The sequence below is a fragment of the Frigoribacterium sp. VKM Ac-2530 genome (assembly GCF_015350835.1).
Taxonomy (GTDB): domain Bacteria; phylum Actinomycetota; class Actinomycetes; order Actinomycetales; family Microbacteriaceae; genus Frigoribacterium.
Genome location: NZ_JADKSE010000002.1, coordinates 281,903 through 509,253 on the forward strand (window position 1 = coordinate 281,903; position 227,351 = coordinate 509,253).

Consider the following 227,351-nt stretch of genomic DNA (forward strand, 5'->3'; position numbering starts at 1 on the left):
CCGCGAGTCGCTGGTCGAACTCCTTCTGGTCGTCGACGGACCGCCAGGCGAGGTCCGGCAGCTCGGCGGCGTCGCCGCGGAACTCGTAGGGCAGCTCGCCGAAGCCGAGCCAGCCGACGCCCTCGCGCGACGTGCCGGGCAGCTCGCCCTCGACGAGGCGCGGGACGGCGACGAGGTCCCACTCGAGGCCCTTGGAGCCGTGCACGGTGAGCAGCTGGACGGTGCCGGGCTCGCCGTCGTCCGACCTCGGCCCCATGTCGTCACGCCGCTCGGCCGCAGCCAGCCAGGAGAGGAATCCGCCGAGGGCGGCGTTCTCGTCCGCCGCGACGTAGCCCGTCAGCTCGTCCTCGAAGGCCTGCAGCCACGCGCCGCCGTGGCCCTGCCCCGTGGCGGCCGCGACCTCGACGTCGAGCAGCATCTCCTGCTGCACCAGCGTCACGAGGTCGACCAGGTCGAGGCCCGTGCGCCCGCGCAGGAACGCCAGCTGCGAGCCCAGCCGCCGCATCCGGGCGAGGCCCTCGTCGCTCAACCCGCGCAGTTGTCCGTGCCCGTCGGGAGCCGTGGCCACGAAGTCGAGCGCGTCGACCAGGGAGCCGTGCTCGCCCACGGCCACGGACGCACGGAAGCCCGCGGCGACCTCGTCGCCCAGCACCTGCTGCGCGTGGTCGTGGGCGAACAGCCAGGAGGCGACGGACCGGAGCGCCGCGACGTCGTGCAGGCCGATCCGCCAGCGCGCACCCGTCATGAGCCGGATGAGCTCGGACCCGGCCGAGGGGTCGTGGAGCACCCGGAGGCAGGACACCAGGTCGACGACCTCGGGGCGCTGCAGGAGCCCGCCGACGCCGAGCACCCGGTAGGGCACCCCGCGCTCGGCGAGCGCCTCGACGAAGGCGGGCATCGTCTTCTTGGACCGGAAGAGCAGCGCCGCCGTGCGCGGCGACGGGACGCCGTCGACGACGGGCGGGTCGGCGAGCTCGCGGGCGAACCAGGCCGCGACCTGGTCCGCCTCGGCCGGCAGGGTCTGCTCGAAGAGCGTCTCGACCCGGCCGTCGGGGGCCGTGGGCCGGGCTCGCAGCTCGCCGACCGGCACCTCGGACGCCGCCGCCAGCTCGGCCACCACGACGTTGGCGGCGTCGAGCACGCCTCGGGAGTTGCGCCAGCTCGTCGAGAGGCTGTAAACGGCGTCGGGCTCGGCGCCGAAGTCGACGGGGAACCGGCCGAGGTTCGCCGCGGAGGCGCCCCGGAAGCCGTAGATGGACTGGTGCGGGTCGCCGACCGCCATCACGCCCGTGGTGGCGAACAGGCGCGACAGCAGGCGCGTCTGCACGACGCTCGTGTCCTGGTACTCGTCGAGGAGCACGACGCGGAAGCGCGCGCGCATCGCGTCGACGACCTCGGGGGCCGTGTCGCAGACGTCGAGGGCGAGCGCCACCTGGTCGGAGTACTCGACGAGGCCCCGACGCGCCTTCTCGTCGGCGAACTGCTCGGCGAGCGCCACGAGCGGCGGCAGCGCCGACACCGCGGCGACCGCGTCGGTGACCGACTTGTAGGCCGACCCCTTGGTCGAGGGCAGGCCCGCGAGGTCGAGGAACCGGTCGCTGAGACGGAGCACGTCGTCGCCGTCGGCCACGTTCTCGCTGAGGGCGTGGCTCAGCCGGAGCACCGCCTCCGTCAAGGAGTCGACGCTGCGTCCGAGCCCGGCGAGGCGCTCGTCGCGGCTCGCGACGACCAGCGACCGCGCCATCTGCCAGGCCGAGGCCTCGCCGAGCACCTGCGACTCGGGCTCGCGACCCACGCGGAGGGCGTCGTCGCGGAACACCCCGTTGGCGAAGGCGTTGTACGTCGACACGGTGGGGACGTCGAACGGGTCGGGGTCGTCGCCCAGCAGCCCCGCCTCGCCGAGCTGGCGGATGCGCTTCTCGATGCGCTCGCCCAGCTCGCCGGCGGCCTTGCGCGTGAAGGTCAGGCCGAGCACCTGCGAGACCTCGACGTGGCCGTTGGCGAGCAGCCAGACGACCCGGTTGGCCATGGTCTCGGTCTTGCCGCTGCCGGCGCCCGCGACCACGAGGGCGGGCACGAGCGGCGCCTCGATCACGGCCTGCTGCTCGGGCGTCGGCTCGGGCAGGCCGAGGCGCACCGCGACGTCGACCGCCGACAGGCTCACGAGCTGACCTCGCCGACGACGTGGATGCGGCAGGAGCCGCCGGTCCTGCCCTCGCAGTGCTCGTCGAGGCGGGCCAGGAAGACCTGCCCCGCCATGCCCTCGGCCGCGGTCTCGACGCGGTCGCGGAACTCCTGGAGCATCTCGGCGTCGAAGGCGGCCTGGGCGGGCTCCCGGTAGAGCTTGCCCCGCACGCCAGAGGACACGACGACGAGCTTCGCTCCGCCCGGCGGCGTCCCCTCCGGCACGCTCTCGACCACGCCGTCGGCGAGGGCGAGCTGGTAGCTGCCGAGCTGCGGGTGGGCGGCGATGGCCGCAGACGACGTCGGGGCGGCCCGCCCGGTCTTGAGGTCGACGATGACCGCGGCGCCGTCGCGGGTGCGCTCGACCCGGTCGATCGAGCCACGGAGGCGCGCCGGGCCGGTGTCGAGGGTGAAGGTCGACTCCGCGCCGATCAGCTCGCCGCCCGACTGCGCGAAGTCGCGCAGGTAGGAGGCGAGGCTCTCGGTCATCTGTCGGGCTCGGCGCTTCTCGGCCTCGGCGATCCAGGGCGACTCGAAGTCGAGCTCGTCCCAGCGCTCCTCGACCGCGTCCCACAGGGCCTCGACGTCGGTGTCGAGCGCGTGCTCCATCACGGAGTGGAGGACCGTGCCGATGCCCATCGAGGCGTTGGGCGCCGACCCGCCGAACCGGTCGACGAACCAGTGCAGCGGGCACTCCTCGAACGAGCCGAGCTGGGAGGGCGAGACCGCGACGTGGGCCTCGGGCTCGGAGAGGTCGACCAGGGGTGCCGACGTGCTCGGCTCGGCGAGGCCGTACCACTCGCCCGGGTGCGCCCCGGCGACGCCGGCCGCGGCGAGGCGGGCGAGGCCCGCCGTCGCCGACTCCACGCGGCCCTGGTGGGTCGACTCGACCACGACGTGCCGCAGGTGCCCCACGAGCCCGCGGAGCGACAGGGGGTGCCCCCCGGACGGCGACGGCGCGTCGGTCGGCAGCAGCCGGAAGAAGACCGACGGCCCCTCGTCGTCGTCGGAGGTGCAGGAGAGGACGACCTGGCGACGCGCTCGCGAGACCGTGAGCGCGAACATGCGCAGCTCGTCGCTGCGCACCGCGGCACGGGCGTCGACCGGGGTCGGCCCCTGGTCGGGTCCCTCGCCCGCCTGCGCCGCCTCGACCAGGTCGTCGGGGCCGAGCAGGGCGCCGCGCACCCGGAGGTTCGGCCACACGCCGTCCTGCAGGCGGGCTGCCACGACGACGTCCACCTCGAGGCCCACCGCGGCGGACGGGGTGCAGACGAGCACCGACTCGGCGGACGCCTGCGGCGAGAGGGTGTCCTCGGGGACCTCGGCGCCGAGCAGGGCGTCGAGGAACCCGACGGCGGGGGCCTCGGGGGTGCGCTCGACGAACCGCTTCGCGGCCGTGAACAGCGCGACCACCCCGTCGAGGTGCCGGTCGGCCTCGGCCGCCACGATGCCCCGGCCCGCGGCGCGGGCGCTCCACTCGCGCGCGAGGCCGCTCCTGTCCCACAGCCCCCAGAGGACTTCCTCGATGCTGGCGCCTGCCGCGGCCTCGCGACGTGCCCCGTCGAGACTGGCCGCGAACCGGCCCGCCCGGGCAGCCGGTCGCGAGTCGATCGTCGCGAAGCGTCCCGGCCCGGCGAGCGCCTCGACGAGCAGGGCGTCGGCGGAGCGCGCGCCTCCCCCCGCGAGCTCGTCCGCCCGCAGGGCGAGCCGGAGGCGGCGCAGGGACAACGCGTCGAAGCCCGCTAGCGGGCCGAGCAGGAGCTCGGAGGCGAGGTCGGCCGTGAGCTCGTCCCGTCCGACGGCCACGGAGGCGGCCAGCAGGAGGTGTCGTGCCCCGTGCTCGTCGCGGACCGCACGGCCCGCCGCCGAGGTGCGCGTGGGGACGTCGGCCAGCTGGAGGCCGCGGGCGACGCCGGGCACCTGGCCGCCGCTGCGGACGACGACCATCATGCTCGACCACGGGACGCCCGAGACGAGGTGGTGCTCGCGCAGCACCCGCGCCACGGTCGAGAGCTCGTGGGCGGGGCTGTCGGCCTGGACGGAGAGCACGGGAGGGACGTCACGGCCCGGCTGCCCCTCCGGACGAGCGTCGGGCGCGCCCGGAGTGCCCGGTGTCCCCGCCGCGGGCCGTCCGGGCTCGGCGGCGTGCTGACGCCCGGCGCCGGCCGTGCCGATGCGCGCGGTGACCCGCTGCACGAGCTCGCGGAGCGGCGGGTCGTGCCGGTGCGCGGTCGACAGCCACAGCGTCCGCGCGTCGGGCAGGCCGAGCCGCTGCCCGAGCCGGCCGAGCACGTCGGGGCTGCCGCCGCGGAACGCGCTCGTGGCCAGGTCGGGATCGCCGAGCGCGATCACGGCGACCCCGCGGCGCGCCAGGGCGCGGAGCAGGGCGACGGTGGACTCGGTGGCCTCCTGGGCGTCGTCGACGAGCACGGCGCGGAGGCCGTCGACGACCGGTGCGGTCTCGCCGCGGTCGAGCGCCGCCACGGCCCAGTCGACGAGCTCGGCCGAGTCGAGTCGGCGACCCGGCAGGGCGTCGACGACGCCGCGGTACTCGTCGACGAAGTCGGCGACGGCGGCCCACTCGGGCCGGTCACGTGCCGTGGAGAGCCGACGCAGGTCGTCGGGCGACAGCCCCTGCTCGGTCGCGCGCATCATCACCTCGCGCAGCTCGGTGCGGAACCCCCGCAGCACGCGGACGCGGGGGCCGAGGACGTCGGGCCACCGAGGGCCCGTGCCGTCGGCCTCGTGGCCCTCGAGCATCGATCGGACGACCGAGTCGTGGTCCCCGCCGGTCAGGAGCGCCGGCGGCTCGGCGCCGGCGAGACGGGCGGCGTGGCCGACCACGTCGAAGGCGAGGGACGAGACGGTGCGCGCGAGGGGACCGGGGGTGGGCACGTCGAGCCGGGCGGCCAGGACGTCACGGAGGCGCGTGGCCGTCGTGCGGGACGGAGTCAGCGCCGTCACGGAGCCGGGCGCCCAGCCGCGGGTCTCGAGCCGGTCGGCGACGAACTCGACGAGGGCGGTCGTCTTGCCGGTGCCCGGGGCCCCGATCACCGCGGCGGAGACGCCGTCGGGCAGGTCGAGCACCGCCCGCTGGGACGCGTCCAGCTCGACCGCCGACCGAAGGTCGGTGCCCGAGACCGGGCGGAAGGAGGTCGTGACCATGCTCTCGACGCTAGCGGCTGCCGCCGACACCGGCTGTCGGCCCCGGCGGCCCGTGCCCTCGCACTTGCGCTCTCGGTGAACGCGTCAGACCGCGCCCGGCCCGGTCGGATATCGTGACGACGTGGACATTCGCATCGGCATCACCAACAGCCCCCGTGAGATCAGCTTCGAGACGTCGCAGACCGCGGCCGAGGTCGAGGCGATCGTCGCCGACGCCCTCGACGGCAGCAAGACGTACGTCACCCTCGCCGGCTCGAAGGGCAAGACCTACCTCGTGCCCACCGCCTCCCTCGCCTACGTCGAGGTCGGCTCCGACGAGAACCGCCGCGTCGGCTTCGTCAGCTGACATGGAGCTCCTGTTCGTCGTGCTCGGCGGCGCGCTGCTCGGCTTCGTCGCGCACTTCGCCCTGCCGGCGCACGACACCCGCGGGGTGCTCCTGGCTCCCGCGGCTGCGGCGTCCGTCGCGGCCGTCGCCTGGCAGGTCCTCCTCCTGGCGGGCCTCAGGGCGGACGGCGGCTGGATCTGGGTGGTGGCGCTGGTGCTGTCCGGCGTCGCGGCGATCGCGGTCTGCCGCGTCACGGCGACGGTGCGGAGGCGCCGCGACGGCGACCTGCTCGCCCGCCTCCTGCGGGGCTGACGACGCGAGCCGCCCGGCACCGCGGTGCCGTCAGGCCGTCAGGCCGTCAGGCCCAGAGCGTCCATCCGGCGCGTGTGCGCTGCCACGAGCTCGGTGAAGACCGGCTCGAGCCGCTCGTCGTCGGCCGACTCGTGCGAGGCGGAGATCGCCGCACGGGCCACGAGCAAGGTGTCGCCGACGAGACGACGGCCCCAGAGGGCGAGGCGCGAGGCGAGCTGCGGGTCGTCCTCGATGGCCGTCGAGAGCTCCGCCACGATGGCGGCCTCGTCGTCGCCCGCCTCCAGCACCCGCACGATGCGCTCGCGGTGGTCGGCGGTCAGGCCCGCGGCCAGTCGGACGAAGACGTCGTTGAGCAGGCCGGCGGCGACGTAGGAGGCGAGGATCGCCTCGTGCCAGTCCGCGCCCTCGGTGCGTCGACGGAACTCGTCCACGGCGTGTCGGTGGGGCTCCATCGAGACCGTCGGGTCGCCTCCGGTGCGCTCGATCTCGGCGAGCAGGCCCCGGTGCCGGTCGAGGGTGCTGCCGGCCACGCGGGCGGTCATCCGCTGCGCGCGCACGTGCGGGGCGGACTCCGCGGCACGGCCGAGGCCCTCGAAGAGCGACAGCTCGAGGTAGGCGGCCTGACCGAGGTAGACGTCGAGGTCGGGGGTGAAGTCGCCGAGCTCGACCCGGTTCACGGGCACGGCTCTGGAGGCGGGCCGCGGCCACTGGATGGACGGGACGCCGCGCTGAGACCTCCGGCCCTTCCATGACACCACGCCGCAAGCTTACGGGGTCCGGGGGTCGCGGCCGCACGACGGGCTAAACTGTCCGCGATCCGCCTACACATGAGACAGGGCAACTACGTGACTTTCACCGATCTTCAGATCGACCAGGACATGGTCGACGCACTGGCTGCGAAGGGGATCCTCGAACCGTTCCCCATCCAGACCCAGACCATCCCGCTCGCGCTCTCCGGCCAGGACATCATCGGCCAGGCGAAGACGGGCACCGGCAAGACCCTCGGCTTCGGCCTCCCCATCGTCCAGCGCATCGGCCTCTCGCCCGAGCCCGGGGTCAAGGTGCTCGTCGTCGTCCCGACCCGCGAGCTCTGCGTCCAGGTCGCCGAGGACCTCGAGGTGGCGACGTCGAACCGCGACACCAAGGTCGTCAGCATCTACGGCGGCAAGGCCTACGAGGGCCAGGTCGAGCAGCTCAAGGCCGGCGCGCAGATCGTGGTGGGCACCCCCGGGCGCCTCCTCGACCTCGCCGGCCAGCGCCTCCTCGACCTGAAGGGCGTGCAGGAAGTCGTGCTCGACGAGGCCGACAAGATGCTCGACCTCGGGTTCCTCAGCGACATCGAGAAGATCTTCCAGCAGGTGCCGGCGACGCGCCACACCATGTTGTTCTCGGCGACGATGCCCGGCCCGATCGTGGCGCTGGCCCGCCGCTTCATGACGAAGCCGATCCACATCCGCGCCACCGACCCCGACGAGGGCCTGACGCAGGCGAACATCAAGCACGTCGTCTACCGCGCCCACTCGCTCGACAAGGACGAGGTCATCGCGCGCATCCTGCAGGCCGAGGGCCGCGGCAAGACCGTCGTCTTCACCCGCACCAAGCGCGCCGCCGCGAAGCTGGTCGAAGAGCTGAACGACCGCGGCTTCAACGCCGCCGCCGTGCACGGCGACCTCAACCAGGAGCAGCGCGAGCGCGCGATGGCGGCCTTCAAGGCCGGCAAGAAGGACATCCTGATCGCGACCGACGTCGCGGCGCGCGGCATCGACGTCAACGACGTGACGCACGTGATCAACCACACGGTCCCCGACGACCACGACACGTACCTGCACCGCGCCGGCCGGACGGGCCGTGCGGGCAAGACCGGCATCGCGGTCACGTTCGTCGACTGGGACGACCTGCACAAGTGGGCCCTCATCAACCGTGCCCTCGACATGGGCCAGCCCGAGCCCGTCGAGACCTACTCGTCGAGCCCGCACCTCTTCGAGGACCTCGACATCCCCGCCGGCACCAAGGGCCGCCTCAAGTCGGCCCCCAAGGCAGCCGTCGAGGGAGGCGCCGCCACGGCCCGCGAGCGCAACCCCGGCTCGCGCAGCCGGTCGCGCGGGGCCGAGGGCGACTCCGGTCGTCGCGGCGGCGAGGGCGACTCCGGTCGCCGCGGCGGCGAGCAGTCGTCGCGACGCGACCAGGCGCCCCGCCGCGACCAGGCTCCGACCGAGGCCCCCACGGCAGCGCCCGCGGGCGACGGCGAGGCCCCTCGTCGTCGCAGCCGCACGCGGCGTCGCCGCCCGGCCGGCGACGCCCCCGCGTCGTAGACCGGCCCCGGTCGACCCGAGAGGCCCCGCACCGTCACGGTGCGGGGCCTCCGTCGTCGCCGAGCCCGCTCGACGGACGGACCGATGGACCGATCGCGTCCCCCGGCGCACCTCGGGACGATCAGCCCTCGACGGGCCGCCAGCCGGTCGCGGCGTCGACGATGCGCGCCAGCTGCTCGGGGTCGGTGCTGTTCTCCCCCAGCCGGTTGGGCTTGCCCGTCCCGTGGTAGTCGCTCGACCCGGTCGTGATGAGATCGTGCCGGGCCGCGAGCTCGAGCAGGCGCTCGGCGCCCGCCTCCGTGTTCTCCCGGTGCCGTACCTCGACGCCCAGCAGGCCCGCCTCGACGAGCTGCTCGAACGAGCGCGCCGAGATGTTCGTGTCGCGCCCGCGCGTCGCCGGGTGGGCGATCACGGGGACCCCGCCGGCTGCTCGGATGAGCCGGATCGCGTCGATCGGGCTGGGCGCCTCGTGCGGCTCGTAGTAGCCGGAGCGCCAGTGCAGGATGCCGGCGAAGGCCGCGCTGCGGTCGGGCGCGAGGCCCGCGGCGACGAGGGCGTCCGCGATGTGGGGTCGCCCCAGGGTCGCGCCCGGCGTCGACTGGGCCAGGACGTCGGCCCAGCTCACGTCGTAGTCCGCCGCGATCCGCTCGACGATGCGCTCGGCGCGGTGCAGCCGGCTGTCGCGCAGGCGTGCCGTCTCGGCGACGAGGGCGGCGTCCTCGGGGTCGAACAGGTAGGCCAGCATGTGCACGCTGTTCATGCCGAGCCTCGTGCTCATCTCCATGCCCGGGACGAGCGTGAGGCCGGTCCCCGCGACGGCCCGGGTGGCCTCCGCCCAGCCGGCCGTCGAGTCGTGGTCCGTCAGGGCCACGACGGCGAGGTCCGCCGAGACGGCCGCGGCCACGAGCTCGGCGGGGGTCTCCGTGCCGTCCGAGACGCTGCTGTGGGTGTGCAGGTCGATCGGGCGGTGGGGCATCCCCTCATCGTAGGCCGACCCTGCTCCGGCCCGCCCGAGCGTCCTCCCTGCACCGGACGGGCGGTCGCCTATGCTCGGTCCCGCCATGATCCGTCGTCTCGTCGCCTTCGTCCTCGTCCTCGCGGTCGCCGCCGCCCTGTTCGTCGTGCTCTGGCCGCAGCAGCTCGACCTCCAGCGGACGTGGCCCGTCGCCCAGCTGGTCTCGTTCCGCGGGGCGGCAGCAGCCGTCGCCGGAGCGCTGGCCGTGGTCCTCTTCGTCGTCGGGATCGCGGCTCGCCCGCTCCGGTCGATCGCCGCCTCCCTCGGGGTGCTGCTGCTCGTCTTCGGGGCCGTGTCGATCGGCGTGGCCGCCGCCAGGGGCCTCGGCCGCGACGACTTCGTCGAGGCGCTCCCGACCGACCTGACGGTCGTCGTGTGGAACACCGAGGGGGGCGCCCCGGGCGCCGACGTCATCGCCGCCCTGGCCGTCGAGGAGGGCGCGGAGATCGTCAGCCTCCCCGAGACCGGCGCCGACGTCGCGACGGCGGTGGCCGAGGCCATGGGCGCCGCAGGCCTGCCCATGACGGTCAAGACGGTCGAGTACCCGACCGTGGGCGGGTCGACGCCGACCTCCCTCCTCATCGCGGGCGGCCTCGGCGAGTACACCGTCGCGGTGGCCGACGACGGCTCGGCCGTCGAGACGACGCCGCTCATGCCCTCCGTGGTCGCCACACCGGTCTCGGGGACGGGGCCGACCATCGTCGCCGCCCACCCCGTCGCCCCCACGACCGCGCAGATGGACCCGTGGGAGGCGGGCCTCCGGTACCTCGCGGACGCCTGCACGGACGGGAACGTCATCATGGCGGGCGACTTCAACGCGACCCTCGACCACATGGCCGGTCTCGGGACCGCGGGCGGCGCCCTCGGCCGGTGCCGCGACGTCGGGGTGACGACCGCGAACGCGGGCCTGGGCACCTGGCCGACCGATCTCCCGCCGCTGCTCGGCACCCCCATCGACCACGTCCTCGCGACGCGTTCCTGGATGCCGACCGGCTACAAGGTCGTCACCGACCGGGACGAGGCCGGCAGCGACCACCGCCCCGTCGTCGCGCAGCTCACCATGACGGGCGCGTGACCCCGCACCGGGTTGGACGGCCCGCGACTTCGCGGGACAATGGCGGCATGGACGCACAGAAGGCACCCCGTGCCACCACGAACCGATCGACCACCCCCCGCTCGGACTCGTTCAAGGACTACATCTCGTCCCAGTGGGCCGATCGTGACGAGGTGATGCCGGCGGCGCGCGAGGAGGCCGCGTTCGCCGCCGCCCGTCGGGCCCGCCTGTCGGAGCTGCACCGCGGCGAGCGCCTCGTCGTCCCGGCCGGGCGCGCCAAGGTCCGCTCGAACGACTGCGACTACCCGTTCCGGGCGCACTCCGCCTTCGCGCACCTGACCGGCTGGGGCTCCGCCACCGTGCCCGGCTCGGTGCTCGTCCTGGAGCCCGCCGGCGACGGACACGAGGCCACGTTGTACTTCCGCGCCAGCGCAGGTCGCGAGTCGGACGAGTTCTACGCCGACCCCGAGATCGGCGAGTTCTGGACGGGACCTCGCCCCTCGCTCGCGCAGGTCGGCGCCGACCTCGACCTCTCCACGCGTGAGCTCGCCGAGCTGGACGCCGTCGTCGCCTCGTCGACCGGCGCCACCCTCGTGCTCCGCGAGGCCGACCCCGAGCTGACCGCCCGCGTCGACGCCGTCGTCGCGGCCGCCGTCGACTCCGCCGGCACGGACGCGACGGGCACGGACGCGACGGGCGCGGACGCGACCGACGCCGACCCGACGTCCGCCGCAGCCGTCGACGTCCTGGCCCGCGACGCGAGCGAGCTGCGCCTCGTCAAGGACGCGTGGGAGGTGGCGCAGATGCGGCAGGCGGTCGCCGTCACCGGCCGCGGCTTCTCGGACGTCATCGCGGACTTCGACGACATCGTCGCCCACCCTCGTGGCGAGCGCCTCGTCGAGGGCACCTTCAACCGTCGCGCCCGGGCCGACGGCAACACGGTGGGCTACGACACCATCGCGGCCTCCGGCGACCACGCCTGCGTGCTGCACTGGACCCGCAACGACGGCCCGGTCGCCGACGGCGACCTCATCCTGATCGACGCCGGCATCGAGCTCGACAGCCTCTACACCGCCGACATCACCCGGACGCTGCCGGTGTCGGGCCGCTTCAGCGACGTGCAGCGACTCGTCTACGAGGCCGTGCTCGAGGCCGCCGACGCCGCGTTCGCCATCGTGCGCCCCGGCATCGCGTTCCGCGAGATCCACGCCGCCGCGATGCAGGTCATCGCCGAGCGCACCGCCGAGTGGGGCTTCCTGCCCGTGAGCGCCGCGGAGAGCCTCGAGCCCGACCACCAGTACCACCGCCGCTACATGGTGCACGGCACGAGCCACCACCTCGGCATGGACGTGCACGACTGCGCCGCGGCGCGCCGCGACCTCTACCTCGACGGCGTCCTCGAGCCCGGCATGGTGTTCACCATCGAGCCCGGGCTGTACTTCCAGCCCGACGACCTCACCGTGCCCGAGGAGTTCCGCGGCGTCGGCGTCCGGATCGAGGACGACATCCTCGTGACGGCCGACGGTGCCGAGAACCTCTCGGTCGGCATCCCGCGCACGGTCGCGGACGTCGAGGCCTGGATCGCCCGCCCGTAGCACCGCACCCACGGGAAGAGCCCCGGTCCCCTCAGCACCCACGGGAAGAGCCCCGGTCCCCTCAGGGGGCCGGGGCTCTCGTGTGCTCGGAGCACGAGCCTCGCAGGAGGCGCGTGCCGGGCAGCTGCGTCAGTCGCGTCCGGTGCCGGGCCCCGACTCCGGGCCGTCAGCGCGTCCTGCGACGTCCACCCCGTCCGCACGGTCCGCCCCGTCCGCGCGGTCGACCTCGCCGGCGGGACCGGCCAGGTCGTCGCCGCGTCGCCGGCTCGTCACGAGCACGACGACCACGGCCACGAGGGCCAGCACGACGATGCCGATCCCGATGCCCACGACGAGGCCGAGGTTCGACTCGTCCGGGTCGGCGCTCTGGGCGAGGGCCTCGCCGGTGGCGACGTCGGTCGGGTCGGCCGAGGCCGACGGGGCCGCGGCGCCCGTCGACTCCGCGCCTCCCGGCTCCTCCGAGGCCGCGGGCTGGCCCGCAGCGTCCCCGCCCGCGCCCTCGTCCGAGGAGTCGCAGGCGGGCCGGGCGGCCGCGCCCTCGGCGACGCTCGCCCCGGCGGGCGGCGCCCAGGTGAAGGGCAGCGACGCCGACACGGTGTGGCCGTCGGCCGAGACCGCCTGGTACGTCATCGTGTAGTCGCCCGCCGCGCCGAGCGCGACCCCGGTGCTGAGGGTGGCCCCGCCGGTGGCCGAGCAGCCGTCCTCGAAGTGCCGCCCGGAGGCGTCGGTCACCTCGAGCACGTTCGACGAGCCGGTGCCCGACAGGTCGAGGATCACGTCGTTGAAGGTGATGGACGCCTCGGTCAGCTCGACGGTCTGCGTGCTGCCCTCGGCGGGCGTGCTGCTCACGACGTAGTCGTGCGCGGAGGCGGACGAGACCGGTGCGAGCGCGAGCAGCCCCGCCGCCCCGACGCCCAGGACGCCGACGACGAGGGCGGCACGGGACGGTCGCCGGCCGGCCGGCGCGCGACCGGTCACGGTCGAGGAGGCGCGGATCACCGGCGCTCCCCGGTCGCGTCCGTGCCGGGTCGGGTCGCACCCGCGGCACGGGGTCGTCGGGTCAGCGCCACGACGCTCACGACGAGCGCCACGGCGCCGAGCGCGAGACCGCCGATGCCGAGGCCCACGGCGACCGAGTCCGAGGCGGAGCCGGCGTCGCCGGAGGACGAGTCGTCGCCCGCGGCGACGGCGGCGCCGTCAGCGCCGCCCGACATGTCGTGCCCGCCGTGCTCGTCGGCGGGCGGGGCGTCCTCGACGTACAGCACCGGGGCCGGGAACTCCGGCTCCTCGCCCGAGGCCGGAGTCTCGTCCGCCCAGTCGACGACCGAGCCGTCCGAGTAGGTCTGGTGGGCGGGCAACGTGATCGACCCGGTCTCGGGCACTGCTCCTGCGGAGATGACGAACTGCTGGAACTCCCCCGGGCCGACCTGGGTGCCGGGGTCGGCCGTCCAGGTGACCTCGGTGGGCGCCTCCGTCACGGTCGCGCCGTCGAGCTCGACGGGCTCGGGGAGGGTGCTCGTGGTGACGACCGTCGTCCAGCCGGGCAGCGGCTGGTAGGTGACCGACGTGAAGGGCGTGTCGGTCGGGAGGTCGACGGTGAGGCCTACCGTCCCGGCCGTGGCCGACTCGGTCGGCACCTTGAACGTGAGGGTGGCGTACGAGCCGGGGTCGACCTGGGCCGGGTTGACGCGCACGTGCGCCGACGCCGCCAGGGGGGCGGCGAGCGTGAGCAGTGCCGCGGCGCCGAGGGCTGCGGCGACGCGCGCGGCGGCGGCCGGACGCGAGGAGGAGCGGGTGGTGGTCATGGTGGTGGTCCTGTCTGGCCGCGCGGCGGCGGCCGGTGTCGTCTGGTCCGGGCCTCGTCGTCGAGCGGACGGCGGGCCGGGCACCGGCGTCGGGAGTCGACGTCGGAGCGGTGGTCAGACGGGCAGGGGCGGACCGCGGAGGGGCCTCGCGCCGATCGCCCGGAGGGGCGGCGCACGCCGCCCCGGCAGGGCGAGGACGGGACGGAGGCGCGGGCCCGTGCTCACGGGCGGCACGGCCCCGGAGAGAGCGCGACGGACGCGGGCGAGGCCGTGGATGGCCACCAGAGCCAGGCGCTCGAGGCAGTGGGCGCCCCAGCGCAGCCCGACCGCGGTGACGAGCGCGGCGGCCGCGTGCGCGGCCCACATCAGCCCGCCGGCCATGGCCATGTGGTGCCCGCCGGGCGCGGCGAGCACGTCGGACGCGCCGGCCGTGACGACCAGGGGCGAGTGGTGCCCGCCCACGGACGAGGCGCCGGAGCCGGCGGCGGCGCCCAGCGAGAACAGGAGGTGGAACGCGAGCTGGCTGGCGGCGACCGACACGGCGAGCCGGAGCAGCGAGGCCCGGCGGCCGGTCAACGCGATGCAGAGGGGCACCGAGAAGGCGAGCGCGAGCACCACCCCGAGCGTGCCGGGCTCGGCGCCGCCGCCCGCGACGTGCGAGAAGGCGGCGACGACGACGGAGAAGCCGGCGGTCAGCCAGCCGCGGACGAACCGCGTCCATCTCGGGGCCATGGCGCTCTCTCGGGGTCGGGGACGGTCGAGCCAGTTTACCGGCGGCCGGGGTCGGCCACGGGCCGGGACGGGACAGGTCCGTCGACGCCGAGCGACCTCTCCCGCCGGTGGCGGCGCGGAGGAAGGCGAGGGCTGCCGCTGCAGCCGCCGTCGCCGCTGCGGGACAGCGGGGTCACGGGTCGGCAACGATCCCGCACGACGGGTCGGGTGCCTCCTACGCTCGCCCCATGGGGCGGCTGAGCACGACCACGACGACCGGGGCGGTGCTCGTCGTGCTGCTGGCCACGGCGGGCTGCGCCTTCGACACCACGGCGCCGCCGCGGCCGGTGGCCGAGGTCGTCGAGGGTCCCCCCGACTGCGCGCTCAGCACCGACGCCTGGGTCGTGCCCGAGCCGGGTGCCGCGCCGTCGGCCCCGCCGCCTCCGCTGGCCGGGTCGGTGCCGGACGGCTTCACGCCGGTCTCCGCCGTGCGGTGCGCCTGGACGACGGACAGCGTCGACGACCCCGACGGCCGCTGGTCCGCACGCCTCGAGACGACCTGGACGGACGACCTCGACCGGCTGCTGGCCGCCCTCGCCGTGCCCGACGAGACCGGCGGCTCGGGCGTGTGCACCGCCGACATGGAGATCGTGCCCGACCTCTGGCTGACCTCGGCCGACGGACGGTCGATGCGCGCGGCCTGGCCGGTGACCCCGTGCGGGAAGACGCTGCCCGGCACGCACGACGTGCTCGACGCGCTCTCCGTCGAGGAGGAGCGGCTCGTCCGCGTCTCGCTGGTCCAGAGCCGGGCGGCGCTCGACGCCGGCTGCAGCATGCAGGCCTCCCTGCCCTGGATGCTCGGCGTCGGGACCACGACCAGGATCGAGGGCCTGGAGCCCGACGACGTCGTGACCGACGACGCGGCCGGCACGACGACGGTGCCGGCTGTCCCCGCCCAGCCGATGGCACCTCCTGCGCTGCCCGACCCGGCCGACCTCGACCGCGCCTGCGTGTACGCGGTCGACCCGCCCCTCCCCGAGCCCGCGGCGCCCACCGACAGCCCGTTCGGCACCGGCGCCGGGTCAGGGTCCGCGGCGGCGCCGGGGACGATCTCGAAGTCGGTCACGAGCGGGACGTTCGCGCGGGTCGTGCCGCTCGCCGACGGCGTCGGCTCCCGGCTGGTGCTCGCCGCGGGGCAGCCGTCGACGCCAGGGCTCGAGCAGTGCGACGCGACCGCGACGTCGTTCGTGACGCTCCCCGACCACGCGGCGGGCGCCTCCCTGCCGTCGGACCCGCTGCTCACCGCCGAGCTGGACGGCTGCGGGCGGATGCTGACGAGCGACGGAGGCGCGAGGCCCTTCCCCGAGGAGCTCGCGGGCCCGCTGCGCGGCTGAGCCGCCGGGCTGGACGGGCCGGCTGGACGGGCCGGGCACGTCTCCGGAGGCCGGGCGGTGCCTCAGCGCCCGGGCGTCGGCCCCGCCAGGATCTGCTGCGCGCGGTGGGTGAGCTCCGGGTCGACGACGATCTGGTAGCTGCGGGCGAGCACCTGGTGGGTCGAGGTGAAGTCGCGGCGGCGCCGGCTGATCGCGAAGCTGGCGAGGCCGTAGAGCATGCCGAAGCCGGCGCCGATCAGCGACGCCGCGAGGATCGTCGTGACGGAGGCGGTGTCAGGCGAGAAGAGGAGCATGACGGCCCCGAAGAAGACGCCGATCCAGAGGCCGGTGACGGCGCCGGCCAGCGCCGCGCGGCCGTAGGTCAGCCGACCGGTGACCCGCTCGACCGTGGTGAGCTCGTTCCCGATGATGGCGAGCTGCTTGATGGGGAAGTCGGCGTGCGACAGGCGCTCGACGACGGCCTGCGCCTCGGGGTAGCTGGCGTACGTCCCGAGGACGTCGCCGCGGGGCAGGGTCGGGATGCTCGGCGCTCGGCGGCCCCACGGGCTCGGGTTCGTCATGAGAGCAGTGAAACACGTCGGCATGGACGGCAGCACGCGGCGCGGTCGGGCTGAGCGACTAACTTGGAGGCGTGAGCGCCACCAGAGTCTTCGTCGCCCGTCTCGCCGGGTGCTCCGTCTTCGACCCCGCCGGCGACAAGGTCGGCAAGGTGAGGGACGTCCTCGTCGTCTACCGCCGTGAGGACCCGCCTCGGGTCGTCGGCCTGATCGTCGAGGTGCCCGGCAAGCGCCGCGTCTTCGTCAGCATCGGCCGCGTCACGAGCATCGGCTCGGGGCAGATCATCACGAGCGGCACGATCACCCTGCGTCGCTTCGAGCAGCGCGGCGGCGAGACCCGCGTCATCGCCGAGATGCTCGGCCGCCGCGTCTCCCTGCGCCGGGACGGCGGCCGAGCCGTCGTCGAGGACGTCGCGATCGACGAGGTCAGCGAGGGCGACTGGGAGATCGGGCAGCTGTTCCTGCGCCGCCCGAAGACCACGCCGTCGCCCTTCGGCAAGGGCCCCACCGCGTTCGCCACGTGGGACGAGGTCGTCGAGGAGACCGAGACCGGCGAGGCCCAGAGCGCCGAGCACCTCATCGCCGCCTACTCCGACCTCGTGCCCGCCGACCTCGCCAACACCCTGCTCGACCTGACCCCCGAGCGCCGCCTCGAGGTGGCCTCCGAGCTGTCCGACGACCGCCTGGCCGACGTGCTCGAGGAGCTGCCGGAGGACGAGCAGGTCGAGATCTTCTCCCAGCTCGACGACCAGCGCGCCGCGGGCGTGCTCGACCAGATGCAGCCCGACGACGCCGCCGACCTCATGTCCCAGCTCGGCGACGAGCGCAAGGAGCAGCTGCTCCAGCTGATGGAGCCCGAGGAGGCGGACGACGTCCGCATGCTGCTCAGCTACGACGCCGACACCGCCGGCGGCCTGATGACCACCGAGCCGGTGATCGTCTCGGCCGACGCCACGGTGGCCGAGGGCCTCGCCCTGATCCGGCGCCACGAGCTGGCGCCGGCGCTCGGGGCCGCCGTCTGCGTCACGCTGCCGCCGTACGAGCCGCCGACCGGGCGCTTCCTCGGCATGGTGCACTTCCAGCGCATGCTCCGCTACCCGCCCAACGAGCGCCTCGGCACGCTGCTCGACCAGCAGCTCGAACCGGTCCGCGTCGACGCGACGGCCCTCGAGGTGACGCGGGTCATGGCGACGTACAACCTCGTCAGCGTGCCCGTCGTCGACGCCGCCCACCGCCTCGTCGGGGTGGTGACCATCGACGACGTCCTGGACCACGTGCTGCCCGACGACTGGCGCAGCAACGACCAGGACAGACCGCTCAGCCGCTCCCGGGCGCGTGCCCGCCGCGCCCCCCTGACCACGACGCCGACGACGACCCCGAGGAGGACAACCGGTGGCACGCGATAACCGGAGCACGGTCCGACTCGACTCGCCCAAGGGGCTCCGCACCCGGGTGCTGCCGGGGCGGCGCCGTGCCGGGCGCGACCGCTTCGGCCGCGCCACGGAGGCGATCGCCCGCGCCATGGGCACGCCGCAGTTCCTGATCGCCCTGACGGCGTTCTGCGTGCTGTGGATGGTCTACAACACGACGGCGCCCGACTCGATCCGCTTCGACAGCGCCGCGATCGGCTTCACGGCGCTGACGCTGATCCTGTCGCTGCAGGCCTCGTACGCCGCGCCCCTCATCCTCCTCGCGCAGAACCGCCAGGACGACCGCGACCGCGTCCAGTTCGAGCAGGACCGCCAGCGGGCCGAGCGCAACCTCGCCGACACCGAGTACCTCGCCCGCGAGGTCGTGGCCCTGCGGATCGCGATCCGCGACATGGCCAGCAAGGACTTCATCCGGGCCGAGCTGAGGGGGCTGCTCGACGAGATGGACCGTCGGGACGAGGAGGCGGCCGCGGCGGCCGCGACGGACGACGCGCCCCGTGGCTGACACCGCTGCCGCAGACGCAGGCACCGCCGCCGCTCGGGTGCGGACGGCGCTGGGATCGGTGCTCGACCCCGAGATCCGCCGACCGGTCACCGAGCTGGACATGATCGGCGACGTGTCGGTCGACGAGGCGGGCGCGGCGACGGTCTCGGTCAAGCTGACCATCGTGGGCTGCCCCGCCGCCGACACGATCGAGCGCGACGTGCGGGCCGCGACGGCCTCGGTCGACGGCGTCACGGACGTGACGGTCGACGTCACCGTCATGACGAAGGAGGAGCGGCACGCGCTCACCGAGAAGCTCCGAGCCGGCCGAGGGGCCCGCGTGCAGCAGTTCGGGCCCGACTCGCTCACCCGCGTCATCGCGGTCACCAGCGGCAAGGGAGGCGTGGGCAAGTCGACCCTGACCGCCAACCTCGCCGTCGCCCTCGCGGCCCGCGGCCTGTCGGTCGGCATCGTCGACGCCGACGTCTACGGCTTCAGCATCCCGGGCCTGCTCGGCCTGGTCGGCCCGGACGGCGCCGCCGTCAAGCCCACGCAGGTCGACGACATGATCCTGCCGCCCGTGGCCCACGGGGTGAAGGTGATCTCGATCGGCATGTTCGTCGACGACTCGTCCGTCGCGGTGGCCTGGCGCGGACCGATGCTGCACCGCACCATCCAGCAGTTCCTCACGGACGTGTTCTTCGGCGACCTCGACGTGCTGCTGCTCGACCTGCCGCCCGGCACGGGCGACGTCGCGATCTCGGTCGGGCAGCTGCTGCCCCACGCCGAGGTGCTGGTCGTGACGACGCCGCAGCCCGCGGCGGCCGACGTCGCCGAGCGCAGCGGCGTCGTGGCCCGCCAGACCGGCCAGCGCCTCCTCGGGGTGGTCGAGAACATGGCGGGGCTCGCTCAGCCCGACGGCACCGTGCTCGAGCTGTTCGGCACCGGAGGCGGCGCCGAGACCGCGCGCCGCCTCTCGGCCGGGCAGGAGGCCGACGTGCCGCTGCTCGCCAGCGTGCCGCTGAGCCTCGGGCTGCGCGAGGGCGGCGACCTGGGCGCGCCCGTCGTCGTCGCGGCGCCCGACGACCCCGCGGCGCGGGTCATCGACGCGCTCGCGGGCACGCTCGCCGTGCGCCCGCGCAGCCTCGTCGGCCGCCGGCTGGGCCTCAGCGTCAGCTGACGGCGTCGGCGGACGACATCCGGGCGCACGAGAGGCCCCCGTGCAGGTGCACGGGGGCCTCTCGGGTGTCTCGTCTGATCGTCTCTCGCGGACGGTCGCGCTCAGGAGGAGACGCGACCGGCCCGCCAGCACGTCATCGGTTCCAGCACGGACCGGTGACGCGGGGAGGCGACGACGAGTCGACTAGGACCAGCGCGTGAAGGTGCGGGTCGGGATGGCGTGGTAGCCGTCACGGGCGACCGCGACGACGGATCCGACGATGCCGATGCTCGCGGCGACGGCCAGGACGATGATTCCGATGAACATGTTCTTCTCTTTGTCTGCGCTGTCGCGCGGTGTGGGCAGGACGATCGACCGCCTCCTGGACCAGGTCGTGCAGGGCACGACGACGGGTCTCGTAGGCGGTCGGTCAGCCTCGTTGCGGATGCTCGGGACCAGGTCGACCGAGCGGAGAGGGCATGGGGTCCCTCTGATGACAAGGTCAAGTGTGCGCCCTCACAAAGGGAAGCACAACCATGCTTTTCTACCGTGACACCGTAGAATCACTACATGGACGTCAAGAGGCTCGAACTGCTCCGTGAACTCGCCGAGCGGGGCAGCATCGCCGCCGTCGCCAAGGCGACGCACCGCACCCCGTCAGCCGTCTCGCAGCAGCTGAAGGTGCTCGAGAAGGAGGCCGGGGTCGCCCTGACCGAGCGGGTCGGCCGAGGGGTCGTCCTGACGGGCTCGGGCCGTGTCCTCGCCCAGACCGCCACCGACGTGGCCGTGGCCCTCGAGCGCGCCCAGGCCGTCTGGGCCGACTTCGTGGCGACGCCCCAGGGCGAGGTCACCCTCGCGACCTTCCCCACCGGCGGGCAGATGCTGCTGCCGGGCCTGCTCCGGACCATCGCCGAGACGCCGGGGCTCACGGTCGTGGCGACCGACCACGACCCGTCGATCCTCGAGTTCGCCGACCTCGCCGCCGACCACGACGTCGTCGTCGCGCACTCCCCCGACGGGCGCGCCTGGCGCGGGCGCGGGCTCGTCACGGTCCCGCTGCTCACGGAGCCCCTCGACGTGGCCCTGCCGGCCGACCACCGACTCGCGGGACGGGCCTCGCTCTCGCCGGGCGACCTCGAGGGCGAGACCTGGATCGGGGTCCCCACCGACTTCCCGTTCGAGTGGGTCTACCGCGAGATCGAGCGCGTCACGGGCAGCCCCGTGCGCGTCGCCCAGCGCTTCAGCGACACCAAGGTGACCGAGTCGCTGGTGGGCGCCGGCCTCGGCATCGCCGTGCTGCCGCGGTTCACCGCGAAGGAGGCGCGGGACGACATGGTCCTGCTGCCCCTCGAGAGCATCCGTGCCGTCCGCTACGTCTCGGTGCTGATGCGCCGCGACCGCGCAGAGCGGCCCTCCGTCCGCCGCGTCGTCGACGCCCTGCGCGCGGAGGCCTCGCGGGTCGCCGCGCTGCACGGCGGGGTCTGACGGGGTGCCGTGTGCGCGGAGGCGCGCGACCGGCGGCGGGGCAGGGCTAGGTCGCCTCGGCGTCCCACGGGGGGACCTCGCCGACGGCCAGCGGCTCGGGCGCCGGCCGTGGGCCGCCGCCGGGGAGCCCGACCGACACGGCAGCCGCCGTGGCCGGGGCCATCGCGCCCGACACGGGCTTGGTGGCGGCCTCGGGGGCGTCGAGGAGGGCGTCGCGGATGATGCGCCGCGGGTCGTACTGCCGCGGGTCGAGCTTCTGCCACTCGACCTCGTCGAACTCGGGCCCCATCTCGTCGCGCATGCGGGCCTTCGCGCCGTTCGCCATGTCGCGCAGGCTGCGGACGAGCTGGGCCAGCTTCGAGGCGTAGCCGGGCAGGCGCTCGGGGCCGAGGAGGAAGACGGCGAGCACGCCGATCACCAGGAGCTTGTCGAACGTCAGACCGAACAGGGACACGCATGCAGACTAACGTCTGCCCCCGATAGCCAGCCCCTAGGCTTGGGCACCGAGGAGTGAGTGTGTCGCAGATCGAATCGAGCTGGAAGTTCGCGGAAGAACTCGTGACGGAGAGCGGACCGCTGGCCGAGGCTCGGCAGCACTCGCTCGAGGTCGGGGTCGAGGCCGTCTCCCCCGCCGTCGGCGCGCAGCTGGCCGTCGCCACCGCCTCGTCGCGGGCCCGCAGCATCATCGAGATCGGCACCGGGGTCGGCGTCAGCGGCCTCTGGCTGCTCGCCGGTGCGCCCGACGCGACCCTCACCTCCATCGACCGTGAGATCGAGCACCAGCAGGCGGCGCGCGACGCCTACCTGCGCGGCGGCGTGCCCGCCGCCCGGGTGCGCCTGATCACCGGCCGGGCCGCGGAGGTGCTGCCGCGCATGAACGAGAACAGCTACGACGTCGTCTTCGTCGACGCCGACCCCGGATCCGTCATCGAGTACGTCGAGCACGGGCTCCGGATGGCCCGCCCCGGCGGCCTCGTGCTCGTCGCGCACGCGCTGTGGCACGGTGCGGTCGCCAACCCGGCGAGGCGCGACGCGACGACGACGGGGTTCCGCACCCTGCTCACCGAGGTCTCGACCTCGCCCGCCGTGATCAGCTCGCTGTCGACGGCCGGCGACGGCCTCCTCCAGCTCGTCAAGCGCTGACGGGCCCGAGCCCGGCGCAGGGCGTCCGCACGCACGCCGCACGGCGTCCGCACGCACGCCGACGCCCCGCCGGCCTGGAGCCGACGGGGCGTCGAGGGTGATGCGGGAGGTCGTGCCTAGTCGCCGACGACGTTCGCCAGCGCGTCGTGGAGCTCTCGTGCTTCGTCGTCGTTGACCGACACCACGAGGCGGCCGCCACCTTCGAGCGGAACGCGCACGATGATGAGACGGCCCTCCTTCACGGCCTCCATAGGCCCGTCGCCGGTCCTCGGCTTCATGGCTGCCATCAGATAGTCCCCTTTCGCGAAGATTCAGATCCCATTATCTGTGATTCTGCGGCTGACACCTAAACAAGAGGAGGCGTCACCCGGCTCACGGGGGCGTCCAGTCGTACCCGTCCACCCACCAGCACCAGTCGATCCAGAGCCACTGGCCCGCCACGGCGAGCAGCACGATCCCGATCCGCCAGACCCTCGAGCGTGGCATGGCGAGCACGCCGAGCAGCGGGAACAGCGGCATCAGCAGGCGCCAGGTGCTCGACTGCGGGAAGAACACGGCGAGCAGGTAGAGCGCGTAGGCGAGGCTCCAGAGCCGGAGGTCGACGCCGAGTCGTCGTCCCCACGGGCCCAGCAGGAGCACCGCGAGGGCGATCACCGAGATCACCAGCAGAGCCACCCCCAGACCACCCGGGAACCACCAGTTCGCCCCCTCGATCCAGGGCGTGAACGGCACGAGCGGGCCGTAGCCGATGTACGCCGAGCGCCAGGCGAGCTCCGTCTCGGTGTACGCGTCGAGCCTGCCGGTGACGAGTCCGGCGACGAGCAGCCAGCCGACCCCGAAGACCGCCGTCGCCACCGTGGCGGTTCCCGCGGCGAGCATCTCGCGGCCGGGGAACGGGTCGTCGCGTCGACGCCACCAGCGCCAGATCGTGTGCAGGCCGAGCGCGAGGGCCAGCGGCAGGGCGCCCGGTCGCGTGAACGACATGACCAGCACCACCGGCAGCATCGCCACGTAGCGCCGCTGCAGGAGCAGCAGCAGGGCCGCACAGAGCAGGAAGAGGAACATCGACTCGGCGTAGGCGACCTGCAGCAGGGGCGACAGCGGCGAGGCGCAGAACAGCACCACGCCGAAGAGCGCCGTGCCCTCGGGCAGCACGCGTCGGAGGAGCTTGTAGAAGAGCAGCGCCGTGCCGCCCGCGAAGACGGTCGACACGACCACGGCCAGGGTCGCGAAGGAGGCGCCGGTCAGCTCCATCAGACCGCGCACGAGGAACGGGTAGGCCGGCATGAACGCCCACGCGTTCTCGGCGACATGGCCCGTCTCGGTGAGCGGCAGCGTCGACGGGTACCCCACGGCCGCGATGATGTAGTACCAGTGGCCGTCCCAGATGCTGGCGAAGCTCGCGTAGTCCGGGCTCGCCAGCGTCCAGGCGTTGGCGCCCTGGCGCTGCGCGAAGCTGACGAGCAACGCCGTGCTCACGATGCGCGACAGGACGAAGACGCCGAGCACGCGGGCCCACCACGGCAGCAGCCGCCCGCGGACGGTCAGCCAGCGGCGCGCGTCGGAGGCACGTGACGCCGGACGGGTCGACGACACCGGACGGGTCGACGACGGACGGGCCGACGGCGCCGGGGACGGCCGCGTGGTCAGGCCGTCAGCCACGCCCGCAGTCCGCGCTCGTTGTCGAGGATCTGCTGGACCGGCACCCGCTCGTCGTCGTGGTGGGCCAGCAGCGGGTCGCCGGGGCCGTAGTTGACCGCGGGCACGCCGAGGGCCGAGAAGCGGGCGACGTCGGTCCAGCCGTACTTCGGCTTCGCCTCGCCGCCGACTGCCTCGAGGAACCGGCGGGCCAGCGGGGCGTCGAGCCCGGGGCGGGCACCCGGGGCGAGGTCGACGATCGTCACGTCGAAGCCGGCGAACAACTCGCGGACGTGCGCGACGGCCTCGTCCGCGCTGCGGCTCGGCGCGAAGCGGTAGTTGACGTGCACCATGCACTCGTCGGGGATGACGTTGCCGGCCACGCCCCCCGTGATCCCGACGGCGTTGAGCCCCTCGCGGTAGACGAGCCCGTCGACCTCGACCTCGCGCGCCTCGTACGCCGCCAGCACGTCCAGGATCGGGGCGGCCGCGTGGATGGCGTTCGAGCCCACCCACGAGCGCGCGCTGTGCGACCGGGCACCGAAGGTGCGGATCTCCGCCCGCAGGTTGCCGTTGCAGCCGCCCTCGACCTCGCTGCGGGTCGGCTCCCCGAGGATGGCGAAGTCGGCCTCGAGGAGGTGCGGGTGCAGCCGTGCGAGCCGCCCCAGCCCGTTGAGGGCGTCGGACACCTCTTCGTGGTCGTACCAGACCCACGTGACGTCGACCACGGGCTCCGTGAGCTCGACCGCGAGGCGGAGGTGGACGGCGCTGCCGGCCTTCATGTCGACGGTGCCGCGGCCCCACAGGTACTCGACCCCGTCGTCGTCGGTCTCGAACCGGGTCGGCAGGTTGTCGTTCAGCGGCACGGTGTCGATGTGCCCGGCGATGACCACGCGGCTGGCGCGGCCGAGCTCGGTCCGGGCGACGATCGCGTCACCGTCGCGGAACAGGGTGAGGTGGTCGTGCCCCTCGAGGGTCTGCCAGATCGAGTCGGCCACCGCCTGCTCGTCCCCGGAGACGGACTCGACGTCGCAGAGCTGGCGGGTGACGTCGACGGCGGACACGCTCAGGTCGAAGGGCGGCATGGACCCGAGTGTAGGGCCGGTGCCCGGCAGGTCGCCGGGCGGCGCCTCCCCGCCGCCCTACGATCGAGGGCATGACCACGGACACCCCCGCCGCCACCCACGCCCACGGGTACGGGCTCGCCACCGTCGCCCGCGACGGCAGCACGCTCGACACCTGGTTCCCCGCGCCGTCGCTCGGCCGGCTGCCCGCCGACCGCGACCCGGCCCTCGTGCCCGCCGAGATCGCGGACGCCGCCGGGCCCGACGCCCGTCGAGGCGTCGACCTCGTCCCGGTGACCGTCGAGATCGAGCTCGCCACGCCTCCGGCGTCCACCCCCGACGCCTACCTGCGGCTGCACCTCCTGAGCCACCTGCTCGTCGCGCCGAACACCATCGACCTCGACGGCGTCTTCGGCCACCTGCCCATCGTCGTCTGGACCAACGCCGGACCGGTGCACCCCGACGACTTCACCCGTCTCCGTCCGTCGCTGCAGCGCGCCGGGATCGCGACCACGGGCATCGACAAGTTCCCGCGGATGCTCGACTACGTCACCCCCGACCGCGTGCGCATCGCCGACGCCTCGCGGGTGCGCCTCGGCGCCCACCTCTCGCCCGGCACCACCGTGATGCACGAGGGCTTCGTCAACTTCAACGCGGGCACGCTCGGCGCGTCGATGGTCGAGGGCCGCATCTCGCAGGGCGTCGTCGTCGGCGACGGGTCGGACATCGGAGGCGGCGCCTCCATCATGGGGACCCTGTCGGGAGGCGGCACCCAGCGCATCACCATCGGCGAGCGCGCGCTGCTCGGCGCCAACGCCGGCATCGGCATCGCGATCGGCGACGACACCGTCGTCGAGGCCGGCCTCTACGTCACGGCGGGCACCAAGGTCGTCGTCGTCGGAGGCACGCCGACGAACGACGGCAAGCAGCAGACGGTCAAGGCCGTCGAGCTCTCGGGCCGCCCGGGGCTGCTGTTCCGCCGCAACTCGGTGACCGGCGCCGTCGAGGTGCTGCCGCGCAAGGGCCACGGCATCACGCTCAACTCGCAGCTGCACGCGTAGCCGCGACGACAGGACGGGCGAGTCCGTCGTCCCCGGGTCGTCGTCGACGCCCGGTCACGACGGACTCGCCCGTCTGCGCTGCCGGTGCCGCGGCTAGCGCTGAGGCCAGTCGCGCTGGGTCTCGCCCAGGTAGAGCTGCTGCGGGCGGCCGATCTTGGTCGCGGGATCCTGGTTCATCTCGCGCCAGTGGGCGATCCAGCCGGGCAGGCGGCCGATGGCGAACAGCACCGTGAACATGCGCGGCGGGAAGCCCATCGCCTTGTAGATCACGCCGGTGTAGAAGTCGACGTTGGGGTAGAGCTTGCGCTCGACGAAGTAGTCGTCGGCGAGGGCGATGTCCTCGAGCTCCATCGCGATGTCGAGCAGGTCGTCCTTGACGCCGAGGGCAGCGAGCACCTCGGTGGCGCTCTCCTTCACGAGGCGGGCGCGGGGGTCGAAGTTCTTGTAGACCCGGTGGCCGAAGCCCATGAGCTTGACGCCGTCTTCCTTGTTCTTGACCCGCTCGACGAAGCGCTCGACGCCCTGGCCGCTGTCGCGGATCTCGGCGAGCATCGTGAGCACGGCCTCGTTCGCACCGCCGTGCAGCGGGCCGTAGAGCGCGCTGATGCCGGCCGAGATGGACGAGAACATGTTCGCCTGCGTCGAGCCGACGAGGCGGACCGTCGACGTCGACGCGTTCTGCTCGTGGTCCTCGTGCAGGATGAGGAGGCGCTCCAGAGCCTTCGACAGCACCGGGTTCACCTCGTACGGCTCGGCCATCGTGCCGAAGTTCAGCTTGAGGAAGTTGTCGACGAAGCTGAGCGAGTTGTCGGGATAGAGGAACGCCTGGCCGAGGCTCTTCTTGTGCGCGTAGGCCGCGATGACCGGCAGCTTCGCGAGCAGGCGGATGGTCTGCAGCTCGACCTGGGCAGGGTCGCTGACGCTCATCGACCCCTCGTAGAAGGTGCCGAGGGCGCCCACCGCGCTCGAGAGCACGGACATGGGGTGCGCGTTGTGCGGCAGTGCGTCGAAGAAGCGGCGGAGGTCTTCGTGCAGCAGGGTGTGGCGGCGGATGCGGGCGTCGAAGTCGGCCAGCTCGTCGGCGGTGGGCAGCTCGCCGTAGATGAGCAGCCACGCGGTCTCGAGGTAGGTCGAGTTCTCGGCCACCTGCTCGATCGGGTAGCCGCGGTAACGCAGGATCCCCTCGTCACCGTCGATGTAGGTGATCTTCGAACGGGTCGCGGACGTGTTCACGAACCCCGTGTCGAGGGTCGTGTAGCCGGTCTGCTTGGTGAAGCTCGAGATGTCGATCGACGAGGCACCCTGGGTGCTCGGCACGATCGGGAACTCGGCCGTCCCCCCCGGGAACTGCAGCGTGGCCTTCTGGGCGTCGTTGGCAGGATCAGTCACCCTGTCACCCTAGCGGTCAGCCCTGGAGGCGCTCCACGGCCGCGGCGATCCGCTCGTCGGTGGTCGTGAGGGCGACCCGCACGTGGCGCCCGCCGTCGACGCCGTAGAAGCTGCCGGGCGCGACGAGCACGCCGCGTTCGGCGAACCAGTCGACGCTCGTCCAGCAGTCCTCGTCGCGGGTGGCCCAGAGGTAGAGCCCGGCCTCGCTGTGGTCGATGCGGAACCCCGCGGCCTCGAGGGCGGGGGCCAGGGCCGCTCGACGGGCGCGGTAGCGCTCCTTCTGCTCACGCACGTGAGCCTCGTCGCCGAGGGCTGCGCGCATCGCCTCCTGCACCGGGGCGGGCGGCATGAGGCCGGCGTGCTTGCGCACGGCCAGGAGCTGGCCGATCACGTGGTCGCAGCCGGCGACGAAGCCGGCCCGGTAGCCGGCGAGGTTCGACTGCTTGCTGAGGGAGTAGACGCTGACGACGCCGCGCAGGTCGTCACCGACGACCCGCGGGTCGAGGATGCAGGGCGTCGGGCTGTCGGCCCACTCGCCCTCCCAGCCGAGCTCGGCGTAGCACTCGTCGCCGGCGACGACGGCGCCGAGCTCTCGGCCGCGCGCCACGACCGCCCGCAGGTGCTCGTGGTCGAGGACGGCGCCGTCCGGGTTGCCGGGGCTGTTCACCCAGATCAGCCGGGTCGACTCCGGCCACTCGGCGGGGTCGTCGCTGGCCAGCACGTCGGCGCCCACGAGCGCCGCGCCGAGCGCGTAGGTCGGGTAGGCGGCGACCGGGTGCACGACGGTGTCGCCCGGGCCGAGGCCGAGCCAGAGCGCCATGCCCGCGATGAGCTCCTTGGAGCCGATGGTGGGCAGGACGTTCCCGTCGTGCAGGCCGGACACGCCCCTCCTGCGCTCGTACCACTCGGCGACGGCCGCCCGCAGCGCGGGGGTGCCGGCGACCTGCGGGTAGGCGTGGGCGTCGGTCGCGGCCGAGAGGGCCCGGGCGACGACCTCGGGAGTCGGGTCGACGGGCGAGCCGACCGAGAGGTCGACCATGCCGCCCTCGTGCCGACGGGCGACGGCGGCCGCCGCCGCGAGCGAGTCCCAGGGGAAGTCGGGCAGCGACAGCGCCACGATCGACCGGGGCCTAGGCCTGCGCGCCCTGCGGGGGCAGGGCGGAGATCACGGGGTGGTCCCCCGCGATGACCCCGACCTTCGCCGCGCCGCCGGGCGAGCCGATCTCGTCGAAGAACTCGACGTTGGCCTTGTAGTACTCGGCCCACTTGTCGGGCAGGTCGTCCTCGTAGTAGATCGCCTCGACGGGGCAGACGGGCTCGCAGGCGCCGCAGTCGACGCATTCGTCGGGGTGGATGTAGAGCGAGCGTTCGCCCTCGTAGATGCAGTCGACGGGGCACTCGTCGATGCAGGCACGGTCTTTGACATCCACACAGGGCAGTGCGATCACATACGTCACGTTCGGGGGGTTCCCTTCACCTCGGGCAGAGGGTCCAGCCTAGCGCGCCGTCGGCTGGGTGCCGGCGGAGGAGGCGGTCGGCACGGAGTCGGACGCGGTCGACGAAGCAGCGGTCGACCCGGCGTCGGGCCCGGCGCCCCGCGGCGGCAGGGTCGGCCAGGCGATCACGACCATCGCGATCAGCAGGGGCCCGAAGGTCCACGCGTAGCCGGGGCCGTTCGCCGGCACGAGCGCCGAGCCGCCCGCACCCGGCTGGGACAGCAGCGCGGCTGCGCCGAGCAGGCCGAGCGCGACCGCGACCGCGACGACGCGGGAGCCGAAGAGGAGGCGCATGCCGGCCAGCAGCGCCGCGGCCATCACCAGCGACAGCACGAGGCCGGACCAGATCGGCGCGCCGGCGACGGTGACGGTGCCCTGGTGGGCGACCGTGCCGAGGGCTCCGAAGACGGCCCCCGCGGCGAGGGCGAGCCCCGTGGTCGCCACGCGGCCGCCGGTGCTCATGTCGGCGAACTCGGAGGCGCCGGCGGGGCCGGACGCCCGGGAGTCGGGCTCCGGCACGAAGCGGAACGACTCGCTCGTGCCCAGGTGCTGGACCGCGCCGTGGGGGAAGAGGATCCCCGCCGCGCCCCGGGGCAGGTCGACGACCTCGACCTGCGTCCGGTAGCGGCGCAGGGCGGCCAGGCGGCGTGCGGTCGAGGCGCGGACGTCGACCGTGCGGACCGAGTCGTCGGCGGCGAGCGCCTCGGCCTCGGCACCCGTGGCCTGTTCCGCGCCCGCGACGACGGCGAAGAAGGGCACCTCGGCCAGGCGCGCGACGCGCACGGCGGCCCGGTTGGCCCGGACGTGGTCGGGGTGGTGGTAGCCGCCGTCCTCGTCGTAGCTGACGATCGCCGTCGGCCGCACGGACTCGACCACGGCCTGCAGGTCGGACACGATCTCGCCGAACTCGGCCGCGCAGAAGGCGGCGCCGTGCAGGTCGGGGGTCGGGCCGGCCACGCCGTCCGACCGCCAGACCATGCCGCTGTCGCGGTACACCCGCGCCGGCAGCCCGTGGGTGCGCGCCTCGGGATCGCCGAGGAACCGGTGGTCGCGGACGCCGAGGTCGCGCATCGCCTCCGCGATCTCGCCCTCGCGGTGCGCGGCGAGGGCGGCTTCGTCACCGCGGAGCCGGGCCAGGTCGTCGGGCATGACCTCGCCGAGCTCGCCGCGGGTGCAGGTGACGATCGTCACCTCGGCGCCGGCGTCGACGAGGGCGGCGATCGTGCCGCCCGTCGCGATCGTCTCGTCGTCCGGGTGCGCGTGCACGAAGAGGACCCGCTCGGCCCGCAGGGCGGAGGGCTGGCCGGGGCGGGCATCGCCCTGGCGGGCATCGGAGGCGGAGCCGAAGTACGTCATCACTGGACAGGATATGCCGCCCCGCACTATGGTCGGTCCGGCCCGGGAAGCTGGTGAGGTTAGCCTAACCAAACTGACCGGACCGGTCGCGGTCACCCCACCGCCGCACGCCCTCCTCTCGAAAGCCGTCGCCCGTGCTCGCCAACTACCTCATCGGACTCCGCGAGGGCCTCGAGGCCGCCCTCGTCGTGGGCATCCTCGTCGCCGCCGTCGTCAAGCTCGGCCGCCGGGACGTCCTCCCCCGTCTCTGGCTCGGCGTCGCCGCCGCCGTCGTCCTCTCGCTCGGCCTCGGCGCCGTGCTCACCTTCGGCGCGTACGGCCTGACGTTCCAGGCCCAGGAGATCATCGGCGGCGGCCTCTCGGTCGTCGCCGTCGGGTTCGTCACCTGGATGGTCTTCTGGATGGCCAGGACGGCGCGCAGCATGCGCGGCGAGCTCGAGTCGAGCCTCGACCGCGCGATCGCCGGCGGGGCCTGGGCGGTCGTCGCGCTCGCCTTCCTGTCGGTCGGGCGCGAGGGCATCGAGACCGCCCTGTTCGTCTGGGCGACGGTGCAGTCGACCGGAGGCGGCGAGGCGCCCGTCGTGGGCGCCCTGCTCGGCATCCTCACGGCCGTCGCGATCGAGGTCGCGATCTACCGCGGGGTCGTCCGCCTCGACCTGCGCCGCTTCTTCACGGTCACCGGGTACCTGCTCGTGCTCGTCGCGGCCGGGGTGCTCGCCTACGGGGTGGGAGACCTGCAGGAGGCGGGCGTGCTGCCGGGCCGCACCTCCCTCGCCTTCGACGTCAGCGCCGCCGTGCCCCCGACCAGCTGGTGGGGCACCCTGCTGCAGGGCCTCGTCAACTTCACCCCGACGCCGAGCTGGCTCCAGGCGGGCGTCTGGCTCGCCTACCTCGCCGTCGTCGTCCCGCTCTTCGCGCGCGCCACCCGTGGCCGCGCGCCCCGTCCGGCCAGCGGGACCACCGCCTCCGCCGGGGCTGCCTCCGCGAGCGACTCCCCCACCGACCGTCCCACCACCCGCACGACCGCAGGAGCACCACGATGACCCCTCGCCCCCTCGCCCTCGTCTCCGGCGCGGCGCTCGTCGCGCTCGCCCTGACCGGCTGCGTCGCGAACTCCCCCGGCGGCGCCGCCACTGCCGGCGCGACCGTCGTCACGGTCGACGGGAACGCCGACGCGTGCGCGCTCTCGGCCACCACGGCGCCGAGCGGCCCCGTCACGTTCACCGTGACGAACACGGGCGACGACAACACCGAGTTCGAGCTGCTCGCCTCCGACGGCCTGCGCATCATCAGCGAGAAGGAGAACATCGGTCCGGGCACCAGCGCCTCGATGACCGTCGCCGTGCAGCCCGGCGACTACGTCACGGCGTGCATCCCCGGCCTCGTCGGCGAGGGCGTCCGCGCCCCGTTCACCGTGACCGACTCGGGCGCCGACGTGACCCCCGTGGGCACCGAGAAGGAGCAGGTCGACGCCGCGGCCGCCGCGTACCTCGGCTACGTGAAGGACCAGGTCGGCCAGCTCGTCCCCGCGACCCAGGCGTTCCTCGACGCGTACACGACCGGCGACGACGACCTGGCACGCAGCCTCTACCCGACTGCCCGCGCGTACTACGAACGCATCGAGCCCGTCGCCGAGTCGTTCGGCGACCTCGACCCGAAGATCGACTTCCGCGAGGCGGACGTCGAGCCCGGCACCGAGTGGACCGGCTGGCACCGGATCGAGAAGGACCTCTGGCAGCCGACCGCGGACGAGAACGGCGGCGAGGCCTACACGCCCCTCACCCCGGACGAGCGCACTCGCTTCGCCGGCCTCCTCACCGCGGACACGGCCGAGCTGCAGTCGGCCGTGACGGCGAGCGGGTTCTCGATCAGCATCGACACGATCAGCAACGGCGCCGTCGGCCTGATGGACGAGGTCGCCACCGGCAAGATCACCGGCGAGGAGGAGATCTGGTCGCACACCGACCTCTGGGACTTCCAGGGCAACCTCGAGGGCGCCCGCGTCGCCTACGAGGGCGTGCGCGACATCGTCGCCGACAAGGACCCGGAGCTCGTCGACCGCATCGACTCGCGCCTCTCCGCCCTCGAGGACCTCCTCTCGTCCTACGGCAGCCTCGAGGCCGGCTATCCCTCGTACACGGAGCTGACCGACGCCGACAAGAAGAAGCTCAGCGACGCGGTCAACGCCCTGAGCGAGCCCCTCAGCGAGCTCACCTCGACGCTGGTCGGCTGACGGGTGCGCGAGGGCGGACGATGACGGACGAGGAGGCGCGGGGCGCGACGAGCGAGGGCGCTGCGGCCGGCGGGTCCGCTGGTCCGGGTGCCCCGGCACGCGGGCTCTCGCGCCGCGGACTGCTGGGCCTGATCGGCACGGGCGTCGGCGCGGGCGCCCTCGGCGTCGGGGTCGGGGTCGGCGGCGACCAGGCCCTGCAGGCCCACGCGTCGGGCACCTCCGGCGCCGCGGCCCGCTACCCCTTCGCCGGCCGCCACCAGTCGGGCATCACGACCGCGGCCCAGGACCGGCTGCACTTCGCCTCGTTCGACATGGCCGCCGGCACCACCCGGCGCGACCTCGTCGAGCTGCTGCAGGACTGGAGCGCGGCCGCCGCCCGCCTGACCCAGGGGCTCGACGTCAGCGAGACGGGCGCGACCGGGGGCTCGCCCCTCGCGCCGCCGGACGACACCGGGGAGGCGACGGGGCTGCCCGCCGCCGGGCTCACGATCACGATCGGCTTCGGCCCGACCCTGTTCACGGACGCGACCGGCGCCGACCGCTACGGCATCGCCTCGCAGCGACCCGCCGCCCTCGTCGACCTGCCCCACTTCTCGGGCGACCAGCTCGAGGCGGCGCTGACCGGCGGGGACCTGTGCGTCCAGGCCTGCAGCGACGACCCGCAGGTCGCCGTCCACGCCGTGCGCAACCTGTCGCGGATCGCCTTCGGCCGGGCCTCGCTGCGCTGGTCGCAGCTCGGCTTCGGCCGCACGTCGTCCACGACGCGGGGCCAGTCGACGCCGCGCAACCTGTTCGGGTTCAAGGACGGCACGGCGAACGTGCGCGCCGAGGACGGCGCCGCCGTCGAGGAGGGCGTCTGGGCCGCCGGCAGCGACGGCGCCGGCTGGATGGACGGCGGCTCGTACCTCGTCGCGCGCAAGATCCGCATGACCATCGAGACCTGGGACCACGCCTCGCTCGCCGAGCAGCAGACGGTCGTCGGCCGCGACAAGGGCGAGGGCGCGCCGCTGTCGGGCGGCTCGGAGTTCACGGCCCCCGACTTCTCGGCCGTGGCCGCCGACGGCTCGGGACCGGCCATCGCCGTGGACTCGCACGTGGCGCTCGCCCACCCCGACCAGAACGGCGGGGCGACCCTGCTGCGCCGCGGCTACAACTTCGTCGACGGCAACGACTCGCTCGGGCGGCTCGACGCCGGGCTCTTCTTCATCGCGTTCCAGCGGGACCCCCGACGCCAGTTCGTGCCGATCCAGACGGCGCTCGCGCGGAACGACCGGATGAACGAGTACCTCAAGCACGTCGGCTCGGGCATCTTCGCCGTGCCGCCGGGGGCGAGCCAGGGCGGCTGGGTCGGCGAGACCCTGCTGGGCTGAGGCGCGCCTCCTGCGGGAGGGCTCGGCGGGCCGTCTCGGAGGGCCTGGTCGGCGTCGCGACCCTGGACGGGCGTGTCGACCCGGACGGGCGGGACGGGCTAGACGGGCGTGACGACGTAGGTCGCGACGACCGCGCCGTCCGAGGACTGCGTCGTGAGCGTCAACAGCACGCGGTACGTGGCTCCCGTGAACGTGCCGAGGGCGGTGTCGCCGTCGACGTTCACCCCGCTCGCCGTGTAGCCGGCGCCCTCGAGCTGGGTCTGGGCCGTGGCGAAGTCGTCGAGGCTGCCGACGGTGAGCTGGGCGACCCAGCCGGTGCCCTCGGGGCCCGCTCCCCCGCCGCGGACCGTCCCGTCGAGCAGGGGCACGTCGGCCGGGAACGACTCGGGCAGGGTGCCGTCGGTCGACACGCTCGCGCCGCCGAGCACGTCGCCCACCGCGTCCTCGACGGTGCCGCGCACGCTCTCGACGCCCTGGTCGACGGCGCTGCCCACGATGTTGTCGACCATCGAGCCGTCGCCGCAGGCGGTCAGGCCGACGACGACCCCGCCGGCCAGCAGCAGGGCGGAGGCGGAGCGGACGAGACGGGTGCGGGGAGTGCGGGTCAGCGTGGTCACGGCGACGACCGTAGCGCCCGCCGCTGTGCGGAGCCGTGGAACGTGCGGCCCCTGCACCACCACCCGGAGCGGGCTCGACATCGGGGCCGGGGTCGGACACGGGTGCTGAGTACGGGGGCCGGGCACACGACGAAGGAGGCGCCCCGCACTGCTGCGGGGCGCCTCCTCCGTGACCTGGCCGGGCCGGCCTGATCGGGTGTCGCTCGTTACGCGTTCTGCTTCTTGAGGCGAGCCGTGCTGCGCTGGCGGGCGCTGGCGTCGAGCTCGACCTTGCGGATGCGGATGGCGTCGGGGGTGACCTCGACGCACTCGTCGTCACCGGCGAACTCGAGCGCCTCCTCGAGCGACAGCACCTTGGAGGGGGTCATCGACTCGAAGTTGTCGGCAGTCGACTGACGCATGTTGGTCAGCTTCTTCTCCTTGGTGATGTTGACGTCCATGTCGTCGGCGCGCGAGTTCTCGCCCACGACCATGCCCTCGTAGACCTCTTCGGTCGGCTGCACGAAGAACGTCATGCGCTCCTGCAGGTTGATGATCGCGAAGGGCGTGACGACGCCGGAGCGGTCGGCGATGATCGAGCCGTTGGTGCGGGTCGAGATCTCGCCGGCCCAGGGGCCGTAGCCGTGGCTGATGCCGTTGGCGATGCCGGTGCCGCGCGTGTCGGTGAGGAACTGCGTGCGGAAGCCGATCAGGCCGCGCGAGGGGACGATGAACTCCATGCGGACCCAGCCCGAGCCGTGGTTCGCCATGTTCTCCATGCGGCCCTTGCGGGCGGCCATCAGCTGCGTGATGGCGCCGAGCCACTCGTCGGGCACGTCGATCGTCATGTGCTCGAACGGCTCCTGGAGCTTGCCGTTCTCGTCACGACGGGTGACGACCTGGGGCTTGCCGACGGTGAGCTCGAAGCCCTCGCGACGCATCTGCTCGACGAGGATGGCCAGCGCGAGCTCGCCGCGGCCCTGGACCTCCCACGCGTCGGGGCGTCCGATGTCGACGACCTTGAGCGAGACGTTTCCGATCAGCTCGCGGTCGAGCCTGTCCTTGACCATGCGGGCGGTCAGCTTGTGCCCCTTGACCTTGCCGATGATGGGCGAGGTGTTGGTGCCGATCGTCATCGAGATGGCGGGGTCGTCGACCGTGATGGTCGGCAGCGGCCGCACGTCGTCGGGGTCGGAGAGGGTCTCGCCGATGGTGATCGTGTCGAAGCCGGCGACGGCGACGATGTCGCCGGGGCCCGCGCTCTCGGCCGGGTAGCGGCTGAGGGCCTTCGTGATGAGCAGCTCGGTGATGCGGGCGTTCGCGACCGTGCCGTCGGCCTTGACCCAGGCGACCGTCTGGCCCTTCTTCAGGGTGCCGTGGAACACGCGGAGGAGCGCGAGGCGACCGAGGAACGGCGAGGCGTCGAGGTTGGTGACGTGCGCCTGCAGCGGGTGCTCGTCGTCGTAGGTCGGCGCGGGCACGTGCGTGAGGATCGCGTCGAACAGCGGCTCGAGGTCGTCGTTGTCGGGCAGCGAGCCGTCGGTGGGCTTGTTGACGGACGCGGCGCCGTTGCGGCCGGACGCGTAGACGACGGGCACGTTGAGGATGGCGTCGAGGTCGAGGTCGTCGACCTCTTCGCTGAGGTCGCTGGCCAGGCCGAGGAGGAGGTCCTGGCTCTCGGCGACGACCTCGTCGATGCGCGCGTCGGGGCGGTCGGTCTTGTTGACCAGCAGGATGACGGGGAGCTTGGCCGCGAGAGCCTTGCGGAGCACGAAGCGCGTCTGGGGCAGGGGCCCCTCGGACGCGTCGACCAGCAGGACGACGCCGTCGACCATGGACAGGCCGCGCTCGACCTCGCCGCCGAAGTCGGCGTGGCCGGGGGTGTCGATCACGTTGATGGTGATCGGGCCGTCGGTCGCGTGGGAACCGTTGTAGAGCACCGCGGTGTTCTTCGCGAGGATCGTGATGCCCTTCTCGCGCTCGAGCTCGTTCGAGTCCATCATGCGGTCTTCGGTGTCGAAGTGCGCGTCGAACGAGTTCGTCTGCTTGAGCATGGCGTCGACGAGGGTCGTCTTGCCGTGGTCGACGTGGGCCACGATCGCCACGTTGCGCAGGTCGCTGCGGATGGCAGTCGCCATGGATGTATTCCTTACGAGAAGAGTCAGGGGGAAGTGGTCGGGACGGGGCCCGGCGGGAACAGTCTACGGCACGTGGTAAAGGGGCCCTCCCCCGTGCTCTCGGCACGGTCGGAGGGCCCCGTCACGGGCGGGACGAGCAGTGGATCAGCGGCCGAACTCGAAGTGGGCGCCGGGGATCGCCTCGAGCAGCTCGCGGGTGTACTGCTTCGACGGCTCGGCGAAGATCGAGTCGGTGGTGCCGGCCTCGACGATGCGCCCCTTCTGCATGACCGCGACGTTGTCCGCGATGAGGCGGACGACGGCGAGGTCGTGCGTGATGAAGAGGTACGTCAGGCCGAGCTCGGTCTGCAGGTCGGTCAGCAGGTCGAGGATCTGCCCCTGCACGAGCACGTCGAGGGCGGAGACCGCCTCGTCGAGCACGATGACGTCCGGCTTGAGGGCCAGCGCACGGGCCACGGCGATGCGCTGACGCTGGCCCCCCGAGAGCTCGTTCGGGTAGCGGTTGACCGTCGAGGCCGGCAGCGACACCTGGTCGAGCAGCTCACGGACACGGGCCTGGCGGCTCGCGCGGTCGCCGATGCCGTGGGTCACGAGCGGCTCGGCGATCGTGTTGCCGACGCTGTACATCGGGTCGAGCGAGCCGTACGGGTCCTGGAAGACCGGCTGGACGCGACGACGGAAGTCGAAGAGCTCCTTGCCGCGCAGGGCGCCCACGTTCTGGCCGCCGATCGAGACCGTGCCCGACGTGATCGACTCGAGCTGCAGGACGAGCTTCGCGACCGTCGACTTGCCCGAGCCCGACTCGCCGACGAGCGCCATGGTGGTGCCCTTGGGGATGCGGAACGACACGTCGTCCACGGCCTTCAGCTCGGTCGTCTTGAAGCCGCCCTGACGGATCCGGTACGTCTTCGAGAGGTTGTCGACCGTGATGTAGTCCGTCGCGGCCTTGCCTGCCTGCTCGCGCTGGTGGGCCCGGGCGATCAGCTCGGCGTCCTCCGACCCCTCGGCCGACACGTCGACGTCGGGGGTCGAGGCCGGCTCGATCGTCGACTGGATGCGACGGCTGGCGAGGCTCGGCGCCGCCGCCACGAGGCGCTTCGTGTACGGGTGCTGCGGGTTCGCGAGGATCTCCTTCGACGGTCCCGACTCGACGACGCGGCCCTTGTACATGACCACGAGCTTCTCGGCGCGCTCGGCCGCGAGGCCGAGGTCGTGCGTGATGAACAGCACCGACGTGCCGTAGTCGCGCGTCAGCGTCTCGAGGTGGTCGAGGATGCGCCGCTGCACGGTCACGTCGAGGGCCGAGGTCGGCTCGTCGGCGATGAGCAGCTTCGGGTGCGACGAGAGGCCGATGCCGATCAGGACGCGCTGGCGCATGCCGCCCGAGAACTGGTGCGGGAACTGCTTGAGGCGCTGGTCGGCGTCGCCGAGGCCGGCTTCCTGGAGCACCTCCACCGCGCGCTTCCGCACCGCCTGCTTGCCGGTGGCGACGCCGTTCGCACGGATCGCCTCCTCGACCTGGAAGCCGATGCTCCACACGGGGTTGAGGTTCGACATCGGGTCCTGCGGCACGTAGCCGATCTCGCGGCCGCGGATGGCCTGCATCTCGGCGGCCGACGCCTTGGTGAGGTCCTTGCCGTCGAACAGGATCTGTCCGCCGGTCACCTCGCCGGTGCCCGGCAGCAGGTCGATGATCGACGTGGCGGTCGTCGACTTGCCGGAACCGGACTCGCCGACGATCGCGAGGCTCTCGCCCTGGCGCATGGTGATGTCCACGCCGCGGACGGCGTCCACGTAGCCGGCCTGGGTCTTGAAGCCGATCTTGAGGCCCTTGATCTCGAGCAGCGGGGCGCCGGGCTCGCCGGTGCGGCCGGCCCGGGGGCTGGTGTTGGTCTCGGAGGTCATCGACGCGCCCTCGCCTTCGGGTCGAGGGCGTCGCGCACGACGTCGCCCATGAGGAGGAACGACAGCACCGTGATCGACAGCGCGGCCGCGGGCCAGAACAGCGGGCCGGGCGCGACGCGCAGCGACGTGCGGGCCGCGTTGATGTCGTTGCCCCACGACATGGTGCTCGGCGGCAGGCCGATGCCGAGGAACGACAGGGTCGCCTCGGCGACGATGAACGTGCCGAGCGAGACGGTCGCCACGACGATCACGGGCGTGATCGCGTTGGGCACGACGTGACGGACGAGGATGCGGAACCGCGAGACGCCGAGGGCGGCGGAGGCGGTGACATAGTCGCTCGCCCGGGCGCTCAGCACCGAGCCGCGCATGACGCGGGCGATCTGCGGCCAGGCGAAGACCGACAGCACGAGCGCGACCGTCAGGGGCGTGCGCACCGGGAGGATCGACATGAGCACGATGGCGCCCAGCACGGTGGGGATGGCGAAGAAGATGTCGCCGATGCGGGAGACGATCGCGTCGAGCCACCCGCCGTAGAAGCCGGCGAGCGAGCCGACGACGATGCCGACCAGCGTCACGATGACGGTCGCCAGGAGGCCCACCGTCAGCGAGGCACGGGTGCCCCAGACGATGCGCGAGAAGACGTCCGCGCCCTGCAGCGTGAAGCCGAGGGGGTGGCCGCTCTCGCCGCCCTGGTTGCTCTTCGTCAGCGCCGCGGCACGGGGGTCGACGCTCGTGAACAGCCCGGGGAACAGGGCGACCACGATGACGACGACGATGAGGCCGGCGGCGATCCAGAAGGTGGGACGGCGCTTCATCGCGTCCCAGGCGTCGTTCCAGCTGCTGCGCGGCTTCTCGGACTCGTCGATCGCGTCGACGGCCCGGATGGGCGTCTCCTCGAGATCGGCGACGAAGTGGTCGGCCGACAGGGCCGACGAGTCGTTACTTGGCATAGCGGATCCTCGGGTCGAGAAGGGCGTAGAGCAGGTCGACGAGGAGGTTGGCGAGCATGAAGATGATCACCATCACCGCGACGAACGAGACGACGGTCGGGCCCTCGCCGAGCGTGATCGCCCGGTAGACCGTGCCTCCCACGCCCTGGATGTTGAAGATGCCCTCGGTCACGATCGCGCCGACCATGAGCGAGCCGATGTCGACGCCCAGGTAGGTGACGACCGGCACGAGCGAGTTGCGGAGGATGTGCACGGTGACGACGCGGCGACGCGTGAGCCCCTTCGCCGACGCGGTGCGGACGAAGTCGGCGCTCGAGTTCTCGGCGACGGAGGCGCGGGTGAGCCGGACGATGTACGCGAACGACACGGACGCCAGCACGATGGCCGGCAGCACGAGCTCGGACCACGGGGCCTGTGAGCTCACGGTCGTGCGGAACAGCCCGAGCTGGATGCCGAAGACGTACTGCAGCAGGAAGCCGATGACGAAGGTCGGCACCGAGATGAGCAGGAGGCTCACGACCAGCGCGCTCGTGTCGAAGAGCTTGCCCTTGCGGAGACCCGCGACGAGGCCGACGACGATGCCCGCGACGGCCTCGAAGACGAGGGCGAGCATCGCCAGGCGGAACGTGATCGGGAACGCACGCACCAACTCGTCGACGACGGGGCGACCGGAGAAGGTCGTGCCCAGGTCGCCCGTGAACAGCCCGCCGATGTAGAGCAGGTACTGCACGAGGAACGGCTGGTCGAGGTTGTACTCGGCGCGGATGGCCTCGATGACGGCGGGGCTGGGCGTCTTGTCGCCGAACAGCGCGGCCACGGGGTCGCCCGGCAGCGCGAAGACCATGAAGTAGATGAGGAACGTCGCCCCGAAGAAGACGGGGATCAGTTGGAGGAGCCGGCGTCCGGTGTACCAGAGCATCAGGCCTCCTCAGACGTCTGCGCGTGCATCGTTGTCGCAATCATGTGGAGAGAGGGAAGAACGGTCATGACGCCCGCCGAGGGGCCCGGGCAGTGAGGACACTGCCCGGACCCCTCGCGAGCTCCGGTCGAGCGCGGTGCGCGTCGACCTTACTTGGTGATGTTCGAGTAGAGCGGGACGGAGTCCCAGCCGTACTCGACGTTGCTGACCGTGTCGGACCAGACGCCGTTCACGTTCGCGTACCACAGCGGCACGATGGGGAGGTCCTCGAGGAGGATCTCCTGGGCCTTCTGGTAGTAGCCGTTCGCCTCGTCGACGTCGCTCGCGGCGCTGCCCTGGGCAAGCAGGTCGTCGAACTCGGGGTTCGAGTACTTGCCGTCGTTGGACGAGCCGTTCGTGGCCATCGTCGGGTACAGGAAGTTGTACAGCGACGGGTAGTCGGCCTGCCAGCCGGAGCGGAACGCGCCGGTCATGGCACCGCCGGAGGCGTCGGTGCGGAACTCGGCGAAGGTCGGGTAGGGCTTGCCCTCAGCCTTGATCCCCAGCGTGCTGGCGATGCTGTTGGTCGTGGCGTCGACCCACTCCTGGTGGCCGCCGTCAGAGTTGTAGCCGATGGTGAACACGGTGTCGCCGTAGGGCGAGATCGCGTCGGCCTCGTCCCACAGCTCCTTGGCCTTGTCGGCGTCGTAGGAGAGGACGTCCTCGCCCTTCAGCTCGTCGGTGTAGCCGGGGATGACGGGCGAGGTCCAGTCCTTGGCGGGGGTGCGGGTGCCCTGGAAGATGACCTTCGTGACGTCGTCGCGGTTGATGGCCATCGAGATGGCCTGGCGACGGAGCTTGCCCTCTTCGTCGTCACCGAAGTGCGCGAGGTACTGGGGGATCGTCATGCCCTGGAACACCGCGGCCGGCTGGTTCAGGTTCGTGTCCGGGAAGTCGCTCTGGTAGGTCTGGAACGCCGCCGGGCCGATCTGGTCGAGCACGTCGAGGTTGCCGCCCTGCACGTCGGCGTAGGCCGAGTCGAGCGAGGTGTAGAAGTTGATGTCCAGACCGCCGTTGGCCGGCTTGCGGTTGCCGTCGTAGTCGGGGTTGGTGATCAGCTTGATGCCCTGGTTGTGAGTCCAGGCACCCTCGCTGGCGAGCATGTACGGACCGTTGCCGACCGGGTTCTCGCCGAAGGCGGCGGGGTCGGCGTAGAACGACTCGGGCAGCGGCGAGTAGGCCGAGTAGCCGAGGCGCAGGGGGAAGTCGGCCTCAGGGGTCTTCAGCGTGACGGTGAACTGCGTGTCGCTGTCGACGGTCAGGTCGAGGTCGCTCTGCGCGGTGTCGTCGTAGCCGACGAAGTTCTCGAAGAACGAGGCGCCCGACGAGGTGGCGGCGTTGTCGAAGCTCGCGGCCCAGTTCCAGGCCTTCGTGAACGACTCGGCGGTCACGTCGGTGCCGTCGCTGAACTTCCAGCCGTCCTTGAGGGTGACGGTCCACACGGTGGCGTCGTCGCTCTCGATGCTGTCGGCGACCTCGTTCTCGGTGGTCCCGTCAGCGTTGTAGCTGATGAGGCCCGCGAAGATCGACGTGACGATGCGGCCGCCGCCCGTCTCGGTGGTGTCCGAGGGGATCAGCGGGTTCTCGGGCTCGGTGCCGTTGGTCGTGATGATGGCGCTCGCGTCGCCGGAGGTGTCGTCGTCCGACCCTCCGCCGCTGGCGCAGCCCGTGAGGACGAGTGCTGCCGTCCCCACGACGGCGATGGCCCCGAGGCCCATGCGCGTCTTCTTCAATGTTCCTCCTGATGCGGGAAAGGACGCAGCGGGGCCCCCATGAGCCTCGCCGCGTTGGATGCAGTCACCCTAAGCACCGGGCTCAGCCATCTCCAAACCCCTGGGGGAACGGTTACACGACGGAAACCAACTCGCCGGATCTTTGCGTCCGTGGGCGATCCGTTGCGTCGCGGCTGCGAAGAGCGCAAGGATCCGCTGCGAGAAATCAGACAGCTGCCGGGTATCATCCGCTGCCGGCCGGGGCGTCCCGTACGATCGGCGCGTGAGCGACAGAGACGACACGCTACCGGCAACGCCGGGGCCGAGGCCACGGGGCGGCGTGGCCGGCCCCCTCGAGACGGGACCGGGCCGGCCCACGAGGGCACGCCTCCGCGCCGAGATCGCGATCGTGCTCGGGCTCTCGCTCGGCGCCTCCGCGGTCTACTCGGTGCTGTCGATCGCCAACCGGCTGACCCGCGACGAGGCGCTGTCGCAGCAGACGGCGACGCTCAACTCGTCGCTCAGCGACCGGCCCGTCTTCGACCTGATCTACCAGCTGGTCGGCATCGCCGTCGACCTCGTGCCCGTCGCGCTCGTGGCGTACCTGCTCTGGAACGAGGCCCGCCCGCACCTCGGCCGCCTCGGGGTCGACTTCTCGCGCGCCGGCCGCGACGTGCTCGGCGGCGCCGGGCTCGCCCTCGCCATCGGCATCCCGGGCATCGGGCTCTACCTCGTCGGCAAGGCCCTCGACCTGACCGTGACCGTCGTCCCGACCGACCTCGCGGCACAGTGGTGGACGGTGCCCGTGCTGCTGCTCTCGGCGCTGCGGGCCGGCGTGACCGAGGAGGTCATCGTCGTCGCGTACCTCTTCGTGCGGCTCCGCGACCTCGGCTGGCGCACCTGGCCGATCATCGTCGCCGCCGCCCTGCTGCGCGGCAGCTACCACCTGTACCAGGGCTTCGGGGCCTTCGTCGGCAACGTCGTCATGGGTCTCGTCTTCGGCTGGCTCTACACGCGGACGGGCCGGGTGCTCCCGCTGGTCGTCGCGCACCTCCTGATGGACGCGGCCGTGTTCGTCGGCTACCCGTGGGCGGCGACGACGTTCCCGGCCGCCTTCGGGCTGCCCAGCTGACCCGAGGAGGCGGCAGGCCGGACGAGACGCGTGGCCTCCCCCGGCCAGGCCGACGCCGATCTGCGCCGACTTGCGACCTCGGCCCGAGACGCCCCTTGACACCCGTTCGGGGGGAGCGTGTCATTGTCTCGAGGGTCGTACGGACCTGACAACTCCACACGCACCTCCTCGACCGTCCCCCCGGGTGTCATCCGGGACGGCCCCCGTCACGCCGGCGCCGTCCGCGCCGCTCAGGGGCCGGCACCCGCGGGGACCAGGAGGGAGCCGCCCGGGCCGCTGACGGGATCAGCGACCGGGCGGCTCCCTGCGTCACGGCTCGACGTGCGGAGCAGGCGCGCTCAGGCGAAGGCCTCGACCGGCGGGCACGCGCAGAACAGGTTGCGGTCGCCCCAGGCCTGGTCGATGCGGCGCACCGGGGGCCAGTACTTGCCGCGGACCAGGGTGCGGACCGGGTAGACGGCCTCTTCGCGGCTGTACTCGCGAGTCCACTCCCCCGAGATGACCGACTCGGCCGTGTGGGGCGCGCCCCGCAGGGGGCTCGACTCGGCGGTGAAGCGGCCCGACGCCACGTCGGCGGCCTCGCCCGCGATGGCGATCATCGCGTCGACGAAGCGGTCGATCTCGGCGAGGTCCTCGCTCTCGGTCGGCTCCACCATCAGCGTGCCCGCGACCGGGAACGACATCGTCGGCGAGTGGAACCCGTAGTCGATGAGGCGCTTGGCCACGTCGTCGACGGTCACGCCCGTGGCGTCGCGGAGCGGACGCAGGTCGAGGATGCACTCGTGCGCGACGAGCCCGTTCTCTCCCGCGTACAGCACCGGGAAGTGGTCGCGCAGCCGCGCCGCCACGTAGTTCGCCGAGAGCACCGCGGCGCCGGTCGCCGCGGCGAGCCCCTCGGTGCCCATCATGCGGACGTAGGCCCAGCTGATCGGCAGGATGCTCGGCGACCCGTAGGGGGCGCTCGACACGGGGACGCCCGCGTGCGCGAGCCGCTCGCCGGCCGCGGCGGGCTCGGCGCCCGTGCGACGGTCGGCCTGCTGCGCCAGGGGGTGGCCGGGCAGGTACGGGGCGAGGTGGGCCTTGGCCGCCACGGGCCCGACACCGGGACCGCCGCCTCCGTGCGGGATGCAGAACGTCTTGTGCAGGTTGAGGTGGGAGACGTCGCCGCCGAAGTCGCCGAACCGGGCGAAGCCGAGCAGCGCGTTGAGGTTCGCGCCGTCGACGTAGACCTGCCCGCCCGCCGCGTGCACCGCGTCGGTGACCTCGCGGATGTCGTGCTCGTACACGCCGTGCGTCGACGGGTACGTGATCATCAGCGCCGCGAGCTCGTCACGGTGCTGCTCGACCTTGGCACGCAGGTCGCCGAGGTCGACGTCGCCCTGCTCGTTGCAGGCCACGACGACCACGCGGAGCCCTGCGAGCACGGCGCTGGCCGCGTTCGTGCCGTGCGCGCTCTGCGGGATGAGGCACACGGTGCGGGCCGTGTCGCCGGCGGCGAGGTGGAAGCCGCGGATCGCGAGCAGGCCGGCGAGCTCGCCCTGGCTGCCGGCGTTCGGCTGCAGCGAGACGGTGTCGTAGCCGGTGACCTCGGCCAGCCAGCCCTCGAGCTGGCCGATCATCTCGAGGTAGCCCTCGACGTCGGAGGCCGGTGCGAACGGGTGCACGGCCGCGAACTCGGGCCACGTCACGGCCGCCATCTCGGTCGCCGCGTTGAGCTTCATCGTGCAGCTGCCGAGCGGGATCATGCCGCGGTCGAGCGCGTAGTCCTTGTCGGCGAGGTGCTTGAGGTAGCGCATCATGCTGGTCTCGCTGCGGTGCGTGCGGAAGACCGGGTGCGTCAGGAAGTCGGAGGTGCGGCGGAGGCCCTGCGGCAGCACCTCGTCGCGCTCGTCACGCGCCTCGCCGCCGACTGCGGGCGACGCCGCGGGCAGGGCCACCCCGAGGACGTCGGCGACGACCTCGAGGTCGTCGCGCGTCGTCGTCTCGTCGAGCGACAGGCGGACGCAGTCGGAGTCCACGGCCCAGAGCAGGTAGCCGCGAGCGTGAGCGGCGGCGACGATCTCGTCCGCCCGGCCGGGCACGAAGACCTGGAGGGTGTCGAAGAACACGTCGCTCTCGAGCTCGAGGTCGCTCGCGCGCACGGCGGCCGCGAGGTCGGAAGCGTGCGCGTGCACGCGCGACGCGATGTGCCGGAGCCCCCACGGGCCGTGGTAGACGGCGTACATCGAGGCCATCACGGCGAGCAGCACCTGGGCGGTGCAGATGTTCGACGTCGCCTTCTCGCGGCGGATGTGCTGCTCGCGGGTCTGCAGGCTGAGCCGGTAGGCCGGGTGTCCTTCCACGTCCTGCGAGACGCCGACGAGACGGCCGGGCAGCTGGCGCTCGAGCCCCGTGCGGACGGCCATGTAGCCGGCGTGCGGGCCGCCGAAGCCCATGGGCACGCCGAAGCGCTGGCTCGTGCCGACGGCGACGTCCGCCCCGAACTCGCCGGGCGGGCGGAGCAGGGTCATCGCGAGCAGGTCGGCGGCGACGACCGCGAGGCCGCCGGCGGCGTGGACGGCGGCGACGACCGCCTCCGGGTCCCAGACGCAGCCGGAGGCGCCGGGGTACTGCACGAAGACGCCGAAGGCGTCGGGGATCTCGGCCGGGTCGACGCTCGAGAGCTCGAGCTCGACGAGCTCGATGCCGACGGCCTCGGCGCGCCCGGCGAGCAGGGCCTTCGTCTGCGGCAGGGCGTCGGAGTCGACGACGAAGACGTCGGTGCGTGCCTTCGAGGCACGACGGGCGAGCAGCATGCCCTCGACGACTGCGGTGCCCTCGTCGAGCATCGACGCGTTGGCGGTCGTGAGCCCGGTCAGCTCGGAGACCATCGTCTGGAAGTTGATGAGCGCCTCGAGCCGGCCCTGCGAGATCTCGGGCTGGTACGGCGTGTAGGCCGTGTACCAGCTGGGGTTCTCGAGCACGTTGCGCTGGATCACGGCGGGCGTGACGGTGTCGTAGTAGCCGAGGCCGATCATGCTGCGCGAGGGGCGGCCGCGGTCGGCGAGCGCGCGGAGCTCGGCCAGCGCCTCCTTCTCGCCGATCGGCGCCGGCAGCACCGAGGCGTCGACGGGCTCGGCGTGGATGCTGTCCGGCACGGCGGCACGGACGAGCGACTCGACGCTGTCGTGGCCGAGCAGCTCGAGCATGGCCGCCTGGTCGGCGGCGGTGGTGCCGACGTGGCGGTCGACGAAGCCGGTGGCGGCCCGGTCGGACCAGTCGCCGAAGACGGACCCCTGCGCGTCGCTCATTCGGCGGTGAGGGCGACGTACTCGTCGCGCGAGAGGAGGGACAGGCCGTCTGTGCTCGCCAGGGTGATCTTGATCAGCCAGCCCTTGCCGAACGGGTCGCTGTTGACGAGGTCGGGGCTGTCGACGACGGCCTGGTTGGCCTCGAGCACGGTGCCGAGGGCGGGGGCGTAGAGCTCGCCGACCGACTTGGTCGACTCGATCTCGCCGACGACCTTGCCGGTCTCGACCTCGGTGCCCTCGGCGGGCAGGTCGACGTAGACGACGTCGCCGAGCTTCTCGGCGGCGTAGTCGGTGATGCCGACGGTGGCGGTGTCGCCGTCGATGAGCAGCCACTCGTGCTCGGAGGTGTACTGCAGGGCGGTGAGATCGGTCATGGCCGGTCCTTTCGAGGAGGCAGGGGCGCCGAGGCGGCGGGGGCTGGGGCTGGGGCTGGGGCTGGGGAGAGGGTCGAGGAGGCGGGCGTGCGGGAGCAGGTCAGCCGCGCTTGTAGAACGGCAGCGAGACGACGGACGCGGGGATCGCGGTGCCGCGGACGTCGACGGCCAGCGCGGGGCCGCGGTCGACGACGTCGGGGTCGACGAACGCCATGGCGACGGGGTGGCCGAGCGTGGGCGAGAGGGCGCCGCTCGTGACCTCGCCGACGACGGTGCCGTCGTCGGTGACGACCGCGTAGCCGGCCCGTGCGGCACGGCGGCCCTCGAGCGTCAGGCCGACGAGCACGCGGGCCGCGGGGGCAGGCTCGACGCCCGCCTTGCCCACGAACTCCTTCGAGGTGTCGACGACGCGGCCGAGACCGGCCTGCGCCGGGCGGACGTCGAGGCCCAGCTCGTGGCCGTAGAGCGGCATGCCCGCCTCGAGGCGGAGCGTGTCGCGGCTGGCGAGCCCGGCGGGGACGAGGCCGCGCGGGCCGCCTGCCTCGGCCAGGGCGCCCCACAGCTCGGGGGCGAGCTCGGGCGCGAGGTAGAGCTCGAAGCCGTCCTCGCCCGTGTAGCCGGTGCGGGCGATCAGCACGGGGGCGTCGTCGAACGTGCCCTGGAGCACGCGGTAGTAGCGGAGGGTCGACAGGGGCGCGTCGGGCTGCAGCCGGTCGGCCGTGACCAGCTCGTCGAGCACGCCCTCGGCCTCGGGGCCCTGGATCGCGATGAGCGCGGTGTCGTCGCTCTCGTCGTCGACCGTGACGTCGAAGCCGTGCGCTCGGCTCGCGAGGGCGCCGAAGGCGGCGTCGCGGTTCGAGGCGTTGGCGACGACGAGGTAGTCGTGCTCGTCGAGGCGGTAGACGACGAGGTCGTCGACGATGCCGCCCTCGGGGCTGAGCAGCAACGAGTACTTGGCCCGGCCGACCGCGATGGTCGAGAGGGTGCCCGCGAGCGCCGCGTCGAGGAACGCCCCGGCGTCGGGACCGACGACGGCGATCTCGGCCATGTGCGACAGGTCGAACAGCCCGGCGGCGGTGCGCACCGCGTGGTGCTCGGCCAGGTCGGAGCTGTAGCGGACGGGCATCTGCCAGCCGGCGAAGTCCGTGAAGCTGGCACCGGCGGCGACGTGGACGTCGTGCAGGGGGCTGAGGCGCTCCTCCTGCTCGTCGGCGACGGCCTCGGCGTCGACCGCGTCGACGAGGTCGAGGGGCGCGCCGTCGGCGGTCGCGACGCCCTCGGTGCCGTCGTCGGCGAGGGGCAGGTCGCCGGTCGGCGCGGCGGGGCCGTCGCGCAGGTCGGCGTCGACGTGCGGGGGGGCGTCAGCGCGCAGGTCGGCGTCGTCGGGGCCGGGGGCGGCGGGCAGGTTCGAGGATGCGTCGGACATCTGCGGACTCCTGGGGGAACGGCCCGGCACCAGGTGACTCGGCCGGGATCGGCGTCGTGCAGCACCTGCACGACGGGGACGCGCACGGCACGGCGGAGCCGTGGTCGTGCACCCCCTCTGTCATGGGCCTGAGAGCTTCGCCGGCCACGGGGGCCGACTTTCACCGTGGGCGAGGAGGCGGTGCCGGCGACGCTCGCGCGCCTCCTGCAGGTGCCCCCTGCTTTTCAGAGCGGCCAGTCCGTCGCGGTACGCGGTACCTGAGAGATTGGCGGGGAGCTTGCTCCTTCGGTGCCCGGCGGCGCACCAGCGTGCGCTCCGGGGCTCTCCCGCGACGTGTTCGTGGCCCGGTGTTCTGTTGTGGCGCTCACCCTACAGCGGGCATGTGACAGCGGTGTTTCGGGAGCGACGACGAACGCCCCGACCGGGAGGGTCGGGGCGTTCGGGCCAGGTCGAGACGGCGGACCTAGGAGAGGGGCTGCGCGGGCTGGCCGGGCTCGGGCGAGCCGGCGGCCTGGTGCGCGGCGACGAGCTCGCGCACGTCGTTCGCGAGCTGCGCGACGCCCTCGGGGAGCATCTCGAAGCCCTCGCTGTTGCCGGGGTTCACCACGAGCCCCGTCTGCGCGGGGATCGCCTGGACGAGCTCGGCCGCGGGGATCGTGGCCTGGTACTCGGCGACGCCCTTGACCTGCTCGCCGATCATGTCGGCGTGCGTGAAGGCGGCCAGCATGGGCGTGCCCTCGCGGTCGAAGAGCACCGGCTGCAGGTCGTTCAGGCTGTCCTGGGCGTCGACGGCGGTCGCCACGACGACCTGCGCGTTCACGAACTCGGCGAGGACGGCGTTCATGTCGCCCTCTCCTGCCTGTCCCTTGCTGATGGCCTGCTCGAGGGCGGTCGGTTCGCGGTTCTCTGTAGCGGTCATCGAACCAGCTTGCACCCTCGACCTCCGTGGCGCCTCCGTGGCTCCTCCGTGCGGTTAGTCTGAGCCTCCTCGACCTCCGTCGGCGCCCGCCGACGCCCGTCCCGTCACCTGGAGCGCGCCGTGCCCACCAAGACCGCCTCGCTGGTCACCGCCGCCCTCGCCGTCACCCTGCTGCTGGCGGGCTGTGCCGGGACCGACGGGGAGCCCGGCGCCGCGGCCACGCCCACGGTCGTCACCACGACCGGGCCCGACGCGACCGCGACGCCGCTGCCGACCACCACTCCCCCGGCGCCGTCGACGGCCGAGGCGCACGAGGCGCCGCCCGCCTGGGACGCGTGCGTCGCCGCGGTCAGGGCCGAGTACCCGGACCTGCCGTCGATCGACGACGTCTGGGCCTACGAGGAGGCGGACGTCCGCGACTCGGACTCGGGCGCGGTCGCCGAGGTGCGCTTCGGGCACCTCGCCGACGGCCGGGTCGAGGCGGCGTTCACCTGCCAGATCTCGGGGACGCCCGAGTCGCCCGTGGTCGACCTCGTCTCGCCGGTCGACGTCTAGGACCGTTCCGCTCCGCTCTCACTGGTCTGCCTGCCTGCCTGCCTGCCTGCCCGCCTGCCTGCCTGCCTGCCTCTCAGCCGCCGACCGCACGGCGAGTGGTCGGCAGTCGTCCTCATCGGGACGTCCAGGGACAGTCGCTGACCACTCGCAGCGCCGGACCGACGGGTCAGGCGGGCGGCCGGGTCGCGCGCACCGCCGTGGCGTCGAGGTCGTCGTCGTGCTCGATCGACGTGACGAGGCCTGCGGCTGCGAAGAGCGCAGCCGTGGCCACGGCCTGGGCCTCGCTCGTCTCGATCAGCAGGGTGCCCGTCGGCGCGAGCCACTCCCCTGCGCCGGACGCGATGCGGCGGTGCAGGTCGAGGCCGTCGTCGCCGCCGTCGAGGGCGAGCAGGGACTCGTGCAGTCGTGCCTCGGGCGGCATCGTCGCGATCGCCGCCGTGGGGACGTAGGGCGCGTTCGCGACGAGCAGGTCGACCCGGCCGCGCAGGTGCGTCGGCAGCTCGGCGAAGAGGTCTCCCCCGACGACCGTCGCCCCGTCGCCGAGGTTGCGCCGGGCACAGCGCGCGGCGACGGGGTCGAGGTCGGCGGCGACCACCTCGAGCCGGGGGCGCCGGCGGAGCAGCGCGGCCGCGACCGCCCCCACCCCGCAGCACAGCTCGACGACGACAGGTGCCGTGCCGGAGGCGGTCGTCCCGTCGGGCGGGACCTGTCCCCGTCCCGGCGCCGGCGGCAGCCCCGGCACCACGGCGAGCGCCGCGTCGGCCAGCCGCACGAGCAGCTCGGTGCGGCGTCTCGGCACGAAGACGCCCGGCTCGACGACGAGGCGGAGCCCGTCGAAGGCCGCCCAGCCGAGCACCTGCTCGAGCGGCTCGCCCGCCGTCCGCCGGAGGACGAGCGACTCGAGGCCCGGACCGGCCGCCGCCGCCTCGAGCAGGAGGCGCGCCTCGTCCTCCGCGAAGACGCAGCCGGCCGCTCTCAGGCGCGCGACCACCGCCTCCTCGTCGGGACCTGGTTCCCCGTGCCCCGCCGTCGTGTCGACCACGGGGCCAGCGTAGGGGCCGCACGCCGGGGTGCGACGGTCACCGCGCGCTGTCGGCGGCGACGCGTAGGCTCGCCTCGATCATGAAGCCGCTGACCGAGACCGACATCCGTGAGTCGTTCGTGAACGCCCTGCCGGGCGACCTCGACCGGCTCCCCATCCCCGGCCTGCACGAGATGCTCTGGGACGACCGGGAGTTCCTGGGCTGGCGCGACCCGCAGGCGCACCAGCGCGGCTACATCGTGCACTGGATGGACGACCGGCCGGTCGGTCTCGTCGTCCGTTCCGCCGGCTCCTCGTTGCGACCCGGCATCGCCGCCATGTGCTCGCTCTGCCAATCGCCCCAGCCCGCGACGCAGGTGCGCCTCTTCACCGCGCCCAAGGCGGGCGACGCCGGCGCCAACGGCGACACGATCGGCACCTACATCTGCGAGGACCTGGCGTGCTCCCTGCTCATCAGGGTCGCGCCTCCCCACCTCAACCCTCCCGAGCAGATCGAACGGCGCGCCTCCGGCCTCGCCGAGCGCGTCCGGGGCTTCACGACGAACGTCATGAAGACCGCCTGACGCCGCTGCCCGCCAGCCCCTCCCCACGAACGAGAGCGAGTCGCACCATGTCAGTCGTCAAGATCAACGCCATCCACGTGCCCGAGGGCTCGGGCTCCGAGCTGGAGTCCCGCTTCGCCGCCCGCAAGCACTCGGTCGACGGCGCTCCCGGCTTCGAGGGCTTCCAGCTGCTCCGCCCGGTCTCCGGCGACACGCGCTACTTCGTCGTGACGACCTGGGCCGACGAGCAGTCGTTCCAGGACTGGCAGGCGAACGGCGCCGCCGCCGCGCACGCCGGGCCGCCTGCAGGCCAGGGCGCACCGGCGGGCCACGGCGCACCGGCCGACCAGGGCAGCGAGGGCGCCGAGGCACCTCGCCGTCCGGTCGCCACCGGAGCCGACCTGCTCGAGTTCGAGGTCGTCGAGCTCTAGCCGCGGGGCTCGCCCCGCACCCCGGAGTGGACGATGCACCCCGACATGTCGGGGTGCATCGTCCACGTCGGGGTGTCACGTGAGGCTGCCGTCGGCGTCGACGTCGCTCGACGTCGAGCGACGTCGCCCGCGGTCCCCAGGGGACTCCAGGGTCGGCGCGTAGCCTGCCGACCAGTCGCGACCCGCCCCGAGCCGCCACGAGAGGCACAGGACACCATGGACAAGGCAGCACGCACCCCGTCGGCACGATCGAGGTCCGCACGGTGGATCCCCGCCGTCGTCGTCCCGGCCGCGGTGGTGGCCGCCGGCATCGTCGTGCCGTCGATGGCCGCCAACGCCGAGGTCGTGCTGCCCGAGAAGACTCCCCAGCAGGTGCTCGAGCTGGCCGCGTCGAGCGCCGGGGCCTCGTTCTCGGGCACGGTCGAGCAGACGAGCGACCTGGGCCTGCCCGACGTGTCGAGCTTGCAGGGCCAGGGCGGCGCCGGCGACGCGACGAGCGACGCCCTCGAGCTCCTCACCGGCAGCCACACCGCGAAGGTCTTCGTCGACGGCACGGACAAGCAGCGCGTGCAGGTCGTGGAGGACCTGGCCGAGCGCGACGTCGTCCGCGACGGCGACAGCGTCTGGACCTGGGACTCCGAGTCGAAGGAGGCGTCGCACCTGACGCTGCCCGACGCGAGCGGCACCGAGGTCCCCACCGCCCTGCCCGACGGCACCGCCGTGCCCCAGACGCCGGCCGAGCTCGCCTCGGCCCTGCTCTCCGCCGTCGAGCCCACCACGACCGTCACCGCGACCGACAACGTGAAGGTCGCCGGCCGCACCGCGTACCAGGTCGTCCTCACACCCGACGACCCTGCGACGCTCGTCGGCAGCGCGACGCTGACCGTCGACTCCGAGACGGGCGTGCCCCTCAAGGTCGTCGTCGCCGCGAAGGGCCAGGCCGACCCGGCCGTCTCGGTCGGCTTCACCTCCGTCGACTTCAGCACCCCCTCCTCCGACGTCTTCGCCTTCACGCCGCCCGCGGGCGCCGACGTGACTGAGGCCCCCGCACCCGGCACCGACGACGCTCGCGCTCACCACGCCGACGGCCAGGCACCGGAGAAGACCGTGCTCGGCTCCGGCTGGAGCACGGTCGTCGGTCTCGCCCCCTCGGCGACCAACGAGTCCGCGCCGACGGGTCCGTCCTCCGACGACAGCTCGGCGCTGCTCGACCAGGTCCTCACCCCGGTCGACGGCGGCAAGGTGCTCCAGACCTCGCTCGTCTCCGTGTTCGTCGGCGACGACGGTCGCGTGTGGGCCGGTGCCGTCGACGCGGACGCCCTCCAGGCCGCCGTCGCCGCGCAGTGATCGACCGGCGACGTGGGCGGCAGGCGCCGTGAGCGACGGGTCTGACGCGGGGCCGGACGCCGGCCTCGCGGTCCAGACCGTCGGCCTCGGCAAGACCTTCGGTCGCCAGCAGGCTGTCGCCGATCTCGACCTCGCGGTGCCGCGGGGCAGCATCTACGGGTTCCTCGGCCCGAACGGCTCGGGGAAGACGACGACCATCCGCATGCTGCTCGGCCTCACGAGCTCGACGAGCGGGTCGATCCGGGTGCTCGGCGGCTCGATGCCCGACCGCGCCCGCGACGTGCTGCCCCGTGTCGGCGCGCTCGTCGAGGGGCCCGCGTTCTACCCGTTCCTCTCGGGACGAGCCAACCTGATGCGCCTCGACTCGGGCGACCGTCGGGCTCCCGGCGGCACCCGGAAGGCCAGGGTCGCGGCCGCCCTCGACCGCGTGGGCCTCGGCCACGCCGCCGACAAGAAGGCGCACGCCTACTCCCTCGGCATGAAGCAGCGCCTCGGCATCGCGAACGCGCTCCTCATGCCGCGCGACCTGCTCGTGCTGGACGAGCCGAGCAACGGCCTCGACCCGCAGGGCACCCGGGAGGTGCGCGGCCTGATCCGCTCCCTCGCCGACGACGGGACGACCGTCCTGGTGTCGAGCCACCTGCTGGCCGAGGTCGAGCAGATGTGCACGCACATCGGCGTGATGAGCGCGGGCCGGCTGCTCACGCAGGGCACCCTCGGCGACCTCCGCGCGCTCGGCACGCACCGCGTGCGCCTGCTCACGCCCGATCCCGACCTCGCCCGTGACGTGCTCGTCCGGCTGGGCCTCACGCCCGACGACTCGGGCTCGGCCGGCCCTGCCCCGTCCGAGGGAGCGCACGTCGAGGCCGACCTGACGGTGGAGAAGCTGGCGCCTGAGGCGATCGTCGCGGCACTCGTCGCCGCCGCCGTGCGCGTGCGTGGCTTCGAGGTGTCGGGCGCGAGCCTCGAGGACCGCTTCGTCGACCTGACCGGGGAGGGCTTCGATGTCGCCGGCTGATCCGATCCCGTCCGACGGGGCCGCCGCCTCCTCGCCCGCCGACGGGGCCGCGGCCGGCTCGCCCACCGTCATGCCCGAAGCGGGGAGCCGTCGCGGCTCCGGGCTCGCGCTGCTCGGCAGCGAAGTCGTCGTCCTGTTCCGCCGCGTCCGCACGATCGCCCTGCTGTCGGCGCTCGCGCTGATCCCGATCCTGCTCGCCGTCGCGGTCCGCGTGACGACCGACGACGCCGGCTCGGGCGGGCGTGGCCCCGCCTTCCTCGGGGACATCACGCAGAACGGTCTCTTCGTCTCGCTCACCGCGCTCACCGTGGCCATCCCCCTGTTCCTCCCTCTCACGGTGGGCGTCGTCGCGGGCGACACGATCGCGGGCGAGGCGAGCCTCGGCACCCTGCGCTACCTGCTCGTGACCCCGGTGGGCCGGGTGCGCCTCCTGCTCGTGAAGTACGCCGGCGCCGCCCTGTTCTGCCTCGTCGGCACCCTCGTGGTGGTCGTCGTGGGGGCGATCGCGGGCGCGGCCCTGTTCCCCGTCGGTCCGGTCACCCTTCTGTCGGGCCAGACGATCGGGCTCGGCGACTACGCGGGCCGCATGCTGCTGATGGCCCTCTACGTCACCATCTCCTTGCTGGGCCTGAGCGCGATCGGGCTGTTCGCCTCGACGCTCACGAGCGTGCCCGTGGGCGCGATGGCGGCGACCATCGTCCTCTCGACCGTCGCGCAGATCGTCGACGCGCTGCCGCAGCTGGACTTCCTCGACCCGTGGCTGTTCACCCACTACTGGCTCGGCTTCGCCGATCTGCTGCGCGATCCGATCTCGTGGAGCAACTTCGCGGACAACGCGCTGCTCCAGGCGGGATACATCGCCGTCTTCGGCGCTCTGGCGCTCGGTCGCTTCACGACGAAGGACGTCCTGAGCTGAGCCGGGCTCCGCACCGGTCTACCGTGGATCGGTGACTTCCCGACACCGCCTCCTCCCCGCCGCGGCGCTGGCCGCCGCCGCTCTGCTGACCGTCACGGCGTGCACGACGTCGGCCCCCGAGCCCGAGACCGCCGAGCTCACGGTGGCCACGCCGCAGGCGGCGGTCACCGCCGCCGCGTCGGGCACCGCCGCCGAGAGGGCCGTCGAGACCAGCCGCGCGCTGTGGGGCAGCTCGCCGGTCGTCGTGCTCGCCAGGGCCGACGACCCGGACGCCGTGGCCGAGGCGGCGGAGCAGGGCGAGCGGATCGGCGTGCCCGTGCTGATCGCCGCGGAGGGCGTCGACGTCGCGACGGAGATCGACCGCCTGGGTGCGGCGACGGTGGCGACGGTGGGCGAGGGCCCGACGGCGGACGACCTCGCGCTCGGCGACGTGGACGCCGTCCCGGCCGCCGACGTCGAGGCTCCCGCCGCCCGGGACGCCGACTCCTCGACGCTCGTCGTCGTGTCGGGACCGGCCGACGCCGCGGCGTCGGCCACCGCCCGGGCGGCGGGAGCAGAGCTCCTCGCGCTGCCCGAGGGCGTGACCGACCTGCAGCAGGACGCCTCCGTCGTCGGCGCGATGGGCGCCTCCGAGACGGACTCCACCCTCGTCGTCGGCTCCGCGTTCACCGACCGGCCCCACCTCGAGTGGTCGGTCGCCGCGGCGCGTTCGGGCGCCGAGCTGCCGGGCGGCGGCCAGCAGTTCTTCCCCGACCGACGGTTCGTCGCCCTCTACGGCGCCCCGGGCACCTCGGCTCTGGGCGTGCTCGGCGAGCAGGACGTCGCGGCGACCGTGCAGCGCGCCGCCGACACGGCGGCCGGCTACCAGGCCTCGTCCGACCGGCCCGTCGTGCCGATGCTCGAGCTCATCGCCACGGTGGCGGCAGGCGACGCGGGCCCGGACGGGGACTACTCGAACGAGCTCGACCCCGACCGGCTGCGCCCCTACGTCGAGGCCGCGGCCGCCGCCGGGCAGTACGTCGTGCTCGACCTGCAGCCGGGTCGGACCGACTTCCTGACCCAGGCCCGCCGGTACGAGTCGCTGCTCACCGAGCCGAACGTCGGCCTCGCCCTCGACCCCGAGTGGCGCCTCGCGCCGGACCAGGTGCCGCTCCGGCAGATCGGCGGCGTCGACGCGGCCGAGGTGAACGGGGTCTCGACCTGGCTGGCCGACCTCGTCGACGCGCACTCGCTGCCGCCCAAGTTGTTCGTGCTGCACCAGTTCCGGTCGAGCATGCTGCGCGACCGGGCGGCGATCGACCTGAGCCGCCCCGAGCTCACGACCCTCGTGCACGTCGACGGCCAGGGCTCCCAGCCCGACAAGCAGGCCACCTGGCGTGCGCTGCACGACGGCGCCCCGGCGGTCGCCTGGGGGTGGAAGAACTTCTACGACGAGGACGAGCCCATGCTCACGCCCGAGCAGACGATGACCGAGGTGTCGCCGGTGCCGGACCTCGTCACCTACCAGTAGGAGGCGGTAGGTCGCTCCCGGCAGGAGGCGGCGGCCGGTCTCAGAGGCCGAGCGCGCCGGTCGGCAGCAGGGCGTGCACGCCCCACGTCTGGTTCGCCACCTGCGTCACGCGCAGGTCGACGACGGCGCTGGCGAAGGCCAGGGCGGTCGCGCGGTCGACGTCGAGCAGGGCCGCGAGCCACGTCACCATCGCGTCGAGGGCGTCGCCCGTCGCCACGTCGAGGTCGGCGTCGAAGCCGAAGGTGATCCGCCCCGCAGGAGTCTCGGCGTGCACGCTCGGGAGCGGACGCCGGTCGACCAGGTCGATCCGCACCTCCGTCGTCATCGGGCACTCGATCGCCGTGCCGCCGACCTCGCCGTCGCCCTGGGCCGCGTGGCCGTCGCCGAGGTACAGGAGCGCGTCGTCGACCTGCACCGGCAGCCACAGGGTCGACCCCGCCACGAGCTCGCGGCAGTCGACGTTGCCGCCCGCCGTCGTGCGCGGCGGCGTCGTGGAGTGCTCGCCCGGCTCGGCCGGCGCCACGCCCGTCACCCCGAGGAACGGCGCGGTCGGCACGGTGAGCCCGCGGCTCTCGGTGGCGACGCCGGCGTCGGCGTCGATCTCCCAGAGCAGCCAGGCCGGCGGGACGTCGGCCAGGCCGAGCCGCGTCGTGACCGGCGTCTCGCGGCCGCCCGCGACCGTCCAGCCCCACTCGCCCGGCCGCAGGTCGACGAAGGTGACGCCGAGCATCTGGCCGGGACGCGCGCCCCGGACGGCGACGGGACCGGTGAGCGCGTGGCCCCGCGCCTGCGGGAACAGCCGCGGCCGCACCTCGCCGGGCGTCCGCTGGCGCTCGAGGTGCCCGGAGGCGTCGAGCGACCCGACGACGACCTCGTCGCCGGCCTCGACGGTGAGGACGGGGGCGTGGTCGCGGGAGCAGACGTCGTTCGTCGTCCCGGGAGCGGGATCGAGCCGGTGTCGGGTCACGCGGTGCCCCCGGCGGTCGGGACGGGCGCCGCGCGCAGCTGCTCGACGACCTCGGCGGGTGCCGTCCGGCCGAGGTACCCGACGCGGGACTCGCGCACGTGCCGACCCATCAGCTCCGCCGCGCGATCGGCGTCGCCCGCGTCGATGGCGGCGAGGATGACGCGGTGGTCGGGCCAGAGCCTCTTGCCGCGGGAGAACTCGTCGAGGGCGTAGAGCCACTCGATCTTGCGCGACAGCTGCCGCAGCAGCGTCGCGAGGGTGCTGCTGCGGCTGAGCTCGGCGATGCCGATGTGGAACCGCTCGTTCAGGTCGACGAGGCGATCCAGGTCTCCCGCGTCGACCGCGGCGTCGCCCTCGTCGAGCAGCTGCTCGAGCGAGCGCCGCACCCGCCGCCAGTCGTCGTCGGCGTCGGCGCTGCCGCCTCCGGCCGCCTCGTCGTCGCCGCCGCTGAACCGCGCCCGCGCCCTGCCCGCGGCGCGACGCGCGGTCGAGATCTCGAGCGCCTCCCGGACCGCGAAGAGGTCGTCGGCCTCGTCGAACGGGATCTCGGCCACCCGCGAGCCGACGTTCGGCCGGGACTCGACGAAGCCCTCCGCCTCGAGCCCGCGGAGCGCCTCGCGCACGGGCACCCGGGAGACGCCGTAGCGCTCGGCGAGCGCCGCCTCCGTGATGCGCGTGCCCGGCTGCAGCACCCCCTGCACGATGTCCGCCCGCACGGCGTCGACGACGCTCAGCACGGTCGTGCTCCGCAGGGCACGCCGGGACGGGACGGGAGGCGACCCGCCCGTCGGGGTCGCTCAGACAGCGAGGCTGGCACCGGGGATCGCTCCTAGGAGGTGGTGGGTGTACTCGTCCGTCGGGGCGAGGAACACGTCGTCGACGCTGCCCCGCTCGACGATGCGACCGCGTCGCATCACCACCACACTATGGGCGATCTGGCGCACCACGGCGAGGTCGTGCGTGATGAACAGGTAGCTGAGCCCGAGACGGCCCTGCAGCTCGGCGAGCAGCTCGAGGATCTGCTCCTGCACGAGCACGTCGAGGGCCGAGACCGCCTCGTCGCAGATCAGCAGCTCGGGCTCGAGCGCGAGGGCCCGGGCGATCGCGACGCGCTGTCGCTGGCCGCCCGACAGCTCGTTCGGCCGGCTCTGCGCGACCGACCGCGGCAGGGCCACCTGGTCGAGCAGCTCGGCCACGCGCGCGCGGCGGCCGGCACGGTCGCCGACCCCGAAGATGCGCAGGGGCTCGTCGACCAGCCGCTCGACGCTGTAGGTGGGGTCGAGCGAGCCGTACGGGTCCTGGAAGACGGGCTGCACGCGACGGCGCAGGGCCCGGCGCGCGGCGCCGCGACTGGCCGTGATGCCCTCGCCGTCGATGAGGGCGGAGCCCGACGTGGCCGGCTCGATCCCCAGCACGATCCGCGACAGCGTCGTCTTGCCCGAGCCCGACTCGCCGACGACCGCGGTGGTCGTGCCGCGCGGCACCTCGAACGAGATGCCGTCGACGGCCCGCACGGTCTCGCCCCGGCGGCCCCGGAGGCGGTATTCCTTGACGAGGTCCGTCACGACCAGGATCGGGTCGGCCCGCGCCTCCTCGGCCCCCTGCTGCCCGTCGCCGACGGGCTCCTCGGCCCGCAGCGCCGCGGCGGCGGCCACCGTCGGCGCCGCGGCGACCAGGCGCTTCGTGTACTCGTGCTGCGGGTCGAGCAGGATCTGCCGCGGCGTGCCCTGCTCGACGACGCGCCCGTCGAGCATGACGACGATTCGGTCGGTCCGGTCGGCCGCGACGCCGAGGTCGTGGGTGATGAAGAGCAGCGACGTGCCGTGCGCGTCGACCAGCGTCTGCAGGTGGTCGAGGATCTGCCGCTGCACCGTCACGTCGAGCGCGCTCGTCGGCTCGTCGGCGATGAGCAGCTCGGGGTCGCGGGCGAGGGCCACGGCGATCAGCACGCGCTGGCGCATGCCGCCGGAGAACTCGTGCGGGTACTGGCCCGCCCGCCGGTCGGCCTCGGGGATGCCGGCCTCGGTCATCAGCTCGACGACGCGTCGGCCGACGGCGGCCCGGCCTCGGGCACCGCCCGCACGCAGGGCGTCGGCGATCTGCGCCCCGACGGTCATCGAGGGGTTGAGGTTCGTCGACGGGTCCTGCGGCACGAGGCCGATCCGGGCGCCCCGCACCGAGCGCATCCGAGCCTCGCCTGCCCCGGTCAGCTCGTCGCCGCCGAGGTGGACCGTGCCGCCCGTGACGTGCCCGGCACCGGGCAGCAGCTGCAGCACGGCCGCGACGACCGTCGACTTGCCCGAGCCGGACTGGCCGACGATCGCGACACGTTCGCCGCGCGCCACGTCGAGGTCGACCCCGTGCACGACGTCGCGGTCGCCGAACGCGACCCGCAGGCCGCGGACGGCGAGCAGGGGGGCGTCGGCCGTGCTGGTGCGGGTGCTGGTGCTGGTGCTGGTGCTGGTGCTCACGCTCGTCGGCGTGGTCGTGCTCGTCGTCTCAGCGTCCTGCGGCATAGGCCTGTGCTCCTCGGGGGTTGGCGGCGGCGCCCAGCACGCCGGTCTCGGGGTCTCGGGTGACGCTCGACAGCCGGCCGAGCGACCAGTCTCCCGAGCGGGTGACGACGTGGCCTCGGGCCTCGAGGCCGGCGATCAGCTCGTCGCCGAGGCGGTCCTCGACGACGACGCCGCCCGGCGTCCAGGTGCGCGGCCAGAACGAGCCGGGGAACGACGTCGTGTGCAGGGCCGGGGCGTCGATCGCCTGCTGCGGGGTCCAGCCGCCGACGATCGTGCGAAGCAGCCAGAGGAGCTGCCACTGGTCCTGCTGGTCCCCGCCGGGCGAGCCGAGGGCGACCAGCGGCTGGCCGTCGCGCAGCACGAGCGTCGGCGTCAGGGTGGTGCGGGGGCGACGACCGGGCTCGAGCGTCGAGGCGGTGCCCTCCTCGAGCCAGCTCATCTGGAGGCGGCTGCCGAGGCAGAAGCCGAGCTCGGGGACCGTCGGCGACGACTGCAGCCAGCCGCCCGAGGGCGTCGCCGAGACGACGTTGCCCCAGCGGTCGACCACGTCGATGTGGCAGGTGTCGCCGCGGGTCTCGCCGGTCGGCGCGACGTCGGGCTCGGCACCCGGCTGACGGGCGTCGTCGGCGGGCACGGCGATCGGGACGGCGCCGGGGGCGGCGGCGGAGAACGAACCGACGGTGGGCTCCCCCACGCCGGCGCCGGGGCCGGCCACCTCGTCGTCGGTGCGGAGCGTCGGGAGGCGGCCCGCGCCTCCTGCGCCCCCGGCGTCGCCCGGACGCAGCTCGTGCGACGCGGTCGACCCGATGAGGGTGCGGCGCTCGGCGGCGTACTCCGCCGACAACAGGCGGTCGAGCGGCACGTCGCGGTCGCCGTACCAGGCCTCGCGGTCGGCCATCGCGAGCTTGAGCGCCTCGACGATCGTGTGCGCGCCCTCGACGGTCGAGGGGTCGAGCAGCTCGTCGGGCAGCGGGTCGAGCATCGCCAGCACCTGCAGCAGGGCCGGGCCCTGCCCCCAGGCGCCGGTCTTCGCGACGACGTGGCCGCGGAACTCGACGGTCGTCGCCTCCTCGGTCGAGGCGCGGAAGGCCGCGAGGTCGGAGGCGCGGACCACGCCGGCGTGGTCGCCTCCCGTCGAGTGCCGGTGCGGCGTGCGCACGAAGGCGTCGATCGAGGTCGCGACGAGGCCCTCGGCCCACTCGGTGCGCGCGGCGTCGACGCGGGCACGGCGGGCCGCCTCGGCGCGCGAGGAGCCGGGCCCGCCGGGCCCGTCGGTGCCGGGCGTCCGCGGCGCGGGACCGGCGTCGGCGGCCGGCAGCGCGCCTCCTGCGGCCACCAGCCCGTCGAGCACCCGGGCGTACGCCTCGTTCACGACCATCGCGCCGGGGGCCGGCGGGGCGCCGTCGACCAGCCAGCGATCGGCCGACGTGGGCCAGTGCTCGGCGAACAGCTCGGCGACCGCGCCGATCGTCTCGGTCACCCGCGCGGTGATCGGGTGCCCGTCGCGGGCGTAGCCGATCGCGTAGGCGAGCACGTCGGCGAGCTCCCACGTGCCGTGGTCGCGGAGCAGGAGCAGCCACGCGTCGACCGCGCCGGGCACGGCCGCGGCGAGGGCGCCCGATCCCGGGACGAGGTCGAGGCCCTCGGCGCGGTAGTGCTCGACCGTCGCGCCCGCGGGCGCCGGCCCCTGCCCCATCAGGACGACGGGCCGGCCCGGCTCGTCGGCCGTCGCGAACACCGCCGTCATGTCGCCGCCCGGCCCGTTCAGGTGCGGCTCGACGACGTGCAGCACGAACGCGCCGGCGACCGCCGCGTCGAAGGCGTTGCCGCCGCGCTCGAGCACCGACTGGGCCGAGGCCGTCGCGAGCCAGTGCGTCGAGGCGGTCATGCCGAAGGTGCCGCGCAGGTCGGGCCGGGTGGTGAACGCGGGAGGTGCGGTGTAGGTCACGAGGATCAGGTCCGTTCGCGGGAGGTCGGGTCGAGGGCGTCGCGGAGCGCGTCGCCGACGAGGTTGAAGCCGAGGCAGATGACGGCGATGGCGAGGCCCGGGACGACGGCGGCGAACGGGGCGTTCGAGAGGTACTGCTGCGCGTCGGAGAGCATGATGCCCAGACTGGCCGTCGGCGGCTGGATGCCGAGTCCCAGGAACGACAGCAGCGCCTCCCCGATCACCGCGACCGGCATGATGACCGTCGCCTGGACGATGATCGCCGAGACGCAGTTCGGCAGGACGTGGGCGAAGATCACCCGCAGCCCGGTCGCGTCCATGGTGCGGGCGCTCAGCACGAAGTCGGTCGAGCGGATGCGCATCGTCTCGCCGCGCACCACGCGGATCATCGTGGGGATCTGCGCGATGCCGAGGGCGACCACCGCGTTGCCGAGGCTCGGCCCGCTGATGGCGGCGAGCGCCACGGCGATGATGAGGAACGGGAACGCGAGCATCACGTCGGTCAGGCGCGACACGATCGCGTCGAGCCAGCGCCAGTATCCGGCGATGAGCCCGAGCGGGGTCCCGACGACGACGGCCAGCACGACGCTGAGCACGCCGACGACGAGCGAGACGCGGATGCCGTAGACCGTGCGCGAGAGGATGTCGCGGCCGAGGTCGTCGGTGCCGAGCAGGTACCCGATCGTGCCGGGCAGCTGGAACGGGGCGTCGAAGTGCACCTCGGCCGGGCCGTACGGCGCGATCAGCGGGGCGGCGATCCCCGCGACGAGCACGACGAGCAGCATCACGCCGCCGGTCACTCCGAGCTTGTTGCGGCGCAGCTGGCCCCAGACGCGGCCCCGGTCGGAGCCGAGCTCGTGGGAGGTGGGCACGAGGACGGTCATCAGGAGGCTCCTCCGACTCGGATGCGCGGGTTGAGGACGCTGTAGAGCACGTCGACGACGAGGTTGATCAGGATGTAGCCGAGCGTGATGACGAGCACGACGGCCTGCACGACCGGGTAGTCGCGCGTGAAGACCGCGTCGAGGGTGAGCTTGCCGAAGCCCGGCAGGGCGAAGATGCGCTCGGTCACGACGGCGCCCGAGATCAGCCCGCCGAGCTGCAGGCCGACGATCGTGACGACGACGATCATCGAGTTGCGGAGCCCGTAGCGGAGCAGCACGCGGCCCCGTCCGAGGCCCTTGGCGCGGGCCGTGCGGACGTAGTCCGTCGTCATCGTCTCGATCATCGAGGCCCGTGTCTGCCGCATGATCACGGCGGCGAGGGAGGTGCCGAGGATGAGCGCCGGCAGGGTCAGGTGCACGAGCGCCTGCCACGGGTCCTCGGTGACGGGGACGTACCCGGAGGCGGGGAAGATCCCCAGCCCGACGGCCAGCCACAGGATGGCGAGGATGCCGAGCCAGAAGTTCGGCACGCTCAGGCCGACGAGGGCGGCGGCGTTGGCCATCCACTCGGGCCAGCGGCCGCGCCAGCGCTCGGCGACGACGCCCAGGGCGACGCCGACGAGCACGGCCACGACGATGGCGTACAGCGCGAGCCACAGGGTGACCGGCAGGGTCGCGCCGATCAGGTCGGCGACGGGGGTGCCGGTCCGGGTGGACTGGCCGAGGTCGCCCCGGAGGAAGGCCCCGACGAAGCGGAGGTACTGCACGACGAGCGGGTCGTCGAGCCCGAGGTCGGCGCGGATGGCCGCGACCTGCTGCGGGCTGGCCTCCTCGCCCGCCAGGGCGAGGGCAGGGTCGCCCGGCAGCTGCCGGACGCCGACGAAGACCACGACGGAGGCGAGCACGAGCGTCACCGCCGACTGCCACAGGCGGGTGAGGAGGTAGCGCGCCATGGCTCAGTCGGCCTCGACGAAGGCGGCGGTGCTGAGGCGCACGACGCCGTCGGCGAAGGTGGACACCCCGGCGATGTCGTTCGACAGCGCGGTGAGGCTGCGCACGCGGTACAGGTAGATGATCGGCGAGTCCTCCTGCACCTTCTCGACGACCTGGCCGTAGAGCTCGGCCCGCTCGTCGACGTCGGTCGTCGAGGCGGCGTCGCTGAGCAGCTCGTCCACCTCGTCGTCGCTGTAGCCGCTGTAGTTGTTGCCGGCGCCGGTCGACAGGAAGTTGAACATGTTGCCGTTCGGGTCGATGCGGCCCGACCAGCCGAGCTGCAGCGCCTCGAAGTCGCCCTCGGTCTGCACGTCGAGCAGGGTCGAGTACTCGACGGGGGTGATGGTCAGCTCGAAGCCGCCCTCGGCGACCTGGGCCTGCAGCGCCTGGGCGAAGCGCACGGTGTCCGGGTTGTTGCTCACCTGCATGTCGATCGCGAGGGGCGTCTCGACGCCCTCGTCCTCGAGCATCTGCAGCGCCGCCTCAGGGTCGTAGTCGGGGCAGGCGTCGCTCGCGTCGGTGGCGAAGGGGCTGCTCGGCGAGATCGGCGAGCAGGCGGGGTCGTACAGACCGCCGAAGACCGTCTTGACGAGGGCCTCGCGGTCGATCGACATCGACAGCGCCTGGCGCACCGCGGCGTTGCTCGCGAGCGGGCCGTCGAGCTGCACGGGGTCGGTGCCGATGCCGTCCTGGTTGCCGATGTTGACCGTGAGGCCCTGGTAGCCGAGGGAGCCGACCTCGAGCACGGTGAGGGAGTCGTCCTCCTTCAACGTGCCGACGTCCTGCGTCGACATCGAGTCGGCGACCTGCACGTCGCCCGACTGCAGGTTGGCCGCACGGATGCTCGCGTCGGTGATGATGCGGTACGTGATCGTGTCGAAATGGGCCGACTCGGCGTCGTAGTAGAGCGGGTCGCGCTCGACGGTGATCGAGGTCTGCGGCACGCGCTCGACGAACTTGTACGGGCCGACGCAGACGGGGGCGTCGCCGAACGCGTCGCCGGCCGAGGCGAGCGCCGTGGGCGACATGACCATGCCCGCACGGTCGGCGAGGGCCGCCGTCAGCGGGGCGAAAGGCTCGGAGTAGGTGACCTCGACGGTCTCGTCGTCGACCGCCGAGATGCCGGTGATCGGGCCGAGCTCGCTGCGGCGCGACGAGTCGTCCTTGTCGAGGCCGCGCTGCAGGGTGCCGACGACCGCCTCCGCGTCGAGCGGGGTGCCGTCGGCGAAGACGGCGTCCGTGCGCACGGGGAACGTGACGGTGAGGCCGTCGTCGCTGACGTCGGGCAGCTCGGTGGCGAGCATCGGCACGATGGCGCCCTCGGCGTCGATGTCGTACAGCTTCTGGCACATCGTCTCCATCACGTAGCGCGTGTAGAGGGACGAGGAGGTGGTGGGGTCGAGCCGGTCGGGCTCGGCCGAGAGCGCCATGACGAGGTCCCCGCCCTCGACGATCGTCGCGTCGCCGATCGGGGCGGTCGAGATGTCCTCCCGGCTGCTCGTGGCGGCGGTGTCGGCGGTCTGGACCTGCTGGCACCCGGTCGCCACGAGGACGATGCCGAGGGCTGCGGCCGGCAGCGCGAGCGCGCGACGCCGGGCGGCAGGTCGCGGGGAGAGCGAGGTCAGAGGCATGTGTGATCCGATGCTCGGGTGCGGGAGGGAGTGGATTGAATGCAATCAGTCCCGATGGCGCGCTCTTGTATACAACTTGTTACGGACGTGTAAAACGTGCCCCGGACGAGGGTGGGCGGCGCGGGTCGAGCGGGAGCTCACGAGGCAGGCAGCGCACGCCGCCGGGGCGTGTGCGGGGCGGCGTCGAGGCGACCCGCACCTTCGAGGGGCATGATCGGGGGTGCCCCCCGCCCGAGAGGACTGCTGCGTGAACACCAACGACGAGGTCGACCTGATCATCGACGCCTGGGCGCGCGTGCGGCCCGACATCGACTTCGCAGCGCTCGACGTCTTCTCGCGGCTGCGCCGCATCTCCCGACGGCTCGACCGGGTGCGCGCCGAGGCGTTCCGGCGCTCGGGCCTCGAGATCTGGGAGTTCGACGTGCTGTCGACCCTCCGCCGGGCCGGCGACCCCTTCGAGCTCAGCCCCAAGGACCTCGTCACGGCCACCATGGTCACGAGCGGCACGATGACGAACCGGCTCGACCGCCTCGTCGAGCGCAGCCTCGTCGAGCGCCGCGCCGACCCGCGGGACGGCCGAGCCGCGCTCATCCGCATCACGGAGGAGGGCGTCGACCTCGTCGACCGGGCCATGCTCGACCTGCTCGAGGCCGAGCACTCGCCGCTCGGGTCGCTGACCCGTCAGCAGCGCGACCAGCTGGCCGACCTGCTGCGCGAGCTCGGCACCGGCTTCGCCTGATCCCCGGCGGACCAGCCCTGACGGGACCAGCCCTGACGCGTCCGGTCAGAAGCTGGTGCTGGGCAGGTCCTTCTCGCCGTCGACGATCGCCCGGACGATGCGGGCCGCGACGGCGTCGGGGTCGAGCCCGGTCGGGAAGCTCGGCGCCTCGCCGGTGATCGGCCGCGTCGCGAGTCCGGTCTCCGTGTGCCCGGGTCGCGCGTCCACGAGACGGACGCCGCGCCTCCTGAACTCGCGGGAGGCGGCGCTCACCCACGCGGCGAGGCCCGCCTTGGCCGCGGAGTACGCGGCCATCCCCGCGGTCGGCGACTCGGCGACGACCCCGCTGATCGTGACGGCGAAGGGCTCGCGGCCCGCGGCGGCGGACGCGGCGAGCGCCTCCGACGCGTCGCGCAGCAGGCGGACGGGTGCCAGCAGATTCGTCTGGACCAGCTCGTCGAGAGCCTCGTCGCTCACGGCGTCGGCAGGTCCGAACCCGACGACGCCCGCCGCGACGACGACACCGTCGAGACGTCCGTGGGCCTGGAGCGCCGCGGCGACGAGCGACGCGCCGCCGCCCGGCTCGCGGAGGTCGGCGACGTAGGCGTCGGGCCCGGTCAGGGCTCCCCCGGCGCGTCCGGCCCGCACGACGACGGCCCCCTGGTCGGACAGCTGCGCGGCGATCCGGGAGCCGAGGCCGCCCGACGCCCCGGCGACGAGCACGACGGCTCCCTGCAGATCGGTCATGCCCGGAGCGTACGCGCGGCGCCCGAGCACGTGCCCGGACGCTCCCGCCTCAGCGCCGCCGGCGCGGCACGACGAGGGGCGTCCCCGTCACGGGGTCGGGCACCACGAGGCACGGCAGGTCGAAGACGTCCTCGACGAGCTCGGCCGTGAGCACGTCGGCCGGGGCGCCGGTCGCGACCACCTCGCCGTCGCTCATCACGATGAGGTCCGTGGCGTAGCGCGCGGCCTGCGCGAGGTCGTGCAGCACGGCGACGACGGTCGTGCCCTGCTCGTGCAGCCGCGCGAAGAGGTCGAGCAGGTCGTACTGGTGGGCCATGTCGAGGTAGGTGGTGGGCTCGTCGAGCAGCAGCACCGAGGTCTGCTGCGCGAGCGCCATCGCGACCCAGACGCGCTGCCGCTGCCCGCCCGAGAGCTCGTCGACCGGCACCTCGGCCAGGTCGACGAGATCGGTCTCGGCGAGCGCGGTCGCGACGGCGGTGCGGTCGGCGTCCGACCACTGCCGGAACATGCCCTGGTGCGGGTACCGGCCCCGGGACACGAGCTCGCCCACGGTGATGCCCTCGGGGGCGGTCGACGACTGGGGCAGCAGGCCGACCGTGCGCGCCGCCTCCTTCGCGGGCACGGTCGCGAGGTCGCGTCCGTCGAGCAGGACAGCTCCGGAGCGAGGGGCGAGGAGGCGCGAGAACGCCCGCAGGAGCGTCGACTTGCCGCAGGCGTTCGGCCCGACGATCACCGTGAACGAGCCGTCGCGGACCTCGGCGTCGATCGACGGCGAGACGGTGCGGCGGTCGTACGCGAGGTGCGCGGCGCGAGCGGCGAGCCGCGGCGTGGTCGGGTCGGGCGTGACGGGGTCGGTCACCGGGTCCTCCGGGATTCTGCGACGAGCAGGCTGATCAGGTAGGCGCCGCCGATCACGAGCGTGACGAGGCCGACGGGCACGGGCGTGGCGGTGACGTGCTGGGCGACGACGTCGGCGACGAGCAGCAGCAGGCCCCCGACGAGGGCGGAGCCGAGCAGCGGGACCCCGGCCGAGCGCACCACCCGACGGGCGAGCTGGGGCGCGGCGAGCGCGACGAAGATGACCGGCCCGGTGCTGGCGGTGACGACCGCGGTGAGCGCGACGGCGACCACCACGAGGGCCAGCCGCGTGCCCTCGGCGCGGAGGCCGTGGGCGCGGGCCGCGTCGTCGCCGAGCTCGAGCTGACGGAGGGGCCGAGCGAGGCCCGCCACCAGCACGGCGAGCACCGCGATCAGCACGCCGGCCGGCAGCAGCTCGGACCAGCTGACGAGGGCGAGCGACCCGGCGCCCCAGAACGACGCGGACAGGGCCACCTCGGCCTGGGCCCGCAGCAGCAGCCAGCTGTTGACGGAGTGCAGCAGGGCCGTGACGGCGATGCCGACGATGATCAGCCGCAGCCCGTGCACCCCCTTGCGCCACGCGAGCAGGTACACGACGAGCGCCGTCGCGAGGCCGCCGACGAGCGCGCCGAGAGCCGTGCCTACCGCGGAGGCGGCACCCGAGACGATGACGACGATCGCGCCCGTGTAGGCCCCGGTCGAGAAGCCGATCACGTCGGGCGAACCGAGGGGGTTGCGGGTCAGCGACTGGAACACCGCCCCGGAGGTGCCCAGCGCGGCCCCGAACACGAGCGCGGCCAGCACGCGGGGCAGCCGCCACTGCAGCACGATCGTCGATGCGAAGCCGTCGCCGCCGAGCAGGGCGCGGAGCACCTCCGGCGGGCTGAGCGGGTAGTCGCCCAGGCCGAGCGCGACCACGGCGACGACGACCGCGACGAGCGCGAGGGAGGCGGTGGCGACGGCGCGACGGCTGCGGGGTCGGAGGCGACCGAGGCCGGGTCGACCTGTCCCGGTGCCGGGTCGACGCGCTCCGGAGCCGCGATCCGCGCGGGGGTCGAGACCGGGGCTGCGGGGGTCGAGGCCGCTCATCGCGGACCGCCCGTGAGGCGGCGGGCGACGACGATCAGCACGGGTGCGCCGATCGCCGCGGTCACGAGGCCGGCGGCGAGCTCGCCGGGAGGCGCGACGACCCGTCCCAGCACGTCGGCGAGCAGCAGGAGCACGGGCCCCAGCAGGGCGCTGAGCCCTATCGTCCACGGCTGGCTGGCGCCGACGACGCCGCGGGCGGCGTGCGCGACCATCAGCCCCAGGAACGCGATCGGCCCGACCACGGCCGTCGCGCCTCCTGCCAGGAGGGTCACGACGACGAGGGCGGCCACGCGCACGAGGGGCACCGAGACGCCCACGGACGAGGCGTGGTCGTCGCCGAGGGCCACCGCGTCGAGCGGACGCGAGACCAGCAGCGCGAGGACGACGCCGACCACGACGAAGGGGGCGACGGTCGCGACCGGCCCCCAGCCGCGATCGGCCAGCGAGCCGACCTCCCAGGCGCGGACGGCGTCGAAGCGGCGCGGGTCGGCGAGGACGATGGAGGAGGTGATCCCGCTCAGGACGGCCCCCAGGGCGATGCCCGAGAGGGTCAGCCGCGCGGGGCCGCCGCCGGACCTGCCGGCTCCCCCGACCAGCGAGACCGTGACCGCGGCGAGGGCCGCGCCGACGAACGAGAACCAGATCCAGCCGCTCGCGGCCGTGACCCCGGCGAAGCCGACGGCGATCGACACCGCGAACGCGCTGCCCGCCGTGACGCCGAGGATCCCGGGGTCGGCGAGGGGGTTGCGGGTGACGGCCTGCACGACGGCGCCCGCGACCCCGAGGCCGGCCCCGGCCACGAGCGCGGCGGCGGTCCGGGGCAGCCGGAGGTCGAGCACGGCGGCGACGTCGGCGGGCGCGACGCCTGTCGGAGCGGCGGCACCGGGCAGCAGCCCGCGGAGGACCTGGACGACGTCGACGAGCGCGACGGGCCGGGCCCCGACCGCGAGGCTGAGGAGGAGGGCGACCGCGAGCAGGACGACCGCGACGACGAGGCCCGCGACCCTCCGACGGGTCCGGGCGGCGGCCCGCGGGGCCCGGACGGCTCCGGGCGGGGTGGTGGTCGCCATGCAGATGAGCTTAGGCTAACCTCACCTGGGTCTCGCCCCGACGCGAGCCAGCACCCCGCCCCCGAATCCCGAGGACACCCCCATGCGCTCCCCCGTCACCCTCGTCGCCGTCCTGGCCGCCTCCTCCCTCGCCCTCGTCGGCTGCTCCGCCGGGGCCTCCGACGACGCCGCCGCCACGAGCGGCCCGAGCGTCGCTGCCGGCACGTTCCCCGTGAGCGTCGACACCAAGTTCGGCGAGGTCACGATCGACCAGCAGCCGAAGCGCGTCGTCGCCCTCGGCTGGGGCGACGCCGAGACCGCGCTCGCCCTCGGCGTGCAGCCGGTCGGCGCCTCCGACTGGCTGGCCTTCGGCGACGAGGCCGACGGCGTCGGCCCCTGGGCCCAGGGCCTCTACGACCAGTCGCCCGAGATCATCGGCACGCTCGAGCCCTCCTACGAGGCGATCGCAGCCCTCGAGCCCGACCTCATCCTCGACACCAAGGGCTCGGGCGACCAGGACCGGCACGACCGCCTCTCGAGCATCGCCCCGACCGTGGGCGTGCCCGAGGGCGGCGACAACTACCTCACCGACTTCGAGGACCAGCTCGACCTCGTCTCGACCGCCCTCGGCCTCGAGGACGAGGGCGACCGCCTCGTCGACGAGAGCGAGTCGGCCGTCGAGGCCATCGCCCAGGCGCACCCCGAGTGGGCTGGCCTCACCGTGACGGCCGCCACGAAGACCAGCGAGGGCTGGGGCGCCTACGTCGAGGGCAGCGAGCGCGTCGACCTGCTCGAGGAGCTCGGCTTCGAGCAGAACCCCGCGATCGCGGCCCTCACGCCGAACTCGGGCGGGTTCTCGGTGACGATCTCGTCCGAGCAGCTCGACGTGATCGACGCGGACGTGATCGTCGCGTTCCCGATCTACATCGACACGACCGAGATCACCGACGACCCGCAGTGGAAGGCCGTGCCCGCCGTGCAGGCCGGCCACGACCTCGTCATCGACGGCGACGTCTCGGCCGCGTACTCGCTGAGCAGCGCGCTCTCGCGCCAGTACGCCCTCGACCAGCTCGTGCCGCTGCTCGAGACGGCGACCCAGAGCTGATCGGGGAGCCCTGCATGACCGACGCCGCCGCCTCCTCGGCCCCCGCCGCCGCCACGCCCGACGCCGCGGCCGCGCCCGTCGCGCCGGGCGCCCGGCCCGCCCGGCCGGTGCGCGCCCAGCACGTCTTCGTGGTCGAGCGGACCGAGCGCCTGTCGCCGCACCTCGTGCGGGTGCACCTCGGCGGCGACGCGTTCGACGGGTTCGTCGAGGCCGGGGCTGACCAGCTCGCGGCCACCGACCGCTACGTCAAGCTGCTGCTGCCCCCGCGCCCCGACCTTGAGCTGCAGCCGCCGTTCGACCTCGACGAGCTGCGCGGCCGCCTCGAGCCGGACGAGCTGCCGGTGCGGCGGACGTACACGATCCGCTCGGTGGACCCCGCCGCGCGGACGCTCGCCGTCGACTTCGTCGTGCACGGCGACGAGGGCGTTGCGGGGCCGTGGGCGCTCGCGGCCCGGCCCGGCGACCGGCTGCAGATGTCGAGCCCGGGCGGGCTCTGGTCGCCGTCCGACGACCCCGCCGTGTCCGACCTGCTGCTCGGCGACGACTCGGCGGTGCCCGCGATCGCCTCCGCGCTCGAGTCGATGGCGCCCGACGCCCGCGGGCTGGCGCTGATCGAGGTCGAGGGGCCCGACGACGAGCTCGTGCTCGCACGACCCGACGGGGTCGAGCTCCGCTGGCTGCACCGTGCCGGCGCGCGTCCGGGCAGCGCACTGCTGACGGCGCTCCGCGGCCTCGAGCCGCCCACGTCGCCGCTCCGCGTCTTCGCCCACGGCGAGCGAGGTGCCATGAAGGAGGCGCGGGTCGTCCTGCACGACACCTGGGGCCTCGAACGGTCGTCGCTGTCGCTCAGCGCCTACTGGGCGCTCGGTCGCGTCGAGGACGCGTTCCAGGCCGAGAAGCGCGAGCCCGTCGGGGCGCTCTTCGCCGACTGACGTCGGCGTCGACACCGCGCGGAACCGCCGAGACCCTCCTGCGCGCAGGAGGGTCTCGGCGGTTCTCGGGGGTCTCGACGCCACGCGAGCGCAACGGGGCAGGGGCCCTAGCGCGTGGCGGGCTCGCGCAACACGCGCCGGACGAGGTCGACGAGCGCCTCGGGCGGCAGCGCCGCCAGCTCGGCGGCGGTCACGCGGCGTCCTGGGCGGAGATCAGCGAGATGACGTCGATGGCCTCGGTCGCGACGGACAGGTGGTCGACGACGGGGGCGGGAGTGAACGGGGTCTGGGTCACGGTGGTGCCTCTCGGGTGAGGGGAGCTGTGGGGGTCGCCCTGGCCCGGGGTACGGGACGGGACGGGTGCGTCGGGGTGCCGACTGCCGGACGGTGCCGGAGGAGGAGGTGGCGTCGCGGGAGGGCGACGCCGCGGCGCTAGGCGCCGGGCGTGGCGAAGAAGTCGCCGTAGGTCAGCTCGGCCGCGACGACCGGGGCTGCGGGGCGCGACGCACGAGCGCCACGACGGTAGGAGCCGATGCGCACGGGCACGGCACCGGGAGCGGTGGTGTAGCTGCTCGCGCCACGGGGTGCGAGCGGGGGGCGGGTGGCCGGCGCGGGCACCTCACGGACGTGGAGGAGCGGGCGGGCGGCAGTTCGGACAGGATCGATCGTCGTCATGGGACACGGCCGTGATCTGAGGCGTAGCTGGCCTCGCGTCAACCGGGTGCACAGCGCCCCGCGAAGGACCACCAGGATGTTGGCGGCGTATCGGCGGAGGGCGCCGGAGGGGAAGATCCGGTACCCCGACGCTATGCCCCGGCGCGGGCTGTACCTAATGCACGAAGCTAATCGTGCGAGGGACTTCGCAATGCGGATAGATCGCGACCGACCCTCGCGGACCGCTCTAGGAGGTGGCAGGCCCGGCGTCGAGGATCTCCGCGACCGCGTCGAGCAGCGTCGTCAGCCGCGTCCGCTCCCTGGTCGAGAGGGTCGCGGCCAGCTCGGCCAGCGCCCGGTCCGCATCCCGGGTGGCGTTCTCGAGCAGCTCGCAGGTGCTGGGCGTGAGGCTCAGGATGCGCTGGCGGCCGTCGTTCGGGTCGTCGGTGCGCAGCACGTGGCCGAGGGCGACGAGCCGGTCGACGATGATGGTGGCCGCCGCGCTCGTGACGCCGAGCTGGTGGGCGATGTCCTTCGCGTGGGCGTTCGTGCCCTTGGCCTCGCAGTGCTGGATGAGCGTCACGGCCGCGAGGTCGTTGCCGCTCAGGTCGAGCTGCTGACGGAGCTGCAGGGCGAAGGCGATGTCGGCGTCGCGGACCCGGCGCATCCGAGCCAGGATCTCGCTCGCGGCGTCGGTCGGCGCTCGCTCCTCGAGGAGCGGCATGCCGGTGCCGACCACCTGGGCGTTCCGAAGGGCGGGCTGGGAGTCGTCGGGCCCCTCCTGGGCGTCGGGGGCCTGGGGCGGGAGGGTCTCGGCGGCGTGCGGTGCGGGGGTGGCCATGACGGCCTCGCTTCTGGGTGTCGGTGCTCGCGGGAGGAGAGTCTCCACGACAGACCTGACTGGCGCAGCACGCCTAGTCAACACCCCCGGCGCTGCGCGCGCGGACAGCCGGAGGCCGGGCTCAGGCCGTGCCGACCTCGAGCTCGCCGACCGCGGCGCCCTCCGCCCCGAAGACGACCCGGCGGTTGCCGACCTTCTCGCTGAAGAAGCGGTCGTGGCTGACGACGACGACCGCGCCCGGGAAGTGCACGAGCGCCCGCTCCATCACCTGCGTGCTCGCGAGGTCGAGGTGGTTCGTCGGCTCGTCGAGCAGCAGCACGGAGGCGCCCGACAGCAGGCACTGCGCCATCGCCACGCGGGCCCGCTGGCCGCCGCTCAGCGCGCCGATCCGCTGCTTCACGTCGGCCTCCGAGAACTGGAACATGGTGAGGAACCGACCGACCGACTTGCGCGTGGCCGTGAGCGCGAGGCTGTCCGGCATGGCGTTCACCGCGTGGGTCACCGTGTCCTGGTCGTCGAGGTCGGCGAGCACCTGGTCGTACGAGACGACGCGCGCCCCGCCGGCCCAGTCGACTCGGCCCCGATCGGCTCGCTCCTCGCCCGCGAGCACGCGGAGCAGCGTGCTCTTGCCGCTGCCGTTCGAGCCCGAGACGACCATCCGGTCGCGGCGACGGAGCTCGAACGAGACGTCGTCGAAGAGCACGCGGTCGCCGTACGACTTGCCGAGCCCCTCCACGCGGCAGAGCACGTCCTTGACGTGCAGTCCGCCGTAGATCTCGGTGATGATCTGGTCGACCGGGCGAGGGGCGCGCTGCTTCTTGATCTTCGCGAGCTCCTTCGTGAGGCCGCCCGCGCCTCCTGCCTTCGCGGCCTTGGCGACCTTGACCGCCTCGCGCCGGTCGGCGATGCCCTCGGACTCGAAGGCGAGCAGCTCGGACTCGTGCGCGAACTGCTGCTCGATCGTCTTGAGCCGGAACTGCTTCTGCACGACGTACTCGCCGAAGTCGCCGGGGTACTCGTGCAGGTGGAACGCCTCGACCTCGACGATGCGCGTGACGACCGCGTCGAGGAACTGCCGGTCGTGCGAGACAACGACGGCGGCGCCGCGGAAGTCGCGGAACCACTGCTCGAGCCACTCGACCCCGGCCACGTCGAGGAAGTTCGTGGGCTCGTCGAGCAGCAGCACGTCGGGCTGCTCGAGCAGGATCTTCGCGAGCGCCGCCCGGTTGCGCCAGCCGCCGGAGAGGTCGTCGATGGGCAGCGAGCGGTGCTCGTCGGTGAAGCCGAGCGTCGTGAGGGCCGTGTCGATGTGGCGGGGGTAGTCCCAGCCGTCCTGGCGGTCCATCTCGGCGAAGAGCTCGGCCTGGCGGTCGATCAGCCGGGTCAGCTCGTCGCCCTGGTCGGGGTCGACCGCCGCGACCGCGATGGCGGAGTCGATCTCGGCCAGCTCGGCCTCCATGGCGCGCACGCCCTCGAAGAGGCCCTGCAGCACCTCCGTGACCGTCGACGTGCCGTCGAGCTCGCTGAACTGCGAGAAGTACCCGATGCGGGTGCCCGGCTCGACCGTGACCGTGCCGGCGTCGGGCTGCACCTGCTCGAGCACGAGCTTGAGCAGCGTCGACTTGCCCGAGCCGTTGCGGCCGATCAGGCCGACCCGGTCGCCCTGCTCGAGCCGGAAGAACGCCTCGCGCAGCACGGGGGCGTTCTCGAAGCGGACGGACACGTCGTGCAGTCGGATGAGGCTCATCCGACGATCATCCCAGGGCGGGACGGGGCCGACGAGCCGAGGAGGTGCCCGTCGCGTCGACGAGGACGCCTCAGGACTGCGCGAAACGGACAGAGCCCGACCCGGGCGTGTCGGGGGGAAATGCCTGGTCGCGCCGCATCGCTAGCGTGTCTAGGAATTTTACCTGCCCTGACCAGGGGTTTTGCGATTGGTGATCTCGCCGGGGCCGTCGTACCGTGATCTCAGGCCGGGACGTCGTGAACCCCCGGTCAGGTGCCTCGCGGAGCGTCGATGAGCTTCACGGCAGGGCTGCGCTCCCGAGGCACCACTCCCCCGTCGACCCGGTCGGTCAGTCGCGACGACGCCGGCGAGTGCGCGGCCGCCCTGCTCAGCGGCGGGGTGCGCGAGGCGTGCGGTACGGCGACTCGGCCGCGAGGCGGCCCTTCGACGCCGCGCGACGCTCGAGGAGGCCCGAGAGCACCGGCGTGACGAGGGCGATGACGATCCCGACGATCACCACCACGGATCCGAGGACGATCAGGGCGATGATGAAGGACTCCATCCCCCGATCCTCCCCGGGGCGCGGCGGCGGCGCAAGCTCCGAGGCACAGACTGCACGCCGTGCACAGCCAGCACTCGGCCCGGCCACACGGCACTGTCGGACGTCGGGCGTAGATTCCCCCTCATGAACGACATCGCACCCGACGCCTCCTCCTCCACCGGCACCACCACCGAGCGAGCGGTCCTCGCCGGCGGCTGCTTCTGGGGCGCGCAGCAGCTGCTCCGTCGTCGACCCGGCATCGTCTCGAGCCGCGTCGGCTACTCGGGCGGCCACACCCCGAACGCCACCTACCGCAACCACGCCGGCCACGCCGAGGCCGTCGAGATCGTCTTCGACCCCTCGGTGATCAGCTACCGCGAGCTGCTCGAGTTCTTCTTCCAGATCCACGACCCGTCGACGAAGGACCGCCAGGGCAACGACATCGGCGACAGCTACCGATCGGCGATCTTCTACACGTCAGACGAGCAGCGCGCGACCGCGCTCGACACCATCTCCGACGTCGACGCCTCCGGCCTGTGGCCGGGCAAGGTCGTCACCGAGGTCGAGGCCGTCGGCGACTTCTGGGAGGCGGAGGAGGAGCACCAGGACTACCTGGAGAAGCTCCCCAACGGCTACACCTGCCACTTCGTGCGCCCGGGCTGGGTCCTGCCGAAGCGCGAGCAGGAGTCCGTCGCGAGCTGACCTCCGGTCGGCCTGACGCCGATGGGCGGCACCTCTTCTCGGGGTGACGACGCGGGCGGCGACGGCGAGGGCAGCGGCACCTGGTAAGCAGGGTGCATGCCCCTCGACGTCGCCGCCCTCCGTTCTGCCTACCCGTCCCTCTCGTCGGGCATCGCCCACTTCGACGGACCGGGCGGCACCCAGACGCCGCGCATCGTCGGCGAGGCGATCCTCGCCGCGATGACGGGGCCCACCTCGATCCGCGGGACGAGCACCGCCTCCGAGCGCAACAGCGAGGCGACCGTCCAGGCCTTCCGCGCCGCCTACGCCGACTTCCTCGGCGTCCCGGCGGCGGGAGTGATCCACGGGCGCAGTGCCACCCAGCTGACCTACGACTTCTCGCGCCACCTCTCGGCCTCGTGGGGCCCCGGCGACGAGGTCGTCGTCAGCCGGCTCGACCATGACGGGAACATCCGGCCGTGGGTGCAGGCCGCCGAGGCCGCCGGTGCGACCGTCCGGTGGATCGAGCTCGATCCCGCGACGGGCGAGCTCGACCTCGAGTCGGTCGTCGCAGCGATCACCGGACGCACGCGCCTCGTCGCCCTGACCGCCGCCTCCAACCTGCTCGGCACCCAGCCGCCGGTGGCGGCGATCGCCGACCGGGCGCACGCCGTCGGCGCCCTGGTCTGGGTCGACGCGGTCCACTTCGCCGCCCACGAGCTCGTCGACAGGGCCGCGCTCGGAGCCGACTTCGTCGTCTGCTCGCCCTACAAGTTCGCCGGCCCGCACTGCGGCGTGCTCGGCGCGGACCCCGAGCTGCTCGAGGGCATCCGGCCGGCCAAGCTGCTGCCGTCGACCGACGTCGTGCCCGAGCGCTTCGAGTTCGGCACGCTCCCCTACGAGCAGCTCGCCGGGGCGACGGCCGCCGTCGACTTCCTGGCCGGCATCGCGCCCGGGGACGCGACCGGCCGCAGGCAGGCACTGGTCGCCTCCTTCGCGGCGGTCCACGAACACGAGACCGCGCTGCGCGTCGCGCTGGAGGAACGGCTCGCGCAGGTGCCCGGCCTCACGGTCCGCTCGCGGGCGGCCCGTCGGACGCCGACGCTCTACGTGACGATCGAGGGTCGCTCGATGCGCGAGCTCGCCGCACACCTCGCGACGCGCGACGTGCTCGCGCCGGCCGGGCACTTCTACGCGATCGAGGCGTGGCAGGCCATGGGCCTCGACGACGACACGACCGGGCTCCGCATCGGCCTCGCCCCCTACACGGACCAGTCCGACGTCGACCGTCTCGTGGCCGGCATCGAGGAGTTCGTCGCCGGCTGAGCCGCACCCGCGACAGCGAACCGGCGCGAACTGCCCTGCGGGCCGAGCCCGTCAACAGTTCGCGCCGGTTCAGCGCCCGTCGGCCGGGCGGAAGGCCGGGCGGCTAGGCCTGGAGCTTCTCGATCAGCTGGGCCTTCGTGAGGCGCGAGACGCCGGTGACGCCCTTGTCGGTCGCGAGCTGACGCAGCGAGACGAGGGTCTGGGCGTGCAGGTCGACGTGCGCCTCAGAGCCGTCGTGCGCCGTGACCGTGGTCTCGTCGGCGTGCGGCAGCGGGGGCGTGTAGGCCGCGCTCGGGCCCTTCGGCGCGCTCGTCGTCGGGACGACGGACTTCTGCGCGACCTCCGCCTCGACCTGCTCGTGCGTCTTCGTGGGCTTCCGGGCAGGGGTGGCGGGCGCCTCCGGGGAGGCGGTGGGCGCCTCCTTCGACGAGCCCCCCGATGCGCTCTTCGTCGCGCTCTTGACGGCCCTCTTCGTCGCCTTCTCGGCGTCCTTGATCTTCTTCGCGGCGGTGTCGAGGGCGTCCTCGGCCGAGCCGCGCGCCTTCTTGGTCTTCTTGGCACCGTCGGCCTTGGCGAGCGCCTTGACGCCCTTCCGTGCGTCGACGACGGCGTCGAGGGCGGAGTCGAGCGCCGCGGTCGCGGCCTTCTGGAGCTTCTTCGTGCTGGCCACGGGGCCTCCTCGGATCGGGTGCGGGGTCGTCCTCAGCCTGGCACTGGTCCAGCCGGTCAGCAGCCCGCTCGGAGGCGTCTCCCAGTCAGCACGAAGCACCCCAGAGTGGACGGAACACCCCGAAACGACGTGGTGCACGGTCCACTAGCGGGTGTTCGAGGCCGGTGCCGCGCCGCGCGACCTGCCCTGCCCGTAATTTGAGAGTGATCCCGCCGATCCGACCGCCGCACCGGCCAGCTGTTGCACGGCGGACACGTATCTGTCTCGGTTTGATGTCCCCTGCTCAGGCGCCGGCGGCGGTGCCGGCCCAGAACTCGCGGACGGCCTCGACGACTCCCTCGGCCTGACGACGCCCGGCCTCGGCGGCAGGGCCGCGGTTCGCGCTCGAGAGGGAGTTCGCGCCGAAGGCGGCGAGGCTCTCGGCGTCCGCCTCGATGACGAAGACGGGGCGGTCGGCGCCCATCCGGGTCGAGACGACGCCGGGCAGGGTCGGTCCGAGCGGGGACTGCGCGAGCTCCGGGCCGCACGAGAGGACGAGCACCCGTTCGGCGGCGTCGGCCACGTCGGCGTTGGTGCCCGAGCGGATGCCGCCGTCCATGGTCGGCCGTCGGTCGACCTCGACGGTCGGCCAGACGAGCGGGACCGAGCAGCTGGCCGCGACGGCCACGTGCAGGGGCACACCGGAGGCGGCGGTCAGCACCCGGAACTCGCCGTCGGTCGCGTCGACGGTGCAGATCGCCAGCGGCCCCTCGGGCCAGGTTGCGTCCGCTCCGAAGCGGTCGCGCATGGCCCTGACCAGCTCGGGCTCGTCGCCGGTGACGGGCACCTGCCGGGCGAGCGCACCCAGGCGGGCCCGCGCCTCCTCGGCGTTCGTCGCGCCCTGGATCGCCTGGCCGATGCGCTGCAGGAAGTCCTCGCCGTCGAGGGCGGCCTCGGGGGTCGCCGTCGCGGGCACGAGCTGCTCGGCGTACGCGTCGGCGATGCCGCCCGCGCCGAGCCGCAGGGTGGTGCCGACGACCGAGCCCGCGGAGGTGCCGACCACGAGGTCCGCGTCGCCGAGCGGGATGCCGGCCTCGAGCAGGCGGGCGAGCACGCCGAGCTCCCACGCGATGCCGGTGATGCCGCCGCCGCCGAGGACGACGGCGGTGCGGGGTCCGGCCGGGGCCGGGGAGGTGGTGGGGGCGGTGTCGGTCATGGGACCTCCTGGTGAGCGTGGTGGGAACCGGCCCACGCTACGACCGGGGGCAGGCACGGCACTCAGCCCGTGCCCACCCTCGGTCCGGTCGTCACGGCCGCGTGCCGGCGGACCGACCTCGGGTCAGACCGCGACCTCGTCCCGGGTGTCCGAGACCAACGCCACCGTGCGCGACTGCGCCGGGCGGCCGAGGGCGCGGAACTCCCACCCCTTGGCCCGGTAGTCGTCGGCGTCGAGGGCGTGGCGGCCGTCGACGACGCGGCGGTGGCGCACCAGCCGGGCGAGGTCGTCCGGGTCGGCGTCCCGGAACTGCTGCCACTCGGTCAGCAGGGCGACCGCGTCGGCGTCGACGACGCACGCCATCATGCTGGGGGCGTAGTTGAGGTCGGGGTAGCGACGGTGGGCGTTCTCGTTCGCTTCCGGGTCGAAGACCGTCACGGTCGCGCCCTCCAGGTAGAGCATCCGGGCCACGTCGAGGGCAGGTGCGTCGCGGACGTCGTCGCTGTTCGGCTTGAAGGCGGCGCCGAGGCACGCGACGCGCTTGCCCGTCAGGTCGCCGCCCACCATCTCCCTGATGAGGTCGACGGTGCGCACTCGACGTCGGTTGTTGATGTCGTCGACCTGCTTGAGGAACGACACCGCCTGGCCGACGCCCAGCTCCTCGGCCCGGTGGGCGAAGGCACGGATGTCCTTGGGCAGGCAGCCGCCGCCGAAGCCGAGCCCGGGCTTCAGGAACCGGCCGCCGATGCGGGAGTCGTGGGCCAGCGCCTGGGCGAGCAGGTTGACGTCGGCCCCCGTGGTCTCGCACACCTCGGCCATGGCGTTGATGAACGAGATCTTCGTGGCGAGGAACGAGTTCGCCGCCACCTTCACCAGCTCGGACGTCGCGAGGTCGGCGACGACCACCGGCGTGCCCTCGGCGAGCACGGGGGCGAACGCGGCGGACAGCTGGCGCTCGGCCCACTCGGACTGCACCCCGAACACGAGGCGGTCGGGGTGCAGGGTGTCCTGCACGGCGAAGCCCTCACGCAGGAACTCGGGGTTCCAGGCGAGCTCGAGCTGGTCGCCCACCGGCGACACCGACTGCACGAGCTCGGTGAGGCGACCGGCCGTGCCGATGGGCACCGTCGACTTGCCGACCAGCAGCGCCTTCCGCGTGATGCGGCGGGCGAGCTCGCCGAACGCCGCGTCGACGTAGCGCATGTCGGCCGCCATCGAGCCGGGAGCCTGGGGCGTGCCCACGCAGATGAAGTGGACGTCGCCGAACTCGGCGGCGGCGTCGAAGTCGGTCGTGAAGGTGAGACGACCGCTGTCGAGGGCCTCGCGGAGCTTCTCGGGCAGGCCGGGCTCGAAGAACGGCACGACGCCGGCGTTCAGGGCCTCGACCTTGGCGGCGTCGACGTCGACGCCCAGCACCTCGAAGCCGAGGACCGCCATGCAGACGGCGTGGGTGGCACCGAGGTAGCCGGTCCCGACGACGGTGAGGCGGGGCTTCGCGACGACGGGCGGGAGGGAGGGGGTGGTCAGGTCGGGCATGGCGGTGCCTCCAGGGCAGGTGCGGGGGGTCGGGTGAGGGGTGCGTGGGCGGTGCGGGGTGCTCGGGTGGAGGTGCTCGGGTGGGGGTGCGCGGGTGAGGTTGCTCGGGTGGAGGTGCTCGGGTGCCGGTGCGGGTCAGGCGGGAGGAGCGGCGTCGACCGCCGGGGCGGCCGGCGTCAGCGGACGCACTCCACGTTCCAGTCGCCCTCGGCGGCGCCGGTGACGACGTTGTCGCAGAGCACGCGGTTGCCGAGCTCGGGGGTCAGCGAGAAGCCGAAGCCGGGGCCGTCGACGGTGGCCGTGTTGCCGGTGAAGACGTTGTCCGTGCCCCAGCCCTCGAGCAGCTCGTGCGTCTGGAAGCCGTCCATGGTCGACGAGGTGCCGGTGTTGGCCTCGATGGTCCAGCCGTTGCCCTTGACGTCGACCCACGAGTCGCCCTCGGTGAGCGACGAGCCGTCGAGGGTGTTGCCGCGGACGACTCCACCCGTGGTCCCCTCCTTGATGTCGATGTTCTCGGCCGTCGTGTCGGAGATGTCGTTGTCCTCGATGACGTTGCGGTCGGAGGCGTCGGGCTCGCCGCCGCTGATCTCGCCCCAGTTGTTCTTCGAGCTGCCGACGTAGACGCCCTCGCCGAACTTCTCCCGGCGGTTGCCGGTGTCGCTGATGGTGTTGGACGACACGACGTTGTCGGTGCTGCCGGCGCGGAGGTGCACGGCCTCGTCCCCGATGTGGCTCACGGTCAGGCCGGTGAGCGTGCTGCCGACGGTGCCGTCGGCCATCACCCCCTTCTGGCCGTTGGTGACGCTGAACCCCTCGAGGTGCCAGTACTCGGCACGGTCGAGGTGCAGCACGTAGCCGTCGTCGACGTCGTCCCCGTCGAGGACGGCGTCCGCCGGGCCGCAGAGGGCGATCGGCTGGTCCGAGGTGCCCGACACGGTCGCGACGAAGTTGCCGACGTAGCTGCCGGGCTCGAGCTGGAGGACGTCGCCGGGCGCCGCGTCCGCGAGGGCGTCGGTCAGGGCGTCGGCCGAGGAGACCGAGACGGTCGGGTCGGCGCAGACGTCGCTGGCCGTGGCGGGCGCGACCGGACGCGTCGAGCTCGGGGTGGGCGTCGCCTCCTCGAGGGGGGCGGAGGTGGCCCCGGCCGCCGGGGTCCTGACGGCGCCTCCCCCGGAATCGGGGCCCGCACCGAGTGCGCTGACCGCCACGCCCCCGACGATCGCCCCCGCGACGACGAGGCCGGCGGCGGTCAGGAGGGGGTGCGTGCGGAACTTCTCGATCATGCGGTGCTTCCTCGACGGGTCGTGGGGGGCGAGGAGAGGTCGTCGCGAGACGCCTCGCCGCGGGTGAACGACGCGAGCGGCGCCAGGTTCGCGTAGGGGTGGACGAAGCCGCGACGTCCGCGGCCGACGCTCGTGAGCGCCGTCACGAGCAACACGAGGCCGAGGCACAGCCACATGATCGTCAGCGGCTGGAAGATCGACCGGAGCACGACGCCGAGCGGCTTGGTGCTGCGCCAGTCGCTCACGTCGTTGTCGGCGCGGACGGCTCCCTCGGTCCGGGCGGTGTCGACGGCGCTCGGCCCCCGGCCCGACAGGACGTTGTCGGTGATCGCCGACGTGCCGGTGGCCCCGATCAGGGTGATGCCGTGGTTCTCGACGTCCTCGACCGTGTTGCGCGTGATGTCCGCGCCCGCGTTCCGCAGGTAGATGCCGATGTCTCCGCCCGAGATCGTGTTGCCCGAGATCGTGCCGCCGGTGCCCGCGTCGCGCAGGGCGATGCCCTGCAGGGCCGAGTCCTCGATCGTGTTGTCGGTGAGGGCGACCTGGTCGGCGCCCTGGCCGACGACGATCCCCACCTGGTTGCCCGTGAGGGTGTTGCCGTCGATCTCGATGTCCGTGCCGCCGATGACCTCGACGCCGTAGCGGGCGTTGTCGCTCGACTTGCTGTTCGAGAGCGAGTTGTTCCCGTACACGCCGGTCGGCATCCCGGTGGCGCTCGGCCCCTCGGCGAGGGCGCGGCCGTTCATCGTGATGCCGTTGTGGCCGTTGCCCTCCGCCGTCAGGCGCTCGAGCACGATGCCGGAGGAGGCGCGGTCGACGTCGAAACCGTCCAGCGCGTTCCCGGTCGAGGTGGTGTTCTCGACCTCGCTGTTCGACACGTTCCGGTGGAAGACCATCCCGTCGACGAGGCTGTCCGCGATCGCGCTGTCCCTGACGACGACGCCGTCCGCGCTCGTGACGAACAGCCCGAAGGCGTTGCCCTCGAAGGTGACGTCGCGCACCATCGCCGAGACGTAGCTGTAGCCGCTCAGGTCGGGCTCCATGTCGAGCACGCTGGCCTCGTCGGTCGGCAGCAGCTCGGTGCCGAAGACCTCGGTCGTCGCGTCTTCCTCGGCGGCGGCCGCGGCGGCCGCCTCGTCGCTCGCGCTCGCGTTGGTGCCCTTGCGGGCGAGCGTGTCCGTGCCCTTGTCGGGGATGTCCGTCCCGGTCATCGAGACCCCGCCCGTCATCCCGCTCCAGAAGCCGAGGTCGGTGAAGAAGGCCTTGCTCAGCTCGGTGTGCCCGCCGACGACGCGGACGTACGCCCGTCCGTCGGAGGTGTCGGTGTCGACCGCGCCGGCGTCCGGGTCCCAGCTGCTGATGCGCGTCGGCTCGTCGTAGGTGCCCGCGACGACGAGCGAGCCGCCGAGCGTCACGATCGAGGCGAACGCCTCCGAGTTCGACTGCAGGTGCAGCGTCAGCCCGTCGTCGTCGCTGAGGTCGAGGGTGGCGCCGTCCTCGACGACGATGTTCTCGCTGAGCAGCCAGCTGCCGTCGGGCTCGCGACGGAACGTGCGCGGGGCGAGCTCCTCGAGGTCGGCCAGCGTGTAGGGCGCCTCCCGCTCGACGAGCACCAGCGTGTAGAGGGTGCCCGTCGCCAGCCGGTAGGGCTTGTAGTGCGCGACGCCGCTCCAGTCGGCGGCGTTGGCGATGGCGCGCACCTCGATGAGGCGGCGGTCCTCGGTGGCGGAGACCAGCGCCTCCGCCTCGGGGTCGCCCCCGTACGACGCGACACCGGCGGCGTCGACGCGCCCGTCGGCAGGCTCTGCGGACGAGGTGCTCGGCGCGGACGACGACGAGGTCGCCGGGTCGGGGTCGGACGACGCCCCGGAGGCGCTGGTCGCGCCCGCGAGGACCGCACCGCCCGCGACGACGGTCGCGACGAGAACGGCCGACAGGCGCTGCAGGGCGATGTGCCGGGTGGCACGGGTGCCGCGGGTCATGCCGTCACCTCCTCGGGGACGGGCACGGCGGCGGGCACCGGCGCGGCGGCGGGCACCGGCGCGGCTGCGGGCACCGGCGCGGCTGCGGGCACGGCGACCGGGGGAACACCGACGGGCGGCGACACGGGTGCCGGCGGGAGGCCGCCGTGACGACCGCCGGGGCGGACCGGCTGCTCGCCGGGGACGCCGGGCGCGAGGCCGTTCGCGCTCGACTCGCTCACCAGGGAGGACGCCGTCTGGCCGTCCCCGCCGATGCGGTCGGCGTGGCGGGTGAGCCAGCCCTGCTTGTTCATCGTGACGAGCGCGAACACCTTGATCGGCAGGGAGATGAAGATCACCACGGCCGCGACCAGGGGCAGGATGAGCAGGTCGCCGGGGTTCCGACGCAGGTGCGAGAAGCCGCGCACGCCGCGGCTGAGCAGCACCCAAGCGAGCGTCGCCCCGATGCCGAGCGCGGTCGCGTCCAGCCGGCTGAAGACGAGGTACCCCACGGTCAGGCCCATCGTGACGGGCGTGAGGATGATCTGCATGACGGTGACCTTCGTCACGAACGGCACCTTCCAGAGCCAGCCCTTGGCGATGGCGGTGAAGTAGGTGCGGTAGGAGTTGCGGCTCCAGCGGACGCGCTGCTTCACGAACGCGGAGAACGTGTCGGGGAACATCGACAGCGCCTTCGCCGACGACTGGTGCACGGTCTTGTAGCCGCTCGCGAGCACGAGCCAGGTGAGCCGCCCGTCGTCGCCGGAGATGCAGCGACGACCGAGGAAGAACTCGTTCTCGAGGTTCTCGAGCACCGGCAGCACGGCGCTGCGGCGGTAGACGGCGGTGCGGCCCGAGATGATCGCGACCGCGCCGGCCGCGCCCATGGCCGGGACGTAGTTGTAGTACCGCAGGTTGACCAGCCAGTCGGCGACGCGCCTCCACACGCTCGTCCGGCGCTGGTACACGTTCTGCTGCGTGCTGACCCCGCCGACGAGCGGATCCGCGAAGGGCTTCTGGGCGTTCGCGAGCAGACCGGGGGTCCAGGAGGTGTCGGAGTCGGTGAGGAAGAGGATCTCGCCGGTGGCGCGGCGGATGCCGGCCCCCAGGGCCGACCGCTTCCCGACGTGGTGGAAGAGCACCGGCGTCACCCTCGGGTCGCCGAGGGCCGTGATCCGGTCGTAGGCCTCGAGGTCGATCAGGTCGAGGACGACGATGATCTCGTCGGGCCCCTGCTCGCGCCACGAGTCGAGGCAGCGCATGAGGATGTCGGGGTCCTCGTGGTACGACGGGACGACGACGGAGGTCGTCGAGCGGAAGTCGCTCTCGATCGGCTTCGCGCGGGCGGAGAGCACCACCCGGTAGAGCCAGAGGAGCCAGACGATGGTGCCGGCTATCGCGATCGGGAAGTAGGGCTGGACGGTGTGGAAGGCGTCGACGACGGTCGGCCAGGTGAGGGCCACCTGGAAGTCCGTGGACAGGGCTGTACCAACGCTCATGGGTGCGGGTCCTCGTGGGCAGGGGTCGGGTAGGCGCGCAGGCACGGGCAGCCTCGGGAGGCGTGCCACCGCGTGGACGGCCTCGGGAGGGGCGCGTCACGGTCTCCGTGTCGGGTCGGGGAGGGGTTCAGGACCTCTCCGCACGGGACCTCGAGGTTCGGGCCTCGAGGTGGGGTACCGGCGTGTGTCCCTCAAAGTAGGGACGCGCTGTGACGCCGTCAAGGAGGTCCTGAGTGAATCTCACGCTGCCCCGACGGGACCACCCGTCCCCCCGAACGGGTGACCCGGCGGGTTCGGGGTACGCGGGCCGCCCAGGCACTGGGGATACTCATCAGTATCAGGCCCGGGAGGCTGTCTCGGGGGGTACGTGGCGCCCGGCCGGGGTGCGCGTGAGCTCGACCCCGACCATCCGTGCGCCGAGATCTTTCACCCGTCGCGACCCGCCGGTCCGTGCTGGGGCGACGGCGCCCCGCACCGTCCGGGCGACCACCGTTCCTCCCCAGCACCGGCCTCGACCTCGTGCGGGGAGACGTCACGTACCCGGACGGCTACGAGAACGGGTACCTGTGCCACTACGGCATCCTGACCCCAGCAGAGGTCGAAGTCGTGGCTCGGGAGCTGGCCGACATCGACAAGGTCGACGTGCTGGCGATGTACGTCGAGAACGGTCGAGTCGGAGATCGACTGCGGGAGGACGTCAGCTACGTGGGCTACCACCTGGAGCGAGCGAAGGAGTTCGTGTCCCGACGAGCCGCAGCAGGAGAGGGCATCGTCTACCGGATCGGCTGACAGGGGCGGAAGACACTGCCCGGCTGCTCGGTGCCGACTAGTTGTTGAAGCGGAACTCCACCACGTCGCCGTCCTGCATGACGTACTCCTTGCCCTCGATGCGGGCCTTGCCGGCCGAGCGCGCCTCCGCGATGGAGCCGGTCTCGACGAGGTCGGCGTACGAGATGACCTCGGCCTTGATGAAGCCCTTCTCGAAGTCCGTGTGGATGACGCCGGCGGCCTGGGGGGCCTTCCAGCCCTTGCCGATGGTCCAGGCGCGGGTCTCCTTCGGGCCTGCCGTGAGGTAGGTCTGGAGACCCAGGGTCTCGAAGCCGATGCGGGCGAGCTGGTCGAGGCCGGACTCGTCCTGGCCCGTCGACGAGAGCAGCTCGGCGGCGTCCTCCGGGTCGAGGTCGATCAGCTCGGACTCGATCTTCGCGTCGAGGAACACGGCCTCGGCCGGGGCGACGAGGGCCGACAGCTCGGCCTTCTTGGCGTCGTCGGTGAGGATCGACTCGTCGACGTTGAAGACGTAGATGAAGGGCTTGGCGGTGAGCAGGCCGAGCTCACGGATGGGCTCGAGGTCGATGCCGGAGGCCGAGAGGGCCTCGCCGCGCTGCAGCGCCTCCTTGGCGGCCACGGCCGTCTCGTGGGTGAGCGGCTCGACGCGCTTGAGGCGGAGTTCTTTCTCGTAGCGGACCAGCGCCTTCTCGACGGTCTCGAGATCGGCGAGGATCAGCTCGGTGTTGATCGTGCCCATGTCGCCCTCGGGGTCGACCTTGCCGTCGACGTGCACCACGTCGGGGTCGACGAAGCCGCGGACGACCTCGGCGATCGCGTCGGCCTCGCGGATGTTGGCGAGGAACTTGTTGCCGAGCCCCTCGCCCTCGCTCGCGCCCTTGACGATGCCGGCGATGTCGACGAACGACACGGGCGCCGACAGGATCTTCTCCGAGCCGAACAGGCCCGCGAGCACGGGGAGGCGCGGGTCGGGCAGGTTGACGATGCCGACGTTCGGCTCGATGGTCGCGAACGGGTAGTTCGCCGCCAGCACCTGGTTCTTGGTCAGGGCGTTGAACAGGGTGGACTTGCCGACGTTGGGCAGTCCGACGATCGCGATAGTGAGAGCCACGGTCAGCCATCGTACCGGCGCGCGACGGGGGCGACCTCCGGTCGGCCCTCGAGCGCAGGAGGCGCGGGTCGACCCGGCAGTGTCCGAGGCGCGTGACACCATGGTGCGATGCCCATCGACTTCACCGCGATCGACTTCGAGACCGCGAACTCGAGCAGCGCCTCCGCCTGCTCCGTCGGCCTCGTCAAGGTCCGCGACGGCGTCGTCGTCGACAAGGTCGGCTGGCTGATCAAGCCGCCGGCGGGGCACGACACGTTCCTCGAGTGGAACACCCGCATCCACGGCATCCGGGCCGACGACGTCGTCGACGCCTTCGAGTGGCACGAGCAGTTCGACCTCATCGCCGACTTCGCGGGCATCGACGTCTTCGTCGCCCACAACGCCGGCTTCGACATGGGCGTCATCAAGGGCGCGTGCGCCGCGACCGGGGTGACTCCCCCGTCGTGGGCCTACCTCTGCAGCCTCCAGGTCGCCCGCAAGACCTACGCCCTCGACTCGTACCGGCTGCCGCTCGCCGCCGCGGCCGCGGGGTTCACGGGCTTCTCGCACCACGACGCCCTGGCCGACGCCGAGGCCTGCGCCGCCATCGTCGTGCACGCGGCGCAGTTCCACGGGGCCGACGACCTGCGGCAGCTCGCCGACACCGCGCGCGTCAGCATGAAGCGGCTCACGCCCGCCGCGCCCCCCGCCGACGCGGGAGCCCCGGCCCCGCGTCGCCGCGTCGTCTTCCGCTAGCGGCCGCCGCCGGGCGCGGCGCGCGCGGCGCGCGCTCTCGGCCGGTGTCGGCGGCGGCTGCGACACTCCCTGCATGACCTCACCGCTCCTCCTCGTGGCCCTCGTCGTCGTCGCGCTCGGGGTCGGCACGGCCCTCGGCGTGCTGCTGTCCCGGTCCCGGGCCGCCGAGGCCACGGCACGGCTCTCCGCCGACGCCGCCGCGGCCCGCGCGACCGTCGAGGGCTACCGCGAGCGGCTGATCGACCTCGACGAGCAGCACCGGCGCGAGGCCGCCGGCCAGGAGGATCGGCTGCGCGAGTTCCAGGACAGGCTGCGCGACTCCCGCATCGCCGAGGCCGAGCGGGTCCGCTCCGAGGGCCAGGTCATGACGGCCCTCAGCCCCGTGGCCCAGAGCCTCGCGGCGGTCCAGGCGAAGGTCGCCGAGCTGGAGGAACAACGCGCGCACCAGTACGGCACGCTCAGCGAGCAGCTGCGCAGCGCCGTGGCCTCAGAAGAACGGCTGCGCAGCACGGCCGAGTCGCTGGCCTCCGCCCTCCGGTCGAACAGCACCCGCGGGGTCTGGGGCGAGACGCAGCTGCGCAACGTCGTCCAGGCCGCAGGGCTCGTCGAGCGGGTCGACTTCGACCTGCAGAGCAGCATCTCGAGCGACGCGGGCGCCGGCCGGCCCGACATGGTGGTGCACCTGCCCGGCGGCAAGAACATCGCCGTCGACGCCAAGGTGCCGTTCGCGGCGTTCCTCGAGGCGAGCGCCATCCCGGCCACGGCCGTCGGAGAAGAAGCGGCTCGTCGTGACGTGCTCGTCCGGCAGCACGTCAAGGCCCTCCGGGCCCACGTCGACGCCCTCTCGGCCAAGACCTACTGGGCGGGGCTCGAGTCGTCGCCCGAGCTCGTCATCGCGTTCATCCCCAGCGAGTCGCTCGTGTCGAGCGCTCTCGAGGCCGACCCCTCGCTGATGGACTACGCGTTCCAGAAGCGCGTCGCCCTCGCCTCCCCGGTCACGCTCTGGTCGGTGCTCAAGACGGTCGCCTTCAGCTGGCAGCAGGACGTGGTCACGAACGAGGCCAAGGTCCTCTTCGACCTCAGCCGCGAGCTCTACGGTCGGCTCGCGACGATGGCGGGACACGTCGACAAGCTGGGCCGGTCGCTGCGCGGCTCGGTGAACGACTACAACCGCTTCGTGGGCTCGCTCGAGCGCACGGTGCTGCCGTCGGCACGTCGCCTGAGCATGCTCGACGAGACGAAGACCCTCACCTCGCCGACGGTCGTGGAAGAACTGCCTCGAGACCTCACGGCGGCCGAACTGACGACCGCCCTCGACGCCGACCGCGAGGCGTCGAGGGCGGTGGCCGACGAACGTGAGGCGAGCCAGGCGAGCTGGACCGACCGGGCGAGCTAGGCGGTCTCGCCGTACCACTTCGAGACGAGGTGGTCGGCCTCGACGCGACGGATGGTGCCCGAGTGCGAGCGCAGCACGATGCTCGACGTGCGGATCATGCCTTGCTTGCGCTTGACGCCCGCGACGAGCGCGCCGTCGGTGACGCCGGTGGCGACGAAGTAGGCGTTGTCGCCCTTCACGAGGTCGTCCTGGTCGAGCACGCGGTCGAGGTCGTGACCGGCGTCGATCGCCTTCTGGCGCTCCGCGTCGTCCTTCGGGGCGAGGCGCGTGAGGATGAGGCCGCCGAGCGCCTTGACGGCGCAGGCCGTGATGATGCCCTCGGGGGTGCCGCCGATCCCGACGCACATGTCGATGCGCGAGTCGGGGCGGGCCGCGTTGATGCCGCCGGCGACGTCGCCGTCGAGCAGCAGGCGGGTGCCCGCGCCGGCGGCGTGGATCTGCTGGATCAGGTCGGCGTGACGCGGACGGTCGAGCACGGCGACCTGGATGTCCTCGACGGCGAGGCCCTTGGCGTCGGCGAGGGCGCGGATGTTGTCGCCGACCGGCTTGTCGAGGTCGATCACGCCGATGCCCTCGGGGCCGGTGACGATCTTGTCCATGTAGAAGACGGCGCTGGGATCGAACATGCTGCCGCGGTCGCTCACCGCGATCACCGAGAGGGCGTTCATGCGGCCCGCGGCGGTGAGGCTCGTGCCGTCGATCGGGTCGACGGCGATGTCGCAGGCGGGGCCGAAGCCGTTGCCCACGTGCTCGCCGTTGAAGAGCATCGGCGCCTCGTCCTTCTCGCCCTCGCCGATGACGACGACGCCATCGAAGGCGACGGTGCCGAGGAACTTGCGCATCGCGTCGACCGCGGCGCCGTCGGCGGCGTTCTTGTCGCCCTTGCCGATGAAGGGGGCGCTGCGGATCGCGGCGGCCTCGGTCGCCCTCACCAGCTCCATGCCCAGGTTGCGGTCGGGGTGCGAGTAGAGGGTCCCGGAGGACGAGTCAGCCATTCCCACAGCGTACTGCTCGCACGTGGCGCCTCGAGCGGACATGAGATATGTTGCTTTCATCACCGGACATTCATGCCCTGAAAGGCGCTCATGACACTTGCTCCCCCTCGCGCCGCGGCCCACCGCGCCGTGCTCCTCACCGCGGCGGCGGCCCTCGCCACCGTCTCGCTCGTCGGGGCCCAGGCCGTGGCGGCGCAGCCCGCCGAGGCGACCGTCCCCGCCCTTGACCTCCGCGTCGGCATCGCCTCCGACGGCCTCGGCCGGTTCACCCCCGACGACGCGCCGGGCGGGGACTCCGGGCCCGCCAACGGCCTCGTGCGCACGGGCGACGCCGTCGTCTACCGCGTGACGATGAGCACCTCGGGCGGCTCGGCCGAGGCCGGCGCCTTCCGACTCGACGCCCCGGCGGGCATGAGCTGGGCGCGCGTGCCCGACGAGTGCGTCGCGTCCGAGTCCCGCATCGAGGGCCCCGTCCTGCACTGCGCCCTCGGCACCCTCACGAGCGGTGCGCGGAGCCTGAGCGTCGTCGCGTCCGTCGCCACCTCCCTGCAGCACGGCACCATCCTCACCCCGACGGCCTCCGGCTCGGCAGCCGGCGTCGATCCGGTGACCGCCGACGTGCCGTCCGTCCGCACCTCCGCGGTCCCCCGCTTCGACCTGTCCATGAACCGCTCGGTGCCGACCTTCACCCCGGCCACGGGCCTCGACGGGTCGACGCCCGGCTACCGGATCGTCTACCCGCTCCAGGTCCGCTGGCAGGGACTCGTCGACGGCGGCGGGCTGCTGGGTCACGAGCAGCTCGCCGGCGGGCTGAGCCTGGTCGACGACGTGTCCCAGATGAACGGGGGCGCACCGAGCGAGGCCGTCCTTCACCCCGTCGACGGCGCTCCGGCGTGCGGCGTCAACACGGGCCAGATCAGCTCCGCGCCGGGCGGAGTCGGCGGCGGGTCCTCCGCGGTCGTCGACTCGGGCACCGTCACGTGCACGCAGAGCGCCCCGGGCGAGCCCGTGCGCATCGACCTCGCCGGCACCGACACGTCGCTGTCCTCCGTCCCCACGACGAGCGTGTCGGGCGGCCAGATCGCCGGAGGCGTCCAGCCGTACGTCGTGTCCGCCTACGTCAGCCTCTGGGTCCCGGCCCCGCCGCTCGGCGTCTCCGTCACCGCGACGAACACCTACCGCGACCTGGTCGCGACGTCCGTCAGCGGCCGTGCCAACTACGACGGAGCCGGTGAGCCCCTCGACGACAACTCGGTCGAGCGCAACCTGCTCGAGAGCGCCGGCATCAGCGGCTCCACCCGCTACCGCGGCTGGGACACCGCGACGCGCACCTCGTTCGACCTGTCCGGCAAGGGCGACCTGCCCTACGTGACGCCGGCCCAGCCGCTCCTGACCAGCACGAGCCTGAACAACCGAGGCCTCGGGCGCTGGCGGGGCACGATCGTGTGCTCGGTCTTCGACAACACCGTCCAGTCCCTGCGCGAGAACACGCCGGGCAACTGGGCGGCGTCCAACGCCACCGGCGTCACGGGGCGGCCGGAGTTCGCGGCCCTCGACGCCTCCGACCCCGCCGTCGCCCGCGACGCCACCTGCGGCGACGACGACCTGGAATGGCACTCCGATCCGAGGGACGCGCCGGGGGGCGCCGCCGCCGTGGGTGCGGTCCGCTGGACGTACGACCACCCGCCGACGAGGACGCTCACGTTCAACACCCACCTGACGGCAGCGCCCGACCTCGCGAACCACGTGCGCCTGCGCACGTTCTCGAGCATCAGGACGACGAGCTCGGCCGAGTGGGCCCACGACTGGAACGAGCCCGACCGGGCCAACGGCCCCTGGGCGGACTTCCTCACGGTCACCAGCAACGCCGCCCGCATCCGCAGCGCGATCGTGGACCCCGGGCACGACGCGGAGGACACCCCCGACGAGACCGCCTACGTCAGTGCCGGCGGCACTCTCCGCTACGCCCTCTACCCGACGCTCACGAACGCCTCGGACGATCCCCTGCCGGAGGTCGTGACCGTCCGTGACGTGCTGCCCGAGGGCGGCGAGTTCGTGACCGGCTCGTCCGCCGACGCGCCGGTCCAGGACACGGTCGAGGTCGACGGGACCACCCGGCAGCGGCTGACCTGGACCATCGACCCGGCGATGGTCGGCGAGGCGCTGCGGCCGATCACGTTCGACGTCCGGTTCGCGGGCACCCCCGCGGGGGTCGAGGCGACGAACACGGCGACGATCGAGTCGTCGCGCGACGTGTCGGACGAGTCGGCACGCGTGGCCCACCGGACGGTGCACGTCCTCGCGGGCAGCGGCTTCGACGCCCTCGAGACCGTCGACGCCCCGGTCCACCTCGTCGGCGACCAGGCCGTCTTCACCCTGACCACGCGCAACACCGGCTCCGAGCCGCTGCCGAACAGCACGCTGATCAGCACGCTCCCCTGGGACGGCGACGGCCGCGGCACGACGACGGAGGCGGCTCCTCGCCTCCGACAGCCGGTCGAGCCGGCCTCCGCCTCGGAGATCGTCCGCTACGCCGGGCGCGCCTCCGATGAGCTGTCGCTCGACCCCGCCGACCCCTCGAACGCCCCCGACGGCTCGACGACGTGGTGCCTCGAGTCCGAACTCGGCCGGGGCGGCTGTCCGGCCACGCTCGGCCACGCGACCGCGGTCCGGGTCGACTCCGACGTGCCCCTCGGGGGCGGGAGCAGCGTCGAGCACCACCTCGTCATGGGCTCGGAACGGGCCGGCGTCGCCGACGTCTGGGCCTCGTCCTTCGGCGCCCGGGTGGGCGGCATCGACGTGACGGCGCTCTCCGGCACCGTGCAGACCCGCGTCGTGGCCGGCTCGGTCAGCGGGCTGGTCTGGACGGACGAGGACGGCGACGGCGTCCGCGCAGCCGGCGAACCTCCCCGGGAGGCACACCTCGTCGAGCTCACGGGCACCGACGACCAGGGGCAGGCCGTCACGCGGGCCGGCGCGTCCCGACCGGACGGCAGCTACGACTTCGGCTCGCTGCGCCCCGGCGACTACCGGCTCGACTTCGGCAGCGTCCCCGGAGGCTGGACCGTGGCCGGCGCCGGCGACGACCCCGCCACGGACTCCGACGCGGACGGCCACGGCAGGGTGGTCCTCCGCCTGGACCGCCTGCTCGACGAGGACGACGGCCTGGACGGGGTCACGACCCACGTCCACGTCGACGCGGGCGCCCTGGTCGACCCGGTCCTGGTGCCGCCCGTCGACCCTCCGGTGGTCGACCCGGTCGGGCCCGGTGCCGGTGACGCCGCCGCCGCCGCCGCCACAGCCGACGACGCGGCCCGACCCCGCGCCCTCGCCTTCACCGGCGCGGGACTCGCCCTCCTCGGCGCGGCCGGCGGCCTCCTCCTGCTCGCCGGTCTCGCCCTCCGGACACGTCGGCGACGGTCGTCGGGAGCTGAGACGGACGGGCCCGTCAGCCAGGCCTGACCGGGCGGGGGGCGTCCGTCCCCCGCCCTGACCGGCTGACTAGGGTGGAGGAGCACCCCACACGCCATCATCGAAGGAGATCCGATGCCCGTCGCAACCCCCGAGCAGTACGCCGAGATGCTGGACAAGGCGAAGAACAAGGGGTTCGCCTACCCCGCGGTCAACGTGTCGTCGTCGCAGACGATCAACGCCGTGCTCCAGGGCCTCACCGAGGCCGGCAGCGACGGCATCATCCAGGTCACGACGGGCGGCGCGGACTACTTCGCGGGACAGACGGTCAAGAACCGTGCCGCGGGCGCCATCGCGTTCGCGAAGTTCGCGACCGAGGTCGCCAAGAACTACCCGGTCACGGTCGCGCTGCACACCGACCACTGCCCCAAGGACGCCCTCGACGGCTTCGTCCTGCCCCTCATCGCCGCCAGCGAGGAAGAGGTCAAGGCCGGTCGCAACCCGCTGTTCCAGTCGCACATGTGGGACGGCTCGGCCATCCCCCTCGACGAGAACCTCGAGATCGCGCAGCAGATGCTCAAGCGCACTGCTGCGATCAACGCCATCCTCGAGGTCGAGATCGGCGTCGTCGGCGGCGAGGAGGACGGCGTCCAGCACGAGGGCTCCAACGAGGCGCTCTACACGACCGTCGGCGACGTGACCCGTGCCGTCGAGACGCTCGGCCTCGGCGAGAACGGCCGGTACATCGCCGCCCTCACCTTCGGCAACGTGCACGGCGTCTACAAGCCGGGCAACGTCAAGCTCCGCCCCGAGCTGCTGGGCGAGATCCAGCAGGGCATCCAGGAGCGCTTCGGCACGGCCGAGAAGCCCCTCGAGCTCGTGTTCCACGGCGGGTCGGGCTCGTCCGACTCCGAGATCCGCGAGGCCGTCTCGAACGGCGTCGTCAAGATGAACCTCGACACCGACACGCAGTACGCCTTCAGCCGCTCGATCGCCGACACGGTGCTGAAGAACTACGACGGCTTCATCAAGGCCGACGGCGAGGTCGGCAACAAGAAGCAGTACGACCCCCGCGCCTGGGGCAAGGTCGCCGAGTCGGCGATGGCGGCCCGCGTGGTCGAGGCGACCCGCCAGCTCGGCTCGTTCGGTCAGTCGGGCAGCTAGTCCGCACCTCCTGGTCCGACGAGAGAGGCCCCGCAGCACCGAGCTGCGGGGCCTCTCGTCACGACCGGGCCGGCCACGACGACGACGTGCCTAGGAGGCGGGGCGTGCGCTGTCGAGGAGCGACTGCACGAACGCCGCGTCGCCCAGGAACACCGACAGCACGAGCACCATCTGCACGATCGTGACGACGGCCCCGGCGGTGAGCGGCACCCAGAAGCTGATCTTGCCCGCGCGGAGACGACGGACGGTGAGCACGATCATCGGCACGAACACGACGAGCGACACGATCGCGATCGCCCCGCCGGCCTGCTGCAGTGCGGCCTGTCCGGTGAAGTCGTCGACGGGGTAGCCCGCGGCGGTGAACGCCGAGAGCAGCGAGCGCGAGAATCCCGAGACGAGCAGCAGGTTCGAGATCACGTTGTAGCCCGCGAGCCCGAGCAGGACGAACGTGGCGACGCGGTCGACACGGCGTCCGGTGCTGAGCACGGGGGCCGTCGCGGCAGGTCCCGGGTACGGCTGCGCGCCTCCTGCGCCCTGGCCCTGCTGCGGGTGCTGCGACCACGACGCAGGCTGCTGCCCGGCCGGCGGCGCCTCGCCCTGGCCCGCAGGAGGCGCGGCCTCGGCGGGCGGGACGGGGTTGACCCAGCCCTCGGGCGCGTACTCGCCGTACCGGGGACGAGGGCGCGGATCGCGTCCTGCCGACCCCCCGCCGTCGCGGCCGTCCTGCTGGTCGCGGTCGTCGCTCATCGGGCGGTGCGTCCGCCGAGCGCGCGGGTGTCGGTCTGGCCCTGTGCGTCCTTGCGGAGCTCCTTGGGGAGGGAGAACATCAGGTCCTCCTCGGCCGTGACGACCTCGGACACGTCGCCGTAGCCGGCGTCGGCCAGGTCGTCGAGGACCTCCTTGACGAGGACCTCGGGCACGGAGGCGCCGGACGTGACGCCGACGGTCTCGACGCCGTCGAGCCACTCCTGCTTGATCTCGCTCGAGTAGTCGACGCGGTAGGCGGCCTTGGCCCCGTGCTCGAGGGCGACCTCGACGAGGCGCACGCTGTTCGAGCTGTTGGCCGAGCCCACGACGATCACGAGGTCGGAGTCGACGGCGACCTTCTTGATGGCGACCTGGCGGTTCTGCGTGGCGTAGCAGATGTCGTCGCTCGGGGGGTTCTGGATGGTCGGGAAGCGCTCGCGGAGGCGGCGGACCGTCTCCATGGTCTCGTCGACGCTCAGCGTCGTCTGCGAGAGCCAGACGAGGTTGTCGGGGTCGTCGATGACGAGGTCGTCGACCTCGGCGGGGTTCTGCACGAGGGTGGTGCGGTCGGCCGCGTGGCCCATCGTCCCCTCGACCTCTTCGTGGCCGGCGTGGCCGATGAGGATGATGTGGCGGCCCTGCGACCCGAAGCGGACGGCCTCGCGGTGCACCTTCGTGACGAGGGGGCAGGTCGCGTCGATCGCCTGGAGGCCGCGGTCGGCGGCGCCCTTGACGACGGCAGGAGAGACGCCGTGGGCGCTGAAGACGACGTGCGAGCCCTCGGGGACCTCCTCGACCTCGTCGACGAAGATCGCGCCCTGTCGCTCGAGCGTCGACACGACGTGGACGTTGTGGACGATCTGCTTGCGGACGTAGACGGGCGAGCCGTAGTGCTCGAGGGCCTTCTCCACGGCGATGACCGCCCGGTCGACGCCGGCGCAGTAGCCGCGGGGAGCAGCGAGCAGCACCCGCTTCGTCCCGTTGACGGGGGTGTCCCGTAGCCTGTTGCGCAGCGCAGGGACGCGCGGGGTCGGGAGGTCGACGGCGATGGCGCCGTTCGTGATGTGTGCCACCCGTCGATGATAGGCGTGACGACTGGTCGCGTTCTGGGAGGCCCTGCCCTCCGCACCCCGTCCTCGTCCCTGCCGCGCCTCCTGCCCTGCCCGCTCCCCCGTCCGCTCCGACCAGAGGACACCCCTGCATGACGATCGTCACCCCGCCGCCCACCGCCGATGCACCCTGGCCGGTCGGCCTGCTCGCGGGCAAGGTGCGCGACTGGATCGACCGGCTCGGCACGGCCTGGGTCGAGGGGCAGATCACCCAGTGGAACGTCTCGGGCGGCAACGTCTACGGCAAGCTGCGCGACCTCGAGCAGGACGTCACGGTCTCGTTCTCGATCTGGTCGAGCGTCCGGTCGAGGGTCCCCGCCGACCTCAAGCAGGGCGACCGCGTGATCGCGGCCGTCAAGCCGAACTACTGGGTCAAGGGCGGCTCGCTGACCATGCAGGTCTTCGAGATGCGGCACGTCGGGCTCGGCGACCTGCTCGAGCGCCTCGAGCGCCTGCGGGCCCAGCTCGCCGCCGAGGGGCTCTTCTCCCCCGACCGCAAGAGGCGCCTCCCGTTCCTGCCGCAGTGCATCGGTCTCGTGACGGGCCGCGACAGCGACGCCGAGAAAGACGTCCTGCGCAACGCGCAGCTCCGGTGGCCGTCGGTCACGTTCCGCGTCGTGCACGCGGCGGTGCAGGGCGACCGCTCGGTGGGCGAGGTCACCGCCGCCGTGCAGCAGCTCGACGCCGACCCCGAGGTCGACGTCATCATCGTGGCCCGGGGCGGCGGCGACTTCCAGAACCTGCTCGGCTTCAGCGACGAGTCGCTGGTGCGTGCGGTGGCCGCCTGCACCACGCCCGTGGTCAGCGCCATCGGGCACGAGGCCGACCGCCCCCTGCTCGACGACGTCGCCGACCTGCGGGCGTCCACCCCGACCGACGCCGCGAAGCGCGTGGTGCCCGACGTCAACGAAGAGCTGTCCCGCGTGCAGCAGGCCCGGTCGCGCATCGGGGTGCGGCTGAACCAGATCGTCTCGACCGAGATCGACCGGCTCGAGCAGGTGCGCAGCCGCCCCGTGCTGGCCTCGCCGCAGACGCTCGTCGACGTGCGCGCCGACGAGGTCGTCCGGGCCGTCGCCCGCGGCGAAGAGCTCGTGGCCCGAGCCGTCGAGCGGGCGCACACGCGGGTCTCCGAGCTGACCGCCCAGCTGCGCGCGCTCTCGCCCCAGGGCACCCTGCGGCGCGGCTACTCGATCGTGCAGCTACCGGGCGGCGGAGTGCTCCGCGACCCGGCCGACGCCCCCGAGTCCACGCCGCTCGTCCTCACCGTCGAGGGAGGCGCGCTGCGGGCCGTCAGCACCGGCGCCTCCTCCCCAGGTCCCGCCTCCTCCCCGTCCCCCTCGTCGTCGAGCGACGCCGCTTCCCCTGCCAGCACCTCTCGTTAGGATCGACCCGTGGCACAGTCCTCCTCCCCCGCACCCTCCGCGTCCGCTCCCGCCGACGTGGCGTCGCTCAGCTACGAAGAGGCGCGAGACGAGCTCGTGACGGTCGTGTCCGAGCTCGAGCAGGGCGCATCTACCCTCGAGCGGTCCCTCGCCCTGTGGGAGCGAGGCGAGGCCCTCGCCCGCCGCTGCGAAGAGTGGCTGCTCGGCGCGCGCGAGCGCCTCGAGGCCGCCCGTCGACAGGTGCCCGCCGAATGACCGGCCCCGGTCCCCGCGAGAACGGCCGCGGCCCCCGCGAGAAGCAGCCGCGCATCGTCGCCGAACTCGGCCGACCCGAGACGCCGGACGAGACCGCGCGCCGCAAGGCGGAGAACACCCGCAAGCACTACGCCAACCAGACGGCCGTCAACCTGACGCTGTCGATCGTGGCGTCGCTCGCCGTCGTGCTGTTCCTGGTGCTCGTCGTCGTGCGCCCGAGCGGCACGGTCAACCGCCAGGAGATCGACTACCGGTCGGTGGCGCAGAACGCCGAGAGCAGCGTCGACGTGCCGCTCGCCGCCCCCGTCCTGCCCGACGGCTGGACCTCGAACCGCGCCGACATCTCGACGGGCACCGCCGACGGCGTCGCCACCTGGTACGTCGGGCTCATCACGCCCACCGAGCAGTTCATCGCGCTCGAGCAGGGCGTCGACGCCAACGCGACGTGGGTCGCCAACGCGGTGCAGGCGCGGCCGGCCACGGGCGCGACGACGATCGCCGGCCTCGACTGGCAGGTCTACGACCGCCGCGACGGAGAAAACCCCGGCAACTACGCCTACTCGATGACGACCACGGTCGACCGCAGCTCGTACGTGCTGCACGGCACGGCCGACGACGTCCAGTTCGAGCAGCTCGCGACCGCGCTGGCCGAGCAGCTGGCCGAGCAGACAGGAGACCAGTCGTGACCGACCCCCGCACCGGCACCGACACCGACACCGCGACCGAGGGCGGCGTCCCCGGCACGATCGCCGTGCCCGTCGCCGACCTGGCGGTGCCCTCGCCTCCTGCCGAGCCGCTGACCCCCGGGCGCGCGTGGGACCGCATGAAGGCCGGCAACGAGCGCTTCGTGACGGGGGCGCCTCAGCACCCCCACCAGGACAGCGACCGGCGTGCCCTGCTCGCCGGCGGGCAGGAGCCCGTGGCGGCCCTGTTCGGCTGCGCCGACTCTCGTCTCGCCGCCGAGATCATCTTCGACGTCGGCCTCGGCGACCTCTTCGTCGTCCGGAACGCCGGCCAGGTCGTCGGCGACACCGTCATCGCCTCTCTCGAGTACGCGGTCTCGGTGCTCGGCGTGCCGCTCATCGTCGTGCTCGGCCACGACAGCTGCGGCGCGGTCGCGACCGCGATCGACTCGCTCACGAGCGACGCGCCTCCCGGGTCGCGGTTCCTCGGCGACCTCGTCGACATGATCGTGCCCAGCGTCCGGCGGGCGACGATCGCCCTCGAGCCGGGCGCCGTGCTCGACCCCCGCGCGGTCGGGGCGCTGCACATCCAGGCCTCTGTCGAGGCCCTGGTGGGCCGGAGCGCGCTCATCTCGGCCGCCGTGGCCGAGGGTAGGTTGACCGTGGTCGGGGCGAACTACGCGCTCGCCGACGGCCGCGTCGACCCGTCGATCATCATCGGTCGACTCTGACGCCGCGGGGGCGACCGGCCCCCGTGACACCGCCCCACGAGGGCCGAAGGAAGGACGATGACGTCGTGACCACTACCGAGTACCGCATCGAGCACGACACGATGGGCGAGGTGCGGGTCCCCGCGTCGGCCCTGTGGCGGGCACAGACCCAGCGGGCCGTCGAGAACTTCCCCATCTCCGGAGCCGGCCTCGAGGCTGCGCAGATCGTGGCCCTGGCGCGCATCAAGCGGGCAGCCGCCGTCGTGAACGGCCGACGGGGCATCGTCCCCGCGGGCGTGGCCGACGCGATCGTCGCCGCCGCCGACACGATCATCGGCGGGCAGCACCACGACCAGTTCCCCGTCGACGTCTACCAGACCGGCAGCGGGACCTCGTCGAACATGAACATGAACGAGGTGCTGGCGACCCTCGCCGGCACCGTCGACGGCGTCGACGTGCACCCCAACGACCACGTCAACGCCTCGCAGTCCTCGAACGACGTGTTCCCGACCTCGGTGCACGTCGCCGTGACCGGCGCCCTGCTCCACGACCTCGTGCCGGCCCTCGAGCACCTCGCCGAGTCGCTCGAGCGCAAGGCCGCCGAGTGGGCCGGCGTCGTCAAGGCGGGCCGCACCCACCTCATGGACGCGACCCCGGTGACGCTCGGCCAGGAGTTCGGCGGCTACGCCCGCCAGATCCGTCTCGGCGTGGAGCGAGTCCAGGCGACCCTCCCCCGCGTCGCCGAGGTGCCGCTCGGAGGCACCGCCACGGGAACGGGCATCAACACCCCCGTCGGTTTCCCGCAGGAGGTCATCGCCGTGCTCGCCGACGACAGCGGCCTGCCCGTGACCGAGGCGCTCGACCACTTCGAGGCGCAGGGAGCCCGCGACGGCCTCGTCGAGGCGTCGGGTGCGCTCCGCGTGCTCGCGGTCAGCCTCACGAAGATCAACAACGACATCCGCTGGATGGGCTCGGGCCCGAACGCCGGCCTCGGCGAGCTGCACGTCCCCGACCTGCAGCCCGGGTCGTCGATCATGCCCGGCAAGGTCAACCCCGTCGTGCCCGAGGCCGTGCTGATGGTCTCCGCACGGGTGATCGGCAACGACGCCACGATCGCCTGGGCCGGAGCCTCCGGCTCGTTCGAGCTGAACGTCGCCATCCCGGTGATGGGCACCGCGCTGCTCGAGTCGATCCGCCTCCTCTCGAACGCGACCCGGGTGCTCGCCGACAAGACCGTCGACGGCCTCGAGGCCGACGTCGAGCGCGCCCGCGCCATGGCCGAGTCGTCGCCCTCCATCGTCACGCCGCTGAACCGAGTGATCGGCTACGAGGCGGCGGCGAAGGTCGCGAAGCACGCCGTGGCACAGAAGATCACCGTGCGCGAGGCCGTCGTCGATCTCGGCTTCGTCGAGCGCGGCGAGGTCACCGAGGAGCAGCTCGACTCGGCGCTCGACGTGCTGAGCATGACCCGGCCCGGCTGAGCCGCCCCTCCCGCACCGTCGGCCGCCGCCGATCTCGACGACGCCCCGTCTGCATCCACCGCGGACGGGGCGTCGCGGCGTCGTGGGGCCTACGACGCATCGACGACCGCCGACGCTGCGACGACCGCGAGCCACCAGCCGGCGAGCAGCACCGGCCCGAGCGGGATGGTGACCCCGGCCGGCGACGTGCCACCTCGTCGGACGACGACGGCCGTGATCCCGTGCACTCCCCCGAGCAGTGCCACCGCCAGGAGCCAGACGAGCGGTGCCGACGGCGACGCCAGTGACGCCGCCACGACGCCGACGCTCGCGAGCTTGGCGTCGCCGGCACCGAGCCCCCCGCCGTGCACGAGCGGGACGCACGCGACGAGCACGACGAGGCCGAGGAGGCACGCCCACGCCGCCGGGACCCCGTCACCGGTGCCCACGCCGACCGCCACGCCCGCAGCCGTGCCGACGAGCGCCATGAGGACGAGCACGTTCGGGAGCCGCCGCTCCGCGATGTCGACCCGGACGAGGGCACCGGTCACGACGGCGAGCGCCGACGCCGCGACCGTCCCGGGCGAGGGCAGGTCCAGCACCGCCACGAGACCCACCAGCGCGAGACCCACGACGACGTCGATCCGCGTCGGCCTGCGGCTCCGGGACGAGCGCGGCGCGGGCTGTCCTCCCCCGCGGTCGTCACCGTCGCGGGCACGGTCGTCATCGTCCGGGCCGCGATCGTCACCGTCCCGGGCACGGACGTCACCGTCCGGGCCACGGTCGTCACCGTCCCTGGTGCGGTCGTCACCGTCCGGGCCGCGATCGTCGCTGTCCCGGGCTCGGTCGTCGCCCTCCCGGACTCGGTCGTCGCCGTCCCAGGCGCGGTCGTCGCCGTCCCAGGCGCGGTCGTCGCCGTCCCAGGCGCGGTCGTCGCCGTCTCGGCCACGTTCGTCCCGGCGATGCTCATCCGCGCCGAGTCCGTCCCGGCCGCGCACGTCCAGATCGGGCTCGTCCCCGCTGCGCTCGTCCCCGCTGCGCTCGGCTCGGCCGCGCTCGTGTTCCGTCGTCGTCATGCACCGACCATGACGCCCCCGTCCGCACCGCCTCCTCGGGGTGGGCCGCCCCTGTGGGCGATCTCGCCCGGACCGCACTCGTGCAGGAGGGACCCGACGTCGGTCGCCACCACGATCGCCGTCGCCGTCGCCGTCGCCGTCGCGATCGCTGTGACGCTCCCGAGGGGTGACACGTCGTCACATGCCACGCGAGCGTCACATCGTCGGATCAGGCACCGGACCGGTGGCGAGCGCGGCCAGCCCGGAGACGGCCGAAGGCGCCGAGCCCTAAGCGAGCTCGTTCGACTCGAGCAGCTCGGTCACGAGCGCCGCGATGGCCGACCGCTCCGAGCGCGTCAGGGTCACGTGCCCGAAGAGCGGGTGCCCCTTGAGCGTCTCGATCACCGACGCGACGCCGTCGTGGCGCCCGACCCGCAGGTTGTCGCGCTGGGCCACGTCGTGGGTGAGGACGACCCGGCTGTTCTGCCCGATGCGGCTGAGCACCGTGAGCAGCACGTTGCGCTCGAGGGACTGCGCCTCGTCAACGATCACGAACGCGTCGTGCAGCGACCGGCCGCGGATGTGCGTCAGCGGCAGGACCTCGAGCAGACCGCGCTCGACCACCTCGTCGAGCACGTTCTGCGACACGATGGCGCCCAGGGTGTCGAAGACCGCCTGCCCCCAGGGGTTCATCTTCTCGGCGGCGTCGCCGGGCAGGAAGCCCAGATCTTGCCCGCCGACCGCGTACAGCGGCCGGAACACCATGATCTTCTTGTGCTGCTGCTTCTCGAGCACGGCCTCGAGCCCCGCGCAGAGGGCGAGCGCCGACTTGCCCGTGCCCGCGCTGCCGCCGAGCGACACGATGCCGACCTCGGGGTCGAGCAGCAGGTCGATGGCGAGCCGCTGCTCCGCCGAGCGGCCGTGCAGCCCGAACACGTCGCGGTCGCCGCGCACCAGCCGCGCCTCGCCCCGGGCGGTGACGCGGCCGAGCGCCGAGCCTCGGTCCGAGTGCACGACGAGCCCGGTGTTCACCGGGACGTCGGCGAGGGCACGGGAGCTGATCGTCTCCTTCTCCCAGAACGACGCCATCTGGTCGCTCGAGACGTCGAGCTCGCTCAGGCCGGTGTAGCCGCTGTCGACGACCTGCTCGGCGCGGTACTCCTCCGCCGCGAGTCCGATGGAGGCCGCCTTGACGCGCAGCGGCAGGTCCTTCGAGACGACCGTCACGGCCAGCCCGTCGTTCGCCAGGTTCGACGCCACCGCGAGGATGCGCGAGTCGTTGTCGCCGAGCTGGAGGCCCGACGGCAGCACCGACATGTTCGAGTGGTTGAGCTCGACCCGGAACGAGCCGCCCGACCCGACCTCGACCGGGAAGTCGAGGCGGTCGTGCGCCACGCGCAGCCCGTCGAGGAGGCGCAGCGCCTGTCGCGCGAAGTAGCCCAGCTCAGGATCGTGGCGCTTGCCCTCGAGCTCGCTGACGACGACGACGGGCAGCACCACGTCGTGCTCGGCGAAGCGGAAGATCGCCTGCGGATCGCTCAGCAGGACGGACGTGTCGAGGACGTAGGTGCGCTGGTCGACCGCGGTGCGGGGCGTGCCCGCACGACGGTCTGCTGAGGTGCTCTGCTGGTCGGCCCGGGTGCTGACGGTCACGACGACTCCATCTCCGAGCGACGAGGCACTCGGTACCTTCGGCAGGACGGCCGCGGAGCAGTCGCGAGGCGAACTTTCGTGGCCGTCTCGACCGGGCTACTTGCCCGGTGAGCCGAACCTACGTCGTGCCTCCGACACGGGTCCAGCACGGCACGCCGTGTCGTGTGACGATCAGGTGAACGACCCTCAGGTGCTGGTCGAGGGTCGCAGCCCAAGCCAGGGCGGGCCAGGCCCGGCCCGGCAAGGGCACGCCGGGCCGGGCCGAGTCCGATCCTCAGTACGCGATCGCGCTCCCGTACGACATCAGCGCCTCGCGCAGCAGCCCGAAGGAGTCCTCGCCGTTCGACACGTGGGTGCTGAGGCGCACGCTGGTGCTCCGCACCGTCGCGCTGACCCCGTGGTTCATCAGCGAGGCGGTCAGCGCCGTCAGGTGCTGCGGCTCCGGCTCGAGCACGACGATGCCGGCCCGCTCCGACTCGACGCGCGACGAGGCCACCGGCACGGCGAACTCGTCGGCGAGGTCGATGAGCCGGGTCGCCCGCTCGGCGACGGCCCCGGCGACGGGACGGATGCCGACGGCCGCGATCTCCTCCAGCGAGGTCGCGAGACGCGCCTCCGCGATGGGGTCGGGGCGGGAGAGCTGGAACGCGGCGGCGCCCGGGGCCGGCTCGGCACCGCGCTCGTACGAGCCGCCGAGGGTGATCTCCGAGCCGTGCACGCCGCTGAACACGGGCGTGAGATCGGTCAGCGCGCGGTCGCTGAGCGCCATGAAGCCGGTGCCCCAGCCCGCGCGGAGCCACTTCTGACCGCCGGTGACGAGCACGTCCGCGACGGCCCAGGGCGCGTCGACGACGCCGAAGCCCTGGATGCCGTCGACGATCAGCAGCCGGTCGCCGATCACCTGGCGGATGCCCTCGAGGTCGGCGAGGTAGCCCGTGCGGTAGTCGACGACGCTGACGGCGACCGCGGTCACCGACGGCGTCAGGTGCTCGCGGAGCACCGCGGGCGTCACCGCGTCGTCCGGCACGTCGAGCCAGACGGTGTCGAGCACGCGCAGGGCCGAGGAGGCGCGGGTCGCGGTGAGCGGAGTGGTCGGGTACTCCCGAGGCGACAGCGCGAGGGCGCCCGTCAGCCCGAACAGCGTGTGCAGCATGCCCTGGCTCGTGCTCGGCTGGAACACGACGTGGTCGGTCGGGAACCCGGTGAGCGCGGCCACGGCCCGCCGGGCGCGCCCTGCCTGCTCGTCGAGGGCGACGACGGAGCCGTGCCGGGACCGCGACTGGAGCTCGGTCAGGGCCCGCGCCTCCTGCACGACGCCCGTGCCCATCGGGCCGAAGGAGGCGAAGTCGAACCAGCCCGCCTCGTCGGCGAAGCCGGCGGCGAAGTCGTCGATGGTGGTCACGGTGGTGCTCCTCGGATCAGGGTCCTCCACCGTACCCGGCCCCGGGCGTCGAGGGACCGAGCGACCGACGGGCGCCGGACGCCGGACGCCGGGCGACGAGCGACGAGCGACGAGCGACGAGGCGACGGGCGACGAGGTCAGCTGCCGAAGCGGCGGTGCCGCAGGGCGAAGTCGCGGACGGCACGGAGGAAGTCGACCTCGCGGAGGTCGGGGTAGAGCGCCTCGACGAAGTAGAACTCGCTGTGGGCGCTCTGCCACAGCATGAAGTCGCTGAGCCGCTGCTCGCCCGACGTGCGGATGACGAGGTCGGGGTCGGGCTGGCCGCCGGTGTAGAGGTGCTCGGCGATCAGCTCGGGCGTGAGGACCTCGGCGAGCGCGTCGAGGGTGCCGCCCGCCGCGTCGTGGGCCCGGACGATGCTGCGCATGGCGTCCGCGATCTCGCGCCGGCCGCCGTACCCGACGGCGAGGTTGACGTGCAGGCCGGCGTGGTCGCGCGTGCGCTCCTCGGCCGCGGTGAGGGAGGCGCAGAGCCCGGCGGGCAGGTCGTCGGTCGCGCCGACGTGCTGCACCTTCCAGTCGCGCTGGTGCGAGAGCTCGTCGGCGACGTCGCCAATAATGCCGAACAGCTCGGTCAGCTCGTCGGAGGCGCGGTTGCCGAGGTTGTCCGCCGACAGCAGGTAGAGGGTGACGACGCGGATGCCGAGGTCGTCGCACCAGGTGAGGAACTCGCTGATCTTCGCGGCGCCGGCGCGGTGCCCGTGCGCGGCGGTCTCGAGCATGCGGGCCTTGGCCCAGCGGCGGTTGCCGTCGACGATCATGGCGACGTGGTGCGGCAGCTCGGCCCCGTCGAGCTCACGGCGCAGACGGCGCTGGTACAGGCCGTACAGCAGGCCGCCGGCCACGGGAGGCCGTCCAGGACTCTTCACGTGCCCAGGTTAACCCACCCGCGCGGTCCCAGCGGCCGTGGGGCCGCCTCCCCTACGCTCGCCCTCATGAGCACCTCCTCGCCCTCTCCGGTCGCCGACGACGGCGGTGCGGAGCTGCCGAACATCCCCCTGCTCGACGACGCCCTCGACTACTCGTCGATCGAGCGCAAGCCGACCTGGCGCGGCTGGATCCACGCGGGGACGTTCCCGGTGGCGATCGCGACGGGGATCGTGCTGGTCGTGCTCGCCGACGGCGCCGCCGCGACCTTGGCCTGCGCCGTGTTCATGACGACGTCGCTGCTGCTCTTCGGCATCTCGGCGACGTACCACCGGTTCCCGTGGAGCCCGCGGGCGAAGATGTTCCTCAAGCGGCTGGACCACTCGAACATCTTCCTGCTGATCGCCGGCACGTACACGCCCATCGCGGCGATCGCCCTGCCGCCCGGCAAGTCGGCCCTGCTGCTGACGCTCGTCTGGACGGCGGCCGCCTTCGGCATCGCGTTCCGGGTGTTCTTCATCCACGCGCCGCGCTGGCTCTACGTCCCGCTCTACATCCTCATGGGGGTCGGCGCGCTGGGGTTCCTGCCCGACCTGTTCACCGCCTCCGTGCCGATGACGGTCCTCGTGCTCGTCGGCGGGCTGCTCTACATCGTCGGCGCGGTCTTCTACGCGCTGAAGCGCCCGAACCCGGCACCCGGCCGCTTCGGGTTCCACGAGCTGTTCCACGCCTGCACCGTGCTCGCGTACCTCTGCCACTGGACGGGCATCCTGATCCTGGCGCTGAACGCCCCGACGTTCCCCTAGGCGCCGCCGCGTCGTTCTCGCAGGCACCGCCGCGTCGTTCCCGCCAGCGCTGCCGCGTCGATACGATCGACGGCAGACCACCGCGCCGACGACGCCGCGATCGCCCGCCCCGCCCCGCCCGGTCCCCCCCGGCGCGACGCCCCGGAGGACACCCGTGAAGCGATTCCGCCGCAACCAGGCCCGCATGCACCTCGTGATGATGCTGACCCTCACCTTCACGACCGGCATCATCGACGCCGTCGGCTACCTGGGCCTCGACCGCGTCTTCACGGCCAACATGACCGGCAACGTCGTGATCCTCGGCATGGCGATCGCGCAGGCCGACGGCCTGCCGATCGTCGGGCCGATCGTCGCCCTCGCCGCCTTCCTCCTCGGTGCCGCGATCGGCGGTCGGGTGCTGCGCGGCGGCCGGGCCGGCTGGTCGGGCCGCAGCACCGTCTCGTTCGGCGTGACGGGCGGCGTGCTGCTCGGGCTCGGCATCTCGACCTTCGCCGTCGTGCCGGAGGAGAACACCCCGTGGGCGTTCACGATCACCGGCCTGCTCGGCGCCGCGATGGGACTCCAGGCCGCGGCCGCCCGCAAGATCGCCGTGGCCGACGTCACGACCGTGGTCGTCACGTCGACGATCGTCGGGCTGGCGTCCGAGTCGAAGCTCGCGGGCGGCACGGGCAAGAACTTCCCGCGCCGCGTGCTCGCCGTCCTGTTGATCCTGGCCGGTGCCGGCGTCGGGGCCCTGCTGCTGCAGGTGCACATCGGCGTCGGCATGGGCGTCGCGGGCGGGCTGACGCTGCTCGTCGCGCTGGCCGGCCACCTGCTGCGCGAGCGCCGTCACGAGCTCGAGGCCCGCGAGGCCGCCGCGACAGCTGCCGCCGGCGCCACCGCAGCCGCAGGCGCCTAGCGCCGCCCGGGGACGTCGCGGCCGTCGTCGTCGAGACCGCCACGCGGCTCGTCGCCGAGCTGCGGGCGCGGCTCGTCGTCGAGCCCCGCGGCCGCGGCGTCGGCCTCGGCCCGCTCGGCCTCGATCTGCTCGCGCACCTCGCCGCGGTACCGGGTGCGGCGCACGCGCCTCGTCATGTCGACGATGATCAGCACCGTCGCGATCGCGACGAACGCGATGGCGACGAAGCCCCAGACGCCGGGAGTGACGTCGACGTCGGGCACCGTCGACGGCGGCAGCGTCGCGTCGGGGGTCGACGGCTGCGCGAGGAGGCGCGCGGCCGTGGTCAGCACGAGGTCACCTGCGGCGCTCATCGGGCCTGCACCCCCACGAGGCCGGTGTCCGGGTCGGCGACGCCGGCGAAGAGGTCGGTCTCGGGCACGGGCGAGTCGACGCGGGACTCGACCAGCTGGAAGTCCTCGGTGGGCCAGGCGGCGACCTGGAGGTCGTGCGGCCAGAAGAAGAAGGCGCTGTCGAGCGGCACCTGGCTGGCGTGCGCGCGGAGGGCCGCGTCGCGGACGGGGAAGAACTCCGACACCGGCACGTGCGTCGTGGCGAGGTCGGGCCGGTCGCTGAAGCGCTCGAGCATCTCGGTGAGGCGCTCGATCAACGGCGACTCCGGGTCTTCCGCCTTCAGGTGCGTGATCATCGCGCCGACGCGGCCGGCGCTGAACATGCGGTCGTAGTAGACCTTGTCGATCTGCCAGGGCTCGCCCGCGGCCGGGTAGCGCGAGGCGTCGGAGGCGGCACGGAACGCCTCCATCGAGATCTCGTGTGTGCGGATGTGGTCCGGGTGCGGGTAGCCGCCGATCTCGTCGTACGTGACGAGGACCTGCGGCCGGAAGCGCCGGATGACGGAGACGAGGGGCTCGGCGCTGATCTCGAGCGGGATGGTCGCGAACGAGTTGACCGCGACGGGCTCGCCCTCGGCGGGCAGCCCGGAGTCGGCGTAGCCGAGCCAGACGTGGTCGATGCCCATCGCCTCCTGGGCGGCTCGCATCTCGTGCACCCGCAGGCCCGCGATGTCGCGTTCGGCGTGCGCCCGCGCCTCGAGCTGCTCGTTGAGGATCGAGCCCTGCTCGCCCCCGGTGCAGCTCACGACGAGCACCTCGGCGCCGAGGCTGCGGTAGTAGGCGTAGGTCGCCGAGCCCTTGCTGGACTCGTCGTCGGGATGGGCGTGGACGGCCAAGAGGCGCAGGGTCACGGGTTCCTCGCAATTCGTGCAGGGCAGACGTTGCTACCCTCGTGACAAGGATAATCGGACGGAGTCCCCGTGGCGTCCATGCCCCCCGCACCATCGCCGGCCGCTGCGCCCGAGCAGCCCGTCGGCGGCGCCTCCGACGGCCGACCCGACGGCGAGACGGCCAGGCTCGACGCCCGCTACGGGCGCAGCAGCGGCACCCGTCGTCGCGGGCGCTGGATCGCCGTCGCGGTCGCCGCCTCCTTCGTCGTGGTCTTCGCCGCGTGGGTCGTCTTCGCCGCCTTCGACGGCGACGGCGCGAAGCTCGAGAGCACCGACGTGGGCTACACCGTGCTCGACGACCGCGCGGTCGACGTGCAGTACACGATCAGCACGCCGCCGGGTTCCGAGGTCAGCTGCGCCGTCCAGGCGCAGAACCAGAAGTTCAGCATCGTGGGCTGGAAGGTCGTCCACCTGCCGGCCTCGAGCACGTACTCCACCACCTACACGACCTCCCTCGCGACCAGCGAACGCGCCGTGACAGGCTTGATCTACGAGTGCTGGCTTCCGTAGACTGCGCTGACACCCACGAGACCGGCCACTCGGCCGGTCTCCTTTTTTCGGTGGGCGTGCCCCGACCGGGCGCGCGGCTCCCGCTCCCGCGGACAGGGCCGCCGCACCAGCAGGCCGCCGCACGGACGGAGACACCATGAGCCAAGACAACGACGCCACCACCTGGCTGACGCCCGACGCCCGCGACCGCCTCCAGGCCGAGCTCGAGACGCTGAGCGGCGAGGGCCGAGCCGAGATCGTGGGCCGCATCGAGGCCGCCCGCGAGGAGGGCGACCTCAAGGAGAACGGCGGATACCACGCCGCGAAGGACGAGCAGGGCAAGATCGAGGCGCGCATCCGCACCCTCATCAACCTGCTCAAGCACGCGACGGTCGGCGAGTCCACCGCCGCCGACGGCATCGTCGGCCCCGGCACCGTCGTGACCGCGACGATCGCCGGCGACCCCAGCACGTTCCTGCTCGGCAACCGCGAGATCATCGCGCCCGGCAGCGACCTCTCGGTCTACAGCGAGACGAGCCCGCTCGGCCAGGCGATCAACGGGGTCAAGGTCGGCACGACGACCAGCTACACCGCCCCCAACGGCAAGGAGATCACGGTCGCGGTCACCGCGGTCGAGACCTACGTCCCCTGATCGACGCAGTCCCTGAGCCACACGGTCCCTGATCTCGGGACCGACCACGACGGAGGCCCCTGCTCACCCGAGCAGGGGCCTCCGTCGTGCCCGGGGCGGCCTGTGGCGGCCTAGAAGTCGACGTTCGGCGTGAAGCCGGCCTCGCGGAGGCGGCGCAGGACGTCCTCGACGTGGTCCGGTCCGCGGGTCTCGACGCTGAGCTCGAGCTCGACCTCGCTGATCTGCAGGCCCCGCTGGTGGCGCGTGTGCAGCACCTCGACGACGTTCGCGTTGGCGTCGGACAGGATCTGCGAGACCCGGGTCAGCTGCCCGGGCCGGTCGGGCAGCCCGACGCGCAGCTTGAGGTAGCGCTCGGCGGCGGCGAGCCCGCGGCTGATGACCCGCTCCATCATGAGCGGGTCGATGTTGCCCCCGCTGAGGACGATGACGGTCGTGCCGAGGTCGCGCACCTGCTCGGTCATCACCGCGGCGACGCCCACGGCGCCGGCCGCCTCGACGACGAGCTTGGCCCGCTCGAGCAGCACCAGCATCGCCCGGGCCGTGTCGTCGTCGCCGACCGTGACGACCTGGTCGACGGTCTGGCGCACGATCTCGAAGTTGAGCACCCCGGGACGGGCGACCGCGATGCCGTCGGCGATGGTCGGCAGGGCCGTGATGTCGGTGCGGACGCCGCTCGCCATCGACACGGCGTAGGGAGCCGCGTTGGCCGCCTGCACGCCGATGACGCGGACCGAGCGTCCGGTCCGCGCGGTCTGCTGCGCCACCGCGCTCGCCACGCCGGCGATCAGGCCGCCGCCGCCGATGGGCACGATGATCGTGTCGACGTCGGGCACCTGCTCGAGGATCTCGAGGCCGAGGGTGCCCTGGCCCGCGACGACGTCGGGGTGGTCGAACGGCGGGATGAGGGCCGCGCCGGTGCTCGCGGCGAACTCGGCGGCCGCGCGCAGCGCCTGCTCGACGTCGTGGCCGCTGAGCACGACGTCGGCGCCGTACTCCCTGGTCGCCTGCAGCTTGGGCAGGGCGACCCCGACGGGCATGAAGATCGTCGCGGCGATGCCCAGCTCGCGGGCGGCGAAGGCGACGCCCTGGGCGTGGTTGCCGGCCGACGCCGCGACGACGCCCCGCGACTTCTCCTCGTCGGTCAGCTGCGTCAGGCGGTTGTAGGCGCCCCGGATCTTGTACGAACCGGTGCGCTGCAGGTTCTCGCACTTGAGGTGCACCGGCGACCCGAGCAGCTCGGCGAGGAACCGCGAGCTCTCCATCGGCGTGACGCGGGCGACGCGCGAGACACGCTCGCGCGCCTCCTCGATCTCGAGCAGCGTGGGACCGGCGATCGTGAGGTCAGACATCCGTGGCCTTTCCGGGCGAGGTGACGTCGGCGGACGTCGGTCGGGGGGTCGTGCGCCACGAGCCCCTCGCGACGTAGCCGATCATGACGTTGAGGACGGCGATGACGGGCACCGCGAAGAGCGCTCCGGGGATGCCGGCGAGGAGGGCGCCGGCCGCCACGGCGAAGACGACGGCGAGGGGGTGCACCTTGACGGCGCTGCCCATGACGAAGGGCTGCAGGAGGTGCCCCTCGATCTGCTGGACGAGGATCACGACCGCGAGCATCAGCAGCGCGACGACCCAGCCGTTGTAGACGAGCGCGATCACGACCGCGATCGCCCCGGTGGCGACGGCGCCCACGACGGGCACGAACGACCCGAGGAACACGGCGATGGCGATGGGCGCGACCAGGGGCAGCCCGAGCAGCAGCGCCCCGAGCCCGATGCCGACGGCGTCGACGAAGGCCACGAAGATCTGCACCTTGACGAAGTTCGTCAGCGTCAGCCAGCCGGCCCGGCCCGCGCCGTCGACGGCCTCGCGCGCGGCACGCGGGAACAGCCTGACCACCCAGCGCCAGATCTCGCCGCCGCCGACGAGCAGGAAGATCGTCGTGAAGAGCATCAGCACGAGCCCTGCGCCGACGTGGCCCGCCGTCGAGCCGATCGACAGGGCGCCCCGCAGCAGGGGCTGGCTGTCCTGCTGGAGCGCCGCGACCGCGTCGTTCACGTAGCCGTTCAGCTGCCCCTCGGTGAGGTGGAGGGGCGACGCGAGCAGGAAGTCCTTGAGCTCGCCGTAGGAGGCGACGGACCTGTCGCGCAGCATCGGCCAGCCGTCCACGATCTGCAGCACGACGAGGGTGAAGAGCCCCGCGACGACGACCAGGAAGCCGACGAGGCTCACGACGACCGCGACCCACTTCGGCCAGCGGTGCCGCTGCAGCCACCCCGAGAAGGGGACGAGGAGGGCAGAGACGAGCAGGGCGACCAGGAACGGGATGACGATGATGCGGAGCTGGATGACCAGCCAGACGAACACGGCCACGACCGCCACCACGAGCAGGACGCGCCAGGACCACGCGCCGGCGATGACCATGCCGCGGGGCACCGACGGGTCGGGCGCCCACCCCGAGGGGGCGCTCGGGTCGGTCACCTTCTCGGCCGCTCCCCGCGGGAGCCTGCTGCGGCGCATCATGCGCTCAGTGTAGGGCTGGCCCGGTGGTGATCCGCCCCGTCGTCCATGCCCCGCTCGGCATGCGTCGAGGAGGCGCGGACCGGCCCGACGTCGGAGGTCACGGCTAGCCTCGCACCGTGCCCCGTGACCGCCTCTCACCTGCCCTCGCCCGCCGTGTCGCCCTGGCGGCGCAGGGCCTCGGCCGACCGACCGCGGCCCCGGGTTCGACGTCCGTGGGCACCCGCCAGCTCACCGGTCTCGTCGACCGGCTGGGCCTGCTGCAGATCGACTCGGTGAACGTCTTCGAGCGCAGCCACCACCTCCCCGTCTTCGCCCGGCTGGGCCAGTACGACCGCGACGCGCTCGACCGGCTGGTGTTCGCGCCTCGCGGCCGGTTCGTCGAGTACTGGGCGCACGAGGCGGCCATCCTGCCGGTCGCGACCTGGCCGCTCATGCGCTGGCGGATGCGCTACCACGACGGCCGCTGGCGGGCCGACGAGGGTTCCTGGCTCTCGACGAAGCCGGAGATGGCCCGCTGGCTGCTCGACGAGATCCGCGAGAAGGGCCCGCTGCCCGCGAGCCTGGTCGAGCACGACGCCGACCTGTTCCCGTCGCCGACCCGCACCGGCCCCTGGTGGGGCTGGGGCGACGTGAAGCGCGGGCTCGAGGCGCTCTTCCGCGTGGGCTCGCTCGTGAGCGCCGGTCGTCGCCGCTTCGAGCGCGTCTACGCGCTGCCCGACCAGGTCCTGCCCGACGCCGTCCTCGGCGTCGAGGTCGACCGTGCCGACGCGCACCGTCAGCTGGTCGCCCACGCGGCCCGCGCCTCCGGCGTCGCGACCGCGTCCGACCTCGCCGACTACTGGCGGCTGAAGGCGGTCGACGTGGTGCCCGCACTCCGCGAGCTGCACGACGCCGGCGTCGTCCGGCCGGTGACGGTCGACGGGTGGACGTCCCCTGCGTGGCTGCACGCCGAGGCACGGTTGCCCCGCCGGCTCGACGCCGACGCCCTGTTGTCGCCGTTCGACCCCGTCGTGTGGCACCGCCCCCGGGCCGAGCGCCTCTTCGGGTTCCGCTACCGCATCGAGATCTACACGCCCCAGGCGAAGCGGGTGCACGGCTACTACGTGCTGCCCGTGCTGCAGGACGACCAGCTCGTCGCCCGCGTCGACCTCAAGAGCGACCGGCAGGCGGGCGTCCTCCGTGTGCAGGCGTCGTGGCGCGAGCGTGACCTGCCCGTCGACGTCGAGCGCCTCGCGGCGCTGCTCGGCCGGGCCGCCGCCTGGCAGGGGCTCGACGGGGTCGAGGTCGTGCCCCGGGGCGACCTCGCCGCCGCGCTCGGGTCCGCCGTCGAGGCCTCGGGCTCGGTCGCCGGCTCAGGGTCGGGCTCGGTCGCTGGCGCCGGCTCCGGCTCCGGCGCGGTCCTCGACTAGAAGCGCGTCGCGTTCTCGCGCAGCCGGGCCACCCGGTCGGCGAGCGGGGGGTGCGTGCTGAAGAGGCGGTCCATGACGCCCGGCTTCATCGGGTCGCTGATCCACAGGTGCGACATCGAGGTGCTCTGCTGCTGCATGGGGCGACCGTAGGCGCCGAGCTTCTCGAGCGCGCTGGCCAGCCCCTCGGGGTGGCGGGTGGTGAGCGCCCCGGTGGCGTCGGCGAGGTACTCGCGCTGACGGGACACCGCCGCCTGGACGCCCGCGGCGGCGAGGGGCGCGATGATCATCGCGACGAGCCCGAGCACCAGGAACACGGGGTTCGAGCCGCCGCCGCCACCGTTCCCGTTGTTGTTGTTCCGGCCTCCGGTGAGCGCACTGAGGAACGACATGCGCATCAGGACGTCGGCCAGGAACCCCACGGCCACGACCAGGCCGAAGACCATGGTCGAGACGCGGATGTCGTAGTTCTTGACGTGGCCCATCTCGTGGGCCATGACGCCCTGCAGCTCGGCGTCGTCCATCAGCGCGAGCAGGCCCGTGGTGGCCGCCACGACCGCGTGCTCCGGGTCACGCCCGGTCGCGAAGGCGTTGGGGGCAGGGTCGACGACGACGTACACCTTCGGCATCGGCATGCCCATGGTGATCGACAGGTTCTCGACCGTGCGCCAGAGGCGCGGTGCCGTCGTGGCGTCGACCTCCTGCGCGCCGCTCATCGAGAGGGCCTGGCGACCGGCCGCGAAGTACTGGATCAGCGCGTAGACCGCGGCGCCGACGAGGACGACGAACCCGATGGAGGGGCTGTTCCAGAGGGCGGACGCGGCGAAGCCGAGCGCGCCCACGATGAGCAGGAAGATCAGGACGATGAAGACCGTGTTGCGCTTGTTCCGCGCGATGGCCGAGTACATGGCAGGAGCCCTGGCGGAGGCGCGGCGCTAGAACTGGACGCGCGGCGGCTCGGCGATGGCCGAGGGCTCGGCCACCTCGAAGAAGTCGCGCTCGGTGAAGCCGAGGCGCTTCACGAAGAGGGTGTTCGGGAACGTGCGCGTCTTGGTGTTGAACTCCCGGACGCCGCCGTTGTAGAACCGGCGCGCGGCCTGGATCTTGTCCTCGGTGTCGACCAGTTCGGACTGCAGCTGCAGGAAGTTCTGGCTCGCCTGCAGCTGCGGGTAGGCCTCCGACACGGCGAAGATGCTCTTGAGCGCCGTCTGCATGTGGCCCTCGGCGGCGGACGCCTCTGCGGGCGTCTGCGCCCCCAGGGTCTCGGCCCGCGCCTCCGTGACGTTCTGGAACACCTTGGCCTCGTGCGACGCGTAGCCCTTGACCGACTCGATGATGTTCGGGATCAGGTCGGCCCGGCGCTTGAGCTGGATCGTGATGTCGCTCCACGCCTCGTCGACGCGGACCTTGAGCGTGACCAGGCTGTTGTAGGTCGACCAGAGGTAGATGCCGGCGATCACGACGAGCAGGACGATGATCCCGACGGCGACCAGGGTGGCGATGAGGGCCGGTTGCATGGGTGGTGACTCCTTGGGGATACGGCTCGGGTGGGCGCGTCGCGGTCGTCCTCGGGATGCCGGTCGAGGGTCACGTCGATGCGTGGGCCACTATAAATGCGGCGGATGGGGGCTCCCCGTGGACGGGGCGTCTTTCGGGGGGAACTCTCGACATCACCTGTCGGGTGCCGGGCCGTCGTCGCGAACTGGTCCGCGCGACCGATTGACAGGTGCTCACGCACCGTGCTGAATGGGGAGCAGTGCTCGACACCACGACCTCCCCCTCGCCGCGTCCCGCCTCCGTCGCCGGACGCGCGGTCGACGCGCGCCGACGCACCCGACGGGCTCGGCTCGCGTGGCTGCTCGTCCTGGGGACCGTGCTGGCCGGGCTCGCCGTGGCGGGCGGGCCGGTCGGACCCGTGGAGGCGGCGGGGGCCCCCACGCAGACGCCCTCGCCCCAGCTCGGGTCGCCGACCCCGACTCCCGGCCCGACGCCCGTCGCCCCGACGGTCGGGCCGGTGGCCGACAGCCCGACGGGCTCCGTCACGGCCTCCGGCGACGCGACCCCCGGGGCCCGGGTCAAGGTCGCGCTCACGAGCAACGGCACCTACCGCGACCTCTGTGCGTCCGTGGCCACGACCTCGAGCGGCTCCTGGACCTGCACGGCGACCGTCCCGAGCGGCGCGGGCTGGACCGTCGTCGTCACCGACCTCGACCACACCGACGTCGATCCCGTGACCTCCGCCTCCTTCTCTGTCCTCACCGCACCGACCGTCGGCTCCGGCCTGCTCGTCGGCGCCAAGCTCGGCGGCACCGCGTTCCCCGGTGCCGTGGTCACCGTGACCTCGGGCTCGGGGGCCACCGCCACGGCGACCGCCTCGGCCGACGGCGGCTGGGTCGCCGTGCTGCCCGCGGCGGGCTTCCCCTCCGGCCGCCACGACGTGCGGGCCGTGCAGTCGTCGTCGGCCGTGCCCGCCATCCCCGTCTCGGCCTCCTCGCGGCCGTCGAGCGTCACCGTCGACCGCGACGCCCCCGCGGCGCCGGTCGTGACGAACCCCACGTCCGGCCAGCGCGTCGCGGCCCTGCCCCTCGCCGTCTCCGGCACGGGCGAGGCCGGGGCCCTCGCGACGGTCTACGTCGACAGCACGCCGGTCTGTCAGGCCACCGTCTCGGGCGGCGGGACCTGGTCGTGCAGCGCCGGGGGCAGCGAGCTCGCCGACGGCGACCGGCTGGTCCAGGCCGCCCTCGTCGACCCGGCCGGGAACTTCGGGCCGCCGAGCGCCGCCGTGCGGGTCACGATGAGCGCTGGGGCAGCCGCCCCGGCCGCGCCGGGTGCCACGGCGACGCCGCGACCCGGTGCGACGGCGACGCCCTCCCCCGGTGCGGTGCCGCCCTCGACCGCTCCCCCCGGACCGTCCGACGGAGGGTCGACGGCCGCGCCTCCTCCGACCGGACCCGGCGGCGAAGGAGGAGCCGGCACGTCGCCCGGCGCCGGCCAGGGAACGCAGACCGGCACCTGGGCGACCGCGACGACGTTCGGCGCCGGCCTGCCCACGCTCGCCCAGACGCTCGGCGGCCCGGTCTGGCCGCTCGGCGCTGCGCTGGCGCTGCTGTTCCTCGTCCTGGTCGCGGGGCCCTCACGGCTCGCGGCGGCCGCCGCCCGCGGCCGGCTCCGTCCCCGCACAGCCCGTCTGACCGGTCGCAACCGGTCGTCCGAGCTGCCCACCTCGTTCAACCGGGGCACCGTCGACCCCCGCGTCGCTGCCGGCCTCGCCCTGGCAGGAGGCGCCGCCGCCATCGCCGTCGCCGCGGGCGTCGACGGACAGGTGCAGTACGCGCGTCTCCTCGCGGGGATCGTGCTGGGGCTCGTCGTGCTGAACGGCCTCGTGGTCGTCCTCCCCGCGGTGCTCGTCACCCGGCGCCTCGGCCTCGCCGTCCGCGTCCGGATGTCGCCCGGCCTGCTGCTGGCCGCGGTGGTCGCCTGCGGCGCCACACGGGTCTTCTCGCTCGATCCCGCGCTCGTGCTCGGCGTGCTGCTCGTCGGGACCCTGGGCACCGTCCACCACCACGGCGAGCACGCCGTCGGTGCCGGACGCAGCCCGGACGGGCGCGACCGCGGCATCGCCGCGGCGGTCCAGCTCGCCGCGACCGTCGTCGTCCCCGCTGCGGCCTGGGTGCTGCACGGCCTCGTCGACGCACCGGGCGCCTGGCCGCAGCTCGGCCGGGAGTCCCTCGCCACGGTCTGCCTCGCCGGCCTCGGCTCCCTCGTCGTCCAGCTGCTGCCGCTCGGCTCGATGCCGGGACGGCACGTGTGGGCGTGGTCCGCGGGCGTCTACGCGGTCCTGGCCGTGGTGGGGGTGTCCGTCGCGGCCGCCGTGTTCGTGGGCGCCCCCTCCTCGTCGTTCCCCCTGCCGGCGCTGCTGGTGGCGAGCCTGGTCGCCGCGCTGCTGGCGGTCGCCGCCTGGCTCTGGGCGACCTACGTGGAGCCGGCCCGCCGCTCGCTCTAGCCGCTCGTCCTCCTCCTCGGGCGCGGACGCGAACCGTCGCGAAGCGCTCCCCCGGAGGCGCGTGGCAGCCGTTCGTGACGGCTCACGCCCCCGAGAACGGGAGGAAGAGCTGGAGTGCCCCCGCAGGGACGACGCGCCAGCGTCGTCGGGCCGCGTCAGGGTTCGGATCCCGGAGGGGGCCGGAGCGGAGCGGAGTGCCCCCGCAGGGACGACGCGCCAGAGTCGTCGGGCCGCGTCAGGGTTCGGATCCCGGAGGTGGCCGGAGCGGAGCGGAGTGCCCCCGCAGGGATTCGAACCCTGACTGAAGCGATTTTAAGTCGCCTGCCTCTGACCGTTGGGCTACGAGGGCGTGCCCCCAGCCTACGATCCAGGTGACGACACGACGACGCCCGCCGCGCTGGGGTCAGCGGGCGGGCGTCACGAGAAGAAGTCGACTCAGTGGCAGGTCGACTCAGTGGCAGGTCGACTCAGTCGCTGGTCGACAGCGAGCCGCGCCCGGCTTCGGCGGGCACCGCAGCGTCGGCGTCGGCCTTCGCGGGCGTCTTCTTGGCCGCCGGCTTGCGGGCGGGAGCCTTGCGGGCAGGCTTCTCGGCCTCGCCCTCGGCGGGTGCGCCCTTCTCGTCGGCCGGGTTCGCGTAGGCCGGGCCGGGCTCGCCGGCGACCTTGCCGAGCTCGGGAGTGGCGGGAGCGGCCGGGGCGGCGGCCTCGGTCTTGGGGCGCGACGCGAACTCCTCGAAGGCGGCGCGGGGACGCTCGCGGTTGTCGAGCGAGACGATGTCGCGACCGAGCCAGAAGTTGTTCCACCAGCCGGTGGCGACGCGGAACTTGCGCTCGAACGAGGGCATCGCGAGGCCGTGGTAGCCGCGGTGCGCGGCCCAGGCGGGCAGGCCCTTGAGCACGAACTTGCCGCTCTGGAACACGCCGACGCCGACGCCGAGCCCGGCGACCGCGCCGAGGTTGTCGTGACGGTAGTCGGCGACGCCCTCGCCGCGCAGCGACGCGGTGATGTTCTTGGCGAGGTGCTTGCCCATCCGGACGGCGTGCTGCGCGTTGGGCACGCAGAAGCCGCCGACGCCCTTGCCGGTCAGGTCGGGCGTGGCCGCGACGTCGCCGCAGGCCCAGGCGTCGGGGACGATCGTCTCGCCGTCGACGACCCGGAGGTCGGCCTTGACGGTGATGCGACCCCTCTCTTCGAGCGGCAGGTCGGTGCTGCGCACCATCGGGTTGGCCATGACGCCGGCCGTCCAGACGATCAGGTCCGACTCGAACGACTCGCCCGTCGAGAGCTCGATGACGCCGCCGACGGCGGACTTCAGCTGCGTGTCGAGGTGCACCGTGGCGGCGCGCTCGGCGAGGTTCTTGAGCACCCAGTGGCTGGTCTCGAGCGACACCTCGGGCATGATGCGGCCCATGGCCTCGACGAGGTGGAAGTGCGTGTCGTCGATGGTGAGCTGCGGGTACTTCTTGAGCAGGTCGCTGGCGAAGCTGCGCAGCTCGGCGAACACCTCGATGCCGGCGAAGCCACCGCCGACGACCGTGACGGTCAGCAGACGGTCGCGTGCGGCACCGGCGGGCAGGTTCGCGGCCGCCGCGAAGTTGGTGAGGAGCTTGTCGCGGATCGCCGCCGCCTCCTCGATGGTCTTGAGGCCGATCGCCTCGTCGGCGACGCCCGGGATCGGGAACGTGCGCGACACGGCGCCGGCGGTCATGACCACCTGGTCGTAGTCGACCGTCCACGGGTCGCCGACCTCGGGCGTGATCGTCGCCGTCTTCGTGGCGTGGTCGACCTTGGTGACCTTGGCCGTGACGACGTTCGTCTTCTTCAGGTGACGACGCAGCGAGACGACCGCGTGACGCGGCTCGATGGAGCCGGCTGCCACCTCCGGGAGGAACGGCTGGTACGTCATGTACGGCAGCGGGTCGACGATCGTGACCTCCGCCTCCCCGGCGCGCAGCCACTTCTCGAGCTTCCAGGCTGTGTAGAAACCGGCGTAGCCGCCGCCGACGATCAGGATCTTGGGCACAGGGGTGAACTCCTCGAGGTGGTGGGGTGGCACGACGACTTTACTCCTGCTCGTGTCGTCGCCTGAACTGGCGGGCCGCGCCCGCCCCGACGGCGACGAGCGCCGCGCCGAAGACCGCGAAGACGATCAGCGGCAGCCCGGTCGAGCGCATCGACTCGACCGTCGGGAGCAGCGCACGGAGGGGGTGGTCGCCGTCGCTCTGCGGCGTCGGCACCGGCGCGGGCTCGACCGGGGCCACCGCACCGGCGCTCGGCGCGGGGGCGTCGGCTCGTCGGTGCACCCGGATCCACTCGGCGAGGTCGCCCATCGGGTTCGCCGCGACGGGCGCGACGGTGCGCTGGACGGCGGCGGCCGCGTCGACGAGGCCGTACCCGTAGAGCGGGTCGGGCTGCGAGGCGCCCCTCGGGTCGGCCGTCGAGACGACCCTGTTGATCACGTCGGCCGCGCCGAGCTCGGGGTGCGCGCTCCGCACGAGGGCGACCATTCCGGCGACCAGGGGCGTCGCGCCGCTGGTGCCGCTCCAGCTGTAGTGCACGTCGCCCGGGCCGACGCCGACGAGCTTCTCGCTGGGGGCCGAGACGCCGATGGTGATGCCCTGGCTGGAGGCGTCGAAGCTCGCCGCGCCCGACCGGTCGACGCCGGCGACGGTGAGGACGCCCGGCATCGTGGCGGGTGCGCCGACCTCGGTCGTGCCGCTGCCGCGGTTGCCGGCCGCCGCGACCACGACGACGTCCTCCTCCTGCGCGTGCAGGAACGCCTCGTCCCAGCTCGTGGGCCAGTCGAGGGTGTTGCGGGTCAGGGACATGTTGATCACGTCGGCGCCGTGGTCGACGGCCCAGGTGACGGCGTCGGCGATCTGCTGGTCGGAGTCGACCGCGCCGGCGCCGAAGCCCACCGAGATCGACAGGAGGTCGGCCTCGGGCGCGACGCCGATCACGCCGTCGCCGGTCGCCGTGCCGCGTCCCGCGAGCAGGGAGCCTACGAGGGTCCCGTGGGCAGGGTCGTCGGAGCCGACGGGGCTCTGGCCGTCGGCGGAGCCCTGCCCGGACATGTCCGTGCCCCCGACGACGGCCCCCTGCAGCTCGCGGACGGAGCCGTCGACGCCCGTGTCGATCACGGCGACCGTGACGCCCGCGCCGCGCGTCGTCTGCCATGCCTGCTGCACGCCGTAGTCGGACAGCCAGTACTGCGCGTCGCGGATGCTGTCGGCCGACGCCGCCCCGGCCGGCGCGAGCGCCAGGCCCGCGGCCGTCGCCACCACGAGCAGGCTCGTCGCCAGCGTCCTGGTCGCCGCGCGCCCCCCGGTGCGGCGCACCTGCGTCAGCCTGCCTCGGGCGGAGCGGAGGAGGCGGCGGTCACGCCGCCCGCACCGGTCGCCGCGCCCGGGCCGGTCCCGTCGGCCGCCGCCGCGCCGTCGCCGGCCTCGGCCAGGTAGTTGCCGCAGCGGCACACGTCGGGGCTCCAGCTCGAGCGCTCCACAGCGAGGTCGCCGAGGGGGTTGACGCCGGGACCCGCCGACAGGGCGTGCCCGGCGAGGGCGTGCAGGCACTTGACGCGCTCGGGCATGCCCCCGGCCGTCACGTGCGCGATCTCGGCCACGTGCTCGATGCCCTCGCGGTCGGCGAGGTAGGCGTCGTGGGCGTCGTGGTAGCGCCTCCTGAGATCGCCGTCCACGGCGAGCAGCTCGGTGAACTCGGCCATGACGCCGTTCGCCTCGAGGGTCGAGATCGCGGCGGTGGCCCCCGGATGGCACAGGTAGTACAGGGTCGGGAACGGCGTGCCGTCGCCGAGGCGCGGCTTCGTCGCGACCACGGTCGGGTTGCCGCAGACGCAGCGCGCGGGGATGCCGATCACGTCGCGGGCGGGGCGGCCGAGCATCGCGGTGACGAGCTGGACGTCGCGCTCGCTGACGGGCTCGAAGGGAGGGGTCGTCACGGGGTGCCGCCTGTCGTCGAGGACGGCAGGGGCGCGCCGCCGATGTCGGGCGCGACCAGCTCGGTCGCGGGTTCGTCGCTGAGGCCGGCGTCGATCACGGACGACATCATCGCGGCGACCCAGTCGACCTGGGGGGTCTGCAGCGTGTCGCTGATGGGCGCCTGCGTCGGCGCCGCCGCGTCGGCGTCCGCACCCATCACGAGGTAGCTGTACTCGCCGGGGTAGACGTAGAGCAGCCGGTCCCGGGCCTGGGCCTCGATGTACGCAGGGTCGCTCCACCGGGCGACGTCGCCCTGGAGGTCGTCGACGTCGTCGCGCTGGTCGCGGACGTCCTGCTGGAGGGACGCGATCTGCTGCTGCTGCTGGACCAGGGTGCGGAGCGACGGCGCGAGGACGACCACGAACAGCACGAGGATGACGAGCATCAGCAGGCTGAAGCCGGAGAAGCGGATGCTGCGGAGCCAGCCGCCCGCGGCGGTCTCGCGCGACGCGAAGGCGACGGGCACGCGTCGGGTCGGGGACTCACGGGGCATGCTCCCGAGGGTAGACGACCCGCGAGGGGGCAGGGTCACGGAACGCCGAGAGGCCCGCTCCCCAGGGGGAACGGGCCTCGGTGCGGGGACCACGTCGAGGACGTGGGCCCCGTCGGGCACAGCTCTGCGGCGCTACGCCGAGAAGCGCGGGAACGCCGAGTAGCCGGCGTAGCGGGCTGCGTCGCCCAGCTCCTCCTCGATGCGGAGCAGCTGGTTGTACTTCGCGACGCGCTCGCTGCGGGCGGGGGCGCCCGTCTTGATCTGGCCCGCGTCGGTCGCGACGGCGAGGTCGGCGATCGTCGTGTCCTCGGTCTCGCCGGAGCGGTGCGACAGCACGGTCGTGTAGCCGCTGCGCTGCGCGAGCGAGACGGCGTCGAGCGACTCGGTCAGCGTGCCGATCTGATTGACCTTGACGAGGATCGAGTTCGCGGCGCCGGCGGCGATGCCGCGGGCGAGGCGCTCGGGGTTCGTCACGAACAGGTCGTCGCCGACGATCTGCGTCTTCGAGCCGATCTCGCTCGTCAGGTGGGCCCAGCCCTCCCAGTCGTCCTCGTCGAGCGGGTCCTCGATGGTGACGAGCGGGTAGGCCGACACGAGGTCGGCGTAGTAGCCGGCGAGGAACGCGGAGTCGCGCTTCTCGCCCTCGAACGTGTACGAGCCGTCGGCGTAGAACTCGCTGGAGGCGACGTCGAGGCCGAGGGCGATGTCCTTGCCGGGGGTGAAGCCGGCCTTGGTGATCGCCTCGACCAGCAGGTCGAGCGCGGCACGGTTGCTGTCGAGGTTCGGGGCGAAGCCGCCCTCGTCGCCGAGGCCGGTCGACAGGCCCTTCGACTTCAGCTCGCTCTTGAGCGCATGGTAGGTCTCGGCGCCCCAGCGGAGGGCGTCCGCGAACGACGTCGCGCCGATCGGCAGGATCATGAACTCCTGGATGTCGACGTTGCTGTCGGCGTGCGAGCCGCCGTTGATGACGTTGAGCATCGGGACGGGCAGGGTGTGCGCGTTCGGGCCGCCCAGGTAGCGGAAGAGCGGCAGGTCGGCCGAGTCGGCGGCGGCACGGGCCACGGCGAGCGAGACGCCGAGGATGGCGTTCGCGCCGAGGCGCGACTTGTTCTCGGTGCCGTCGAGCTCGATCATGGCGGCGTCGACGAGGCGCTGGTCGGTCGCGTCCATGCCCTCGACCTCGGGGCCGATCTCGTCGATCACGGCGGCGACGGCCTTGAGGACGCCCTTGCCGAGGTAGCGGCTCGCGTCGCCGTCGCGCAGCTCGTAGGCCTCGAAGGCCCCGGTCGATGCGCCCGAGGGGACGGCCGCGCGCGACACGGTCCCGTCGTCGAGCAGGACCTCGACCTCGACCGTGGGGTTGCCCCGCGAGTCGAGGATCTCGCGTGCGCCTACTGCGTCGATTTCTGCCACGGATGAACTCCTTAGTCGTCGGTGTGCGTGCGGGGCACGCGGTCGTGTCGATCCTAGCCGCGCGGACCGACGCCGAGCGGGGCGGGGGTCAGCCCAGGGGCCGCACCTCGAGGTCGTCCGGGGATTCTCCCCCGCGCACCGCGACGAAGCGCCGGAACCCGGCCGCCGCGAGGGCGTCGAGCTGGCCCCCGACGTTCTTGGCGCGCTTCTGCAGCCGGACCCGCGCCTCCCCTCGGGACACCAGCGCCTTCTGCAGGGCGAGCAGCTCGACCGGTTCGACCGCCTTGTCGTAGAGGACGACGAGGCCGTCGTCGTCGGCGTCGTCGAGCTCGACCAGGTCGACGATCCGCTCGAAGCCGAGCGAGAACCCCGCGGCCGGCACGTCGGTGCCGAGGAACCGCCCGATCATGCCGTCGTAGCGACCGCCCCCGCCGAGCGAGTACGAGAAGTCGGGGTGAGCCACCTCGAAGATCGTGCCGGTGTAGTAGCCCATGCCCCGCACCAGGGTCGGGTCGAAGACCAGCCTCGCCTCGGGCAGCGCCGACCGGAGGGAGAGCAGGTCGCCGAAGGCCTCCTTGTCGAGCCACGCAGGAGGCGGGGAGGCGGTCGCCGACTCCCAGGTCGCGTCGCCGAGCTGGGCCAGCTGGTCGGCGATGCCGGGCGCCTCGACCCCGATCGACACGAGCTGGGCCGCGACGCCCTCGACGCCGATCTTGTCGAGCTTGTCGATCTCGAGGAGCGCACGGTCGTGCAGCTCGGCGGGCACGCCCCAGTGCGACAGCACCCCGAGGAGCACGCGACGGTCGTTGACCCTGATGGTGGTGCCGTCGAGGCCGAGGGCGGCCAGGACGGCGGTGGTGGCCGAGATCAGCTCGATCTCGGCGAGCTGGCCGGCCTCGCCCAGGATGTCGATGTCGCACTGGACGAACTGGCGGTAGCGCCCCTTCTGCGGCTTCTCGGCCCGCCAGACCGGCGCGATCTGCACGCTGCGGAAGACGGCCGGGAGCTCGGCTCGGTGCGAGGCGTAGAAGCGGGCCAGCGGCACCGTGAGGTCGAAGCGGAGGCCGAGGTCGGCGAGCTCGAGGGCGGACGAGGCCGCCCGCAGCGCCTCGTCGTCGAGGCCGCGTCGGAGCACCGCGAAGACCTGCTTCTCGTTGTCGCCCCCGAGGCCCGAGAAGAGGTACTCGCTCGACTCGACGACGGGAGTCTCGATCTCGTCGAAGCCGTGCGCCCGGTAGACGTCGCGGACCACGGAGAGGACCCGCTCACGGCGGCGCTTGTCGGCGGGCAGGAAGTCTCTCATCCCGCGCGGCGGGGTCACGTGTGACGGCATCCGACCATCATCCCAGAGCCGACGGCAGGCGGTCGCGTGCCCACCTTGCCCATATGTGACATGGCATGTACTGTCGAGGCGTCGGCGGAGCGAATCGGGTTGCGCACCGCCGACCTGGCGCCCGCCTTCCCTGCGGTGGGGCGTCGCGACGGACCGGGCGTGCCGCCCGGTCCGTCATCCCGTCGTCAGTGCCGCGCGAGGCCGTCGTCAGCACCGCGCGAGGCCGTCGAGCTCGGCGCGGGCCGTCGCCTCGACGTCGGACGCAGGCGTACCGGACAGCGACAGAGGCGATCTGCCTGCCCGCGGGGCTTCGTCACCGAGACCGTCCCCGTCGGTTGACATGTCACCCGACAGGGGCTACATTCGAGGGATCGCCACGGTGCTCGCTCTGGTCTGATCCCCGGAAGCACGAGCGCCCTGGCGATGGTGTGGTCTGTCGTCGATTCGTCGCGAGACGCCCGCGTCTTCCCAGGCGCGTGGGCCTCCCGTCCCGACCTGACCACGCGCGGGCGCCTCCCTGTTCGGGTCAGGGAGGCGCCCCCTCTCCGCCGGGTCCGACGGGTCCGACGGGTCAGTCGGGTCCGACCGGTCAGTCGGGTCAGTCGTCGTCGTGACGTGGCTCCACGGCCCGCAACAGGGCCTCGCGCTCCCGTACCGCTCGGCGCAGGGCGCGCTCGGCGTCGATGCCGTCCCGGCCGGCTCTGTCCACGACGTCGAGCAGGTCACGCCCCCAGGCGAGCTCGGCATCGGCGGCGGCGTCAGCACCGGCTTCGTCGTCAGCCTCGGCGTCGGCATCCGCAGCTCGCCCGATCGCCTGAGGGGCCCCGGCGGCGACGCGTCTGCCCTCCAGCTTCTGGGCCCGGGACAGCGCGGGCAGCCCGCGGGGCACGCCGTCGTACGCGCTCGACCGGCTCGCCTTCTCGACGGCCTTCGCGGCGTTCCAGAGGCGGACGATGTCGTCCACGTCGGCCGCGGCCTCGCCGCCGAACACGTGCGGGTGCCGACGCACGGTCTTCAGCCGGACGTCGCGCACGACGTCGGCCAGGTCGAAGGCGCCGTCGGAGCCGCGGGCCGCGATCGCCGCGTGCAGGACCACCTGGTACAGCACGTCGCCGAGCTCCTCGCGACGATCGTCGACCGTGCCGTCCTCGATCGCCTCGACCAGCTCCGCGCACTCCTCCACCAGGTATGTGACGAGCGACTCGTGCGTCTGTGAGCGGTTCCACTCGCAGCCGCCCTGGTCGGCGAGCAGGGCCTCGACCACGCCGGAGAGCTCTCTGACCTCGGCCTCGAGTCCTGTGTCGTCGTGCACCGCTCCTCCTCGTCTGACCGCCGGGGTCGTCGTGGACGGGCGGCCGGGAGGGCCGCCCGTCAGGTCAGGCCGTGGGGGCGACGCCGTCGACGGCGGGCCGCGGCACGTCCGCGCCGTAGATCGAGGTCATCAGCTGCTCGACCCAGAGGATGAGCTCGGCGTCGACCAGCCCCTCCCCGTGCCGCACCGGCAGGGGGACGCTGACCGAGTTCGTCTGGCCGAACCACCGCGCGCCCGGGTAGAGGCGCTGCAGGCGCACCTGCATGCTGTCCGCCAGGTCGGCGCCGGCGACGCGCAGGTTGCTGCCCATGACGACGACCTCGCTGAGCCCGGCCTTCTGTGCCGCTCGCCGGAGGCGGGAGACCTCGATCAGCGCGAGCACCGAGGCGGGCGGAGTCCCGTAGCGGTCGGTGAGCTCGTCGAGCACCGAGTCGATCTGGTCGTCGCTCGAGGTCGGGGCGCTGGCCGTCGACAGCTTCTGGTACGCCTCGAGCCGGAGGCGCTCGCTCTCGACGTACTCGTCGGGGATGTGGGCATCGACGGGCAGCTCGAGACGCAGCTCGGTCTGGCCCTCGGCCACGTCGCCGCGGAACGCGCCCACCGCCTCGCCGATCATCCGGAGGTAGAGGTCGAAGCCGACGCCCGCGATGTGGCCCGACTGCTCACCGCCGAGCAGGTTGCCCGCACCGCGGATCTCCAGGTCCTTCAAGGCCACCTGCATGCCGGCGCCGAGCTCGTTGTTGGCGGCGATCGTCTCCAGCCTGTCCTGCGCGGTCTCGCTCAGGGGCTTGTCCGGGTCGTAGAGGAAGTAGGCGTAGCCGCGCTCACGGCCGCGACCGACCCGGCCGCGGAGCTGGTGCAGCTGGCTGAGGCCGTACTTGTCGGCCCGATCGATGATCAGGGTGTTCGCGTTGGCGATGTCGAGGCCGGTCTCGATGATCGTCGTCGAGACGAGCACGTCGAACTTGCGCTCCCAGAAGTCGACCATGACCTGCTCGAGGGTGGACTCGGCCATCTGGCCGTGCGCCACCGCGACCCGCGCCTCCGGCACGAGCTCGGCGATCTCGGCGGCGACGCGGTTGATGCTCGAGACGCGGTTGTGCACGTAGAAGACCTGGCCCTCGCGCAGCAGCTCTCGTCTGATCGCCGCGGCCTTCTGCCGTTCGCCCTCGGGCCCCACGAAGGTGAGGATCGGGTGCCGGTCCTCCGGAGGCGTCGCGAGGGTCGACATCTCGCGGATGCCGGTCACGGCCATCTCGAGCGACCGGGGGATGGGCGTCGCGGACATGGCGAGGATGTCGACGTTGGTCTTGAGCTTCTTCAGGGCGTCCTTGTGCTCGACGCCGAACCGCTGCTCCTCGTCGATGATCACCAGCCCCACGTCCTTGTAGGCGATGCCCTCGCTGAGGAGGCGGTGGGTGCCGATGACCATGTCGACCGTGCCGTCGCCGAGCCCCTTGATGGTCTCCTTGCTCTCCTTGGCGGACTGGAACCGGCTGAGGCTGCGGAGGTGGACGGGGAAGCCCGCGAAGCGCTCGCTGAACGTGTCGAAGTGCTGCTTGACGAGCAACGTCGTCGGCACGAGCATGACGACCTGCTTGCCGTCCTGGATCGCCTTGAACGCGGCGCGCACGGCCACCTCGGTCTTGCCGTAGCCCACGTCGCCCGAGAGCAGGCGGTCCATGGGGATCGGCCGTTCCATGTCGGCCTTGATCTCGTCGATCGTCGTGAGCTGGTCGGGCGTCTCGGCGAACGGGAACGCCTCCTCGAGCTCGCGCTGCCACGGGGTGTCGGGCGGGAACGCGTGCCCCTTCGACGCCATCCGCGCCGAGTACAGCTTGACGAGCTCGACCGCGATGTCGCGGACGGCCCGGCGGGCCTTGCTCTTCGCCGATGCCCAGTCGCTGCCGCCCATCTTGCTGAGCGACGGCGCCTCGCCGCCGACGTAGCGGCTGAGCAGGTCGAGCTGGTCGGTGGGCACGTACAGCTTGTCGCCGGGATAGCCGCGCTTGGACGGCGCGTACTCGAGCACGAGGTACTCGCGGCTGTTCTTGACGGCGTTGCGGCCGCCGGACGAGACCTCGCGGCTGGTCAGCTCGAGGAACTTGCCGATGCCGTGGGTCTGGTGCACGACCACGTCGCCCGGCTTCAGCTGGAGGGGGTCGACGACGTTCTTGCGACGGCTCGCCAGCTTCTTGACCTGGCGGGAGTCGTAGTTCGCCGATCGTCCGTAGAAGTCGCTCTCGCCGAGGACGGCGATCTTGGCGGACGGCAGCTCGAAGCCGGCCTCGACTCCCCCGGCGACGAGGTGCACGACGCCCTGCTCGAGCTCGTCGGGCAGCGCGTCGACGAGGCGCGCGGCGACGCCCTGCTCGGACAGCACGTCGCGGGCACGCTCGACGAGCCCGGTGCCCCGTGCCGTGACGACGACGCTCCAGCCGTCCTGCACGCGGCCGACGACGTGGTCGAGCGCGCCCTCGGCGTGCCCGCTGAAGCTCGGCACGGGTGCGGCCTCGACACGGACGTAGTCGCCTGCGGCCTGAGCCGCCTCGTCGTCGGTGAGCACCTCACCCGAGTCGAAGCCGCTGAACGTGAACCACGCGCGGCCGCCGGCCGCCGCCCGCAGGTCGCGGAGCGCGAGGAAGTCGCCGGCGTCGAGGTCGATCGGGGCGGCGGCCCCGGCGGTCGCGGCGTTCCACGCCGCGGACAGGAACTCGCGGTTCGTCTCGGCGAGGCTCTTGGCCCGCGACTGCACGCGCTCGGGCGAGAGCACGGCGACGGAGGCGCCCGCCGGCAGGTAGTGCGTGAGGGGGACGAGACGGTCGACCAGCGCCGGCGCCAGCGACTCCATCCCCTCGACCGGGATCCCCTCGGCGATCTTGGCGAGCATCTGGGCGAGGCCCGGGAACTCGTGCTGCATCTCGCGAGCACGCTGGCGCACGGGCGCGGTGAGCAGCATCTCGCGGCTCGGCGGCAGCTCGACCGTGCTCACGACGCCCTCGAGGCTGCGCTGGTCGGCCACCGAGAAGGTACGGAGCTGATCGACCTCGTCGCCGAAGAAGTCGACGCGCACGGGGTGCTCGGCCGTCGGCGGGAACACGTCGAGGATGCCGCCGCGCACCGCGAACTCGCCGCGCCGGGTGACCATGTCCACGCGCGCGTACGCGAGGTCGACGAGCCGCAGGGCGATCGCGGAGAGGTCGTGGCCCCGGTCGCCGATGGTCAGGACGACCGGGTCGATGTCGGCGAGGTTGTCGGAGACGGGCTGCAGGGCCGCACGGACGCCGGCGACCACGACGAGCGGACGCACGCCCGCGGAGGCCTCGCGGCTCGAACCCGCGGCGGCAGCGGCGGTCGCGGCCTCTGCCTCGGCGGACCAGGCGGCGAGGCGACGGAGCGCGTGGATGCGCTTGCCGACGGTCTCGGCGCTCGGGCTGAGACGCTCGTGCGGCAGCGTCTCCCACGCGGGGAACTCGATGACCTCAGCGCCGGGCACGTAGCTGGCGAGGGACAGGCGGACGGCCTCGGACTCGCGACCGGTGGCGGTGACCACGAGCATGGCCTGGGGCCCGGCGCGCCTGGCGAGCAGCCCCGCGAGGAGCGGCACGCGCAGGCCGTCGACCACCGAGAAGTCGGTGCTGCGATCAGCCCGGTCGAGGGCGGAGGAGTACGTGGAGGCGCGCGAGAGCGCCTTGATCAAGCCCGCGAGTATCACCCGACAAGGCTACTCGGCACAGCCGACAGTGCGCCGGTCAGCGGTGCCCTGCCCGGGTGGGGCTGAGCAGCAGGTCGCGGGCGAGCAGGGCCCCGGTCAGGCCTTCGCGGTGTGGAACTTGAGCTGCGCCGCGGTGAGGCCGTCGGCGACGATCATCTCGACCGCGTCGGCGGCGTCGGCGAGCAGCAGCGGGAGCTCCTTGCGCTCGGTCGACGAGAAGGCCTTGAGCACGTAGTCGGCGGCGGGCTGCCTGCCGGGCGGTCGACCGATGCCGACGCGCACGCGGAGGAACTCGTTCGACCCGGTGGCGGCGATGATGTCGCGCAGCCCGTTGTGGCCGCCGTGGCCCCCGCCCTGCTTGAGCTTGATCGAGTCGAAGTCGATGTCGAGCTCGTCGTGCACGACGATCAGCCGCGACACGTCGAGGTCGTAGTACTTCAGCAGCGCGGCCACGGGCCCGCCCGACAGGTTCATGAAGCTGCGGGGGGCGGCGAGCACGAAGCGGGGGCCGCCCGGCTGGGGGCGGCCCTCCGCGACGCTCGCGTTGGTGCGGTGGCTCTTGAAGCTCGCCGACAGGCGGTGCGCCAGCTCGGCGAGCACCATCTGTCCGACGTTGTGCCGGGTGCCTGCGTAGTCGGGCCCGGGGTTGCCGAGCCCGACCACGAGCCACTGCGAGTCGTCCACGGGATGGTCCTCCTCGGGAGACACGCGGGGCTGTCAGGCGGTCGGAGTCGCGGACGACGCCGTGGTGCGGTGGTGCTGGTGGTGCTGCGACCGGTGTTACTCGGAGCGCTCTTCGTCCTCGATCGAGGGCACGTCGCCCTCGGCCTCGGCGGCCTCGCCCGACTCGTCGTCGACGGCGTCGGTGGTGAGGTCGAGCTGCGGGACGGAGACGCTCGTGATGAGCACCTCGGCGTCGGTGACGAGAGAGGCGCCCTCGGGGAGGACGACGTCGGAGGCGTGCACCTGCGCGCCGTCCTCGAGGCCCTCGATCGAGACGACGACCGACTGCGGGATCGCGGTGGCCGAGACCTCGAGCGTGATGGCGTTGAGCTCGACGACGTGGATCGTGCCGGGAGCGGACTCGCCCTCGATGTGCACGGGCACGTCGACCTCGACCTTCTCGCCCTGGCGGACGACGATGAGGTCGATGTGCTCGATGACCTGCTTCACCGGGTCGCGCTGGATGTCCTTGACGAGGGCGAGCTGCTTCGTGCCCTCGATGTCGAGCGTGATCAGCGCGTTCGAGCGACGCGTGATGAGCATCGTCTCGTGGCCGGGCAGGGTGACGTGCTGGGGGTCGGTGCCGTGGCCGTAGATGACCGCGGGGATCTGGTCCTTCGCGCGGATCTTGCGGGCCGCGCCCTTGCCGAAGCTGGTGCGGACGAGGGCGGACAGGGTGTTGTCGTCAGCCATGGTGGTCTCCTTCTCTTCGGGCCTCGCGGCCCGGGGGTTGTGTGGTCGATGTCAACTCGAACGCAGATCGCGTGAGGAGGGACCTCGCAGCCGTGGGGACGATGTCACGAGACCGAGTGCCTGCCTACCGCGTCGATAACGGGTGCCGGAGCACCCCTCGCCGAAGTCGACCCCCACGTTACAGGCCACCCGGGCGTGTCGCCAACCCGCGGACGTCAGCGCTCGTCGAGACGGGCCAGCGCCTCCGCGACTATCTCGTCGGGACCCGCGGACACGTCGACGCCGAAGCCGGGCTCGTCGTCGCCGAGCGGCTCGAGGGTCGCGAACTGCGACTCCATCAGCCCGGGCGGCATGAAGTGCCCCTTGCGCGCCTTCTGCCGCTCGGCGACGAGCTCGCGCACGCCGGTCAGGTGCACGAACCGGAGGCGCGGGTCGCCGCCGCGGAGCACGTCCCGGTAGCTGCGCTTCAGCGCCGAGCAGGCGACGACCACGCCGTCCTCCCCCGCGTCGCGGATGCGCTGCGCGACGATCTCGAGCCAGGGGGCGCGGTCGTCGTCGTCGAGCGCGTGGCCAGCGGCCATCTTGTCGCGGTTGGCCTGCGGGTGGAGGTCGTCGGCGTCGACGAAGGGGACGCCCGCGGTGCGGGCCAGGAGCTCCCCGACCGTGGACTTGCCGGAGCCGGACACCCCCATCACGACGACGGGCGGGATCGGGGCGGGCAGCGGTGTCTCAGGCACGGGGACCTCTCGGTGTCGGGGACGGCGGCGTCCGGACCAGCGTAGACGCGCCTCCTCGTGTCGTCCGCGCCCCGGAGGGCACTGACGGTGCCTGTCAGGGGCGCAGGACGGAGGAATAGTGTGCGGGGGTCATCGACCGCAAGGAGGCACCGTGACCGACCACGGAGAACAGTCCACCCCCACCGCCCAGGCGAACATCGGAGTCGTCGGCCTGGCCGTCATGGGATCGAACCTGGCCCGCAACCTCGCCAGCCGCGAGGGCAACACCGTCGCCGTCTACAACCGCTCCCCCGGGCGCACGGACACCCTGATGGACGAGCACGGCGACGCCGGCTTCGTCGCCTCCAAGTCGATCGAGGACTTCGCCGCGTCGCTGCAGAAGCCGCGCACCGCGATCATCATGGTCCAGGCCGGCAAGGGCACCGACGCCGTCATCGACCAGCTCGCCGACCTCTTCGAGGAGGGCGACATCATCGTCGACGGCGGCAACGCGAACTTCCAGGACACGAGGAGGCGCGAGGCAGCCCTCAAGGAGCGCGGCCTCAACTTCGTCGGCGCCGGCATCTCCGGGGGCGAGGAGGGTGCCCTCAAGGGCCCGTCGATCATGCCCGGCGGCTCGAAGGAGGCGTACGAGACCCTCGGCCCGATCCTCGCGTCGATCGCCGCGGTCGCGGAGGGCGAGCCGTGCGTCACGCACATCGGCTCCGACGGCGCCGGCCACTTCGTCAAGATGATCCACAACGGCATCGAGTACGCCGACATGCAGCTCATCGCCGAGTCGTACGACCTGCTCCGCCGCGTCGGTGGCCACGAGCCGGCCGACATCGCCGCCGTGTTCGAGGAGTGGAACAAGGGGGAGCTGGAGTCGTACCTGATCGAGATCACCGCCGAGGTGCTGCGCCAGGTCGACGCCAAGACCGGCGGACCGCTGGTCGACTCGATCGTCGACGCGGCCGGCTCGAAGGGCACCGGCGTCTGGACCGTGCAGAACAGCGTCGGCCTGGGCGTGCCCGTCGGCGGCATCGCCGAGGCCGTCTTCGCCCGGGCCGTCTCGTCGAAGCCCGACCAGCGCGCCGCGGTGCAGGCGACCCTGCAGGGTCGACCCGAGGTGCAGGAGGCGGGCGACGGCTTCGAGGACGACGTGCAGAAGGCGCTCTACGCCTCGAAGATCGTGGCCTACGCCCAGGGCTTCGACGCCATCATCGCGGGCGCGCTCGAGTACGACTGGGACATCGACAAGGGCGCCGTGGCGAAGATCTGGCGCGGCGGCTGCATCATCCGCGCGCAGTTCCTCAACCGCATCGTCGAGGCGTACGAGAAGGACAGCACCATCGCGACGCTGCTCGAGGACGACTACTTCGCCGCCGCCGTCCGCGACGGCGAGCAGGCCTGGCGCCGCATCGTCGCCAAGGCGGCCCTGTCGGGCATCCCCGTGCCCGGGTTCGCGTCGGCGCTGTCGTACTACGACTCGCTCGCGTCGGAGCGCCTCCCCGCCGCCCTCATCCAGGGCCAGCGTGACTTCTTCGGCGCACACACCTACGAGCGGGTCGGCGAGGACGGCGTGTTCCACACGCTGTGGTCGGGAGACCGCTCGGAGATCGAGACGGAGCCGTCGACGCACTGACGCGGCCGCGACTCGACGGCGGGTCGCAGGCGAGGAGGGACGAGGCAGGCGCGGGCCCGCGCCTGCCTCGTCCCTTCTCGCTGTCGGAGCAGCCGGCGCTGCACGCGCTGCCGGCGCGGGGCCGGGGCCGTCAGTCGGCGGGCGTCGCGCCGGGAAGCGTCGCCGTGGCGGCGGCCAGCACGAACGGGTCCTCGCAGCCGCGGGCGTACCCCTGGATGCGCCGGTCGATGTCGCGCTGGAGGACGACGGCCCCGATGCGCTCGGCGATCGGTGCCAGCCACGACGGGCGGCAGGTGAAGTTGTAGCGCCAGGTGGCGGCGGTGCTGCCGGGGTCGCCCGCGACCGCCTTGAAGCGCCACCCGCCGCCCATGCGGGCGAAGAACCAGGGGCCCGTCGTCATCGCGAAGCCGACGTTCGTGGGCGGGGCGAACGAGACGTACTCGCTCTCCATCCGGAAGCCGAAGCGCTGCACCGTCAGGGTGCGGACGCCCTTGGCCGGGCGCGTGGCGCCGTCGAGGAAGTGCTGGTGCCGGATGAACGGGTCCCAGCGGAGGCGCGCCTCCCCCGTCGTCTGCGAGACGGCGAAGGCGAGCTCGGGGGTGACGGGGACGACGCAGCGGGACTCGACGACGGGCACGAGGTGCTTCCTACGCCGCTCCGTCGAACATCGACGTGACCGAGCCGTTGTCGAAGACCTCGTGGATCGCGCGGGCGATCAGGGGGGCGATCGGCAGGATCTCGAGCTTGTCGAACTTCTGGTGGTCGGTCAGCGGCAGGGTGTCCGTGACGACGACCGAGTCGATGAAGTCACTGCTGAGGATCTCGGGGGCCGGGTCGCTGAAGACCGCGTGGGTGGCCGCGACGACGACGCCGATCGCGCCGGCGGCCTTGAGCGCCTCGGCGGCCTTGACGATGGTGCGGCCCGTGTCGATCAGGTCGTCGACGAGCAGGCAGACACGGCCCTCGACCTCGCCGACGATCTCGTGCACCGTGACCTGGTTCGGCACCAGCGGGTCGCGGCGCTTGTGGATGATGGCGAGGGGCGCGTCGAGCTTCTCGCTCCAGATGTCGGCGACGCGGACGCGGCCCATGTCGGGCGAGACGACGGTCAGGGTGCTGTTGTCGAGCTTGGTGCGGAAGTGCTCGAGCAGCACGGGCATGGCGAAGAGGTGGTCGACCGGGCCGTCGAAGAACCCCTGGATCTGCGGGGCGTGCAGGTCGACGCTCATGATGCGGTGGGCTCCCGCGGCCTTGAACAGGTCGGCGACGAGACGGGCCGAGATCGGCTCACGGCCGCGGCCCTTCTTGTCCTGCCGGGCGTACGGGTAGAACGGCGCGACCACCGTGATGCGCTTCGCCGAGGCGCGCTTGAGGGCGTCGACCATGATCAGCTGCTCCATGAGCCACTCGTTGATCGGGGCCGAGTGCGACTGGATGACGAACGCGTCGGCGCCGCGGACGCTCTCGTCGTAGCGCGCGTAGAGCTCGCCGTTGGCGAAGGTGCGGGCGTCGGTCGGGATCAGCTCGGAGCCGAGCTCCGACGCGATCTGGTTCGCCAGCTCGGGGTGCGCACGCCCCGAGACCAGAACGAGTCGGTTCTCGCCGGTGATCTTGATTCCGGACACGTCACTCGCTCTCCGGCCCCGGGGGGCCAACCCGACAGGGGTCAGTCGGTCGTTCGTTCGGCGCGGGCTGCGGCCTCGGCCGCCGCGGAGCCGGGGCGGTTCGCCTCGACCCATCCGCTCGCATTGCGCTGTGGGGCGATGCTCAACGCCAGCGCGCCGGCCGGCACGTCCTTGCGGACGACCGTCCCTGCGCCTGAGTACGCTCCGTCGCCAATCCTAACGGGGGCGACGAACACGTTGTGCGACCCGGTGCGCACGTTCGACCCGACCTCGGTGCGGTGCTTGTGCACGCCGTCGTAGTTGGCGGTGATGGTGCCGGCGCCGATGTTGCTGTCGGTGCCGACCTCGGTGTCGCCGATGTAGCTGAGGTGCGGCACCTTCGAGCCCGCGCCGATCTCGGCGTTCTTGGTCTCGACGAAGGTGCCGATCTTGCCGCCCTCGCCGAGCACGGTGCCGGGGCGCAGGTACGAGAACGGGCCCACGGAGGCGCGGGCCCCGATCACGGCGAGGGTCGCGTCGGTGCGCTTCACGACCGCGCCCTCGCCGACCTCGGTGTCGACGAGCGTCGTGTCGGGACCGACCACGGCACCCGCCGCGACGTAGGTGGCGCCCTTGAGCTGCGTGCCGGGCAGCAGCTCGACATCGGGGCTGAGGGCGACGTCGCGGTCGATCCAGGTGGTCTGCGGGTCGACGATGCTGACGCCCTCGCGCTGCCAGTGCTCGACGATGCGGTCGTTGAGGCGGCGGGCCGCGGCGGCCAGCTGCACGCGGTCGTTGATGCCCTCGAGGCGCCAGGTCTCGTCGACCGCGCGCGCCGAGACGCGCTCGCCGGCCGCCGTCAGCAGCCCGACCACGTCGGTCACGTACTTCTCGTTCTGCGCGTTGGCCGAGCCGACGCGCGGCAGGTGCGTGCGCAGGGCCGCCACGGTGAAGGCGTAGGTGCCGGAGTTGATCTCGCGCAGCTGCCGCTCCTCCTCGCTGGCGTCCTTGTGCTCGACGATGCGGTCGACGTCGCCCGACGAGCGCCGCACGACGCGGCCGTAGCCGTGGGCGTCGGGGAGCACGGCCGACAACAGCGTCGCGGCCGCCGCCTCCTCGCGGTGCTGCTGCAGGAGCGCGCCCAGGGTGGCGTGGTCGAGGAACGGCACGTCGGCGCTGACGACGACGACGTCGCCCTCGAAGTCGGCGGGCAGCGCCTCGACGGCCTGCTCGACCGCGCGGCCGGTGCCGGGCACGTCGTCCTGGTCGACGATCACGGCGCCGGGCGTCGTCTCGACGATGCTCGTCACCACCAGGTGCCGCTCGTGACGCACGACGGCCACGAGGTGCTCGGGCTGCAGCGCCCCGGCGGTCTCGAGCACGTGCTGGATCAGCGGCAGGCCTGCCAGCCGGTGCAGCACCTTCGGCGTCGAGGACTTCATGCGCGTGCCCTGTCCTGCGGCGAGGACGACGACGGCGAGGCTGCGTTCGGGCATGGTGCTCCTAGTGGTGGGGGCGTGCGGCGATCACCGGCGATCCTCCCACGGGCGCCGCAGGAGGCGCGGGTCGAGCACGCGTGTCCGGTGCGGCGGGCGGGTCGGCCGGGCCCTGTGGAGGGCGGACGTCAGCTGCGGGCGGCGCGCACGACGGCGGCGGTGCCGCCGACCGCGACGGCGTCCTCGAGCAGGGCGACGACGAGGTCGGGCAGCCCGGTCTTCTCGACGAGGGCCTTGCGGCCGAGGTAGCCCGCGAAGCTGCCGACGACGGCCCCCGCGGCGCCGATCAGCGCGCCCTGCACGCCGCGGTCGGCGCGGAGGTCGGTGGTGCCCATCGCGAAGCCGACGACGACACCGGCGGCGACGCGTCCGAAGATCGCGCCGCCCGAGATGCGGCTGGGCGTCGAGGGCAGCTTGTCGCCGACGAGCTCGCCCGCCCCGGCGGCCACGAACACGGCACGGCCGATCGACGAGCGGAACACCGCCCACTCCTGCCAGCTGCCGGTGAGGGTGCGGCTGTCGCGGCTGAGGGCGAGCGCTGCGAGGGGCGTCGCGGAGCGGGAGCCGGTGAGGACGCCGAGCAGGGCGGCGCGGGCGAGCGGGGAGAGCGTGGTGGTCGACATGGCCGCAGGCTATCGAGGGCGGGGGCCGCCGGTCCGGATCCGGGGGCGGGACAAGCGCCTCCTCGGCTCCTGTCGGCCCCCGTCGGCTCCGCCACCAGGATTCGAACCTGGACCTAACAGCTCCAAAGGCTGTCGTGCTGCCGTTACACCATGGCGGACCGCGCCCGAGGCGCAGGGTCGATTCTGTCAGACGCCGCCTCGGCCGTCGCTGCCGCGCGCTGCCGTTCCTCGTCTGCTCGGGGGCGGGTCATCGTCGCCGAGGGCGGGTCGGCGCGGACCCGCCCTCGACCACGCTGACCCGCCCTCGACCGACCGGGAGGAGGTGCGCTGCCATGATGTGCAGATGCCCGAGGCTGATCAGGACGACGAGCGCGACCAGCGCGACTCCGGCGAGCGCGACACCGGCGAGCCGCGCGACGAGGTCGACCGGATCGTCGCGGCCTGGTCGCACGAGCGGCCCGACCTCGACTTCGCCCCGCTGCACGTGCTCTCTCGCGTGGGACGTCTCGCGAAGCACCTCGACCGCGCCCGGCGTGACGCCTTCGTCGCCAGCGACCTCGAGCAGTGGGAGTTCGACGTGCTCTCCGCGCTCCGCCGCGCCGGCGGGCCCTACGAGCTGAGCCCCAAGGCCCTGCTGCAGCAGACGCTCGTCTCGAGCGGCGCCATGACGAACCGGATCGATCGGCTGGTCGCGCGCGGCCTCGTCGAGCGACGCACCGACCCGAACGACGGTCGCGGCGTCCGGGCGCGGCTGACCCAGGCAGGGGGCGACGCGGTCGACGCGGCGATCGAGCGCCTCCTCGCTGCCGAGCGCCGCCTCCTCGCCGACCTCGGTCCGGTCGACGAGCAGCGGCTCGGCGACCTGCTGCGCCGCCTCAGCCTGACGCTCGGCGACTGACCACAGCGACCCGAGCGACCCGGCCGACCCGGCCGACCAGGCCCGGCTGATCCGAGCAGGTTCGGCGACTGGTCGGTTCCTGTCGTTCCGCGCCTCGCGAGAGACCGGAACCGACCACTCGGCGAGCCCGCCGCGCCAGGGGCGCGCTAGGCCAGCAGCTCGCTGAGCTCGAGCCAGCGCACCTCGAGCTCGGCCGTCTTGTGGTCGAGCGCGGTGAGCTTCGCCTGCAGCGCCGCGAGGCCGTCGAAGTCGGACTGGTCGAAGCCCGCGAACTGCTCGAGCAGGCCGCTGCGCTCGGTCGCCGACTTCGCGAGCTTGCGGTCGATCGACCCCAGCTCCTTCTCGGCGTTGCGCTTCTCGGCGCCCGAGAGGCCCGACGCGGCCGCCGCGGCGGCGACCGACGACTGGGCGCCCTGGACGGCGGTCGGGCGGTCGGTGGCGCCGCCCTGGGTGTCCGTGGCCTGCTTGCGCAGGGCGAGGTACTGGTCGACGCCGCCGGGCAGGTGGCGGAACTGCCCGTCGAGCACCGCGTACTGCTGGTCGGTGACGCGCTCGAGCAGGTACCGGTCGTGCGAGACGACGAGCAGGGTGCCGGGCCAGCCGTCGAGCAGGTCCTCCATCGCGGCGAGCATGTCGGTGTCGAGGTCGTTCGTGGGCTCGTCGAGGATGAGCACGTTCGGCTCGTTCAGCAGGATGAGCAGGAACTGCAGGCGGCGCTTCTGCCCGCCCGACAGGTCCTTGATCGGCGTCTGCAGCTGCGCGCTGGTGAAGCCCAGGCGCTCGAGCAGCTGCCCGGGCGTCATCTCCTTGCCGGCCGTGACGTAGGAGGTGCGCTGCCGGCCGATGAGGTCGTTCACCTTCTCGTTCGCGACCTCGTGCAGGTCGGCGAGCTGCTGGTCCAGGATCGCGAACTTGACCGTCTTGCCCTGCTTGACCCGCCCCTCCGTCGGCTGCACCTCGCCCGTGACGACCTTGAGCAGCGTCGACTTGCCGGCCCCGTTGACGCCCAGCACGCCGGTGCGCTCGCCGGGGGCGATGCGCCACTCGACGCCGTGCAGCACCCGCTTGTCGCCGAACGAGACGCCGACCTCGACGAGGTCGACCACGTCCTTGCCGAGCCGGGCCGTCGCCATCTGCGACAGCTCGACGGCGTTGCGGGCGGGCGGCTCGTCGGCGATCAGCTCGTTCGCCGCGTCGATGCGGAACTTGGGCTTGGTCGAGCGGGCGGGCGCACCACGACGGAGCCACGCCAGCTCTTTCCGCATCAGGTTCTGGCGCTTCGACTCCGAGGCCGCAGCCGAGCGGTCGCGCTCGACGCGCTGCAGCACGTAGGCCGCGTAGCCGCCCTCGAAGGGCTCGACGATGCCGTCGTGCACCTCCCACGTGTCGGTCGAGACCTCGTCGAGGAACCACCGGTCGTGCGTCACGACGACGAGCGCGCCCGACGAGGGCGACCAGCGGCGACGGAGGTGCTCGGCCAGCCAGGCCACGCCCTCGACGTCGAGGTGGTTGGTGGGCTCGTCGAGGAACAGCACGTCCCAGTCGCCGACGAGGAGGCGCGCGAGGGCCACCCGACGACGCTGGCCGCCCGAGAGGTCGCCGAGCCGCGCCTCCCAGGGGATGTCGGTCGCGAGGCCCGAGATGACGTCGCGGATGCGGGCGTCGCCCGCCCACTCGTGCTCGTCGCGGTCGCCGACGATCATGCGGCCGACCGTGTCGTCGTCGGGCAGCACGTCGCGCTGGTCGAGCATGCCGATCGTGAGGCCGCGGCGGGTCGTGACCCGGCCGTCGTCGGGCTCGAGGCGGCCGGCGAGCACGGACATGAGGGTCGACTTGCCGTCGCCGTTGCGGCCGACGACGCCGATGCGGGAGCCCTCGTCGATGCCGAGGGTCACCCCGTCGAGGACGACCTTGGTCGGGAATTCGAGCTTCAGGTTCTCTGCGCCTAGTAGGTGTGCCACCCCAGAAGGGTAGGCGACGGCGGCTGAGCGGGCGGACCGCGTCAGCAGCGCCGCCCGGCTGCACTCAGCCCAGCGACGCCGTCCACTCGTCGGGGCCGTCCGTGAACGCCTGGCGCTTCCAGATGGGCAGGCGCTCCTTGACCAGGTCGACGAGCGCCGAGCAGGCGGCGAAGGCCTCGGCGCGGTGCGGCGAGGCGACGGCGCAGGCGAGCGCGACGTCGCCGATCTCGAGGTCTCCGACGCGGTGCTGCACCGCGATCGTGACCGCGGGGTGCTCCGCCGCGATCTGCTCGGCGACGGAGCCCATGACCTCACCCGCCGACGGGTGCTGCTCGTAGTGCAGCGCGGCCACGTCGCGGCCGCCGTCGTGGTCTCGGACGACGCCCTCGAACGTCACGACCGCCCCGGAGGCGCGGCTCTCGACGATCACGGAGCACTCGGCCGCCGAGAGCACCGTCTCGACCACCTCGGCGAGCAGCACGCGCCCGCTGGGGCCGCTCGGGGTCGCCACCGCGTCGGGGTCGCCCCCCTCGGCCTCGAGGACGGCGTCGGCGGCTGCCTCTTCTCCCGCGGCGCTGAGGGCATGGCCCTCGACGGGTCGTGCGTTGTCGAGGGAGTCAGTCATGAGCGCCTCCGGAGAGCTGGTCGAGCAGGTGGTCGATCAGGGGGTCGAGGACGGCGAGGCCGTCGCGCACTCCCCCGCGGGAGCCGGGCAGGTTGACGACGACGGTGCGGCCGGCGACGCCGGCCAGCCCTCTCGAGAGCAGGGCCGTGGGGGTGGCGGCCGTGCCGCGCCTCCTCAGCTCCTCGGCGATGCCGGGGATCTCGCGGTCGAGAAGGGGCGCCGTCTGCTCCGGGGTGCGGTCGGTGGGCGTGAGGCCGGTGCCGCCGGTGGTGAGCACGACGTCGACGCCCTGCGCCAGCGCTGCGGCGAGCGCCTCGCCCACGGGGGCGCCATCGGCGACGACGACCGGCTCGTCGGCGAGCCAGCCGCGCGCGGCGAACCAGTCGCGGATCACCGGGCCGGTGAGGTCGGGCGACGCCCCGGCGACGGCCCGGGTCGAGGCGACGACCACGACGGCGCGGCGCGCGACATCGGCAGGCACGTCCGCGGCGGACGGCTCGGCGGCCGGCGACGACGACGTCATCGCGCCCAGGCCCCGCTCTTGCCGCCGCTCTTCTCGAGCACCTTGACGTCGCCGATCACGGCCAGCTGGTCGACGGCCTTGATCATGTCGAAGAGGGTGAGGGCCGCGACGGTCGCCGCGGTCAGCGCCTCCATCTCGACGCCCGTGACGCCTCGGGTCCGGACGCGGGCGACGACGGTGACCGACGCCTCCTCGGCACCGGTGTCGGCCTCGAAGTCGACCGTGATCGCGCCGAGCGGCAGGGGGTGGCAGAGCGGGATGAGGGCCGGGGTCTGCTTCGCGGCCATGATGCCGGCGATGCGCGCGGTGCCGAGCGCCTCGCCCTTGGGCAGCGTGCCGTCGACCAGGCGGGCGACGACGTCGGGCCGCGTCGTCAGCACGGCCTGCGCGGCGGCCTCGCGGCTGGTCTCGGCCTTGCCCGTGACGTCGACCATGTGGGCCGATCCGTCGGGCCGGACGTGGGTGAGGTCGCCGACCGGCTGCTGCCCGGTCGACGCGGGCTGGTCGCCGTGCGCGTCGTCACTCATCGAGCGTCCAGACTACGACCTCGTCGCCCTCGTCGAGCCGGTCGACGCCGACCGGGACGTGCACGAGAACGGTCGCCTCGGCGTGCGCGGCGAGGAGGTGCGAACTCGGCCCGCCGACCAGCACGACCCTGCCGTCGACGTCGAGTCGTCCGCGCCTCAGCTGGTGCTTCCCGACGGGCGAGTCGGCGGCCTCCCCCATCGGCGCCCTGCGGTGCAGCCGGGCCGGGCCGACGCCGGTCGCGTCGTGCAGCACCGGCCGGAGGAACGCCTCGAACGAGACGAGCGCGCTGACCGGGTTCCCCGGGAAGCAGACGACGGGCAGGTCGTGGTCGCGGAGGGCGAGCGTGCCCCAGCCCTGCGGGCCGCCGGGCTGCATCGCCACGTGCCCGAAGACGACGCCGGCCGACTCGAAGGCGTCGCGGACGACCTCGTAGGCGCCGGCGCTGACGCCGCCGGTCGTGAGCACGAGGTCGACGGACCCGGCGTGCCGGGCCACCACGGCGAGCAGGGCGTCCGCGTCGTCGGCGACGCGCTCGACGACGACGTCGGCGCCGACGTCGACGAGGGCCGCGGCGAGGCCCGCGCCGTTGGCGTCGTGGATCGTGCCGGGGGCGAGCTCGGCACCGGGCGCGCTCAGTTCTTCGCCGGTCGAGACCAGCAGGAGGCGCGGGCGGCGGACGACCTCGACGGTCACCAGCCCGGAGGCGGCCAGCACGCCCCAGCGCGCCGGGGTCAGCACCGTGCCGGCGCGCAGCAGGACGCTGCCGGCGGAGACGTCGCTGCCGGCGGCGCGGACGAAGGTCCCCTCGGCCACGGGGCCCCGGAGGCCGACGCGGGCGGTGCTCCCGGCGGCGGGGAACGCGGGCGGGTCGGCCCGCTCGATCGGGACGACCGCGACGGCGCCCTCGGGGACGGCGGCGCCGGTCATGATCGGCGCGGCGGTGCCGGGGCGGAGGGCCGGACCGGTGCGGCCGGCCGGGATCGGGTCGACGACCACCAGGTCGAGGTCGCCGGAGCGGGCGGCGTCGGGGGCGGCGAGGGCGTAGCCGTCCATCTGCGAGTTGGCGAAGGGGGGCAGGTCGAGCGGGGCGACGACGTCGGCCGCGAGCACCCGACGGCGGTGCCGGTCGGGCTCGGCCGCGATGCGGACCGGGTCGACGCGGAGGGCCTCCACAGGACGCCGCGCCAACGCCTCCTCCACCAGCGCCCGGACGGCGATCTGGTGCTGCTCGACTGTGCGCACGGGTTCCTCTCACGGCGGTCGTCGATAGCGTAGCGAGCGTGACCGATACCTCCTCCTCCTCCTCGTCCCCCGGCCTCCCCCGCGTCGACGTCGCCGTCATCGGCGGCTCCGGCCTGTACTCGCTCTTCGCGCCCGGCACGGCGACGAGCCACGTCGTCGAGACGCCCTACGGGCCGACGTCGAGCGAGGTGACGATCGGCGAGATGGGCGGCAAGACGGTCGCGTTCCTCACCCGGCACGGCAAGGGCCACTCCGTGCCGCCGCACCGCATCGACTTCCGCGCGAACGTCTGGGCCCTCGCCTCGCTCGGCGCGAAGGCGGTCGTGTCGTCGTCCGCCGTGGGCGGGGTCAGCCCCGAGTACCCGCCGGGCACCATGGTCGTCACCGACCAGTTCATCGACCGCACGTGGGGCCGCCCCGACACCTTCTTCGACGTCGAGGGCGGGGTGCAGCACCTCGTCGCCGCCGACCCGTTCGACCCGGTGCTGCGGGCCGCCGCCGTCTCGGCCCTCGGGGCACAGGGCGAGCCGTTCGCCCCGACCGGCACCTGCGTCGTCATCCAGGGCCCGCGCTTCTCGACCCGGGCCGAGTCGCTCTGGTTCCGCGCGGCCGGGGCGCACACGATCAACATGACGATGTACCCGGAGGTGCCCCTCACGCTCGAGCTCGGCATGGGCGCCGTCAACATCTCGTTCGTCACCGACAGCGACGCCGGCCTCGCGCCCGAGGAGGGTCAGCAGGGCACCGACGACGACGCCGTCAGCCACCAGCTCGTGATGGACCGCCTCGCCGCGGCCCAGCCGCGCATCGTCGCCGCGATCGAGGCGATCGTCGCGGGGCTGCCGGCCGACTACGCGCCGCGCGAGCTCGTCCCGGCGGCCGCGACCGCGGCGGTGCTCGCGCGCCCCGTGCGGTCGGCGACGTCGTGAGCGACGCGACGGGCGCCTCCGCGGCGACGGCTCCCGCCGACCCGACCAGCGCCTCCTCGTCGCCCGGGCTGCTGCTCGTGACGGGCGGCGCCGGCTTCATCGGCTCGGCCGTCGTCGAGCAGGCGCTGGGCCGCGGCTGGTCCGTGCGGGTGCTCGACTCGCTGCGGCCCGACGTGCACGGCGGCCCGCCCACGCTCGACCCCCGGGTCGACTTCGTCCACGGGGACGTCCGCGACGCGGCGGTCGTCGACGCGGCGCTCGTCGGCGTCGACGCGGTCTGCCACCAGGCGGCCAAGGTCGGCCTCGGCGTCGACTTCCAGGACGCGCCGGACTACGTCGACAGCAACGAGCACGGCACGGCCGTGCTGCTCGCCGCGATGGACCGGGCGGGCGTCGACCGGCTCGTCGTCGCCTCGTCGATGGTCGTCTACGGCGAGGGCAGCTACCGCACGAGCGCGGGCGAGACCGAGCGACCGGCCCCCCGTCGCATCGCCGACCTCGACGCCGGCGTCTTCGACCCGCGCGACGCCGAGGGCGAGCTGCTCGAGCCGCAGCTGATCGCGGAGGACGCCCCGCTCGACCCCCGCAACGTCTACGCGATCACGAAGCTCACGCAGGAGCACCTGTCGACCTCGTGGGCCCGCAGCACCGGCGGCCGCGCCGCCGCCCTGCGCTACCACAACGTCTACGGGCCGGGCATGCCGCAGAACACCCCGTACGCCGGGGTGGCGTCGTTGTTCCGCTCCGCGCTCGAGCGCGGCGAGGCGCCTCGCGTCTACGAGGACGGCGCCCAGCGACGCGATTTCGTGCACGTGCGCGACATCGCCTCGGCCAACCTCGCGGCCCTCGACTGGACGGCCGCGCAGCAGCCGGACTCGTTCCGCGCGTTCAACGTCGGCAGCGGCACCGTGCACACGATCGGCGAGATGGCGGAGGCGCTGGCCCGGGAGGCCGGCGGGCCTGCCCCCGTGGTCACCGGCCAGTACCGCGCGGGCGACGTGCGCCACGTCACCGCGTCGTCGGCCCGCCTGCGCGACGAGCTCGGCTGGAGCCCGGCCGTGTCGTTCGAGGAGGGCATGCGCGACTTCGCGACGGCCCCGCTGCGGGCGGCCGTCGGCAGCTGACGCCGCAGCCCGACCTGGCCCCGGCCTGGGTGCCGACACGGGCGAGTTCGTCGTCGACGGTCCGTCGACACGGACCGTGATGGACGGACCCGCCCGTGTTCCCTGCCCGGGCAGGTCGGGCGGACCGAGCAGGGTCAGCGACCCCCCGTCCGGGGCAGGCACGGCCCCTCCCAAGGCGGCGTCCGTATCGTCGTCAGGATGAGCAGTCCCCAGGTCGACGTCGTGCTCCCCTGTCTCGACGAGGCAGGGGCGCTGCCCTGGGTGCTCGGGCGCCTGCCCGAGGGGTGGCGCGCCATCGTCGTCGACAACGGCTCGACGGACGGCTCGGCCGACGTCGCCCGCGAGCACGGCGCGCTGGTCGTCGAGGAGGCGCGGCGCGGCTTCGGCGCCGCCGCCCACGCCGGTCTCGAGGCCGCCACCGCTCCCTACGTGGCCTTCTGCGACGCGGACGCGTCGATGGACCCCGCCGACCTGCCCACGCTCGCCGCCCCGGTGCTCGCGGGCGACGCCGAGCTCGTGCTCGGCCGCCGACGTCCGACCGCCCGCGGGGCCTGGCCGTTCCACGCCCGCGTCGCGAACCGCGTGCTGGCGCACCTGATGCGCCGCGCCTCCGGCGTCGCCCTGCACGACCTCGGCCCGATGCGCGTCGCCAGCCGCGAGGGGCTGCTCGGCCTCGGCCTGCTCGACCGCCGGAGCGGCTACCCCCTCGAGATGGTGCTGCGCGCCTCCGAGGCGGGCTGGCGCATCCACGAGCTCGACGTGCCGTACTCGCCGCGAGTCGGCCGCAGCAAGGTGACCGGCACCATCCGCGGCACCGTCCGGGCCGTCGAGGACATGTCGCGGCTGCTGAGGGAGGCAGGCCGATGACGACCGTCGTGGTGATCTGCAAGGAGACCCTGTCGGGCAAGGTCAAGACGCGCCTGCACCCTCCCCTGACCCTCGAGCAGGCCGCCGAGGTGGCGGCCGCCGCGATCCAGGACACCCTCGCCGTGGTGCGCCAGCTGCCCGCGAGCCGACGCGTCCTGCTCTTCGACGGCAACCGAACGCCGCCCGGCTCCGAAGACTTCGATGTGATCCACCAGATCGGCGGCGGCCTCGACGCACGGCTCGGAGCCCTCTTCGACGAGGTCGACGGCCGCACCGTGCTCGTCGGCATGGACACCCCGCAGCTCACGGTCGCGGACCTCGCCCCTGCCTTCGACGAGCCGGCCGACGACGTCGACGCCTGGTTCGGCCCGGCGAACGACGGCGGCTTCTGGGCGCTCGGCCTCGAGCGGCCCACGGGCGACCTGCTCCGCGGCGTCCCGATGTCGCAGGACGACACCGGGGCCCACCAGCTGCGCCGCCTCGCCGAGGCCGGGCTCCGCGTCCGCACCCTGCCCGAGCTCGTCGACGTCGACACGATCGACGACGCGCGGCTCGCCGCGGCAGCCGGCCCCGACACCCTCTTCGCGCAGGCCCTGCGTCGACTCGACACCACCACCGCAGGCGGTCCCGACGCCTCCCGGCCCACCCCCGAGGAGACCCTCTCGTGACCATGACCGCCGACCCCCAGCCCACCTTCGGCTCCGGAGGCGCGGAGCCGTACGCCCGCGCCCTCCGCCGCGAGGGGCGGCTCCAGCTCGTCCGCTCGCCGGGCACCGCCCGCCAGGGCTCGCGCTCGGCTGCCGTCGCGCTCGACGCACCGGCCGACGTCGACGTCGACGTCGACGTCGACGCGTTCGACGTCGCCCGCTGGAGCCGCGGCGCGGACGTCGCCGACCTCAGCACCATCCTCGACGCCTCCTCCGTGCTCGACATCGGCTGCGGCCCCGCCCGGATGGTGCGCGCAGCCGTCGACCGCGGGCTCGGCGCCCTCGGCGTCGACGTCTCCGTCACCGCCGTCGCCATGGCCGTCGACGCCGGCCTCCCCGTCGTGGCCGGCTCGGTCTTCGACGCGCTGCCGGGCGAGGGGACGTGGGACGTCGCCCTGCTGCTCGACGGCAACATCGGGATCGGCGGCGACCCGACCGCCCTCGTGGCCCGCGCCTCCTCGGTCGTCGCCCCCACGGGGTCCGTGGTCGTCGAGACCGCGGCCGACCCGGCAGCCGACGTCGCCTACGACGCCCAGGTCGTCGACGAGCAGGGCCGCGCGAGCGCGACCTTTCCGTGGGCCGAGGTCGGCCGCGAGGCGCTCGGCCGGCACGCCGCCGCCGCGGGCCTGCGCGTGTCGCAGACCTGGTCGGTCGGCCGCCGCACGTTCTGCCGGCTCGTCCGCGCCTCCTAGGCCAGGAACCGACGCGCGAGCGACGAACCGACGCGGAAGATCACGTCGGTTCGTCGCCCCCGCGTAGCCTCAGCCGAGGCCGAGACAGCGACAGCGACAGCGACAGCGACAGCGACAGCGACATTGCCGCGACCGCCAGGACGAGCGCGTCAGGCCGCGCGGCGCGCCTCGCGGCGGCGGGCCAGCACGGTCCACGCGACCACGGCGAGCGCCGTGAGCACGACGACGACCAGCCAGGCCACGCCGAGCCGCACGCCGTAGTCGAACGGCAGCACGGTGTCGTTCTTCGGCCCCCGCGCCTTCGCGATGATCTCGGGCACGACGACCAGCGTCAGCACGACCCCGAGGACGATCCCGACCTGCACGATCGCGAGCACCGCCGGGGTGATCCGTCGCCCCGTCCGCCCGACGACCAGGGCGATCCCGGCGACGACCGGGGCGATGATCGCGTCGTGCGCGATCACGGCGCCGATCAGCCAGACGAGCAGCCCGCCGTAGCGGGTGGGCGAGACGGTCTCGGTGAGCACCCAGCCGCCGAGGCCGATCAGGGCGACGCCGACGACGACCAGGACGGCCCGGGCGACGCGGACGCCGCGCCCGGAGGCGCCGGACCCGGAGGCGGCGGAGGAGGGGACGGCGGGGACGGCCGACGAGCGCGTCATCAGATCACCTCGATCAGGCTGAGCCACTTGGTCTGCAGGACTCCCGGACGCCCGGGGGCGATCATCCGGGCGGGGTAGCCATGCTCGATGTCGAGCCGGCCGCCGTTCACCTCGAGGGCGACGAGCGTGGTGGGGTCGTTCGCGTACTCGGGGCCCATGAGCATGACGCGGTAGCCGCCCTTCTCCTCGAGGCTCGTGACGCGCAGCGATCGGTCGGACGGCGCCCCCACGAGCGCCATCAGCTCGACGAGGCGCGGGCCGCGCCACTGCGCGGTCTGGCTCCAGCCCTCGACGCACGAGATCGGGAGGCGTTCGTCGCCCTGGGCCATCGCCTCCAGGTCCGAGGCCGTGAAGGCCATCGTCCGCTCGCCGTGGGCGATCGTGAGGGTCCAGTCGGGGTCCATCGCGGTCTCGAGCACCTTGGCGGCCGAGGCGGTCCGGTTCACCGGCAGGTCGTTCGGGCCGATGCCGCGCTGGCGGGGACCGAAGGCGTTGAGCGGCTCCAGCGGCGTGAAGGACTGGCCGGCGGTGAGCGCGACGACACCGACGGTCGAGGCGCCGATCGCGCCGAAGAAGCCCCGGCGCGACACGCGGCTGCGGGCAGGGTCGCGCTCGGGCTCGCGGGCGTCGTCGATCCAGCGCGTCACGCGGCCGACCAGCCCGCGGGGCTGCGCGGCTGCGGGATCGGCCGCCGCGGGCTGCCGGGCCGAGGTCGGAGCGTCGTCGCGGCGCATCCGCGCGAGCTCGCGCACGGCCTCGTGCTCGGCCCGCGCGGGGTCGAGCTCGCCGGACGGCTCGACGAACCGGCCGTCGGCGTCGTAGCTGTCGCGGGCCCGCCAGTAGCGCGTGATCAGCGGGAGCTTCACGGCGATGTGGACGGCGAGCGAGCCGATGATCACGAACGACAGGGCGAAGTGCACCTGCTTGAACGGGAACGGCCACGGGTACCACTGGTACGTGTTGAGCAGGCCCGTGACGAGCTGCAGCACCGACGTCGAGATGAACAGGGCGATGGAGGCGCGCTCGAGCACCTGCACCGGGTGCCGCACCGGAGGGTGCTGGAACAGCTGCGGGAACACGGCGTGCAGCTTGCCGAGCAGCAGCGGGATCGCCGCGATGCCCGCCGTGATGTGGATGCCCTGCGTCACCTGGTAGAGCCAGACGGGCGAGGTGGGGAACCGCATCCACGATGCGGGCTCCTGCAGGAAGTGGCTGTAGAGGCCGGTCAGCAGGCAGACCAGGAACGCGACGGCCAGCAGCCGCCCGAGCACGGTCGCCGAGCGCGCGTTCCGCACCGGCGACGACGCCGCGGTGCGGAGGGTGAGGAGCAGGCGTCTCATGGGGTTCATCTCGGCTCGGCCGTGCGCGGTCGCGGACTCCCAGGCCGGTGTCGACCAGACTGGACAGGTGCGTACTCTATTCGCGGCCGTCGCCGTCACCGGATTGGCGGCGTCCGTGGCGTGGGGCGTTCTCGAGCTGGGATTCCTGCGGGAGGAGCTCCGCGCCTCCTACGTGGTGTGGACCGCGGTGTGCTGGGCCTTCTTCGTCGTGGCCCTCCTGCTGCTGCGCCGGGTGCCCGCGCGGGCGGTCACGGCGCTCGTGCTCGCGGGCACGGCCCTCGTCGGCGGCGCGGCCCTCGTCGGCGACCCGAACACGAGCACCGACCCGGCCCGCTACGCCTGGGACGGCATCGTCCAGGTGAACGGCGTCTCGCCGTACGCGCACACCCCCGACTCGGGCGAGCTGCGCGACCTGCGTCCCGACTGGATCTTCCCGGAGTCGGCGCCCTTCACCCGGGACGACGGCACGATCGGCGAGCGGTGCAGCCAGCCCGACCGGCAGATCCACCGCGCCTACGACACCGAGACGGGCGACGTCGTCTGCACGGCGATCAACCGGCCGGAGGTCCCGACGATCTACCCGCCCGCGGCCGAGCTGTACTTCGCCGGCGTGCGGGCCCTCGTGGGCCCCGAGGTCGGTTTCTTCCCGCTGCAGCTCACCGGCGCGCTGCTCGTGTTCGGCACGACCGTCGCGCTCGTCGTCACCCTCCGCCGCCGCGGCCTCGACCCGCGCTGGGCGGCTCTCTGGGGCTGGTGCCCGCTCGTCGTCGGCGAGGGGATCACCAACTCGCACGTCGACCTGCTGGGGGCCGTGCTCGTCGTCGCGGCCACGCTGCTCGTCGCGACCGGCCGGCGCTGGCGGGGCGGCATCGCGCTCGGCGCCGCCGTCGCGACCAAGCTCATCCCGGCGATCGCCGCTCCTGCCCTGCTGCGCCGTCAGCCGGCGAAGGTCGTCGTCGCCTCGATCGTCACGTTCGCCCTGCTCTACGTGCCGTACGTCGCCACGACCGGCTGGCAGGTGCTCGGCTACCTGCCCGGCTACCTCACGGAGGAGGGCTACGAGGACGGCTCCCGGTTCGTCTTCATGTCCGCGTTCCTGCCCGACGCGTGGACGACGCCCGTCGTCGCGCTGCTGCTGGCCGTGACGGCCGCCCTCGTCTGGGTGAAGACCCCGGTCGGCAGCCCCTGGCTCGGCCAGCTCGTGATGATCGGCGTCGTGCTCGTGGCCGTCAGCCCGCGCTACCCCTGGTACGCCCTGCTGCTCGTGCCGTTCGTCGCGCTGACGGGGCGGTGGGAGTGGCTCGCGATCCCGCTCGCCCTGCTCGTGCGTCAGCTCGAGCCGTACATGGCCCTGCAGCGGGCGTCGCTGGCGACGGCGGTGCTCGTGATCCTGCTCGTGTCGATCTGGCGGGCCGGGCCGGGCTGGTCCGAGCGGCTGGGGGACGTCGTCGTCTGCGACGCCCGTCGACTGCGACGACTCGTCGGCCGCGGAGACTCACGTGCGGCGGCGATCTCCGACTGACGCCGCAGCAGCGGGCCGAAGCCGCTAGGCTCGGCGCATGCCGGAGACCCTGTACCGCGTCAGCGAGGCCGCCGCACTGGTCGGCGTCTCGGACGACACCGTCCGCCGCTGGGCCGAGGCCGGACGCCTCGAGCTCGTGCCGGGCCCCGGCGGACGCCTCGCGGTCGTCGGCTCGGAGCTGGCCCGCGTCGCGAGCGAGCAGGCGGCGCACGCCGCGCCTCCTCGCAGCGGTGCGGGAGGCGACGCCTCGGGCGCGGTCGTCAGCGAGCGCAACCGGTTCACGGGCATCGTCACGGCGATCGTCCGGGACACGGTCATGGCGCAGGTCGACGTCCAGGCCGGACCGTTCCGGGTCGTGTCGCTGATCAGCAGGGAGGCGGCCGACGAGCTGGGGCTGGAGGTCGGCAGCCCCGTGGTCGCGAGCGCGAAGGCGACGAACGTCAGCGTGACGCTAGGGCGGCTGGGCGAGACGGCGCCCGCGCCCACCGAGACCGAGGGCGAGACCGCTCGATGACGACTGCACGCCGCACCCGCGCCTCCTCCGCAGGCACGCCTCCTGCCCGCACGGCCTTCGCCCGCGTGCCCCTCGCCCTCGCCGCCGGCGCCGCCGCACTGCTCGTGCTGAGCGCCTGCTCCTCCGGGGGCGGAGGCGACGACCCGACCGCCTCGGGCACCCCCGTCGCGAGCCCCGCCGCCGCGCCGACCGGCGAGATCACGGTGCTGGCCGCCGCCTCCCTGACGGAGACCTTCGACGCCCTCGCCGCCGACTTCGAGGCCGCGAACCCCGGCACCACCGTCACGATCAGCTACGGCGGCAGCTCGGCACTCGCCCAGCAGATCGTCGCCGGGTCGCCGGTCGACGACTTCTTCAGCGCCAGCGCCGCGACCATGGAGACCGTGACGGACGCGGGCCTCGCCGAGGGCGAGCCCGCCACGTTCGCGCGCAACGCCCTGGAGATCGCCGTCCCCGCCGGCAACCCCGGCGACGTGACATCACTGGCCGACCTCGCCTCCCCCGACGTGACGGTCGCCCTGTGCGCGGCCGAGGTGCCCTGCGGCGCGCTGGCCACGACGGTGCTCGAGGCCGAGGGCGTCAACGTGACCCCGGCGACGCTCGAGCCCGACGTGAAGAGCGCCCTCACGAAGGTCGAGCTCGGCGAGGTCGACGCAGCACTCGTGTACGAGACCGACGTCGCGGCGGCCGGCGACTCGGTCGAGGGGATCGCGGTGGGCGACGAGTCGACCCCGACCACCTCCTACCTCGCCGCTCGCCTCGCCGACGCCCCGAACCCTGACCTCGCGGAGGCGTTCCTCGCCTTCGTGCTGTCGTCGACCGGTCAGGACGCGCTCGCCGACGCCGGCTTCCGGGTCGGCTGACCCGGTCGCCGTGCAGCTGCTCCCCGACCGGCGCGACCGTACCGGTCGGCTCGACCGCCGCCTCCCCCGTGACCGGCGCAGGCCCCGCGATGCGCGCCGGCCGCACGGCCGCGACGCGCTGCGTGACCGGCGCCTGCCCGTCGCCGTGCTCGTGCCGGCGCTCGTCGGGCTGGCGCTGCTCGTGCTGCCGGCCGTGGCGTTGCTCGTCCGTGCCCCGTGGTCGACCCTCGCCCAGCGGCTCGCGAGCGAGACCGTGCTCGACGCCCTGCGGGTGTCGGTCACGAGCGCGCTGCTCGCGACCGCGATCAGCCTGCTGCTGGGCGTCCCGCTCGCGTGGCTCCTCACGGCCAGCGACACCTGGCCGCCGGTCTGGCGGCGCCTCCTGCGGGCCGTCGTGACCGTGCCGCTCGTGCTGCCGCCGGTCGTCGGCGGCATCGCGCTGCTCTACCTGCTCGGGCGCAACGGCCTGCTCGGCCGCCCCCTCGACGCGGCCCTCGGCGTCACGATCCCGTTCACGCTCGCCGCCGTCGTCATCGCGCAGACGTTCGTGGCGATGCCGTTCCTCGTGCTCAGCGTCGAGGGGGCGCTGCGCGGCGTCGACCGCGGGCTCGACGACGCGGCCGCCTCGCTCGGGGCGTCGCGCGGGTACGCGTTCCGGCGGGTGACGGTGCCCCTGGTCGCCCCCGGCGTCACCGCGGGAGCCGTGCTCTGCTTCGCCCGGGCCCTCGGCGAGTTCGGCGCGACCATCACCTTCGCGGGGACGTTCCCCGGACGCACCCAGACCCTCCCGACGAGCGTCTACCTGGCCCAGCAGAGCGACCCCGAGAGCGCCGTCGCGATCTCGCTGCTGCTGCTGGCGGTCGGCGTCGGGGTCCTGTTGCTGCTGCGCGACCGGTGGCTGACGACGGGGACGCGGTGAGCGAGGGCGGCGGCGGGCTCAGCGCTCGGCTGCGGCTCGTCCGCGGCTCGTTCGCGCTCAAGCTCGACCTCGATGTGGCCCCCGGCGAGGTCGTCGCCCTGCTCGGCCCGAACGGCGCGGGCAAGTCGTCCGCGCTCGGGGCGCTCGCGGGCCTGCTGCCCGCCGCCGGGTCGCGGGTGGTCGTCGACGGACACGTCCTGGACGGGTACGGCCTGGACGGGTACGGCCGGGACGGGTACGGCCTGGACGGGCCCGGTGCGGACGACGGGCCGGTCGTCCGGGTCCCCGCCCGCGACCGACGCGTCGGCACCGTCTTCCAGGACCACCGCCTGTTCCCGCACCTCACCGCCCTCGAGAACGTCGCCTTCGGCCCCCGCAGCCGTGGCGTCCGCGCCCGCGCGGCCCGCGAGCTGGCGCAGGTCGAGCTCCGCAGGGTCGGCCTCGCGTCGCTCGCCGGTCGCCGACCCTCGGAGCTCTCCGGCGGCCAGTCGCAGCGCGTGGCGGTGGCGCGGGCGCTGGCTGCCGACCCGCGCCTCCTGCTGCTCGACGAGCCGCTCGCGGCCCTCGACGCCGAACAGCGGCCGGCCGTGCGCACGGCGCTCGCCGACGTGCTGCAGGAGGTGCGGGTCGCGACGCTGCTCGTCACCCACGACCCGGTGGACGCCGTCGCGCTCGCCGACCGCGTCGTCGTGCTCGAGGGAGGCGTCGTCGTGCAGCGCGGGACCCCGACCGAGGTGCTGACCGACCCCCACACCTCCTACGTGGCGTCGCTGACCGGGGCGACGGTGTGGACGCCGACGGAGTCGTCGGCGACGGGCCGCGGAGCTCGCGCCCTGCTGCCGGGCGGGCTCACGGTCTCGTCGACGCGGCCCCTCGCGGACGGGCCCGCGCGGGTGTCGCTGCCGGTCGAGGCGGTGACGCTGGTGGGGCCCGGCGGGCCCGACGGCGTCGACAGGCTCGGCGGGCTCGATCAAGCTGCAGGAGGCGCCCCACACGTCCCGATCCCGGCGCGCGTCGTGAGCGTCGAGCAACGCCTCTCGCGGCTGGCGGTGACCGTCGTCACCGACCAGGGGTCGCTCTCGGCGGTCGCCGAGCTGCCCCTGGCGACCGCCGACGGCGCCCGGCTGCGGCGCGGCGACCGGGTCGGGCTGCTGCTCGACCCGGGGCGCGTCACGATCGCGTGAGCGTGAGCGCCGGGGTCGGACTCCGTGATGAACCGCGAACCGCACCATGAACCGCGTTCTTTCTCAGTTCATCGTTCGGTTCGCGGTTCATGCCGACCGACAGCGGGGCACGGCGGTGGCCAGCGGCTTGCAGCGGCGCACGGCGGCGTCGCCTACTCTCAGGGGATGACGGTCTCGCTCGGTCTGCCCACGATCCCCCGCCGTCTCGCGGCGGGCGAGACGGGCGCCGCGCTGCCGCCGCGTCCCGGGTCGGACTCGGCCCCCGGCCTGCTCGACCGCTTCGGCCGGACGGCGACCGACCTGCGCGTGTCGCTCACGGACCGCTGCAACCTCCGCTGCACCTACTGCATGCCGGCCGACGGCCTGCCCTGGCTGCCCAAGGACCAGGCCCTCAGCGCCGACGAGATCGTCCGGCTGGTGAGCATCGGCGTCCGTGACCTCGGCGTCCGCCAGGTGCGGTTCACCGGCGGCGAGCCGCTGCTGCGCGCCGACCTGGTCGACATCGTGCGACGGGTCGCCGCCCTCGAGCCGCGACCGGACATCTCGCTGACGACCAACGCCATCGGCCTCGCGCAGCGTGCCCGGGCGCTGGCCGACGCCGGGCTCGACCGCATCAACGTGTCGCTCGACTCGCTGCACGCCGAGACGTTCGAGACGCTGACCCGCCGCCCGTTCCTCGACAAGGTGCTGGCCGGCGTCGACGCCGCGGCGGCCGCCGGGCTCACCCCGATCAAGATCAACGCGGTGCTGCTGCCCGGGGTCAACGACCACGAGGCCGCCGACCTGCTGGCCTGGTCGCTCGACCGGGGGCACGAGCTCCGCTTCATCGAGCAGATGCCCCTCGACGCGGACCGGACCTGGCACCGCGCCTCCTTCGTGACGGCCGACGACATCCGTGGCCGACTCGCCGAGCGCTTCGTGCTGAGCCCCCACGCCGCCCCGCGCGACGGTGCGCCCGCGGAGCGGTTCGACGCGGTCGGCCTCGGCGCGGAGTCCCACCTCGTCGGCACCGTCGGCATCATCGCGTCGGTCAGCGAGCCGTTCTGCGGCGACTGCCGTCGCACCCGCCTCACCGCCGAGGGAGGCGTGCGCAGCTGCCTCTTCGGCGACGCCGAGACCGGCCTGCGCGACCCGCTGCGCGCCGGGGCGAGCGACGCCGAGCTCGCCGACCTCTGGCGCGGCGCGATGTGGGCGAAGCCGGCCTCGCACGGCATCGACCGCGACGACTTCGTCCAGCCCGTCCGCACCATGAGCGCCATCGGAGGCTGACCGTGACCCGCACGACCCTGAGGTTCTTCGCCGCCGCGCGCGCCGCCGTCGGCCGCGACGAGCAGGTCGTCGAGGTGCCCGACGGCGAGAGCGCGACCATCGGGCGGCTGCTCACCGAGGTGCGTCCCGTCGAGGGCACGTCGGCAGCCGACTGGCGCGACGTGCTGCTGCGCTGCTCGTTCCTCGTCGACGGGGTGACCACGCGCGACCGCGAGCAGGTCGTGGCCGACGGCGACGTGGTCGACGTCATGCCGCCCTTCGCCGGCGGCTGAGCCCAGGACGCCGGCAGAGCACCGCAGCAGCGCTCGTCAGGGGCGGGCGGCCGAGGAGGCGCGCAGCTGCCAGCCGAGCATGCCCCCGTCGAGCACGGCCACGTCGAACCCGTCGGCGACGAGCAGCTCCGCGGCCGCCCGGGCGCGCGGGCCACGGGCGCAGTACGCGATGACGGGGAGCTCCGGGTCGAGCTCGGGCCTCTGACGGGTGCGGACCCCGAGGCCCGCCGCGAGCACGTCGCCCGGGAGGTGCGCGAAGTCGTGCTCGTCGGGCTCGCGCACGTCGAGCAGGGTGAACGCCGCCTCGCCGGCGTCCCGTGCGGCGAGCAGCTCGGCGAGCTCGTCGGCGGACACGTCGGGGCTGCGGGTGCCGCGGGGCTGGTCGGCGAGCGGTGTCGGCGAGCCGGCCCGCGCCTCCTCGTGCCCGTCGCGCAGCGCCCCGGCGGCGCTGGCCGTCCGCGCCTCGTTCGCCGCCGCCCGCTCCCGGGCCCGGTGCGGAGCACGCCGGAGGCGGCTCTCGCGCCACGAGGCCGAGCCCGCGTCGATCGTCACGACCCGGCCGAGCAGGGGCTCGCCGACGCCGGTGACGAGCTTGACGACCTCGCTGGCCATGACCGAGCCGACGGTGCCGCAGAGCGGCCCGAGCACCCCGACGTCGGCGCAGGACTCGTCCCAGCCGCCCGACGGCGGCGACGGGTGCAGGTCGCGGTAGTCGACGTCGCGGCCGTCGGGCGCGGCGTCCCAGAAGACGCTGACCTGGCCGTCCAGCCGGGCCACGCTGCCCCAGACGACGGGCAGCCCCCGGGCCGCGGCCTCGTCGGCGACGACGTAGCAGGTGTCGAACGAGTCGCTGCCGTCGACGACGACGTCGTACCCGTCGAGGATCGCGGCGGTGTCGGCCGAGAGCCGGACGGGGTGCACGACGACGTGCGTCTCCGGGGCGGTCGCCCGCACGCGCTCGGCGGCGATCCGCGCCTTCGGCAGGCCCACGTCCCCAGGTCCGAAGAGCACCTGACGCTGTAGGTTCGACCGGTCGACGACGTCGTCGTCGGCCACTCCCAGCGTCCCCACACCCGAGGCTGCGAGATATTGGACAGCCGGAGATCCCAGACCGCCGGCGCCGACGACCAGCACGCGAGCCGCGCGCAGTCGGGCCTGGGCCTCGAGGCCGAAGCCCGGCAGCCGCACGGTGCGCGACCAGCGCTCGTCGGTCTCGTCCCCGGCCACCGGCCCCGACGAGCCCGACGCGACCGAGACGAGAGGGGGCAGTGACGACATGGCAGACCTCCGGAGAACGGCCGCGGACGACACGACCCCGCCCACAGTAACCCGCGACGCGGAGCCCGAGCAGCCGCCGACGCGCTCGTCGCCCGCGCGCCTCCGGGGCCGTCGCCACACCGACGCGGTGCTGATCGGCGTGCTCGCCACGCTGGTCTCCGGCGCCTTCCTCTGGGTGCCGTCGGTCTGGTACGACGAGGCGGCGACGGTCGTCTCGGCCACCCGCACCTGGGGCCAGCTCTGGGCCATGATCCACACCGTCGACCTCGTGCACGCCGCCTACTACGCGTTCATGCACCTCTGGTTCGACGTGTTCCCGTACTCGCCCACGTCGCTGCGGGTGCCGAGCGCCCTCGCCACCGGCGTCGCGGCCGGCCTCACGGTGTCCCTGACCCGCATCCTCGTGGACCGGCGCACCGCCGTCGTCGCGGGCCTGCTCTTCGTGCTGCTGCCGCGCGTGACCTGGATGGGCGGCGAGGGCCGCTCGTACGCCCTCTCGGCGCTCTTCGCCGTCGCGCTCACGCTGGTGCTCGTCGTGGCCGCACGACGCACCGCCGAGGACGGCCACGCCCGCACCCGCCGGTCGATCACGCTCTGGTGGGTCGGCTACGCCCTGCTCGCCGTCGTCGCCTGCGCCTTCTTCCTCTACATCGCGCTGCTCGTCGTGGGGCACGCCCTGACCATGCTCGTCCGCGTGCTGCGCGACCGCCGCGACCACGCGGCCGAGCGCGCGGCCGTCGACGAGTGGGCACGCACGGGCGCCGTCGCCGTCGTGCCCGCGTCGGGCGCCACCTCCGTGCGGTCGTCGCGCCGGGCGCTGCTCGGCTGGTTCGCCGGGGCCGGGGTCGCCGGCCTGGCGAGCCTGCCGCTGGCCTGGTTCATCGCCTCGCAGAACAGCCAGGTCAGCTGGATCGAACGGCCGAGCTTCAGCACGCTCCGCGGTGTGCTCGTGACGCAGTGGTTCCAGGGCAACGAGAACTTCGCGGTCTTCGCGCTCGTCTGCGCCGGGGCGACCCTCGTCGTGCTGTCGCTCCGCCTCGTGCCCGCCGCCCGCGGCTTCGCCGAGGTCGTGCTGCCGTGGATGGTCGTGCCGACCGTCGGCCTCGTGGGCGTCTCCCTCGTCGTCGACCCGCTGTACTCGCCGCGCTACCTGACCTTCGGCACGCCCGCCATCGCGATGACGATGGCCGTCGCCGTCGCGGCGATCCCGTGGCGTCGCGTGATCGCGCTGGTGCTGCTCGTCGCCGTCGTGCTGACCTCGCCCACGTACGTCGAGCAGCGACAGCCCGAGGCGAAGGACTCGTCCGCGTGGGACCAGGTCGCCGACCTCGTCGCCGGCGAGCGGGCGACCGAGGCCCCCGGCACCCGCGAGGGGGTCGTCTTCGGGCCCGTCCGACGCCACCCCAAGGCGACGTCGCGCATCATCCAGGACACCTACCCCGAGGCCTTCCGCGGCATGTCCGACTTCACGCTCGAGACGCCCGGCTACGAGACCGACGGCCTCTGGGAGACCCAGTACCCGCTCGGCGACGTGCTCGACCGCACCGACGACCTCGACGTCGTCTGGCTGATCACGAGCGACAAGCAGGACTGGCGGCCTCGCGTCACCGAGCAGCTCGGCGCGGTCGGCTTCACGCTCGACCAGGAGTGGGGCCTCACCCGCACCAACGTGCTCAAGTTCACGCGCTGAGCCGACGCGAGCCGAGGAGGCGCGGGTCGGCCGTCCGGACCAGGCCGGGCCTCCGAGGGCGCGAGCGTCGAGCGGCGCCCCGGCCGCGCCTCCTAGTCGGTGATGACGCGGGCGCCGTGCACGGGCCCCGTCGCCCGCACGACGGTGAGCCGGGCCGCGCTGAGCGCGATCTGCAGCTCGAGGGCCCCGTCGAGGTCGGGTGCGAGGAAGGCCACGGTCGGCCCGGAGCCCGAGACGATCCCGGCGAGGGCGCCGTTGCCCTCGCCGAGCTCGAGCACGCGGCCGAGCCCCGGCTCGAGGTGCAGCGCGGGCGCCTGGAGGTCGTTGTGCATCACGTCGGCGAGCAGCTCGGCGTCGCCGGCGCGCAGCGCCTGCAGCACCCCGGTGTCGACGACGGGCTGGCGCACCGGGGAGATGTCGCTCGAGTGGCGCAGCCGGTGCTCGTCGAGCTCGCGGTAGACCGTCGGCGTCGACAGCCCGAAGTCGGCCAGGGCCAGCACCCACTGGAACTGCCCCTTGGCGAGCGCGGGGCTGAGCTCGTCGCCGCGGCCGGTGCCGACGGCGGTGCCGCCCGCGAAGGCGAAGGGCACGTCGGCCCCCAGCTCGGCGGACAGCTTGAGCAGGTCGTCGCGGCCGAGGCCCGTGCCCCACAGGGCGTCGCAGGCCAGCAGCGTCGCGGCCGCGTCGGCCGAGCCGCCGCCCATGCCGCCCGCGACGGGGACCGCCTTCTCGATGCTCAGGTCGACGCCGCCCCGGTAGCCGGTGGTCGTCGCGAGGAGGCGGGCGGCACGCACAGCGAGGTTGCTCTCGTCGGTCGGCACCCCCGAGACGTCGACGCCGGGGCCCGCGGTCACCCGGACCGTGAAGTCGTCCGCCTTGCGCGCCCGCACGTCCTCGTACAGCGACACCGCCTGGTAGGCCGTCGCGAGCTCGTGGTAGCCGTCGTCCTGCAGGTCGCCGACGGCGAGGAACACGTTGATCTTGCCCGGGGCACGGGTGTGGACCACGGTCGGGCCGGCCACGGAGCTCATGGTCCCAACCTAGTCAGTTCTGTCGGTCCCCCATGACCCGGAACGCCCGGATCAGGGCCTCGCGGGCGGGCTCGACCCGCTCGGGCAGCCGGAGCCGGCTCTGCGCGAGGGTGACGACGCACGTGCCGCCGGCGCCTGGCGAGACGGTGAGCTCCAGGCGCACGTCGCCCTCGAGGCGCCACAGCGCGGTCGGGTGGCCCGCCGTTCGGCTGGTCGCCTCGGGGTCTCCCCCGGCGAACGGGGCGAAGCGCTCGACGCCGAGGTCGAGCAGCTCGAGCGGCTCGCCGCGGAGGCTGCGGCTGACCGCCACCGAGAAGGTCCCGTCGTCCTGCTGCCCGGGCAGGGGCATGCCGCGCGCCTGCTCGTAGCGGACCGTGATCGACTGCGCCCACCACTCAGGCACCTCGTGCTCGTCGACGAGGAGGCGCGCGATCTGGGCATGGGACAGTCGCGTCGCGCCCGCCCCGTCGAGCAGGGCGAGCCACTGCTCGCTGCTGCGCCCCGTGCCCGAGGCCAGGCGGGCGTCGCTGATGGTGGCCGGGCGACGGCTCAGCGCGTCGCCCGTGCCAGTGCCAGGAAGTCGTCGACGGTCAGCTGCTCGCCGCGCTCGGTCGGCGACAGGCCGGCGGCCTCGAGCGCGTCGGAGGCGGCGGCCGACGAGCCGTAGACGCTCGACAACGACTGCCGCAGCATCTTGCGGCGCTGCTGGAACGCGGCGTCGACCAGCTCGAAGACCGCGAGGCGTTCTTCTTCGGTGCCCCGCGCCTCCTTCCGGTCGAAGGCGACGAGGATGCTGTCGACGTTCGGCACGGGCCAGAAGACCTGGCGGCTGACCTGGCCGGCCGTGGAGAACTCGCCGTACCAGGCCGCCTTGATGCTCGGCGAGCCGTAGATCTTCGAGCCGGGCTCGGCAGCGAGGCGGAGCCCGACCTCGGCCTGGACCATCACGAGGCCGCGCGTGAGCGTCGGGAAGTGCTCGAGGAAGTGCAACAGCACCGGCACGCTGATGTTGTAGGGCAGGTTGGCGACGAGGTGCGTCGGCTCCGAGGGGAGATCGACGACGCGCATGGCGTCGTCGACCACCACCGAGAGGTCGGCCGCGGGCTGCAGCAGAGACACGGTGGTCGGCAGCTGCGCGGCGAGGCGCTTGTCGATCTCGACGGCGACGACGTCCGCGCCCGCCTCGAGCAGGCCGAGCGTGAGCGAGCCGAGGCCGGGCCCGATCTCGACGACGGAGGTGCCGGCCGACACCCCGGACGCGGCGACGATGCGCCGCACCGTGTTGGCGTCGTGGACGAAGTTCTGGCCGAGCTTCTTCGTCGGCTGGATGCCCAGCAGGTCGGCGAGGTCGCGGATCTCGGCGGGGCCGAGCAGGGTCGAGCGCGACATCAGCCCTCGACCGTCACGGGCTCGTCGGTCCACGAGCCGTAGACCAGCTCGGTGTTCGACGAGATCTGCGCCGCGAGCATCGAGACGTCGGTGCCGATGGTCTCGGCCATCGACCGGAGCGTGTGCGGGATGAGGTACGGCGCGTTCGGCCGGCCGCGGAACGGCGTCGGCGTGAGGTAGGGCGCATCCGTCTCGACCATGACCAGGTGGCGGGGCAGCTGCACGAGCGCCTCGCGGATCGGCGCGGCGTTCTTGAAGGTGACCGTGCCGGCGAACGAGGCGTACCAGCCGTTCTCGGCGAGGATGCTCGCCAGCTCGGGACCGCCGCTGAAGCAGTGGAACACCGTCCGCGCCGGGGCGCCGAGCTCGAGCAGCAGGTCGACGACGTCGTCGTGCGCGTCGCGGTCGTGGATCTGCAGGGCCAGGTCGTGCTTCTTCGCGATCTCGACGTGCCGGGCGAACGACTCGAGCTGCGCGTCGCGGCCCTCGGCGCCCGTGCGGAAGAAGTCGAGGCCCGTCTCGCCGACGGCGCGGACGCGAGGGCGGGCGGCCAGCTCGTCGATCTCGTCGAGGGCGTCGGCCAGCTCGCCGCGGGCCGCCAGCAGCGGTGCCTCGTTCGGGTGGATCGCGACGGCGGCGAGCACGCGCGGCTCGCGGGCGGCGATGTCGGCCGACCACCGCGACGTCTCGAGGTCGGTGCCGACCTGCACGACGCCGCGGACGCCGACGCTGGAGGCGCGGTCGAGGTGCTCGCGGTAGTCCAGCGCGTTCTGACCGTCGGCGATCTCGAGGTGCGTGTGGTTGTCGTACACGGGCACGACGAGCGCCTGCGGGCTCGGCGGGTATGTCAGGTCGCGGGTCTGCCCGCCCGACTCGGTGGAGGAGCGGTGACGGACGTGCGAGGGCGTCGCGTCGCCGCTGCGCTCTTCGGTGCCGCGTCCGTCGCTGCTCCCGCTGCCGCGCTCGTCGCTCATGCGGCCGGCTCGGGCTGCTCGATGCGCGGGAAGAGCCCGGCCGCGAGCGGCTGGACCGTCGGGGCGCTCGACCACTCGGCGGCGCGGTCGACGGGCTGGCTGGTGAGCTCGCCCTGGCCGATCGCCTCCCACAGGGTGCGGGTCGCAGTGGGCATGAACGGCGACAGCAGCACCGTGAGCGTGCCGAGGCCGCGGAGGGCGGTGGCGAGCACGGTCGCGAGGCGCTCGCGCTGGTCGTCCTTCTTGGCGAGGGCCCAGGGCTCCTGCTCGGTGATGTAGCCGTTGAGGACGTCGACGAGCTCCCAGATCGACGAGAGCGCCTCGTTGATGGCGAAGCGGTCCATCGCTGCGTCGGCGGCGGCCGTGACGCGCAGCTCGGTCTCGCGGACGGCGAGGTCGGCAGAGGTCAGCTCGCCCGCGACGGGGACGGTGCCGTCGAAGTAGCGGGTGATCATGGCGATGACGCGCGAGGCCAGGTTGCCGAAGCCGTTCGCGAGCTCGGCCTGGTAGCGGGCCGAGATGTCCTCCCACGAGAAGTTGCCGTCCTGGCCGAAGGTGATGGCGCGCATGAAGTAGTAGCGGAACGCGTCGGCGCCGAAGACGTCGGTGATCTGCTGCGGCGCGATGCCGGTCAGCTTCGACTTGGACATCTTCTCGCCGCCGACGAGCAGCCAGCCGTGGCCGAAGACGGCCTTGGGGACGGGCAGGCCCGCGGCCATCAGCATGGCGGGCCAGATGACGGCGTGGAACCGCGCGATGTCCTTGCCGACGAGCTGCACCGCCGGCCAGCGGCGGTCGAACTGCTCGTCGTCGACGCCGTAGCCGATGGCCGTGACGTAGTTGAGCAGCGCGTCGAACCAGACGTAGACGACGTGCTCCTCGTCCCACGGGACCTTGACTCCCCAGTCGAACGTCTGACGCGAGATCGACAGGTCGCGAAGGCCCTGCTTGACGAACTGCACGATCTCGTTGCGGACGTTCTCGGGCTGCACGAAGTCGGGCTGCGACTCGTACAGGTCGAGCAGGCGCTGCTCGAAGTCGCTCATGCGGAAGAAGTAGTTGCTCTCCTTCAGGAGCTCGACGGGCTTCGAGTGGATCGCGCAGACCTGCTCGCCCTCGAAGGCCCCGGTGCCGTCGACGAGGTCGCCCGGCTGCTTGTATTCTTCGCAGCCGACGCAGTAGAAGCCCTCGAACTCGCCCTGGTAGATGTAGCCGTCGTCGTGGAGCTTCTGCAGGAACCGCTGCACGCCCTTCTCGTGGCGCTCGTCGGTCGTGCGGATGAAGTCGTCGTTGCTGATGTCGACGGTCTCGAGCAGCGGCTTCCAGGACTCGGTGACGAGCTTGTCGGCCCACGCCTGCGGCGTCACGTCGTGGCTGGTCGCGGTGCGGAGGATCTTCTGGCCGTGCTCGTCCGTGCCGGTGAGCAGCCACGTGTCGTCGCCGCGCTGGCGGTGCCAGCGGGCGAGCACGTCGGCCGCGACCTCGGTGTAGGCGTGGCCGATGTGCGGCACGTCGTTGACGTAGAAGATGGGCGTTGCGATGAAGAAGGAGTCGCCGGCGGGCATGGGGACCATCTTAGGTGCGGCCGCCGACGCCGTGACGCGGCCCGCGCCTCCTCGGCTGCCCCCCACGCCGAGGGCTCAGGAGGGGCGGGGCGCCTTCGCCGCGAGGGCCGCCTGGTAGAGGTCGCGACGGGAGAGGCCGGTGGCGGCCGCCACGTCGGTCGAGGCCTCCTTGAGCCGGGTCCCGTCGGCGACGAGGGCCTGGACCTGCGCGAGGCCCGCCGCCAGGTCGAACTCGCGCTCGGGGGCGCCCTCGACCACGACGCAGATCTCGCCGCGCACGCCCTCGGCCGCCCAGGCCGCGAGCTCGGAGGCGGAGCCGCGCCGCACCTCCTCGTGCAGCTTGGTCAGCTCGCGGCACACGACGACGCGACGATCGGCGCCGAGCGCCGTGACCACGTCGCCGAGCGAGTCGCCGAGACGGTGCGGCGACTCGAAGAAGACCATCGTGCGGCGCTCGTCGGCGAGGGCCCCGAGCACCCGGAGGCGGTCGCCCTGCTTGCGCGGCAGGAACCCCTCGAAGCTGAACCGGTCGGTGGGCAGGCCGGAGACGGCGAGCGCGGTGAGCACGGCGGACGGGCCGGGGATCGCCGTGACGGTGACGCCCGCGGCCGCGGCCGCCTCGACGAGGGGGAACCCCGGGTCGCTGATCGCGGGCATGCCCGCGTCCGTGAGGACGATCAGGTCGGCCGTCCGGGCCAGCTCGACGAGCTCAGCCGCCTTCTCGCGCTCGTTGTGCTCGTGCAGGGCGATCAGGCGGGGGCGGTTCTCGACCCCCAGGGCGCGCATGAGGTGGATGGCGGTGCGGGTGTCCTCCGCGGCGACGACCTCGGCGTTCGTCAGGGCCTCGACCAGCCGCCGGGAGGCGTCGCCGAGGTTTCCGATGGGGGTGGCGGCGAGGACGATCACCCGCCCATTGTCCCCTGGCCGGGCCGTCGCCGCCGACGAGCCCGATGCGGGCCGAATACGATGGCCGGATGAGCAGCCAGGGCGATCGGGAGTTCGACGCCCTGCTCGACACCGGGACGGCCGCAGAGCGCGTCGCCCCGGCTGAGCCCGGCGAACGGGTCGACCTCGAGGCTGCCACCGGAGGCGCGACGAGCGACGCGGCCACGGCTCCCGTCGCCCCCCGTCCGCTGCTCCGGATCGACGCGTGGTGGGGCCGCCTCCTCTCGACGCCGGCCCGACGCCGCGCCTGGGCCTGGGGCGGACCGCTGGTCGTCACCCTGCTCGCCGCCGCGCTGCGCCTCTGGGACCTCGGCCGGCCCGGCACCCTCGTCTTCGACGAGACCTACTACGTCAAGGACGCCTGGAGCCTCTGGAACCTGGGCTACGAGGGCTCGTGGCCGAGCGACTACGACGCCGCGTTCGCGGCCGGCGGGGCGGACGGCTACCTGGCCGCCCCCTCCTTCGTGGCCCACCCTCCCCTCGGCAAGTGGCTGATCGGCCTCGGCATGTGGGCCTTCGGGCCCGACGACCCGGCCGGCTGGCGCATCAGCACGGCGGTCGCGGGCATCGTCGCCGTGGCGCTCGTCGCCGTGATCGGCACGTACCTGTCGCGCTCGACGCTGGTCGGCACGCTCGCGGGCTTCTTCATGGCGATCGACGGTCACGCGATCGTGATGTCGCGGGTGGCGCTGCTCGACAACTTCGTCATGGTCTTCGGGCTGCTCGCCTTCGGTGCGGTGCTGCTCGATCGGCGGCAGAGCGCGAGGGCGCTCGACGCCTGGCTCGCGAGGAGGCGGGCCGCCGGCCGCGACACCGCGTGGGGCCCGTCGCTCTGGGGCCGCCCCTGGCTGGTGACGGCCGGACTGCTGTGCGGCCTCGCGACGGGCGTGAAGTGGAACGGCCTCTACTTCCTTGCCGTGTTCGCCGTCTACACGGTCGTCGTCGACGTGCTCGCGCGTCGCCGGGCGGGCGTCGAGTTCTGGCTCTCGGGCACGCTGTTCCGCCAGGCGCCGGTGAGCTTCCTGCTCACGGTGCCGATCGCCGTCGTCGCCTACGTCGCGAGCTGGACGGGCTGGTTCGTCACCGACGGCGGCTACTACCGCAACTGGGTGGCCGAGGGAGGCGAGCGCTGGTCGGGCGTGCTCGCCTGGGTCCCCGACACGGTGCAGAACTGGTGGCACTACGAGGCCGGCGTCTACGCCTTCAACGTCGGGTTGCACACCCCGCACTCGTACGCGGCCAACCCGTTCGGCTGGCTGCTCATGCTGCGGCCCACGAGCATGTACTACCAGGGGCTGGACCAGGGCCAGGGGGCCTGCGAGGTCGCCCGCTGCGGCATGGCGATCACCTCGATCGCGAACCCGTTCATCTGGTACGCGGCCGTCGCGGCCTGCGCGTACCTCGCGTACCGCCTCGTCTGCCGCCGCGAGTGGCAGGTCGGGGCCGTGCTGGTCGGCATCGCCGCGGGCTACCTGCCCTGGCTGGCGTTCTCGGGTCGGACGGTCTTCCAGTTCTACACGATCGCCTTCGAGCCCTACCTGCTGCTCGGGCTGGCGGGGGTGCTCGGCATCGTCCTCGGCCGGCGGACGGACCACCCCGACCGACGGCTGAGCGGGATCGTCGTGACGGGCATCGTGGTCGTCGTCTCGATCGCCGTGACCGTGTTCTTCTACCCGCTCTGGACGGCGCAGCTCGAGGACTGGGAGTTCATCCGGCTGCACTACTGGATCCCCAGCTGGAAGTAGCGTCGCCTCCGGTCGTCCCTCCCCGCCGAGGAGGCGCGGCTCGTCCTGTGAAGCCGCGTTACGTCACGAGGCGTCCTGTGACGACCAGCGGCTAGCGTGGCCCGCATGGCAGATCGTGACTACGGCTTCCGCACGCGTGCGATCCACGCGGGCAACGTCCCCGACTCGGCGACCGGGGCGCGCGCGCTCCCGATCTACCAGTCGAGCGCCTTCGTGTTCGACGACACGGAGGACGCGGCGGCGCGGTTCGCGCTGCAGAAGTACGGGAACATCTACAGCCGCCTGGCCAACCCGACCACCGCCTCCTTCGAGGAGCGCGTGGCGAGCCTCGAGGGCGGCCTCGGCGCGGTCGCGACGTCGAGCGGCCTGAGCGCGCAGTTCATCACCTTCGCCTCGCTGGCCGGCGCGGGCGACCACATCGTCGCGAGCGCCGCCCTCTACGGCGGCTCGGTGACGCAGCTCGACGTGACCCTGCGGCGCTTCGGCGTCGAGACGACCTTCGTGCAGTCGAGCGAGCCCGCCGACTACGCCGCGGCGATCACCCCCGCGACCAAGCTGCTCTTCGTCGAGACGGTCGCGAACCCCTCCGGCGAGATCGCCGACCTCGAGGGCCTCGCCGAGGTCGCGCACGCCGCCGGGATCCCGCTGATCGTCGACTCGACCATCGCGACCCCCTACCTGAACCGGCCGATCGAGTGGGGCGCCGACGTCGTGATCCACTCGGCGACGAAGTTCCTCGGCGGGCACGGCACCACCCTCGGCGGCGTGGTCGTCGAGTCGGGCCGCTTCGGCTGGGACAGCGAGCGGTTCCCGCTCTTCGACCAGCCCGTGCCGAGCTACGGCGGGCTCAACTGGTCGGGCAACTTCGGCGAGTACGCGTTCCTCACCCGTCTGCGGGCCGAGCAGCTCCGCGACATCGGGCCGGCGCTGGCGCCGCACTCGGCGTTCCTGCTGGCGCAGGGCGTCGAGACCCTGCCGTTCCGGATGCGCGCGCACGTCGAGAACGCGCGCGAGGTCGCCGAGTGGCTCGACGCCGACCCTCGCATCGAGCGCGTGCGCTGGGCCGGGCTGCCCGGGCACCCGCACCACGAGCGCGCGCAGAAGTACCTGCCCGAGGGCCCCGGCTCGGTCTTCACCTTCGAGCTCGCCGGCGGACGCGCCGCCGGCAAGACGTTCATCGAGTCGGTCGAGCTCGCCAGCCACCTGGCCAACATCGGCGACGCGAAGACGCTCGTCATCCACCCCGGGTCGACGACGCACGCCCAGCTCAGCGAGCAGCAGCTCGTCGACGCCGGAGTGCTGCCGGGCTCGGTCCGCATCAGCGTCGGAATCGAGGACGCCGCCGACATCATCGACGACCTCGACCAGGCGCTCCGCGCCGCGACGAAGGAGGCGTGACGTGAGCACCAGCACCGGCACCGGCACGGGAAGCGACACCGTCACCACCCAGCTGGCCAACGGGCGCACCTGCGAGCTGCCGTCGAGCTCGCCCCTCGCCAAGCTGCTGAAGTCACAGCGCACCTGGGTCGGGCCGGACGCCCGTGCGCGGCAGGCCATCCTCCGTTCCGCGAAGAGCGTCGCGATCGTGGGCGCCTCGCCGAACTCGACCCGCTCCTCCTACTTCGTCGGCACCTACCTGCAGCAGTCGAGCGACCTGCGCGTCTACTTCGTGAACCCGCGGGCGGACGTGATCCTCGGCGAGAAGGCCTACCCCGACCTGGCCTCGCTGCCCGAGGTGCCCGACATCGTCGACGTGTTCCGCAAGGCGAGCGACATCCCGTCGGTCGTCGACGACGTGCTCGCGAGCGGGGCCCGCACCATCTGGGTGCAGCTCGGCATCTGGAACGAGGAGGCGGCACGGTACGCCGAGGAGAAGGGCCTGACCGTCGTCATGGACCGCTGCATCAAGGTCGAGCACGCCCGGTTCAACGGAGGCCTCAACCTGATGGGCTTCGACACCGGCGTCATCTCGTCGCGCCGCTCGGGGCGCTGAGAACGGTCGCGGCCGGCCCGGACGGCCGCCCGCCCGGGCGGACGTCGTGACGGACGTCGTGACGGATGCTCATGACGCCGTGTGAACGGACCGCAGGCTCGATGACGGGGGCGGGCGCTACGGTGGCCCGCATGTCCCCCGTCATCACCTCCCCCCTCGTCTCCAGCCAGTGGGTGGCCGACCACCTCGGCGCCGACGACATGGTCGTGGTCGACGTCTCGGTGCTCCCCGTGCGCGACCGCGACGGCGAGGCGACCGGCCGGTTCACCACCGGCCGCGGCGAGTACCTCGAGCAGGGGCACGTCCCCGGGGCCGTGTTCGGCGACCTCATCCACGACCTCAGCGACGACCGGGCGGCCCTCCCGTTCACCCGGCCCGACGTCGAGCGCTTCGCCGAGGCCGCGGGCGCGCTGGGCATCGCCGCCGGCACGACGGTCGTCGCCTATGACTCGTCGGGCGGCCCGTGGGCCGCCCGGCTCTGGTGGCTGCTGCGCGCGGCCGGCCACGACGACGCGGCCGTCCTCGACGGGGGCTTCTCCGCCTGGGCTGCCGAGGGGCGTCCCGTCGACGTCGGCGCCGTCGAGCCCGAGCCGTCGGTGTTCGTCGCGCACGAGCGTCCCGGGGTGTGGGTCGACAAGCCCTTCGTCGAGGCCGTGGTGCGCGGCGACGAGCGCGCGGCGCTCGTCTGCGGCTCGCCCCGTGCCGAGTTCGACGGCGTCGCAGGCGCACGTCCCCGGCTGGGCCACATCCCCGGCAGCGTGAACGTGCCGTCGACCGAGCTCGTCGACGACGCCCTGCACTTCGCCGAGCCCGCGCAGCTCGAGGCGGCGTTCGCGCCGGTCCTGACGGCAGAGAAGGTCGTCGTCTACTGCGGCCAGGGCATCGCGGCCAGCGCCGACGCGCTCGCCCTGGTGCTCGTCGGGCACGACGACGTCGCCCTCTACGACGGCTCGCTCGACGAGTGGACGGGCGACGACGACGCACCGCTCGAGGCGCTCGCGGCCTGACCCCTCCGCTGCGCGGCTCGCTCGCGGCCTGCCCTACTCGTCTCGAGCCTGAGACCGGGCCTGCTCGGCGAGGTCCCGGTCGAGCTCCTCGACGCCGGTCACGGGCAGCCGGCAGACGAAGTCGTGGCAGAGGTACGCGGTCGCGTGGCCCCGCACGGCGGTGCGCCCCGCGAAGAGCTCGAACCCCGCGTCGGCCAGCGCGACGGCGGAGTCCTCGTCGACCACACCCACCAGGACACCGGGGCCCAGGGTGCGACGAGCTCGCCCTCCCAGGTCGATCGCTCCCGGCTGCGGCTCCTCCGCTGCGGCCGAGAGCTCGTCCTCGACCTGGGCCGCGACGGCCGGCGTGACGACGGACGGCTCGACGACCAGGAGCTGCGTGGACGGCGCGGCGAGCTCCGCGAGCAACGAGAACGTCGTCCCGTACGCGACGGGCGAGTCGAGCGCCGCGTCGGCGGCAGGTCCGACGGCCCGCTCCGCAGCCCGGCGCCACCGCGCGTCGCCCGTGAGCCGGTGCAGCGTGAGCGCGGCGACCGCCGTCGCGGCGACCCCGGACGGGTAGGCGCCCTCGGACGGGTCGGCCGCGAGCGCCGTCCCCTGTGACCTCAGCACGGGGTCCGGCCCCGCCGGCGCCGCGAAGGGCGCGCGCCCCTCCTCGTCCACCAGGCAGGCCGCCAGCAGCGCCCTCGCGGCGACGGCGTAGCGGGGCAGCCCGGTGGCGAGCGTCAGCTGCAGCAGGCCCTCGGCGAACATGCCGTGGTCCTCGAGGGTGGCCACCGCCTCCGACACCCCGGCCGACGAGGAGGCGCGCAGCAGCCGCCCGTCGGAGGTCACGTGCTCGTCGAGCAGCACGTCCGCGGCCCCGCGTGCGGCCGCCACCCAGTCCGGGCGGTCGTGTCGAGCGCCGGCCTCGGCGAGGGCCGCGATCGCCAGGCCGTTCCAGCCCGTGAGCACCTTGTCGTCGACGGGCGGCGCCTCGTGGCGAGCGCGCTCGGCGGCGTCCAGTGCGTAGAACCCGCCCTCCACACGGCGACCGTCGATCGTGCTCTCCGAGTCCTGAGCGGAGCCGAAGGCACCGCGCGGCGTGCGGAGACGAGCGAGCAGGAACCCCGCGATGCTCGCCGCGACCTCGAGCGGTCCGGGGGCGGTCGCAGATCCGCGACCCGCACCTCCTGCGGTCTCGTCCGTGCCGTCGCTGACGGTGTCGGTGTCGGTGTCGGTGTCGGCAGGCTCGAGCAGGGCCAGCCGCGAGTACGCGGTCAGCAGCAGCGCGTTGTCGTACAGCATCCGCTCATAGTGGGGATCGCCCCAGTCACGCCGGGTCGAGTAGCGGAAGAATCCGCCCTCGACCGGGTCGCGCAGCGGCGACGCCGCCATGCGCCGCAGGGTCCGGGAGGCGAGGGCGAGTGCCGCGCGGTCGCCCCCGGCGCCGAGCCCGAGCAGTGCGAGCTGGGCCGGCGCGACGGGGAACTTCGGGGCGCCGCCGAACCCGCCGTGCTCGACGTCCTCGGCGGCGGCGACGCGGGCGGCCGCGTGCGACAGCGCCGCGGCCGGGGGCAGCTCGACCGAGCCGGTCGCAGGAGGCGCGGGCTGCGCCGCCAGCGCCGCCGCCACTCCGCGGGCGGTCGCGTCCACCTCGCCGCGGCGGCTCGTCCACGCCTCGGTGACGGCGTCGAGCACCTGCCGGAACGCCGGGTGGTCCTGGACCGGCTGCGGCGGGAAGTACGTGCCGGCGAAGAACGCCTGGCCGGCAGGAGTCGTGAAGACGGTGAGCGGCCAGCCGAGCTGGGGGGTGAAGGCGGAGGCGGCGGCCAGGTAGCTGGAGTCGACGTCGGGGTGCTCCTCGCGGTCGACCTTGATCGCGACGAACCGCTCGTTCAGGTGCGCCGCGAGCTGCGGGTCGCTGAAGCTCTCACGGGCCATGACGTGGCACCAGTGACAGGTCGAGTAGCCGATCGAGACGAGCACGGGGACGTCGCGCCGGACTGCCTCCGCGAAGGCCTCCGGGCCCCACGGCCACCAGTCGACGGGGTTGTCGGCGTGCGAGCGCAGGTAGGGGCTGACGGCGTCGGCGAGTCGGTTCGTCATGCCTCCACGCTAGGCGCGTGCGCCGAGGTGCGCCGAGGTGCGCCGAGGTGCGGCGCGGCACGGGCCCCGTCTTCCTCGTCGATGAACCGCGTTCCGAACCATGAACCGCGTTCTTTCGCGGTTCATGGTTCGGAACGCAGTTCGCCGGAACATCCACAGCGTGCGGCGTACGGCGTACGGCGTACGGCAGCAGCAGCGTGCGGCGGGTGCGGCTAGCCGCGCGACGGCACGTCGCGCAGCGCCGGGCCGTCGTAGTGCGACAGCGGCCGGATCAGCGAGTTCGCCTCGCGCTGCTCGATGACGTGGGCGCTCCAGCCGAGCACCCGCGAGGCGACGAAGAGCGGCGTGAAGACAGCCGTGTCGAAGCCCATCAGGTGGTACGCGAAGCCCGACGGCCAGTCGACGTTCGGCTTCAGCCCCTTGCGCTCGAGCACCCCGGCGGCCAGCGCGTCGTAGACGGCGGCGAGCTGGTCGACCCGGAAGTCGCCGGAGGCGCGGGCCCGGTCGACGAGGCCGGCCAGCGCCTCCTCCATGGTCGGCACCCGGCTGTCGCCGTTCTTGTAGACGCGGTGCCCGAAGCCCATGATCTTCTCGCGGCGCGAGAAGGCGCCGTCGAGCCAGGCCGCGGCGCCGTCGGCACCGCCCTCGTCGGCGACCCGGACGAGCAGCTCGAGGGCGGCCTCGTTCGCCCCGCCGTGCAGCGGGCCCTTGAGGGCGCCGACCGCGGCCACGATCGACGAGTGCAGGTCGCTCAGCGTCGACGCGACGACCCGTGCCGTGAAGGTCGACGCGTTGAACGAGTGCTCGGCGTAGAGCACCATCGACGTGTCGAACGCCCGGACGTCGAGGTCGTCGGCCTCGCGCCCGAACACCTGCCGCAGGAAGTCGGCGCTGTAGCCCAGGTCGTCGCGGGGCGCCACGGGAGGCAGGTCGCGCCTCCTGCGCTGGTCGTAGGCGATGACCGCGGGCAGGGCGCCGAAGAGCCGCGTCGCGAGTCGGCGGGTGGCGGCCGGGTCGTGCACGCCGGGCGCGCCGCTCGGCTCGGGCTCCGCGGCGCCGAGGGCGCTGATCGCGGTGCGGACGACGTCCATCGGGTGCGCAGAGGTCGGGATCAGGTCGATGACGTGCTGCAGCCCCGGCGCGAGGGGGCGCGCGGCCCGCAGCTCGGCGTCGAAGGCGGACCGCTGCTCCGGCGTCGGCAGCTCGCCGTGCAGCAGGAGGAACGCGACGTCCTCGATCTCGCACGAGGCGGCGAGCTGCTGCACCGGGTAGCCGCGGTAGAGCAGGGAGTTGCTGGCCGCGTCGACCGACGAGACCGCGGTGCGGTCGACGACGACCCCGGCCAGGCCCTTGTGCAGCTCGGGCGCGGGAGGTGCGGTGAGGGTGTCGCTCATGGTCACTCCTTCGTGAGGTGAGGCGAGGTGCGTCGGCGGCGGTGCCGGCAGGTGGTGCGGGTCGTGCTCCGGCTCAGCGCTCGACCGTGAAGTCGAACACGCCGCCGTCGAAGGCAGAGTAGCCCTCGTAGTCGACGAGGTCGTAGAGGTCGGCGCGGTGCTGCATGCGGTCGAGGAGGCGCGCCTGGGTCCCGGTCGCGGCGAGCTCGTCGAGCCCGCGCCCCGCCTCGCCCATCGCGAGACGCAGCAGCGTCACCGGCCAGATCACCATCCGCACCCCCGCGCTCCGCAGCTGCTCGGTCGTGTGCAGCTCGCCCTTGCCGAACTCGGTCATGTTCGCGAGGACCGGCACGTCGACCGCCTCGGCGACGGCCTCGAACTCGGCCAGGCCGGTCAGCGCCTCCGGGAAGATCGCGTCGGCGCCCGCGTCGACGAGCGCCTTCGCTCGGTCGACGGCGACGTCGAAGCCCTCGACCGCGCGCACGTCGGTGCGGGCCATCACGAGGAAGTCGGGGTCACGGCGCCCCTCCACGGCGGCGCGGACCCGCTTGACGGCCGTGTCGAGGCCGACGACCTGCTTGCCGTCGAGGTGGCCGCAGCGCTTGGGGTTCACCTGGTCCTCGACGTGCAGGCCGGCGAGCCCGGCGTCCTCCATCGTCTGCACGGTGCGGGCGACGTTCATCGGCTCGCCGAAGCCCGTGTCGGCGTCGACGAGCGTCGGCAGGTCGGTCATCCGCGCGATCTGGCCGGCCCGGGTCGCGACCTCGGTCAGGGTCGTGAGACCGATGTCGGGCAGCCCGAGGTCGGCCGCGACGACCGCGCCCGAGACGTAGACGCCCTCGAAGCCCTTCCGCTCGATCAGCCGCGCGCTCAGCGGGTTGAACGCACCGGGCAGGCGCACGAGCCGGTCACCGGCGAGCGCCTCGCGGAGCCGGCGCCGCTTCTCGACCGGGGTCGTCGTCGAGTACAGCATCAGAACAGCCCGTCGGGCGAGGCCGCGTCGGCCTGGTCGAGCGTGCCCGCCGGGGGCGTGAGCGTCAGCCCGGCGAGCTCGTGCGGCTCGAGCGAGCGGAGGCGCGTCGCCAGCCCCAGGAACCGCTCCACCTCCTCCTGGGCGAGCACCCCCTCGGCCAGCGTGCGGAACTTCCGCACGTAGTCCTCCCGCGCGAAGGGGCGTGCGCCGAGCGGGTGCGCGTCGGCGACCGCGATCTCGTCGACGAGCCGTGACCCGTCGGTGAACTCCACCTCGATGCGCCCGCCGAACGCCTTCTCGGCCGGGTCGGCGGAGTGGTAGCGCCGGGTCCACTCGGCGTCCTCGGCGGTCGTGATCCGCCTCCAGAGCTCGACCGTGTCGGGGCGCTGCGCGCGCTCGGGCGCGTAGCTGCGCTCGTGGTGCCACTCGCCGTCCTGCAGGGCGACGGCGACGATGTACGGGATGGAGTGGTCGAGCGTCTCGCGGCTGGCGGTCGGGTCGTACTTCTGCGGGTCGCCGGCGCCCGAGCCGATCACGACGTGCGTGTGGTGGCTGGTGTGCAGGACGATGCTCCGCACCGCGGCCGGGTCGCGCAGCTCGGGCCGTTCGCGTCCGAGACGGCGGGCGAGGTCGATCCAGGCCTGGGCCTGGTACTCCGCCGAGTGCTCTTTCGTGTAGCTGTCGAGGATCGCGCGCTTCGCCTCGCCGGGTCCGGGCAGCGGCACGGAGTAGCGCGCGTCGGGGCCGTCGAGCAGGCGGGCGACCACGCCGTCCTCCCCCTCCCAGATCGGGCTGGGGCTGGTCTGGCCACGCAGCGCCCGGTCGATCGCCTCGATCGCCTGCTTGCCGGCGAAAGCGGGCGCGTAGGCCTTCCAGGTCGAGATGAGGCCCTTGCGCGACTGCCGCGTGGCCGTCGTCGTGTGCAGCGCCTGGGCGATCGCCTGCGCGGTGCGCTCGACGTCGAGGCCGAGCAGCGCCGCGATGCCGCCGGCCGCGCTCGGGCCGAGGTGCGCCACGTGGTCGATCTTGTGGGCGTGCAGGCTGATCGCGCGGGCGAGGTCGATCTGCAGCTCGTAGCCGGCCGCGATGCCGCGGACGAGCTGCTCGCCGTCGGCGCCGACGTGCTGCGCGACGGCGAGCACGGGCGGGATGTTGTCGCCGGGGTGCGAGTACTCGGCGGCGAGGAACGTGTCGTGGTAGTCGAGCTCGCGCACGGCGACGCCGTTCGCCCACGCCGCCCACTCGGGCTGGACGCGCAGCTCGGGGTCGAGGCCGAAGACGGTCGCGCCGGCTCGGGGGCTGCGGGCGTCCGAGCTGGCGATGCCGGCCGGCCCCGCAGCGTGCAGGGTGCTCTCCGGGCGGTCGGCCGTGTCGGCGGGGCTGCCGCCGTGTCCGCTCGCGCCGGGGCCGGCTCCGGCGTGCCGGGCGCGGTGCTGCAGCCGCGCGGCGGCCTGCGCCCGGGCCGCGGCGACGGGCGCACGACCGAGGCTCGCGACGGCGACGGCCGCGTTGTCGATCACGCGGTTGACCACCATCTCTGCCACGTCGTCGTCGACCGCCACGGGGTCGACCGCGACCGAGGCCAGCCGGTGGGCCAGCTCGTCGTGCCGCGCGAGCGGGTCGTCGGAACGGTGGACGTGCACGTCGATGAGCATCACGCGACCCACCCTAGGCGTCCGAGCCGACCGCCCGTCGAGGGGCGTCGGGCTCCGGCGGCCTCGTCGTCGGCGGCGTCGGCCGCGTCGGCCGCGACGTCGGCCGCGACGTGACGACGGCCGCGACCCCGGCGAGGACGAGCGCGAGGCCGAGCCACCCCGGCGGGGCCAGCCGCTCCCCCACGACCAGCACCGCGAGCAGCGTCGCGACGACGGGCTCGAGCAGCGTGACCGTCGTCGCCCGCGAGCTGGACACGGTGCGGAGGCCGGCCCCGAACAACAGGTACGCCACGAACATCGGCCCGAGCGCGAGATAGAGATGCACGCCGACCGAGCTGCCCGTCTGAACGATCGGCGCCCCCGTCAGCAGCAGCACCGGCAGGAGGACGACCGCCCCGACGCCGAACTGCGCGGCCATCGAGCCGCGCGAGCTGTGCCCGAGATCGAGGAGGCGGCCCGCCGTGTACGTGTAGGTCGCGTACGCGAGACCGGCCAGCAGGCCGAGAGCGACCCCGGCCAGGAACGTCGAGCCCGGCCCGGACGTCGCCGACGTCGCGGCCGCCGACGCCTCGACGCTGCCGGGCGACCCGGCGTCGGTCGACCCGCCGTGCCCGAACGCCGCGAGCAGCGCCACCCCCGCGACGGCCGCGCCGGCCGAGGCCGCCCAGCGCCGGTCGAGCCGTCGCCGGCGCGCGGCCGGGTCGAGCAGCCGCTCGAGCAGCGCCGCGAAGAGCGGTGCCGTCCCGAGCGAGACCACGTTGCCGACGGCGACCCCGGCCAGGGACATCGACGAGTAGAACGCGAGGGGGTACGCGACGACGGCGAGCGCTCCCGGGACGATCCAGCGCCAGGAGGCACCGCCTCCTCGGAGCACCGCCGCGGCCTGCCTCGGCGCCGTCAGCGCGAGGAGCAGGCCACCGACGCACATGGTCGCCGCGCCCGTCGCGAGCGGGCTGACCGACGCGGGGAGCAGGCTCGCCGCCGTGCCGGTGGTGCCCCAGAGCAGTGCCGCGAGCACGATGCCGATCACGCGCCGATCGTATCGACCCCGCCGGAGGCTTCGGGCGGGACGTGCCGGGGGCGCGAGCGGTCAGGACGGCGTGACTGCCGCCTCCTGCGCCCCGAACCGCGCGACGAGGTCGCGCTTCAGCACCTTGCCGCTCGGACCGAGGGGCAGCGCGTCGACGACGTGCACCACGCGGGGGAACTTGTACGCGGCGATCTCGTCCGAGACGAAGGCGACCAGCTCCTCGGGCGCGACGGTCGCGCCGGCGCGCAGCACGACGGCAGCCTCGATCTCCTGCCCGTGCGTCTCGTGCGGCACGCCGAAGACCGCGGCCATGGTCACGTCGGGGTGCTGGGCGAGCACCTCCTCGACCTGGCGCGGGTACACGTTGTAGCCGTTGCGGATGATCATGTCCTTGGTCCGGTCGACGACGGTGAGGTAGTCGTCGTCGTCCTTGGTGCCGAGGTCGCCGGTGCGGAACCAGCCGTCGACGATCGCCTTCGCCGTGTCCTCGGGCCGGTCGAGGTAGCCGTTCATCAGGTTGTGGCCGCGGACGACGATCTCGCCGATCTCGCCGTGCGGCAGCAGCACGATCCTGTCCTCGACCGACGAGTCGGCGACCTCGACGTCGACGCCCCAGATCGGGGTGCCGATGGTGCCGGGCCGCGGGGGCCGTCCGACGTGGTTGAAGGTCGCCACCGGCGACGTCTCGGTCAGCCCGTAGCCCTCGTGCACCGGGGCGCCGTAGACCTGCTCGAACTTGGCCAGCACGGCGAGCGGCAGGGAGGCGCCGCCCGAGATCGCGTACCGGAGCGGCGGTCGCGCCTCCGACCGCGTCGCGGCGTCGAGCAGGGCCATGTACATCGTCGGCACTCCCATGAACACCTCGCAGCCGTGCTCGACCATGGCCGCGAGCGCCGCGTCGCCGTCGAACTTCGGCAGCATGACGATCGTGGCGCCGGCCCGGAACCCGGTGTTCATCGTGCAGGTCTGCCCGAAGGTGTGGAACAGGGGCAGGGCGCCGAGCAGCACGTCGCCCCGTCGCATGTCGAAGGTGCTCATGAGGTTCGTGTCGACCTGCTGCAGCAGCGCGAAGTGCGAGCCCTCGGCGCCCTTCGGCTGGCCCGTGGTGCCGCTCGTGTAGAGGATCGTCGCCGTGTCGAACGGGTGCCGCGGCACGTAGGTCGTCAGCGGCTCGGCCTCGGCGGCGAGCGACTCGAGGCGGTCGGGCGCCGGGGGCACGACGGCCGTGCCGGCGTCGGTCGCCGGAGGCGCGAGCACCGTCACGACGTCCACTCCCGCCAGCTGCGCCCCGGCCGCGCCCTCGGCCAGGAGCGGCGCCGCGCAGACGAGCAGCGACGAGCCGCTGTCGCCCAGCACGTACTCGATCTCGTGGCGCTTGAGCAGCGCGTGCACGGGCACGACGACGGCCCCGAGCGCGAGGGTCGCGTAGTAGACGCGGGCGAAGTCGGCGACGTTCGGGACGAGCATCGCGACGCGGTCGCCCTCGCCCACGCCACGGGCACGGAGGGCGCCGGCGTAGGCGAGCGACTGCTGCCAGAGCTCGTGGTAGGTGGTGCGCTGCGGGCCGACGACGACGGCGACGTCGTCGGGGTACCGGGCGGCCGCCTCGCCGAGGATGGCGGCGACCGAGGCCGTCGCGTGGCCGGTGGGGGTGGAAGGGCCGGTGGCTGGTGCGTTCGTGACTGTGGTCTTCGAGGTCATGCCGGGTGTGCTCCGTCTCCGTTGACGAGTGGTGATCCTGGTCGGATCATACGGCGCACCGCCGGGAGCCCGGCCGGGACCCGGGTCGGATCCCGGCCGGCCCGTGCACCTCGCCGCTACCGCACCCCGCTGCGGACGAAGCCCTGCACGAAGAACCGCTGGAACGCCAGGAAGAGCGCCACCATCGGCACCACCGAGATGACGGCGAGCGCCATGATCCCGTTGTAGTCGGGGTTGGTCTGGCCCTTCAGGTAGAGCAGCCCGACGGGCAGCGTGTAGAGGTCCGGGTCCTTGAGGGCGATCAACGGCCAGGCGAAGTCGTTCCAGCTGCCCAGCAGGGTCAGCAGCACGAGCACGGCGACCAACGGACCGCTCAGCGGCAGGACGATGAGGGTGAACACCCTGATCGGGCCGGCGCCGTCGAGGCGGGCGGCCTCGATCAGCTCCTGGGGGATGCCGAGCATGAACTGTCGCGCGAGGAACACCCCGAACGCCGTGGCTGCCGACGGGAGGATCACCGCCCAGTAGGTGCCGTAGATCTCGAGCCCGTTCACCAGCCGGAACTGGGCCACCATGATCGCCTGCACGGGGATCATCAGGGTCGCGAGGAACACGAGGAACACCGCCGTGCGCCCGACGAAGCGGAGCTGCGCGAAGGCGTACCCGGCGAGCAGGCTCACGACGACCGTCAGCACGGTGACGAAGACCCCGATGACGATCGAGTTGCCGAACCACGCACCCACGGGGTACCGCTCGAGCACGCGTTCGAAGTTCTCCAGGGTCAGGGAGCTGGGCAGGAGGCGGAGGCCGCGTCCGAAGACCTCGCCCCGCGGCGAGAACGCCACGACGAGCATCCACACCAGCGGGAACGCGACGACGACGGACGCCACGACGGCGACGACGGTGCGGAGGGCGACGAAGCCGCCGCGGCGACGTGGTCGCCTGCGCGGGGCACGGACGCCGGCGACGCGCTCGGCGCCGCGGACGGTGCTGCGGGGTGCGCCGGCCGCGGGCGCGTCGGCGAGGGACTGGGGCGTGGTCACGATCGGGTCCTCGTCATTCCGTGAGGTCGCGGGTGCGGTTGGTGCGCCACTGCACGACGGTGAAGGCCAGCGTCACGACGAGGATCACGACGCCGAGCGCGGCGCCGTAGCCCTGCTCGCGGATCTGGAAGCCGTTGCGGTAGGCGTAGGTGCCGAGCACCGACGTGGAGTAGCCGGGGCCGCCGCCCGTGAGCACGAAGACGAGGTCGAAGACCTGGAACGACGCGATCACGTTGAGCACCAGCAGGAAGAACGTCGACGGCCCGACGAGCGGCACGGTGATCGAGCGGAAGCGCTGCCAGGCACCGGCGCCGTCGAGCTCGGCGGCCTCGTACAGCTCGGGCGAGACGGACTGGAGGCCCGCCAGGTAGATGATCATGTTGAGGCCGACGCGCAGCCAGATCATCGTGACGATGACCGAGACCATCGCGAACGCGCCGTCCGACTGCCACGGCACCGACCCGAGTCCGAGGGCGCGCAGCACCTTGTTGACGAGGCCGTTCGCCTCGGTGAACAGGATGACGGCGATCATCGCGCTGGCGACGCCCGAGACGACCATCGGCAGCACGAGCATCGTCCGCCAGGTGCGCCGCCCGGGCAGGACGCCGTCGAGCAGGACCGCCAGCCCCAGTCCCAGCGCCATCTCGATCGGCACGGTGACCACGGTGAAGAGCACCGTGTTGCCGAGCGTCTGCCAGAAGACGGGGTCGGCGACCATGCGGGCGTAGTTCGCCCCGCCCACCCACTCGGGGTCGCCGAAGCCGCGGGTCTCCTGGAACGACAGCTGCACGGCCCAGAGGATGGGCACGAGCAGGAACACCGACAGCAGCACCAGGTTCGGCCCGATGAAGGCCCAGCCGACCAGGTTCTCCCGGAGGCGGGCGGCGCGTCGTCCGGGACGGCGCGCACCCGGCAACGTCGTCATCAGTCGGTGGCCTGGCCGACGGCCTCGTCCAGGGCACTCAGGGTGTCGTCGACCGACTGCCCCTGGGTGAACGCCGCCTCGAGCTGGTCCTGCATCGCGACGGTGATCTCGGCGAGGTACGGCGAGGTCAGCTGCTTCACGTCGCTCGGCTCGATGGTCGTGGCCTGGTCGACGAAGACCGGCATCACGTCGGGCCGCACGGCGAAGTCGATCGAGGAGGCGTCGATGTCGGTCCGGGTCGGCAGCTCGTTGGTCGCGGCGCAGAACTCGGTCATCGCGTCGGCCGAGGCCATGAAGTTCAGGAACTCGGTGGCGAGCTCGCCCTGGTCGGTGTCGGCCGTCGCGACGAGGGCGTTGCCGCCGAGGTCGGTCGCGCCGCGCTCGTCGACGGGCATCGGCACGGCCGTCCAGTCGAAGTCGGTGTCCGCGAGCTCGGGCACGAGGAACGACCCGACGAACGCCATGGCCGTCGTCTGCTCGCTGAACTCCGTGTCGGCGAACGTCGTCGACTTGACGCTGCTGCTCGGCGCCACCCACCCCTGCTCGAAGAACGACTGGGTGAAGCCGAGCGCCTCTGCTGCCTCGGGCGAGTCGATCTCGCTCGTCGTCCCGTCGTCGGCGAGCAGGGCGCCGCCGGCCTGGAACAACCAGCTGAGCCAGCGCGGCGTGCCGCCCTGCTGCCAGTTCACCCCGAACGGGTACTGGTCGGCGGGGAGGCTCGCGCGGAGCTTCGTCGCGACCTCGCCGAACTCGTCCCACGTCCAGGCGTCCGCCTGGCTCGTCGGCAGGTCGGTGATGCCGGCCGCGGCGAGCAGCTCGGTGTTGACGAGCAGCGCGGAGACGTCGGTCTGGTGCGGCACGCCGTAGGGCGCGCCGTCGTACGAGACGGCCTCGAGCATCGCGGGCTGGAACGAGTCCTCGTCGTCGATCTGGCCCGTGAGGTCGAGCAGCTGGCCCTGGCTCGAGTAGACGCCGAGGTTGCCGTAGTCGACGCGGAACACGTCGGGGGCGTCGCCCGTCGAGAGCTGCGCGTCGATGTTGGAGAACATCTGGTCGTAGGGCACGACCTTGAGGTCGACGGTCGCGCCGTCGTGCTCGCTCTCGAACTGGGCCACCAGCTTCTCGAAGCTGTCCTGCTCGGACTCGCTGGCCCAGGTCGTGAAGGTGAGGGCGCCGTCGGCGCCGTCGTCGCCGCCGCCCGTGAAGCCGCTGCAGCCGGAGAGCCCGGCGGCGAGGGCGAGGGTGGCCGCGGCCGCGGCGGTCGTGCGTCGGGTGGTGCGTCGGGTCGTCATGTCGGTTCTCCTGGCGTCGGTGCTGTCGAGATCGGTGCTGTCGTGATCGGTGCTGTGGTGATCGCTGCTGTGGTGATGGGCCGGCGTGATCGGTGCTGCGGTGGTCGGTGCCGTGGATCAGATGTCGTGTCTCGGCCGGCCGGTCGGGGGCGACGAGCGGGACAGGCGTTCCTCGACCAGCGACACGAGCCCCCTGGGGCCGAGAAGGTCGTCCAGACCAGCGCGTACCCCGACCAGGTCGCCGGAGTGCTGCGGAGAGTGTGCTCCCTCCAGCGCCGCGAAGACCGCCGTGACGTCCTCGAGGGCGCGGACGCAGCCGAATCGCGTGACGCGGTCGTCGTCGAGACGCACGTCGTCGCCGTAGCCGCGGCGGAACGCCGCGCGGTGCTCGGGCTCGACGGGCAGCCCGGGCAGCACGCCGAGCTCGACGAGCACGAGGTCGACCTCGCGCGGGGCGACGGTGGCCTCGTCGAGGTCGATGAGCCAGGGGCGGCCGGCAGGGTCGACCACGACGTTGCCGAGGTGCGGGTCGCCGTGGCAGGACACCCGTGCGGTCGCGCCCCGCGCCTCCTTAAGCTGGAGCGCCGTGGTCTCGAGACGACGCAGCCGGTCGCGGTGGACGTGCCACAGCTCGGCCAGCTCGGGGTCGACCCCGGGAGCCTGGCCGGCGCCGACGAAGCGGGCGTCGAGGTCGCGGAGGCGCACGCGGGCCCGGCGGCCGGTCCGCTTGACGCCCTGCCGCAGCGGGGCCACGGACGAGGGAGGCGGCTGGTCGTGGACCCGACGGACGACGGCGCCCAGCTCGGCCCACTGGTCGAGGTCGAGACCCCGGCCCTCTTCTGCGGCGTCGTCGCCGAGGATCCAGGGAGAGACCGAGACGAGCAGGCCGTCGCGCTCGGCCCAGTGGTCGCCTGTCCGGGTGGGGAGCGGGGCGACGACGCCGGAGTCGGGACCGAGGGCGGCGGCGAGCGCGAGGCCGAACCGGCAGTCGCGCCGGGTCGCCTTCACAGCCCACTCGTCGCCGGAGCGATCGCGGACCTGCCAGACGGCGGCGTCCGGGTCGAGCCCCCCGACGATCAGCAGCTCGTCGACGACGTCGAGCCCCCACGCGTCGAGGGCGGGCGGCGCCGGAGCGGGCTGCGGGGACGCCTGCGGTGACGGTGACGGGAGCGTCGGGTGAACGGCTGACACCGGCTCATCATCGTCCCGGCCGCCGACATCGGCCCGGTCACCGCGAGGAGGACTCAGCTCTCGGCCTGCGACAGGCCCCGACGCGGCCGCACGCCGACGACGAGCACGCCCGGCGTCACCCGGCGGCGAAGGGCGAGCCCGGCTGGCCGAGCGTCCCCTCGGCCACCCGACGCGCGTGGCGGCGTCCGGCCTCGGACGCCCGGAACTCGTCGACGCCCCGGAGGCCCGAGCGTCGGCCGTCACGGGCTGCCCAGGCGGTCTCGAGGGCGTCGACGAGGTCCTGTTCCTGCTGCACGTCCCCGGCGTCGCGCACCTCGGCCACCGCCTCCGCCAAGGCGTCGAGCAGTTCGCACGACCGCCGCTCGGCGACGGTCAGGACGGTCTCGGCCCCGGCGGCCGAGCCCGGTGGCGGCTCGCTGGCCTCCACGAAGCCCGACGCGACCAGCAGGGCGACGCGCGAGGTGACGAACGCGGGGCCGCCCGCCGAGGGCCCGAGCCGTCGCGACACCTCGGCGACGAGCTGCGAGACCGCCCGTGCACCGTGCTCGAGCACGTCGAGCACGCAGACGCAGAGCGGATCGGTCATGACGGCGAGCGGCGAGGCCGCACCGAGGGAGGCGGCGGGAGACGAGGCTGCGAGCAGGCGGTTCGTGGGGGTCATGGGAGCGAGGCTGTCTGCCCGGCCGGCCCACGCCTCCTCGTACCGGCCGACTCTGGGGACGACGTGCCGGAGCAGGCCCCGAGGGGAGGGACCAGGGCGGGGAGCGCTCCCCAGCCCGCGCGGCTTACGATGGAGGGCTCATGTCGCCCACCATCACCTATCCCCCCGAGCTGCCGGTCAGCCAGAGACGCGACGACATCGCCGCCGCGATCCGCGACAACCAGGTCGTCATCGTCGCGGGCTCCACCGGCTCGGGCAAGACGACGCAGCTGCCGAAGATCTGCCTCGAGCTCGGCCGCACGAGCATCGGGCACACCCAGCCGCGCCGCATCGCCGCGCGCACGATCAGCGAGCGCATCGCGGAGGAGCTGGGCGAGGAGGTCGGCGGCCTCGTCGGCTACCAGGTGCGGTTCACCGACAAGGTCGGCGCCGACACGCAGATCAAGCTGATGACCGACGGCATCCTGCTGAACGAGATCCACTTCGACCGCGAGCTGAAGCGGTACGACACGATCATCATCGACGAGGCGCACGAGCGCAGCCTCACCATCGACTTCCTGCTCGGGTACCTGAAGCAGCTGCTGCCGCGCCGGCCCGACCTCAAGCTGATCATCACGAGCGCGACCATCGACCCCGAGTCGTTCTCGCAGCACTTCGACGGCGCCCCCATCGTCGAGGTCTCGGGCCGCACCTACCCGGTCGAGATCCGCTACCGGCCCCTCGTCGCCGACGACACCACGGCCGACGACGACCGCGACGTCGACGACCTCGACGAGCTGGACGACGCCCCGGCCCCGGCTCGCCCGGCTGCACGACGCGACGACTCCCGCCGTGACGACGGGCGCCGCCGCGGCGAGCCCGGCCGCCCCGGCGCCGCCGCCCGGCGAGCCAAGGAGGCGCGGGCCGGCGACCCGAGGCAGCGCGCCGACGACAAGGACTACCTGCAGGGCATCAACGAGGCCCTCGACGAGCTGGCCCGGGAGAGCTCGGGCGACGTGCTCGTGTTCCTCAGCGGCGAGAACGAGATCCGCGACGCCGAGGACGCGATCCGGGCTCGGAACCTGCCGCAGACCGAGGTGCTGCCGCTCTACGGCCGCCTGAGCGCGGCCGACCAGCACCGCGTCTTCCAGCCGAGCTCGACCGCGGGGACCAGGCGCCGCATCGTCCTCGCGACCAACGTCGCCGAGACGAGCCTCACCGTGCCGGGCATCAAGTACGTCATCGACGCCGGCACGGCACGCATCAGCCGCTACTCGACCCGCGCGAAGGTGCAGCGCCTGCCCATCGAGGCGATCTCGCAGGCGAGCGCGAACCAGCGCTCCGGCCGGTCGGGCCGCACGAGCGACGGCATCGCGATCCGGCTCTACAGCGAGACCGACTTCGAGAAGCGCGACGAGTTCACCGAGCCCGAGATCCTCCGGACGAACCTCGCCGCCGTCATCCTCCAGATGATCTCGCTGGGCCTCGGCGACATCGCGGCGTTCCCGTTCCTCCAGCCGCCCGACAGCCGCGGCATCAAGGACGGCCTCGACCTGCTGCGCGAGCTCGGCGCCGTCACCCAGGGCGGCCAGATCACCCGCGTCGGCAAGCAGCTGACGCGCCTGCCGATCGACCCCCGCCTGGCCCGCATGGCCGTCGAGTCGAAGGTGCACGGCACCACCCGCGAGGTGCTCGCGATCGTCGCGGCGCTCAGCATCCAAGATCCGCGCGAGCGCCCGCTCGAGCGGCGCGCGCAGGCCGACGAGGCGCACGCGCGCTTCAAGGACCCGCAGGGCGACTTCATGACGCTCCTCAACCTCTGGAACCACCTGGAGGACAAGAAGGACGAGCTCACCGGCAACGCGTTCAAGCGCCTCTGCCGGGAGGAGTACCTCAACTACCTGCGCGTCCGCGAGTGGCAGGACGTCTACCGCCAGCTGCTGCGGGCGGCGAAGCCCCTCGGCCTGCACGTCGGCGAGCGCAGCACGAACCCCGACGGCGTGCACCGCAGCCTGCTCGCCGGCCTGCTCAGCCAGATCGGGCTGCTCGACCCGCAGAAGAAGGACTACGTCGGGGCCCGCCAGACGCGGTTCCTCGTGTTCCCCGGCAGCTCGCTCGCCAAGAAGCAGCCCGCCGCGATCATGAGCGCAGAGCTCGTCGAGACGAGCCGCCTCTTCGCCCGCGTCAACGGCGCCATCGACCCGGCCTGGGCCGAGCCGCTCGCCCCCGACCTCGTGAAGCGCAGCTACGGCGAGCCGCACTGGGAGAAGAAGCAGGGCTCGGTGGTCGCCTATGAGCGCGTGACGCTCTACGGCGTCCCGATCGTGCCGAGGAGGCGCATCCAGTTCTCGCGGATCGACCCCGGCTACGCCCGCGAGCTCTTCATCCGGCACGCCCTCGTCGAGGGCGACTGGGAGAGCCGACAGTCGTTCGAGAAGGCCAACCAGCAGCTCATCCGCGAGCTCACCGAGGTGGAGGAGCGCACCCGCCGTCGCGACATCCTCGTCGACGGCGACGCCGCGTTCGAGTTCTTCCAGCGCCGCGTGCCGGCCGAGGTGACGAGCACCCGCGACTTCGAGGGCTGGTGGCGCAAGGCGAAGCAGGAGACCCCCGACCTGCTCACGATGACCGCCGCCGACCTGCTCGGCGACGACGAGCCCGATGTCGACGAGGCCGGGTTCCCGAGCACGTGGCGGCAGGGCGACCAGACGCTCACCCTGCGCTACAAGTTCGAGCCGGGTGCCGACGACGACGGCGTGACGGTGGTCGTGCCCCTGCCGCTGTTGGCGCGCCTCCGGCCGGCCGGGTTCGACTGGCAGGTGCCGGGCCTGCGCGACGAGCTGGTCACGTCGCTGATCAAGTCGCTGCCGAAGCAGATCCGCAAGAACGTCGTGCCCGCCGCCGACTGGGCGTCGAAGATCACCGCCGAGCTGCCGGCCGAGCCGCCGCACGACGTCGCCGAGTCGTTCACCGCGACCCTCGCCTCCGTCATCAAGAAGCTGACCTACACGCCCGTCGACGCCGCCGACTTCGACCTCGAGCGAGTGCCCGCGCACCTGCGCGTCACGTGGGCGGTCGTCGACGAACGCGGCCGCACGGTCGGTGCGGGCAAGTCGCTCGACGAGCTGCAGCACCGACTCAGCGACGACATGCGCGAGAGCGTCGCGCGCGTCACCCAGGGGCAGGGCGCAGGAGGAGCGGGTCGCGGCCGACGAGGACGCGGCGGCCCCGAGGGCGGTCGCCCCGACGCCGCGACCGCCGCCCCCGCGAACGCCATCGAGCGCAGCGGCCTCACCTCGTGGGACTTCGACGAGCTGCCGACCGTCGTCGACACGCGGCACGGCGACACCGTGATCCGGGCATACCCGGCGCTGGTCGACGAGGGCGCCTCCGTGGCGATCCGCCTCATGGCGACGCCTGCCGACCAGGCGCGGGAGACACCCCGGGGGGTGCGCCGCCTCCTCATGCTCGCCGTGCCGAGCCCGGTCGCCTACGTGCAGCAGCACCTCACCGCGCCCGAGAAGCTGATCCTCGCGACGAGCCCGTACCAGAACACGTCCGCACTGTTCGCGGACTGCCTCGTCGCGGTCGTCGACGACGTGCTGCACCGGGTCAAGCCCGACGGGCAGCTGTACACGAAGAAGGAGTTCCTCACCGTGCGCGACCGGGTGTCCGGCGCCGTGATGGACCAGATGTTCCAGACGGTCTCGCTCGTCGCGCGCACCCTCACCGCCGCCCGCGACGCCGACAAGGCGATGAAGGCGGCGACGAACATGTCGCTGCTCACGGCGCTCACCGACATGCGGCAGCAGCGCGACCGGCTGGTGTACCCGGGCTTCGTCTCGGCCACCGGCCTGCAGCAGCTGCAGCGTGTACCCGTCTACCTCGTCGGCATCACGCGCCGCACGGCGAAGCTGCTCGAGGCACCGTCGCGCGACCGGGCGTGGCTGACCGAGGTGCAGCAGGCGACGGAGCGGTACGAGGCGGCAGGCGGGGCGTTCCCGCCGGCCGAGGGGGCGCCTCCCTCGCTGGTGCGCGCCCGGTGGATGCTCGAGGAGTTCCGCATCAGCCTCTTCGCGCAGGACCTGCGGCCGAGCGAGAGCGTGTCGCTGCAGCGCATCGCGAAGGTGCTCGCCTCGGCGTAGCCGGCGGCCGGTGCGGCCCGGGCGGCTCGGCTCGTGCGGCACCCCGGTGTGGACGATGCACCCCGCGACGACGGGGTTCATGGTCCACATCGGGGTGCGCGGCACCGGCCGCCGCGGCCGGTCGCGTCCGACGTGCGGCGCGGCGCTAGCCTGGGCGGATGCGAGCGACGGTCAAGGACGTGGCCGCCCGGGCGGGCGTCTCTCCGAAGACGGTCTCGAACGTCGTGACGGGCGCGGTCCGGGTCAGCGCCGAGACCAGGGCGCGCGTCGAGGAGGCGGTGGCCGCGCTCGCCTACGTGCCCAACCTGAGCGCACGAGGGCTCCGCACCGGCCGCACGGGCTCCATCGCGCTCGCCTTCCCCGACCTCACGACGCCGTACAGCGCCGAGATGTCGCACTGGTTCGTCGAGGTCGCGCACGAGCGCGGCTGGTCGGTGCAGCTCGAGCAGACCGGCATGCGCCCGGAGCGCGAGCGCGAGCTGCTGCTGAGGGGCAAGGAGCACCTCGTCGACGGTCTCGTGCTCAACCCGGTGAGCCTCGACGAGAGCGCCATCGTCGGCGCGGAGTCGCTGCCGCCGGTCGTCGTGATCGGAGAGGTCGAGCAGAGCCTCGTCGACCAGGTCAGGGTCGACAGCGTCGCGGCCGCCCGCGACATGACCACGCACCTGATCGAGCTCGGGCACCGGCGCATCGCCGTGCTCGGCAGCTCGGGCGACGGCTTCGACAGCGCGACGGCACGGGCGCGCACCCTCGGCTGGCAGCAGGCGCACGAGGCGGCCGGGCTGTCCGTCGACCCCGCGCTCCGGTGGTCGTGCCGATCGTGGTCGCCCGAGGCGGGCGCGGCGGCCGTGCGCGAGCGACTCGCCGCCGACGGTCCGCCGGACGCGCTCTTCTGCTTCACCGACTCGCTCGCGATCGGCGCCGTGCACGCCCTCTGGGCGGCGGGCCTGCGGGTGCCCGACGACGTGTCGGTCGCGGGCTTCGACGACATCGCCGACGGCCGCTTCACCCTGCCGCCGCTCACGACCGTGCGCCTCGACAAGCGGCTCTTCGCCGAGCGCACGCTCGAGCTCCTGGCGGCGCGCATCGCCGACCGCGACCGGCCGCCCGAGCTCGCGATCATCCCGCACGAGATCGTGCGGCGCGAGAGCACGGCGGCCCGCGCCTGACCCGCGGTGCGCCGCGACCGCACGGCACCGCGCCACACCCCCTCCGAGGCATCGCACCCTCGAATTCGGGGGTGTGGTGCACCGTCGGAGGTGTGTCACGCGACCGAGGTGTCGCGCGGCCTCCGCGGTGCGACGCGTCGCATCCGAGACGGCAGGCGCGTCACTCGACGATCAGGGCCGCGGTGCCGCTGACCGTGATGCCGCCGACCACGGGGACGTCGACGGTGAGCAGGCTCGGACGCCCGACGTGCCGGCCCTGCCGCACCGCGAACCGCGCAGGAGGCTCGAGCAGGCCGACAGCCCGCAGGTACGCCCCGAGGGCGGCGGCCGCCGATCCCGTGGCAGGGTCCTCGGTGATGTCGCCGACGGGGAACAGGTTGCGGGCCTCGATCGCGGGCAGCTCGGCGTCGGCTCCGCGGGTCACGACGGCAGCGCCGAGGTCGACGCCGAGGTCGACGCCCTTCGTGCAGACCACCGTGACGGTGCCCGACCAGCCCTGCCGGTCCATCAGCTCGCGGACCGCACCGGGGTCGAACCCGAACGAGTCGAACACCGCGAGCGACCGCACCGCGACGACCGGGTGCCAGTTGCCGGCGAACGCCTCGGCGAGCGGCCACGCCGGGTCGAGGTCGTCGCGGTCGAGCGCGAGCAGGCCGAGCAGCTCGTCGCCGACGGCGTCGCCCAGGGGACGCGTGCGCGGCTCGACGCTCGTGAAGGAGGCGCGCAGCTCGCTCTCTCCCCCGGCCACCGCCTCCCGCGTGGTCTCGATGACGACCGGCCCGACGGCCGTCTCGAAGCGGAACGGCCCGGGGCCGCGCTCGCCGGCGAGCGCCACGGCGGTCGCGATGGTCGCGTGCCCGCAGAACGGCACCTCGGCGATCGGGGAGAAGTACCGGGCCCGCACCCCGCGGTCGTCGCCCGCGAGGGCGCCGTCGACGACGAAGGCGGTCTCGGCGTAGCCGACCTCAGCGGCGATCTGCTGCATCCGCACGTCGTCGAGCGTCGACGCGTCGAGCACCACCCCCGCGGGGTTGCCGCCGCCCGGCCCGTCCGCGAACGCGGTCAGCCGCAGCACGTCGGTCGAGGAGGCGGTCGTCGGCACGCGGGGAACGGTCACCGCACCACTGTCGCGGTCCACGCCTCCTCGGGGCAAGGTCCACCCGGCAGTCGCCGGCCGCTCCGGGCCGATGCGCGACGACCTGCCGGCTGCCTCTTGCGTCGGGATTACAACGATGGAATAGTGCGAGCAGTCACACGTCACGAAGGAGTGAACATGACCCTGCCCGACCACACCGCTCGCAGCGACGCCCGGAGCCGCAGCCGCCGGACCGCCGAGGCCGACCCGCCCGGCACCGGCACGACCGCCCGAGGCGCAGGCCTCAGCCGCCGCGGCGTCCTCGTCGGCGGCGCGGCCCTGCTCGGCACCGCGTTCGCGGCCACCGCCCTCTCAGGCTGTGCGACCGGCGCGACCACCGCCTCCGGCGCGACGGTCGAGCAGCTGAAGTTCTGGCACCTGCTGAGCGGGGGCGACGGCGTGAAGATGTCCGCCCTCGTCGACCAGGCCAACGAACAGAACCCCGAGTTCCACGCGACGCAGACCGTGCTCGCCTGGGGCACGCCGTACTACACTAAGCTCGCCATGGCGTCGGCCGGCGGCCGCGCCCCGGACGTCGCGATCATGCACGCGTCTCGCGTGCCCGGCTACGCACCCGGCGGACTTCTCGACCCCTGGGACGTCGAGAAGCTCGCCTCGTACGGCCTCCGCGAGCAGGACTTCGCACCGGCGGTCTGGAAGGCCGGCTTCAGCGGCGACCAGCTGTACTCGGTCGCGCTCGACTCGCACCCGTTCATCCTGCTGTACAACACCGACATCGCGGCCCAGGCCGGCGTCCTCGGCCCCGACGGGCAGCTCGCCGAGATCACGAGCCCCGAGCAGTTCCTCGAGGTCGCGACCGCGATGCAGGCCGTGACCGGCAAGCACGGCGCCTCGTGGGGCTACCTCAACGACGGCGCGCAGCTCTGGCGCATGTTCTACACGTTCTACAAGCAGCAGGGCGCCGACATGGAGCTCCGCGAGGGCGGGACCGTCGAGTACGACGAGGAGGCGGCCGTCACCGCCCTCGAGTTCATGCAGCAGATGACCGACGGCACCGTGATGGCCGAGGCGAGCGACATCCAGTCGGGCATCGCCGAGTTCGTCTCGGGCGAGAGCGGCATGCTCTTCACCGGCGTGTGGGAGGTGCCGAGCGCCGCCGCGTCGGGCATCCCCTACGACGCGAGCATCATCCCCACGCTCTTCGGCACCCCCGCCGTCTACGCCGACTCGCACGCGTTCGTGCTGCCCCGGCAGAGCACCGTCGACGAGGCGAAGCGCGAGGACGTCTACAAGATGGTCTCGACCATCCTCAAGGACTCGATCTCGTGGGCCGAGGCCGGGCACATCCCCGCGTACGGGCCCGTGGTCGACAGCAGCGAGTACGCCGACCTGATCCCCCAGGCCCACTACGCCGAGGCGGCCGAGTACCTGAACTACGACCCGCCGGCCTGGTTCACCGGCTCGGGGTCGGACTTCCAGACGTACTTCCTCGACAGCATCCAGTCCGTGATCCTCGCCAAGGACGACGCGGCGACGGGCATGAAGCGGTTCGTCGACCGGGTGAACACGCAGCTCGGCCGCCCCGCCCCGGTGTGAGCCGGACGGCATGACCGGCACGACCCGCACCTGCACCTCCCGCACCTGCACCGCACCACCTGACCTGCACGACGACGAAGGAGTCGATCTGTGACGACCACGACGGTCACGACCCCGGCGGCCCCCGCCGACCGGAGCCCGGCCACCACCCGCGGCAGCACGCGTGCCGGCGGCACCGGCGGCGGCAGCACCGGCACCCGCATGCGCCCCGGCGCCCACAAGGAGAACCGCATCGGCTGGGGCTTCGCCGCCCCGTTCACGATCCTGTTCGTCCTCTTCCTCGTGTGGCCCCTCCTGCACGGCCTGTACCTGAGCTTCACCGGGCAGAGCCTCACGGGCCAGGGCGGCGAGCTGATCGGCTTCGCCAACTACGCCGAGGCCTTCGCCGACGGCGCCATGTGGCGCTCGATGCTCAACACGTTCTGGTTCACGATCCTCAGCACGATCCCGCTCGTCGCGGTCGCGCTCGTGCTCGCGCTGCTGGTGAACACCGGCCTGCCGGGCCAGTGGCTCTGGCGGCTCAGCTTCTTCCTGCCGTACCTGCTGGCGTCGACCGTCGTGTCGCTGTTCTGGATCCAGCTGTACAGCCCGACGCTCGGCCCGATCAACAACGTGCTGGCCACCCTCGGGCTGCCGCAGCCCGCCTGGCTGCAGGACCCGGACACGGCCATGATCGCCGTCGTCGCCACCACGGTCTGGTGGACGGTCGGCTTCAACTTCCTGCTGTACCTCGCTGCGCTGCAGAACATCCCCGACCAGCAGTACGAGGCGGCATCGCTCGACGGCGCCGGACGCTGGCGCTCGCTCTGGTCGATCACGATCCCGCAGCTCGGCCCGACCACCGGCCTCATCGTCATCCTGCAGGTGCTCGCGTCGCTCAAGGTCTTCGACCAGATCTACCAGATGACCAACGGCGGGCCGGCGGGGACGACGCGCTCCACCGTCCAGTACATCTTCGAGTCGGGCTTCACCGGCTACCGCTTCGGCTACTCCAGCGCCATCTCGTACATCTTCTTCGCCGTGATCGTGGTCATCTCGATCGCCCAGTTCTCGATCACGGCCCGCAACCGCAAGGGAGCCCAGCGATGACCGCACCTGCCGTCGCCCCCGCCGCAGCGCCCGGCGGCGACCTCCGAGCCCCCACCGCCGAGCGCGGCCGAGGCGCCAGCCGAGGAGGCGGCAGCCACGGCCACGCACCCGGCAAGCAGCGCTTCGGCGTCATGGGCGTCCTCAGCATCGTCGTCCTCGTCGTGCTGGCCGCGCTCTGGCTGCTGCCGTTCCTCTGGTCGCTCGCGACCTCGTTCAAGAGCGAGGCCGACGCCGCGGCGACGCCGCAGACCTGGCTGCCCGCGGGCGGCTTCACGCTGCAGGCCTACCGGGCGATCCTCGAGCAGGGGAACATCCCGACCTGGCTCTTCAACAGCCTGCTCACGTCGATCGCCATCACGCTGATCGTCGTGGCGACCTCGGCCCTCGTGGCCTACGCGTTCTCGCGGCTCGACTTCCGCGGCAAGAAGTGGCTCTACGTGGCCACGATCGCGTCGATCATCGTCCCGCCGCAGGTGCTGATCGTGCCGCTGTTCTACCAGATGCTCGCCTTCGACATGGTCGACACGTACTGGGGCATCATCCTGCCCCAGGCCATCGCGCCCGCCATGGTCTTCGTGCTCAAGAAGTTCTTCGACCAGGTGCCGATCGAGCTCGAGGACGCGGCCCGCGTCGACGGGGCCGGACGCATCCGGGTCTTCTTCACGATCCTGCTGCCGCTCTCGCGTCCCATCCTCGGGGCGGTGTCGATCTTCGTGTTCATCGGAGCCTGGAACAACTTCCTCTGGCCCTTCATCGTCACGAACGACGCGTCGCTGCTCACGCTGCCCGTCGGCCTGCAGACCATCAAGAGCGCCTACGGCATCCAGTACGCGCAGAACATGGCCGCGGCGATCCTGGCGGCGCTGCCCCTCATCCTGGTGTTCCTGTTCTTCCAGCGGCAGATCATCAAGGGCATCTCGACCACCGGCTTCGGGGGGCAGTAGCGACCAAGGCCTCCTCTGCCCGGCCGGCGCTTCCTCGATGCGCGCGCCGCGCCTCCTCGACCCGCACCTCCTGACCGACCGACCACCCGCCAGCACGCCGCTCCCCCACTAGCTAGGAGAACCATGACCACCGCCCGCATCACCGTCGACCGCGAGTTCACGATCGGCACCGTGCCGCGTCGCCTGTTCGGCTCGTTCGTCGAGCACATGGGCCGGTGCGTGTACACCGGCATCTACGAGCCCGGCCACGAGACCGCCGACGAGAAGGGCTTCCGTCGCGACGTCCTCGCCCTCACGAAGGAGCTCGGCGCGACCGTCGTCCGCTACCCCGGCGGCAACTTCGTCTCCGGCTACAACTGGGAGGACGGCGTCGGGCCGGTCGACCAGCGCCCCCGCCGTCTCGACGGCGCGTGGCACACCGTCGAGTCGAACGCGTTCGGCCTGCACGAGTTCGTCGAGTGGTCGAAGCTGGCCGAGGTCGAGGTGATGGAGGCCGTCAACCTCGGCACCCGCGGCGTCGACGCGGCCCGCGAGCTCGTCGAGTACGCCAACCACCCCGGCGGCACCGCCCTCAGCGACCGCCGCATCGCGAACGGCGCGGCCGACCCGTTCGACATCAAGCTCTGGTGCCTCGGCAACGAGCTCGACGGCCCGTGGCAGATCGGCCACAAGACCGCGACGGAGTACGGCCGCCTCGCCCAGGAGGCCGCCAAGGCGATGAAGTTCGTCGACCCGAGCATCGAGCTCGTCGCCGTCGGCAGCTCGGGCCGCGGCATGCCGACCTTCGGCACGTGGGAGCACGAGGTGCTCACCCACGCCTACGACGAGGTCGACTACGTCTCGATGCACGCCTACTACCAGGAGCACGACGGCGACGCGACGAGCTTCCTCGCGACGGCGGTCGACATGGACGCCTTCATCGAGGAGGTCGTCTCGACGATCGACGGCGTCAAGGCCGCGGGCAAGCACGACAAGCAGGTGCACATCTCGTTCGACGAGTGGAACGTCTGGTACCAGACGGGCCTCGACACCGACGACCAGCCGCACAACGTCTCGAAGGGCTGGGTCGAGCACCCGCGCCTCATCGAGGACACCTACAACGTGACCGACGCGGTCGTCGTCGGCACGTTCCTCAACTCGCTGCTGCGCCACGGCGACCGGGTGAAGATCGCCAACCAGGCCCAGCTCGTCAACGTGATCGCCCCGATCCGCAGCGAGCAGGGCGGGCCGGCCTGGCGCCAGACGATCTTCTGGCCGTTCGCCCGCATGGCGGCGCTGGCCCAGGGCGAGATCCTCCGCACGCAGGTCACCAGCGACAAGATCGACACCCCGAAGTACGGCGACGCCGACCTCGTCGACGTCAGCTCGACGTGGGACGAGGAGACCGGTCGCGTCGTGTTCTTCCTGGCGAACCGCGGACTCGAGGAGGCGGCGGACGTCGAGCTCGTCCTCCGCGGCTTCGCCGACGCCCGGGTCGTCCGCTCCGAGGTGCTGGCCGTCCCGGAGGGCGGCGACCGCTTCACCGCCAACACCGAGCAGGCGCAGGACGCGGTCGGCCTCGTGCCCCTCGACGGCGTCACGGTCGACGGCGGCAGCGTCCGCCTGACCCTGCCGGCCCTGTCGTGGGCGGTCGTCGAGCTCGAGGTCGCGAAGGCCTGAGCCGTGCCGCGCGCGGACCCCTCTCGAGATCGAGAGGGGTCCGCGCGTCGATCGCCGCAGCACCAGCGTTCGGGGACGCTCGAGGCGCCGATCTGTCTCGCTTCGGGGCCGGGGGACCCGAGGGCCCTACTTCTTGCGTCGCGGGAACAGCCGTGAGATCGAGTCGCGCACCGACTCCTCGATCGTGTCGCTGAACGAGTTCGAGAACGACAGCGAGTCGCCCGCCGCGGACGACGCGGTCATCGACGCGATCACGCTCTGGCCGTGGTGCGCGCGGGCCTCGCGCGCGGTCGGGAAGCCGAGGCCCTGGGCGGCGGCGAGGCGCTCCAGGAGGCCGACCCGCTCCTCCTCGGTGCGCCCGGTCGCGACGGCGAGATCGCGTGCCGCGTCGTCGTCGACCCCGTCGGCGACCCACTGGGCGGCCCGGCGCGGCAGCTCGCCGGCCGCGAGCATGCCGATGACGCGCTTGGCCTCGTCGTCGCGGATCTCGGCGCGGGCGACGGCGACGTCACGGGGCGCGGTCTCGGGAGTCGGGGTCTCGTCAGGCACGCTCCACCTTAATCACACGACGCCGGGGGCCACCTCCCCCAGAGCGGGCCGTCAGCTGTAGAGCCGGACCGGCGCCGCGTCCTGCGCGGTCGGGGTCGGGAGCGCGTCGAGCTCGTCGCCCACGCCGCTGACCGCGCGCTCGATGCGCCGCTTCTCGTCGACGCTCGACCGGATCAGGGGCAGGCCCCGGGCGATCGCAGCCCGGATGCGCTCCTGCAGCAGCGGCGCCGTCACGCGCCGGTCGGTGAAGTCGCTGGCGTGCGCGTAGACGCCGAGGGGCAGCGTCAGCGCCTGGAAGAAGCCGAAGAGCGGCCGCAGCGAGTGCTCGAGGATCAGCGCGTGCCGCTCGCTGCCGCCCGTCGCCGCGAGCAGCACCGGCACGTCGACCAGCGCGTACTGCTCGACGAAGTCGAAGAAGTGCTTGAAGAGCCCCGTGAAGGAGGCGCGGTAGACCGGCGAGGCCGCGATCAGCAGGTCGGCGCCCTCGACCGCACGGAGCTCGCGCTCGACCCGTTCGTCGAGCTGGTCGCGGGTCAGCGCGCCGGCGAACAGGGGCCCGAGCTCGCTCACCCGGATCACGTGCCGCTCGATCGGCAGCACGAGGGCGAGCTCGTCGAGGACGGCGTCGACGAGCGCGTCCGTCTTCGAGGGCGAGCTCAGCGTGCCCGACACGGCGACGACACGGAGCGGCTGCGGAGGTGTCTGCGTCATGCAGCCATGGTGCTCCGGAGGCGGCGCGTAACGAAGCCGTGTGACGCCGTGCGTCATGCGACAGTGGTCGCGTGAACCCGACCACGCACGCGCACGGCTTCGATCCGGCCAACCCCCTCAGCACCCTCGCCTCCTCGTTCGGCCAGGCGGCCGACGTCTACGAACGCGGCCGCCCCTCCTACCCCGTCGACGCCGTCGACTGGCTGCTGCCGCAGGGCGCACGGCACGTCGTCGACCTCGGCGCGGGCACCGGCAAGCTGACCCGCCTCCTCGTGCCGCGCGCCGAGCAGGTCACCGCGGTCGAGCCCAGCGAGGGCATGCGCGGGGCGCTCGAACGGGCCGTCCCCGAGGCCCGGTCGCTCGCCGGTTCGGCCGAGTCCATGCCGCTCGACGACGCCTCGGCCGACGCCGTCTTCGTGGCGCAGGCCTGGCACTGGGTCGACCCGCGGGCCGCCGTCCCCGAGGTCGCGCGCGTGCTGCGGCCCGGCGGCACGCTCGCCCTGCTCTGGAACATCCGCGACGAGACCGTGCCCTGGCTGGCCGAGCTGTCGACGGTGATGCACTCCCCTGCCGAGCGCGACATGTCGTCCGACGCGCCCCCGGTCGGCGAGCCCTTCGCCCCGATCGAGCGCCGCGACTTCCCGTGGGTGCACGAGCTCGGACGTGACGAGCTGCTCGCCATGATCGCGTCGCGCAGCTACGTCATCACGCTGTCCGAGGACGACCGCGCCCAGGTGCTCCGCGACGTCGGCCAGCTGCTCGACACGCACCCCGACACCCGTCGCACGGACCTCATACGCCTGCCGTACGTGACCCGGGCGAGCCGGGCGGTGCTGCCCGCCTGACCCGCCGGCCCTACGGTGGGAGCATGCAGCAGGAGGCGCGACTCGTCACCGTCGACCGAGTCTGGTCGGGCAGGTGGCACGGCCCGAGCGTCGTGCGCGTGTCGTCGACCGCGATCCACCTCGTCGGGGCGGTCGACGCCGAGCACGGCGACGACGCCGGCCTCCCCCACCTGCCCGGCACGCTGTTCTCGCCCTTCACCGACTCGCACGTGCACCTCGGCCTGGTCGAGCCCGCGCAGCTCGTCCGGGGCGGCATCGGCCGCGTGCTCGACCTCGGCTGGAGCCCCGACGTCGCCGCCCTCTGGCCCGAGCGGGGCCGCGTCGACGCCGACTGGCCCGAGGTGCAGGTCGCGGGCGGCCTGCTCTGCCCTCCCGGCGGCTACCCGTCGCGCGCGGGCTGGGCGCCCGACGACGCGTCCGTCGTCGTGGCCGACGCGGCCGGCGCCGAGCGGGCCGTCGTGCGGATGCGCGACCTCGGCGCCTCCGTCGTCAAGCTGACCCTCAACAGCGACGTCGGGCCCGTCTTCGACGACGACGTGCTGCGGGCGATCGCGGTCGCCGCCGACCGGGTCGGGCTGCTGACCGTGGCGCACGTGCAGGGCTCGGGGCAGGTGCGCCGCGCGCTCGACGCCGGACTGCTCCGGTTCGCCCACGCCCCGTTCAGCGAGCTGCTGCCCGACGACCTGCTCGACCGTGCGGCCGACGGCACGTGGATCAGCACGCTCGACATCCACCGCGGCGACGAGGCGCAGGAGGTGGCGATCGCGAACCTGCACGGGTTCCGCGAGCGGGGCGGCCACGTCCTCTACGGCACCGACCTCGGCAACGGCGACCTGCCCGCCGGGGTGAACGAGCGCGAGCTGCGGGCGCTGCAGCGCGTCGGCCTCGGCCGCGAGGCGCTGCTCGCCGCCCTCGGCAGCGACGACTCGCTCGACGCCGGGCAGGACGGCGCACACTGGACACCGCGTGCTTCGTGGGTGCCGCAGCCGCCGCCCGCCGACGAACGCGACGATCCCGCGTGGCTGGCCCGCGCCTCCGTCCTCACCGCCTCGACCCTGCAGGAGCTGCTCTCGTGACCACCGCCTCCGACGTTCCCGGCCCCGCCGCCGCGACGCCCGCCTCCTTCGTCCCGGCCGCCCCGCCCGTGGACCCCGCCGAGCTCGACGACCCGCTGGCCAGCGCGCACCGCGACGCGGCCGACCCGCTCGCGCACCACACCGCGCTGTTCCTGCCGGCGGGCGACGTGGTCTCGTACCTCGACGGCAACTCCCTCGGCCGCCCGATGGCGGCGACGCCGGCCCGCCTCGACGCGTTCGTGCGCGGCGACTGGGGCACGCGCCTGATCCGCTCGTGGGACGAGCGCTGGATGCAGCTCCCCACCGAGCTCGGCGACCGGATCGGCGCCGCCGCCCTCGGCGCCGCCCCGGGGCAGACCGTCGTGGCCGACTCGACGACGGTGCTGCTCTACAAGGCGATCCGCGCCTCCCTGGCGTCTCGCCCCGACCGGCACGAGATCGTCATCGACGACGACCAGTTCCCGACCGACCGCTTCGTCGTCGAGGGCATCGCCCGCGAGCGCGGCGCGACCGTGCGCTGGCTCTCGGTCGACGAGACCCGGGGAGTGACGCCCGAGCAGGTCCGCGACGTGGTCGGGCCCGACACCGCCGTCGTGCTCGTCAACCACGTGTCGTACCGGTCGGGGTTCCTCGCCGACCTGCCGGAGATCACCGAGATCGTGCACGCGGCCGGGGCGCTGCTCGTCGCGGACCTCTGCCACTCCGTGGGCGTCGTGCCGACCGAGCTGGACGCGTGGGGCGTCGACATCGCCGTCGGCTGCACCTACAAGTACCTGAACGGCGGGCCGGGGGCGCCGGCGTTCCTCTACGCCCGCGCCGACCTGCTGCCCGAGCTCGAGCAGCCCGTGCAGGGCTGGATGGGCGCCGCCGACGTGTTCGCCATGGCCGAGGGCTACGTGCCCGACGCGGGCATCCGCAAGTTCATCAGCGGCACCCCGCCCGTCGTCGGCATGCTCGCGATGCAGGACATGCTCGACGCGATCGAGGAAGCGGGCCTCCCCGCGATCCGCGAGAAGTCGCTCGCGCTCACCGACTACGCGTTCGACCTCGTCGACGCCTGGCTCGCGCCGCTCGGCGTCACGACGGCGACGCCGCGCGAGCACGAGCGCCGGGGCAGCCACGTGACGGTGCGGCACCCGCGGTTCCGCGAGGTCGTCGCGACGCTCTGGCAGGAGGGGGTGGTGCCGGACTTCCGCGGCCCCGACGCCCTGCGCATCGGCCTCTCGCCGCTCAGCACCACCTTCGACGAGGTGCGCGTCGGGGTGGCCGCGATCCGCGAGGCTCTGCAGCAGGGCTGACCCGCGCCTCCTCAGCGCGCGGCCGGAGGCGCGACGGGGGCGGGGCCGGCGCTCTCACGCACCACGAGACGCGTCGGCACGATGCGGTCTCCGGACGCCGGCTTCCCCTCGAGCAGCTCGAGCAGCACCCGCATCGAGCGGGCACCGATCTCGCCGAAGTCCTGGTGCACGGTCGTCAGCGGCGGCCAGAACGAGCCCGACTCGTCCGTGTCGTCGAAGCCGACCACGCTGATCTCGCCCGGGATCGACCGTCCGCGCTCGTGCAGGGCGTGCATGACGCCGAGGGCCATCTGGTCGTTCGCGGCGACGACCGCCGTCACGTCGTCGCGGCTCGCGATCGCGTGGCCCAGGCGGTGGCCGGAGGCGCTCGTCCAGTCCCCCTTGAGCGGCGTCTCCGGCTCGAGGCCCGCGTCGCGCATCGTCGCGTGCCACGACGCCGAGCGCCGGGTCGCCGAGTAGGACGTGTCCGGCCCGGCGACGTGCACGATGCGCGTATGGCCGAGGTCGATCAGGTGCTGGGTCGCGAGGCGGGTGCCCTGCTCCTGGTCGGTGTCGACCACGACGAAGGGGTCGCCCGCGTCCGAGTCGATGATCACGACGGGCAGCCCGCTCGGGATGATCACGTCGGCCCGGTCGAGCATGTGCGCCTCGATGATGATGACGACGCCGTCGACCGCCTCCTCCTGCAGGCGGCTGAAGGCTCCGGCCACCTCGCCCTCGGTGGGCTGGGCGACGGGCATCAACGTGATCGTGTACCCGGCGCCGGAGGCGGCGGTCACGATCGCGTCGAGGGTGCGCATGTTCCCCAGGGTCGACAGCGTGAACATGATCACGCCGACGCTGCGGAAGCGACCCGTCTTCAGCGCCCTGGCTGCGCTGTTCGGGCGGTAGTCGAGCTCGGCCATCGCGTCGAGCACCTTCTGGCGCGTGCCGTCCTCGACGTTCTGCGCGCCGTTCGAGACGCGCGAGACGGTCTGCGACGAGACCCCGGCGCGCGCGGCGACGTCGGCCATCGACACCGTGCGGGTGCGCGGGGCGCGTCGAGATGCCGACTTGATTTCGGACGGCGGAGGTGTCATGGTTGCGAGCATCCCAGATGTTTACGTAAACACAGCCCCTCCCGGGCAGCGTGTTCACGGCTCCTCACCCCGATGAAGTGGATGGACATGACGACGTTGTCGACACCCGCGACCCGCTCGGAGGCGACCCCACCGGCGCCCCGCAGCAGCTCGCAGATCCGTCGCGACAAGCGACGCTGGACCGGCTGGGGCTTCGTCCTCCCGTTCCTCGTCGTCTTCGCGCTCGTGCTCGTGGCCCCCGTGGTCTACGCGATCTACCTGAGCCTGTTCCAGGAGCAGATGATCGGCGGCAACTCGTTCGTCGGCGCCGACAACTACGTCCGCGCGCTCACCGACCCGAACTTCTGGGACGCGCTCGGCCGCGTCGCGCTGTTCCTCGTCGTGCAGGTGCCGATCATGCTGGTCGTCGCCCTCGCCGCCGCCCTCGCCCTCGACTCGGCACGGCTGCACTTCACGGCGTTCTTCCGCATCTCGATCTTCCTGCCCTACGCCGTGCCGGCGGTCGTCGCAGCCCTGATGTGGGGCTTCATCTACGGCAACCGCTTCGGCCTCGTCGGCAACCTCGAGGACGCCACGGGCTGGGACCTCCCCGACCTGCTCTCGCAGAGCTGGGTGCTCGCGTCGATCGGCAACATCGTCACGTGGGAGTTCGTCGGCTACAACATGCTGCTGTTCTACGCCGCCCTGCGCGTCATCTCGCCCGACCTGTACGAGGCCGCCGAGCTCGACGGCGCCGGCCCGTTCCGCATCGTCCGCAACATCAAGCTGCCCGCCATCCGCGGCGCGATCGTCATCGGCATCATCTTCTCGATCATCGGCAGCTTCCAGCTCTTCAACGAGCCCAACATCCTGCAGACGCTGGCGCCCAACGCGATCAGCACCTTCTTCACCCCGAACATGTACGCCTACAACCTGTCGTTCGCGGGCCAGCAGTTCAACTACTCCGCCGCGATCGCGATCATCATGGGCGTCCTGACGATGGTCGTCGCCTACGTGGTCCAGCTCGTCGGCACCCGGAAGGACCACTGATGTCGACCCTCACCGGGACCCCGATCGCCGCGCCCGACGCCGGCACCCCCACCGTCACCCCGAACCGCGTCGCGACAGCCCGCAAGCGCCGTGCTGGCGCCCCGCGAGACAAGCGCAGCGTGCTGCTCACCGTCGTGATGGCCCTGCTGCTCGTCTACTCGGTGCTGCCGCTCTTCTGGCTGCTCGTCAACTCGACCAAGACGCAGGAGGCCCTGTTCAGCTCGTTCGGCCTCTGGTTCAGCGGCGACTTCGCCCTGGTCGACAACATCAAGGGCGTCTTCACCTACGGCGACGGCGAGTTCGTGCGCTGGCTCGGCAACACCCTGCTCTACGTGGTGGTGGGCGCAGGAGGCGCGACCCTGCTGGCCACGCTGGCCGGCTACGGCCTGGCCAAGTTCGACTTCCCGGGCAAGAAGGCCGTCTTCGCGGTGGTGCTGGGCGCGGTCGCCATCCCGGGCACCGCCCTCGCCGTCCCGACCTTCCTGATGTTCAGCCAGATGGGCCTGACCAACACCCCGTGGGCGATCATCCTGCCCTCGCTGATCAGTCCATTCGGCCTCTACCTGATCTGGACCTACGCCGTCGACTCCGTGCCGACCGAGATCCTCGAGGCCGCGCGCATGGACGGCTCGAGCGAGGTCCGCACGTTCTTCACCATCAGCCTCCGCCTCCTCAGCCCCGGCCTCATCACCGTGCTGCTCTTCTCGATCGTCGCGACCTGGAACAACTACTTCCTGCCGCTGATCATGCTGAGCGACTCGCGCTGGTACCCCCTGACGGTGGGCCTGAACCAGTGGAACGCGCAGTCGACGACCGTCGGCGGCGACCCGATCTACAACCTCGTCATCACGGGCTCGTTCCTCGCGATCATCCCGATCGTCGTGGCGTTCCTCTTCCTCCAGCGCTACTGGCAGTCCGGCCTCTCGGCCGGCGGCGTCAAGGCCTGACGCGCGTCGGCACCGCCGCCCCGCCCCTCCTCGTCCCCTCCCGCACCACAGCCCCTCCTGTTCCACAGCCACTCCTGTTCCACAGCCACTCCCCCGTCCCACCTCCACGATGAAGTGAAAGGCACCACCCATGTCCCGTAACCTCCCCCGCACCGCGAAGCGCGTCGTCGCGCTCGGTCTCGGCATCGCCCTGGCCGGCTCGCTGGCCGCCTGCTCCTCCGGCTCCGGAGGCGGCGCCAGCGCCGACACCGCGACCAGCGACGAGCTCGCCGCGGCCCTGAAGGAGAAGTCCTCGATCACGGTCTGGGCCTGGGCCCCCGCCGTCGAGCCCATCGCCGAGGCCTTCGAGAAGGCGCACCCCGACATCACCGTCGACGTGCAGAACGTCGGCACCGGCGCCGACCAGTACACGAAGCTGCAGAACGCGATCAAGGCCGGCAAGGGCGCCCCCGACGTCGCCCAGGTCGAGTACTTCGCCATCCCCCAGTTCTCGCTCGGCGACTCGCTCGCCGACCTGAGCGGCTACGGCTACGGCGACCTCGAGGAGGACTTCACCGCCTCGACGTGGAACTCCGTCACCGACGGCGACGCCGTCTACGCCCTGCCCCAGGACTCCGGCCCCATGGCGATGTTCTACCGCCAGGACGTCTTCGACAAGTACGGCATCGCCGTGCCGACGACGTGGGACGAGTACCTCGCCGCGGCCGAGACGATGCACTCGGCCGACCCGAACCAGTTCATCGCGGGCGACACCGGCGACGCGGGCTTCACGACCAGCATGATCTGGCAGGCCGGCGGGCACCCCTACTCGGTCGACGGCGACACTGTCTCGATCGACCTGCAGGACGAGGGCGCCAAGCGCTGGACCTCGACCTGGAACACCCTCGTCGAGAACGGCTCGCTCGCCCAGACCCCGGGCTGGACCGACGAGTGGTTCCGTGCCCTCGGCGACGGCTCGATCGCCACGATGCTCACCGGCGCCTGGATGCCCGGCAACCTCGAGGCCCAGGCCGCCGACGGCTCCGGCCAGTGGCGCGTCGCCCCGATGCCCCAGTACGAGGAGGGCGACACCGCGACCGCCGAGAACGGCGGATCGTCGATCGCCGTGATGGAGCAGTCGCAGAACAAGCTCGTCGCCGCCGAGTTCGCCAAGTTCGCCACCGCCGAGGAGGAGGGGCGCCAGATCTCGTTCGACGCCGGCGGCTTCCCGTCCACCACGGCCGACCTCACCGACCCCGAGTTCCTCTCCGAGGCCCCCGAGTACTTCGGCGGCCAGAAGATCAACGAGGTGCTCGGCCAGGCGGCACAGGACGTGCTGCCCGACTGGCAGTACCTGCCCTTCCAGGTCTACGCGAACAGCATCTTCAGCGACAGCGCGTCGTCGGCCTACACCAACGGCACCTCGCTCGACCCGGTGCTCGAGGAGTGGGCCAAGGCCACCGCCACGTACGGTGAGCAGCAGGGCTTCACCGTCGAGACCAAGTAGGGCTTCGCCGCACACGCACGACCAGCACCACCAGCAGCACCGCAGCACCGCCTGACCACCGCAGCGGGGAGGCGCGACGCACGTCGCGCCTCCCCGTCGCCACGTCCGCTCGCCCCACCGGAGGAACACCATCAGCAGCAGCACCGCCCCCACGAGCACGCGTTTCGTGATCGGCCCCGACCACTTCGAGCTCGACGGCGCCCCGCACCGGGTCGTCGCCGGCGCCCTGCACTACTTCCGGGTGCACCCGGACCAGTGGGCCGACCGCATCCACAAGGCCAGGCTGATGGGCCTCAACACCGTCGAGACGTACGTCGCCTGGAACGCGCACTCCCCGCACCGCGGCGAGTTCGACACGAGCGCGGGCCTCAACCTCGGCCGGTTCCTCGACCTCGTCGCCGCCGAGGGCATGCACGCGATCGTGCGCCCCGGCCCCTACATCTGCGCCGAGTGGGACGGCGGCGGCCTGCCCGGCTGGCTCTTCGACGACCCTGCCGTCGGCGTCCGCCGCAACGAGCCGCTCTACCTCGCCGCCGTCGACGAGTTCCTCGAGCGCGTCTACGAGATCGTCGTGCCCCGGCAGGTCGACCACGGCGGGCCCGTCGTGCTCGTGCAGATCGAGAACGAGTACGGCGCGTACGGCGACGACTCCGGGTACCTGAGGCACCTCGTCGACCTCACCCGCGCCTCCGGCGTGGTCGTGCCCCTGACGACGGTCGACCAGCCCACCGACGACATGCTCTCGGCGGGCAGCCTGCCCGAGCTGCACGCGACGGGCAGCTTCGGGTCGCGCGCGGAGGAGCGGCTCGCCACCCTGCGCCGGCACCAGCCCACCGGGCCCCTGATGTGCTCAGAGTTCTGGGACGGCTGGTTCGACCACTGGGGCGAGCACCACCACACGACCCCGGTCGAGGAGGCGGCACGCGAGCTGGACGCGCTGCTGGCGGCGGGCGCGTCGGTCAACATCTACATGTTCCACGGCGGCACGAACTTCGGCTTCACGAACGGCGCCAACCACAAGGGCACGTACCAGTCGCACGTGACGTCGTACGACTACGACGCTCCCCTCGACGAGGCCGGCTGGCCGACCGACAAGTTCTTCGCCTTCCGCGACGTCATCGCGCGGCACCTGCCGGTGCCCGACGAGGTGCCGGCGCGACGGACGCCGTCGCCCGTGCTGTCGACGACGTTCGACCGCAGCGTGCGCCTCGGCGACGTCGTCGGGGACCTCGGCACGGACGGTTCCGGCGGAGACCTCGGTGTCGGCGTCGGCGCCTCGGGCTGGATCGGGACCGAGGACGTGCCCACGATGGACTCGCTCAGCAGCTACCGCGGCTTCGCCCTGCACCGCGTCGACCTGCCGGCCGGCGACGAGCCCCGGGTGCTGTCGTTCGCCGGGGTGCGCGACCGCGCCGTCGTCTCCGTCGACGGCCGCCGGGTGGGCGTCCTCCAGCGCGACCAGCACGAGCGCGCGATCACGGTGCCGCCGGGCCACGTGCTGGAGGTGCTGGTCGAGGACCAGGGACGCGTCAACTACGGAGTCCGCATCGGCGAGGCGAAGGGCCTCGTCGGGCCGGCGCTCCTCGACGGCACCGAGCTGACCGGCTGGCGCAGCACGCCGCTGGACTTGGGGGCGGTCGTCGCGACCGTGTCGAGCGGCGCGACCGTGTCGAGCGGCGCGACTGTGTCGAGCGGCGCGCCTGTGTCGGGCGGCACGCCTGTCTCCGGCGACGCGACCCAGTCGGGCGGCGCGGCCGGCGCCTCCTCGGGGTCCGTGTCGGACTCCGCCGTGACGTCCCTCGACGGCCCGGTGTTCGCCCACGCGACGGTGACGCTCGACGAGCCCGCCGACCTGTTCCTCGACACGAGGTCGTGGGGCAAGGGCGTCGCGTTCGTCAACGGCTTCGCGCTCGGGCGGTACTGGACGCGCGGGCCGCAGCACACCCTCTACGTGCCCGGCGAGCAGCTGCGGGCAGGCGACAACGACCTCGTGGTCTTCGAGACGGGTGCCGCGGCGGCCCCGGTCGTGTCGTTCGTGGCCGACCCCGACCTCGGGCACATCGAGCAGTAGCCCCGCTCGCGGTCGCTCGCGGCCGCGAACCGAGTTGCCCCGAAGTGCTGCCTCCCGCCCCGCCAGGCAGCAGTTCGGGGCAACTCGATGCCCGCGTCAGCGTCGGCGGGTCGCGCCCGGGCGACGGAACTGGCCCGTGGCGGCGAGCACCGCGACGAGCAGCACAGGGACGATCCAGCCCGACCAGCCGAGGATCGTGCCCTGCACGAGGTCGATCCGCTCGCCCGCCGCGGCGAAGAGCAGGTACGAGCCAGCGGCGGCGTTGAAGGCGCCGTGCGCCAGGGCAGCAGGCCAGACGCTGGCCGACCGCAGCCGCAGCCAGGCGAAGACCGCGCCGACGACGACGCACGTCCCGGTCATCATCAGCACGCCGAGCCAGCCCGGCGTCTCGCCGCCGTAGTTGTAGCCGAGCAGGATCAACGGCGTGTGCCAGAGCCCCCACGCGACTCCGCTGACCAGCACGGCAGGCGCGGTGCCGAGGGGCAGGAGGCGCGGCAGCAGGAAGCCGCGCCAGCCGAGCTCCTCCCCCAGCGCCGGCACGGTGTTGACGAACGCACCGATCGGGATCGACACGAGCTGCAGCGCGACGAGCAGGCCGATCGGCGGCAGCGGTCCCGGATCGCCGAGCCCCGCGGTCGCCTGGGCCACCTGCTGTTCGGTCAGCTCGCGGAAGGCGGAGAACCCGGTGACGTCGGCCGGGTAGAAGCCGAGCGCGGCGCCGATCGGCAGGGCGGCGAGCACGATCACGACAGGCACGACGAGCCCGAGGCCCAGGTACCCGAGCAGCCGACCCACCGGACGCAGCGGCCAGAGCCCCAGAGCCCGCGGGATCGAGACCGGACGGTCGACGAACCGGCTGACGAGCAGGGCCCCGATCGCGGGCGTCGCCATCATCGCGACCGCGCAGACGCCGAGCAGCGGGCTGGCGAGGCCGTCGCCGAGCCAGAGCGGCAGGCAGACCAGCCAGGCGAGGCCGAACGAGATCAGCACGAACGCCGCGACCGGCCACCACGAGACCCGCAGCCCCACGACGATCGACCCGGTGGAGGCGTCGGCCGAGTCGGCAGACAGGTACCGGTCGCCGGCCACGTGCGCCGCGACCGGCTGCCACTCCGCCGTCGTCGACTCGTCGAGGTCGCACGCATCGGCGGCCACGTCGTCGACCCGCTCGCCGCCGGGTGCCGTCCATCCGTGCACGGGCGGCCGGGAGGAGGGGTTCGTCGTCATCGGTGCTCCGTCGGTCAGCTCGGGCCCCGTGGCAGGGTCCCCTCCATGGTCGCGTGTGCGAACGGGCCGCGCCTCCCCCGACCAGCCGACCCGCGCCTCCCCCGCTCGGAGCTGGGCGCGTCGAGTCGCCCCGGACGGTCGCCTCCGGCGGCGCGACGCAGCATCCCGGGGCGACTCGTCCACGGTGCCGCAGCCGCACGACGAAGGAACCCGCGTCCTGATCCGTGGAGGACCAGGACGCGGGTTCCTGAGTGGTGCGGCGGAGCCGGACGGGCTAGAAGTCCCAGTCCTCGTCCTCGGTGTTCACGGCCTTGCCGATGACGTACGACGAGCCCGACCCCGAGAAGAAGTCGTGGTTCTCGTCGGCGTTCGGCGAGAGCGCCGACAGGATCGCCGGGTTCACGTCGGTCGTCTCCTTGGGGAACATCGGCTCGTAGCCGAGGTTCATCAGCGCCTTGTTGGCGTTGTAGTGCAGGAACTTCTTGACGTCCTCGGTCAGGCCGACGGTGTCGTAGAGGTCCTGCGTGTACTGGATCTCGTTCTCGTAGAGCTCGAAGAGCAGGTTGAACGTGTAGTCCTTGATCTCCTGCTTGCGCTCGTCCGAGGCGCCCTCGAGGCCCTTCTGGAACTTGTAGCCGATGTAGTACCCGTGCACGGCCTCGTCGCGGATGATGAGGCGGATCAGGTCGGCGGTGTTGGTGAGCTTGGCGCGCGACGACCAGTACATCGGCAGGTAGAAGCCGCTGTAGAACAGGAACGACTCGAGCAGGGTCGAGGCGACCTTGCGCTTGAGGGGGTCGTCGCCCGTGTAGTAGTCGAGGACGATCTGGGCCTTCTTCTGCAGGTTCGGGTTCTCGACCGACCAGCGGAAGGCGTCGTCGATCTCGGGCGTCGACGCGAGGGTCGAGAAGATCGACGAGTAGCTCTTGGCGTGCACCGACTCCATGAACGCGATGTTCGTGTAGACGGCCTCCTCGTGCGGCGTGATCGCGTCCGGGATCAGGCTGATCGCGCCGACGGTGCCCTGGATCGTGTCGAGCAGCGTCAGGCCCGTGAACACGCGCATGGTGAGCTGTTGTTCCTCGGGCGTGAGGGTGTTCCACGACTGCACGTCGTTCGACAGCGGGATCTTCTCGGGCAGCCAGAAGTTGTTGACGAGGCGGTTCCAGACCTCGACGTCCTTGTCGTCCTGGATGCGGTTCCAGTTGATCGCGCTGACCGACTTGATCAGCGGGATCGACTTGCCGGTGGCGTGCACCGGGTCGCCGGCGACGCTGTTGATCTTGTCGGTGATGGTCATGTCGTCTCTTCCGTCGGGTTGATGCCGTGGATCTCAGTCAAGGAGGCGGGGGCCGGTCGTCGAGACCGGCCCCCGCCGGTGGCCGCGAGGCCTAGAGCATGCAGCTGACGCAGCCGTCGACCTCGGTGCCCTCGAGGGCGAGCTGGCGCAGACGGATGTAGTAGATCGTCTTGATGCCCGCGCGCCATGCGTAGATCTGGGCCTTGTTGATGTCGCGGGTCGTCGCGGTGTCCTTGAAGAACAGGGTCAGCGAGAGGCCCTGGTCGACGTGCTGCGTCGCCGCGGCGTAGGTGTCGATGATCTTCTCGGGGCCGATCTCGTACGCGTCGGTGTAGTACTCCAGGTTGTCGTTCGTCATGAACGGCGCCGGGTAGTAGACGCGGCCGAGCTTGCCTTCCTTGCGGATCTCGATCTTCGACGCGATCGGGTGGATCGACGACGTCGAGTGGTTGATGTACGAGATCGAGCCGGTCGGGGGCACCGCCTGCAGGTTCTGGTTGTACAGGCCGTGCTGCATGACGCTGGCCTTGAGCTGACGCCAGTCGTCCTGTGTGGGGATCGTCACGCCCGACGCGGCGAAGAGGCCGGCCGCGCGCTCGGTGCTGGGCACCCACTCCTGCTCGGTGTACTTGTCGAAGAACTCGCCGGAGGCGTACTTCGAGTCCTCGAAGCCGCCGAAGGTGACGCCGCGCTCGATCGCGATCGTGTTCGAGGCGCGCAGGGCGTGGAACAGCACCGTGTAGAAGTAGATGTTCGTGAAGTCGATCGCTTCTTCGCTGCCGTAGTGCACGCGCTCACGGGCCAGGTAGCCGTGCAGGTTCATCTGGCCGAGGCCGATGGCGTGCGACTGGTCGTTGCCGACCTCGATCGAGCGCACCGACTGGATGTGGCTCATGTCGCTGACCGCGCTGAGGCCGCGGATCGCGGTCTCGACGGTCTTGCCGAAGTCGGGGGCGTCCATCGAGAGCGCGATGTTCATCGAGCCCAGGTTGCACGAGATGTCCTTGCCGATCTCGTTGTACGACAGGTCTTCGTTGAACGTGGTCGGGGTGTTGACCTGCAGGATCTCCGAGCACAGGTTCGACATGTTGATGCGGCCCTTGATGGGGTTCGCCTTGTTGACCGTGTCCTCGAAGACGATGTAGGGGTAGCCCGACTCGAACTGGATCTCGGCGATCGTCTGGAAGAAGTCGCGCGCCTTGATCTTGGTCTTCTTGATGCGGCCGTCGGCGACCATCTCGCGGTACTTCTCGCTGATCGCCACGTCGCCGAAGGGGACGCCGTAGACCTTCTCGACGTCGTACGGCGAGAAGAGGTACATGTCCTCGTTGTTCTTCGCGAGCTCGAACGTGATGTCGGGCACGACGACGCCGAGCGACAGCGTCTTGATGCGGATCTTCTCGTCGGCGTTCTCGCGCTTGGTGTCGAGGAACCGCATGATGTCGGGGTGGTGCGCGCTGAGGTACACGGCACCGGCGCCCTGACGGGCACCCAGCTGGTTCGCGTAGCTGAAGCTGTCCTCGAGGAGCTTCATGACGGGGATGATGCCCGACGACTGGTTCTCGATCTGCTTGATCGGGGCGCCGGCCTCGCGGATGTTCGACAGCGACAGGGCGACGCCGCCGCCGCGCTTCGACAGCTGCAGCGACGAGTTGATGCCGCGCGAGATCGACTCCATGTTGTCCTCGATGCGCAGCAGGAAGCAGCTGACGAGCTCGCCTCGCTGGGCCTTCGCGGTGTTGAGGAACGTGGGGGTGGCCGGCTGGAAGCGGCCGCCGATGATCTCCTCGACGAGGTCGATCGCGAGCTGCTCGTCGCCCTGGGCCAGGCCGAGGGCGGTCATCACGACCCTGTCCTCGAAGCGCTCGAGGTAGCGCTTGCCGTCGAACGTCTTGAGCGTGTACGAGGTGTAGTACTTGAACGCGCCGAGGAAGGTCTGGAACCGGAACTTCTTCGAGTAGGCCAGGTCGTTCAGGCGCTCGATGAAGGCGAAGTCGTACTGCTCGATGGTCGCGAGCTCGTAGTACTCGTTCTCGACGAGGTAGTCGAGGCGCTCACGCAGGTTGTGGAAGAAGACCGTGTTCTGGTTGACGTGCTGCAGGAAGTACTGCTTGGCCGCCTCCCTGTCCTTGTCGAACTGGATCTCGCCCGACGGGCCGTACAGGTTCAACATCGCGTTGAGCGAGTGGTAGTCCATGCTCATGCCCTGCCCGGGTGCTGCGATCACTTCGAGATCGTCGACTGCTGCGTCCAAAATTCTTCCAATCCGTTCTGTACTGCTGAGACGTCGTCCGGGGTGCCGAAGACCTCGAACCGGTAGAGCAGGGGCACGTCGCACTTGGCGGCGACGATGTCGCCGGCGAGGCAGTACCCCTCTCCGAAGTTGGTGTTGCCCGCCGCGACCACGCCTCGGATGAGGCTTCGGTTGCCCTCGTCGTTGAGGAACCGGATGACCTGCTTCGGGACGGCGCCTCGGCCCTCGCCGCCGCCGTAGGTCGGCAGGACGAGCACGTAGGGGTCACGGGCGTGGAGCGGGGGCTCGGAGGGGAAGAGCGGGATCCGCTCGGCCGGCACCCCGAGCTTCTCGACGAACCGGTGCGTGTTGCCCGAGACGCTGGAGAAGTAGATGAGATGGGTCACGGTGACGACCGCCTCCTCTGCTCGTGGTGCTGTGCCTCCGGTGACGGGAGCGGGCCGCGGCCCGGCCCCGTCACGAGGAGGCGCGGGTCAGGAGACGCGAGCGGCCAGGCCGGCGATCTTGTCGGGGCGGAAGCCGCTCCAGTGGTCGTCGTCGGCGATGACGACGGGCGCCTGGAGGTAGCCGAGCGCCTTGACGGTCTCGAGCGCGGCGTCGTCGGCGGTGACGTCGAGGACTTCGTACTCGATGCCCTTGTTGTCGAGGGCGCGGTAGGTGGCCGTGCACTGGACGCAGGACGGCTTGGTGTAGACGGTGATGGCCATGGTTTCCCCTGTGTTCTCGGGCCGACGCGGGGGTCGGACGCGGTGGTTCTGATGCGGGTCTGGGGCAGCGGGCGTAGTACCTGCGGCAACTCCTCGATACTACATCTTGTGGCCCGGACTCGGGCCCACAACTAGATGCGGTGTTACAGGCGTGTAGTTCCGTCGGGCGAGTTCTCCACAGGAGTTCCCCCAAGTTCTGCACAGATCTGGCGGAGTTGCCCCCAGGATCTGGCGGTTGTGCACATGTTCCTCCCCACCTCCGACATCGCGACGGCGTCGTCCCCAGTTCGGGGCCACGGCGTGTCGCGGTGTGTCGGGACAGGGCTGCCGCCCGCGCCCGCGCCTCCGTAGACTCGACCTCTCGTGAGCACCTATTCGTCCCTCCTGAAGACCCCCGGCGTGGGGCGCATCATCGCGGCCCAGCTGACCGCGCGGTTCCCCTTCGGGATGCTCTCGCTCGCGTTCCTGCTGCACGTCGAGCACGTGCACCACTCCTACGCGGCGGCCGGGCTCGTGCTCGCCGCGACGAGCATCGGCCAGGCGATCTCCGGCCCGCTCACCAGCCGCTGGATGGGCCGCTGGGGCATGCGCCCCGTGCTGCTCCTGACGCTCAGCGTCTGCCTCGTCACGATGCTCGCGTTCACCGCGTACGACTTCTCGGTGCCCGCCTTCATGGCGCTCGGCTTCCTCACCGGCCTCAGCGTGCCGCCCGTGCAGCCCGCCGTCCGCACGATCTACCCGAAGATGGTCAACTCGTCGCAGCTGACTCCCCTCTTCTCGCTCGACGCCTCCGCCCAGGAGATCATCTGGGTCGCCGGCCCGGTCATCACCACCTTCGTCGGCACGCAGGTCGGCACCCGCGAGGCGATCTGGCTGGCCGCGCTCTTCCTCGTCGGCGGCGGCATCTGGTTCATCGCCTCGCCCGAGGTCGGCCGTGTGCGGATCCCCCGCAGCAAGCGCTCGTTCGGCAAGGTGCTCGCCCGGCCCACCGTCCTGCTCGCCACCGTCGCCGGCTTCCTGCTCATCGGCGCGTGCGCCGCGGTCGAGGCCGGCGTCGTGGCGCTCTTCGGCGAGGGCAGCGCCGACTCGGGCATCGCCCTGGCCGTCTTCGCCGCCGGCTCGCTCGTCGGCGGCCTCGCACTCGGGCACGTGCCCGTCGGCCCCTGGGCGCTCGGCCGCCGCCTCGCGATCGTGTTCGTCGGCATGGTGCTCGCGATCTTCGCCACGGGGCTCCTGCCGATCAGCGGCGCCCTCCTCGTCGCCGGGGTCGGCATCGCGCCGGCCCTCGCCGTGATGTTCGCCATCGTCTCGTCGAGCGTCAAGTTCAGCGACACCGCCGAGGCCTACGGCTGGGCCGGCACCGGCCAGCTGATCGGCTCGGCCCTCGGCTCGGCGATCGCCGGCTTCTGGATCGACCGCATCGGCGGGCAGGGCGGCCTCGTGGTCGCGGCGGCCTTCTCGTTCGTGGGCGTGGTCGTCGGCCTCGTCTTCCACCGTGCGCTGCCCGACCTCCGCGGCCGCGACGCGAGCCCGCTGCCCGACACGGAGCCGGTCCCCGTCCAGGCCAGCTGACCCGCGCCTCCTCGTCTGCTGGCCCGCGCCTCCTCGTCTGCTGGCCCGCGCCGCCTCCTCGTCCGCCGGCCCGCGCCTCCTCGGCCCGGCCGTGATCGCGGATGGGAGGATCGGGGCATGTCCGACATCACCGTCCCGTCCGTCGTCCTGTCCGACGGAGCCCGCATCCCCCAGCTCGGCCTCGGCGTCTACAAGGTCGCCGACGACGAGGCGCGCACCGTCGTCGCCACCGCCCTCGAGCTCGGGTACCGCCACGTCGACACGGCGTCGTTCTACGGCAACGAGGTCGGCGTGGGGCAGGCGCTGCGCGCCTCCGACGTGCCGCGGGACGACGTCTTCGTCACCACCAAGGTCTGGAACACCGAGCAGGGCTTCGACGAGACGCTGCGCGCCTTCGACGCGAGCCTCGAGCGGCTCGGCACGGACCACGTCGAGCTCTACCTGATCCACTGGCCGGCCCCGACGCAGGACAAGTACGTCGACACCTGGCGTGCGCTCGAGCGGATCGCCGAGGAGGGGCGGGCCCGGTCGATCGGCGTCAGCAACTTCCAGGTGCACCACCTCGAGCGGCTGCTCGGCGAGACGAGCGTCGTGCCGGTCATCGACCAGGTCGAGGCCCACCCGTGGCTGCAGCAGCACGAGCTGCGCGAGTTCTGCGCCGCCCGCGGCATCGCCGTCGAGGCCTGGTCGCCGCTCGCCCGCGGCCGCGTGCTCGACGACGCCGCGATCGGCCGGATCGCGGCGAAGCACGGGGTCGAGCCCGCCCAGGCCGTCATCCGGTGGCACCTGCAGCAGGGGCTCGTCGTCATCCCGAAGACCGTCAACGCGCTGCGGCTGGCGTCGAACCTCGACGTGTTCGGCTTCGAGCTCGACGAGGACGACCTCGCCACGATCGCCGCGCTCGACAGCGGCGAGCGCTCCGGCTCGCACCCCGACCAGGTCGGCTGACCTGCGACGGGTCGCCGCGCGGCACGACCCAGGGCGGACCGAGGAGGCGCGGGTCGAGGGGCGCGCGCCGCTCGCGTACCGTGGTGGGCGCACATCTCGAGCAAGGAGCACCCATGACGATCGTCGCCGCCGCTGACGGATCCGCCCTCGGCAACCCCGGTCCCGCCGGCTGGGCCTGGTACGTCGACGACGACCGCTGGGCCGCGGGCGGCTGGCCCCGCGCGACGAACAACCAGGGCGAGCTGACGGCCGTGCTCGAGCTGCTGCGGGCCACGGCAGGCGCCGGCGAACCGGTGCACGTCCTGTGCGACAGCCAGTACACGATCAAGGCCTGCACCGAGTGGATGCCCGGCTGGAAGCGCAAGGGCTGGCGCAAGGCCGACGGCAAGCCGGTGCTGAACGTCGAGATCCTCAAGGAGCTCGACGACGCCCTCGCGGGGCGGAAGGTCACCTTCGAGTGGGTCCGCGGCCACGTCGGGCACGAGATGAACGAGGCGGCCGACGTCCGCGCCCGGGGCGCCGCCACCGCGTTCCAGAACCGCACCGACGTGCCCGCCGGCCCCGGCTGGCCCGGCGCCCCCGTCGCGACCACGTCGCCGGTCGCGGCGCCGCCCGAGCCGCCCGCGACCCTCTTCTAGGCACTGCACCGGGTTCCGTGCACTGCACCGCGTCCAGACCCGGTGCAGTGCACGAGACCCGGTGCAGTGAGCGCACCGCAGCGCACGGCGCGCTACATCGAGGGGTGCGTGCTCGAGAGCCCGCCGTCGACGACGAACTGCGCGCCGGTCGAGAACGCGGAGTCGTCGGAGGCGAGGTGCAGGGCGAGCCCGGCCACCTCCTCCGGCATGGCCAGCCGCCCGCGGGGGCTCATCGTGCGGAACGCGTCGAGCAGGGCGGGCTGGGCCTCGACCTGACGTCGGAACAACGCCGTGTCGGTCGGCCCGGGGTGCAGCGAGTTGATGCGGATGTCCCAGCCCTCCTGGGCGGCGTGCGCCGCACTCGAGCGGGTGAGGCCCACGAGGGCGTGCTTGCTGGCGGTGTAGGCCGCGTCGTCGCCGAAGCCGAGGAACGACGTCGCCGGCGCCAAGTTGATGATCGAGCCGCCCGACCGCTCGGGGTTGGCGCGCATCTGCTCGATCGCGAAGCGCGTGCCGAGCATGACGCCCGTGACGTTGACGGCGAAGACGCGGTTCCAGCTCTCGAGCTGCGTCACGTCGATCGACTGCCCCGAGACGATGCCCGCGTTGTTGACGAGCACGTCAAGGTGCCCGTAGTGGTCGGCCACCCTGTCCATCACGCGCTTCCAGTCGCCGCCGTTGGCGACGTCGTGCTGGATGAACTCCGCGCCGGCCTCGGCCGCGACGGCCGACCCGTCGAGGATGTCGGTCGCGACGACCTGCGCGCCCTCGTCGGCGAAGCGGCGGACGATGGCCTCGCCGATGCCCGAGGCGGCTCCCGTGACGATCGCGACTTTGCCGGACAGGCGAGACATGGGTCCTCCTCGGGGAGCCCGGCGACGGGTCGCCGGGGGCGGTGCACCGGAGGGTCGCTCCGGGGGTGACGGGCAGCCGTGGTCGGCCGGGCCGCCGACAACGTTACTCCTCGACGAGCCTGCCCCCGGTGCCCCCGGCGCGCTCGGAGGCCGGGCCGACGGCCGTCACGGTGACCACCGCCTCCCCCCGCTCGTCGCTCGACGCGAGGTCGACGACGGCCGAGATGCCGAAGTCGTGGTCGCCGTCGGGGTCGGCGAGGGTCTGGCGGACGCGCCAGACCGTCGGCAGCTGCTCGATCTGGAGCATGTGCGGCCCCCGCGCGTCGGTGTCGGTGCCGATCGTGTCGTACTCGTCGAAGTAGCGGTCGAGGGCCTGGCCCCAGCGGTCGGTGTCCCACCCCGAGGAGGCGTCGAGCTGACCCAGCCCCTCGGCGTCGTCGCGTGCCATCAGCTGCACCCGGCGGAACATCTCGTTCCGGACGGCGATGCGGAACGCACGGTCGTTCGCCGTGAAGCGGCGGAGCACCGGCGGCACGATCTCGTCGTGGGCCTCGACCTCGCGGGGGTTGAGCATCTCCTCCCACTCGTCGAGCAGCGACGAGTCGACCTGCCGCACCAGCTCGCCGAGCCACTCGATCAGGTCGGCGAGCTCGTCGGTCTTGGCCTCGTCGGGCACCGTCTGGCGGAGGGCCCGGAACGCGTCGGAGAGGTAGCGGAGCACCAGCCCCTCCGACCGGGCCAGGCCGTAGAACGCCACGAAGTCGCCGAAGGTCATCGCGCGTTCGTAGAGGTCGCGCACGACCGACTTCGGGCTCAGTGCGAAATCGCCGATCCACGGCTGCGAGGCGGCGTACGTCTCGAACAGCGCGGTGAGCAGCTCGTCGAGGGGCTTCGGCCAGGTGACGTGCTCGAGCAGCTCCATCCGCTGGTCGTACTCGACGCCCTCGCGCTTCATCTCGGCCACGGCCTCGCCGCGCGCCTTGAACTGCTGCTGGGACAGGATCGGGCGCGGGTCGTCGAGGGTCGCCTCGACGACGGAGACGACGTCGAGCGCGTAGCTCGGCGACTCCTGGTCGAGCACGTCGAAGGTCGCCAGGGCGAACGGCGAGAGCGGCTGGTTCAGGGCGAAGTTCGCCTGGAGGTCGACCGTCAGGCGGATGGTGGGCGCGCCTCCGTCCGGGCTCGCCTCCTGCACGACGACCTCCGCGGTGCGGAGCGTGCGGTAGATCGAGATCGCCTGCCGCGCCATCGCGTACTGCGCGGCACGGGGCTCGTGGTTGTCGAAGACGAGCGAGCGCACGTTCGCGAAGACGTCGCCCCCGCGGCCGATGACGTTGAGCAGCATGGCGTGGGTGATCTGCATGTGCGAGACCAGCGCCTCCGGCTCGGCGGCGATCAGCTTGTGGAAGCTCGGCTCGCCCCACGAGACGAAGCCCTCCGGCGCCTTCTTGCGGACGATCTTGCGCTTCTTCTTCGGGTCGTCGCCCGCCTTCTCGATCGCCTTCAGGTTGTCGATCTCGTGCTCCGGCGCCTGCAGCACCACGGTGCCCGAGGTGTCGTAGCCCGCACGGCCGGCACGACCCGCGACCTGGTGGAACTCCCGCGCCGTGAGCTGCCGCATGCGGGTGCCGTCGAACTTCGTCAGCGCCGTGAGCAGCACGGTGCGGATCGGTACGTTGATGCCCACGCCGAGGGTGTCGGTGCCGCAGATGACGCGCAGCAGCCCCCGCTGGGCGAGCTGCTCGACGAGGCGCCGGTACTTGGGCAGCATGCCCGCGTGGTGCACCCCGATGCCCGAGCGCACGAGGCGGCTGAGCGTCTTGCCGAAGCCCGTGCTGAAGCGGAAGCCGCCGATCAGCTCGGCGATCTCGTCGCGCTGCTCACGGCTGGCGACCTTGATGCTCGACAGGGCCTGCGCGCGCTCGAGCGCCGCGGCCTGGGAGAAGTGCACGACGTAGACGGGGGCCTCGCCGGTGGAGAGCAGCTCCTCCACCGTCTCCTGCACGGGGGTCTGGGCGTACGAGTAGTGCAGCGGCACCGGGCGCTCGACGCCGGTCACCCGGGCGACGGGGCGGCCGGTGCGGCGCGACAGGTCGTCGACGAGGCGCGTGACGTCGCCGAGGGTCGCCGACATGAGGAGGAACTGCGCACGGTCGAGCAGCAGCAGCGGCACCTGCCAGGCCCAGCCGCGCGACTGGTCGCCGTAGAAGTGGAACTCGTCCATGACGACCTGGTCGACGTCGGCGTCCGAGCCGTGGCGCAGGGCGAGGTTCGCGAGGATCTCGGCGGTGCAGCAGATGATGGGCGCGTCGGCGTTGACCGACGAGTCGCCCGTGACCATGCCGACCTTCTCCGGCCCGAACAGCTCGACCAGGGCGAAGAACTTCTCGCTGACCAGGGCCTTGATGGGCGCGGTGTAGTAGGTGCGCCCGCCCTGCGAGAGGGCGACGAAGTGCGCGCCTGCGGCGACCAGCGACTTGCCCGTGCCGGTCGGCGTGCTGAGCACGACCGAGGCGCCGGAGACGAGCTCCATCATCGCCTCGTCCTGCGCCGGGTACAGCGGCAGGCCCCGGCCCTCGGCCCACTCCGCGAAGTCGGCGTAGGCCGTGTCCTGGTCGTACGACTCGGGCCCCGGGTTCTCGGGCAGCAGGGCGGACAGCGGTGCGGAGGGGGCGGGCGACATGATGTGTCGATCCTGCCCCATGCCGGCGACAGCGAGGCGAGGCGGGCCGGAGGCGGTCGGCACCGGTCCGGGCACGCGGGAGGGGCGAGACGGCGAGTCCCGAGACAGCACACGCCCCCGTGGCCGAGCAGGGCTCGGGCGGAGGCGTGCGGTCGCGCCCTCGGACGAGGCCGGGCGGGATCGGATCAGGAGACCACGCTCGGTCGCACGTCGACGATGACGGGCGCGATGTGCCCCGGTAACCAGCCGGTGAGCACACTGCACTGTAGCCCGCCCCTCAGCGGCGCGGTGGGGTGAACGGCGGGTGATTCATGCGTCCGACTAGAACTGGGGCCAGAGACGCAGGCCGGGACGAGGGCTGCGCGGGAGAACAGACGGGCTCAGCGCAGCGGGATGTGCCCGCCGAGCGTGTCGTCCACCTGCTCGACGGCGCCCTCGCGAGCGGCGTCGTCGGCGGCCGAGCCGGCGTGCTCCTCGACGGGCGCCGGGTCGTCCCCGTGCACGGCGGCCGCGTCGTGGCGGGGGTCGACGTCGTGGTCTGCGGGGTCGTGGCTCTGGGTGTCGCTCATGGGGCGCCTCCTCGTGTCGTCCGTCGCCGTGGCGGCGGAGGGGGCCGGACGGCCCCGTCCCGCACGACCGTACCCGCGGCTCCGTCGCGCACGTCCAGCGCCGACACGGTAGACAGGAGGAGGCGCACCGAGCGCCGCTCCGACCCCAGGAAGAGTGCAGACGATGTCGTCATCCACCCCGTCCCCCGCGGCCCTCCGCGTCGCCGTCACCGGAGGCAGCGGCAAGCTCGGCCGAGCCGTCGTCCGCGACCTCGCCGAACACGGCTGGGAGGTCGTGCTGCTCGACCGCGTGCCGAGCCCGGACCCCGTCGAGGGCGTCACGTACGTGCAGGTCGACCTGTCCGACTACGGCCAGGTGCTGCAGGCGCTCACCCACGTCGACGACCGCTACGACTCGATCGACGCCGTCGTGCACCTCGGGGCGATCCCGGCGCCCGGCCTCGTGCCGAACGCGACGCTCTTCCACAACAACGTCACCGGCAGCTACAACGTGTTCGCCGCAGCCCGGGCGGCCCACATCCGCAACGTGGTCTGGGCCTCGAGCGAGACCCTGCTCGGCATCCCCTTCGACCTCGACCCGCCCTACCTGCCCCTCGACGAGGAGTACGCCGTGCGGCCCGAGTCGTCGTACTCGCTCGGCAAGGCCCTCGACGAGGAGATGGCCCGGCACTTCACCCGCTGGGACCGCCAGCTGAAGATGATCGGCCTCCGCTTCTCGAACGTCATGGACGACGGCGACTACTCCGAGTACCCCTGGGACGAGACGCCCGAGAAGAAGACGTTCAACCTGTTCTCGTACATCGACGCCCGCGACGGCGCCCAGGCCGTGCGCAGGGCGCTCGAGAGCGACCTCGTCGGCTTCGAGGCGTTCATCATCGCCGCGACCGACACGGTGATGAACACGCCCACCGCGCTGCTCGCCGACCAGTTCTGGCCGACCGTCGAGCGCCGCGCCGCCGTCGAGGGGACCGACTCGCTGCTCAGCAGCGACAAGGCCCGCGACCTGCTCGGCTTCGTCCCCGAGTACAGCTGGCGCACCTGGGGCGACCGGGTCGGCAAGCAGGAGGCGGCGGCGGCCGACGACGAGACGGGCGACGACCTCTAGCCCGTCGGAGCCGAGCGGGCACCGCGGCCCTGCCCGCTCGGCGATCAGGCGCGGAGCATCCCCGTCGTCACGAGCTCGCGCACCCGGGGCAGCAGCTCGGCCGTGAGTGCGACCTCGTCGGCCTCGAGCAGGTGGGCGAGCGCGCCCACGATCGCGCCGACGCTGAGCTCGCCGTCGCAGGCGCCCACCAGCGCCGAGAGGGCCGTGCCCGACTCGACCGACCGGGCGAAGCCGCCTCCCTGCCTGAGGGTGATGACGGTGGGGTCGTCGTTGCCGGGCCAGTAGTGCCTCTCCTCCGTGACGTCGCCGGCGACCGTGAGGCGAGCGCCCAGCAGCGCGTCGTCGTCGAGCGAGCGGAGCAGGTCCACGGCGTCGAGAGTCGCCCCGAGGTGCCGACCGAGGCCGACGTCGTTCGAGCCGAGGCCCCCGAGGAGGCGCTCCGTGCGGACCACGGGCTCGGTCGCCGCGTCGAGCGGCCGCCTCAGGGTCACGTAGCCGAAGCCGACCTCGACGACGCCCCGCTGCTCGAAGTCGCCGAGCCAGGCCTCGTAGAGCCGCTCGAAGTCGGCGTCGCCCGCACGGGTGCCCCCGTCGCGGATCCAGGTCTCGGCGTAGGCCGCAGGGTCCTGCAGCTCGCGCTCGACCACCCACACGTCGAGCGGGACGCCGCCCCGGGCGACCCAGTCGGCCACCGAATAGGCCCCGCGCTTGCCCGCCGCCGCGTCCGCCCCTCCCGTCTCCCAGTTGCCGAGCAGCTGCGCGACGCCTCCGGGCGTCAGGTGGGCGCCGACCTGCGACGCGACCGACGCGACGAGGTCGTCGCCGACCATGCCGCCGTCGCGGTACTCGTACTCGGGCACGCCCTCGACCCGGGGAGTGATCACGAAGGGCGGGTTGGAGACGACGTGGTCGAACAGCTCGCCCTCGACGGGCTCGAACAGGCTGCCGAGCCGGAACTCGATGCCGTCGACGAGGTTGAGGGCGGCGTTGAAGGCCGCGAAGTCGAGGGCGCGCTGCGAGATGTCGGTGGCGACGACCCGGCGAGCGTGCCGGGCGACGTGGAGGGCCTGGATGCCGCAGCCCGTGCCGAGGTCGAGCGCGCTGTCGACTGTGCGCGGGATCATCAGCCCGGCCAGCGTCGCGGACGCCCCGCCGATCCCCAGCACGTGGTCCTCGCGGAGCGCGCCTCCGAGGGCGAGCTCGCCGAGATCGGAGGCGATCCACCAGCTGGCCTCGCCCGACGCGTCGACGAACGCGTACGGCCGCAGGTCGACCAGCGCGCGCACCTCGCCGCCGGAGGCCTCGATCAGGCCGAGCGCGGCGGCGCCTGCCGCCCCCAGGGTCGGGAGCGCCGCCTCGACGTCGGCGAGCGGCTGCGGCCAGCCCAGGATGAACAACGACGCCAGCGTCGCCGCCGGACGGAGCGACGGCACGCGGGAGGCGCTCCTCACGAGCGCACGCCGGGCCGCGACGCGCTCCCCCCGGAACAGCGCCGCACCGGCGCTGGCGCCCCAGGCGTCGGGCCCCGTCAGCCGGTCGACCGTGAAGTCGGAGGACGCGAGGTCGGCCCGGAGGCGCGCGAGCAGGTCGGGGTCACGGGAGTCGAGGGGCACACGTCCATCTTCGCCGACGCGCGGTCGACCTGCGCGCGCCCTCGGCACCTCCGGGAACAGGAGTGCCGCCCGCCCCGGAGGGCGAGCGGCACGGGTGCTGCGGTGGGCTGTCGTCAGCTCTGGTAGACGATCGAGTCGTACTCGAACGGGCCGGGGCTGAGCTCCAGGATCAGCTGCGCGGGGTCGGCGACCGAGAAGGCGCTGCGCCACGTGACCGACTGGCCGGCGGGGACGGCGGTGCTGGGCTGGTTGAGCGACTGGTCGGAGTCGTAGACGCTCGACGCCTCGACGCCGGCGGAGGCGACGGACGGGTACGCCAGCGTCGGGTCGAAGTTCGCGTCCGTGCCGTTGGTGATCGTGATCGTGAAGACGACATTCGCGGCCTGGTCGGCACCGGCGGCGTACTCGCCGGGGGTGAAGGTCTCGGGCGCGGAGACGGTGACGGCGAGGCCGTCGTCGTAGGTGACCGTCTCGCCGAACGCGACGTTCTCGGTGGTCGTCTCGGCGGCATCGTCCTCGGCCTCGGCGGCGGGCGACTGCGAGACGGACGTCGACTCGAGGGACTCGTTGATCTGGTCGATCGCCGAGGCGGCAGCGATGAACGTGACGATCGTGACGATGACCGAGATCACGAGGGCGAGGGCCGACACGGCCGTGCCGATGATCGCCAGGAGGCGCGAGCCGCGCTTCTTGACGAGGGCGACGACGCCGAGGACGAGCCCGACGAGCGCCAAGATCCCGCCGAGGAAGATCCAGGACAGGACCAGGCCGACGCCGCCGAGCACGACGGAGGCGATCGCGAGGCCGTTGCCCCCGGTGTTCTGGGGTGCGGTGGGGGGCGGGCCGTAGGCAGGAGCCTGGTAGGGGTAGCCCGCCGCAGGCGCACCGGCACCCGGAGCGGAGTGGTCGGGCTGGTAGTTCGGCTGCTGCGGATCGGAGGGAGGCTGCGGAATGCTCATTTCTAAGAGTATGCCGTGAATTCGAGGCGCTCATGGACCCCCGTTGGGGGCGACCCCTGACACGACGAAGGCCCTCCCGCCGGGAGGGCCTTCGTGACGCCGAGGTGGTGATGCACTTCTGGTGGAGCTAAGGGGATTCGAACCCCTGACCTTCTCATTGCGAACGAGACGCGCTACCAACTGCGCCATAGCCCCAGACCTGCTCCGCAACGATAGCACCCGAGGAGGCGCCGGTCCGAATCGACGCGACGCCCGCCTCCTCGAGGCGGCTCAGACCGCGCGGCGCCGCTCGAGCGCCTCGTCGAGGCGGAAGCTCGGCTCGCCGAGGTCGTCGACGATGCCCATGCGCGCGAAGCGGCTGGGAGCGGCGGGAGGCGGCGGCGGGGAGGCAGCTGCCGGCTGCGCGGCGGGTGCCCTCGGCGTCGCGGGCGCCGGCGCCGCCCGGGGTGCGGAGAGGGCCGCCTCGGCCCGAGCGGCCTCGCGCAGCGCCTGGTGCTGTGCCCGCTGGGACTCCCTCAGCGCCTGGACGGAGCGTTCCGACTGACGTCGCAGGTCGTCCGCGGGCGACTCCGGGGCGGGAGCCGACGCCGCCGCCGTGGCTGCGGGCCGGGAGGCGGGGCGCTGCCGTCCGCGTCGCAGGTACAGGGGCGTCGGCACGGGGACCGGGGTCCACTCCCGCGACTCCACCTCGACCTCTGCCTCGGGGTCGGCGAGCGACGACGAGAAGTCCCTGAGCGGCTGGCCGACACGGGGAGCGGACGCGACCTGACGCCGGGCCCGCGCCCGTGACACCGCGGCGAGCTGGGCGAGCATGGCGACCGCCCCGGCCCCGAATGCGAGCCCCGCGATCGAGGCGACCCAGAACGAGGTCGCGATGCCCGCGACGATCGCGACCGCGCCGAGCACGAGCACGACGGTCGAGACGAGACGCGAACGACGGAGGCGGCGGGCAGCCAGGGCGGGATCGTGGTCGGCGGCGCGGAGGACGGGCGCGGCGGCCGCGAGCTCGCGGGTGACGGCGCGCTGACGTGCCGCCTCGTGGGCCCGGCGGAGGGCCTCCCGCTTCGTCTCCTCGCGGGCGAGGATGCGCTGCGCGTCGGCGACGGACCGGGCGTTGGCCTCGATCCGCACCTCCTCGGGCAGCTCGGCCGTCTGGGCGAGGATGCGGAGCGTCTGCTGCAGGCGGACGGCGTTGCGCTCGGTGGCGAGGTACTCGCGGCGGCGCTGCCAGGTGGGCACGAGGTAGACGAGCCAGAGCACGGCGACGAGCGCCAGCACGAGGCCCCCGCCCCACGACCCGATGTCCATGCTGACGAGGGTATGAGCGGCGGCGGGGCGCGGCGGCCATGTCACGGGGTGTGTCTCGCCCAGTTCTGGGCGGATCCGGACCCGATCTGCGCTGAGCCGCCGTGGATCGACCTAGAGCGGCAGCTGCCGCTCGGCCTCGACGAGCGCCTCGGGGGGCACGCTGCCCTGCCCGGCCGGGACCGTGCCCGACCGCCACCGGTGCAGGACGCCCTCGGGCACCTCCTCGGCCACCAGCGCGAAGCAGAAGTGGTCGCGCCACATGCCGTTGATGTGGATGTAGCGGCGCCGGAGCCCCTCGTAGCGGAAGCCGAGCTTCTCGACGACGCGGAGGCTCGGGCCGTTCTCGGGACGGATGCAGATCTCCATGCGGTGCAGGCCGAGGGCACGGAAGCAGTGGTCGGTGGCCAGCGCGACCGCGATCGGGGTCGCGTCGTTGCCGGCTGCCGACTGCGTGACCCAGTAGCCGATCGTCGCCGAGCCGAGCGAGCCGTAGGTGATGCCGCTGACGTTGAGCTGGCCGACGAAGCGGCCGTCGAGCTCGATGGCGAACGGCAGGCCGAGGCCGGCGCGGGCGTTGACCTGGAGGGAGCGGATGCTGCCGCGGACGTCGTGGCTCGTGAACCCGTTCGGGTTCGTGGCCTCCCACTGCCGGAGCCACGAGCGGTTCTCGGCCAGCGCCTGGTCGAGGTCGCGGGTGTCACGCAGGCGGAGGGGCCGGATGACGACCCGCCCCTCCGCCAGCGTGGGGATGCTGCTCACGTGGTGGTCGCCTACTCCAGCCCTGCCGTGAACTCCTTGAGCCACGGGCGGAGCTCGTCGCCGAGGTCCTCCCGGTCGCTCGCGAGCTGCACGATGGCCTTGATGTAGTCGAGCTTGTCGCCCGTGTCGTACCGACGGCCGCGGAAGACGACGCCGTACACGCCGCCGGTCCACTCCTCTGCGCCGGCCATCTTCATGAGCGCGTCGGTCAGCTGGATCTCGCCGCCCTTGCCCGGCTCCTGCTTCTCGAGGACGTCGAAGACCTCGGGACGGATGACGTAGCGGCCGATGATGGCCAGGTTCGAGGGCGACTCGCCCTGTGCGGGCTTCTCGACAAGGCCGGTGACCTTGACGACGTCGTCCTCGTCGGTCTCCTCGACCGTGGCGATGCCGTAGAGGTGGGTCTGCGAGGGGTCGACCTCGAGCAGGGCGATCACGGTGGCGTTCTTCTGCCCCTGCACCTCGACCATGCGCGTCAGCAGCGGGTCGCGGGCGTCGATGATGTCGTCGCCGAGCAGGACGGCGAACGGCTCGCGGCCCACGTGCATCTTGGCGCGGAGCACCGCGTGGCCGAGGCCCAGCGGGTCGCCCTGGCGGACGTAGTGCATGTCGGCCAGGTCGGTCGACTGGTTGACCTTGGCGAGCTTGTCGTGGTCGCCCTTCTTCTTCAGGGTCTCCTCGAGCTCCGACACGTGGTCGAAGTGGTTCTCGAGGGCGTTCTTGTTGCGCCCGGTGATCATGAGGACGTCGGTGAGGCCCGCGTTCACGGCCTCCTCGACGACGTACTGGATCGCCGGCTTGTCGACGACGGGGAGCATCTCCTTCGGCATTGCTTTGGTCGCGGGGAGGAATCGGGTACCCAGGCCGGCGGCGGGGATGACTGCTTTGCTGATCGTGAAGCCCATGCCGCTCAGCGTATCCACCCGCGGCGTTCCGCGGGGGGCACATTTCGTGCCCGTACCATCGGGGACATGACGGACGAGGTCGGCAACGCCAAGCGCGCACTCCGGGCGGAGCTGCGACAGCGGCGCCGCAACCAGGGCGACCACGCTCGTGACCAGGCGACCGTGGGCCTGACGAGGCACCTGGTCGACCTCGCGTCGGGGCTCTCCGTGCGGTCGGTGTCGGCCTACCTCTCCACCGCGGACGAGCCGAACACCCGGCCGTTCCTCAACTGGGCCTACGAGAACGACGTCCGCGTCCTGTTCCCCATCTCCCGTCCCGA

At 73.0% G+C, this 227,351-nt stretch carries 201 protein-coding genes, 3 tRNA genes and 1 riboswitch (2 of these 205 running past the window's edge); of the genes, 81 read left to right on the forward strand and 123 right to left on the reverse strand.

Features of this window, described 5'->3' with window-relative positions:
• Positions 1–2,164, reverse strand: the 5' portion of a protein-coding gene (locus ITJ48_RS10235; protein ID WP_370544874.1) for a UvrD-helicase domain-containing protein. It extends 1,118 nt beyond the left edge of the window; the window shows 2,164 of its 3,282 coding nt (coding positions 1–2,164); it begins with the start codon at positions 2,162–2,164; the stop codon falls past the left edge of the window.
• Positions 2,161–5,349, reverse strand: a complete 3,189-nt coding sequence (locus ITJ48_RS10240; protein ID WP_194613603.1) for an ATP-dependent DNA helicase — start codon at positions 5,347–5,349, stop codon at positions 2,161–2,163. Before ITJ48_RS10240 ends, ITJ48_RS10235 begins: the two co-directional genes overlap by 4 nt.
• 121 nt (positions 5,350–5,470) lie before the next feature.
• Between ITJ48_RS10240 and ITJ48_RS10245 the strand changes: the two genes are divergently transcribed.
• On the forward strand, positions 5,471–5,695 hold the full coding sequence (locus ITJ48_RS10245) for a DUF3107 domain-containing protein (protein ID WP_123548145.1): 225 nt from the start codon (positions 5,471–5,473) through the stop codon (positions 5,693–5,695).
• A 1-nt stretch (position 5,696) separates the two neighbouring features.
• Positions 5,697–5,987 (forward strand): hypothetical protein, encoded by a 291-nt coding sequence (locus ITJ48_RS10250; protein ID WP_194613604.1) that lies wholly within the window; start codon positions 5,697–5,699, stop codon positions 5,985–5,987.
• A 38-nt stretch (positions 5,988–6,025) separates the two neighbouring features.
• Here ITJ48_RS10250 and ITJ48_RS10255 read toward each other — a convergent pair whose 3' ends face one another.
• Positions 6,026–6,745, reverse strand: a complete 720-nt coding sequence (locus ITJ48_RS10255; RefSeq protein ID WP_370544875.1) for a ferritin-like fold-containing protein — start codon at positions 6,743–6,745, stop codon at positions 6,026–6,028.
• An 87-nt stretch (positions 6,746–6,832) separates the two neighbouring features.
• Here ITJ48_RS10255 and ITJ48_RS10260 point away from each other — a divergent pair, with 87 nt between their 5' ends.
• Positions 6,833–8,299: a DEAD/DEAH box helicase gene (locus tag ITJ48_RS10260; protein WP_194613605.1), complete on the forward strand. Its 1,467-nt coding sequence runs from the start codon at positions 6,833–6,835 to the stop codon at positions 8,297–8,299.
• Positions 8,300–8,420: 121 nt separating this feature from the next.
• On the opposite strand, the gene ITJ48_RS10265 is transcribed toward ITJ48_RS10260, so the two are convergent.
• The gene (locus ITJ48_RS10265; protein WP_194613606.1) at positions 8,421–9,275 is read right to left on the reverse strand and encodes a PHP domain-containing protein; all 855 of its coding nucleotides are present in this window, start codon (positions 9,273–9,275) and stop codon (positions 8,421–8,423) included.
• An 85-nt stretch (positions 9,276–9,360) separates the two neighbouring features.
• Here ITJ48_RS10265 and ITJ48_RS10270 point away from each other — a divergent pair, with 85 nt between their 5' ends.
• Positions 9,361–10,389, forward strand: coding sequence for an endonuclease/exonuclease/phosphatase family protein (locus ITJ48_RS10270; RefSeq protein WP_194613607.1), 1,029 nt, complete (start codon positions 9,361–9,363; stop codon positions 10,387–10,389).
• 47 nt (positions 10,390–10,436) lie between these two features.
• Positions 10,437–11,963, forward strand: a complete 1,527-nt coding sequence (locus ITJ48_RS10275) for an aminopeptidase P family protein (protein ID WP_194613608.1) — start codon at positions 10,437–10,439, stop codon at positions 11,961–11,963.
• A 129-nt stretch (positions 11,964–12,092) separates the two neighbouring features.
• Here the strand turns inward: ITJ48_RS10275 and ITJ48_RS10280 are convergent, their stop codons facing one another.
• From ITJ48_RS10280 to ITJ48_RS10290, 3 genes are all read right to left on the reverse strand, one after another.
• Positions 12,093–12,962: a copper resistance protein CopC gene (locus tag ITJ48_RS10280; RefSeq protein WP_370544876.1), complete on the reverse strand. Its 870-nt coding sequence runs from the start codon at positions 12,960–12,962 to the stop codon at positions 12,093–12,095.
• A complete protein-coding gene (locus tag ITJ48_RS10285) occupies positions 12,959–13,768 on the reverse strand; it encodes a YcnI family protein (protein WP_194613609.1) in 810 nt (269 codons plus the stop codon). The genes ITJ48_RS10280 and ITJ48_RS10285 overlap by 4 nt, the downstream gene beginning before the upstream one ends.
• 114 nt (positions 13,769–13,882) lie before the next feature.
• Positions 13,883–14,500, reverse strand: a complete 618-nt coding sequence (locus tag ITJ48_RS10290) for a hypothetical protein (RefSeq protein WP_194613610.1) — start codon at positions 14,498–14,500, stop codon at positions 13,883–13,885.
• 227 nt (positions 14,501–14,727) lie between these two features.
• Here ITJ48_RS10290 and ITJ48_RS10295 point away from each other — a divergent pair, with 227 nt between their 5' ends.
• Positions 14,728–15,873 (forward strand): hypothetical protein, encoded by a 1,146-nt coding sequence (locus ITJ48_RS10295; protein WP_194613611.1) that lies wholly within the window; start codon positions 14,728–14,730, stop codon positions 15,871–15,873.
• Between the two features lie 62 nt (positions 15,874–15,935).
• On the opposite strand, the gene ITJ48_RS10300 is transcribed toward ITJ48_RS10295, so the two are convergent.
• Positions 15,936–16,433 (reverse strand): general stress protein, encoded by a 498-nt coding sequence (locus ITJ48_RS10300; RefSeq protein ID WP_194613612.1) that lies wholly within the window; start codon positions 16,431–16,433, stop codon positions 15,936–15,938.
• 71 nt (positions 16,434–16,504) lie between these two features.
• On the opposite strand from ITJ48_RS10300, the gene ITJ48_RS10305 reads away from it, so the two are divergent.
• From ITJ48_RS10305 to ITJ48_RS10315, 3 genes are read left to right on the forward strand one after another with little or no spacing between them, the layout of a single operon-like run.
• On the forward strand, positions 16,505–17,836 hold the full coding sequence (locus tag ITJ48_RS10305) for a magnesium transporter MgtE N-terminal domain-containing protein (RefSeq protein WP_194613613.1): 1,332 nt from the start codon (positions 16,505–16,507) through the stop codon (positions 17,834–17,836).
• Positions 17,823–18,365: a DUF1003 domain-containing protein gene (locus ITJ48_RS10310; protein WP_194613614.1), complete on the forward strand. Its 543-nt coding sequence runs from the start codon at positions 17,823–17,825 to the stop codon at positions 18,363–18,365. Before ITJ48_RS10305 ends, ITJ48_RS10310 begins: the two co-directional genes overlap by 14 nt.
• Positions 18,358–19,524, forward strand: a complete 1,167-nt coding sequence (locus ITJ48_RS10315) for an Mrp/NBP35 family ATP-binding protein (RefSeq protein ID WP_370544877.1) — start codon at positions 18,358–18,360, stop codon at positions 19,522–19,524. Before ITJ48_RS10310 ends, ITJ48_RS10315 begins: the two co-directional genes overlap by 8 nt.
• 183 nt (positions 19,525–19,707) lie before the next feature.
• Here ITJ48_RS10315 and ITJ48_RS16445 read toward each other — a convergent pair whose 3' ends face one another.
• On the reverse strand, positions 19,708–19,830 hold the full coding sequence (locus tag ITJ48_RS16445; protein ID WP_255524533.1) for a hypothetical protein: 123 nt from the start codon (positions 19,828–19,830) through the stop codon (positions 19,708–19,710).
• A 243-nt stretch (positions 19,831–20,073) separates the two neighbouring features.
• Here ITJ48_RS16445 and ITJ48_RS10320 point away from each other — a divergent pair, with 243 nt between their 5' ends.
• On the forward strand, positions 20,074–20,988 hold the full coding sequence (locus ITJ48_RS10320; RefSeq protein ID WP_123548134.1) for a LysR family transcriptional regulator: 915 nt from the start codon (positions 20,074–20,076) through the stop codon (positions 20,986–20,988).
• 46 nt (positions 20,989–21,034) lie between these two features.
• Here the strand turns inward: ITJ48_RS10320 and ITJ48_RS10325 are convergent, their stop codons facing one another.
• Entirely contained in the window at positions 21,035–21,436 is a 402-nt protein-coding gene (locus ITJ48_RS10325) for a Sec-independent protein translocase TatB (protein WP_123548342.1), read from the reverse strand.
• 68 nt (positions 21,437–21,504) lie between these two features.
• On the opposite strand from ITJ48_RS10325, the gene ITJ48_RS10330 reads away from it, so the two are divergent.
• A complete protein-coding gene (locus tag ITJ48_RS10330; protein ID WP_166644796.1) occupies positions 21,505–22,131 on the forward strand; it encodes an O-methyltransferase in 627 nt (208 codons plus the stop codon).
• Between the two features lie 116 nt (positions 22,132–22,247).
• Here ITJ48_RS10330 and ITJ48_RS10335 read toward each other — a convergent pair whose 3' ends face one another.
• The 3 genes from ITJ48_RS10335 to dapE all read right to left on the reverse strand — a co-directional run bounded on the left by ITJ48_RS10335 (position 22,248) and on the right by dapE (position 24,854).
• Complete coding sequence (locus tag ITJ48_RS10335) at positions 22,248–22,418, reverse strand: DUF3117 domain-containing protein (protein ID WP_123548132.1); 171 nt, start codon at positions 22,416–22,418, stop codon at positions 22,248–22,250.
• Positions 22,419–22,503: 85 nt separating this feature from the next.
• Positions 22,504–23,793 carry a hypothetical protein gene (locus tag ITJ48_RS10340; RefSeq protein WP_370544878.1) on the reverse strand — a complete coding sequence of 430 codons (1,290 nt, stop codon included), beginning with the start codon at positions 23,791–23,793 and terminating at the stop codon, positions 22,504–22,506.
• Entirely contained in the window at positions 23,778–24,854 is a 1,077-nt protein-coding gene (gene dapE, locus ITJ48_RS10345) for a succinyl-diaminopimelate desuccinylase (protein ID WP_194613615.1), read from the reverse strand. Before dapE ends, ITJ48_RS10340 begins: the two co-directional genes overlap by 16 nt.
• Before the next feature lie 71 nt (positions 24,855–24,925).
• Between dapE and dapD the strand changes: the two genes are divergently transcribed.
• The gene (gene dapD, locus ITJ48_RS10350) at positions 24,926–25,894 is read left to right on the forward strand and encodes a 2,3,4,5-tetrahydropyridine-2,6-dicarboxylate N-succinyltransferase (RefSeq protein ID WP_194613616.1); all 969 of its coding nucleotides are present in this window, start codon (positions 24,926–24,928) and stop codon (positions 25,892–25,894) included.
• A 93-nt stretch (positions 25,895–25,987) separates the two neighbouring features.
• Here the strand turns inward: dapD and ITJ48_RS10355 are convergent, their stop codons facing one another.
• Genes ITJ48_RS10355 through ITJ48_RS10370 form a run of 4 tightly spaced genes read right to left on the reverse strand, consistent with a single transcriptional unit; the run spans position 25,988 to position 30,135 of the window.
• Positions 25,988–27,283, reverse strand: a complete 1,296-nt coding sequence (locus ITJ48_RS10355; RefSeq protein ID WP_123548129.1) for a citrate synthase — start codon at positions 27,281–27,283, stop codon at positions 25,988–25,990.
• A 16-nt stretch (positions 27,284–27,299) separates the two neighbouring features.
• Positions 27,300–28,403, reverse strand: a complete 1,104-nt coding sequence (dapC, locus tag ITJ48_RS10360) for a succinyldiaminopimelate transaminase (protein WP_370544964.1) — start codon at positions 28,401–28,403, stop codon at positions 27,300–27,302.
• A 10-nt stretch (positions 28,404–28,413) separates the two neighbouring features.
• A complete protein-coding gene (gene fdxA / locus ITJ48_RS10365; protein WP_123548127.1) occupies positions 28,414–28,740 on the reverse strand; it encodes a ferredoxin in 327 nt (108 codons plus the stop codon).
• Between the two features lie 39 nt (positions 28,741–28,779).
• Entirely contained in the window at positions 28,780–30,135 is a 1,356-nt protein-coding gene (locus ITJ48_RS10370) for a PIG-L family deacetylase (RefSeq protein WP_194613618.1), read from the reverse strand.
• A gap of 134 nt (positions 30,136–30,269) precedes the next feature.
• On the opposite strand from ITJ48_RS10370, the gene efeU reads away from it, so the two are divergent.
• From efeU to efeB, 3 genes are read left to right on the forward strand one after another with little or no spacing between them, the layout of a single operon-like run.
• The gene (gene efeU / locus ITJ48_RS10375; protein ID WP_194613619.1) at positions 30,270–31,178 is read left to right on the forward strand and encodes an iron uptake transporter permease EfeU; all 909 of its coding nucleotides are present in this window, start codon (positions 30,270–30,272) and stop codon (positions 31,176–31,178) included.
• A complete protein-coding gene (gene efeO, locus ITJ48_RS10380; RefSeq protein ID WP_194613620.1) occupies positions 31,175–32,368 on the forward strand; it encodes an iron uptake system protein EfeO in 1,194 nt (397 codons plus the stop codon). The genes efeU and efeO overlap by 4 nt, the downstream gene beginning before the upstream one ends.
• Positions 32,369–32,388: 20 nt before the next feature.
• Positions 32,389–33,738 (forward strand): iron uptake transporter deferrochelatase/peroxidase subunit, encoded by a 1,350-nt coding sequence (efeB, locus tag ITJ48_RS10385; RefSeq protein ID WP_194613621.1) that lies wholly within the window; start codon positions 32,389–32,391, stop codon positions 33,736–33,738.
• A 98-nt stretch (positions 33,739–33,836) separates the two neighbouring features.
• Here efeB and ITJ48_RS10390 read toward each other — a convergent pair whose 3' ends face one another.
• The 6 genes from ITJ48_RS10390 to ITJ48_RS10415 form a co-directional block, all read right to left on the reverse strand.
• A complete protein-coding gene (locus tag ITJ48_RS10390) occupies positions 33,837–34,355 on the reverse strand; it encodes a hypothetical protein (protein WP_192041143.1) in 519 nt (172 codons plus the stop codon).
• A gap of 206 nt (positions 34,356–34,561) precedes the next feature.
• Positions 34,562–36,472 (reverse strand): translational GTPase TypA, encoded by a 1,911-nt coding sequence (gene typA / locus ITJ48_RS10395; protein ID WP_194613622.1) that lies wholly within the window; start codon positions 36,470–36,472, stop codon positions 34,562–34,564.
• A 144-nt stretch (positions 36,473–36,616) separates the two neighbouring features.
• Positions 36,617–38,377 (reverse strand): ABC transporter ATP-binding protein, encoded by a 1,761-nt coding sequence (locus ITJ48_RS10400; RefSeq protein WP_194613623.1) that lies wholly within the window; start codon positions 38,375–38,377, stop codon positions 36,617–36,619.
• Positions 38,374–39,327 (reverse strand): ABC transporter permease, encoded by a 954-nt coding sequence (locus tag ITJ48_RS10405; protein WP_194613624.1) that lies wholly within the window; start codon positions 39,325–39,327, stop codon positions 38,374–38,376. The genes ITJ48_RS10400 and ITJ48_RS10405 overlap by 4 nt, the downstream gene beginning before the upstream one ends.
• Positions 39,317–40,246, reverse strand: coding sequence for an ABC transporter permease (locus ITJ48_RS10410; protein WP_194613625.1), 930 nt, complete (start codon positions 40,244–40,246; stop codon positions 39,317–39,319). Before ITJ48_RS10410 ends, ITJ48_RS10405 begins: the two co-directional genes overlap by 11 nt.
• Positions 40,247–40,395: 149 nt before the next feature.
• Entirely contained in the window at positions 40,396–42,018 is a 1,623-nt protein-coding gene (locus ITJ48_RS10415; RefSeq protein ID WP_194613626.1) for an ABC transporter substrate-binding protein, read from the reverse strand.
• A 319-nt stretch (positions 42,019–42,337) separates the two neighbouring features.
• Between ITJ48_RS10415 and ITJ48_RS10420 the strand changes: the two genes are divergently transcribed.
• The gene (locus tag ITJ48_RS10420) at positions 42,338–43,129 is read left to right on the forward strand and encodes a CPBP family intramembrane glutamic endopeptidase (RefSeq protein WP_194614418.1); all 792 of its coding nucleotides are present in this window, start codon (positions 42,338–42,340) and stop codon (positions 43,127–43,129) included.
• A 338-nt stretch (positions 43,130–43,467) separates the two neighbouring features.
• Here ITJ48_RS10420 and gcvP read toward each other — a convergent pair whose 3' ends face one another.
• The 4 genes from gcvP to ITJ48_RS10440 form a co-directional block, all read right to left on the reverse strand.
• The gene (gcvP, locus tag ITJ48_RS10425; RefSeq protein ID WP_194613627.1) at positions 43,468–46,419 is read right to left on the reverse strand and encodes an aminomethyl-transferring glycine dehydrogenase; all 2,952 of its coding nucleotides are present in this window, start codon (positions 46,417–46,419) and stop codon (positions 43,468–43,470) included.
• Positions 46,416–46,793 carry a glycine cleavage system protein GcvH gene (gcvH, locus tag ITJ48_RS10430; protein ID WP_194613628.1) on the reverse strand — a complete coding sequence of 126 codons (378 nt, stop codon included), beginning with the start codon at positions 46,791–46,793 and terminating at the stop codon, positions 46,416–46,418. The genes gcvP and gcvH overlap by 4 nt, the downstream gene beginning before the upstream one ends.
• A 100-nt stretch (positions 46,794–46,893) precedes the next feature.
• Positions 46,894–48,219, reverse strand: a complete 1,326-nt coding sequence (gcvT, locus tag ITJ48_RS10435; RefSeq protein WP_194613629.1) for a glycine cleavage system aminomethyltransferase GcvT — start codon at positions 48,217–48,219, stop codon at positions 46,894–46,896.
• 234 nt (positions 48,220–48,453) lie between these two features.
• A riboswitch (glycine riboswitch) is annotated at positions 48,454–48,558 on the reverse strand.
• Between the two features lie 124 nt (positions 48,559–48,682).
• The gene (locus ITJ48_RS10440; protein WP_194613630.1) at positions 48,683–49,138 is read right to left on the reverse strand and encodes an SseB family protein; all 456 of its coding nucleotides are present in this window, start codon (positions 49,136–49,138) and stop codon (positions 48,683–48,685) included.
• A 120-nt stretch (positions 49,139–49,258) separates the two neighbouring features.
• Here ITJ48_RS10440 and ITJ48_RS10445 point away from each other — a divergent pair, with 120 nt between their 5' ends.
• Positions 49,259–49,693 (forward strand): hypothetical protein, encoded by a 435-nt coding sequence (locus ITJ48_RS10445; protein WP_194613631.1) that lies wholly within the window; start codon positions 49,259–49,261, stop codon positions 49,691–49,693.
• 166 nt (positions 49,694–49,859) lie between these two features.
• On the opposite strand, the gene ITJ48_RS10450 is transcribed toward ITJ48_RS10445, so the two are convergent.
• Positions 49,860–50,735 (reverse strand): methyltransferase, encoded by an 876-nt coding sequence (locus ITJ48_RS10450; RefSeq protein ID WP_370544879.1) that lies wholly within the window; start codon positions 50,733–50,735, stop codon positions 49,860–49,862.
• An 80-nt stretch (positions 50,736–50,815) separates the two neighbouring features.
• On the opposite strand from ITJ48_RS10450, the gene ITJ48_RS10455 reads away from it, so the two are divergent.
• The 6 genes from ITJ48_RS10455 (at position 50,816) to ITJ48_RS10480 (ending at position 56,499) form a co-directional block, all read left to right on the forward strand.
• The gene (locus ITJ48_RS10455) at positions 50,816–51,298 is read left to right on the forward strand and encodes an FBP domain-containing protein (RefSeq protein ID WP_194613632.1); all 483 of its coding nucleotides are present in this window, start codon (positions 50,816–50,818) and stop codon (positions 51,296–51,298) included.
• A gap of 47 nt (positions 51,299–51,345) precedes the next feature.
• Positions 51,346–51,708: an antibiotic biosynthesis monooxygenase gene (locus tag ITJ48_RS10460; protein ID WP_194613633.1), complete on the forward strand. Its 363-nt coding sequence runs from the start codon at positions 51,346–51,348 to the stop codon at positions 51,706–51,708.
• Positions 51,709–51,924: 216 nt separating this feature from the next.
• Positions 51,925–53,055 (forward strand): outer membrane lipoprotein carrier protein LolA, encoded by a 1,131-nt coding sequence (locus ITJ48_RS10465; protein ID WP_194613634.1) that lies wholly within the window; start codon positions 51,925–51,927, stop codon positions 53,053–53,055.
• A 28-nt stretch (positions 53,056–53,083) separates the two neighbouring features.
• Positions 53,084–54,073 carry an ATP-binding cassette domain-containing protein gene (locus ITJ48_RS10470; protein ID WP_194613635.1) on the forward strand — a complete coding sequence of 330 codons (990 nt, stop codon included), beginning with the start codon at positions 53,084–53,086 and terminating at the stop codon, positions 54,071–54,073.
• Positions 54,060–54,989, forward strand: a complete 930-nt coding sequence (locus ITJ48_RS10475) for an ABC transporter permease (RefSeq protein ID WP_370544880.1) — start codon at positions 54,060–54,062, stop codon at positions 54,987–54,989. The genes ITJ48_RS10470 and ITJ48_RS10475 overlap by 14 nt, the downstream gene beginning before the upstream one ends.
• A gap of 31 nt (positions 54,990–55,020) precedes the next feature.
• Positions 55,021–56,499, forward strand: coding sequence for a hypothetical protein (locus ITJ48_RS10480; RefSeq protein WP_194613636.1), 1,479 nt, complete (start codon positions 55,021–55,023; stop codon positions 56,497–56,499).
• A gap of 40 nt (positions 56,500–56,539) precedes the next feature.
• Here the strand turns inward: ITJ48_RS10480 and ITJ48_RS10485 are convergent, their stop codons facing one another.
• From ITJ48_RS10485 to ITJ48_RS10515, 7 genes are read right to left on the reverse strand one after another with little or no spacing between them, the layout of a single operon-like run.
• The gene (locus tag ITJ48_RS10485; protein ID WP_194613637.1) at positions 56,540–57,466 is read right to left on the reverse strand and encodes an acetamidase/formamidase family protein; all 927 of its coding nucleotides are present in this window, start codon (positions 57,464–57,466) and stop codon (positions 56,540–56,542) included.
• Positions 57,463–58,203 (reverse strand): GntR family transcriptional regulator, encoded by a 741-nt coding sequence (locus ITJ48_RS10490; RefSeq protein WP_370544881.1) that lies wholly within the window; start codon positions 58,201–58,203, stop codon positions 57,463–57,465. The genes ITJ48_RS10485 and ITJ48_RS10490 overlap by 4 nt, the downstream gene beginning before the upstream one ends.
• A 60-nt stretch (positions 58,204–58,263) precedes the next feature.
• Entirely contained in the window at positions 58,264–59,982 is a 1,719-nt protein-coding gene (locus ITJ48_RS10495) for an ABC transporter ATP-binding protein (protein ID WP_194613638.1), read from the reverse strand.
• Positions 59,966–61,930, reverse strand: coding sequence for a gamma-glutamyltransferase family protein (locus tag ITJ48_RS10500; protein ID WP_370544882.1), 1,965 nt, complete (start codon positions 61,928–61,930; stop codon positions 59,966–59,968). The genes ITJ48_RS10495 and ITJ48_RS10500 overlap by 17 nt, the downstream gene beginning before the upstream one ends.
• Before the next feature lie 5 nt (positions 61,931–61,935).
• Entirely contained in the window at positions 61,936–62,814 is an 879-nt protein-coding gene (locus ITJ48_RS10505) for an ABC transporter permease (protein WP_123548102.1), read from the reverse strand.
• On the reverse strand, positions 62,814–63,767 hold the full coding sequence (locus ITJ48_RS10510; RefSeq protein WP_123548101.1) for an ABC transporter permease: 954 nt from the start codon (positions 63,765–63,767) through the stop codon (positions 62,814–62,816). The genes ITJ48_RS10505 and ITJ48_RS10510 overlap by 1 nt, the downstream gene beginning before the upstream one ends.
• A 3-nt stretch (positions 63,768–63,770) precedes the next feature.
• Positions 63,771–65,438, reverse strand: coding sequence for an ABC transporter substrate-binding protein (locus ITJ48_RS10515; RefSeq protein WP_194613639.1), 1,668 nt, complete (start codon positions 65,436–65,438; stop codon positions 63,771–63,773).
• Between the two features lie 247 nt (positions 65,439–65,685).
• On the opposite strand from ITJ48_RS10515, the gene ITJ48_RS10520 reads away from it, so the two are divergent.
• A complete protein-coding gene (locus ITJ48_RS10520) occupies positions 65,686–66,177 on the forward strand; it encodes a MarR family winged helix-turn-helix transcriptional regulator (RefSeq protein WP_123548099.1) in 492 nt (163 codons plus the stop codon).
• Between the two features lie 45 nt (positions 66,178–66,222).
• Here ITJ48_RS10520 and ITJ48_RS10525 read toward each other — a convergent pair whose 3' ends face one another.
• The 4 genes from ITJ48_RS10525 to ITJ48_RS10540 are packed head-to-tail and all read right to left on the reverse strand — an operon-like array spanning position 66,223 to position 69,920.
• Positions 66,223–66,903, reverse strand: coding sequence for an SDR family oxidoreductase (locus ITJ48_RS10525; protein ID WP_194613640.1), 681 nt, complete (start codon positions 66,901–66,903; stop codon positions 66,223–66,225).
• Positions 66,904–66,952: 49 nt separating this feature from the next.
• Complete coding sequence (locus tag ITJ48_RS10530) at positions 66,953–67,762, reverse strand: ABC transporter ATP-binding protein (RefSeq protein ID WP_194613641.1); 810 nt, start codon at positions 67,760–67,762, stop codon at positions 66,953–66,955.
• Positions 67,759–68,850: an iron chelate uptake ABC transporter family permease subunit gene (locus ITJ48_RS10535; protein ID WP_194613642.1), complete on the reverse strand. Its 1,092-nt coding sequence runs from the start codon at positions 68,848–68,850 to the stop codon at positions 67,759–67,761. The genes ITJ48_RS10530 and ITJ48_RS10535 overlap by 4 nt, the downstream gene beginning before the upstream one ends.
• Entirely contained in the window at positions 68,847–69,920 is a 1,074-nt protein-coding gene (locus tag ITJ48_RS10540) for an iron ABC transporter permease (protein WP_194613643.1), read from the reverse strand. Before ITJ48_RS10540 ends, ITJ48_RS10535 begins: the two co-directional genes overlap by 4 nt.
• 82 nt (positions 69,921–70,002) lie before the next feature.
• Here ITJ48_RS10540 and ITJ48_RS10545 point away from each other — a divergent pair, with 82 nt between their 5' ends.
• Together ITJ48_RS10545 and ITJ48_RS10550 are read left to right on the forward strand one after the other, a co-directional pair.
• Positions 70,003–71,004: an iron-siderophore ABC transporter substrate-binding protein gene (locus ITJ48_RS10545; RefSeq protein ID WP_194613644.1), complete on the forward strand. Its 1,002-nt coding sequence runs from the start codon at positions 70,003–70,005 to the stop codon at positions 71,002–71,004.
• 14 nt (positions 71,005–71,018) lie between these two features.
• The gene (locus ITJ48_RS10550) at positions 71,019–71,936 is read left to right on the forward strand and encodes a siderophore-interacting protein (RefSeq protein WP_194613645.1); all 918 of its coding nucleotides are present in this window, start codon (positions 71,019–71,021) and stop codon (positions 71,934–71,936) included.
• Positions 71,937–72,368: 432 nt separating this feature from the next.
• On the opposite strand, the gene ITJ48_RS10555 is transcribed toward ITJ48_RS10550, so the two are convergent.
• The 4 genes from ITJ48_RS10555 to ITJ48_RS10570 all read right to left on the reverse strand — a co-directional run bounded on the left by ITJ48_RS10555 (position 72,369) and on the right by ITJ48_RS10570 (position 75,719).
• Complete coding sequence (locus tag ITJ48_RS10555; protein WP_192041119.1) at positions 72,369–72,611, reverse strand: hypothetical protein; 243 nt, start codon at positions 72,609–72,611, stop codon at positions 72,369–72,371.
• Positions 72,612–72,837: 226 nt separating this feature from the next.
• The gene (locus ITJ48_RS10560; RefSeq protein ID WP_194613646.1) at positions 72,838–73,431 is read right to left on the reverse strand and encodes a MarR family winged helix-turn-helix transcriptional regulator; all 594 of its coding nucleotides are present in this window, start codon (positions 73,429–73,431) and stop codon (positions 72,838–72,840) included.
• A 121-nt stretch (positions 73,432–73,552) separates the two neighbouring features.
• Positions 73,553–75,178, reverse strand: coding sequence for an ABC-F family ATP-binding cassette domain-containing protein (locus ITJ48_RS10565; RefSeq protein WP_194613647.1), 1,626 nt, complete (start codon positions 75,176–75,178; stop codon positions 73,553–73,555).
• A 367-nt stretch (positions 75,179–75,545) separates the two neighbouring features.
• Positions 75,546–75,719: a hypothetical protein gene (locus tag ITJ48_RS10570; RefSeq protein ID WP_192169758.1), complete on the reverse strand. Its 174-nt coding sequence runs from the start codon at positions 75,717–75,719 to the stop codon at positions 75,546–75,548.
• 123 nt (positions 75,720–75,842) lie between these two features.
• Here ITJ48_RS10570 and msrA point away from each other — a divergent pair, with 123 nt between their 5' ends.
• Together msrA and ITJ48_RS10580 are read left to right on the forward strand one after the other, a co-directional pair.
• The gene (msrA, locus tag ITJ48_RS10575; RefSeq protein ID WP_194613648.1) at positions 75,843–76,400 is read left to right on the forward strand and encodes a peptide-methionine (S)-S-oxide reductase MsrA; all 558 of its coding nucleotides are present in this window, start codon (positions 75,843–75,845) and stop codon (positions 76,398–76,400) included.
• 96 nt (positions 76,401–76,496) lie between these two features.
• A complete protein-coding gene (locus ITJ48_RS10580) occupies positions 76,497–77,705 on the forward strand; it encodes a cysteine desulfurase-like protein (protein WP_194613649.1) in 1,209 nt (402 codons plus the stop codon).
• 103 nt (positions 77,706–77,808) lie between these two features.
• On the opposite strand, the gene ITJ48_RS16700 is transcribed toward ITJ48_RS10580, so the two are convergent.
• From ITJ48_RS16700 to ITJ48_RS10610, 6 genes are all read right to left on the reverse strand, one after another.
• Positions 77,809–78,375 carry a Rho termination factor N-terminal domain-containing protein gene (locus ITJ48_RS16700; protein ID WP_194613650.1) on the reverse strand — a complete coding sequence of 189 codons (567 nt, stop codon included), beginning with the start codon at positions 78,373–78,375 and terminating at the stop codon, positions 77,809–77,811.
• A gap of 283 nt (positions 78,376–78,658) precedes the next feature.
• Positions 78,659–79,570: a patatin-like phospholipase family protein gene (locus ITJ48_RS10590; protein ID WP_194613651.1), complete on the reverse strand. Its 912-nt coding sequence runs from the start codon at positions 79,568–79,570 to the stop codon at positions 78,659–78,661.
• A 123-nt stretch (positions 79,571–79,693) separates the two neighbouring features.
• A complete protein-coding gene (locus tag ITJ48_RS10595) occupies positions 79,694–81,106 on the reverse strand; it encodes a UDP-glucose/GDP-mannose dehydrogenase family protein (RefSeq protein WP_194613652.1) in 1,413 nt (470 codons plus the stop codon).
• Between the two features lie 176 nt (positions 81,107–81,282).
• Positions 81,283–82,389, reverse strand: a complete 1,107-nt coding sequence (locus tag ITJ48_RS10600; RefSeq protein WP_194613653.1) for a right-handed parallel beta-helix repeat-containing protein — start codon at positions 82,387–82,389, stop codon at positions 81,283–81,285.
• A complete protein-coding gene (locus ITJ48_RS10605; protein WP_194613654.1) occupies positions 82,386–84,371 on the reverse strand; it encodes a right-handed parallel beta-helix repeat-containing protein in 1,986 nt (661 codons plus the stop codon). The genes ITJ48_RS10600 and ITJ48_RS10605 overlap by 4 nt, the downstream gene beginning before the upstream one ends.
• Complete coding sequence (locus tag ITJ48_RS10610; protein WP_194613655.1) at positions 84,368–85,849, reverse strand: glycosyltransferase; 1,482 nt, start codon at positions 85,847–85,849, stop codon at positions 84,368–84,370. The genes ITJ48_RS10605 and ITJ48_RS10610 overlap by 4 nt, the downstream gene beginning before the upstream one ends.
• 519 nt (positions 85,850–86,368) lie before the next feature.
• Between ITJ48_RS10610 and ITJ48_RS10615 the strand changes: the two genes are divergently transcribed.
• A complete protein-coding gene (locus ITJ48_RS10615) occupies positions 86,369–86,638 on the forward strand; it encodes a hypothetical protein (RefSeq protein WP_194613656.1) in 270 nt (89 codons plus the stop codon).
• Positions 86,639–86,675: 37 nt separating this feature from the next.
• Here ITJ48_RS10615 and ychF read toward each other — a convergent pair whose 3' ends face one another.
• Positions 86,676–87,749: a redox-regulated ATPase YchF gene (gene ychF, locus ITJ48_RS10620; RefSeq protein ID WP_123548083.1), complete on the reverse strand. Its 1,074-nt coding sequence runs from the start codon at positions 87,747–87,749 to the stop codon at positions 86,676–86,678.
• 108 nt (positions 87,750–87,857) lie between these two features.
• Between ychF and ITJ48_RS10625 the strand changes: the two genes are divergently transcribed.
• Complete coding sequence (locus ITJ48_RS10625) at positions 87,858–88,484, forward strand: exonuclease domain-containing protein (RefSeq protein WP_194613657.1); 627 nt, start codon at positions 87,858–87,860, stop codon at positions 88,482–88,484.
• Positions 88,485–88,557: 73 nt separating this feature from the next.
• Complete coding sequence (locus ITJ48_RS10630) at positions 88,558–89,880, forward strand: DNA recombination protein RmuC (RefSeq protein WP_194613658.1); 1,323 nt, start codon at positions 88,558–88,560, stop codon at positions 89,878–89,880.
• Here the strand turns inward: ITJ48_RS10630 and glpX are convergent.
• Positions 89,877–90,875: a class II fructose-bisphosphatase gene (gene glpX, locus ITJ48_RS10635; protein WP_194613659.1), complete on the reverse strand. Its 999-nt coding sequence runs from the start codon at positions 90,873–90,875 to the stop codon at positions 89,877–89,879. The genes ITJ48_RS10630 and glpX overlap by 4 nt on opposite strands.
• Before the next feature lie 90 nt (positions 90,876–90,965).
• Here glpX and ITJ48_RS10640 point away from each other — a divergent pair, with 90 nt between their 5' ends.
• Both ITJ48_RS10640 and fbaA read left to right on the forward strand, forming a co-directional pair.
• The gene (locus ITJ48_RS10640; RefSeq protein ID WP_194613660.1) at positions 90,966–94,337 is read left to right on the forward strand and encodes an SdrD B-like domain-containing protein; all 3,372 of its coding nucleotides are present in this window, start codon (positions 90,966–90,968) and stop codon (positions 94,335–94,337) included.
• Between the two features lie 84 nt (positions 94,338–94,421).
• On the forward strand, positions 94,422–95,450 hold the full coding sequence (gene fbaA, locus ITJ48_RS10645) for a class II fructose-bisphosphate aldolase (RefSeq protein WP_194613661.1): 1,029 nt from the start codon (positions 94,422–94,424) through the stop codon (positions 95,448–95,450).
• 90 nt (positions 95,451–95,540) lie between these two features.
• Here the strand turns inward: fbaA and ITJ48_RS10650 are convergent, their stop codons facing one another.
• Together ITJ48_RS10650 and ITJ48_RS10655 are read right to left on the reverse strand one after the other, a co-directional pair.
• Entirely contained in the window at positions 95,541–96,197 is a 657-nt protein-coding gene (locus ITJ48_RS10650; RefSeq protein ID WP_194613662.1) for a DUF6264 family protein, read from the reverse strand.
• Positions 96,194–97,270 carry a 4-hydroxy-3-methylbut-2-enyl diphosphate reductase gene (locus ITJ48_RS10655; protein WP_194613663.1) on the reverse strand — a complete coding sequence of 359 codons (1,077 nt, stop codon included), beginning with the start codon at positions 97,268–97,270 and terminating at the stop codon, positions 96,194–96,196. The genes ITJ48_RS10650 and ITJ48_RS10655 overlap by 4 nt, the downstream gene beginning before the upstream one ends.
• Before the next feature lie 128 nt (positions 97,271–97,398).
• Between ITJ48_RS10655 and xseA the strand changes: the two genes are divergently transcribed.
• The 5 genes from xseA (at position 97,399) to ITJ48_RS10680 (ending at position 101,817) form a co-directional block, all read left to right on the forward strand.
• Positions 97,399–98,688, forward strand: a complete 1,290-nt coding sequence (gene xseA / locus ITJ48_RS10660) for an exodeoxyribonuclease VII large subunit (RefSeq protein WP_194613664.1) — start codon at positions 97,399–97,401, stop codon at positions 98,686–98,688.
• 9 nt (positions 98,689–98,697) lie between these two features.
• Positions 98,698–98,943: an exodeoxyribonuclease VII small subunit gene (locus ITJ48_RS10665; protein WP_123548076.1), complete on the forward strand. Its 246-nt coding sequence runs from the start codon at positions 98,698–98,700 to the stop codon at positions 98,941–98,943.
• A complete protein-coding gene (locus ITJ48_RS10670; RefSeq protein WP_194613665.1) occupies positions 98,940–99,629 on the forward strand; it encodes a DUF4245 domain-containing protein in 690 nt (229 codons plus the stop codon). Before ITJ48_RS10665 ends, ITJ48_RS10670 begins: the two co-directional genes overlap by 4 nt.
• Before the next feature lie 137 nt (positions 99,630–99,766).
• Positions 99,767–100,357, forward strand: coding sequence for a carbonic anhydrase (locus ITJ48_RS10675; protein WP_133738733.1), 591 nt, complete (start codon positions 99,767–99,769; stop codon positions 100,355–100,357).
• A 65-nt stretch (positions 100,358–100,422) separates the two neighbouring features.
• Complete coding sequence (locus ITJ48_RS10680; protein WP_194613666.1) at positions 100,423–101,817, forward strand: class II fumarate hydratase; 1,395 nt, start codon at positions 100,423–100,425, stop codon at positions 101,815–101,817.
• 89 nt (positions 101,818–101,906) lie between these two features.
• Here the strand turns inward: ITJ48_RS10680 and ITJ48_RS10685 are convergent, their stop codons facing one another.
• From ITJ48_RS10685 to ITJ48_RS10700, 4 genes are all read right to left on the reverse strand, one after another.
• Positions 101,907–102,872 (reverse strand): prepilin peptidase, encoded by a 966-nt coding sequence (locus tag ITJ48_RS10685; protein ID WP_194613667.1) that lies wholly within the window; start codon positions 102,870–102,872, stop codon positions 101,907–101,909.
• 267 nt (positions 102,873–103,139) lie between these two features.
• The gene (locus ITJ48_RS10690) at positions 103,140–104,504 is read right to left on the reverse strand and encodes a PhoH family protein (RefSeq protein ID WP_194613668.1); all 1,365 of its coding nucleotides are present in this window, start codon (positions 104,502–104,504) and stop codon (positions 103,140–103,142) included.
• Between the two features lie 274 nt (positions 104,505–104,778).
• Entirely contained in the window at positions 104,779–105,906 is a 1,128-nt protein-coding gene (locus ITJ48_RS10695) for an aminotransferase class V-fold PLP-dependent enzyme (RefSeq protein WP_194613669.1), read from the reverse strand.
• A gap of 137 nt (positions 105,907–106,043) precedes the next feature.
• Positions 106,044–106,832, reverse strand: a complete 789-nt coding sequence (locus ITJ48_RS10700) for an isoprenyl transferase (protein ID WP_233569121.1) — start codon at positions 106,830–106,832, stop codon at positions 106,044–106,046.
• A 66-nt stretch (positions 106,833–106,898) separates the two neighbouring features.
• Here ITJ48_RS10700 and ITJ48_RS10705 point away from each other — a divergent pair, with 66 nt between their 5' ends.
• Entirely contained in the window at positions 106,899–107,636 is a 738-nt protein-coding gene (locus ITJ48_RS10705) for a hemolysin III family protein (protein ID WP_194613670.1), read from the forward strand.
• Positions 107,637–107,790: 154 nt separating this feature from the next.
• Complete coding sequence (locus ITJ48_RS10710; RefSeq protein ID WP_370544883.1) at positions 107,791–108,534, forward strand: DUF1275 family protein; 744 nt, start codon at positions 107,791–107,793, stop codon at positions 108,532–108,534.
• Here ITJ48_RS10710 and ITJ48_RS10715 read toward each other — a convergent pair.
• Complete coding sequence (locus ITJ48_RS10715) at positions 108,531–108,887, reverse strand: hypothetical protein (RefSeq protein ID WP_194613671.1); 357 nt, start codon at positions 108,885–108,887, stop codon at positions 108,531–108,533. The genes ITJ48_RS10710 and ITJ48_RS10715 overlap by 4 nt on opposite strands.
• Complete coding sequence (gene mca / locus ITJ48_RS10720) at positions 108,884–109,777, reverse strand: mycothiol conjugate amidase Mca (RefSeq protein ID WP_194613672.1); 894 nt, start codon at positions 109,775–109,777, stop codon at positions 108,884–108,886. Before mca ends, ITJ48_RS10715 begins: the two co-directional genes overlap by 4 nt.
• A gap of 78 nt (positions 109,778–109,855) precedes the next feature.
• On the opposite strand from mca, the gene ITJ48_RS10725 reads away from it, so the two are divergent.
• Both ITJ48_RS10725 and greA read left to right on the forward strand, forming a co-directional pair.
• Positions 109,856–110,326, forward strand: a complete 471-nt coding sequence (locus tag ITJ48_RS10725; RefSeq protein WP_194613673.1) for a DUF4307 domain-containing protein — start codon at positions 109,856–109,858, stop codon at positions 110,324–110,326.
• A 136-nt stretch (positions 110,327–110,462) separates the two neighbouring features.
• On the forward strand, positions 110,463–110,957 hold the full coding sequence (gene greA, locus ITJ48_RS10730) for a transcription elongation factor GreA (RefSeq protein WP_133738483.1): 495 nt from the start codon (positions 110,463–110,465) through the stop codon (positions 110,955–110,957).
• A 110-nt stretch (positions 110,958–111,067) separates the two neighbouring features.
• Here the strand turns inward: greA and ilvA are convergent, their stop codons facing one another.
• Complete coding sequence (gene ilvA, locus ITJ48_RS10735; RefSeq protein WP_123548066.1) at positions 111,068–112,306, reverse strand: threonine ammonia-lyase; 1,239 nt, start codon at positions 112,304–112,306, stop codon at positions 111,068–111,070.
• A complete protein-coding gene (locus ITJ48_RS10740; protein WP_194613674.1) occupies positions 112,299–113,477 on the reverse strand; it encodes an AI-2E family transporter in 1,179 nt (392 codons plus the stop codon). The genes ilvA and ITJ48_RS10740 overlap by 8 nt, the downstream gene beginning before the upstream one ends.
• 116 nt (positions 113,478–113,593) lie before the next feature.
• Here ITJ48_RS10740 and ITJ48_RS10745 point away from each other — a divergent pair, with 116 nt between their 5' ends.
• The gene (locus ITJ48_RS10745) at positions 113,594–114,886 is read left to right on the forward strand and encodes a DNA glycosylase AlkZ-like family protein (protein ID WP_194613675.1); all 1,293 of its coding nucleotides are present in this window, start codon (positions 113,594–113,596) and stop codon (positions 114,884–114,886) included.
• Here the strand turns inward: ITJ48_RS10745 and ITJ48_RS10750 are convergent.
• Positions 114,883–115,791, reverse strand: coding sequence for a M48 family metalloprotease (locus ITJ48_RS10750; protein WP_123548063.1), 909 nt, complete (start codon positions 115,789–115,791; stop codon positions 114,883–114,885). The genes ITJ48_RS10745 and ITJ48_RS10750 overlap by 4 nt on opposite strands.
• Before the next feature lie 27 nt (positions 115,792–115,818).
• Positions 115,819–116,400 (reverse strand): LemA family protein, encoded by a 582-nt coding sequence (locus tag ITJ48_RS10755; protein ID WP_197980644.1) that lies wholly within the window; start codon positions 116,398–116,400, stop codon positions 115,819–115,821.
• A gap of 239 nt (positions 116,401–116,639) precedes the next feature.
• On the opposite strand from ITJ48_RS10755, the gene ITJ48_RS10760 reads away from it, so the two are divergent.
• Positions 116,640–118,886: a hypothetical protein gene (locus tag ITJ48_RS10760; protein WP_194613676.1), complete on the forward strand. Its 2,247-nt coding sequence runs from the start codon at positions 116,640–116,642 to the stop codon at positions 118,884–118,886.
• Positions 118,887–119,161: 275 nt separating this feature from the next.
• Here the strand turns inward: ITJ48_RS10760 and ITJ48_RS10765 are convergent.
• From ITJ48_RS10765 to ITJ48_RS10820, 12 genes are all read right to left on the reverse strand, one after another.
• A tRNA-Leu gene (locus ITJ48_RS10765) sits at positions 119,162–119,235 on the reverse strand.
• Positions 119,236–119,353: 118 nt separating this feature from the next.
• Positions 119,354–120,910: an FAD-dependent oxidoreductase gene (locus tag ITJ48_RS10770; RefSeq protein ID WP_194614424.1), complete on the reverse strand. Its 1,557-nt coding sequence runs from the start codon at positions 120,908–120,910 to the stop codon at positions 119,354–119,356.
• A gap of 40 nt (positions 120,911–120,950) precedes the next feature.
• Positions 120,951–122,225 (reverse strand): S8 family serine peptidase, encoded by a 1,275-nt coding sequence (locus tag ITJ48_RS10775; protein ID WP_194613677.1) that lies wholly within the window; start codon positions 122,223–122,225, stop codon positions 120,951–120,953.
• A gap of 5 nt (positions 122,226–122,230) precedes the next feature.
• Complete coding sequence (locus tag ITJ48_RS10780) at positions 122,231–122,845, reverse strand: DUF501 domain-containing protein (RefSeq protein WP_194613678.1); 615 nt, start codon at positions 122,843–122,845, stop codon at positions 122,231–122,233.
• Positions 122,842–123,378 (reverse strand): septum formation initiator family protein, encoded by a 537-nt coding sequence (locus tag ITJ48_RS10785; protein ID WP_194613679.1) that lies wholly within the window; start codon positions 123,376–123,378, stop codon positions 122,842–122,844. The genes ITJ48_RS10780 and ITJ48_RS10785 overlap by 4 nt, the downstream gene beginning before the upstream one ends.
• 132 nt (positions 123,379–123,510) lie before the next feature.
• On the reverse strand, positions 123,511–124,791 hold the full coding sequence (gene eno, locus ITJ48_RS10790; protein ID WP_194613680.1) for a phosphopyruvate hydratase: 1,281 nt from the start codon (positions 124,789–124,791) through the stop codon (positions 123,511–123,513).
• An 88-nt stretch (positions 124,792–124,879) separates the two neighbouring features.
• On the reverse strand, positions 124,880–126,124 hold the full coding sequence (hisS, locus tag ITJ48_RS10795) for a histidine--tRNA ligase (protein WP_194613681.1): 1,245 nt from the start codon (positions 126,122–126,124) through the stop codon (positions 124,880–124,882).
• 598 nt (positions 126,125–126,722) lie between these two features.
• Positions 126,723–127,436 (reverse strand): MazG nucleotide pyrophosphohydrolase domain-containing protein, encoded by a 714-nt coding sequence (locus ITJ48_RS10800; RefSeq protein ID WP_194613682.1) that lies wholly within the window; start codon positions 127,434–127,436, stop codon positions 126,723–126,725.
• Between the two features lie 64 nt (positions 127,437–127,500).
• Entirely contained in the window at positions 127,501–131,151 is a 3,651-nt protein-coding gene (gene mfd, locus ITJ48_RS10805) for a transcription-repair coupling factor (RefSeq protein ID WP_194613683.1), read from the reverse strand.
• A 96-nt stretch (positions 131,152–131,247) separates the two neighbouring features.
• Positions 131,248–131,835: an aminoacyl-tRNA hydrolase gene (gene pth, locus ITJ48_RS10810; protein WP_192041073.1), complete on the reverse strand. Its 588-nt coding sequence runs from the start codon at positions 131,833–131,835 to the stop codon at positions 131,248–131,250.
• A 96-nt stretch (positions 131,836–131,931) separates the two neighbouring features.
• Complete coding sequence (locus ITJ48_RS10815; protein WP_192041072.1) at positions 131,932–132,567, reverse strand: 50S ribosomal protein L25/general stress protein Ctc; 636 nt, start codon at positions 132,565–132,567, stop codon at positions 131,932–131,934.
• Positions 132,568–132,782: 215 nt separating this feature from the next.
• Positions 132,783–133,304 carry a gluconokinase gene (locus tag ITJ48_RS10820; RefSeq protein WP_370544884.1) on the reverse strand — a complete coding sequence of 174 codons (522 nt, stop codon included), beginning with the start codon at positions 133,302–133,304 and terminating at the stop codon, positions 132,783–132,785.
• Positions 133,305–133,524: 220 nt separating this feature from the next.
• Here ITJ48_RS10820 and gndA point away from each other — a divergent pair, with 220 nt between their 5' ends.
• Positions 133,525–134,928, forward strand: a complete 1,404-nt coding sequence (gndA, locus tag ITJ48_RS10825; protein ID WP_370544965.1) for an NADP-dependent phosphogluconate dehydrogenase — start codon at positions 133,525–133,527, stop codon at positions 134,926–134,928.
• Positions 134,929–135,058: 130 nt separating this feature from the next.
• On the opposite strand, the gene ITJ48_RS10830 is transcribed toward gndA, so the two are convergent.
• From ITJ48_RS10830 to ITJ48_RS10850, 5 genes are all read right to left on the reverse strand, one after another.
• Positions 135,059–135,565: an SRPBCC family protein gene (locus tag ITJ48_RS10830; RefSeq protein WP_194613684.1), complete on the reverse strand. Its 507-nt coding sequence runs from the start codon at positions 135,563–135,565 to the stop codon at positions 135,059–135,061.
• Positions 135,566–135,575: 10 nt separating this feature from the next.
• A complete protein-coding gene (locus ITJ48_RS10835; protein ID WP_146903966.1) occupies positions 135,576–136,553 on the reverse strand; it encodes a ribose-phosphate diphosphokinase in 978 nt (325 codons plus the stop codon).
• 41 nt (positions 136,554–136,594) lie between these two features.
• Positions 136,595–138,028 (reverse strand): bifunctional UDP-N-acetylglucosamine diphosphorylase/glucosamine-1-phosphate N-acetyltransferase GlmU, encoded by a 1,434-nt coding sequence (gene glmU, locus ITJ48_RS10840; RefSeq protein ID WP_194613685.1) that lies wholly within the window; start codon positions 138,026–138,028, stop codon positions 136,595–136,597.
• A gap of 128 nt (positions 138,029–138,156) precedes the next feature.
• Complete coding sequence (locus tag ITJ48_RS10845; protein WP_194613686.1) at positions 138,157–138,651, reverse strand: DUF4126 domain-containing protein; 495 nt, start codon at positions 138,649–138,651, stop codon at positions 138,157–138,159.
• An 86-nt stretch (positions 138,652–138,737) separates the two neighbouring features.
• Positions 138,738–138,809, reverse strand: a tRNA-Gln gene (locus tag ITJ48_RS10850).
• A gap of 185 nt (positions 138,810–138,994) precedes the next feature.
• Between ITJ48_RS10850 and ITJ48_RS10855 the strand changes: the two genes are divergently transcribed.
• Positions 138,995–139,549: a MarR family winged helix-turn-helix transcriptional regulator gene (locus ITJ48_RS10855; RefSeq protein WP_194613687.1), complete on the forward strand. Its 555-nt coding sequence runs from the start codon at positions 138,995–138,997 to the stop codon at positions 139,547–139,549.
• 146 nt (positions 139,550–139,695) lie between these two features.
• On the opposite strand, the gene ITJ48_RS10860 is transcribed toward ITJ48_RS10855, so the two are convergent.
• The 5 genes from ITJ48_RS10860 to glp form a co-directional block, all read right to left on the reverse strand.
• Positions 139,696–141,510 carry an ABC-F family ATP-binding cassette domain-containing protein gene (locus ITJ48_RS10860; protein ID WP_123548043.1) on the reverse strand — a complete coding sequence of 605 codons (1,815 nt, stop codon included), beginning with the start codon at positions 141,508–141,510 and terminating at the stop codon, positions 139,696–139,698.
• 64 nt (positions 141,511–141,574) lie between these two features.
• Complete coding sequence (locus ITJ48_RS10865) at positions 141,575–142,135, reverse strand: molybdenum cofactor biosynthesis protein MoaE (RefSeq protein ID WP_194613688.1); 561 nt, start codon at positions 142,133–142,135, stop codon at positions 141,575–141,577.
• Positions 142,128–142,658 (reverse strand): molybdenum cofactor biosynthesis protein B, encoded by a 531-nt coding sequence (locus ITJ48_RS10870; RefSeq protein ID WP_194613689.1) that lies wholly within the window; start codon positions 142,656–142,658, stop codon positions 142,128–142,130. The genes ITJ48_RS10865 and ITJ48_RS10870 overlap by 8 nt, the downstream gene beginning before the upstream one ends.
• Complete coding sequence (moaC, locus tag ITJ48_RS10875; RefSeq protein ID WP_194613690.1) at positions 142,655–143,185, reverse strand: cyclic pyranopterin monophosphate synthase MoaC; 531 nt, start codon at positions 143,183–143,185, stop codon at positions 142,655–142,657. Before moaC ends, ITJ48_RS10870 begins: the two co-directional genes overlap by 4 nt.
• The gene (gene glp / locus ITJ48_RS10880; protein WP_194613691.1) at positions 143,178–144,428 is read right to left on the reverse strand and encodes a gephyrin-like molybdotransferase Glp; all 1,251 of its coding nucleotides are present in this window, start codon (positions 144,426–144,428) and stop codon (positions 143,178–143,180) included. Before glp ends, moaC begins: the two co-directional genes overlap by 8 nt.
• A gap of 38 nt (positions 144,429–144,466) precedes the next feature.
• On the opposite strand from glp, the gene ITJ48_RS10885 reads away from it, so the two are divergent.
• The 5 genes from ITJ48_RS10885 to ITJ48_RS10905 all read left to right on the forward strand — a co-directional run bounded on the left by ITJ48_RS10885 (position 144,467) and on the right by ITJ48_RS10905 (position 148,747).
• Entirely contained in the window at positions 144,467–145,357 is an 891-nt protein-coding gene (locus tag ITJ48_RS10885) for an MTAP family purine nucleoside phosphorylase (protein ID WP_194613692.1), read from the forward strand.
• A 68-nt stretch (positions 145,358–145,425) separates the two neighbouring features.
• On the forward strand, positions 145,426–146,481 hold the full coding sequence (locus ITJ48_RS10890) for an NAD(P)-dependent oxidoreductase (RefSeq protein WP_194614427.1): 1,056 nt from the start codon (positions 145,426–145,428) through the stop codon (positions 146,479–146,481).
• A gap of 198 nt (positions 146,482–146,679) precedes the next feature.
• Entirely contained in the window at positions 146,680–147,348 is a 669-nt protein-coding gene (locus ITJ48_RS10895) for a glycosyltransferase family 2 protein (protein WP_194613693.1), read from the forward strand.
• Positions 147,345–148,016, forward strand: coding sequence for a DUF2064 domain-containing protein (locus ITJ48_RS10900; protein WP_194613694.1), 672 nt, complete (start codon positions 147,345–147,347; stop codon positions 148,014–148,016). The genes ITJ48_RS10895 and ITJ48_RS10900 overlap by 4 nt, the downstream gene beginning before the upstream one ends.
• Before the next feature lie 2 nt (positions 148,017–148,018).
• Positions 148,019–148,747, forward strand: a complete 729-nt coding sequence (locus ITJ48_RS10905) for a bifunctional 2-polyprenyl-6-hydroxyphenol methylase/3-demethylubiquinol 3-O-methyltransferase UbiG (RefSeq protein ID WP_194614428.1) — start codon at positions 148,019–148,021, stop codon at positions 148,745–148,747.
• 149 nt (positions 148,748–148,896) lie between these two features.
• Here ITJ48_RS10905 and ITJ48_RS10910 read toward each other — a convergent pair whose 3' ends face one another.
• Positions 148,897–149,409 (reverse strand): hypothetical protein, encoded by a 513-nt coding sequence (locus ITJ48_RS10910; RefSeq protein ID WP_194613695.1) that lies wholly within the window; start codon positions 149,407–149,409, stop codon positions 148,897–148,899.
• On the reverse strand, positions 149,409–150,749 hold the full coding sequence (locus tag ITJ48_RS10915) for a molybdopterin-dependent oxidoreductase (protein ID WP_194613696.1): 1,341 nt from the start codon (positions 150,747–150,749) through the stop codon (positions 149,409–149,411). Before ITJ48_RS10915 ends, ITJ48_RS10910 begins: the two co-directional genes overlap by 1 nt.
• A 67-nt stretch (positions 150,750–150,816) precedes the next feature.
• Here ITJ48_RS10915 and ITJ48_RS10920 point away from each other — a divergent pair, with 67 nt between their 5' ends.
• The 7 genes from ITJ48_RS10920 (at position 150,817) to ITJ48_RS10950 (ending at position 157,292) form a co-directional block, all read left to right on the forward strand.
• Positions 150,817–152,271 (forward strand): glycosyltransferase 87 family protein, encoded by a 1,455-nt coding sequence (locus ITJ48_RS10920; protein WP_194613697.1) that lies wholly within the window; start codon positions 150,817–150,819, stop codon positions 152,269–152,271.
• A gap of 37 nt (positions 152,272–152,308) precedes the next feature.
• Positions 152,309–152,785 (forward strand): molybdopterin-binding protein, encoded by a 477-nt coding sequence (locus ITJ48_RS10925; RefSeq protein ID WP_194613698.1) that lies wholly within the window; start codon positions 152,309–152,311, stop codon positions 152,783–152,785.
• Entirely contained in the window at positions 152,782–153,648 is an 867-nt protein-coding gene (modA, locus tag ITJ48_RS10930; RefSeq protein ID WP_194613699.1) for a molybdate ABC transporter substrate-binding protein, read from the forward strand. Before ITJ48_RS10925 ends, modA begins: the two co-directional genes overlap by 4 nt.
• 10 nt (positions 153,649–153,658) lie before the next feature.
• Positions 153,659–154,567: an ABC transporter permease gene (locus ITJ48_RS10935; protein WP_370544885.1), complete on the forward strand. Its 909-nt coding sequence runs from the start codon at positions 153,659–153,661 to the stop codon at positions 154,565–154,567.
• Entirely contained in the window at positions 154,543–155,751 is a 1,209-nt protein-coding gene (locus ITJ48_RS10940) for a sulfate/molybdate ABC transporter ATP-binding protein (RefSeq protein ID WP_370544886.1), read from the forward strand. The genes ITJ48_RS10935 and ITJ48_RS10940 overlap by 25 nt, the downstream gene beginning before the upstream one ends.
• Positions 155,752–155,916: 165 nt before the next feature.
• Entirely contained in the window at positions 155,917–157,020 is a 1,104-nt protein-coding gene (gene moaA, locus ITJ48_RS10945; protein ID WP_194613700.1) for a GTP 3',8-cyclase MoaA, read from the forward strand.
• A 2-nt stretch (positions 157,021–157,022) separates the two neighbouring features.
• Complete coding sequence (locus ITJ48_RS10950) at positions 157,023–157,292, forward strand: MoaD/ThiS family protein (protein ID WP_370544887.1); 270 nt, start codon at positions 157,023–157,025, stop codon at positions 157,290–157,292.
• A gap of 36 nt (positions 157,293–157,328) precedes the next feature.
• Here ITJ48_RS10950 and ITJ48_RS10955 read toward each other — a convergent pair whose 3' ends face one another.
• Positions 157,329–158,570 carry a ThiF family adenylyltransferase gene (locus tag ITJ48_RS10955; protein ID WP_194613701.1) on the reverse strand — a complete coding sequence of 414 codons (1,242 nt, stop codon included), beginning with the start codon at positions 158,568–158,570 and terminating at the stop codon, positions 157,329–157,331.
• On the opposite strand from ITJ48_RS10955, the gene ITJ48_RS10960 reads away from it, so the two are divergent.
• Complete coding sequence (locus tag ITJ48_RS10960; protein ID WP_194613702.1) at positions 158,569–160,260, forward strand: hypothetical protein; 1,692 nt, start codon at positions 158,569–158,571, stop codon at positions 160,258–160,260. The two genes, ITJ48_RS10955 and ITJ48_RS10960, sit on opposite strands and share 2 nt — an antisense overlap.
• Positions 160,261–160,352: 92 nt before the next feature.
• Here ITJ48_RS10960 and ITJ48_RS10965 read toward each other — a convergent pair whose 3' ends face one another.
• The 6 genes from ITJ48_RS10965 to rsmI all read right to left on the reverse strand — a co-directional run bounded on the left by ITJ48_RS10965 (position 160,353) and on the right by rsmI (position 166,125).
• The gene (locus tag ITJ48_RS10965) at positions 160,353–161,291 is read right to left on the reverse strand and encodes a 4-(cytidine 5'-diphospho)-2-C-methyl-D-erythritol kinase (protein WP_123548024.1); all 939 of its coding nucleotides are present in this window, start codon (positions 161,289–161,291) and stop codon (positions 160,353–160,355) included.
• A 13-nt stretch (positions 161,292–161,304) separates the two neighbouring features.
• On the reverse strand, positions 161,305–161,694 hold the full coding sequence (locus ITJ48_RS10970) for a hypothetical protein (protein ID WP_194613703.1): 390 nt from the start codon (positions 161,692–161,694) through the stop codon (positions 161,305–161,307).
• 146 nt (positions 161,695–161,840) lie between these two features.
• Positions 161,841–162,680 carry a 16S rRNA (adenine(1518)-N(6)/adenine(1519)-N(6))-dimethyltransferase RsmA gene (gene rsmA / locus ITJ48_RS10975; RefSeq protein ID WP_194613704.1) on the reverse strand — a complete coding sequence of 280 codons (840 nt, stop codon included), beginning with the start codon at positions 162,678–162,680 and terminating at the stop codon, positions 161,841–161,843.
• Complete coding sequence (locus tag ITJ48_RS10980) at positions 162,680–163,654, reverse strand: TatD family hydrolase (RefSeq protein ID WP_194613705.1); 975 nt, start codon at positions 163,652–163,654, stop codon at positions 162,680–162,682. The genes rsmA and ITJ48_RS10980 overlap by 1 nt, the downstream gene beginning before the upstream one ends.
• Positions 163,651–165,219: a methionine--tRNA ligase gene (gene metG, locus ITJ48_RS10985; protein WP_194613706.1), complete on the reverse strand. Its 1,569-nt coding sequence runs from the start codon at positions 165,217–165,219 to the stop codon at positions 163,651–163,653. Before metG ends, ITJ48_RS10980 begins: the two co-directional genes overlap by 4 nt.
• Positions 165,220–165,294: 75 nt before the next feature.
• A complete protein-coding gene (gene rsmI / locus ITJ48_RS10990) occupies positions 165,295–166,125 on the reverse strand; it encodes a 16S rRNA (cytidine(1402)-2'-O)-methyltransferase (RefSeq protein WP_194613707.1) in 831 nt (276 codons plus the stop codon).
• Between the two features lie 68 nt (positions 166,126–166,193).
• Between rsmI and ITJ48_RS10995 the strand changes: the two genes are divergently transcribed.
• The 4 genes from ITJ48_RS10995 (at position 166,194) to ITJ48_RS11010 (ending at position 170,909) form a co-directional block, all read left to right on the forward strand.
• Complete coding sequence (locus ITJ48_RS10995; RefSeq protein WP_194613708.1) at positions 166,194–167,909, forward strand: dolichyl-phosphate-mannose--protein mannosyltransferase; 1,716 nt, start codon at positions 166,194–166,196, stop codon at positions 167,907–167,909.
• Positions 167,910–168,014: 105 nt separating this feature from the next.
• A complete protein-coding gene (locus ITJ48_RS11000; protein ID WP_194613709.1) occupies positions 168,015–169,307 on the forward strand; it encodes an O-acetylhomoserine aminocarboxypropyltransferase/cysteine synthase family protein in 1,293 nt (430 codons plus the stop codon).
• 1 nt (position 169,308) lies between these two features.
• Complete coding sequence (locus ITJ48_RS11005; RefSeq protein WP_370544888.1) at positions 169,309–169,902, forward strand: CoA-binding protein; 594 nt, start codon at positions 169,309–169,311, stop codon at positions 169,900–169,902.
• Between the two features lie 131 nt (positions 169,903–170,033).
• A complete protein-coding gene (locus tag ITJ48_RS11010) occupies positions 170,034–170,909 on the forward strand; it encodes a sulfurtransferase (RefSeq protein ID WP_194613710.1) in 876 nt (291 codons plus the stop codon).
• Positions 170,910–170,942: 33 nt separating this feature from the next.
• On the opposite strand, the gene ITJ48_RS11015 is transcribed toward ITJ48_RS11010, so the two are convergent.
• From ITJ48_RS11015 to ITJ48_RS11065, 11 genes are all read right to left on the reverse strand, one after another.
• Positions 170,943–172,997 (reverse strand): thioredoxin domain-containing protein, encoded by a 2,055-nt coding sequence (locus tag ITJ48_RS11015; protein WP_194613711.1) that lies wholly within the window; start codon positions 172,995–172,997, stop codon positions 170,943–170,945.
• 212 nt (positions 172,998–173,209) lie between these two features.
• Positions 173,210–174,391 carry a bifunctional 2-methylcitrate synthase/citrate synthase gene (locus ITJ48_RS11020; RefSeq protein WP_194613712.1) on the reverse strand — a complete coding sequence of 394 codons (1,182 nt, stop codon included), beginning with the start codon at positions 174,389–174,391 and terminating at the stop codon, positions 173,210–173,212.
• A 73-nt stretch (positions 174,392–174,464) separates the two neighbouring features.
• On the reverse strand, positions 174,465–175,364 hold the full coding sequence (prpB, locus tag ITJ48_RS11025; RefSeq protein ID WP_194613713.1) for a methylisocitrate lyase: 900 nt from the start codon (positions 175,362–175,364) through the stop codon (positions 174,465–174,467).
• Complete coding sequence (locus ITJ48_RS11030; protein ID WP_194614432.1) at positions 175,364–177,019, reverse strand: MmgE/PrpD family protein; 1,656 nt, start codon at positions 177,017–177,019, stop codon at positions 175,364–175,366. The genes prpB and ITJ48_RS11030 overlap by 1 nt, the downstream gene beginning before the upstream one ends.
• Positions 177,020–177,032: 13 nt before the next feature.
• Positions 177,033–178,049 carry an EamA family transporter gene (locus ITJ48_RS16705; protein ID WP_194613714.1) on the reverse strand — a complete coding sequence of 339 codons (1,017 nt, stop codon included), beginning with the start codon at positions 178,047–178,049 and terminating at the stop codon, positions 177,033–177,035.
• Between the two features lie 60 nt (positions 178,050–178,109).
• Positions 178,110–179,750: a long-chain fatty acid--CoA ligase gene (locus tag ITJ48_RS11040; protein ID WP_194613715.1), complete on the reverse strand. Its 1,641-nt coding sequence runs from the start codon at positions 179,748–179,750 to the stop codon at positions 178,110–178,112.
• A gap of 116 nt (positions 179,751–179,866) precedes the next feature.
• Positions 179,867–180,793 (reverse strand): carbohydrate ABC transporter permease, encoded by a 927-nt coding sequence (locus ITJ48_RS11045; RefSeq protein ID WP_370544889.1) that lies wholly within the window; start codon positions 180,791–180,793, stop codon positions 179,867–179,869.
• Positions 180,794–180,806: 13 nt separating this feature from the next.
• The gene (locus tag ITJ48_RS11050) at positions 180,807–181,718 is read right to left on the reverse strand and encodes a carbohydrate ABC transporter permease (RefSeq protein ID WP_194613716.1); all 912 of its coding nucleotides are present in this window, start codon (positions 181,716–181,718) and stop codon (positions 180,807–180,809) included.
• Entirely contained in the window at positions 181,718–183,010 is a 1,293-nt protein-coding gene (locus tag ITJ48_RS11055) for a sugar ABC transporter substrate-binding protein (protein ID WP_194613717.1), read from the reverse strand. The genes ITJ48_RS11050 and ITJ48_RS11055 overlap by 1 nt, the downstream gene beginning before the upstream one ends.
• 117 nt (positions 183,011–183,127) lie before the next feature.
• Positions 183,128–184,201, reverse strand: a complete 1,074-nt coding sequence (locus ITJ48_RS11060; protein WP_194613718.1) for an aminoglycoside phosphotransferase family protein — start codon at positions 184,199–184,201, stop codon at positions 183,128–183,130.
• 115 nt (positions 184,202–184,316) lie between these two features.
• Positions 184,317–184,862, reverse strand: coding sequence for a hypothetical protein (locus tag ITJ48_RS11065; RefSeq protein WP_194613719.1), 546 nt, complete (start codon positions 184,860–184,862; stop codon positions 184,317–184,319).
• Positions 184,863–185,002: 140 nt separating this feature from the next.
• On the opposite strand from ITJ48_RS11065, the gene hrpA reads away from it, so the two are divergent.
• Together hrpA and ITJ48_RS11075 are read left to right on the forward strand one after the other, a co-directional pair.
• Entirely contained in the window at positions 185,003–188,986 is a 3,984-nt protein-coding gene (gene hrpA, locus ITJ48_RS11070; RefSeq protein ID WP_194613720.1) for an ATP-dependent RNA helicase HrpA, read from the forward strand.
• A 158-nt stretch (positions 188,987–189,144) separates the two neighbouring features.
• Positions 189,145–190,155 (forward strand): LacI family DNA-binding transcriptional regulator, encoded by a 1,011-nt coding sequence (locus ITJ48_RS11075; protein WP_194613721.1) that lies wholly within the window; start codon positions 189,145–189,147, stop codon positions 190,153–190,155.
• Positions 190,156–190,315: 160 nt separating this feature from the next.
• On the opposite strand, the gene ITJ48_RS11080 is transcribed toward ITJ48_RS11075, so the two are convergent.
• Positions 190,316–191,272, reverse strand: coding sequence for a PhzF family phenazine biosynthesis protein (locus ITJ48_RS11080; RefSeq protein ID WP_370544890.1), 957 nt, complete (start codon positions 191,270–191,272; stop codon positions 190,316–190,318).
• A 156-nt stretch (positions 191,273–191,428) separates the two neighbouring features.
• Here ITJ48_RS11080 and ITJ48_RS11085 point away from each other — a divergent pair, with 156 nt between their 5' ends.
• The 4 genes from ITJ48_RS11085 to ITJ48_RS11100 all read left to right on the forward strand — a co-directional run bounded on the left by ITJ48_RS11085 (position 191,429) and on the right by ITJ48_RS11100 (position 196,539).
• A complete protein-coding gene (locus ITJ48_RS11085; RefSeq protein WP_194613722.1) occupies positions 191,429–192,847 on the forward strand; it encodes an extracellular solute-binding protein in 1,419 nt (472 codons plus the stop codon).
• Between the two features lie 201 nt (positions 192,848–193,048).
• The gene (locus ITJ48_RS11090; protein WP_194614435.1) at positions 193,049–193,936 is read left to right on the forward strand and encodes a carbohydrate ABC transporter permease; all 888 of its coding nucleotides are present in this window, start codon (positions 193,049–193,051) and stop codon (positions 193,934–193,936) included.
• On the forward strand, positions 193,933–194,880 hold the full coding sequence (locus ITJ48_RS11095) for a carbohydrate ABC transporter permease (protein ID WP_228506867.1): 948 nt from the start codon (positions 193,933–193,935) through the stop codon (positions 194,878–194,880). Before ITJ48_RS11090 ends, ITJ48_RS11095 begins: the two co-directional genes overlap by 4 nt.
• A 123-nt stretch (positions 194,881–195,003) precedes the next feature.
• Positions 195,004–196,539 (forward strand): alpha-N-arabinofuranosidase, encoded by a 1,536-nt coding sequence (locus ITJ48_RS11100; RefSeq protein WP_194613723.1) that lies wholly within the window; start codon positions 195,004–195,006, stop codon positions 196,537–196,539.
• A 126-nt stretch (positions 196,540–196,665) separates the two neighbouring features.
• On the opposite strand, the gene ITJ48_RS11105 is transcribed toward ITJ48_RS11100, so the two are convergent.
• Both ITJ48_RS11105 and msuE read right to left on the reverse strand, forming a co-directional pair.
• A complete protein-coding gene (locus tag ITJ48_RS11105) occupies positions 196,666–197,088 on the reverse strand; it encodes a hypothetical protein (protein ID WP_194613724.1) in 423 nt (140 codons plus the stop codon).
• 51 nt (positions 197,089–197,139) lie between these two features.
• Entirely contained in the window at positions 197,140–197,799 is a 660-nt protein-coding gene (gene msuE / locus ITJ48_RS11110) for an FMN reductase (RefSeq protein WP_192169694.1), read from the reverse strand.
• A gap of 71 nt (positions 197,800–197,870) precedes the next feature.
• Here msuE and ITJ48_RS11115 point away from each other — a divergent pair, with 71 nt between their 5' ends.
• From ITJ48_RS11115 to ITJ48_RS11125, 3 genes are all read left to right on the forward strand, one after another.
• Positions 197,871–198,644, forward strand: coding sequence for a class I SAM-dependent methyltransferase (locus ITJ48_RS11115; RefSeq protein WP_194613725.1), 774 nt, complete (start codon positions 197,871–197,873; stop codon positions 198,642–198,644).
• A 23-nt stretch (positions 198,645–198,667) separates the two neighbouring features.
• Positions 198,668–199,720 (forward strand): amidohydrolase, encoded by a 1,053-nt coding sequence (locus ITJ48_RS11120; protein WP_194613726.1) that lies wholly within the window; start codon positions 198,668–198,670, stop codon positions 199,718–199,720.
• A 68-nt stretch (positions 199,721–199,788) separates the two neighbouring features.
• The gene (locus ITJ48_RS11125; RefSeq protein ID WP_194614437.1) at positions 199,789–201,018 is read left to right on the forward strand and encodes an aminotransferase class V-fold PLP-dependent enzyme; all 1,230 of its coding nucleotides are present in this window, start codon (positions 199,789–199,791) and stop codon (positions 201,016–201,018) included.
• Between the two features lie 11 nt (positions 201,019–201,029).
• Here ITJ48_RS11125 and ITJ48_RS11130 read toward each other — a convergent pair whose 3' ends face one another.
• Complete coding sequence (locus ITJ48_RS11130) at positions 201,030–202,097, reverse strand: LacI family DNA-binding transcriptional regulator (protein WP_194613727.1); 1,068 nt, start codon at positions 202,095–202,097, stop codon at positions 201,030–201,032.
• Positions 202,098–202,184: 87 nt separating this feature from the next.
• Between ITJ48_RS11130 and ITJ48_RS11135 the strand changes: the two genes are divergently transcribed.
• The 4 genes from ITJ48_RS11135 (at position 202,185) to ITJ48_RS11150 (ending at position 207,630) form a co-directional block, all read left to right on the forward strand.
• Complete coding sequence (locus ITJ48_RS11135; protein WP_194614438.1) at positions 202,185–203,126, forward strand: carbohydrate ABC transporter permease; 942 nt, start codon at positions 202,185–202,187, stop codon at positions 203,124–203,126.
• Positions 203,126–204,073 carry a carbohydrate ABC transporter permease gene (locus ITJ48_RS11140; RefSeq protein ID WP_194613728.1) on the forward strand — a complete coding sequence of 316 codons (948 nt, stop codon included), beginning with the start codon at positions 203,126–203,128 and terminating at the stop codon, positions 204,071–204,073. The genes ITJ48_RS11135 and ITJ48_RS11140 overlap by 1 nt, the downstream gene beginning before the upstream one ends.
• Before the next feature lie 130 nt (positions 204,074–204,203).
• Complete coding sequence (locus ITJ48_RS11145) at positions 204,204–205,559, forward strand: ABC transporter substrate-binding protein (RefSeq protein ID WP_194613729.1); 1,356 nt, start codon at positions 204,204–204,206, stop codon at positions 205,557–205,559.
• Between the two features lie 166 nt (positions 205,560–205,725).
• A complete protein-coding gene (locus ITJ48_RS11150; RefSeq protein ID WP_370544891.1) occupies positions 205,726–207,630 on the forward strand; it encodes a beta-galactosidase family protein in 1,905 nt (634 codons plus the stop codon).
• A gap of 96 nt (positions 207,631–207,726) precedes the next feature.
• On the opposite strand, the gene ITJ48_RS11155 is transcribed toward ITJ48_RS11150, so the two are convergent.
• The 5 genes from ITJ48_RS11155 to nrdH all read right to left on the reverse strand — a co-directional run bounded on the left by ITJ48_RS11155 (position 207,727) and on the right by nrdH (position 213,118).
• Positions 207,727–208,857, reverse strand: coding sequence for a CPBP family intramembrane glutamic endopeptidase (locus ITJ48_RS11155; protein ID WP_194613730.1), 1,131 nt, complete (start codon positions 208,855–208,857; stop codon positions 207,727–207,729).
• 274 nt (positions 208,858–209,131) lie between these two features.
• Positions 209,132–210,157 carry a class 1b ribonucleoside-diphosphate reductase subunit beta gene (gene nrdF / locus ITJ48_RS11160; RefSeq protein WP_228506869.1) on the reverse strand — a complete coding sequence of 342 codons (1,026 nt, stop codon included), beginning with the start codon at positions 210,155–210,157 and terminating at the stop codon, positions 209,132–209,134.
• A gap of 91 nt (positions 210,158–210,248) precedes the next feature.
• On the reverse strand, positions 210,249–212,354 hold the full coding sequence (gene nrdE / locus ITJ48_RS11165; RefSeq protein ID WP_194614440.1) for a class 1b ribonucleoside-diphosphate reductase subunit alpha: 2,106 nt from the start codon (positions 212,352–212,354) through the stop codon (positions 210,249–210,251).
• Between the two features lie 26 nt (positions 212,355–212,380).
• Positions 212,381–212,797, reverse strand: coding sequence for a class Ib ribonucleoside-diphosphate reductase assembly flavoprotein NrdI (gene nrdI, locus ITJ48_RS11170; RefSeq protein ID WP_194613731.1), 417 nt, complete (start codon positions 212,795–212,797; stop codon positions 212,381–212,383).
• Between the two features lie 87 nt (positions 212,798–212,884).
• Positions 212,885–213,118, reverse strand: coding sequence for a glutaredoxin-like protein NrdH (nrdH, locus tag ITJ48_RS11175; RefSeq protein WP_123547992.1), 234 nt, complete (start codon positions 213,116–213,118; stop codon positions 212,885–212,887).
• Positions 213,119–213,481: 363 nt separating this feature from the next.
• Here nrdH and ITJ48_RS11180 point away from each other — a divergent pair, with 363 nt between their 5' ends.
• The 3 genes from ITJ48_RS11180 to ITJ48_RS11190 all read left to right on the forward strand — a co-directional run bounded on the left by ITJ48_RS11180 (position 213,482) and on the right by ITJ48_RS11190 (position 216,276).
• Positions 213,482–214,690: an MFS transporter gene (locus tag ITJ48_RS11180; RefSeq protein WP_194613732.1), complete on the forward strand. Its 1,209-nt coding sequence runs from the start codon at positions 213,482–213,484 to the stop codon at positions 214,688–214,690.
• 117 nt (positions 214,691–214,807) lie between these two features.
• Entirely contained in the window at positions 214,808–215,638 is an 831-nt protein-coding gene (locus tag ITJ48_RS11185; RefSeq protein WP_194613733.1) for an aldo/keto reductase, read from the forward strand.
• A gap of 113 nt (positions 215,639–215,751) precedes the next feature.
• Positions 215,752–216,276, forward strand: coding sequence for a ribonuclease H (locus ITJ48_RS11190; RefSeq protein ID WP_194613734.1), 525 nt, complete (start codon positions 215,752–215,754; stop codon positions 216,274–216,276).
• A gap of 92 nt (positions 216,277–216,368) precedes the next feature.
• Here ITJ48_RS11190 and ITJ48_RS11195 read toward each other — a convergent pair whose 3' ends face one another.
• From ITJ48_RS11195 to ITJ48_RS11205, 3 genes are all read right to left on the reverse strand, one after another.
• Positions 216,369–217,130, reverse strand: coding sequence for an SDR family oxidoreductase (locus tag ITJ48_RS11195; RefSeq protein ID WP_123547988.1), 762 nt, complete (start codon positions 217,128–217,130; stop codon positions 216,369–216,371).
• A 103-nt stretch (positions 217,131–217,233) separates the two neighbouring features.
• The gene (locus ITJ48_RS11200; protein WP_194613735.1) at positions 217,234–219,813 is read right to left on the reverse strand and encodes an RNA helicase; all 2,580 of its coding nucleotides are present in this window, start codon (positions 219,811–219,813) and stop codon (positions 217,234–217,236) included.
• Positions 219,814–220,193: 380 nt separating this feature from the next.
• The gene (locus tag ITJ48_RS11205) at positions 220,194–220,382 is read right to left on the reverse strand and encodes a hypothetical protein (RefSeq protein WP_192041009.1); all 189 of its coding nucleotides are present in this window, start codon (positions 220,380–220,382) and stop codon (positions 220,194–220,196) included.
• 163 nt (positions 220,383–220,545) lie between these two features.
• On the opposite strand from ITJ48_RS11205, the gene ITJ48_RS11210 reads away from it, so the two are divergent.
• The gene (locus tag ITJ48_RS11210) at positions 220,546–221,487 is read left to right on the forward strand and encodes an NAD(P)-dependent oxidoreductase (RefSeq protein ID WP_194613736.1); all 942 of its coding nucleotides are present in this window, start codon (positions 220,546–220,548) and stop codon (positions 221,485–221,487) included.
• 44 nt (positions 221,488–221,531) lie between these two features.
• Here ITJ48_RS11210 and ITJ48_RS16225 read toward each other — a convergent pair whose 3' ends face one another.
• The 6 genes from ITJ48_RS16225 to galU all read right to left on the reverse strand — a co-directional run bounded on the left by ITJ48_RS16225 (position 221,532) and on the right by galU (position 227,031).
• A complete protein-coding gene (locus ITJ48_RS16225; RefSeq protein WP_370544892.1) occupies positions 221,532–223,100 on the reverse strand; it encodes a methyltransferase in 1,569 nt (522 codons plus the stop codon).
• A 113-nt stretch (positions 223,101–223,213) separates the two neighbouring features.
• Positions 223,214–224,059, reverse strand: a complete 846-nt coding sequence (locus ITJ48_RS16230; protein WP_228506871.1) for a DUF4190 domain-containing protein — start codon at positions 224,057–224,059, stop codon at positions 223,214–223,216.
• Positions 224,060–224,178: 119 nt separating this feature from the next.
• A tRNA-Ala gene (locus tag ITJ48_RS11220) sits at positions 224,179–224,254 on the reverse strand.
• Positions 224,255–224,329: 75 nt separating this feature from the next.
• Entirely contained in the window at positions 224,330–225,367 is a 1,038-nt protein-coding gene (locus tag ITJ48_RS11225; protein WP_194613737.1) for a DUF3040 domain-containing protein, read from the reverse strand.
• Between the two features lie 111 nt (positions 225,368–225,478).
• Entirely contained in the window at positions 225,479–226,126 is a 648-nt protein-coding gene (locus ITJ48_RS11230) for a GNAT family N-acetyltransferase (RefSeq protein WP_194613738.1), read from the reverse strand.
• Positions 226,127–226,137: 11 nt separating this feature from the next.
• Positions 226,138–227,031, reverse strand: coding sequence for a UTP--glucose-1-phosphate uridylyltransferase GalU (gene galU, locus ITJ48_RS11235; RefSeq protein WP_133738421.1), 894 nt, complete (start codon positions 227,029–227,031; stop codon positions 226,138–226,140).
• Positions 227,032–227,097: 66 nt separating this feature from the next.
• Between galU and ITJ48_RS11240 the strand changes: the two genes are divergently transcribed.
• Positions 227,098–227,351 carry the 5' end (the start) of a 5-formyltetrahydrofolate cyclo-ligase gene (locus ITJ48_RS11240; protein ID WP_194613739.1) on the forward strand. 325 nt of this gene lie beyond the right edge of the window, so only the first 254 of its 579 coding nucleotides appear in the window; its start codon is at positions 227,098–227,100; its stop codon lies off the right edge, out of view.

Bases quoted from the DNA above. Each gene is read 5' to 3' on its own strand.
- ITJ48_RS10505 (WP_123548102.1), bottom strand. From the start codon at position 62,814: ATGACCGTCCTCGTGCCCACCTCCCACGAGCTCGGCTCCGACCGGGGC.
- ITJ48_RS10335 (WP_123548132.1), bottom strand. From the start codon at position 22,418: ATGGCAGCCATGAAGCCGAGGACCGGCGACGGGCCTATGGAGGCCGTG.
- ITJ48_RS10670 (WP_194613665.1), top strand. From the start codon at position 98,940: ATGACCGGCCCCGGTCCCCGCGAGAACGGCCGCGGCCCCCGCGAGAAG.
- prpB (WP_194613713.1), bottom strand. From the start codon at position 175,364: ATGCTGTACTCGACGACGACCCCGGTCGAGAAGCGGCGCCGGCTCCGC.
- ITJ48_RS11130 (WP_194613727.1), bottom strand. From the start codon at position 202,097: ATGACACCTCCGCCGTCCGAAATCAAGTCGGCATCTCGACGCGCCCCG.
- galU (WP_133738421.1), bottom strand. From the start codon at position 227,031: ATGGGCTTCACGATCAGCAAAGCAGTCATCCCCGCCGCCGGCCTGGGT.
- ITJ48_RS10740 (WP_194613674.1), bottom strand. From the start codon at position 113,477: ATGATGCGCCGCAGCAGGCTCCCGCGGGGAGCGGCCGAGAAGGTGACC.
- fbaA (WP_194613661.1), top strand. From the start codon at position 94,422: ATGCCCGTCGCAACCCCCGAGCAGTACGCCGAGATGCTGGACAAGGCG.
- ITJ48_RS11085 (WP_194613722.1), top strand. From the start codon at position 191,429: ATGACCCTGCCCGACCACACCGCTCGCAGCGACGCCCGGAGCCGCAGC.
- ITJ48_RS11040 (WP_194613715.1), bottom strand. From the start codon at position 179,750: ATGACCTCGAAGACCACAGTCACGAACGCACCAGCCACCGGCCCTTCC.
- ITJ48_RS11185 (WP_194613733.1), top strand. From the start codon at position 214,808: ATGTCCGACATCACCGTCCCGTCCGTCGTCCTGTCCGACGGAGCCCGC.
- ITJ48_RS11190 (WP_194613734.1), top strand. From the start codon at position 215,752: ATGACGATCGTCGCCGCCGCTGACGGATCCGCCCTCGGCAACCCCGGT.
- ITJ48_RS10630 (WP_194613658.1), top strand. From the start codon at position 88,558: ATGACCTCACCGCTCCTCCTCGTGGCCCTCGTCGTCGTCGCGCTCGGG.
- glmU (WP_194613685.1), bottom strand. From the start codon at position 138,028: ATGCCCGAACGCAGCCTCGCCGTCGTCGTCCTCGCCGCAGGACAGGGC.
- ITJ48_RS10545 (WP_194613644.1), top strand. From the start codon at position 70,003: ATGCGCTCCCCCGTCACCCTCGTCGCCGTCCTGGCCGCCTCCTCCCTC.
- ITJ48_RS10610 (WP_194613655.1), bottom strand. From the start codon at position 85,849: ATGAGCGTTGGTACAGCCCTGTCCACGGACTTCCAGGTGGCCCTCACC.
- typA (WP_194613622.1), bottom strand. From the start codon at position 36,472: ATGGCGACTGCCATCCGCAGCGACCTGCGCAACGTGGCGATCGTGGCC.
- ITJ48_RS10725 (WP_194613673.1), top strand. From the start codon at position 109,856: ATGCCCCCCGCACCATCGCCGGCCGCTGCGCCCGAGCAGCCCGTCGGC.
- ITJ48_RS10320 (WP_123548134.1), top strand. From the start codon at position 20,074: ATGGACGTCAAGAGGCTCGAACTGCTCCGTGAACTCGCCGAGCGGGGC.
- ITJ48_RS10895 (WP_194613693.1), top strand. From the start codon at position 146,680: ATGAGCAGTCCCCAGGTCGACGTCGTGCTCCCCTGTCTCGACGAGGCA.
- ITJ48_RS10475 (WP_370544880.1), top strand. From the start codon at position 54,060: ATGTCGCCGGCTGATCCGATCCCGTCCGACGGGGCCGCCGCCTCCTCG.
- ITJ48_RS10555 (WP_192041119.1), bottom strand. From the start codon at position 72,611: ATGACGACGATCGATCCTGTCCGAACTGCCGCCCGCCCGCTCCTCCAC.
- msrA (WP_194613648.1), top strand. From the start codon at position 75,843: ATGAACGACATCGCACCCGACGCCTCCTCCTCCACCGGCACCACCACC.
- ITJ48_RS11055 (WP_194613717.1), bottom strand. From the start codon at position 183,010: ATGACGACCCGACGCACCACCCGACGCACGACCGCCGCGGCCGCGGCC.
- ITJ48_RS10400 (WP_194613623.1), bottom strand. From the start codon at position 38,377: ATGACCTCCGAGACCAACACCAGCCCCCGGGCCGGCCGCACCGGCGAG.
- glpX (WP_194613659.1), bottom strand. From the start codon at position 90,875: ATGGCTGACTCGTCCTCCGGGACCCTCTACTCGCACCCCGACCGCAAC.
- ITJ48_RS10465 (WP_194613634.1), top strand. From the start codon at position 51,925: ATGGACAAGGCAGCACGCACCCCGTCGGCACGATCGAGGTCCGCACGG.
- ITJ48_RS10715 (WP_194613671.1), bottom strand. From the start codon at position 108,887: ATGAGCGCCGCAGGTGACCTCGTGCTGACCACGGCCGCGCGCCTCCTC.
- ITJ48_RS10785 (WP_194613679.1), bottom strand. From the start codon at position 123,378: ATGCCCCGTGAGTCCCCGACCCGACGCGTGCCCGTCGCCTTCGCGTCG.
- ITJ48_RS10640 (WP_194613660.1), top strand. From the start codon at position 90,966: ATGACACTTGCTCCCCCTCGCGCCGCGGCCCACCGCGCCGTGCTCCTC.
- moaC (WP_194613690.1), bottom strand. From the start codon at position 143,185: ATGAGTGACGACGCGCACGGCGACCAGCCCGCGTCGACCGGGCAGCAG.
- dapD (WP_194613616.1), top strand. From the start codon at position 24,926: ATGACCACGGACACCCCCGCCGCCACCCACGCCCACGGGTACGGGCTC.
- ITJ48_RS11225 (WP_194613737.1), bottom strand. From the start codon at position 225,367: ATGGACATCGGGTCGTGGGGCGGGGGCCTCGTGCTGGCGCTCGTCGCC.
- ITJ48_RS10565 (WP_194613647.1), bottom strand. From the start codon at position 75,178: ATGAGCCTCATCCGACTGCACGACGTGTCCGTCCGCTTCGAGAACGCC.
- ITJ48_RS11020 (WP_194613712.1), bottom strand. From the start codon at position 174,391: ATGAGCGACACCCTCACCGCACCTCCCGCGCCCGAGCTGCACAAGGGC.
- ITJ48_RS10905 (WP_194614428.1), top strand. From the start codon at position 148,019: ATGACCGCCGACCCCCAGCCCACCTTCGGCTCCGGAGGCGCGGAGCCG.
- ITJ48_RS10590 (WP_194613651.1), bottom strand. From the start codon at position 79,570: ATGACCGACACCGCCCCCACCACCTCCCCGGCCCCGGCCGGACCCCGC.
- nrdF (WP_228506869.1), bottom strand. From the start codon at position 210,157: ATGACCATCACCGACAAGATCAACAGCGTCGCCGGCGACCCGGTGCAC.
- ITJ48_RS10570 (WP_192169758.1), bottom strand. From the start codon at position 75,719: ATGGAGTCCTTCATCATCGCCCTGATCGTCCTCGGATCCGTGGTGGTG.
- ITJ48_RS10755 (WP_197980644.1), bottom strand. From the start codon at position 116,400: ATGCAACCGGCCCTCATCGCCACCCTGGTCGCCGTCGGGATCATCGTC.
- ITJ48_RS10965 (WP_123548024.1), bottom strand. From the start codon at position 161,291: ATGAGCTCCGTGGCCGGCCCGACCGTGGTCCACACCCGTGCCCCGGGC.
- ITJ48_RS11135 (WP_194614438.1), top strand. From the start codon at position 202,185: ATGACGACGTTGTCGACACCCGCGACCCGCTCGGAGGCGACCCCACCG.
- ITJ48_RS10705 (WP_194613670.1), top strand. From the start codon at position 106,899: ATGAGCACCTCCTCGCCCTCTCCGGTCGCCGACGACGGCGGTGCGGAG.
- ITJ48_RS10750 (WP_123548063.1), bottom strand. From the start codon at position 115,791: ATGTACTCGGCCATCGCGCGGAACAAGCGCAACACGGTCTTCATCGTC.
- ITJ48_RS10995 (WP_194613708.1), top strand. From the start codon at position 166,194: ATGAGCAGCCAGGGCGATCGGGAGTTCGACGCCCTGCTCGACACCGGG.
- ITJ48_RS10980 (WP_194613705.1), bottom strand. From the start codon at position 163,654: ATGAGCGACGAGCGCGGCAGCGGGAGCAGCGACGGACGCGGCACCGAA.
- ITJ48_RS10560 (WP_194613646.1), bottom strand. From the start codon at position 73,431: ATGGCCACCCCCGCACCGCACGCCGCCGAGACCCTCCCGCCCCAGGCC.
- ITJ48_RS10510 (WP_123548101.1), bottom strand. From the start codon at position 63,767: ATGGCGCGCTACCTCCTCACCCGCCTGTGGCAGTCGGCGGTGACGCTC.
- ITJ48_RS10370 (WP_194613618.1), bottom strand. From the start codon at position 30,135: ATGACGTACTTCGGCTCCGCCTCCGATGCCCGCCAGGGCGATGCCCGC.
- ITJ48_RS10525 (WP_194613640.1), bottom strand. From the start codon at position 66,903: ATGACCGATCTGCAGGGAGCCGTCGTGCTCGTCGCCGGGGCGTCGGGC.
- ITJ48_RS11120 (WP_194613726.1), top strand. From the start codon at position 198,668: ATGCAGCAGGAGGCGCGACTCGTCACCGTCGACCGAGTCTGGTCGGGC.
- gcvT (WP_194613629.1), bottom strand. From the start codon at position 48,219: ATGTCCGACGCATCCTCGAACCTGCCCGCCGCCCCCGGCCCCGACGAC.
- ITJ48_RS10960 (WP_194613702.1), top strand. From the start codon at position 158,569: ATGGCAGACCTCCGGAGAACGGCCGCGGACGACACGACCCCGCCCACA.
- ITJ48_RS10460 (WP_194613633.1), top strand. From the start codon at position 51,346: ATGTCAGTCGTCAAGATCAACGCCATCCACGTGCCCGAGGGCTCGGGC.
- ITJ48_RS11065 (WP_194613719.1), bottom strand. From the start codon at position 184,862: ATGACCCCCACGAACCGCCTGCTCGCAGCCTCGTCTCCCGCCGCCTCC.
- ITJ48_RS10625 (WP_194613657.1), top strand. From the start codon at position 87,858: ATGCCCATCGACTTCACCGCGATCGACTTCGAGACCGCGAACTCGAGC.
- ITJ48_RS11095 (WP_228506867.1), top strand. From the start codon at position 193,933: ATGACCGCACCTGCCGTCGCCCCCGCCGCAGCGCCCGGCGGCGACCTC.
- ITJ48_RS10540 (WP_194613643.1), bottom strand. From the start codon at position 69,920: ATGGCGACCACCACCCCGCCCGGAGCCGTCCGGGCCCCGCGGGCCGCC.
- ITJ48_RS10285 (WP_194613609.1), bottom strand. From the start codon at position 13,768: ATGACCACCACCCGCTCCTCCTCGCGTCCGGCCGCCGCCGCGCGCGTC.
- ITJ48_RS10405 (WP_194613624.1), bottom strand. From the start codon at position 39,327: ATGCCAAGTAACGACTCGTCGGCCCTGTCGGCCGACCACTTCGTCGCC.
- ITJ48_RS10300 (WP_194613612.1), bottom strand. From the start codon at position 16,433: ATGACGAACCCGAGCCCGTGGGGCCGCCGAGCGCCGAGCATCCCGACC.
- ITJ48_RS11195 (WP_123547988.1), bottom strand. From the start codon at position 217,130: ATGTCTCGCCTGTCCGGCAAAGTCGCGATCGTCACGGGAGCCGCCTCG.
- ITJ48_RS10915 (WP_194613696.1), bottom strand. From the start codon at position 150,749: ATGAGACGCCTGCTCCTCACCCTCCGCACCGCGGCGTCGTCGCCGGTG.
- ITJ48_RS16445 (WP_255524533.1), bottom strand. From the start codon at position 19,830: ATGTTCATCGGAATCATCGTCCTGGCCGTCGCCGCGAGCATCGGCATC.
- rsmA (WP_194613704.1), bottom strand. From the start codon at position 162,680: ATGTCGCGCTCGACCCTGCTCGGCCCCGCCGAGATCCGCGACCTCGCC.
- ITJ48_RS11075 (WP_194613721.1), top strand. From the start codon at position 189,145: ATGCGAGCGACGGTCAAGGACGTGGCCGCCCGGGCGGGCGTCTCTCCG.
- ITJ48_RS10900 (WP_194613694.1), top strand. From the start codon at position 147,345: ATGACGACCGTCGTGGTGATCTGCAAGGAGACCCTGTCGGGCAAGGTC.
- ITJ48_RS10910 (WP_194613695.1), bottom strand. From the start codon at position 149,409: ATGACGCGCTCGTCGGCCGTCCCCGCCGTCCCCTCCTCCGCCGCCTCC.
- gndA (WP_370544965.1), top strand. From the start codon at position 133,525: ATGGGATCGAACCTGGCCCGCAACCTCGCCAGCCGCGAGGGCAACACC.
- ITJ48_RS10495 (WP_194613638.1), bottom strand. From the start codon at position 59,982: ATGCCGCAGGACGCTGAGACGACGAGCACGACCACGCCGACGAGCGTG.
- ITJ48_RS10290 (WP_194613610.1), bottom strand. From the start codon at position 14,500: ATGGCCCCGAGATGGACGCGGTTCGTCCGCGGCTGGCTGACCGCCGGC.
- ITJ48_RS10815 (WP_192041072.1), bottom strand. From the start codon at position 132,567: ATGGCTGACGACAACACCCTGTCCGCCCTCGTCCGCACCAGCTTCGGC.
- metG (WP_194613706.1), bottom strand. From the start codon at position 165,219: ATGCCCGCCGGCGACTCCTTCTTCATCGCAACGCCCATCTTCTACGTC.
- ITJ48_RS10455 (WP_194613632.1), top strand. From the start codon at position 50,816: ATGAAGCCGCTGACCGAGACCGACATCCGTGAGTCGTTCGTGAACGCC.
- nrdE (WP_194614440.1), bottom strand. From the start codon at position 212,354: ATGGACTACCACTCGCTCAACGCGATGTTGAACCTGTACGGCCCGTCG.
- ITJ48_RS10605 (WP_194613654.1), bottom strand. From the start codon at position 84,371: ATGACCCGCGGCACCCGTGCCACCCGGCACATCGCCCTGCAGCGCCTG.
- ITJ48_RS10595 (WP_194613652.1), bottom strand. From the start codon at position 81,106: ATGCCCGACCTGACCACCCCCTCCCTCCCGCCCGTCGTCGCGAAGCCC.
- gcvH (WP_194613628.1), bottom strand. From the start codon at position 46,793: ATGACCGATCTCACCGCCCTGCAGTACACCTCCGAGCACGAGTGGCTG.
- ITJ48_RS11205 (WP_192041009.1), bottom strand. From the start codon at position 220,382: ATGAGCGACACCCAGAGCCACGACCCCGCAGACCACGACGTCGACCCC.
- ITJ48_RS11155 (WP_194613730.1), bottom strand. From the start codon at position 208,857: ATGACGACGAACCCCTCCTCCCGGCCGCCCGTGCACGGATGGACGGCA.
- ITJ48_RS10675 (WP_133738733.1), top strand. From the start codon at position 99,767: ATGAAGGCCGGCAACGAGCGCTTCGTGACGGGGGCGCCTCAGCACCCC.
- ITJ48_RS11210 (WP_194613736.1), top strand. From the start codon at position 220,546: ATGTCGTCATCCACCCCGTCCCCCGCGGCCCTCCGCGTCGCCGTCACC.
- ITJ48_RS11090 (WP_194614435.1), top strand. From the start codon at position 193,049: ATGCGCCCCGGCGCCCACAAGGAGAACCGCATCGGCTGGGGCTTCGCC.
- ITJ48_RS10685 (WP_194613667.1), bottom strand. From the start codon at position 102,872: ATGACGACGACGGAACACGAGCGCGGCCGAGCCGAGCGCAGCGGGGAC.
- ITJ48_RS10550 (WP_194613645.1), top strand. From the start codon at position 71,019: ATGACCGACGCCGCCGCCTCCTCGGCCCCCGCCGCCGCCACGCCCGAC.
- efeO (WP_194613620.1), top strand. From the start codon at position 31,175: ATGACCCCTCGCCCCCTCGCCCTCGTCTCCGGCGCGGCGCTCGTCGCG.
- ITJ48_RS16230 (WP_228506871.1), bottom strand. From the start codon at position 224,059: ATGAGCATTCCGCAGCCTCCCTCCGATCCGCAGCAGCCGAACTACCAG.
- ITJ48_RS10580 (WP_194613649.1), top strand. From the start codon at position 76,497: ATGCCCCTCGACGTCGCCGCCCTCCGTTCTGCCTACCCGTCCCTCTCG.
- ITJ48_RS10600 (WP_194613653.1), bottom strand. From the start codon at position 82,389: ATGATCGAGAAGTTCCGCACGCACCCCCTCCTGACCGCCGCCGGCCTC.
- ITJ48_RS11100 (WP_194613723.1), top strand. From the start codon at position 195,004: ATGACCACCGCCCGCATCACCGTCGACCGCGAGTTCACGATCGGCACC.
- ITJ48_RS11145 (WP_194613729.1), top strand. From the start codon at position 204,204: ATGTCCCGTAACCTCCCCCGCACCGCGAAGCGCGTCGTCGCGCTCGGT.
- ITJ48_RS10295 (WP_194613611.1), top strand. From the start codon at position 14,728: ATGGGGCGGCTGAGCACGACCACGACGACCGGGGCGGTGCTCGTCGTG.
- nrdH (WP_123547992.1), bottom strand. From the start codon at position 213,118: ATGGCCATCACCGTCTACACCAAGCCGTCCTGCGTCCAGTGCACGGCC.
- ITJ48_RS10240 (WP_194613603.1), bottom strand. From the start codon at position 5,349: ATGGTCACGACCTCCTTCCGCCCGGTCTCGGGCACCGACCTTCGGTCG.
- ITJ48_RS11010 (WP_194613710.1), top strand. From the start codon at position 170,034: ATGTCCCCCGTCATCACCTCCCCCCTCGTCTCCAGCCAGTGGGTGGCC.
- ITJ48_RS10925 (WP_194613698.1), top strand. From the start codon at position 152,309: ATGCCGGAGACCCTGTACCGCGTCAGCGAGGCCGCCGCACTGGTCGGC.
- ITJ48_RS10650 (WP_194613662.1), bottom strand. From the start codon at position 96,197: ATGAGCGACGACCGCGACCAGCAGGACGGCCGCGACGGCGGGGGGTCG.
- ITJ48_RS10270 (WP_194613607.1), top strand. From the start codon at position 9,361: ATGATCCGTCGTCTCGTCGCCTTCGTCCTCGTCCTCGCGGTCGCCGCC.
- ITJ48_RS10855 (WP_194613687.1), top strand. From the start codon at position 138,995: ATGCCCGAGGCTGATCAGGACGACGAGCGCGACCAGCGCGACTCCGGC.
- ITJ48_RS11050 (WP_194613716.1), bottom strand. From the start codon at position 181,718: ATGACGACGTTGCCGGGTGCGCGCCGTCCCGGACGACGCGCCGCCCGC.
- ITJ48_RS10870 (WP_194613689.1), bottom strand. From the start codon at position 142,658: ATGACGTCGTCGTCGCCGGCCGCCGAGCCGTCCGCCGCGGACGTGCCT.
- ITJ48_RS10515 (WP_194613639.1), bottom strand. From the start codon at position 65,438: ATGCCTCTGACCTCGCTCTCCCCGCGACCTGCCGCCCGGCGTCGCGCG.
- ITJ48_RS10535 (WP_194613642.1), bottom strand. From the start codon at position 68,850: ATGAGCGGCCTCGACCCCCGCAGCCCCGGTCTCGACCCCCGCGCGGAT.
- ITJ48_RS10865 (WP_194613688.1), bottom strand. From the start codon at position 142,135: ATGACTGACTCCCTCGACAACGCACGACCCGTCGAGGGCCATGCCCTC.
- moaA (WP_194613700.1), top strand. From the start codon at position 155,917: ATGACGGTCTCGCTCGGTCTGCCCACGATCCCCCGCCGTCTCGCGGCG.
- ITJ48_RS10440 (WP_194613630.1), bottom strand. From the start codon at position 49,138: ATGACCGCTACAGAGAACCGCGAACCGACCGCCCTCGAGCAGGCCATC.
- hrpA (WP_194613720.1), top strand. From the start codon at position 185,003: ATGTCGCCCACCATCACCTATCCCCCCGAGCTGCCGGTCAGCCAGAGA.
- ITJ48_RS11000 (WP_194613709.1), top strand. From the start codon at position 168,015: ATGGCAGATCGTGACTACGGCTTCCGCACGCGTGCGATCCACGCGGGC.
- ilvA (WP_123548066.1), bottom strand. From the start codon at position 112,306: ATGTCTGACCTCACGATCGCCGGTCCCACGCTGCTCGAGATCGAGGAG.
- ITJ48_RS10265 (WP_194613606.1), bottom strand. From the start codon at position 9,275: ATGCCCCACCGCCCGATCGACCTGCACACCCACAGCAGCGTCTCGGAC.
- ITJ48_RS11030 (WP_194614432.1), bottom strand. From the start codon at position 177,019: ATGCTCATCGACGTGCACGTCCACCGTTCCGACGACCCGCTCGCGCGG.
- modA (WP_194613699.1), top strand. From the start codon at position 152,782: ATGACGACTGCACGCCGCACCCGCGCCTCCTCCGCAGGCACGCCTCCT.
- ITJ48_RS10955 (WP_194613701.1), bottom strand. From the start codon at position 158,570: ATGTCGTCACTGCCCCCTCTCGTCTCGGTCGCGTCGGGCTCGTCGGGG.
- ITJ48_RS11140 (WP_194613728.1), top strand. From the start codon at position 203,126: ATGTCGACCCTCACCGGGACCCCGATCGCCGCGCCCGACGCCGGCACC.
- gcvP (WP_194613627.1), bottom strand. From the start codon at position 46,419: ATGAGCGACGCGCAGGGGTCCGTCTTCGGCGACTGGTCCGACCGGGCC.
- ITJ48_RS10250 (WP_194613604.1), top strand. From the start codon at position 5,697: ATGGAGCTCCTGTTCGTCGTGCTCGGCGGCGCGCTGCTCGGCTTCGTC.
- ITJ48_RS10410 (WP_194613625.1), bottom strand. From the start codon at position 40,246: ATGCTCTGGTACACCGGACGCCGGCTCCTCCAACTGATCCCCGTCTTC.
- msuE (WP_192169694.1), bottom strand. From the start codon at position 197,799: ATGACGCAGACACCTCCGCAGCCGCTCCGTGTCGTCGCCGTGTCGGGC.
- dapE (WP_194613615.1), bottom strand. From the start codon at position 24,854: ATGCCGCCCTTCGACCTGAGCGTGTCCGCCGTCGACGTCACCCGCCAG.
- ITJ48_RS10845 (WP_194613686.1), bottom strand. From the start codon at position 138,651: ATGTCGACCACCACGCTCTCCCCGCTCGCCCGCGCCGCCCTGCTCGGC.
- ITJ48_RS11015 (WP_194613711.1), bottom strand. From the start codon at position 172,997: ATGACGAACCGACTCGCCGACGCCGTCAGCCCCTACCTGCGCTCGCAC.
- efeB (WP_194613621.1), top strand. From the start codon at position 32,389: ATGACGGACGAGGAGGCGCGGGGCGCGACGAGCGAGGGCGCTGCGGCC.
- ITJ48_RS11200 (WP_194613735.1), bottom strand. From the start codon at position 219,813: ATGTCGCCCGCCCCCTCCGCACCGCTGTCCGCCCTGCTGCCCGAGAAC.
- xseA (WP_194613664.1), top strand. From the start codon at position 97,399: ATGACGATCGTCACCCCGCCGCCCACCGCCGATGCACCCTGGCCGGTC.
- hisS (WP_194613681.1), bottom strand. From the start codon at position 126,124: ATGCCGTCACACGTGACCCCGCCGCGCGGGATGAGAGACTTCCTGCCC.
- ITJ48_RS10275 (WP_194613608.1), top strand. From the start codon at position 10,437: ATGGACGCACAGAAGGCACCCCGTGCCACCACGAACCGATCGACCACC.
- greA (WP_133738483.1), top strand. From the start codon at position 110,463: ATGAGCCAAGACAACGACGCCACCACCTGGCTGACGCCCGACGCCCGC.